The sequence below is a fragment of the Fibrella aestuarina BUZ 2 genome (assembly GCF_000331105.1).
Classification (GTDB): Bacteria; Bacteroidota; Bacteroidia; order Cytophagales; family Spirosomataceae; genus Fibrella; species Fibrella aestuarina.
In genome coordinates, this window is record NC_020054.1 from 3639163 (window position 1) to 3869848 (window position 230686).

Sequence of the window (230686 nt, forward strand, 5' to 3'; positions counted from 1 at the left end):
GGCCGGCAATCACACGGTCGTCGTCGAACGGATGAATCAGTGCCGCCCGGGTCCGCAGCATCACATCCCGAACGCCCTCTTCCCGCGCCTGCAAGGTGGGTTCGCACTCGATCACGGTGGCGCCGTAGCCACGCACAGCGTTTTTTTTCACCTGCGGGGCCGTGCGGGGCATCACAATGTAGGCGGGTATCTGCAACTGCCGGGCGGCATAAGCCAGCGCCTGCGCGTGGTTGCCCGATGAGTGGGTGGTGACGCCATAAGCGCGCTCGGCTTCGGTGAGTTGCAGGGCGGCATTCATCCCCCCGCGTGCCTTGAAGGCCCCGATCTTCTGGAAATTTTCGCACTTGAAAACCAGCCGTGCCCCAGCCATCTGGTCGATAGTCTGGCAGGTCAGAGCGGGGGTGCGGTGGATGTACGGGCGAATGCGATCGTGAGCGTCGCGCAGCGTTTGCAGGGTCAACATGGGGTCATTTGGTTGCGATTGCGCCCCAAATCTAACAAATTGCCACCCCGTGGGTAGTGTAGAATAAATAATGCACGAAGGGGAATGAACAATGAGTGATGTAAAATGTACAATGAGGCTACGCCATCGCAAACCATTGTACATCGTTCATTTTACATTATACATTAGTCACGCTCTCCCCCGGTAGAATTCTTTCTCGTACAACAGAATGACAACCTCTTCGACTACACAGCGTCCGCCTGCGACGATTGTCTTTATTTTCGGTGGTAGCGGCGATCTGAATTACCGCAAACTGACCCCGGCGCTCTATAACCTCTTTCTGGACAACTACTTACCGGAGCAGTTCGAGGTGGTCGGCATCGGACGTACCCAATACACCGATGACTCGTTCCGGGAGCGGCTGCTGGAAGGGATTCAGGAGTTTTCGCGCCGGAAAAATGGCCCGGAAGACAGTTGGAAAACCTTTTCGCCGCACATCCGCTACCTGAAGCTGGACGGCGGCGATGCCAGCGCATACCACCTCATCGGCGATCTGGTGAGCGAGCGCGAAGCCGAGTGGAACACCCACGCTAACATTATTTTCTACATGTCGGTCGCGCCGCAACTTGTGCCCGACATTGCCAATAACCTGAGCCAGCTGTCGTTCTGCGGGGATAAATCGCGGGTGCGCATTGTAGTTGAAAAGCCGTTTGGGCATGACCTGCAAAGCGCCCGTGAGCTGAACGCGCTGCTGCTGACTCACTTTGCCGAAGAGCAGATTTACCGCATCGACCACTACCTGGGCAAAGAAACGGTGCAGAACCTGCTGGCGCTGCGGTTTGCCAACACGCTGTTTGAGCCGATCTGGAACCACAATTACGTCGAATACGTGCAACTGACCGCCGCCGAAACGGTTGGCCTGGAAGGGCGCGGCGGCTACTACGAAGGTTCGGGGGCGCTGCGCGACATGATCCAGAATCACCTACTGCAACTGCTCTGCATGGTGGCGATGGAACCACCCACCTCGTTTGAGGCCGATGAAATCCGCAACAAGAAAGTCGACGTGCTCCGGGCTATGCGTCGCGTGGCCCCCGATCAGGTCGATCAGGTGGCGGTGCGGGCACAGTACGGAGCCGGTAAAAAAGGCGACAAAGAAAGCCCGGCCTACCGCGAGGAAGAAGGTGTGAACCCCGAATCGATGACCGAAACCTTTGCCGCCGTGACGTTCTTCTGCGACAACTGGCGGTGGGAGGGAACCCCCTTCTACGTCAGAACGGGTAAGCACCTGGCTGAAAAATCGTCGGTCATCACGGTACAGTTCCGGCCCGCGCCGCACTATGCGTTTCCCAACGAAGCTACCAAAACGTGGCAGCACAATTGCCTGATCATCAGCATTCAGCCCGACATGAACATCCGGCTGCGCTTCCAGGCCAAACGCCCCGGTCAGCAACTGGCCCTCGACCCGGTCGAGATGGAGTTCAACTACAACACGGCTTTTACCGAACAGCAGCCCGAAGCCTACGAAACGCTGCTGCTCGACGTGATGGCGGGCGATGCGACTCTGTTCATGCGGGCCGATCAGGTCGACGAGGCGTGGCAGATTGTGATGCCGATTCTCGACCATTGGGCGTCGCAAACCGACCCGGCGTCGATGCCGACCTACGCGCCGGGCTCGTGGGGGCCCGCCGAAGCCGACAAACTCATCGCCCAGCAGGGGTTTAGCTGGAATAATGAATAAATGAAGTCTGGACAGTCGGTTTAGAAGAGAAGTCCGTAGTCTGGAAAGTCAATTAGTTGGGGCAGTTTAATACAGCTACACACGTTCCAGACTTCTTTTCTAAACCGACTGTCCAGACGCTGAGCACCGTTTTATGACTATCAACCTCGTTAACGACCCGACCGAACTGGCGCAACGGGCGGCTGAATGGATAACCGAGCGCATCGAACAGACGCTGGCCACGCGCCCGCGTTTTACCATCGCGCTATCGGGTGGCAGCACGCCCAAGGCGTTGCACCTGCTGCTGGCACAACCACCCCTGCGCGACCGCATCGACTGGGCGCGGGTGCACGTCTTCTGGGGCGACGAACGCTACGTACCCCTGACCGACGAGCGCAATAATGCCCGCATGGCCTACGATACGCTGCTCGACAAGGTGCCCATCCCCGCCGACAACATCCACGTGATGCGGACCGATCTGCAACCCGACGCGTCGATGGAAGAATACGCCCAGATTCTGCATCGCTACTTCGATGGTCATGAGCAGACGTTCGATCTGGTGCTGTTGGGCATGGGCGACGACGGCCACACGCTGTCGCTGTTTCCGGGCACGGAGGTGGTGAGCGAAGACGTTGCCTGGACGAAAGCCTTTTTCCTGCAACAACAGGATATGTTCCGCCTCACGCTGACAGCCCCGGTGGTCAATCAGGCGGCGACGGTGGCGTTTCTGGTGGCGGGCGACAACAAAGCCGATGCCCTGCATGGCGTACTGAAGGGCGACTATCAGCCGTACAAATATCCATCGCAGCGTATCAAACCCATCACCGGTGAGCTGATCTGGTTTATCGACGAAGCGGCCGCCAAACGGCTGTAGAGCTGAAATGAGCGCCGGGCTAGCCCGGCGCCCGTTTTTGTAAGGGCAATTACTTAAAAAAGATTAAACCTAAACTACCCGGCGCACTCTAACGTTCTGGATGCACAATCAGCATTCGGTTCATCTTGAGAAAAACTATGCGCCTTTTTGGGGTATTGGGTATGGGGCTACTGCTGGCCTTTGGTGCCACAGCCCAAACGGTAGAGTACTCGACGCCGAAGCCCCGCGTCGATGACGTAAATGACCTCGACGTGGTCATCAGCCGGGTTGATTTGACGGCACAATACACCATCATTTACATGCGGTTCCGTGATGGTTCCGATGAGAAACCGTCACGCTCGCCCCTGAAGATTCCGGGCATTCCGTATCCCATTCCTGACCGTGTTGGTTCGGGTGATGGGGGGCACACCATTACGTTTGTGCCCACAGCGCGGCTGTATGCTAACGGTGGTGCCCGGACGTTTAAATTTATTCGCGCCGAAAATATCCCGACCGATAAGCGGCGCGACGTGCGCCCGGGTGAGACGGTTGACTTTGTGGCCTATTTCGAACGGCTCGATCCGGGCATTGAAACGTTTGACCTCTTTGAGTGCTCAGATCGAAACCGACCCGGTGAAATCTGCTTTAACTTCTGGGGGGTGCACATCACCAACCCGTCCAAACGTACCCAGCCGCCGCGACCACGTACCCAGCCCCCGGCACAAACACCCGCGCCAACAAGACCGCGCCCTGCACCCCCAGCTCCCGAACCGGCTCAGACCCCGCTGCCGCCCAACCCGACGCTGGCGGTTAAAGGCACGGTGCGCGACGCCAAGACGGGTAAACCCGTAGCGGCCATGCTGACGTACCGGATGCTGTCAGGTGCTGAATCGAACGGGGATGAACCCGCCGACTCGACGCGCGCCAAAGCCGCCGACGGTACGTATCGTTTTCCCGGCGATCCGCTGACGGTTTGGGAGGTAAGCGCCACCGCCAAAGGCTACTTCGGGAAGCGCGACACCGTCGCCATCGCCCGCACCGAGAAAACGGCCAACTTCGATCTGGTGCCCATCGCCGTTGGCACGAAGGTGACGCTGAAAAACATCTATTTCGCCCAGTCGAAATACGAGCTACAGGCCGAATCGTTTCCCGAACTCGACAAGCTGGTGGAGGTGATGAAACTGAACCCGGCCATGCAGATCAAGCTGGAAGGACATACCGATATCATCGGTGATTTCGATGCTAACCTCGAACTGTCGCGCAACCGGGTTTTTGCCGTGAAGCGCTACCTGATGAGCAAAGGCATTGCCGAAGCCCGCGTGGAAGCCGTCGGCTACGGCCACTCGCGCCCCATCAACAGCACCCGTGGCACCCCCCACCCGGAGAACCGGCGCGTGGAGATGGTGATAACAAAAGCGTAGGTTCAAGGTTCAATGTCCAACGTTCAATGTGTTAATGCGTAGCCTGCTTGGACGGCAAAGCGCCATTGGACGTTGGACATTGAACCTTGAACACACAAATGTTTCCCCTCGACACGGTACTGGATCTGATTGAACCGGCGATTGCGCCGTACCCCAAAGCGGCGATGTTCGAGCTGGCCGAACGGGGCTACAACAGCCTGTTTGAGCAACTGATTTCCTGCATTATCTCGATTCGGACGCTCGACGAGACGACCATTCCCGTGTCGCTGCGTTTATTTGAGATCGCCCGGACACCCGCCGACATCGCCGCCCTCTCGCCCGACGAACTGACGCCCCTGCTCTATGGCAGCAGCTACCCCGACCAGAAAGCCAACACCATGATCGGGATTGCCCAGCGGGTGATGACGGAGTTTTCAGGTACGTTGCCGCCCGACTTCGACGTGCTGACCTCGTTCAAAGGCGTGGGGCCGAAGTGCGCTAATCTGGCGTTGGGCGTGGCGGCGGGGCAGGCGGCCATCAGCGTGGATATTCACGTGCACCGGGTCACCAATCGGTGGGGGTTCGTTCAGACCAAAACACCCGAGCAAACACTGGCGGTGTTGGAAAAGCAGGTACCCGTAGCGCAATGGATCAACATCAACCGGCTGCTGATGCCCTTCGGTAAACACATTTGCACCGGTACGCTGCCGCACTGCTCCACCTGCCCCGTGCTGGCCCATTGCGCGCAGGTCGGCGTAACCAAACACCGGTAATTCGGGCAACACAAGACCCAAAACGCCAAACCTCAAACGACTTCATGAGCAAGCAGCCGCTGGTCTGGATTGAGTCAGCCAATAAAACGGTGCCGCTGTCGAAACAGCAAAAACGGCTCAACCAACTGACGAGCCGGATTACGGAGCAGGAGGAGCAACTGGCTGAACTGCGGGCGGCGACCGAGCAGGTGAGGCAACGGATTCAGGGCGAACTGGTGCCTTTGCAGCGAAAGCAGCAACAGGCGCGCGCCGATCTGGTGCGGCTGCTCGATCAACTACACGAACGATACGCGTGGAGCAACGCCGAAAGCCGCAAACTGCGCCACCTGATCACCAGCCTCGCCTACGACCTGATTCAGCAGGGCTATGGGGAGCTAAAGCCGATCTATGACCGCTACGACGAAGCCGGTTTCGAAGCGGTGTTGGCTGAAACCGACGCCGTCAGCATGGCGCAGATCCGTCACATTGCCGAAGCCCGATATGGGTTGCTGATCGACCCGGCGCAGTCGTTTGCGACGCCCGACGAGCTGCTGGCGCATGTGCAGGGCCTGCTTCGCGAACGGGCGCTGGCCGAACAGCAGCGGCAGCAGGAAGCCGCCGACCGCCGGGCGCAGGAGCCCAAAACGGAAAAGCAACAGGCTCGCGAGGCCCGGGCGATTAAGGTGACGAAAGCCGTACGGGCGCTTTACCTCGATCTGGTGAAGGCTTTCCACCCCGACCGGGAGTTGGAACCCGCCGAAAAAGAACGCAAAACGGCGATTATGCAACGCGTGACGGAGGCCTACGAGAAAAGCGACCTGATGGGCCTATTCCGGTTGCAACTGGAATTTGACCGCATTGACCAGAAACAACTCGCCGCGCTGGCCGATAGTCAGTTGCAGCATTACAACAAAATCCTGACGCAGCAGGTCGAGGAACTGGACGGACAACTGGCCACCCTGACCAACGAGCTCAAGGCGATGCTTGGTAGCTCGGCACCGGGGCCGATCGCGGTGCGCAGTCTGGACTATGTGATCAGCGGCGAAATCAAGGCGGCAAAGGCGGATACCAAGTCACTCAGAGCGCTTGTGAAGGCGCTGGCCGATCCCGCCCAACTGAAAGTCTGGCTGTCGGCCTACCCGAATCCGTAGGCCGGTCATTTTGAGTTGGCGGCAGGATTCCGTTAGTTCACGGTTCAATGCACAGGCCATTCTTCATGACCAAACTGTTTTCCAACCTTACGTTCTGGGTGCTGACGGCCATCACCCTCGGCATTTTACTGGGCCACTTCCGGCCCGATCTGGCCCTGCTACCCGTACTCGACAAACCGCTCAAAGCTCGCTTTCTCGGGCAGGAACTGAGTGTTGGCGTTACCATCAGCGAGTTTCTGAGCGGTATTTTCATCAGTACGGTCAAGCTGTTCATCAACCCCATCATCTTCCTGACCATCACGCTCGGCATCGTCAGCATGGGTGATCTGAAAAAAGTGGGCACGGTGGGGGCGAAGGCGTTGCTTTACTTTGAAGTCGTCACGACGATGGCACTGCTGATTGGCGTGCTGGTGGCCAATATTATCCGGCCGGGTGAGGGCGTTGTGACATCGGCCTTGAAAGGGGGCGATATTTCCAAATACACTAAAACCGCGACGGCGTTTAGCTGGTGGCAATTTTTTCTCGACAACGTGACGTTGCAGGTGCTGCTGGGGGCAATCCTGGCGGGTATTCTGCTGAGTCAGTATGCCGGGCGTGACCGGATCGTCGCGGGGCTGAATCAGGCGTCTAAAATTATCTTCAAGGGGCTGCACCTGGTGATGCGGCTGGCGCCCATCGGGGCGTTTGGCGGGATGGCCTACACCATCGGCAAATACGGGCTGGGTACGTTGCTGCCCTTGGCGAAACTCATGGCAACGGTATACACCACGATGGCGGTCTTCATCTTTGTGGTACTGGGTGGCATTCTGTACACGTGCCGGGTGCCGCTGCTGGGCTACCTGCGCTACATCCGCGAAGAGCTGCTGATCGTGCTGGGTACGTCGTCGTCGGAGGCGGGCTTGCCCTCGCTCATGGAAAAGCTCGAACGGATGGGCTGCGCCAAATCGGTGGTGGGGCTGGTGGTGCCCGCGGGCTACTCGTTCAACCTCGATGGCACCACAATCTACCTGTCGATGGCCACGATCTTTTTGGCGCAGGTCTTCAATGTCCACCTCGACTGGAGCCAGCTACTCACCATTGTGGGGATTCTGATGGTCACCTCCAAAGGCGCGGCGGGCGTAACGGGCAGCGGCTTCGTGGTGCTGGCGAGCACGCTCACGGCCATCAACGTGATTCCGGTGGAAGGGCTGGCCCTGCTGCTGGGCGTCGACCGGTTTATGTCGGAAGCGCGCAGTATCACCAACTTTATCGGCAACGGCGTCGCCACGATCTGGCTAGCCAACAACGAAAAAGCCTTTGACCGCACGGCCATGCAGCGGGCGTTCGGCGAAAAGGAAAATGCGCTAACCACCGGGACAGAGCCAACGTAGCGTTAACTTTGAGGCGCTACTATTTTTTAAACGCAAAGACGCAACGCAAATCGCGAAGAACGCAAAGCGTCTGATAGCCTGTTGAACGCTTCTCTAATCATGGTTAGCTAATCGTTGCTTTGCGCCCTTCGCGATTCGCGTTGCGTCTTTGCGTTTAATTTACGTATGAACACTCCATCTAATAAACTGCGCGAGGACGCGCTCAACTACCACGCTAAGGGGCGTCCTGGTAAAATAGAAGTAAACCCCACCAAAGAGACGGAGAATCAGCGGGATCTGTCGCTGGCTTATTCGCCGGGGGTGGCCGAGCCCTGCCTCGCCATCGCCGACGTACCCGAACGAGCCTACGACTACACGGCCAAAGGCAACCTGGTGGCCGTCATCTCCAACGGCACCGCCGTGCTGGGGTTGGGCAACATCGGGGCGGTGGCCTCGAAGCCCGTTATGGAGGGAAAAAGCCTGCTGTTCAAGATTTACGCCGACATTGATGCCTTTGATATTGAACTCGATACGACCGACGTCGAGGAGTTTATCCGGACGGTGAAGATCCTCGAACCGACGTTCGGCGGGGTCAATCTGGAAGACATCAAAGCGCCCGAATGCTTCGAGATTGAACGGCGGCTGCGGCAGGAGCTGAACATCCCCGTCATGCACGACGATCAGCACGGCACGGCCATTACGTCGGGAGCCGCGCTGCTCAACGCGCTCGAACTGGCGGGTAAAGAAATCGATCAGATCAAGCTGGTGGTGAACGGCGCCGGGGCGGCCGCCATTGCCTGCCTCGACCTGTACGTCGACCTGGGCGTGTCGCCCGACAACATTACGGTGTTCGACAAAGACGGCCTGCTCAGTAAAGACCGCACCAATCTGGTTGGTAATCAGTATAAATACACCACCGACCGCCACCCGGCCGGTTACGTCCTGGCCGACGCGATGGTAGGGGCCGACGTCTTCCTGGGCCTCAGCGTAGGGGGCGTGGTTACCCAAGATATGATTCGGAGCATGGCTCCTGATCCGGTGGTGTTTGCCATGGCTAACCCGAACCCCGAAATCACTTACGAAGACGCCACCGCCGCTCGCCCCGACATCATCATGGCGACGGGCCGGTCTGACTTCCCGAATCAGGTGAACAACGTGCTTGGTTTCCCCTACATCTTCCGGGGCGCGCTCGACGTGCGGGCCACCGAGATCAACGAGGCCATGAAACTGGCTGCCGTGCGGGCGCTGGCCGAACTGGCCAAAAAGCCCGTTACCGACGTGGTAAGCCGCAGCTACGGCACCGACGGGCTGGTGTTTGGACGTACCTACATTCTGCCCAAACCCACCGACCCGCGCCTGCTGATGACCGTAGCTCCGGCCGTAGCCAAAGCCGCCATGGACTCGGGCGTGGCCCGGCGCGCCATCACCGACTGGGCCGACTATGACCTGCAACTGTCGCGGCGGCAGGGTCAGGATAACACCTTCATCCGCCGACTGACCCGGCAGGCCCAACAGTCGCCTAAGCGGATCGTTTTCACCGACGGCGAAAACCTGACGGTGCTGCGGGCCGTGGCGCAGGTGATCGAGCAGCGCATGGCCGTGCCCATTCTGATTGGCAACGAGGCGGTGGTGCAACGGATGCTCGACGACCATAACATGGACCTCGGCGACGTGCAGATCATCGACCACCGCTCGCCCGAACAGGAGTCGTTGCGCGAAGCCTACGCGCAGGTGCTGTACGAAAAACGCAAACGAAAAGGCCTCACGCTCACCGAAGCCCGCAACCTGATGCGCGACCGTAACTATTTCGGGTCGGTATTGCTGGAGCAGGGTGTGGCCGACGTGCTGATTTCGGGCCTCACGCGCAACTACCCGGAAACCTTACGCCCAGCGCTGCAAGTGATTGGCCGACAGCCGGGCATCCAGAAAGTGTCGGGCATGTATGTGCTGCTGTCGCGGTTCGGGCCGCTGTTCCTGTCGGATACCACGGTGAACATGAACCCGACGACCGCCGAGATTGTCGAGATTGCCGAAACGACCGCCAACGCGGTACGTCGGCTGGGCATCGACCCCCGCATTGCGCTGCTGTCGTATTCGACCTTTGGCAGCGCCACCGGCGACGATGCCGTGAAGATGCAGGAAGCCACGGCGATTCTCCAAAAGAAGCACCCCGACTGGGTGGTCGACGGCGAAATGCAGGCTCACCTGCCCTTCAATCAGGAGCTCATGCAGGCGTCGTATGGTTTCTCGTCGTTGGCCGATCAACCCGCCAACGTGCTGATCTTCCCGAACCTGTCGGCGTCGAACATTGCGTATAACCTGCTGAAAGAGATTGGCCGGATCGAGAAAATCGGGCCGGTACTGATGGGGCTCCGCAAGCCTGTTCACGTGCTGCAACTCGGTAGCTCGGTGCGCGAGGTCGTGAATATGGTCGCCATCGCCGTAGCCGATTAAAGTGCTTTTTCCAGATCGATAAGGTTTTTGAAACCTTATCGATCTGGAAATCTTGCCGGGTTTACAGCGCGGTGACTTTGATGCGGCTGTAATACAGCGTCTGGTCGCCTTCGAAGCCCGAATCGGTGCCCACGAAAATCCACAGTTCGCCTTTGTCGTTGGTGCGGGCTTTCAGTGGCTGCCCTTCGTTTGATCGTTGGATGAGCGTGTATTCCTCCGTCTCCTTGCCGTTGGCCAGATTACCCAACAACACCGACTGCGTGCCGGCCTCCGACTGACTGCCTTTGTCGACGCTCAGCGTGTAAAAGTCGCCCTGGAGCTTCTTCTCGGGCTTAGTGGCCGAGGCGCCCGCTTTCAGGAACACACTGGTGGCCGGTGAGCCGCCGATGCCGATGCTGCCCGCCGGGTGCGGCGAGGCCAACTCCACGTCGAAATCAAGCGTGTACTCGGTGTTGGGTGCCAGGCCCGTAAGTTGCTTGCGGACGAACATAAAGAGGTCGTCGCTGCGGTTGCGGCCACTCACGCGCAGCGCTTTCTTCGTGGTGTCGAGCGGGGCGGGCAGGGGCGCATACGAAAACGAAAATTCGATCAGGTCCTGCTGGGCCGTGCCGTAATCGGTGGCTTCGCCTTCCCAGCCCGCATTGCTGCTGGCCAGATTGGCGTCGAGCAGTACGCCTTTGTTGATGATGGGGGTTGGTGTCGAGAGGAAATTCGAACTACAACTGGCAAGCGGCAGAGCCAGCACCAAAAGCGCCAGGCGTTTCACGGTACGTTTCATACGTTGATCAGATTTGGTAAAGCAGGGGATGTATTAACCCTCTTTTAACGACACATTTTGGCGTCGGAGGGTTGGAACGGCTGCCGAAATTGCGGCTGTCATGTACTTTTACAGGTCTACCAGAAAGCCCCCATGACACCCACAGACAAACTCATTTACAAATTTCACCGCATCTTCGGCCTCGTTGGCGGCCTCTTCATCCTGATGCTGAGCCTGACGGGTTGCATCCTCCTCTTCGATAACGCCATCGATGGCCTGCTGAACCCCGACACGGTGGCCGTGCAGCCGGGTCCGCAACGCCAGCCCTACGACAAGGCCATCGCCACCCTGAAACAACACTACCCCGACGCCCAACTGCGCAACCTGGTGCTGTACAGCAGCCAGCCGAACCGCGCCCTGCGGGCCGACGTGCAGAAAGGCAAGCAGCGCCTGTGGGCTTACGTCAACCCCTACACGGGTACGTTCTTGGGTGAGCGCGACGCCGAACGGGCGTTTGTGCGCCAGGTACGTCAGCTGCACGAACACCTGCTAATGCCGCCCGTTGGCGACTGGATTCTGTTTGTGGTGGGGCTGTGCCTCGTCGGGTCGGTGCTGACGGGTACGTGGTATTACCGGAAATCGCTGTTGAGCGTGTTCAAGATTGGGGTTCGCTGGAACAAGCCCAAACGGCTGGTCTACGGCGATTTGCACAAATACCTCGGCGTGGTAGCGCTGCTGTTTCTGCTGATTATTGGCGCTACCGGTACGTTCTTCCACTGGGAACACATCGAACGGTCGCTGGGCGGTGGCCCCCGGCGGCCCGGTCCGGGCGAGGCTCGGCCCCCCGTGGCGATGGTCGCAAGTGTCGATGCGCTGCTGGCGAAGAGTGCCAGCAACGTACCTGGCTTTGTGGCTGATGTAGTGAACTTCCCCGATGAACCCGGCAAGCCGCTTGTGGTGCGGGGCAACGGCGCCGACGCCAATCCGTTTCTGGGCAAGTTCACCTCGTCGGTTGAATTCGATGCGCAATCGGGCGACGTAACCAAGGTGTTTCGGGCGGGCGAGGCCGATGTCGAATACAAAGTCGAGCACGTTTTCGAGGAACTGCACTTCGGCCGATTCGGTGGCGTGGCGACCAAAGTCCTGTATTTCGTACTGGCCCTGTGCATGACTGTCGTGACGGCCACGGGCCTGCTGGTCTGGTGGGTGAAGCGCTGATAGAAAAAACGGCAAGTCTTTCGCTTTTTAAGCCTATTCTTAGTGAGAATAGGCTTATTTTATGCCTTTAAGTGCATAAGCTATTTTGTCCCTACTTTATGAATAAACATACTTTTTTGTGTGGTATGGCTCTGGCCGGTGGCCTGCTGACGACACTGGCCGATGGGTCGGTGCTGGCGCAGGTACGTGCTACCACCGCCGCGCCAGCCACCGCCGGAGCCGCCACGAAGCGGATTCTGGTTTTCTCGCGAACGAAGGGCTTCCGGCACACGTCGATTCCGGCCGGGCAGCGGGCGTTGATGGCGATGGGTCAGCAGAACGGGTTTGCCGTTGACACGACCGAAGACGCCGCCAAGTTTACCGAAGCCAACCTGAAACGCTACAATGCGGTGGTCTGGCTGTCGACGACGGGCGACGTGCTCGACGACGTGCAACAGGCCGCTTTTGAACGCTACATTCAGGCTGGTGGTGGGTACGTGGGTATCCACGCGGCCACCGACACCGAATACGGCTGGGCCTGGTACAACAAGCTGGCGGGCGCGCAGTTTGCGTCGCACCCTGGTAACCCCAACGTGCAGGAGGGCGAAGCCTACGCTGTGAATAAAAACCACGCGTCGATGTTTGGCTTCCCCGATCGCTGGAAGATCAAGGATGAGTTCTACGACTTCAAGAACTTTAACAAGGCGGTGAACGTGCTTGTCAAGATCGACGAGAAAACGTACAAAGATGGCAAAATGGGCGACGACCACCCGATGTCGTGGCAGCATGACTTCGACGGAGGGAAAGCCTTTTACACCAACTTCGGCCACCCCGACGAGACGTTTACCAACCCGGTGTTTATGAAGCACCTGCTGGGCGGTTTGCAATCGGTAATGGCCGAACGCCTCGACTACGCCAAAGCTAAAACGCAGCCGTTCCCTGAAGAGAACCGCTTCGAGCGTAAAGTGCTGGTCGACAAGCTCGATGAGCCCACGGAACTGGTGGTGCTGAAGAACGGGAAGGTGCTGTTTGGCGAGCGCAAAGGCCTGCTGAAAGTGTATAACCCCACCACCGGCAAAACCAAGATCGCGGCCCGCATGCCCGTGTATACCAAGCACGAATACGGCCTGATGGGTGTCAATGCCGACCCGAATTTTGCGGCCAACAAACGGTTGTACCTCTATTACTCGCCTGATGCGGCGGTGTTTGGTACCGATACCGCTCAGCACCTGTCGGAGTTTACCTACGACGATGCCCGCGATACGCTGCTGATGAATACCGAAAAAATCCTGCTGCGCGTGCCCGTGAAGCGGACCGACTGCTGCCATACGGGCGGGTCGATCGCCTGGGACCGGCAGGGTAACCTCTACCTCTCGACCGGCGATGATACCAACCCGTTTGCCTCGCAGGGCTTCGCGCCCATCGACGATCGGCCGGGGCGGGGTGGCTGGGATGCCCGCATGACCAGCAGCAACACCAACGACCTGCGCGGTAAGATTCTACGCATCAAACCCAACGGTGGCGGTGGCTATAGCATTCCGAGTGGTAACCTCTTTCCGGAAGGCACTGCCAAAACCCGTCCCGAGATTTATGTGATGGGCAACCGCAACCCGTACCGTATCTCAGTGGATCAGCGCACGGGTTTCTTATATTGGGGCGAAGTGGGCCCCGACGCGGGTGAGAACCGGGAGAACCGCGGGCCGCGCGGGCACGACGAAATGAACCAGGCCCGCAAAGCCGGTTATTATGGCTGGCCGCTGTTTGTGGCCGACAACCGGCCTTACCGCGCCTTTGCCTTTGCCGACAGCACCGTGGGCGCACCCTTCGACGCGATGAAGCCCATCAACAATTCGCCCCACAACACCGGGCTGACCGAGTTGCCACCGGCGCAGAAAGCCTACATCTACTACCCCTACGCCGACTCGCCTGAATTTGGTGCGATTGTGGGCAAAGGTGGCCGTAACGCCATGGGTGGCCCCGTTTATTACTACGACGACTATCCGGAAACAAAAGTGAAGTTCCCGCGCCATTACGACGGTAAGTTCTTCGCCTACGACTGGATGCGCGACTGGATTAACCCCGTGACGATGACGCCCGAGGGCGACTTCGTGCAGATGGAGCGCTTCCTGCCCAACACGAAGTTTTCGCACACCATCGACATGCAGTTTGCGGATGATGGCAGCCTTTACACCCTCGAGTATGGCCAGAACTGGTTTGCCCAGAACGATGATGCACGCCTGTCGCATATCACCTACAACGCCGGAAACCGTCGGCCCGTAGCCGTGGTCGCTGCCAGCAAACAGGTTGGTGCTGCACCGCTGAAAGTGACCTTCGATACCAAGGGTACGATGGATTACGATGGCGATGCGGTGAAATACGCCTGGAATTTTGGTCCGGGCATTCCGGCCAGTACGGCGGCTAACCCGAGTGTTACGTTCGCCAAGCCGGGCATTTACACCCCCACGCTGACCGTAACGGATGCCGCCGGTAACCGCACCACGCAGACCGTGACCATCAAAGTAGGGAACGAGATGCCAACGGTCAATGTGGCGGTGAAGGGCAACAAAACCTTCTATTTCCCGCAGAAACCCATTGCCTATCAGGCGAGCGTAATGGATAAGGAAGACGGTGCCCTCGACAAAGGCATCAGCGCTGAGGATGTCACGATGACCATCAACTACATCGAAGGCTTCGACAAGACGGTACTGGCACAGGGTCATCAGGCCAATCTGGGCTTTTCGACGGGTAAACGCCTGATCGAACTGAACGACTGCAAAGGCTGCCACGCTATCGACAAAAAGTCGATTGGGCCTGCCTATATCGACGTAGCTCGCAAGTACAAAGGCCGCACCACACGGTTCGGGGCGCTGGCGCAGAAGATCATCACCGGCGGCGGCGGCGTCTGGGGCGAGCAGGCCATGAGCGCCCACCCGCAGGTGAAACGCGAAGAAGCTGAGGACATGGTGAAATACATTATGTCGCTGGCCGACGAGAAGATGGCTAATAAACAGCCGCTGGCCGGTACGTATGCTCCTGAAGCACAGAAGAAAGAGGGATCGTACGTATTAACGGCGACCTATACCGACCGTGGCCACGGCCCGATTGGCCCGCTGACAAGCACGTCGACGCTGGCCCTGCGCAGCCCCAATGTGAAAGCGGTTAGCTTCGACGATAAGAAGGGCATCATGACGTTCAAGCTCCCGACGGGGTCAGAAGCGGCGGTTGGCCTGGCCAACGGCAGCTACCTCGCCTACAACGACATCGATCTGACTGGTATTTCGGGTATCAAAGCAACGGTGTTTGCCTCGGCAGCCCGGTCGGCTGGTGGTAAGTTGGAAGTACGGGTCGACTCGCCCACCGGCCCCTTGCTGGGTGATGCCGATGTGAAAGCAGGCGATACGGGTCCGGTGAACATCCCGTTCAGGAAGCCTGAAGCAGGCATGCACAAGCTGTATCTGGTCTTCGTCAACCCCAACGCTGGCTCAAAAGCGTTAATGGCCGTGGACGCCATGACGTTTGAGACATCGGGGATGTAGAAAAGTAGTTTAACGTTAAAGGTCCAAGGTCCAACGTGGCTGACGCTTGTATAAACTCGCGTCAGCCACGTTGGACCTTGGACCTTTAACGTTAAACTACTTTTCTCCCTAGCCACGCCATCAGGCCCATCGCCAGTGCGCAAATTGCCAGACCACCCGATTCGCGGGCCAATTCGATGTTCATTGTTTTCATGCCGACTTCGTTCAGCAGAAAGCCCTCGAAGGCCGGTGGCCATTGGCTGATGGCAGCACCCAAGTAAACGACGGTCATCAGCCAGTAAAACCACGACGGCACGGGCCGACCGCCAAAACCGACAACAGCAAGCAGACAGGCTAGGGCGGCGAACCCATAGATGGGCACCCATACCTGCGGGTCGGGGTCGTTGTATTGAACCGCCGCGAATACGACGAAGAGGAGCGCGAAACCAAGGGCGAGGTATTTCATGGCAGGAGCAAGGGGCAGGCAAGGAGGTCGATCGGCACGCGTGTCGATCGACCTCCTTGCCTGCCTTTTTAGTTGGCACAATACGACGCTACGGCGTTGGCGGCATCGGGATAGCCGAGTTTCTGCGCCTGTTTGAGGCTAAGGCAGGCGGCGTCGCGCTGTTCGGCCAGTAGCTGAGCCAGACCTAGTCCGTAGAAGGCTTTGCCGAAACTCGGATTGGCGGCCACACAAGCCTGAAAATCGGCGATGGCACCGGGCAGGTCCTTCTGGTTGAAACGCAGATTCCCCCGGTTATACAGCGCCAACGCGTTGCGCGGATTCAGCTTGATAGCCTGATCGAAATCGGTGAGGGCGGGCTGGGTCTGGCCTTGTAGCGCAAACAACTGTCCCCGGTTCAGGTACGTGTCGGACGTCGAGTTTTTGGCCGTGTCGGGTGCCAGCCGAATGGCCTCCGAATAATCCTTAAGAGCCCCCGGGATGTCGCCCTGACTCGTTTTCAGCAGCGCCCGGTTGTAATAGGGCCGGTAGAAGTCGGGCTTTAGTTTCAGTGCCTGCTCGTAGTCGAGTTGGGCATTGGCGTATTCTTTCAACTCGAAATAAGCCGCGCCACGGGTAACGAAGGCGTCGGCATTGTCGGGATCCGACTCAATGGCGGCATTTAGCGCCTGCACGGCCTCGCGCGATTTTCCTTCCCGCAGCAGCTGACGCCCCTGCTGAAGTTGCTCGTCGGAGGCGTTACAGGCAAAAAGAATCAATAGGGTACTTTGTATGAGAAGTGACGAAAAAAACGAGCGCATGGCGTACTGAGAGTAGAGTAAAAAGCTGAATGATAAGGTGTCACGGGGCAAGAGGTGGCCCATGACGGGCGCAAGACACATTGTGCCTGCTTTCCTAGGCCGTCGAAATCGCTCAAAATTACCGCTAAGGGCTTTACAAATCCGTAATGTTTCTTACTTTTGCAGCGGCAAATCGGTGCTACCAGCTCCTGCTGAATCCCCCAGGTCTTGACGGAAGCAAGGGTAGGTGGTCGTAGCGGTGAGACATTCGATTTGCCTTTTTTTTTGCCCAAAAGTCAACAGTCAAGGTCCAATGTTCACGATTGCTATGCCTGAGGTATACTATCCTGAGCCTTGGACTTTGGCCGTTAAACCCAGTACCCAATTCCTAGATGAACCTTCCCGAATCGCTCTCCGCCCAGTTTGTGCAACGTTTTGGAGAACAGCCCACGTTGCTCAAATCACCCGGTCGGGTAAACCTGATTGGCGAACATACCGACTATAATGGTGGCTTCGTGCTGCCCGCAGCCATCGACAAAGGCATCTATATGGCCGTTGGCCCGCGCTCTGACCGGCAACTCCATTTTACGGCGGCTGATCTGAATAGCACCTACACCGGCTCCCTCGATCAGGTGAAACCCGCCTCGAAAGGCTGGGCCAATTACCTCCTCGGGGTTATCGAGCAGGTGCAACGGGATCAACAACTGCCGGGCGGCCTGAACGTCGTTTTTGGTGGTACGATCCCCATTGGGTCGGGGCTGTCGTCGTCGGCGGCGCTGGAAAACGGCGTGATTTTCGCCTTAAACCACCTCTACAAGCTGGGTATGGAGCGCGTGCCGATGGCCCTGCTGTCGCAACGGGCCGAGAATCAGTTTGTGGGCGTGCAGTGTGGCATCATGGATCAGTTTGCGTCGATGATGGGCCGAGCCGGTAACGTGATCAAACTGGACTGCCGTTCGCTTGAGTACGCCTACGCGCCACTGAACATGACGGGCTTCCGCATCGTGCTGTGCGACTCACGGGTGAAACACTCGCTCGCCTCGTCGGAATACAACACGCGCCGGGAAGAATGCGAAGCTGGCGTCGCGATCATCCGGACCAACGAGGCCGACTCGGGTAGCAGCGACCACATTCGCAGCCTGCGCGACGTAACGATGCCCATGCTCGACACGTACCTGCGCGATCAGAACCCGCTGCTTTACCGCCGCTGCGCTTACGTGGTGCAGGAAAACCAACGTCTGCTCGATGGCGTGGCCGATCTGGAAGCGGGTGACATTGCCGCTTTTGGGCAGCGTATGTACGGATCGCACGAAGGACTAAGCCACTGGTACGAAGTAAGTTGTCCCGAGCTGGATGTGCTCGAAGACATTGCGCGCAATCACCCCGGCGTGCTGGGCGCACGTATGATGGGCGGCGGCTTTGGTGGCTGCACCATCAACCTGGTTCGCGAGGAGGCGCTGGCTGACTTTGAAGACACCATCCGGCAGCAATACCTGGCCCGCACCGGCAAAGAGACCCTGATCTACAGCACCGTCATCGAAGACGGCACGCATCTGATAGAGGTATAAGTTTCCTTCAGCGTTCAAGGTTTTCAGTTGGCTGACGCGCCAGCAATCACGCGTCAGCCAACTGAAAACTCAAAACTCTAAACGGAAAACTCTATTTTTACCCCCAACACAATTCCACTTTAGCACATGAAATTCTTCATTGATACGGCCAACCTCAACGACATTCGGGAGGCACAGGACATGGGTATCCTCGACGGCGTCACCACCAATCCGTCCCTGATGGCCAAAGAAGGCATCACGGGTAAAGACAACGTACTGCGCCACTACAAGCAGATTTGCGAAATCGTGGAAGGCGACGTAAGTGCGGAGGTGATCGGGACGACCTTCGACGAGATGATCCGCGAAGGTGAAGAACTGGCCGAACTCGATGATAACATCGTGGTGAAGATTCCGATGATCAAGGATGGCGTGAAAGCGCTGAAATACTTCTCGGAAAAGGGCATCCGTACCAACTGCACGCTGGTGTTCTCGGCGGGGCAGGCGCTGCTGGCCGCCAAAGCCGGGGCTTCGTATGTGTCGCCGTTCGTGGGTCGCCTCGACGACGTGTCGACCGACGGGATTGAGTTGATCGAGCAGATTGTGACCATCTACCGCAACTACGGGTTCACCACCGAAGTGCTGGCGGCGTCCATTCGCCACCCGATGCACGTAATTCAGTGTGCCGAAATCGGGGCCGACGTGATGACTGGTCCGCTGAGCGTGATGACGGCGTTGCTCAACCACCCCCTCACCGATATCGGCCTGGCCAAATTCCTCGCCGACCACAAGAAAGCAGGTACGTTGTAGCCTATCTAATGTATAATGAAGGATGTATAGTTTATAATGTATTTTGCTCAGATATATACGTTTGGCAAACACTCATTATACATCATGCATCCTTCGTTATACATTAGCTTACTCGTCGTTCATTATACATTAACCCTATGTTCACCACCGAACCCGTACTCGAACTGGAGCAGGCCGACATTTATCAAGGCACCAAGCTGGTACTCGGCGATGTGTCGTTTCAGATTCATAAAGGCGAATTTGTGTACCTGATCGGCCGGACGGGCAGTGGCAAATCGTCGCTGCTCAAGACGATGTATGCCGATCTGTGGCTACAGCACGGCCGGGGGCGCGTGGCTGGCTTCCCGCTCGACCAGCTGAAGCCGCGCGACGTGCCCTTTCTGCGCCGGAAAATCGGGATCGTTTTTCAGGATTTTCAACTCTTCTTCGACCGCAACGTCGAGGAAAACCTGAAGTTTGTGCTGAAGGCTACCGGTTGGACCGACAAGGCCAAAATGACGGCCCGTATCTCGGAAGTGCTGATGCAGGTGGGGCTGGGAACGGCGCACAAACGGCTGCCCCATCAGCTCTCGGGTGGGGAGCAGCAGCGGGTAGTCATTGCCCGCGCCATGCTCAACGAACCCATGATGCTGATTGCCGATGAACCGACGGGAAACCTCGATCCTGGCGTTTCTGACCAGATTATGGGCGTATTTAAGCAGATCAACAATGCCGGTACGGCCATCCTGATGGCCACCCACAACTACGACCTGCTGAACAAATTTCCGGGCCGTACCCTCCGTTGTCAGGACGGGCAGGTGATTGAACTGAAGGGCTGACCCACCTGCCTGCCCGGTGCAGGGTAAGTCTATTAAACAGAACCGGCGAATGGGAGTTGGTTGAGATTATGAACCCTCAACGCACCATTCAGTTTGTACTTATTTTACTTGTTGTCTCGCTGGCGGTTTCCTGCAAAAAAGTAAAGCCCAAACCGCCCGCAGCCGAGGGGTTCGACGACGAGATTCCGCCCGCCATTTCGTTTTTGGCTGGCCCGATTTCGTTTAACATCCGGGCGCTCGAAGACCAAATCAACAAGGCGCTAAAACCCGAACTGGTACGGCCCGAGATGATGAAGGACCAGAAAGGGGCGGCCATGTTTAACCTGCGGGTTTACCGAACGGGTCGGGTCAAAATTAAATACGCCAACAACAAGGTCTCGTTTTCGGCACCCCTTCAGGTCTGGATCGACAACCCCCTGCGGCTCAATAAGAGGAAGCACAGCAAAAATGCCCTGTGTGCCCTCGCTGTTGACTTTCAGAGCCCGTTGCAGGTATCGCCCAACTGGCGTCTGTCGACCAAAGCCAAGTTCACCAATTATACCTGGATCGAAAAGCCAAAGCTGCGGATTCTGGGGGTCAATATTTCGGTGACCCGGTTGGTGGAAAACCTGCTCGAAAAGCGTCGCCCTGAAATCGAAGAAGTAATCGACAAGGCCGTACACAATGAACTGCGACTCGATCGTCAGGTACGTCCTATCTGGAAGAGCCTGCAAAAGCCCCTGCTGCTGGTTAAAAGTCCCGATTCCATCTGGCTCGTGCCAACGCCGTTCAGCGTGGCTGTGGGCGAAGTGACGGGCAACGCTACCACGCTCACCGTACCGATCCGGGTGGCTTTTTCAACCAGAACGGAGATCGGCAAACGGCCCGACGTGGATACCAACGGCCAGTTGCCGCACCTGCGGAAAGCCCGGTCGATTCGCCAGACCTCCGACCTGCGCGTGATGAGCTTTATCACCTACGACGATATGAACCGGGTGTTGGCCAAAACGCTACAGGGGCACAACCTCGGGTTGGCGGGTGGCATGGTGAAGATCAAGCGGGCGCGGGTGTATGGCGGTCAAAAGGCCCTGATTATCCGAACCGACGTGGGCGGCGCCGTCAATGGCACGCTTTACTTTCGGGGACAACCGGCCTACGATACGCTGACGCACACACTTCGCATCAAGAACATTGATTTCGACGTGGAGACGGAAGAGCGCCTTCTCGCTACTGCCGACTGGCTCCTCCACGACCGCCTGAAAGATACCCTCAGTAAAGTGCTGCACATCCCCCTACGTGAGCAAATTCTTAAACTGCCCACGCTCATTGACCGGGCTTTTGAAAACAGCCGGACGGGCGTCAAAAACGACCTCGACATCCTGTCGTTCCGCTTTGTTCCGCAGCGCATTGCCATCCGGCCCACCGGCATTCAGTCGCTGCTGAAAGTAGAAACCAACGTGCGGCTGGAAGTGAAGAAACTGTAAACTGTATACTGTTCATTACATACTGTCAACGGGTTTCCATCGCCATAGGTAGCGGCAGGCGAGGGTCCGGTAGGGGCGCCAGGGTTCGGCGATGGCGTGCAGCTGTTTGTAGAGCGCGCGGCCCGTTTTGCCCGAATCGGCGGTTGGTTCGTAAGCGCGAATCATCTTCTGCCGGATCACCAGATCATCGATCGGAAACACGTCGGGCCGGTCAAGCACGAACATCAGCAGCATCTCCACCGTCCAGCGGCCAACGCCTTTGATGGGCGTGAGGTACTGCACGATGGCTTCATCGGTGAGCTGCTCCACGTAGCTAGTCGTCAGGTCATTGGCCAGCGCAAAACGACCAACACTTTGCAGATAATCGATTTTTTGAAACGACAGGCCGGCCGAGCGTAGTTCGTCAATGGATTTAGCCACGAGTTGGGCGGGCGTGGGATAGCCTTCGGCCTCGGCCGTTTCGGAAAATAATAGCCGGAACCGCCGGAAAATAGCCTCGGCGGCTTTGGTCGAAATCTGCTGCGACACGATGCTATTGAGGAGCGCCACGTAAAGCCGGTCCTGCTCGGGAATATCGAGGTGATTATGTGCCGGTTTGAGGGCGGGTGTTTCGGCAATGATACGGGCCAGAATGGGGTCCTGACTCAAGTGGGCAAGGGCGTCGGCGTGCATACGACAAACCTACAAAACGCCCGCCAGCCCTGATAACCGTCTGCTCGAATAGCGACCAGTTACTGCTTTTTGTACTGCTTTCGTAACGTACCCACCACCGAGCTACCAGCCTGATTCAACAGGCTATGAAGCAAATCACGGCTCGATGGAATGCTGCCGGTTTGGGTGATCAACGTGTAGCTGTCGAGCGCCCGGCTGTCGCCGATAAACGTTTCCCATTGCCCGACCCAATCGGTGCTGACGTAATCAGAGTCGGTCCAGAGGGGAGCGTCAGTGCGGGCGTCGAGCGCGCGTAGTTGCAGATCGAGCCGGGCTTCGATGCGGTGCGTGTGGAGAATAACCGTGCCTTTGATCTTCTCCAGAATGTCGACCACCGTTGAGTCGTTGATGCGCTTGGTACCCACTTTATACAGCTTACTGCTCTCGATGGTGCGGCTCGTTTTGGCGTAGGACTCATCATAAGGCCGGTAGTTCCGAACGGCAAACTGCACCACTTCATGAATGGGCTGGCCATCAAACAGGCGATAATCGCCGTTGTCGGCCACCTCGACCTGATCGGGTTGGTATAGGTGAACATACGGGCTAGGCGTGGTGTGGCGAACCAGGCTTTCATTCACCGACTGACCCAGCGCCCAGGTATCGTCGCGGTCGAGTTCGGGCGTTGGCACGGGCGGCTCAATTAGCACCCGCAGCACCGCGAACGAAAACGCCTCCAGCGACCGTTGGGCCGACTGCTGGTAGCCGGGCACCCATTTCTGGGCCGCCTGGTATTGCTCGTAGGCGGTGCGGGCGGCTAGGCGGTCGGTCTGGCGCTGGGCAAAAGCGGTTTCGGCTAGCTGGTAGCGGTCGGCGGCGGCCAGTTGGCGGGTTTCGGCGAGTGCGTTGGTATAATCGGTGGGGTAATTGGCCAGCCAGTCGGTGGCCACCTGCTGTTCGGCCAGGGGTTGCAGTGCCCGTTGCGCATCGGCGCTCATAGCCTGCAACGTTTCATACTCCGCAAAAACGGCTTCCCACCGAAAGGGGCGCTGTACATCGGCCGAGAGGGCGCGAATCGTGGCCTGATGCTGGTTGTAGCCATTGACAAACGCCCGTTTCACCACCTCGGCAGCCAGCTCGTGTCCCCGTCGACCCCAGCCCTTCGGTTGCCGGAGCCGTTCGCTTGCCTTCTTGACCGCCTCGGCATAATCACCCCGCCGATAGGCCGTCTTTCCGCTGCTACAGGCCATCAGGCCGCCGAGCAGTCCTAGCAGTCCATACGTAAGAAGTCTCATCGCTTTGCCTTTGCTGGTTAAGCGTTTGATCGGACGCATAAACTACGGTTTAACGCGATGTATAAATAAAGGAAAATATTGTGTAGCTAGACGGCTAACGGCTGCTCGTAACGCCCACATAGCTCCGCCACCAAGTACCCATTTCCTGCCTTAACCGACCTGAATCGCTCACAACGACCCATGAAACGTACCCGAATAACGTTATCCTGTTACCTGCTGTTAATCAGCTTAGTTACGCTGGGTCAGCCTACATCGAATACTGTTAAGCCGTGGACGTACTGGTGGTGGATGGGCAGCGCCGTAACCGAACTCGATATTACGCGGCAACTGGAACAGATGGCGAAGGCCGGGCTGGGTGGGGTACATGTTATTCCGATCTACGGCGTGAAAGGCGCCGAAAAACAGGCCATTCCGTTCTTGAGTGCGCGCTGGCTGGCGGTCTTCGCGCATACCATCCGAGAGGCCAACCGGCTGGGGATGGGTGTGGATCTTAGCACCGGCACGGGTTGGCCGTTTGGTGGACCCAACGTCACGCCCGAGATGGGGGCGCAACAGTGGAAGCAGGAAGGCAGTACGCTCGTTGGCGTGCCGACCCGGCAGCGGGTAAAACGCGCCGCACCGGGGGGCGAGGGGCTAGTCGTCGATCCGTTCGACCGGCAGCCTCTGTTGCGATACCTGGCCCGGTTCGACTCGGCGCTGGCTCGCCTGCCGCAACGGCCGCGTGCCCTTTACAACGACTCCTATGAAGTATACGGGGCCAACTGGACGGCCCGCTTTCCCGAGCAGTTTCGGCAGCGGCGCGGCTATGACCTGCTCACCCGACTGCGCGATTTTACCGACACCACCAACGTACCCGGCGCGACAGCCGTGCGCCGCGATTACCACGAAACGGTGGCCGATCTGCTGCGCGATGAGTTTACGGCCGTCTGGACAGACTGGGCGCGACAGCGGGGCTACCAAACACGCAACCAGGCGCACGGCTCGCCGGGTAATCTGCTCGACCTGTATGCGCTGGCCGATATTCCCGAAACCGAATCGTTCGGAAGCAGCCGCTTCCCGATCCCCGGCCTGCGTGTCGACGAAAATTACGAGGTCGACCGGTTTGGGACGCCCCATCCGTTGGCCATGAAATTTGCGTCGTCGGCGGCGCATCTGCTGGGCAAACCGCTGGTCAGCTCAGAAACCACGACCTGGCTGGCCGATCATTTCAAGGTGAGTCTGTCGCAGATCAAGCCCCAGATCGACGAACTGTTTACGGCGGGGATCAACCACATCTTCTACCACGGCACGACTTATTCGCCTCCGGGCCACGACTGGCCGGGCCAACTATTCTATGCGTCGACCAACTACGGGCCGTCGTCGCACAACTGGCCGTTTTTGCCGTTGCTGAACCAGTACGTCACGCGCTGCCAGACACGCCTGCAAGGTAGCCGCCCCGACAACGACCTGCTGGTGTATTTCCCGATTCACGAGTTATGGGCCCGGCGATCACCCTCGGCTGGGGGCGTGCATCTGCTCGAAGTGCACCACGTCGACCGCTGGCTGTTGCCCATGCCGTTCGGGAAATTCTGCGACTCGCTGCGTGTGGCCGGTTACTCGTTCGATTACGTATCCGACGCCCTGCTCGACAGCCTGACGGTTGGGCCGGGTGGTCTGCTTAAAATGCCCGGCGGTACCTACAAAGTCCTGACGGTACCGCCCGCCAATTTCCTGCCCGAACGTACCCGGCAGCGGCTGGCTCAACTGGCCGCGCAGGGGGCCCAGATCGTGTACAATGCCAACCTGACCACGCTGGGTACGTTGCCCATTCGGCGAGAGGGCTGGGCTGCGCAGGGGCTATCGTTTATTCGGAAAAGGGTGGGCGCTGCCACTACGCGGTATTTCGTTGCCAATCTGGGCAATCAGTTTCGGGAGGGCTGGGTCAGGCTATCGGCCAATGGGCAAGTGATGCGGTACGACCCGCTAACCGACCAGACAACGTACCCGGTCCGGCAATCGACTGCGTCGACGGCTGCCGTCTGGCTGCGATTGCCGCCTGGTCAGTCCTGTTTTCTGACCTTGACGGCCACGACCACCGTCGGAAACAAGGTCGTGGCCAACCCGCAGGCGGGCACGGCGGCGTTCACGCTAAGCCAGCCGTGGCGGGTGCAGTTTGGCCACGGTGTACCGGCACTGCGCTCGACGCATACCTTACCTAACCTGGTGTCGTGGACAAATCTGGCCGACTCGGCGGGGTATTTCTGGGGGCAGGTACGTTACAGCGCCACCTTCGATTTGCCCCAGGGCTGGCAGCCGGGGCAGGCGCAACGCCTGAATCTGGGCGACGTGCGCGAGGTGGCCGAAGTGCGTCTCAACGGTCGTCCCATCGGTACGGCCTGGTGCCTGCCCTACGAACTGACCCTGCCGGCCGAGTTGCTCAAGGCGAAGGGCAACCAACTGGAAATCGACGTAACAAACCTCTCGGCCAATTACATGCGGCTCCGCGACGGGCAGAAACCCGACTGGAAGATTTTCCAGGATATCAACATCGTCGATATCCGCTACCGGCCGTTCGACGCAACGCGCTGGCAACCCGTGCCGTCGGGCTTGTTGGGGCCGGTAACGGTCGGTACTCGTTGAGGTGTGGCGCGGCGGGCTAGTGGATGGGGTGATCGAGCCGTTCTTCCTCCAGATCGAGCAGGGCCTCTTCTTTCCGAATGACGTCGTCGTCGAACTCCTGCTTCCGGCGAAATAGCTGCAACGTGCGGCGTTGGGCGGCGATCAGGTCGGTCAGGACGTCGTTGTAGCGGTCGATTTTGCTGGTGTCGCAGTCGAGCGAGTGCAGGCGTTGGCTCGTCAGCTGTCGGTCGGTTTCGAGCCGATTTTTCAGGTTGTCGATCAGTTCGTTATTCGCAACGTCCTCGTCATATTCGGTCGACAGCCGTTTGAGGGCCACGTCGAGGAGTTTTATCCGAATAATCGACTCCTGTTCGTCTTCGGATAGGGGCGAATCAGTGTCTTCGTAACGTACCCAGCGAACCACCAGCGGTAGCGTAATGCCTTGAAAGACAAGCGTAATCAGGATGACGACGAAGGTAATGAACAGGATAAGGTTGCGGTGCGGAAAGGGGGCGCCGTTTGTGAGTGTGAGCGGTACCGACAGCGCCGATGCCAGTGATACTACGCCGCGCATACCGGCCCAGCCCACGATGGTAGGCGCACGCCAACCCGGATTCGTTTCGGCCACAGCGTTGGGCATAACGCGACCCACCAGCCAGGTGAACCCGGCCGATACGTACGCCCCGAAGATGCGGGTTAGGATCACGACCAGCGTAATGAGCAGGGCGTAGGCGGTGGCTTCGTAGGGCGAATAGTCCTCCAGCCCGGCGATGATCACGGGCAGTTCCAGCCCGATCAGGATAAAAACGGCACTGTTGAGCGCAAACACCACCGTGGCCCACATCGAGATACTTTGCAGGCGGGTGCTGTGGTTCAGAATCACGTCGCGCTGATTGGCCATAAACAAGCCGCCGCTCACCACCGCCATAACCCCGGATACGTGCAGGCGTTCGGCTGCCAGATAGAGCGTATAGGGCAGGATGAAGGTAAGCAAGATGCTGATGCGGATGGGCGAGGGAATCCAGCGGTGAATGGCGTAGAACACTCCCGCCACCGCCAGCCCGATGCCGATGCCGCCGAAGGTGACCCACAGAAAGCTGACCACGGCCGTCTGCATGACAAACGTACCGGAGAGCATGGCCGCAAGCGCAAACTGAAACACCGTCAGGCTGGAGGCGTCGTTGATCAGGCTTTCGCCTTCGAGAATGCTCAACAGCCGCCGGGGTACGTTCACGATCCGCAGCACCGAGGTGGCGGCTACGGCGTCGGGGGGCGACACGATGCCACCCAGCAAAAAGCCCAGTGCGAGTGTGAAACCGGGGATGAGCGCGCTCGACACGCTCGCCACGGCGAAAGCCGTAAAGATGACCAGCCCGAAGGCCAGCGTGATGATGATGCGGCGCCACCGCCAGAAGTCGTGCCACGAGGTAAACCAGGCGGCTTCGTAGAGAAGCGGGGGCAGGAAGATCAGAAAGATTAACTCCGATTCGATTTCGATACGCGGTACGCCCGGCACAAAACTGACCAGGAGACCGCTGATTACCAGGAAGATCGGGTTAGGGATGCGTAGGCGTTGCCCCACCGTTACCACCACCGAAATCAGGACCAAAAGCGATAAGCAAAGCAGCAGCGTTTGTTGCATAGGTGTGTGTTAACGACACAGTTCGTGACATGTTCGTTAACAAAGATGCAGCTTGTTACCGTTTTTTAAACCCTGATCCGGCCTGCGTATGCCTTCACGCTAGCGCATCATCAGCCGGTTCAGCTCGCTTTCCAGTTGGGGAATGGGCATTTTTTGCACGAAATAATAGTGCCCTCTACCGGCGGCGTTCCAGGTATTGCTACCGTCCTTGGCGCAGACCAGCCGACCCGGTACCAGATCGAAATAGGGTTCGTAGCCATTGATGGCGGCCAGCACCGCCGTTTCGTCCCAGCTCATGCGCCCGCCCGCATCCTGTTTCGACAGCGGAATGCTGATGGCAAACGCATCTTTGATCGGCGACTGCTGAAGCGCGGCGTTCTGCACCAGCGGCAGGCCGGTGTGGATGGCGTAGCCGATCTCGAAGCCGCTTAGGTAGATGTCGGTTGGCCAGTCGTTGAAGACCCGTTGCGACGATACCGGGTCGCGGTCGACGTTGAATTCTTTACCACTCGGAAACCAGCCGGCCATGCTCACCAGCCGCTTCACTTTCTTTCGCACCAGTTCTCGGCCACTCAGGGGCGAAAACTGGTCTGGTTTTGAGTCGAGCAGATTGGCCATGTTGGTCAGGAACCCCACGGTGCAGATCGTCACGCTGCCGTCGGGCTGCTTGGCCAGCAGGCGGCGGTAGAGCGTCAGGGCATCGTCGGCCTGTGCGTTGCTGACTAGGTCGTGCGGATATCGGGCTACCAGCACCGAATCCCACTTTTGCGAAGCGGTCAGGTTCACGGCCCGGCCCCGCACCACGCCGATAGGCAGGTTGGGGCGTTTGCAATACGTGTTGATCACGTCGAGCACGGCCGCAATGTAGGGCGACTGGTTGGAGGCTACCGTAGCCAGGATGTTCACCCGCCCCGAATCGGCCAGGGTATGCAGGATCGCCATTGCACCCACATCGTCGTAATCAGGGCCGATGTCGGTGTCGAAAATCAGGTTAACGGGGGCTTGGGTCGGTTGGCGTTGTGCTAGTAGCGGCAGGCTGAGCAGCAAGGCCACCAGACAGCTAATCAGGTAGTTCATAACTTTTGGAAAGGAACGAGTAGGTGGTGTATCGAAAAATCGATGGCTACAGGCAAAAGGGCCGATGACTCAGGCGGTTACTTACCGGGCGGCCGTCAGCTGGGTCATTTTGGGCTGATCTTTCCTCGACATCGCAGTGAAAAAGGCGACTAACGAGCCGGACAACAGGGTTTTTGGCTAAACGTTTAGTGCCACTGAGGCCCGTTTCTGCGTTTCATAGGCAGCCGTAGCCCGGAATGATCACCCTCGCTCAACCGGGTTCCTACCAAATTAGCGTTTACCTTTAATCGCAGACGGTGCATACCGTCGTGTTTCGCCTAGCAGTAATGGCTCGTCGTCGTTATAAAGTATCGAAAAAGCCGGTGGGCACGTCGCCGGGTACGTTGACCTACGTAGGTCAGGAAATCAAGCATGAAACAAAAGTTAAACGGATCGAGTATAACGAGGTCGACTACAACGTCGATGAGTCGAGTCGGCTGAGTGCCTGTCAATTACCCCATAACGAAGCGCCGCACGTGCTCTGGATCGACGTCGATGGCATTCACGAAGCGCCGGTGGTGGCTAAACTGGGGCAGCAGTTCCGGCTGCATCCGCTCCTGCTCGAAGACGTGATGAACACCGAGCAAAAGCCTAAAATCGATCTGTACGACGATCATCGGGTGAGCGCGCCGGTGGTGTACGTGACCATGAAAATGCTGCACCCCAACCCGCGGCGGCAGGAGATCGATCCTGAGCACGTCAGTTTCGTGTTGGGGGCCAATTACCTGATTTCGTTTCAGGAAGAGCGGACTAATGATATTTTTAAGCCCGTGCTGGACCGGATTCAGGCCTCGTCGGGCAAAACGCGCCGCAATGGGGCCGATTACCTGCTCTATGCCCTGATGGACCTGATTGTGGACTCGTACTTTGTGGTGGTGGAACGGCTGGGCGAAAAGCTCGACGACGTGGAAGACCGCATCATCCGCGACGTAGCCGGGCGCGATACGTTGGCTATTCTCTACGCGTTGAAACGGGAAATGACCTTCATGCGCCGCCACGTGCAGCCACTCCGCGACATTCTGGGTACGTTGCTACGCGAAGAAACGCCACTGGTGCACCCGCCGACGTTGCCGTTTCTGCGCGACCTGCTCGACCACGTCAACCAGATCATCGAGACCATCGATTCTTACCGTGAACTCATCCCCGGCCTGCTCGACGTGTACCTCTCCACGACCAGCAACCGCATGAATTCGGTGATGAAAACGCTCACGATCGTGTCGGCCATCTTTATTCCGCTCACCTTCATCGCGGGTATCTACGGCATGAATTTCGACAACATGCCCGAACTCCACACCCGGACCGGCTACTTCTGGGTCATGGGTATCATGGTCGCTATCGCGGCCGGCGAAATCATCTATTTCAAGCGCCGGGGCTGGATGTGAAGCGAAATGAACAATGTACAATGAAGCATGTATAATGAGCGATGAACGGTATGGTTAGAGTAGCTACTTGTCAGTGGCTTATGTTGTGTATCAACCCTATACGGTTTTGGAAACCGTATAGGGTTGAGGTGGGCTGTACGCATCACCCATTATACACGATCCATCGTTCATTATTCATTAACTTTCCCCCGTGTCTCATTCGTTAAATCCTTTCTGGCTAACCGACTCGCGGCAGGTGATGGTGCCGGAGCAGAGTGTTTTTTTCGCCATTCGCGGTGCGCACCACGACGGGCATCACTACATCGGCGATCTGTATGCGCAGGGTGTGCGGCAGTTTGTGGTGGAGCAGCGCCCCACCGACGCCGATACGCAATTTGTCGATGCTGAGTTCATCCAAGTGCCCAACACGCTGACGTACCTGCAAGAGGCCGCCGCCGCGCACCGCGCCCGTTTTTCGGTGCCGGTCATCGGGATAACGGGCAGCAATGGCAAAACCATCGTGAAAGAATGGCTGACTCAGTTGCTAACGCCCACGTATACCATCGTCCGCAGTCCCAAAAGCTACAATTCGCAGGTGGGGGTGCCGCTGTCGGTGCGGCAACTCAACGAGCAGCACACGCTGGCCATTTTTGAAGCGGGGATGTCGAAACCCCACGAGATGGCCGCGCTGGAACCGATCATTCGGCCCACGATTGGGCTGTTTACGAACATCGGCACAGCCCACGACGAAGGCTTCAAAACCCGTAAACAGAAGATCGCCGAGAAGCTGCGCCTATTCGTGCGGGCCGACACGCTGCTCTACTCGCTCGATTATACCGATGTGGCCGACGAAATCGATATTTTGATCCGGGCCGTTAACCCCCGTTGTCGGCTGATTGGCTGGTCGGCGCAGCATAACCCCGCGGCAACGTACCTGACTCATGTTCAGGGCGATGTGTTGCAACTGACTGATCGAGTTGATAACCGCTGGACCGTGCCGTTGCCCTTTACCGACGCCGCCTCAGTCGAGAACCTGACCCATTGCCTGGTTACGCTCCTGACCCTGGGTGTGACCGATAATGCCGAGATCAACCGCCGGGTGGCCCGCCTGCGCCCCGTGTCGATGCGCCTGGAATTGAAGGAGGGCATCAACAACAGTGTGCTGATCGACGATTCGTATAACAACGATGTGGCCGGGTTACGGCTGGCGCTCGATTTTCAGAAACAGCAAAGTAACCGCGACCACAAAACCGTCATTCTGTCCGACGTGCTCCAATCGGGGCAGGACGAAGCCGACCTGTACGCTTTCATTGCCCGGCTGCTAGCCGAACAGGGTGTGACGCAGTTGATCGGGATTGGGCCGGTCATTGGGCGCAACCGCGCGCTGTTTGCCCCGAATAGCCTGTTCTACCCAACCACCGACGCGTTCCTGGCCGATTTGCCCAACCGCCTGGCCCGCGAACTGCGCGAGAGCGTGGTTCTAGTGAAAGGGGCGCGGTCGTTTTCGTTTGAGCGTATCGTCGACCGGCTACAGCGGAAAGTACACGGTACGGTGCTGCGCATCGACCTCGACGCGCTGACCCACAACCTGAATTATTACCGCGAAAAAATTGGGCAGCAGACCAAAATTATGGTGATGGTAAAGGCCTTTGCCTACGGGAGTGGTAGCGCCGAAGTGGCGCGGCTGTTGCAGTTTCATCAGGTCGATTGGCTGGCCGTGGCTTATACGGATGAAGGCGTTTTTCTGCGCGAGCAAGGCATCACGTTGCCCATTATGGTGATGAACCCCACCGCCGAAACCTTCCAGACCCTCCTCGATTACGGGCTCGAACCCGAAATTTATTCCATGCGCCTGCTACAGGCCTGGGGGGATTTTGTAGCGCGCGTGGGGCAGGGGGATGAAACGACTCGCTCCCCGAGCCCCGAGCCCCCCGCCCCCTGCCCCCTGCATCTGAAAATCGACACGGGTATGCATCGGCTGGGCTTTCTGGCCGACCAAATGGCCGACGTGGTAACGTACCTGAAAGCGCAGCCCGCGCTTCGGGTGGCCACGGTGTTTAGTCATCTGGTGGGGGCCGATGAAGCCCAGTTCAATAGCTTCTCCCAGCAGCAGTTCGAGACCTTCGGGCGGGCCGTGGCGGTGCTCGAAGCCGGGTTGGGGTATCGGCCCGTGCGGCATTTGCTCAACTCGGCAGGCATTGTGCGGTTTCCTGACTATCGCCTTGACATGGTGCGGCTGGGCATTGGCCTGTATGGCGTCGAGAGTAGTCAGCTGGAGCGGGAACGTGTGCGACCGGTGGGTACGTTGACGACCACCATCAGCCAGATCAAAACGGTGCCGAAAGGCGAGAGCGTCGGCTACAGTCGCCGGGGTGTGCTTGACCACGAGGCCCGCATTGCGACGCTCGCTATCGGCTATGCCGATGGCTACGACCGGCGGCTGGGTAACGGGGTTGGTGAAGTCTGGGTCAACGGGCAGTTGTGCCCTACCGTCGGGAATGTCTGCATGGACATGACGATGATTGACGTAACAAACGCGACGGCCGACGAAGGCGACGAGGTTGAGGTATTTGGCCCCCACGTAACGGTATCAGAACTGGCCCGGCGCCTGAAGACCATTCCTTATGAAGTCATGACGAATGTGAGCGAACGGGTCAAGCGCGTTTTCTACGCGGGGTAGGGAAAGACCGTGGCTCAATGACCAAAAACCAAGCGGTCCGTCGCGGCGGGTCCAACGCTGATGGTGCACCAATACCTGTGCGCCAGCTACCATTGGACCCGCAGCGGCGGACCGCCTGGATTGCAGACCTTGAACAAGGCCTTTTACTCTATGCGATTTGTGCTTTCAGCTTCTGTTCGAGTACTGATTTGGGCACAGCGCCAATCACCTTATCGACCATCTGACCGTTTTTAAACACCATCAGCGTCGGGATGCTCCGGATACCGAACTGAGCCGGTACCTGTGAATGCTGGTCGACGTCCATCTTGGCGATAACCGCCTGACCGTCATATTCGTCGGCGAGTTGTTCAACAACGGGACCGATCATTTTACACGGTCCACACCATTCAGCCCAGAAATCGACCAGAACAGGTTTATCAGAATTAATCAGCTCATTGAAATTAGCGTCGGTGGCTTCAATAGCCCGTGATCCAAGTGCCATAATGGTAAGTGTTATGTCGTTGACATTGATTCATCGAAATAAACAGATGCATGGGGGTTTAGTTCCAGAAGGCCATGCGGGGAGTTGCCTGACAGCCTCGCCGTGCGTAAGTTGACCGCGGTTTAGTTCCAGAAGGCCATGCGGGGAGGGGGTAAACCGCAAACCTGTTTCCTACCAGTCGATCTCGCGCTTGTTCTGCCAGAACTTGCCGGTTTCTGAACGGGGGGCTTCCGTTGCCAGCCAGACAATGTCAGCGGCCCCGTCCTCGACCGACAGCGGGGCGTTGCGGCCACCCATATCGGTACGTACCCAGCCGGGCGAAACCGAGTTGACGGCGATACCCGGCAGGGCACCGGCAAATTGGCGGGTCACCGCGTTGAGCGCCGTTTTCGAGATGCTGTAGGCCGGGGAGTACGCCCGCATCGTTTTCAGCGAGCCCAGTTCACTCGACACGTTCAGAATGCGGGGGGCGTGGCTTTTTTGCAGGAAAGGCAAAAAGTCCTGAATCACCATGATCGGCCCCGTCACGTTGGTCGTGAGCGTTCGGTTGAGCAACTCCACATTCAGTTTCAGAATATCTTCGCCGTGATCGTCCAGCACGCCCGCATTGTTGATGAGCAGGTCAAGATGGTCCGCTTTTTGCGAGAACGTACCTGCCGCCTGTTTGATGCTTAGCGGATCGGTCACGTCGAGTTGAATGAAGGTAGCCTCAAAGCCCCGATCGCAGAGTTGCTGGGCGGCGTGCTTTCCTTTGTTTATATCGCGGGAGCCCACGAAAACGGCATAGCCGAGTTTAGCCAGCTGACGGGCGATTTCGAAGCCAATGCCTTTGTTTGCGCCGGTGATGAGGGCTGTTTTTGGGTGTTCGGTTGTCATAACGAGCGAGCAGTGTTAGTCGATAAAGTCAGATTAAGCTTGCTTTGTTTATGTAAGTGCGCGTTGGTATGCTCCCGTTTCCCGTAAATTTAGCCGTTACCTCAAATGAAGTAGTAAGTAAATAAACTGCCCAACAACTTTGCTCATTGACGTACACGTTCTTCCACAACTTCGATACATAAAACCACGTCGCCCTATGCGATCATTACTCACGCTACTTCTCTTGTGCTGCCTGTCGGTGTCTATTGGTGTCGCTCAGCAACGGTCAACGACTAAAAAGCCCGGTACCACCACCCGCAAGCCGACCACAACCACGCGCAAGCCCGTAACGACTCGCCCCGCCCCGGTGACGCAACCGGCGGCCGTAGAGGTTACGTCGTCGCAGCCGGCTTCGCTCACCTTCCCAAGCACCGAGCCCGACACCGAGCCGATGGACCCGGTTAAAAAGCAGCAGATGTACGATGAGTTGCATGGGGTGAAAGCCAAAACCACCGAGCCGCAGGGCAAAGAGGCAAAGGGCAAAACAGCCAAAGAAAGCCGCCGCGCCAAAGCCGAGGATACCGGCCGGATGCCGTCTTCATCAGCCAGCCGGTCGGCGGGCGAAGGCTCCGAAGCAGGGTCGTACATCGGCGTTCGTGTTGGTGGAAACTACACGACCTACTTAGAATCGCTCCCGATAACGGCTACGATATATGGTTTTCATGCCGGTATCGTTGGGCAATTTGGACGTGGTACGGTCGCTTTTCAGCCTGAGATAAATTTTGTGCAGGACTACGTAACATTGGAGAGCGCCGGACTAAAGCTTAAGAGTACTGAAAGCGCCATTGTTGTTCCATTACTAGCTAAGTTTCAATTCGGACAGCAGGGAAGTACACGGTTTTTTGTGAACGTTGGCCCCTACGGTGCGTATGCCATCAACGATAATTCTGAAGGGATTATCAACTATGGTGGTGCCTTGGGCCTGGGAGTTGGGATACCGACTGGGTCAGGAAAACTGACTATTGAAGCACGCGGTTACTATGGGTTGGGGAGCACTGCTCAGGGCAGTGAATTCGGAAATGTCCCAGGTAAGCCCGTTCAGGCACAGCTCTCGGTTGGGTACCTGTTTCCCCTGGGTGGTCGTTAAACGCCAACGTACCTGGTATCGATTAGACGGGCGACTGCGGTTGCCCGTTTTTCGTTTTCAGGTACGTTCCTGAGACAATGCTGCTCAACCGGGTAGCGTTCACCTTTTGAAATCTGTACTTTTGCGGCTCGATTTGCCCATACGAAATGCCAATTAACCAACGCAAGGTCCTGCGCTACACCGGCTGGACACTACTCGTTATCCTGCTGCTGGGAACCGTAGGCGCTGCCATTGCCTATACCAAGCGCGAACAGTTACTCAACGTAGCCCTCGACCGGGTTATCCGCAAAGCCAAACGCGACTACGACGTTACACTCAACATCGGTTCGGTTAAGTTTACGGGCATGTCGTCGCTGGCAATCACCAATATCGACGTGGTACCCGCCAACCGGGACAGCCTGGCCCACATCAGCCAGATGCAGGTAGGCGTGCGGCTGTGGCCGCTGCTGGTCGGCGACGTGGCGCTCTCTGACCTTGCCGTGCACGACGGATTTATTCAAGTGGTCAAACGCGATACGCTCACCAACCTCGACGCCTTTTTGAAGCGCCGTAAGGATTCGACGGCCGTCGTTACGGAGAAAAAGCGGAACCGCACCGATCTGTCCGACGTGGCCGAGCGGGTCATCAATAACCTGCTGACGAAAATTCCCGACGACCTTGACGTCAAGAACATCGACCTCCGGTTGATCGACGACAGCACCCGGCTGACGCTTATGGCTACCGAAGCCCGGATCGACGACGGCGACGTTACCTCGACGTTCCTGCTGAATAAGAACGAAGCCATCTGGCACATTACCGGCACGGCGTCCCCGTCTGACAAGGAATACAACATCGACCTGTATGCCGTCGGCAAACCACTGGAAGTAAAGTACTTGCAAAAGCGGTTTAAGCTGAAAGCGCAAGTCGATACGCTTCATGCCGAGCTTCGCGACGTCGACCGGTCGAGGGGGGAATTCCGGCTGGAAGGCGTGGGGTCAGTGCGGAATTTGCGGATCAACCACCCGGCTGTGTCACCCACCGACGTTGTGGTGCAGCGGGCCGCGCTGGATGCTAATCTGTTTGTCGGCGAAAACTACGTGGGCATCGATAGCTCATCAACGCTCTACCTGGGGGAGGTAAAAGCGCGTCCGTTCGTCAAATACACGCTCACGCCCACCGATAGCGTGCCCAGCAAGTTGTTCGACGTGCAGTTGCATACCGATCCGCTCGATGCGCAGGCGTTGTTTAATTCGTTTCCCAAAGGCCTCTTCAATACCCTCGACGGTATGCAGGTCACGGGTAAACTGCGGTACGATCTGTCGCTTCAGTTCGACACCGCCCTGCCCGATTCGGTCCGGTTCGACTCGGGTCTGACGCCCGACAATTTCCGGATCGTGCGGATGGGCCGCGTCGATTTTCGCCGGATTAACCAGCCGTTCATTTATACGCCCTACGAAAAAGAGAAGCCCGTTCGCGACATCATGATCGGGCCGACCAACCCCGACTTTACGCCGCTAACCTATATCGCCCCTGACCTGAGGAATGCGGTGCTTACCTCGGAAGATTACAATTTTTTCACGCATAAAGGCTTTAATGAAAAAGCCTTTCGGGTGTCGATCGCTACCAACTACAAGCAGAAAGCGTTTAAGCGCGGAGCCAGTACGATTTCAATGCAGTTGGTGAAAAACGTGTTCCTCAACCGTAACAAAACGCTGTCGCGAAAGGTCGAAGAAATCCTGATCGTGTGGTTGATGGAAAACGAGCGGCTGGTGTCGAAGGAGCGCATGTATGAGGTTTATCTGAACCTCATCGAATGGGGCAAAAACATCTACGGCATCGGCGAAGCAGCCCGGTATTATTTCGACAAGACACCGGCTGAGCTGAATCTGGGTGAGAGTATTTTCCTGGCTTTCGTGATTCCGAGCCCCAAACGGGCACTCAATTATTTCCAGCCCGATGGGTCGTTGCAGGTACGTAACGTGCGCGGTTACTTCCGCATTATTGGCCGCATCATGGCCAAGCGTGGCCTTACTCAACCCGATAGCGGGGCCTACGGATTTTATGATGTTCGGTTGCGGGAAGGGCTTCGGCAGCAGGTATTACCGTCTGATTATTACGGCCCTGATAGCCTGAATGTTGACCAAACCGACGAAGGCGGCGATATGGACGATCTGTTCAAGCGCCTCTTTAACGGTAACCGCGAAGAGCAGGAGCGCCCGGCCACCGAGTCGAATCAGGAAGAAGCGGCCACCGCCCGCCCGGCCCGGCCCGCCGATGTTCCCATAGCGGCTGGTACCAACGTCAGCGCCGATACCGTGAAAACGCGCAAGCAGCTTCGGCAGGAGCGCCGCGAACGCAAACGCCGCGAGAAAGAAGAGCGGCAGCGCGCCGAAGAAGAAGCCGAACAGAATCAGTAACGGGTAGCCTGACTGGGATGGTGTAGGGCATAACGGCTGGTGCGAGTAGAATCCACCGGCCGTTATGCTTTAAACTTTGCCCTAAATCGGCACTTCCCCCAACTTTAAATAATTATATTTGTTGTCTAATTGACAAGTCTCATTTTCAGCCATTATAATTTGACAGCAGCATGGCCATTATGATTACCGAGGAGTGCATCAACTGTGGTGCCTGCGAACCCGAATGCCCCAACACAGCGATCTACGAAGGTGGAGTCGAGTGGACGTGGGGTGGCGGTACTGCCCTCGACGTGGTTGACTTTGGCGACGGCACCGTTGTAAGCGGTAAAGCGCCACAGACCCCCGTTTCGAACGAGTTTTATTACATCGTTACCGATAAATGTACCGAGTGTAAAGGGTTTCACGAAGAGCCTCAGTGTGCAGCGGTATGCCCCGTCGATTGCTGCGTGCCCGATCCTGAGCACGAAGAAGACGAGGATACCCTGCTCGCCAAGAAAGCCTGGCTGCACGCGGAAGAGTAAGTCTGAATAGTCGGCACAAAAAGAGTCCGGTGTCTGGAATGTCTATTGTTTAAGTGCGTAAGCAACACTAAACAGACATTCCAGACACCGGACTCTTTTTGTGCCGACTATTCAGACTTGAGACTTACCGCACCACGTTGAACAACCGGTTCCAGCGGATTTTGCCGGTGGCGGTGGCTGGGTTCGGGTCGATCGACATCCAGATGAAAACGGCTTTACCAACGATATGGTCGGCCGGTACAAAACCCCAAAAACGCGAATCGAGCGAATTGTGGCGGTTGTCGCCCATCATGAAGTAATAGTCTTGCTTGAAGGTGTAGGAGGTGATGGGCTTGCCGCCAATGCTGATCGCCTTATCGGTGACCTCCACATTTTCGTTCCCCTCAAATTTCTTGATCACCGGCCCGTAGAGCGAGATTGTTTTCTCGTTGATCTGGATCGTTGCACCTTCTTTCGGTACGGTCAGCGGCCCGAAGTTATCGACGGTCCAGTTGTACTGAGCGGCTCCGTAGATGGGCGAGAAAGCCGAGGGCGTTGGGGCGGGTTCTTCGTCGTAGGGCGTAATTTTCTTCACCCAATCCATCGCCTTGAACTGATCGATCACCTCGGCCGTCGTGTTGATCTTGTAGCCAATGATCTTGTTGGTTTTTGAGACGCTGTCGGCCTGCTCGATGGGCTGCCAGTTGTACGTCTGATTGGGGTAGTCGTTGATGATCTCGTACTGCCGGAAGAAGGCGTCGTCGAGGTCGGTGCGGTTCGTTTCGATGAAGTAGGTCAACTGCGACTTGGGCGGTACCTCAAACGCTTTCCCGTTGACGAACGCCTGCCGGTGGCGCACTTCCACCACATCGCCGCCAATGCCGATGCACCGTTTGATGTAGTTGGTTTTCAGGTCGGTCGGGTACTGGTCTTCAGGCGGGTAGTTGAACACCACCACATCGCCGTTTTTCACGCTTGAAAAACCCGGTAACCGAAACTGCGGCAACTGAATCCAGTCGAGGTACGACGGGATTTCGGTACCCCAGATTTTCTGGTGGGTCAGCGGTACCTGCAAGGGTGTTTTGGGCGTGCGGGTACCGTAGTGAAACTTACTGACAAACAGGAAATCGCCGACCATCAGACTGCGCTCCATCGAGGGCGTGGGGATGGTGAAGGCTTCCATGAACAGCCACCGAATGAGGGTGGCGGCCACCACGGCAAAGAGGATCGAATCGAACCACTCGCGGATGGGCGATTTCGTTTTGACCGGCTTGCCGGTTTGGATAGGCGTTTTAACGTCAGGCACGATGTCTAGAGTGTTTCAAATTAGCTATACGAAGGTACGGGATTTAACGCGAAGCGATAAACGATAAGTGATGAATGGGGAAGAAGGGGAGCGTTATGGACTATGAATGATGAGCTATGAATAATGAAATGAGGGCATCCATTGAGTTCGCTGGGTACGTTCTGGCTCGTAATTCAGCATTCATCACTCATCAGTACGTTACTGTTAGCTGTCGCCCAGTAGGTCATCCATGCCAAAAACGCCCTGCCGCCCGGCGAGCCATTCGGCGGCCGTTACGGCACCCAGCGCAAAGCCCTGACGGCTGTGGGCCACGTGCGCAATTTCGATCCGATCAACCTCCGATTCGAAGCGCACGATGTGCGTGCCAGGTACGTTGCCTTCCCGGACTGAGTCGATCACGACGGCGTCGGCTGTATCCCCATCGGCGGGTTTGTCGGCTTCCGAAACGGCCCAACGCGTTTTCTGCGGCAGGTTCTCAAGCAACCCTTCGGCTAGGGTAATGGCGGTGCCTGAAGGCGCGTCTTTCTTTTCGGTATGGTGTACCTCGGTCATCGACACCTGGTAACCGGGGTAGTTGTGCATGAATTTGGCCAACACCTTATTCAACCGGAAAAACAGATTGACGCCGATGCTGTAGTTGGAGGCGTAGAAAAATGCGCTACCCTGCTCGCGAACGGCCTGCTCAATCTCGGTACGGTGGGCGAGCCAGCCCGTGGTGCCGCAAACGACGGCCCAACCCCGGCTGATGCAATAGCGCAGGTTGTCGACGGCCGACTCGGGTGAGCTAAACTCAATCACTACGTCGACGGCGTCGTCGGCGAGGGCGTCCATGTCGGCGCGGTTGCTGAGGTCGATCCGGCCAACAATCTGATGACCGCGTTCGAGCGCAATCTGTTCAATGGCCCGGCCCATTTTGCCGTAGCCTACTAAGAGAATCGTCATAAGTGGAAAGGAGCCGTTGCCTCCGGTGAGCCGCCACAGCGAACCACCCGCAACGGACTATTTAATCACCATCGTCAGTTTGATACCCGGTACAAAACTAACCGCTGAGGTGGGAATGAGCGTAGGGGCGTATTTGAGCGTCAGGCTATCCGACACGTCGAACGTTTTCAGGTGGGCCGATACGTTGGCATCGACGATGTTGAGACCGTAAAAAAGCGCCGTGAAAATGTAGTTGTAATCACGCCAGCGTCGCCAGAAATCGGTGCCTTGTTTGAGCTGATTCAGGTTAAGTTCACGACCTTTTACGATAGCCGTTTTGGTCCGGCCAGGGTCTTGCCCAGGGACAGTCTTCAGATTGTAAGCCTCCTGGTAGCCAGCCAGATACTCCTGATAGTTACCGGTATAGGTAATGATGAAGTAGGCAAAAGTGCCAAAGCCCGCGTAAATCACCGGGATCTTCCATTTCTGCCGATTGTAGAATTGGCCCCAGCCGGGCAGAATAACCGAGCGGATGGTCGCCTTCTTCGGAATGATCTTGTTGATTTCGGCTTGTGCAGCGGCTGACACCGTTAGCGTATCAACCGCTGGCGCCAGCGAATCGACCAGCTCTTCCATGTCATTGGCCGCTGAGTCAACGGGGGGCAGGGTGTCGGGAGGCGTGGGCCGGATCACAGGTCGTTGCCGGGTGGTGTCGGTCGTTTGGGCCATTGCCACCGACGTACCCAGCAGGAGGGTAAGGACAAAAAAGGAGAGAAGAGCTTTCACGCAATAAAATCCGGTAGTGACGCAACCGGCGCGAACATCATAACAGCTACGTAACGCCAACGCCGGTTTGTTTGGCCAACGAGTTGACTTAAAAAAGCTTAACTGACTAAGCAGTCGAGCTAAGCAACCGGTCCCAAACCGGGAACAAAGGTAGGCGATTGTAAGACAGGTTCGATGGCGTATGAACAGGTAAGCGCAGTATTGAGTGATCCAATGATCTGGCCTACGGCACTATACGTATCGACCAGTTTATGTTACTTATAAAGTAAAACAGAAAAATACTCGATTGCTTAGTGGAAAATTTAGCGACCGCTCAGTGTATTTTACTCGATTATTAATGTAACCAACTATGGGTAGCCCTACTTTTATACTTAGATAAATATATATTTTCATATATGTATTTATGGTGACGCCCTTGATCGCTCACGCCTTGCATTGGTCTACTTATCAGTTTTCACCTAATGGCTACTCTATCGATTACATCTACGCCTTGCTGTCCGGAGTGTAAAAGCGACGACTCGGTCAGCCGCATCAAGCGAACTTATTTAGTGAGGCATTTCCTGCCTTTTTTGCCGCTCAGGCGCTACTACTGCCACCAGTGCGTGCGCACGTTCTGGAAGCTGAAGCGTAATCGCTAAGCTGCGGTCACCCAAGGCTCGCCAGGCGTGCTCAGACTGCCAGCCGTTTCACTACAGAAAAGCCCCATCCAATAATTGGATGGGGCTTTTCTGTAGTGAAACGGCCTGATACTTGTTTAGGCCGAGTAGTTCAGGACGTTCAGGATGCGGTCGAGTTCCTCCTGCGAGGTAAACGGAATCTTGATCTCCCCCTGATGCTTTTCATCGGCTTTGATGATCACCTTCGAGCCAAACATCGACGAGAGTTTAAATTGCAGACTCCGCATTTCCTGTTTGGGCAGGGTCGTCTTCCGGGCGGGCAGGGATTCTTCCGTAACCGAGAGGTTGCGTACGGCTTCTTCCACTTTGCGCACCGACCAGTCTTCGTCAATAATCTTGTTGAAGAGTTTGATCTGCGTCTCGGGGTTGTCGATGTTGATGATCGCCCGGGCGTGGCCCATCGAAATCCGGGTATCGCGTAGCGCCGCCTGAATCACAGGCGGCAGTTTCAGCAATCGGATGTAGTTGTTGACCGTCGTGCGGTTTTTGCCCACGCGTTCGCCCAGTTCTTCCTGTTTCAGGCTGCATTCGGTGATGAGGCGCTGGTAGGAGAGGGCAATTTCGATCGAGTTCAGGTTTTCGCGCTGAATGTTCTCGATCAGGGCCATTTCCAGCATTTGCTGGTCGTTGGCCGTCCGCACGTAGGCGGGAATGTGCAACATCCCGATCAGCTTGGACGCCTGCAAACGCCGCTCGCCCGAGATGAGCTGATACCGGTCTTTGCCGAGTTGCCGCACCGTGATGGGCTGGATGATCCCTTGCACCCGAATGGAATCGGCCAGTTCGTTGAGGGCTTCTTCGTCGAAGCGGGTCCGCGGCTGGAAGGGGTTGGTCTCGATCTGTTCAATGCCGATTTCGGTCATCGTGCTGATCGACTCATACGGCGACGGCTTGGCCTGACGCCCGTCGCTGTCCTGTAACAACGCGCCCAGACCCCGGCCGAGGCCCGTCAGTTTGTTGCTCTTGATGTTACCAGCCTTGGCATTCGTTGTGTTCATCGAGGGAAGAGTTTTCTGTTTTCAGTTTCCTGTTCTCAGCTAAGCCCAACAGCCCAATTTGGGCGATGCGGGTACCTGAAAACGGGCAACTGAAAACTCTTTTTAAACCGTCTCTTGCGGCATTAGGCCGTTTTTAATTAAAATCTCGCGGGCCAGGTTCAGGTAACTGATAGCCCCCTTACTATCGGCATCCTGCGCCAGCACCGGTACGCCAAAACTGGGCGATTCGCTGAGGCGGATGTTCCGCGGAATGATGGTGTGAAAAACCATCTGCTGGAAGTGAGAGGTTACCTCACCCACCACCTGATTCGACAAACGTACCCGGAGGTCGTACATCGTCAGCAAAATGCCTTCGATGGCCAGGTCGGTGTTCAGGCGCGATTGAATGATCTTGATCGTGTTGAGCAGCTTGCCCAGCCCTTCGAGCGCAAAGTATTCACACTGTACGGGAATAATCACCGAGTCGGCAGCGGTAAGGCTGTTGATGGTGATCAAACCGAGCGAGGGCGAGCAGTCGATGATAATGAAGTCGTAATCGTCGCGGATGTGGTTCAGCGCGTCCTTCATCTTATCCTCCCGGCTTTGCAGGTTGATCATCTCGATCTCGGCCCCGACCAGATCGATGTGCGAAGGCAGCAGATCAAGGTTAGGGAAGTCGGTCTGAATGATGGCGTCGCGCGTTTGCACGTCTTCGATCATGCATTCGTAAATGCTGTATTCGATTTCCTTGGGGTTATAACCGAGGCCCGAGGTCGAGTTGGCCTGAGGGTCAGCATCGACGATCAGCGTTCGGAACTCAAGAGCCGCCAGACTGGCCGCTAGATTGATTGTTGTTGTGGTTTTACCGACGCCGCCCTTCTGGTTGGCAATGGCAATAACTTTACCCATGGGTTTGTTACGTTGCAGTCCCAAAGATGTTGGAACGTTCCATGCTTTCCAAGAATGTTTCACGAAAATGTTCCACAAATTACCCCACGTCCAGATCGGGCTGCGCAGGGATGCTCGCACAAAGGCCTGTGAGAGGCTGCATTGGGCCAAATGGGGCAAAATCGGGCGAAGTGGAAGTGATGACGGACGGCGGGCGGGGTGCGTGGTCTGATGAGTTGCTCAGGTGCCAACAGCTGATTGGGCCGCATCGGCGCAAAACCGAACGGTTTGCGAAACTTATCCGTCTGTAGGATACTTGCCCTCTTAAATCTGGTTTACGTGCTCACAGCTACCCACCTCTCTAAAGCATTCGACGCCCTGGTGGCGGTAAAAAACGTGTCGTTGTCGCTGGCACCGGGCCAACTGGTGGCGTTAGTTGGTGCCAGTGGATCGGGTAAGAGTACCCTGCTGAACCTGCTGGGTGGCCTGCTCGACCCCGACAAAGGCGAGGTAGCCCTCGATGGCGAAACTGTGGCCGGTCCGAAAGACGTGCTGGTGGCCGGGCATCCGCAGATCCGGGTGGTACACCAGGAATACAAGCTGATGCCCAACATCTCGATCCGCGAAAACATCGCCTACGCCCTGCGTTTCTACGAACGTGCCTACCGCGAACGCCGCGTCGATGAACTGCTGCGGTTGTGTCGGCTGGAGGCTGTGCAGCACCACAAACCCCGCGAGGCATCGGGGGGCGAGAAACAACGCACCGCCATTGCCCGCGCCCTGGCCGAACCTGCCCGCGTTTTGCTGCTCGACGAACCGTTCAGCCACCTCGACCTGCCCAACCGGCTGATCATCCGCGATCTGCTGTTTGACCTGGTTCGGGGCGTCGACCAGCCGGAGCCCCGCCCGGCCTGCCTGTTGGTGACACACGAGGCTACCGACGCGCTCTCCATTGCCGATCAGGTCGGGATTCTGCATCAGGGGCAGCTAAAGCAGTGGGGGACGCCCCGGCAGGTGTACTTTTCGCCCGCCAACACCTATGCCGCCCGTATGACGGGGCCGGTCAACATCATCCGGGGGAAACACCTGCCCCTACTGGGTTTGCCCGCCGCCGAGCCGGACGCTCCGTTTGGCCTGCGCCCCGAACACGCGCACCTCGACCCGGCCGGTCCGGCAGAAGGCACCGTTCGGGCCGTGTTTTTTCAGGGACGTACCTCCGAAGTCGACGTACGGATCAGCCGGTACGTTACCCTGCGCATGCTCACCCAACGCGAGGATGTACAGGCGGGCGATCAGGTACGTATCCGGGTCGATGCTGATCGGCTGATGCGACTGTAGTTATTGATGGTCATTGATAGTCATTGGTTGCGGAAAACAATGAATGACTACCAATAACTACCAATAACTACCAATAACTACCGCTGCCCACTGCCCCACATTATAAGCTCCTTAGAAAAGGAGGTTGTTAAACTAAGCGCATAGCCTATACGTTTTATAGTGTAGTAACGATCAACGTTGAATTAGCTATGTTCATGAGAAAAGGAAAGCGGCAGCCGTTGCAGTGGCTAGCGGCCGTTGCGGTGGCGCTGAGTCTGGGGGCGGGGTTATCGGCCTGCACCAACTCGGCGACCAATGACCTGGGTCCCGAGGACTCCAATGTGTTTATTACCAACTACGACCGGCAGGTCGACTTCAGCCAATATAAAACCTTCAGCCTGCCCGATTCGGTGCTGGTGGAGTCGAACGACAGCTACGGGCAGTCGGCGCAACCAACCGAGGTGCAGTTTGTGAACCGGGTAGCCACCGAACTGACTAACCGGGGTTTTACACGGACGGCGGCCGGGCAGGCGGCTGATCTGGGTGTGGTCGTCACGCGGGTAAACAACCGCTACACGGGGGTGGCTGCGAATCCCTACGCCGGCTACTATGGCAACTACTGGGGCGGCGGGTTTGGCTATTACGATCCGTTTTATTACCCCAGCTACTACCAGTATTATCAGGTATCCGAGCAACTCTGGCGGATCGATATGGTCGACCTGAAAAACCGGCCAATCATCACCCCCGGCACGAACCCCAACGATCCGAATAGCCAGCTGAAAGTGGTGTATTCAGCCGAGTTGCGGGGGAACGGAATCTTTGATTCCGCTTCCGTCGAGCGCATCATCGCCAACGTATTCAGTCAGTCGCCCTACCTGAGAGCGACCCGTTAATCACCTTAAATCAGTATGCGATCCCCGTTGCGGCACCTGCGTGCGCCGTTAGCAGGGAAGCAGCGATCAACAACCTATGAAAAGCAGAATCTGGCTTACGGCCGCGTTGCTGTCGGGTCTGTTGCTGCCAGCCATGGCACAACGTAACCCCGACACGCCGCAACGGACCGAATCGAATGCCTATAACCTCATGCGTGAGTCGACTTATAACCGGTACGTAACCTTCAACGCGTCGTTGCGGTATGGGGTAGGCGTGCCGCTGGGTACGCAGCGCACGTACATCAATCAGCTATCACCCGCCAACGCGCTGGTGACGATGGAGTGGCAGTTTCCGCAGAATTTTTCGCTGGGCCTTCAGTCGGGCTACCAGTATTCACAGCAGCGGTTGCCCCGGGCGGTGTATTCGTTTCCTGAGACAGGCGAGGATATCTCCGCCGTACAGACCCGCACGCTGACGGTGACGCCGGTGCTGGCCACGGCCGCTTATTACTTCAGCGACCCGGCGGCACCCATCCGGCCCTACGTGCAACTGGCGGGTGGTGGTGCGTTTATGAACTACACCAATTTCTACGGTACGCTGGCCGATCAGGACAAGCGATTTGCCGGTATGATTGCCCCCGCTATTGGCGTTAAAGTCTTTGGCAAGCGGGAAAAAGGCCTTGGTGGCGAAATTCAGGCGCAGTACCAGAACGCCTTTTACAAGTATAACGAGCTGAACAATCCCTCGAATCTGATGCTGTCGGCCGGCCTGACGTATCGATTCTATTAGGGTATTTTGGGTTTAACTGACAACAGGTGGCTGACGCGCTTTACTGCGGCGTCAGCCACCTGTTGTCAGTTAAACCTTAACCTATTTACTCCACCCGATAGGCGACGACTTTGTTGCCGAAGAAGGTAGGCACGAGCAGGAGTTTGGCCTTCCTGACGTAGTCGATATCGGCCGCATTGAGTTTCTCGGTGCGCGTATCCAGCAGGCTTTGCTTCTCGCCCATGGCATTCACGAAAAAGACCTGCCCGTTCCAATCCGAAACGAAATAATTGTCTTTGCCATCGCTGACGATCCCGTCGGTAGCTGCCATGCCATCGGCCAGCGTGGTCATGGTTTTGGTCTCGACGTTGACCGCCCGCACCGCGCCCAGCTTGGTCGCCCCAATCAGCAGTCGATTCTTGCCATCAGCCAAGATGCCGTTCGGCTTGTTGAGGTGCTCGCCCGACATCAGCACGTCCCACTTGTCGTTGGCCAGCCGGTAAATTTTATCGAACCGGCTATCGGTCACGTACACGTTGCCGTTGCGGTCGGCCGTCACGTCGTTGAGGAAAGCATTTTTCGGGTCGACGGCATCGTAGGTTTTTTCGGCCTGCCCCGTCGCCAGGTTAATCTGAACGAGCCGGTACACGTCGGTTACGTAGAGGAAATTACCATGAATGGCCATGCCCTTGGGGGCATTGAGGCCCGTAGCCCAGCGCAGGTTGGTGATTTTTCCGTCGAGGGTCATCTTGCTGATGAAGCCATTGCCATCGAGCGCATCGGCTTTGCCATCGATGTTCGCTACGTAGATGGCCTCCGTACCTGCGTCGTAGAGCACCGACTCCGGTACACGCAGTGTGGTGTCTGATTCCCACACTTTTACTAGTTTTTTGGGTTTTGGCTTAGCAGTTGCAGGTACGTGTAGGGCTACGCAGGCACAGGTGAGCAGCGCCATGGCTACCGGTAAAACGGTCAGTTTCATAAATGCAGTTGTCTTTGCCACAAAAGAACGGGTTCGGTCATGGATGACCAACCGCTCAGGGCTTTTTTTAAGCAAGGAAAGGCTGCGTATAATCGATTATTTTTCAGGGATGGCATACCGATTGTATTACCAATTCTTACATTTAGGTTCCCTCTTCGCTTATTCGGAAACTTTAATAAACCTTCTCGATATGAGGGCGTTAATGTCGTGCTCATACGCTAGTCAAAGATAATTATGCTCACGCAATCCCTATCCCCGTTGGCCGACTATCCGGTCAAAGAAAGTATTCGCGATCTGGCACGTCTGCAACGTACCTACGATCCTTCAGACGAGGTGTTCTGGACTTATTTCAACGCCAGGGTTCTACAGAACGAGCCCATTGGAGTAGAAGATTTTGTCAGCCAGACGTACACGACCCCCGAGCCATACGGGCAGTTATCGGGGGCCAGCATAGATTAAGTGGCGAACTGTGCGTAACATTGCGCCGGGGGCTTTCCCCGCTGGCGCTGATGCGCTTCGGCACGGCTGACCGCGTGGGTCAGGCCCGTCGGTTTTAGCTTTTTATTCGTCCTTACTCCGTCTGTACGTATGCAAATTGGATTTATCGGCCTCGGCAAAATGGGTTTCAACATGGTGCTCAACTTATTGCGCCATAAGCACGAGGTCATCGGGTATGATATCAACGAAGCGTTGGTCAACGAGATTAAGCAGGAGGGCGCACAAGGAACCAATACCTTGCCCGAACTATGTGGCGCCTTGCAGGGCCGCAAAGTACTGTGGCTGATGATTCCCGCCGGCCCGCTGATTGACCGGGTAATCAACGACCTGACCCCACTGCTGGCCGAAGGCGACGTCATCATCGACGGGGGAAACTCGCACTACCAAGATTCGGTACGTCGGCACGCCGCTTTGCTGGAAAAGAAACTGCATTTTGTCGACTGCGGTACCAGCGGCGGGATGGATGGTGCGCTCAACGGCGCCTGCACGATGGTCGGCGGTGATGCCGATGTCGTTCATTCCATTGAGCAGATCTTCCAGGACATTTCGGTGGAAAACGGCTACCTCTACACCGGCAAGGCGGGCAGCGGGCACTTCACCAAGATGGTCCATAACGGGATTGAATATGGCATGATGCAGTCCATTGCAGAAGGCTTTGAAGTTCTCGAAAAAAGCACGTTTGATTATGACTTTGAGGCCGTAGCCCGGCTCTGGAACAACGGCTCGGTGATCCGTAGCTGGCTGATGGAGCTGACCGAAAACGCCTTCTCGAAAGATGCCCGCCTCGATTCGATCAAGGGCCGGATGCACTCGTCGGGTGAAGGCAAATGGACGCTCGAAACGGCGCTCGACCTGAACGTACCCACGCCGGTTATTGCCCTGTCTTTATTGATGCGCTACCGGTCGTTGCAGGACGATACGTTCACGGGCAAAGTAGTGGCTGCCCTGCGCAACGAGTTTGGCGGCCACGCAGTCGATAAGAAATAAGGTCGAGAAACGTCAAGGTCCCGGACTTGCTGTCCACCGTGTGGAGCCGTTCAGGCTCGGCTGACGGTGGACAGCCAATCCGGGACCTTGGTCTATCTGGGGCCTTGAGCTTCCTTTCCTCAACATTCCGCCTGCTCCGGCGGTTGATAGCCTGATTCACCACTCTCCGATGAACACATGGCTCTCAACATACACGCCTATCTTTCTTCTCAGTTTACGCCGACGGTTGTCGATCAGTTGGGCGAACGGTTAGGTGAAAAACCGGCTAATGTCGGCGCCGCCATTGCCGCTGCCATTCCAACGCTGTTGGGCACCTTAGTCGCCCGTACCCAGTCGACCGGCGATGCCGATGCCCTTGTCGACGTGCTTCGCCAGACGAAATACAGCCAGGAAGCAACCCCCTTTGATATTGGTCAGGTAACCGATACGGCTGCCGAAACCCAGTCGGCTATTGCCGGAGGCAGCGACTTTGTCCAACGGCTGTTATCGACCCGCGTCGACGAGGTGGCCCGGCAGATTGCCGCCCATAGCCACGTCAACCGAGCGTCGGCCGTGTCGTTGCTGGATCTGGTCGGATCGGTGCTTGAAGGCATACTGGGTCGACAGGTGCTCGACAATGGCCTCACCGGTTTTAACCTGAGTACCCTGATGGCCGGGCAAATCGACGAAGTCCGCGCCAACATGCCCGCAGGTTTGGCCAGTCTGGCTACAACCCTAGGTTTTGCCAAGTTGCCGCACCCGTCGGGCGACGAGGCGCAGGGTATCACCACGTTTACCAGCACGCCCTCCAACCCGGATATTCCCAAAAGCCCGCTGGTCGAGCGGGAACGTGAAAACGTAAGCTGGCTGCGTTGGGCGATGATCGCCGTGGGGGCGCTGATCCTGTTCCTGATCGTGCAAAAGTGCCGCGAGCCACAAACGGCTACCGACGGCATTTACACCGACACCACCGCCCGCGCTGAGTCGGATCGGCAGGAAGACACCTCTGCCGCAACTCGGCAGAACATTGCCGAATCGAATGCCTCGACCCAGGATACGGCCCGTGGCCCCTTCGATAACAACGACTCGACCGCCAGCAGCACGGCGATGCCCGTACTGGTGCAGGTCGAACTCCCCGGCGGGCGGCGGCTAAAGGTAGCCGAGCGATCGTTCAACGCAAACCTGGCGCAGTTTTTGGCGGGCAAGACGCGCCCGGTACCGCGTACGTTTACGTTTGAAAACCTCACGTTCGATACCAACTCGGCCCGCATCACCACCGAGTCGCAGCCCAACGTAAACGACCTGATCGAGATCATGAAGGCCTATCCGGGCTTGCAGATCAACATTCAGGGCCATACCGACAACACGGGCAATGCCGACACGAACCGGAAGCTCTCTATCGACCGGGCCAATGCTGTTCGGTCGGCGCTGATTGCGGCCGATGTGGCCGCCGACCGGGTAACGGCGCAGGGGTTTGGGGCCGAAAAACCGACGGCCTCCAACGATACCGCCGAAGGCCGTCAGAAGAACCGCCGCATCGACGTCGTCGTGCTCAAGCTCTAACCAGGCCAACTTTCCACTAGCGGGCGCCCCCAGCGTCACGAAAGTCGATTTACTTTCGTGGCGCTGGGGGCGCCCGCTGTAGTTTCCAGGCGGCGCTGCCTTACTTTTGCCGCTATGTTTGCTGACGCTATCGACGAGGTCGATTTATTCACCCGCCCTATTCATTCTATTCTACGCCTCTACGGCCACAGTGAGATTGTTCCCGGCACGGCTACCTTGTTCTTTGTGAACGACGATGCCTGCGCCGTTACCTGCAAACACGTCGCCGAGATCATCGGGCAGTCGGATGCCATCTTTGGTCGCTACAACGCCTTTCGGGCCGCGATCCGGCAGTTCCAACGGGATAAAAACTACGCCCATCTGCTCCAGAAAACAGAGAAGGAGTTTGGCTTCCAACCCGAAACGATTATCCGGGTACGTAATCTGTTCATGAACTGCGTCGATCAGTTTACCGACCTGAAAATTGATTTGCATCCTACGCAGGATTTGGCGCTGCTGCGTTTTAAAGGCTACAAACGACGACTCTACAAAAGCCACGCGGTGTTCCTGCGCGACAGCTCGCGGGCGCGGCCGGGCCGTTCGCTGTGCCGGCTGGGCTATCCCTTTCCTGAGTTTACCAATTACCGCTACAACGAGCGGGACGACGATATTGAGTGGATCGCCGGCGGCCGTGAAACCACGCCTAAATTCCCGATCGACGGCATTATCACGCGGCTCCTGTCGGATGATGGGGCCAATGTAACGGGGATTGAACTGAGCACGCCGGGGTTGCGGGGCCAAAGCGGCGGCCCGCTGTTCGACGTTAACGGGCTGGTGTATGGCATGCAGGCCGAAACGCGCCACCTGCACCTGGGCTTCGACATCGAGAATCAGCACGTGCTGGTCAACGGCCGCAAAGCCCGTGTGTCGAACTACCCCTTCCTGAACGTGGGGGCCTGCGTCCACGCCGATGTGATCAAGCGGTTTCTGGCCGAAAACGACGTGCCGTACAGCGAAGCCTGATGCCGTCAGGTACGTATCGGCCCTGTGTCGATCGGTAGTGGAAACCGCTTTTACCAACGCCCGAATCTCGCCATGCTGTTGCAACTATACCGAAAGGCCTATACCGGACTGACGCGGCCTGTCTGGCTGCTGGCGGTGGTGATGCTCATCAACCGGTCGGGGACGATGGTGCTCCCTTACCTGTCGCTCTACATGACGCAGCAACTGCGGTTTACGGTGGAGCAAACGGGGGTTGTGCTGGCCATTTACGGATCGGGCGCGTTGCTGGGTACGTTCCTGGGCGGCAAACTCACCGACCGTATCGGGTTTTACTGGATTCAGGCCGGAAGTTTACTGTTTGGCGGGTGTATGCTGGTGGCGCTCCAATTCGTCACCCGCTTCGAGGGGCTGTGCGTCCTGGTGTTCGTGTTCACCACGCTCGGTGATTCGTTTCGGCCCGCCAACAACGCGGCGTTGGCCTACTACAGCACGCCCGACAGCCGCACTCGTGCCTATTCGCTCAACCGGCTGGCTATCAATCTGGGCTGGGCGGTTGGCGGTGGCCTTGGGGGTATCTTGGCGGGCATCAACTACCACCTGCTCTTCTGGGCCGATGGCCTGACCTGCATTGGCGCCGCCCTCTACCTGCTGTACGCCTTGCCGCGCCCCGCCCGGCCAACACCTGCTGCCGACCACCAGACCACTGAGGTCGCCTCGGTTCGTTCGCCCTGGCGCGATGGCACGTTTTTGCTCTTTATCGGCTGCGTCGTGGCGTACACAACGGCGTTTATGCAGTTTTTCAGCCTGATGCCGCTCTACCTGAAACAGCGCCTGGGCTTGCCGGAGGCCAAGATCGGCCTGCTCAACGCCTTCAACGGGCTCCTGATCGTAGCGGTCGAAATGGCGTTGGTCTACTGGCTCGAACAGCGGTTCCAGCGCCGGTTGGGCATTGCCGCCGCGGGGATTCTGCTGACGGGGCTGGCGCTGCTGACGCTCATCCAGACCCAGGTGCCCGGTGTTGAGTGGGTGTCGGTATTTCTGTTCACGGCGGGTGAAATTCTGGCGATGCCGTTTCTGCTCACCTTCGCGGCCAACCGGGCGTCGGATAGTAACCGGGGCCAATACATGGGTGTCTATTCGATGGCCTGGGCGCTGGCGCAGGTCGGCAGTCCGTTCCTGGGTTCACAACTCACCCAGCGGTTTGGCTTTACGGTACTCTGGCTGTTTATGGCCAACCTGTGCGTGCTGGCCGCTACGGGTATTGCGTTGATCCGCAACCGGCAGTGATTCGGCCCTATTGAGGCCGTTGATACACGTACCTAACGTACCTGAGAGGCGGCTCGCCGCAACACGAGGTACTCGATCAGCAGCACCCGGCAATGGTCGTCGCATTGCCAGCGGATGTGCCAGAACGGCTGGGGGGCAAGCCGCCGCAGCAGGGGCTGTTCATAGGCCGACAGCATGCCCGCAATAAAAAACGAAAACGACCCGAAGGCCGCCTCGATGTCCGCTAGCTCAATAGGCGGTGGCTGTTGCCCTAGCCGAAGTAATGACGTACCCAGCAGCACCTGCTCCATTGGGTTCAGCGGTTGGGCGGTCAGTGCCTGCATATCCCGGATCAGCTTGGCGCGAATGGGCTGCAGCAGGGGCGGGTCGTGCGCCGCCATCAGCCGGGCAATATGGTAGGCAATCAGGGGTGTGGTGGCGTAGTTGTGAGCGCAGTGAAACGGGGCCGTGCGGTAACGATCGCTGCTCACCATGTCGGCCAGCAGGGTCAGGCTGTCGGTAGCGTGTTCGTCAATCGGCAGGCCATGGTCATACACACAGTAAAGCATGTTGGCCAGGGCACAGGCATCGAACTCGATGGGCATGCGCTCACCAAACCAGGTCGAGTAGGCACGCAACGCCCGATATTCGGGAAATGTGTTCCGAATGGTCTGGTGGGTTTGATTGGCGTGCCGGGCCAGTTTGCGGTGCAGGTAGTCGAGGTCGGCAGCCGTGGGATTAGCGGTCAGGTATACCATGGCCGTATCGTCGATGTCGTCGGGGAGTTTGAAATGACGGTACCGGTGCATGAACCGGCCATTCGGAAAGTGCCGTGACGGATTCGTCGCGTAGAAATTATACGTACCCAGCGGAGTGTCGACCGGCGGAGTGCCGCTCGGCGTAATGTCGCCAAGCGGAGTTGGTTGCTGGCCAGCGACAGGTAGGTTCGGCGCATTCCGAAAGGCCGGATACGTACCTGTGGCCGCGCTAACGAAGGCGGCGGCCAGCGCCTGTTCGTCGGGTGCCAGCAGGGGGGCGAGCCGCTGTAGCGTGAAGACTGAGATGGCGGTAAAGAAAAGATTTACGTCGAGCCGGCGGTAGCCCCAGGCTGGATTATGGCGGTATGAAAGCACCAGACCACCAGGTAGGCCCGCTTGTCTAACTGACTGATTCGTGGTTAGTTGTCGGAGCAGCTGAGTAGTCGCGTCAGATTTCATAAGTAAAAAGACGGTGGGTTACGTGTAATGGCATTGCTTTTGTGGTACGGTGATTACCCAACTCATTATATGAACACGTCTTGCTATGAAATGGCGCTTTATCCTACTCCTGTCGGGCTTGCTGACTACCTCGGCCAGCTGGGCGCAGAAGGCTTTCATCTACAATAGCCTGCAAAAAAACGGTTTCTTTTCCATTTCCATTGGCACTAGCCTGCCCACAGGTAACTTCGGTAAGGTAGTGAACTGCACCGAAGGGTCTGGCAGCGGTATGGCCGTGGCGGGCCGGGCGTTGAGTATCTCGGGCGGCTACCGGTTAGGCGGGCCGTTGGGCATTATGGCTCGCTACGAGACCGTACAGCATACCATTCAACCCGCTGCGTTGGCGCAGCAGTACCCGCAACTGGCGGGCGAGCCGGTTAAAGTCACGGCGTCGGCCGGTCCTAGAGGGCAGTGGCAAAGCCGCAGCGTGATGCTGGGGCCCTACGTGACCGTGCCGCTCGGCCGCGTCGCCATCGACTTCCGGGCGTTGGCCGGGCAAGCCTGGGCAACCTGCCCCGAGACTTGCGTACAAGGCACCGTCAACATGATTGAAACGAGCTTTCGGTCGGGCAACCAGGAGTCTACCGCCATCGGGAGCAGCCTGGGTATGACGCTCCGGTATCGGATCACGCCCGTTGTGGGCCTGCACATGAGCACCGACTACAGTACCGCTACGTTCCGGTTTAACAACATTCCACTCGAAGAAAAATCGGGCGGCCTTACCAACGTAACTACCTATAGCACCAGCCGTACGCTGAGCATGGTCAATTTTTCGGCGGGCCTAACGATCCAGTTTCGGTCGAAAAATCGGGTATTTTAATCCAAATCAGGTACATAGGTTACCGTTCGCAAAGCCACTGACCGATCACGAAATCGGTAACAAATTCAGGGGGGATAGCGGCTACTTTTCGGATAGAAACGAATAGCCAACATCACTCATGAAATCCGTTTACGCTTTCCTGCTACTGCTTGCCGCCACGACCGCTTCGTTTGGTCAGATCGCCAACGATAATCGCTTCTCCGTTCAGATCGACGGGAAGCCCTACGAAACGCAACCCCGGCGTATTCAGCTGGGCCGCTACTGGTGGATTACCGCCAACAGCGTAAAACCCGACCGCTCGATCCGCGTGTGGCTCGGTAATGTCGACAAGACCGATGTGCTGGTACCGGGAACGTACCTGATCGTCGACGCCGATAAGCCCGATACCAAAAAGAATTGGGAAGAGGCGCTGGCCGCCGGTACGTATAAGGGCATCGCCGTGATCAAATACGTGGAGGAAACCCGCGAACCCCGTATGGAATATCACGTGGGTAAATCGCAGAATAACCACGAAACGATGACCGTGAAACAGGGCGCCGACGGCTTTCTGGAAGCCCAGTTTACGAGTGTGGCGCTGGCCGGTTCCTACTGGAAAGAGAAAGCCTCGGCGACGGTTTTCGGCGGCCTCGGCCGCTTAACCAGCAAACTGGAAGATAAAGCCATCACCAAAACAACGGGTTACGACTCCGACATCGACCCGGAAGGCAACGGCTATAAGCGGCAGGACAAAACCGACGCCGTCACGCTGACTAATGGCAAGTTCCGGCTCAAACTGTAGCCGTTTCGAGTTTAAAAAAGTTTTCCGTTTCGGGTTTAAACCCGAAACAGAAAACTACCTTCTCAACCCACCTGTTCCCACATGGCCGCAACGCTGGTGACGGGCAGTTGGCAGGCGCGGTTGTAGCAGACATAAATCGCCGTTTGGCCATCGATGGGGCCGCGCTGTGCCAGCAGCGGCAACGAACTGCGGGAGTCGGTGCCTGCCAGGACTTTGTTCGGAAAAAATTTGGCGTCAATGTCGCGGCGGAATTCCTGCGCATCCGGCCCAACGATCGCGATTTCGGCCGTGGGACGTACCCGCAACGTGTAGAGCGACGCCCAGTTGGTGAGGTAGTTCACTTCGTTGTCGAGCAGGGGTTGGATTAGGCCCAGCATCTGATCGACCCGCTCGGCGTACTCGGGGCGTTCCAACAGTAGGCTCAGCGTGTAGAGGTTCTGCGCCATGATTGAGTTGGAGGCCGGAATGACATTGTCGAACAACTCCTTTTTGCGCGCAATCAGTTCTTCGCCCGATTTGTCGGTAAAGAAAAGCAGTGGCTCATCCGGGTCGTTGAAATGCGCCAGCACGTACTGCGTCAGGCGATCGGCTTCGGTAAGCCACTCGTCGGCAAACGTCGCCTGATAGAGCGCCACGTACCCGTCGATCACGGCGGCGTAGTCTTCCAGAAAACCAAGTTGCCGCGCCCGACCCACGCCATCCGGGCCCGTTTTGTAGCTATGCCACAGCCGCCCCCCGTTGCGCCCGTCGGTTAGTTTCTGCTTGATGAAAAAGGCCAGCCGCAGCGCCATCGACAGAAACTCGGGCTCGTTGAAGACGCGGTAGGCCGATACCAGCCCTTTCAGCGCCAGCCCATTCCACGAGCACAGCAGCTTATCATCGAGGCCGGGCCGGACCCGCTGACTGCGCACCGCCAGCAGTTTTTCTTTGGCGGTAGTAAGCCGCTCATTCAGTTCGGCGGCCGTCCAGCCCAGCTGATCGGCAAAGGCCGGGTTGGTTTCCGTGCGGTGCAGGATGTTCGTCCGGCCGTGGCCATGACCGATGTCCCAGTTGCCTTCGGGGGTGATGGTATACAACTGGGCAAACCAGTCATAATCATCGCCCAGAATCGATTGTAGTTCGTCTGCCGACCAGGTATAAAATTTACCTTCGATCCCCTCGCTGTCGGCATCCAGCGCCGAATAAAAGCCGCCGTCGGGGCTAAGCAGTTCGCGTTCCAGAAACTCGATAGTATGGTACACCGTGAAGCGATACAGGGCGCTGCCCGTCATGGCAAACGCTTCGCTGTAGAGCGTCAGCAATTGCGCGTTGTCGTACAGCATCTTCTCGAAGTGGGGCGCAAACCAATGTTTATCCGTCGAGTAACGGGCAAACCCACCACCCAGTTGATCGTAAATACCACCGAGGGCCATGCGGTTGAGGGTAAGCGTCAGTTGCTGAAACGCCGAGGGGTCGCCCGTCAGATCGGCGTAGCGAAGCAGGAACGTGTAGATCGACGGCATCGGAAACTTGGGCGCGCGGCCGGTTCCGCCCAACTCCGTATCGAAACGCGTGGCCAGTTTGCGGTACATCGTTTCCACGGTTTCCTGGGCGTAGACCGGCTCGGCCGTTTGCAATTGGAAGCGGGTGCTTTCCGAAGTGTTGAGGTGTTCGGCAAAGCCCTCAGCCGACCGCAGCAATTCATCGCGATTTTCGTCAAACGCCTGCCGGACGCCCACCATCAGGTTAGCCCAGTTTTGCGGGGGCGCGTAGGTTAGCCCGTAGAACGGGCGGGCGTCGGGCATCAGAAACACGTTGAGCGGCCAGCCGCCCTGCACGCCCATCGCCTGCACGGCTTCCATGTAGACCGCATCCACGTCGGGCCGCTCTTCCCGGTCCACTTTGATGCACACGAACCGCTCGTTCATGATCTTGGCAATCTGCTCGTTCTCAAACGATTCGCGCTCCATCACGTGGCACCAGTGGCAGGCCGAGTAGCCAATGCTTACCAGAATGGGTTTGTCTTCGTCACGGGCTTTGGCAAGGGCTTCATCACCCCACGGAAACCAGTCGACGGGGTTGTGCGCGTGTTGGAGGAGATAAGGCGAGGTTTCGCTGGCAAGTCGGTTCATGAGTGGCAATGGCACGCGGATAACACGGATTTACTGAATGTACACGGCTCTGATGGGCGCTGGTGTGCCCTTTACCAGCTACGTGCGTCGGCTAAGTCGGTGCTGGCCGCGTGCTGCAATGTTGGTTGATACGATCGTTTTCAGAACACCGCTGCCGAGCCGTTGAGAAAGCTTGGCGGGTGTGTATCGGTATCAATTGTCTGAAGCGCCGAAATGTTCAGCCACCGCCACAAATCAGGTACGTCTTGTGGCCTACACATAGCTGGAGCCTTCACCAAAAACAGCGGGCTACCCAAAACCAGTGTTTCGGGTAGCCCGCTGCCTGTGTCGACGGACAGGGATAGCCGCTTAGTTGGCCTGCACACGCCAGATTCGGCCGCCAGCATCGTCAGCAACGAGCAGAGCGCCATCTGGCATCACCGTAACCCCCGCCGGACGGCCATACACTTGCCGCGTCGAGGCGTTGGCGATGAAGCCCGTCAGGAAATCTTCGGGTTGGCCGCAGGGTTTGCCATCCACGAAGGGAACATACAGCACCTTGTAACCAGCCAGCGTGGAGCGGTTCCACGAGCCATGTTGGCCAACAAACGCCCCGTTCAGGTATTTGGCCGGAAACCTCGTTTTATCGTAGAAAGCCAGACCGAGCGACGCCGTGTGCGACCCCAATGCAAAGTCGGGAACCAGTGCCGACGCCACCAGATCGGGGCGCTCCCCTTTCCGGCGGGGGTCTTCACGCTGCCCATAGTATGAATAGGGCCAGCCGTAGAAACCGCCGTCTTTCACGCTCGTGATGTAATCGGGCACGAGCTCGTCGCCCAGTCCGTCGCGCTCGTTAACGGCCGTCCACAACGTACCTGTGCCCGGTTGCCACGCCATTCCAACCGGGTTGCGCAGGCCGCTGGCATAAATACGTTCGCTGGTTCCGTTGGGGTTGATTTCCAGAATACCGGCCCGACGAACTTCGTACTGCATCCCGTACTCGCCCACGTTGCTGGCCGACCCAACTGATACGTACAGCTTGGTGCCGGCCGGGTTTGCAATCACGTTGCGGGTCCAGTGGTTGTTGTAACCACCCGCGGGCAGGGTAAGAATTTTGGTGCCGGTTGTCGTGATCTTGGTCTGTCCGCTCGTGTAGGGGTAGCGCATCAGGCCGTCGGTGTTGGCAATGAACAGGTAGCCGCCCAGATAGGCCATGCCCAGCGGCTTGTTCAGGCCACTCATGAAGGCATAAGAGGCATCAGGCTTACCATCTTTGTTGGTATCGCGAAAGAGCGTGATCCGGTTGGCACTATTCGACGTAGCAGCCTGAGCAACCAGCACATCGCCATTGGGTAAAACATACGTCCAGCGCGGATACGACAACCCGCGGGCGTATTCAGTAACGGTGAAGCCAGCCGGAGCCGTCGGGGTTTTACCCATAGGCCACGCCACGACAGAGCTGGGCCGAGAAACGGAAGGGGTGGCATAGGGGTCGGGCAGGGTGGCCATCGAGTCGCAGCCTACGGCTAGCAAACGCCCGTTGCGCATGACTGTTTGTGTCGATTCAGGCTGCGAGCAGTTGTACAGGCCGATGGCACTCAGCGCAGCCACTACTGGCAAGGTTTTTGGTGAAAGTAATTTCATATGAATATGCGTTTATCCATGCAATTACTATAACGCACCGTTTATAAAAAAATGATCTATGTAATTTTTGTAGTAAAAAATGCGTCAATAATACCATTAAAGTTCATAATTGGCTAAGCAAATACAGGAAAAAAGGGGGTTAAATACTGGTATATTAGTTAGGTATAATGACTGGCTACTACCGAATAACGACTTGTTTGGTAACACCATTGGCGCGAATCAGGTAAAGCCCGGCCGAGAGCCCGGCGGTGTCAATAACCAACGGGGTCGACGCCGCTAACACAAACTGCCGCAAAATGCGTCCCCGCACGTCGATCAGGGCTGCCTCGCCAGCGGCTGTGGACTCGATCGTTAGCTGTCGACTCGCCGGGTTAGGGTAAACGCGCAGGGTGGGTAGCGTTGGTTCGGTCGCCAGCAAACTAAGATCATATTGGCAAAGGGCTACCTCCCGGCCGGTGAGCGTCAGGCTACCCTGCCAGGTTTTGTACCGGATCGGCACGACCGTCTGCTGGTTGTCGGAGGCGTAGGGGTTGTGGGCAGCTACCAACAGCTTGTTATCGGCAAAAACACCCCGCCAGACGGGCTTGCGGTCGTTCATCAGATCGCGGGCGTTGGTTTCGGCGACTAGTTCATAATTACCCCGGAAGCTGTCGTTGAACTGCGACAGGCGATACAGACCGTAGATAAACCGGTCATAGGCCACGAGTGGGTCTTGCTGCCGTTCGGCCAGCCCCTGTTCATCCCACAGCCAAAGGCCTTTAGCACCCGCCAGAAACGGGAAAATCGCTGTGGCTTCGGCCATGTGAGCCGGAATCTGTTTGGGGTAATCGTTAAACCCATTGTGGAAACGCAGCCAGACAAACGGAATAACGGGCTTTGTGCTCCAGGCCCGGTTGGCCTCGATCTGAAACAGCATGTACGCCAGGTAATCGCCCGCCAGCGGATTGGGCCGGGCCGGGTCGCCATAATCGTAATAATAGTAGGCTGATGGCCCCAGGAACGACAATTGGTCATAAAAAGCCCCCCCCACGCGTTGCCCACCGCTCTCTTTGGTGAGGTAACTAACGCGGGCCGGGTTGGTGGTCCAGTCGGCCCAGGAGTTGGCTACCACGTTCAGGTACGTGTTGCGGATGGGCGTGTCGCTATACGTACCCAGCATGGTGCGCGAGAGGTCGGCCCGTTGCCGGATATAGCTCAGGCCCTCGGCATACAGCGCCAGCATATCCCGTTTATAGGCCTGCACGAATTCGGCATCCGACAGGGCGCGGTATTGGGCTGGAATTGCCGCATTGGTTTTCAAGGCTAAAATACCCACGTCGGTATCGATCTGCCGCTCGATGTCAACCATCAGCACGTCGGCAGGCAGAATAAACTGACCGGCTGCGTTGGTCTGGCCACCCGACTGTTCACGCAACCAGACTTCCCAGCGCGCCCGGTAGGCACCCAGGTCGTTGGCCCACGGGCTTTCGAGGGTTTCCCAGGGTTGGTTCAGCCCATAAGCGAACCCCGACCATTCGAGCACACGCTGCTGAGTACCTATCGACTCAACCGCTTTGCCGATCCGAACCCGGTTGAATCCGTGGGTGAGCGGCCCGTTTTCGTCGCCCGAAAAACGCGGGGCTCCGTAGATCACCGTGAAAGCGGTCGGCAGCGAGAACGCGGGGAATTTGCTCCATTCGACCCGGCTGGGTACGTTGACGGGCGCGAAAGTCAGCGGCTCTGCGCAACGTATTTGGCCAGCGGTGGTCAGGACGCTGAGCAGGCCTGAGGCGATCAACAGTAGACGATAGGAGGTAAGCCGTGTTGTCATGAATGGGAACGATTCAGACACTAAACGCCAATTTGGGGCTGCGGGTTGCCTCCTCAGCCTGAGCAGATTAGGCAAAGGCTCTGCTGCGCTCGGTCCAGTTAGTTTACAGGACGGCACTGCAGGCCGCTACCGACGACAACGTTCGGATTACGCTACAGCTAGTTCGTTTGGATAGCCATTGTTTCCAGAAAATACAAAATCTTGTCCACTTCGTAGGGTTGCCACGATTCGGGCGATTGGCTGCGTTGCTCCAGCTTTCGATTGGTAAGTAACGTATACCGACAAACTGATTTGCGGACCGGGTCGGGCAACTTACTGATCATATTGGCCAACTCAGCCAGTTTGAACGAGCTGCCATCGATGAGCCCTAACCCAACGCCCAGTTGATGCAGTTCGGCTGGTTTCCAGAGGGCTGGATTTAGCTGCCGACGGTATTTCGAATTGGCTTCCATGCCTGTGATACGGGCAAACTCAGCTTTAGACAGATTGGCTATATCCAGAGAGCGTAATACGGCGGCCCGAAACCGGGCGTAGGAGTGAAGGAGTTGGATAACGTCTTTCATGAAAATGATAAGCTACGGTGGGCAATGCCCCGGTAAGGAAAAAAGCCCTGAATGGGTAATGTCTTCGGGCGGCAGCCATCAGTCGGTTTTATCGGGGATGTGAGGCGGATGGCCGTTATTAGCCGAAATTGTTTCTAACTCATAGGTGAGCGCTATTGGATTTTAGCTGATTTTGTCTGGGCTGATCACACGTTTATTCGGGAAAAATAGAGCCATATGGATTCGATTAAGGTAAATACAATTTACGTTAGTCAGTGGCAAAGAATATACCAACGAACGCAAGAAAAGGCTGGGTTTTGTTGAGATATTTAATAAACTCACTATTAATGAAGGATACGCTATTTAAGTTTATTGTATAGTATATTAGTAAACAGAATTTGGGTGTTAACAAATGCTATACCAAAGCGCATTTACGTATATATTTATAGTCCGAATTGTAGTTTTTGTGAATGTCAAAACTTACTTATAAGTTATTGAAAAACAACTAGTTAAATTCAGCATACGTTTGTGAAGTCATGCATAGTGTTCTAGTAAGCAGATGGTTCTTGCCGTTGTCATAGTCGTATATTATTCATATAAGGTAAGTAGGTAGATAATCATTTGTTAAGAATCAGGTAATCTTAGCGTAGCTGGACGAAGTCATCACTAATTTTAGCGGTTTTGTGAGATTTTGCCTTCGGTTCTATCAAGAATTTTACAATCAAAACACCACTTCGCTTTTAGTAAATATATTCATTGGAAAAATAAATTTGCTGAAAATCGTTGACCCATTTGTTGATGAAGTAGGCCGATGGACAAAGTAAAAAACCTGGTTACCACAAACAAAAAATAAGGCCAGCAGAGATCAATCTGCTGGCCTTGTAGGGGAGAAAGGAACGCTGTCGGATGTGAGACTATAGCTCAAAGGTTATCCCCTGCGCCAATGGTAGCGTCGTGCCGTAATTGAGCGTGTTGGTCTGGCGGCGCATGTAGGCTTTCCAGGCATCGGAGCCCGACTCACGCCCACCGCCCGTTTCTTTTTCGCCACCAAACGCGCCGCCAATTTCGGCCCCCGAGGTACCAATGTTTACGTTGGCGATCCCGCAATCGGAGCCTGCCGCGCTCAGGAACTGCTCGGCTTCGCGCAGGTTCAACGTGAAAATGGCGGATGAGAGGCCCTGAGGGACGCCGTTTTGAAGGCTGATGGCCTCGTCCAGTGTTTTGTAGGGGATCAGGTAGAGGATGGGGGCAAACGTCTCGCGCTGCACCACGGGCCACTCGTTCTGGGCGTTGGCCACGCAGGGTTTTACGTAACAACCCGACTCATACCCCGGCCCGCTCAACGTACCTGGCTCGACCACAAACGTACCGCCCGATGCCCGAATCTCATCGACGGCTTTCTGGTAACCCGCTACGGCGTCTTTGTCGATCAGGGGGCCGACATGAATACCCGCTTCGAGCGGATCGCCGATGTGCAACTGAGCGTAGGCGCTGGCAAGGCGGCGGCGCACATCGGCCAGAATGCTTTCGTGAACGATCAGGCGGCGGGTGGTGGTGCAGCGTTGGCCGGCGGTACCGACGGCCCCGAACACAATCGCGGGAATGGCCAGGTCGAGATCGGCGTGGGGTGAGACGATAATGGCGTTGTTGCCCCCCAACTCAAGCAGGCTACGGCCCATGCGTTCGGCTACGGCCATGCCCACGGCCCGGCCCATCCGGGTGCTGCCCGTGGCGGATACCAGCGCTACACGCGGGTCGCGGGCGAGCCACTCACCCACCTCGCGGCCACCCGTCACCAGGCATGATACGCCTTCGGGCAAGTCGTTGTTGCGCAATACATCCTGAATGATCTGCTGGCAAGCCAGGGCCGTCAGCGGGGTTTTCTCGGAGGGTTTCCAGATGCACACGTCACCGCATACCCAGGCGAGCATGGCATTCCACGACCAGACGGCCACCGGGAAATTAAAGGCCGAAATGATACCGACCAGCCCCAGCGGGTGCCACTGCTCATACATCCGGTGGGCGGGCCGCTCGGAATGCATCGAAAGACCATACAACTGCCGCGACTGACCGACTGCAAAATCGCAGATGTCGATGATTTCCTGGACTTCGCCCAGTCCTTCGGGGAGTGATTTGCCCATCTCGAAGCTAACCAATCGACCTAAATCGTTTTTATAGGCCCGAAACTGCTCGCCCATTTGCCGGACGATCTCGCCCCGGCGGGGTGCCGGTACGTTGCGCCACTGCTGAAAGGCCGTTTGGGCCGTTTCGATCACGCGGTCGTAGTCGGCGCGGGTGGACGTGTAGACGCGGGCGATCAGGCTGCCGTCAACGGGCGAGTACGAGTCGATGGTTTTGTCGGTCGAATGCCAGAACTGCTGCCCGGTACTGGTGCCGGGCTTAGTGCTGTGTTGAGGAACGGGAAGGATGTTGTTCATGAAGCGAAACGTGAAACTGGATTGGGGCAAAAGTGGGGAATGGCGCGCAATGCTGCAACCGCCAGTGTGCTGAAGAGACCTAAGTCGACCGTAGGATAAGAGCGCTGTCGGGATGATAGTGCGTTTGTCGAAGCAGCGTAGCTTCGTCATTCAGGCGAGTTTAGTCTCACTTAACCCTCGTCGGTAGGTTGCATCAATGAGAAATAAATTCGTCCTGGCTCAGCGCGGTCTTTCGGTAGTGCTGCTAATGTGGCTGCTACTGAGCAGTTGTTCAAAGAAAAATGATGTGGTTGACCCGCGCGATGCCTATGTAGGTACATGGGTGCTAAGCAGTATTGTGATCAGCGGTGCTTCCTAAACAGTAACGCCCGATGAGATTATCATCGATAAGGCATCTGCTCAAACAGATATAACGATCAAGAACTTCTTTTCAGACGACCTGCCTGCTACGGCCAATGGATCGGGCTACATAGCCACAAATGCAAATATTAACACGGGGCAAATAACCACGTTTGCTGATAAATCAACGGCAACGGTTTATCTACAAAACCTGACAGCGACGACCACGTCCAACAGTCAGTTGTCTATAACGTATACGTTTGCCGCTCAATCATCGACCACGAAAGGCACAGCGCCGGTCGTTGAAACATACACCAAGAAGTAAATCCGGCTGCATCATGCTAGGTCGACTCCATATATTGCTGTTACTAGCGGCCTGTCTGACGCTGTTGCTTGCAGGTAGCTGCGCCAAAAAGAACAATGATCCTGACCCGCGCGATGGGTATATAGGTACGTGGGTTGAGAAAACAACAAACGGCGTACCCGCCCGAGCCGGTCTAGAGGATGTGCTGACGATTTCAAAAACGGGAACCACCACGATGAGCGTCGATGGCCTCATTCGGGCGGGGGCGTTTACCGTGTCGCCGGTTAGTGCGGGGTCAGGCTACAAGGCCGATAACACGCCTATTACGTCGGGCACCGAGTTTCTTTTCCTCGACGGCTCCAAGGGCAACGTCACGCTCGATAAGCTGACCATGGTGGTATCGGGTGATCAACTCACAATGACGTATTCGTTTTCGGCTAAATCGGCCACGCAGAATGCTGGCGAAGATTATGTCGAGATTTTGACGAAACGCTAGACGACGCCACTAAGAAAGGGCTGACCGCAAACAAGCCGTCAGCCCTTTCTTGTTTCTGCAAATGCTGCGTCCGACAGATAGGCTACTACATCGGTCTATGACAATCGGTCTTTGAAGCTATCGTAGCCGTATTGCCGCACGATCTGCAGCGAACCGTCTTCTTTGTGAATGACAATGGCAGGCAGGTTGACGCCGTTGAAGGTGGAGGTTTTCACCATTGTGTAGTGAATCATATCCTCGAAAACGAGCCGATCGCCCACCTGTAGCGGCGCGTCGAAGCTGTAGTCGCCCATGAAATCACCGGCGAGGCAGGTCATGCCCCCAAGGCGATACGTGGGCTTACCCGCTACCGGCTCCTGATACGCCCCCCGGATGCGGGGCTTGTAGGGCATTTCGAGCGTGTCGGGCATGTGAGCCGCAAACGATGTGTCCAGTACGGCCACCTCGATGCCCTGACTATCGAATACGTCGAGCACCGTACTGACCAGCACGCCCGTTTGCCAGGCAATGGCTGAACCGGGCTCCATCAGCACATCGACGTTGTATTTTTCGCGAAAGGCCTTCAGCAGCCCAATCAAGTGGTTTGTGTCGTAGCCTTCGCGGGTCATGAGGTGCCCGCCCCCCATGTTCACCCAGTTGGCCTGATATAGCAGGTCGCCGAAGCGCTCTTCCAGAGCCGCCAGGGTGCGTTCGAGCGTGTACGAGTCGTTTTCGCAGAGGGTATGAAAATGCAATCCTTCCAGGCCTTCAGGTAGCTGATCGGGCAGTTTGTCGCGCGTGACGCCAAGCCGTGACCCCGGCACGCAGGGGTTGTACATATCCGTCGCTACCTCGGAGTACTGCGGATTGACGCGGATACCGAAAGAGGGTTTGTGGGCCTGAGGTTGGGTGCCCACGGGTAAGGTGTACCCTATCGCCTTATCCTTGAATGTCTCCCACTGACTCCAGGAGTTGAAGGTGATGTGGCTGCTGCGGGCGAGAATCTCGTCGAACTCATCGTCGCGGTAGGCAGGTACGTAGGTGTGGGCCTGCACGCCCATATACTCGTTGACGAGCTTGATTTCGTTGAGGCTGCTGGCCGTGGCGCCGCTCAGGTATTCGCGCACCAACGGGAAAGCGCTGAACATCGAAAACCCTTTGAGGGCCAGAATAATCGTGACGCCGGCTTCCCGTTGCACCCGGTCGATCAGCTCTAGATTAGCCCGGAGTTTGGCTTCATCGAGAACAAAAGCGGGGGAGGGCACCGCTTCTGGCGAAAAGGGCCGTGTTTCCAGGGCTATTTGTGGCGAAGCTGCCGACGAAGTCTGAGGCTCAGCATGTGGTGTTGTCATGCCACAAAATTACCCCAAAACGATGTAAGTCCGGGCCGGAATTCTGTAAAAGCGAGGGGGTAGGGAAGGCGTACCTTTGTGCACAGATTCGTCAAGTCCGAGGTACAAAAGCCAATGTCTGCTGTTATGAAAGCAGGCCGCAAGGCCCGCCGTTGGCAACGTACCTGAAACACGCTGGAAATCATGATTCATACTTATAAACTTGATGGCATGCACTGCGGCTCCTGCGTACAGAGCGTGCAGGAAGCCTTACAGGCGGTCGACGGCGTCAAAAAAGTGGCCGTCTCGCTAAACCCGCAGGAGGCGGTCGTGAGCATGGCCCGCCACATCGACACCGCCACGCTGGACCGGGCCGTTAAAAAAGCCGGTGCCTACACCCTGACCGACGAGGTGCAGGTCATCGACACGATGGGCCAGCACGCGGGCAACGCCAAAGCCGACGTGCTGATGATGCCTGCCGAACTGAATGACCTGGCCGAACCGTCGTTGACGACCTACAAGCCACTGCTGATTATTCTGGCCTTTATTCTGGGCGTAACGGCGCTGGTTGAGGTCCGGTTGGGAGCCTTCACGCTGGGTACGTTCGACGCTATGCGGGCGATGGGTACGTTCATGGCCGGCTTCTTTCTGGTGTTTTCGTTTTTCAAACTGCTCGACATCGAAGGGTTTGCCCGCAGTTACCGCATGTACGACATCGTGGCGAAAGCCATTCCCGGCTACGGGTACGTGTATCCGTTTATCGAACTGGCCCTGGGTGCCGCTTACCTCACCAATGTTAACCCTGTGCTTACCAATTGGGTTACGTTGGTAGTGATGAGTATCAGCCTGGTTGGCGTGGTCAAAAGTGTACTCGACAAGAAGAAGATCCGTTGCGCCTGCCTGGGGTCGGTGTTTAACCTGCCTATGACGACGGTGACGATCGTCGAAGACAGCCTGATGATCGGGATGGCGGCCCTGATGCTGATCATGCAGTAGGCGGCTACCAGATGGCGCCCCTGCCAGCGATTGCGTATAGATTGACTCAACGACTTATGAAGAAAAAAAGCTTAACCGGCTTCTTGCTGATCGCGATGGCCCTGACGGCGTCGGCGCAACATCAGCACCACGACGGGCACACGATGCAGGCCAAACCGGCTCCGCCAGCCTCCTCGACGGTAGCCCCGGATACGACCAAAAAACGGGCTGCCACCAACCACGCGATGATGGATCACAGCCAGATGAACCACGGAGGCATGCACAGCCAACCGGGCAATGGGTCGAAGGGGGACATCAGCTTTGCGCCGATGGGCAGCATGTCGCACGCGCTGTCGCGGAATCTACCTATGAACCGCAACGGCTCAGGTACGTCGTGGATGCCCGATCGGACGCCGATGTATGCCTACATGAAGCATTCGATGAGCGACAACAAGTGGATGTACATGCTGCACTACAGCGTGTTTCTGCGGCATACCAACCAGAATTTTACCAACCCAACCGGGCGCGGTCGCGAAGCGCGGATTGATGCCCCCAACTGGGCAATGGGCATGGCACAACGCACCGTGGGCAAACGGGGCCTGTTTACGGCCAAACTCATGGTGTCGCTCGACCCGCTGACGGTGGGGAATGGCGGCTACCCGCTTCTGTTCCAGACGGGCGAATCATTCCGGGGGCAACCGCTCGTCGACCGTCAACACCCGCATGATCTGTTTTCGGAGCTGTCGGTATCCTATAGCCACGCCTTTAGCCGCGATGCTGATGCGTTTGTGTACGTGGGTTACCCGGGCGAGCCGGCACTGGGCGCTCCGGCCTTCATGCACCGGATTTCGTCGTTCAATAATCCCGATTCGCCCCTGAGTCACCACTGGATCGACGCCACGCACATTACGTTCGGGGTAGCCACGGCGGGTTTTCGGTATAAGATTGCCAAACTGGAAGTGTCGAGCTTCACGGGCCGCGAACCCGACGAGTTTCGGTACAACTTCGATCGGCCCCGCTTCGATAGCTATTCGTATCGCGTCTCGGTGAACCCCACGGCGGGGCTGGCGCTGCAATTTTCGCAGGGGATGATTAAAAGCCCCGAATTGCTTCATGCTGGCGAAGATGTAAGCCGGACAACAGCCTCTTTGTTGCACAGCGCGCAGTTCGGCGCAGGTGATCGCTACATTACGTCGTCGCTGATCTGGGGAATGAACAGTCACGATGGTGTAAATGAAAACGCGTATCTGGCCGAAACCAGCCTGCAACTGGGGCGTCTGGCGCTGTATGGCCGCTACGAAAACGTGACCAAATCGATTGACGAGCTTGGCCTGTCGGCTACGACTGCCGAAGCTGCCGACCACACGCTGGTCAACATCGATAACCTGACGCTGGGTACCAACTGGCGCCTGTTACGCATGGCCAACACCGATCTGGCCGTTGGGACGCAACTGACGGTTGGTTTGCCGAGTGCAACGCTGCGGCCTTTATATGGCAACGCACCCCTGTCGGGACAACTGTATCTGCGCCTGACACCCGCGCTGCTCGTTAATTAGGCACGGGGTACGTATTGGTTTGGGTCTAGGGTCAGTCGATTGGTTTTAAGTTCACAGAACAATTTTGAGTATGTCAGCCTGCATAGCCAATACAGACGTGGTCGCCAAAGTACAGCCTGTCGTTAAGTGGTTGTTACTGTTTATAGCTACTAGCTTACTAGCTATAATCGACAGTCACGCGCAAGAATGACTGGCTGTAAACCATGCCGCCCTGTCTGATTTGAGTCGGCAACTGGCCAACTTAAAGGTTGGTTATCGGTATCCCGAAAACACTTATGAGGTGGTGACCCTTTCCTTCAAATTAACAGAGCAGGGTACGTTGGATACGCTGGCCTTTTCAACGAATACACCTACTGAGTTTATCACAAGGGCGCGAACTGCGCTGAATGAGCAAAATGGCCGTTGGGGAAACCCTGAGGCCCTGAAAGGTTTGGTAAACGGTAAATGGCTGATCAGCCACTATTATTTGGAGGGATATACTGAAAACCCGACGGAATCGGACAAAGGACGGAGGGAGGCGTTTCTTGCGGCTTTCCAACGAGAAAACGAGTTGTTTCTGTGCTCGTCTGGTCTGGACCACCCATACCGCTGTCAAACCTACTACCTGATTGGCCGTGATTTTATCCTATTTCCACCCTTTCATTTTAGTGTAAAGCGGTAACAGACGTTTTGCAATGAGTAATCGGTGTACTAAGAATGTTGTTTCCTATTTCAATCATCACCCTTAAACAACCCCGGACATGACGAACATGACTCACGCCCACAGCCACCCCGACACCTGTTTCACCTGCGCTGAAGCCTGCGAACGCTGCGTTACGGCCTGCCTCGAAATGGGCGATCAGGACAGCAAGCACCACGACCTGACCTTGTGCATTCAATTGTGCCGCGACTGCGCCGATATCTGCACGCTCTGCGGTCGGCTCGACGCGCGTGGATCGCAGTTTTCGAAACAATTTATGCAGCTTTGCGCCGATGTGTGCGAGGCTTGCGCGACCGAATGCGAAAAACACGCTGACCACCACGCCCATTGCAAAGCTTGCGCTGAGGCCTGCCGTCGTTGCGCCGAGGAATGTCGGCAGATGGCGAACTAGCTATAACCGATTGACTGTTAATTGTCTATAGTAGGCCTTACCCCCTCAGATGTGGATACGACGAGGTGTTAAGGCCGCCAACCAGTACCTTACCAACATGAAACGAAACCTGTTTCTGAACAGCCTGCTCGCCCTGACCCTAAGCGGAACAGCCCTGCTGGCCAACGACGATAAAGACAAAGAGGTGAAGATTAAGACCTCGGCCGTCTGCGAAATGTGCAAAGCCCGGATTGAACGTAATCTGGCATTTGAGAAAGGCGTGAAAGAAGCCACGCTCGACGTTGACTCAAAGGTGGTCACGGTCAAATACAACCCGGCCAAAACCGACGTGTCGAAGCTGAAAGCGACGATCAACAAAACAGGCTACGACGCCGACGAGCTGCCTGCTGACCCGAAAGGCTACGAAAAGCTGCCGTCCTGCTGCAAGAAAGGGGGGCATCAATAAGCAAAGAGTGAACGATTAAAAGAGCGAAAGAGTGAATTGGCTGACGCATTTCATTATTGCATCTGCCAATTCACTCTTTCGCTCTTTTAATCGTTCACTCTTTACTCTAGTTCACTCGGAGCTTCTGGCCGGGGCGCAGGCGGCTGTGCGATGAAATGCGGTTCTTCTCAGCTAAGCGGCTGATCGATAGGCCGTAACGGCCGGCAATCGAGGAGAGGGTTTCGCCCGAGCGGACTTTGTGTAGTACCGTCCGTTTGAATTTTGGCTTAAACGACAGATCCGTCGAGCGGCTGCCACCCCGGAGGTGATCCCAAACGGCGGGCGTCAGGATGAAGTGGTCGGAATTGATGGTATTGGCAGGGAAGGAGTAGATGTTGAGTGGCCCGAAGGGGTTGCCTTCGTAGCGCGTCTCGAAGTGCAGGTGAGCGCCGTAGCTGCGGCCCGTGTTGCCACCCAGCCCCAGCTGATCCCCCGCTTTCACCAACTGCCCCGATTCAACGGTCTGTTTCGACATATGGCCGTAGAGGGTTTCGAGGCCGTTATAATGCCGAACCAGTACATAGCGGCCGTAGCCGTTACCGTCCCAGCCGACCACGCGCACAATGCCATCGAAGGCGGCATAGACCGGATCGCCGGTTTCCAGATCCAGATCGACGCCGGTATGCCAGCGGCCCCAGCGGTAGCCAAAGTTGGACGTCAGCTTGCCCTCATCGAGCGGGGCCGACCAATAGTGGTTGGCTTTGGGGTCGTACAGTTTCAGATCAACCACCTGATCAAATTCGCGGGGGTCGATGTTATACGGGTCAATGGTGCGCGAATCCCAAACGGCGTAATAATCGGCAATTTTGACCCACTCATCGCCTACCTGTACCGAGTCGATGACTTCCACCACATCGGTTTCGCCCTGATCGATACTGCTCGTGTCTTCGCTGACGACCGGGTTAAGTTCTTTTTTGGGTTCAAACTGAGAGTTGAACCGCAGCTGATTCGTTTCCTGCTCGAAAATGTCCTCGGCTTTTTGCTGGTAGGTAGAGGGAGCCTTACTGCCCTGCTTGGGAGTAAAGCGCGTGTCGTTCTTGAATTTGCCCCGTTCCTGCGCCTGTACCGATAAGCTCGACAGACAGAGGCAACTCGCGGCGATAAGCCATGTTCCTACAGTTTTATGCATTGAATGAAGTAGGCACACAAAAACCAACGCAGGCAGTAGAGCCGAAAGTCGTGACCGTACTGCCTGCGTTGGTTGGTTGTATACGCATGTTATGATTAGCTTACTACTGGTTCGCCAACCCCGACCTCTTCAATGGAGGGCGTCGTTGGGACGGATTGCATCTCCAGCGTGACAAGATACCGCTCGGCATCGAGGGCCGCCATACAACCCGTACCCGCCGCCGTGATCGCCTGCCGATAAACGTTGTCCTGCGCATCGCCGCAGGCAAACACGCCAGGTACGTTGGTCCGGGTGCTGCCTTTCTCGGTCAGGATGTAGCCGTGATCGTCGAGGTCGAGGTAATCGCGGAAAAGGTCGGTATTGGGTTTATGGCCGATTGCCACGAAGAAACCGGTTACGTCGAGAACGCGCTCTTCGCCGGTTTTCGTATTTTTAATCAGGGCACCCGTTACGGCTTCGTCACCAAGGATTTCGATCGTTTCACTGTGCCACAGAATTTCAATGTTTTCTTTCGCGATCACGCGCTGTTGCATGAAACGCGACGCCCGCATTTCGCCCCGGCGCACGATCATGTATACCTTGCGGCAGATGTTCGAGAGGTAGCTGGCTTCTTCGGCGGCAGTGTCCCCTGCGCCTACGATGGCCACGTCCTGTTTGCGGAAGAAGAAGCCGTCACAAACGGCACAGGCCGATACGCCGTGGCCATTGAGCCGCATTTCGGACGGTAAACCCAGCCATTTGGCCGACGCTCCCGTCGAGATGATAACGCTGTCAGCGGTAAGCTCGGTCTCCTCGTCGACCCAGACCCGGTGCGGCCGGTCGGGGCCGGGGTTTGGCTCAAATTGTACTTTGGTGACGAGGCCGTAGCGCACGTCGGTACCAAAGCGGCGTGCCTGTTGCTCCAAATCCTGCATCATTTGTGGTCCCTGTACGCCTTCCGGGTAGCCAGGGAAGTTCTCCACGTCGTTGGTGATGGTCAGCTGACCACCCGGCTGCCCGCCCTGATACAAAACAGGTTTCAGGTTAGCCCGCGACGCGTAGATGGCGGCGGTGTAACCCGCTGGGCCGGAACCAATAATGAGGCAATGGATATGTTCAGGTGTCATAATTGCGAAAAATTGTTGTTCTCGGATGGCGTTAAAGGCCAGCCGTTTGATAAACAACAAGCGCGAAGATCAAAAAATTTCGCCTCGAAATCAAGGTAACGGTTAAGTAATCGCCAGTTAGTTGTAGTTAACTTGTTGATAGTCAGCGGAAATTACAAAACGCGCCACTCAATCCGGCGATTTCGTTGCCGGGCTTCGTCCGATGTGCCAGCTACGGCGGGGCGCGTTTTACCATAGCCCACCGATTTCATGCGGGCGGGGTCGATTCCCATTTGCGCCAAGTAGCCCACAACGGCCGCCGCCCGCCGCCGCGACAGTTCGAGGTTGGCTGCCGCTTCGCCCCGGTCATCGGTATGGCCAGCGATTTCGATCTTGGTGGTGGGGTTCACTTTCAGAAACTCGGCCAGCCGCTCCAGTTCGGTGCGCGATTTGGTCGACAGCTCGTAGCGGCCCGATTCAAAAAAGAGGTTGTTGAGCGTTTCCTTGCTAGTGTTGCTGATGGGCTCGAGCGTGGCATCCAGCGCCATCCCTTTCCCCATGCCGGTCTCGGTGGTGAGTTTGTCGGTATAGTTAAACGCCAGGCTTTTGAACAGGTAACCCGGCGCACTCACGTACAGCGCGTATTCGCCACCGGCGGGCAGCACGGCCACGTACTGCCCCGTTTGCTCGTCGGTTTTAACCCGCGATACTACCTGATTGGTCCGCACGTCGATCAGGTCGATGCTGGCGTTGAGCGGCTTGCGGGAGCGGGCGTCGGTTACGAGCCCTTTGAGGTAATTGACGGGACGTACCTGTTCGCGCAGGGCGGTGGGCAGATCGAACGTATAAATGCGCGACCGCTGCGACACGCCATCTTTTTGCTCTTCGAAGGAGTAATACGCTTTGCTGCCGTTGGCTGATACAAACAGGGACGCCTGATCTTCGGATGAGTTGATCGGATAGCCGAGGTTCTGCGGTACACTCCAACCCGCGCGCAGGCTGTCGGGCCGAAAGCGGCTCAGGAACAGGTCGTAACCGCCCATACCGGGGTGCCCATCCGACGCAAAAAAGAGCGCCTGCCCGTTGGCATGCATGAACGGCGACGCTTCATCGAAAACGGTGTTAACGGGCTGCCCCAAGTTGACGGGTTCGCCCCAATTGCCCTGCGCGTCGCGGTCGCTACGCCAGATGTCGCGTTTGCCAATACCGCCGGGCCGATCCGAGATAAAATAGAGCTGCCGCCCGTCGGCCGACAGGCTCGGTTGCGATTCGTAATAACGGGTATTGATGACAGGCCCCAGGTTTTGGGGGACACTCCAGGCATCGCCGGTCTTCTGGCTGCTGAACAGGTCACAGCTGCCGAAGCCCTGCCGGGTGCCGCTGCTCTGGCAGGCCGTGAACACAAGGAGTCGGCCATCCGCCGACAGCGTGGCTGTACCTTCGTTGTCGGGCGTGGAGATGTTGGCCGATAGGGGCGTTGGGGCCTGCCAACCGCCCTCGCTTGCCTGATTGGCGGTCATCAGGTCTTCGTCACCTTCGGGTTTCAGCATCGTAAATACGATGGTCTGCTCGTCGGCCGTGAGTACCGGAAAATACTGCGACTGCCCCACGTTCAGCGATTCGGCCAGTGGTTTGGGCTGCACCGACACCGGATGGGCGAGGGCGTCCATCCCAAACCGGGCGGTGGCCAGCCCACGCTGAATTTGTTTGGCTTTTGAGGATTGGGGGGCAAAATTATGGCTGTAGGCTTCCAATACGGGGATGGCTTCGGCGTAGCGCCCCAGCCGCAGCAGGATAGACGCCGTCTGCTGGTAGGCCTGCCCGGCAACGGCCGGGTTGGGTTGCAGCGCGATGATCTGTTTGTAAGCACCCAGCGCCTGTTCGGGCTTGCGCGTGTATTCGTAGGCCATGCCCAACTGCATGTGGGCGTCCAGGTACGTGGGCGATTCTTTAACGGCCTGCTGAAAAAAGGGAATGGCCTCGTTGGGTTTCCGTTCCCGAAACAGCGTCACGCCCTGCTGGTACAGGTCCTGAGCGCGCTTGGATTGGGCCGGAGAGGAATGAACAATGTATAATGTACAATACACAATGAAGAGAATTGACAACCAGTTTACGTGCTTACTCATTGTACATCGTGCATTATGCATTGTCCATTCTGCTACGGTATCGCCATGAATTTGTGCGTTTGTAACGAAATCTGCCACTGTGGATTTGCTTTTACATAGTCAACGATACGCGGAAGCATTTCGTCTGACCGCCCCCACTCGGGTTGCAGCAATAACCGACAATTGGGCCGCAGGTTTGGGACAAACGACTCGGCAAAGGCAAAATCGGAGGCGTTGTAAATGATGACTTTCAGCTCATCGGCGCGCGTAAATATGGCCGGGTTGGGCTGCTTGAATTTTTTGGGCGAAAAGCAAATCCAGTCCCAGGACCCCGTTACGGCTTGGCACACCCCCGAAGTTTCGATGTTGGTCTGAAAACCGGCTGCTTGCAGGGCACCCGTCAGGGCAGTGAGGTCGTGCATGAGCGGTTCGCCGCCGGTGATCACGGCCAATCGACCCGGGAAAGCCAGTGCCCCGGCCACGATCTGATCGATGGTTTGATGCGGGTGCGCGTTGACATCCCACGACTCTTTTACGTCGCACCAATGGCAGCCTACATCGCAGCCGCCGAGGCGAATAAAATAGGCTGCCCGGCCGGCAAAGGTTCCCTCACCCTGAAGCGTGTAAAAGGCCTCCATGACGGGTAGGGTAGTGGTTGTTATCGTTTGTTGACTCTGTTCGGTAAGCATGTACAAAAATAGCGGTTGAAGGTTGATGTCTAACGGTTAAGGTTGGCTAACGCAAGCCTGCTCAACCGTTAGACATCAACCTTCACCCCTTTAACAAACCCTATTTCCCCATCGTGGCGCGGCCAAGGAAGATTTCGTCGGCTTTCAGGTTAACAGTTGTGTAAAACTGATAGCCGTTCTGAATGTAGCGCACCATCAGGCTGGTACGCTGATCGGGTTTGGCAAACGGCATGGTGGCCGCCACCAGAATCTGATCACCGTTGATGACCGCCCGGGCAAACGGCAGGCCGCGCGTTTTTAACTGGTTGGCGTTGTACTGATACCAGGTTTTTCCCCCGTCGAACGAGCACTCTGTCTGCTGGTTCAGGTACGTTTCGCGGCCATTGAACAGGTCGCCGTGGTGTTTGAAGAGCCGCCAGAGGCCGTGGATGTAGTGCTCGTAGCAGGCGTAGTTCCGGTCACTACCCAGCCCCTGCAGATTCGGGTCGGCGGGGGTGGGCTGGTCGGGTTTTAGCTCGTTGTAATCATCCCAGAGGATAGCCCCGTAGGCACCCGTGAACCAAAAGAATACGCCCATGCCCTCGGCCACGGCGGGCGGCGCCGGGTTTGAGGCGCGTTCGCTGCGGTTGAAGGGCCCCTGCGTGTTGAAGAGCCAATGCCAGGCGATGCGTTTCTTGTTGGACAACCGGATGTTGTACTCCTGCTCGGAGAGAAGCCCCGCCAGCCAATGCCGGTCGTAATCGCCCCGGTGTGAGGCCGTGTAATCATAGTCGGGGAAAACGTGGTACGTCCCCGGCATGTTGAAATCGATGTAATCGCTGTAGCTTTTGCCAACAATGGCGTCGGGCATGCCGCGTTGGCGCGAAGTAGCCGTGTGCTGGGCCGGCATGGAGAAAAGCCACTCGCCCCCCGATTCGTAATCGGCGGCGCGGGAGTAGCCAAAGCCATTGTGCGCCACGGGCGTCAGGCTACCAATCTCGGTGCGGGGGTCGGCCACGTCCTTGATGGCCTTCATCAGGTACGTGTACATATTGGCCTGTTCCTGTCGGTTGGGTACGTCGACGCCGTCGTTTTCAAAATCGAGAAACAGCTTGCTGACCCCAATCTTCGGTCCGCTCGCCGGGCAGTCGCCGTAGAGAATGCAGTTGTTGCCCAGCGCTTTGGCAAACGCGTAGATGTTTTGTTGCGAGTTGGGGTCGTTGGCGGGTGGCCGGAAATACGTCTGCCCGGCGAGGTTGCCGTTCAGCGCCCATTGAACGTTGTGGGGCGGGCCCTGCAACGCCGCCCGCGTCACGGTGAATGCCCGGCGATCAAACGACAGCCGACTTTTCCAGCCGGGGGGCGTTTTGCTGTCAGCAATTTCGGTTCCCCAGAACATCCGCGCCTGACTAACCGAAGAGAAGCCCCGCTTGAAGATCTTTTCCCAGTTTTCGTTGCCGTAAAGGTTACGCCCGGCGGCGTCGAAAGTGAGGGTTTTGGTTTTGGGCAGCACAAAATCACCGACCACGTCGGCATTCCAGTACCCTTTGCGCGTAGTGGGCGTAAACGAACTGCGTGGCGTGGGCGTCAGACTCGTTTGCGGCGGTAACGTACCTGTGACGTCGGCCCCTTTCGTATGGACTAGCTGATCAGACGTTTTAAGCAATACACCTCCTGATAGTGCCGCCAGGGCCAGCAAAACAATACGCATAGGTTTGGGCATAAATGGGTTTGAGGTTTAGCGGTTGTCGTTTAATGTCCTGACTGTGATAGTCACTGGCCGCGAACACCAAACGACAACCGTTAAACCTCAAACTAGAAATAGTTAGTCAATATACCGGCTCGTGATGGGCTGGTAGGAGTCGATGCGGCGGTCGCGGAAATAAGGCCAGGTGGTGCGGTAGCGATCGGTCTGGGCGAGGTCGATCTCCTCGACGTGCACTACTTCCTGATCGTGTGGCGCCAGATACAGCAACGACCCGAAGGGATTCGCTACAAACGAGCCCCCCCAGAACTGCTGATCGGCTTCGCGCCCAACTCGATTCACCGACACCACGTGTAAGCCGTTGGCAATGGCGTGGCTCCGCTGAATGGTCTGCCAGGCGTTGTATTGCTCTTCGTTCTGCCTTGGGTCCGGTTCATTGGTGTCCCAGCCGATGGCCGTAGGGTACACCAGCAGTTCGGCACCCATCAGGGCCGTGATGCGGGCAGCCTCAGGATACCACTGATCCCAACAGATGAGCACGCCGATTTTGGCAAATTTGGTCTCGAATACTTTGTAGCCGAGGTCGCCGGGTGTAAAGTAGAATTTCTCGTAGTAGCCGGGGTCGTCGGGGATATGCATCTTCCGGTACTTGCCCAGGTACGTGCCGTCAGCGTCGAGCACGGCGGTGGTGTTGTGGTAGAGACCCTGCGCCCGCTTCTCGAACAGGGAAGCCACGATGACCACGCCCAACTCCCCGGCGAGGCGGCCCATGCGGTCGGTGGTGGGGCCGGGGATGGCCTCGGCCAGACTAAAATTATGGTGGTCTTCTACGTCGCAGAAGTACAGCGACGTAAACAGTTCCTGCAAACAAACGATCTGGGCACCCTGCTGCGCGGCTTCCCGGATGCGGGTTTCGGCCTGCTGAATGTTGGTTTCGACATCGGCCACACAGGCCATTTGTACCAGACCGATCTTAACTTTTTTCGCCATATGCTATCAAAAATTAACCACAGCGACACCGTGATTACAGGGCGTTTGGTGGTGAAAAGAAGCACAGAAACGATCGTGAATCAACTCTGTGGCTCTAAGCGACGCAAACGCGCTGTCGTCTCCGTGTCTCTGTGGTTAAACTTCGTTTGAATCAATAACTCTTTTTCGGGGCAAATTATTCCTTCAACACTTTTTTGACGGTAACGCCCTCACTCGTTTGTACCGTGATCAGGAAGAGACCAGTGGGCTGGCTCCGCAGGCTGATGGTGTGCCGCAGGGTCTGGGCGGTTTTCTCGACGACGGCCGTCTGTACCACACGGCCAGCCAGGTTGCTAACCGACACCGTAATGGGCCCGCGGTAGGTGCTTTCCCAACTCAGGGTGGCGAGGTCGGCGGTTGGGTTAGGCGAGATCGTCAGCGCCGGTTGCGGTTCGGTCGCCAGAATGGGCGGGGCGGCGGGCGCCAGCGACCAGGGCACGAGGCCGGCCTCAGGCGTGGGGAGGCGGTTGGTGGTGAACACGTGCCACTGCCCCGGTTTCATCGAGATGGTGGTGTCAGACCGAACGGCCCGCCCCGTAAAGTAATCGTACCAGAGGCCCGCCTGCGGCAGGTTTAGCGCCACCACATTGTCCTGCAAATCGAAGTTACCCATCACTACGGCCTTCTGGTCGGTGCCGGTCAGCGTCAGGCTTTTGACAGGCGTGTTGGCGACGAAATTGTAGTTGGTCGTCTGGAACGCAGGTACGTTCATTTTCAGCCGGATCAGCTCCTGATACACGCGCAGCAGCTTGGCCCGGTTAGCGTCGCGGAGGTATTCCCAACGAATGGGTTTGGCACCCGTGCGGCCGTTTTCTTCGATGCTGACGTCATAACCCAGCTCGCCAAATTGCCAGATGAGTTTGGGGCCGGGCACGCTCAGGAACAGGGCGGCAGCAAGCTTGGCCCGCTCAAGGGCCGTGGCCGGGTCTTTGGTGTTGTAGCTGCCGTTGGCGGAGCCGTTGCGCTGTACGTCGAACAGCAGCCGCTCTTCGTCGTGGCTTTCCATGTAGCCCACAATGTTCGGGTTGTTCCAGCCGCGTAGCTTGTACGAAATCCAGTCGAAGTTATCGTCGCGGCCATTGACGACGCCCTTGGCGGCAAAGCGGTAATTGTAATTGTGGTTGCCCCAGAAGAGCATGCCGTAGTCGGCGAGTTCTTTCTCTTCGGTATTGTCGGCAAAGTGTTCGAGCAGCACGTAGGCGCTTTTATCATAGGCCCGAATTTCGTTGTAAATCCGTTTCCAGATGGCGACGCGGCTGGCGTCGTAGGCACTCCAGGCGTTGACGTCGCCGCCCGAATTTTTCTGCGTAAAGCCTTTCGACAAATCGAACCGGAAGCCGTCGAATTTGTATTCCTGGAGCCAGTACTGATTCACGCGCTGCACGAAAGCCTGGGTGGCGGGGCTCTCGTGGTTGAAGTCGAAAAAGACGCTGAACGGGTGCGTCGCCTGCTGATTGAAGAACGGACTATCGGCCGAGGGTTTGTCGCCGTTCCAATACATCTTCACATACGGGAATTCGTAGTCGGCCTGGTTCAGCACCATGTCGAGGATCACGGCGATCCCGTTTTCGTGGCATTTATCGACAAAGGCTTTCAGGTCGTTCTTAGTCCCGTAAGCCTTGTCGGGTGCGAAGTAATAAATAGGATTGTAGCCCCACGAATCGTTGCCTGAAAACTCCATGATCGGCATCAGTTCGATGGCATTGACGCCCAGCCGTTTCAGGTAAGGCAGTGAGTCGATGACCGTTTTATACTGGCGGGTGCTCACAAAATCGCGCACGAGCAGCTCATACACGACCATGTTTTTAGCGTCGGGCCGGGTAAACGACGCGACTTTCCAGGGATACGGTGTTTGGCCCGTTTGCAGCAACGATACGATCTGTCCGTTGGCTTTGGTCGGGAAGGGTTTCAGGCCTGAGTACGTGCTCGTCAGGAACGAATCGTTGTTGCGGTCGAGGATCTTGTCGCTGTAGGGATCGCCGGTAGCTACCTGCCCGTCGATCAGGTACTGAAACGCGAGTTCCTGACCGGCCGTCAGCCCTTTAAGTTCGAGCCAATAGCGGCTGCCGTCGGGCGTGCGGTTCATAAGCGACGACGGTACGGGCGTCCAGTCGTTTTGTTCGCTGATCACGTTGACGTACTGCTTCAGCGGGGCAAACAGCACGAGCGTCGCACTCGTCGGGTCAGTGGGGCTGTAGTTGATGCCGTCGCGCAGGCCCGTCGGTACGTTGGCAACCAGCGGCGTGGGTTTCACATAGAGCAGAAACGAATCGCTGGCCACCTCAGAGGCGGTCTGTGCGGTCACGACCACTTTACGCAGGGTGTTGGTGGCCGATCCCGTCGGTACGTTCGTGACCAGTGAGTCGGCGTTGGTCGCTGAGGCCGAGACGACTCCGTCGACGCGCAGGGTCAGGGTCGACTTGGCCGACACGTTGGCCCGTACCGGTACGTTGGTGTTGGTTTCGACGAACAGGAGTTTGGCCGTTGGTCGGGCCAGGCTGACCGTCAGTTTCGCGTCGTAAATCCGCACGAAAAAATCTTCGCTCTGCGCTTTGCCGTCGCCGCTTTTAACGACCAGCCCCAGCCGCCGGATGGGCGTGTTGGCCGGTACCCGGTAATAGGTACGCGGCACGAGTTTAATCTGCCAGCGATCGTTGCCCAGGGCGGTCATTTTGCCGGGCTCAAACGGCGCGTTAAAATTGGTCTGGTTGGCGGGCGTAAACTCAAAGGCATTGCCTGTTTCGGTCTGGCCGGCGCCCGACCATAAATATACGTCGTCTTTTTTGCCCAGGAGGCCCGCCGCGCGGCCGTCCTTTGCCTGTTTTAAATCGACAACAATGGTAACCTCAGTATCAGCGGTTGGAAAAGCGGGGTCAGTCGTAACGAGTTGAGCAAAGGTGGCCGCCGTTGGGCTACCAACGAATCCAAACAGGAGTAGCCCACAAAGAAATCGGTAAACGTGATGCGTCATGAAGTTGATTAGTTCAGCAACGTCAAAGATACATCTGAATTCGGGCAATAGAATAAGGCCCATAGTTTAACGGTACCGTATCGATGATGGTCAAATCAATAATACGGTACCGCTAAACTATGGGCCTTACAGACAGATAAAAAACGCTTAGGCTTCCTGGTTTTTGGGCTTGGGACCACGGCGTTTGCCCGTATAGGCAGGCTTGTCGGCGGGATCTTCAAACTTCAGTTCGTAACCGGTCACGTTTTCGTCAAACTCAAAGGGGGCAATCGTAAAGGTGTATTTTTTGTCGCTGAAGTCGATGCCATTTTTGGTCAGGATAATCGCCATCGCGATGGTATAGCTTTTCGCCGCTTTTGAGAAGGCAAATGTACCGGCCTCATCACCCGACACCGGAACCATGTATAATACTTTTACTTTCCGTTTACCTTGTTCGGCACCAATTTTAAAGCGGGTCGACTCGGGGTCGAAACCAAGTTGCGAAACCGACTTTTGGGGCAAAACAATTTTTCCGCCCGATGAAATATAACCCGTTACTTTAACGGGCTTGCGAACGGTACGTTTGGCTCTGGGCTTCGTATTTTCTTCGGGCGCAAAAAAACGCAGATCTACTGATGGCATATTCGTATAACGATTTGATTAGCGATTGCAAACATAAAACATAACCAAATCGCTACCCTATATTTCTTGAAAATACTCTATACTTTTTATGAAGAAAATGAAAAAATAAAGAACCACTATCGCTATTTGTAATAGGTATCGACAAAAACGTATGCACCAAAAAATGATAAATGATGCATTACTTACCAAAATGACTACTTCGTTTCTGTCGAACTGCGTCAACCTATTAAAATCCTGATTTCGAAAACGGGTATATTTTAAGTAGGTCAGCATCAGTTGATTTAGACTAGGGTTGGTTTACTTAAATACATTTTTTTCTGAAAATGCTAACATAACAGGGTTCGGTTTGGTTGTAGTTGATTGGTACTTGCCCGGCAAAATTTGTCTCTCAACCTTATTTTATGCAGACCAACTCAAGTGGCAGTTCGTCTGTGACGAACCTGCTCGATGTACTACCCGATGGAGCGATATGGTTATTGCCTGCTACTGCTGAGGCCGAACGCTTACCCGTTTTTGATGTCGCTTTTGCCAATAAACAGGTTCGCCACTTTATTGCTGAAACCGTATCCGTTGACGCTGCAACGGAACCAACTGCCGGAAAGACTGAGCTGGTAGCTGATTGGCTGACCAATCACACCAAGCAAATTCAGCAAACGTACCTGTCGGGCGAGCCAATGAGTTATGCGCTGTTTGACAGCACAAAACAACAGTGGTTATCGGTTCACTTGTCCCGCTATCAGGAAGGCCTATTAGTGCTCATCCGTAACGCAACAAACGTAAAAATAACCCCTGGCTCCCCCAACGTAACTGACGATTTAGCCGATATAACTGAGCGTAAATTACAGGAGGTTCTGGATTTTTCGCAAACGGGCTTTTTTGTCTTTACACCTGTATATAATGATGAAGGCGAACACGTCGATTTTCGGTTTGCTACCATCAACCGAATGGTGGCCAGCTTGATTGGTCAGACCCCGGATGTATTGACTGGGGCAATCGCCTCCGATTGGTTTATCAGTTATCACGAAACGGGGCTGTTTCATTACTACAAGCACACCTTTGATACTGGAAAAACTCAACGGTTTGATATTCACTATAATGTGGATGGGCTTGATCGTTGGTTCGATGTACAATGTTCAAAGTATAAAGAATCTGTTTTAGTAACGTTTACAGACTTTACGCTACTCAAGCAGGCGCAGCAAGCGCTTGAACAACAGGTTATTGAAAACCAACAGCAGGCCGCTTTGCTCAATAGTATACTTGATAGTTCGGACAGTGGGATAATTGCGTTTGCCTCCATTCGTGAGCCGTCGCGAAATAACGAGATCGTCGATTTTACGTTTGTCGTTGCCAATAAAGCCTGCGTGGGCCTGCTGCACAAAACGATGGACGAAATGATTGGCAAGACGTTGCTGACAATTTTTCCGGGGAATGTAGAAACGGGTTTGTTTGATCTGTATAAACACACCGCCGAAACCGGCGAACCGGGCCGGACGGAAGTCTATTATAATCATGATGGACTCGACTTCTGGCTGGCGATTTCGACGCACCAACTGGGCGATGGTTTTGTGGTTACATTTACCGATATATCGGCACATAAACAGGCGAATCAGGCCGCCGAAAAATATGCCGAAGAACTCGTTACAGCCTTCGATACCTCGCAGACCGGTATGTTTCTTTTTCTGCCCGTCTATAATGAGCAGGGTGAGTTAACGGATTTTCGATTCAAGGTGGCCAATCGCCAACTTGGTAGCTACGTGGGGCAGGAGCCAGCCCGATTAGCGGGCGAGCTGGGCAGCAAATGGTTTCCCGATTACCTCACAAACGGGCTTTTCGACAGTTATCGAAAAGCCTATATAACCGGACGTACCCAGCGGTTCAATTTCCACTACGACGGCTCGGGTATCGACGCCTGGCTCGACATCATGGCCAGCAAACTGGGTGATCAGGTGCTGGTGACGTTTACCGATTTTACGCACCTGAAACAGCTACAGGAACAATTGGAAAATTCGGTAGCCGACCTGCGCCGGACCAACGCCAATCTGGAGCAGTTTGCGTATGTAGCCAGCCACGATTTGCAGGAGCCTCTTCGGAAAATTCAGTCGTTCGGCAACGTGCTGAAAGAAACGTATAGCGAGTCGCTGGGACTACAGGGCGCCGATCTGATCGCCCGGATGCAGCAATCGTCCGAGCGGATGTCGACGCTGATTCATGATTTGCTAGCCTATTCACGGCTCACAACCAAGCGCGATGGTAAACAACCCGTTGACCTGCAAACGCTGCTGAATCAGGTGCTTGATGATCTGATTGTGCCGCTGACCGAGTCGGGCGCCGAGGTAGAGGTGGGGCCGCTGCCGATCGTCAGTGGACACCAGATGCAACTGCAGCAACTGTTGCAGAACCTGCTGACCAACGCCATTAAGTTTCGCCGCGACGGTGTGAAACCCGTTGTCCGGATCTCAGTAAAAAAAGTGCCTGCCACCGCCTTACCTGACTCGGCCCGCCCCGTCCGGCTCGCCAACATGTACGTCTGTCTGCGGGTGCAGGACAACGGAATCGGTTTCGAAGAGAAGTATGCTGAGCGTATTTTTCAGGTCTTTCAGCGCCTCCATGGCCGTAGCCAGTATGCTGGTACGGGCATTGGGCTGGCCATTGTGCAGAAAGTCGTTGAAAACCACGGGGGCACTGTAATTGCCAGTAGCCAGCCGGGTGAAGGGGCTACGTTTTCGGTCTACCTGCCCGCCTGACAACGGGTGGTAGTTGCCGGTGAACGGGCGGTTGGCCGGTACCGGCAACTGTCGACGACGGGTAGGTTTTCCGGGCCCGGTTGGCTACCTTTGACTATGGACAATTTTGTCGTCTCGGCCCGGAAATATCGTCCAGCTACCTTCGACACGGTAGTGGGGCAGGGCCATATTACCACTACGCTCAAGAACGCCATCAGGACCAATCAGTTAGCGTCGGCGTTCCTTTTTTGTGGCCCGCGTGGCGTTGGCAAAACGACCTGCGCCCGGATTCTGGCCAAAACCATCAACTGCCAAAACCTGACCCCCGAGGTAGAAGCCTGCGACCAGTGCGAGTCGTGCGTGAGCTTCAACCAAAGTGCGTCGTTCAATATTCACGAGCTGGATGCCGCGTCGAACAACTCGGTCGACGATATCCGTAACCTGATCGATCAGGTACGTTACCCGCCGCAATCGGGCAACTACAAGATTTACATTATCGATGAGGTGCACATGCTCTCGGCGGCGGCGTTCAATGCGTTTCTGAAAACGCTGGAAGAGCCGCCCAGTTACGCTATTTTCATTCTGGCGACGACCGAGAAACACAAGATTCTGCCCACGATTCTGTCGCGGTGCCAGATCTTCGACTTCAACCGGATTCAGCCCGCCGACATTGCGGGGCATCTGGCCAGTATTGCTCAGAAAGAGGGCGTAACGGCCGATGGCGATTCGCTGGAGTTGATTGCCCAGAAAGCCGATGGCGGCCTGCGCGATGCCCTGTCGATGTTCGACCTGAACGTGACGTTTTCGCCCGACCGGACGTTGCGTTACCGCGAGGTGCTCGATAACCTGCACATCCTCGATTACGATTATTACTTCCAGCTGACTGACCTGCTGCTGACGGCCAACCTGCCCCAGACCCTGCTGGTGCTCGATGAAATTTTGCGGAAAGGCTTCGATACGCATCAGTTTGTGGTGGGACTGAATCGCCATTTTCGCGATTTGCTGGTGTGCAAGGATGCCGCCACGGTGCAGTTGCTTCAGGTAACCGAACGCGTACAGCGGCAGTACCTCGATCAGGCGGCGCGGGCTCCGTTGTCGTTCCTGCTCTCGGGCCTGAGCATCGGCGGGCAGTGCGACATGAATTTCAAGCAGGCTAAAGACCAGCGGCTGCACGTCGAACTGGCCCTGATGAAGCTGGCCAGCCTTCGAGACCTGCTCAACTGGGAGGCGCTGCCCGAGCCAGCGCCGTCGCGGGCGGCGGGTTCAGGTACAATGCCAAATGGGGTAGCGCTGGAAACGAACGGCGCTGCCGAAAAAAAAAACGGTGGACTACCCCCTGACGACTCCCTGACGGCCACCGTCACCGACGTACCCAGCCCATCGCCCAGCGTACCGCCGCATACGAGCGAGCCGGAGGGAGGTTATCAGGCAACGCCGCCCGTGTTGCCCCCGCCAACTACCCCCTCGCTGACACCGCCCGGTGCCGCCCGCTCAAACGGGGTGGCCAAACCGGCCATTCCGCCGTTGCCGCCCCGTACCACCGCCCCGGCCGCCGGGGCACCGTTGCCCGTGAGCACCAAACTCCGCTCGACGGTCGGAATCGGCGCCAAGCCGCAGGCCGTAGAAACGGAATCGGTGGTTGTGACGGGCGAACGGCCCAGTCAGCCCTTTACCTTCGACGAGCTATTGGCGACCTGGCGCGCGTTCTCGGCCCTGCGTAAGCAGCAGACCGACATGGCGAGTGAGCAGGTTATCCTGAACCGGGACCTTACGCTGACGGGGACAACCGTTAGGATCAAACTGGACAATCACGTGCAGGCCGATCTGTTTACGAGTATGCTGCCCGATCTGCTGATTTATCTGCGGCAGAACCTGCAAAACTGGCAGTTGCAGGTCGAGCATGTGGTGGAGTTGGTCGAGACGAAAAAGATGATTTACACGCCGCAGGACAAATACAATTACCTGGCCGAGAAAAACCCCGCGCTGCATAAACTTCGGCAGGCACTGGGGCTGGAAGTAGATTATTAAGCCGTAGCTATGACTAACCAACCGGTGCTGTTGTTCGATGGGGTCTGCAACCTGTGCAATGGGGCGGTGCAGTTCGTGATTCGGCACGACCAGGCGGGCTATTTCCGCTTTGCCTCGCTTCAGTCAGAGGCCGGGCAGGCGCTGTTGCAGCAGTTTAACCTGCCCACCGACCAGTTCGACTCGTTTGTGTACGTGGCCGATGGTCGCTGCTACACCGAGTCGACGGCGGCGTTGCTGGTGGCGCGCCACCTGGGTGGGGCCTGGCCCTTGCTCTACGGATTACGGATCGTCCCGCGTGTTATCCGGGATGGGGTGTACCGGTGGGTAGCGCGGAACCGCTACCGGCTGTTTGGCAAACGGGAGGCCTGTATGCTCCCGTCGCCCGCTTTACAGCAACGATTTCTGGCTTAGAGTGCGGCGTCCACTTCCTTCGTTAGCATAGTGGTCAGGTACGTGGTCACCTGCTCAGTAAAGCCCGGCAGCGTGGTCAGGTCGGCCTGCCAAAGCGATTGGTCGGCCAATACGGTCTGCACGAACGTACTGATCGAGCCGGGTTGGTTTGAGTCGACAGCCTGCCATTTTTCGTAGAAATAGCCCGCTTTTTCGTCCCGGATTGGGTAAACGACGTCGCCATCCGGTACGGTCACTTCCCCCACAAACTCACCCGACTCCGTCTGGCGGGCGGCCCGCATGAAAAGCAGGTAAGCGGCAAAGCAAAGCGCCATCCGGTCGGGGACGGTACCCGACAGCGCCACCGCGCGCTGAAGCGTCGCCACGTTCCGCATCTGCATCTTGGCCGTTTGCTGCAGCGTGATATTCAGCAGGAAGTGCTCGTTGAACGGGTTACGAAACCGGTCAAGGACAGCATTGGCGAAGTCAGCGAGGGCCGTGGGACCTTCGTCGCCAAGGGCATCGGCCGGGATGGTCGGGATGATGTCGTCGTGCATCAACTGCTCCACCAGCGGCCCCACTTTCGGGTGCTTCATGGCCTCTTCCACGGTCACGTTGCCAAGCAGGTAGCTCAGGGGCGTCATGAACGTGTGGGTGCCGTTGAGCAGGCGCAGTTTACGCTCCCGGTAAAAATTGATGTCCTCGTCGATCAGAACAGCGTCGGGGCTGGCCTGCGCAAACGAAAGCATCGTCTTCACGCGGTCGTCGCCTTCGATGGCCCAAAGGTGGTAGGGCTCCGTCGCAATAAGCAGTTGGTCGTCGTAACCGGCCTTCTGGGCAAAAGCGGCGGCCGTTTCGCTATCAGGTCTGCCCGTTACGATCCGATCGACCAGCGAGTTACAGAACCGAACGTGGAATTTCAGCCATTTCATGAACAGCTTGCCTAGTTCATTGTGCTTCGCGGTGCGCTCAACGGCTTCGCGCAGGCGCAGGCCGTTGTCGGGAATCAGCTCCGTAGGTACCACAACCAGGCCCATCTTCCGTGAGCCACCCGCGTTTTTGAAGCGTTCGTACAGGAAGGCCGTCAGCTTGGCCGGAAACGACTGCGGTACGTTTTCAAACAGGCTTTCCTCGACGTATTGCAACCCCACTTCGGTGGTGTTCGACACAATCACCTGAAGCGACGGCTTGCGGGCTAGGGCCAGAATATCGTCCCACTGGGTTTGCGCCGCCAACACCCGGCTAACGGCCGTTACGACCGTCGACTGATCAATGGGCTGACCGTTCTCAATGCCCCGCGTCCAGACGGTGTACCGGTTGTCCTGCTCGGCGAACTCACTGACGTCGTTACCCGTCGATTTAACGATGACGATCGAGCCGTTGAATACACCTTGCTTATTGGCCCGGTCGATGAGGTAGTCGACGAGGCCGCGCAGCAAAACGCCGGTACCAAATTGGAGAACACGTTCGGGAAGAGTGGGGGCGGGAGCCAGCGGTGCAGACAGTCGATTCATTCAGCAAACTACGTACCTAGGGGCCGACGACACGCGACAGCCCAGTAAAAAAATGTCGTAAAGGCAAAAATAGCGGGGAAGCGGTGAATTCGTTACGACTGGCGCAGCGTCTTCGTAAAATCGACCGTTTGGCGTATCTGCTCCTCAAGCTGAGCAAACGCCCCCGCCTGGATCAGTTCTTTGGCAAACAGTTGAGAACCAATGCCTACGGCCGAAACACCCGCGCTGAACCATTTGGTCAGGCTCTCAGGGGTGGGTTCAACGCCGCCCGTGACCATCACCCGCGTTTGGGGCATAGGACCGTGCAGGGCTTTCACAAAACCCGGTCCGAGGCCATCGCCCGGGAATAGCTTTACGAATTCGACGCCCCATTCTTCGGCCCGGCTGATTTCGGTGAGTGTCGCGCAACCGGGCATGTAAGCTACCCGACGGCGATTGCAGAAGCGGGCTACCTCTTCGCTGAACGTCGGGGCAACGATGAAATTGGCGCCAAGCTGCACGTACAGCGCTGCCGTGGGTGCGTCGAGGATTGTGCCGGCACCCATCACCAGGCCGGGCATCTCGCGCCGGGCCAGTTTCACCAGTTCGCCAAACAGCTCGTGGGCAAAGTCGCCCCGGTTGGTGAATTCGAAAGCCCGGATGCCCGCCCGATACGCGGTTTGCAAAATAGACCGGCAGGTGTCGAGGTCGGCGTGGAAAAAGACCGGCACAACGGGTGTGTCGAGGATGGTCTGGTAAACTGTGAGGCGAGGCGTCATCGTTCGTAGGGCCAAAGCTCCAGCTTCGGTAAGGGCCGGTTGGCCCGTTCATGAGAAAAACCGACGCTGGAGCGTCGGGGCTACGTTAGCGTTTGATCTTACCCGAGAGGTTACCGGCGGCGATGTCGTCGATCTCCGACGGGGTGGCCAGCAACACGTCGCCGGGGATGGTATGTTTCAGCACCGATGCTGCCACACCAAAAGTAAGGGCTTCGGTCAGGGATTGTTCGCCGTGCAACAGCCCGTAGATGAGGCCCGCCATGAAGGCGTCGCCGGTGCCGATCCGGTCAATGATGGGCTGCACGTCGAAGAGGGGCGTCGATACCGTTTCAACACCATCATACAGCCAGGCCGACAGCCGGTTGTGCGAGGCACTCACCGACTCCCGAACGGTGTCGGTAACGTACCTGAGGCGCGGAAAACGGGTCATCATTTCCTGGGCAGCGGCTTCGTTGGTGGTGGCGTTGATGCCATACAGATATGAAAACAGACCGGCGTTCCCCAGCAGCAGCGTACAGCCGGCCGTCAGCTCGGGCAGTACGTCCTGCGGTGTCTGGCCATATTGCCAGAGATTGCTTCGGTATACCGGGTCGCCCGATACGGGCACACCCAGGCGGTTGGCGGTTTCGATGCCTTTCAGCAAACAGGCCGCCGTACCAGCCGAAATGGCGGGTGTGATGCCCGTCCAGTGAAACCAGTCGGCCACAACGCCGTCGGCATCGACAAAGACGGTTTCCCAATCGACACTGTCGGCGGTTAAGCGGGAAAACGCCGAATCTGCTCGGTCGTACACCACCTGACTTGCCCGGCTCGCGGCGCCGTGTTCCAGAAAATAAAGGCCCATCCGCCCGGCCCCCCGCTGTACATAGCGCGTGTCGACGCCCGCCTTACGCAGGTGAGCTACGGCGGCGTCGCCGAGGGCATTAGTTGGAAAACTGGTGATATGATGCACGTCGACGCCCCATTGGGCCAGCGCAACGGCTACGTTGGCTTCGGTACCTCCGAAGGCCATATCGAAGGTCGTGGCCTGACTAAAGCGATGCTGGCCCGGCGGACTGAGCCGCAACATGACCTCACCAAACGTAATTACTTTCATACAGTGAGCTGCAGGCGAAACGAATACGGAAATCCGCCGTCGACTACAGGTGTTTACCGGCCAGCGTCACCTGCGGGTCGAGTTCATCGGCCGTGACGGGTTCCAGTTTGGGTAGTACAAGGTGAATAAGCAAAAGAGCCAGCAGATAAGCACCGGCGGCGATAATGAAAAGCGGATAATAGCCGAGGTTGTTGATGATGTCGCCGGAGTACCGCGCCAGCAAAATACCGCCCAGCGCGCCAAACATACCACCAATACTGGTTACGGTAGCCGTCACGTTTTTCGGAAAGAGGTCGGAGGCAAACGTGTACATGTTGGCTGCCCAGCCCTGGTGCGCCGCCGCAGCCAGCGAAATCAGGGCGATGGCCACCATGAGGCTGTTTGTTTTGGCGGCATACATGATGGGCATCACGCAGAGGGCGCAGATCAGCATAGTGGTTTTGCGGGCACGATTGGCCGACCAGCCCCGGTTCATAAACTGCGTGCTGAGCCAGCCGAAGAAGATGCTGCCGGCATCCGACACGACGTAGATAATCAGGAACGGAATGCCGAAAGACTTCAGGTCGAGCTTCTGGTCGAGGGCTTCGTTGGTGTTGAAGAAATCGGGTAGCCAGGCCATGTAAAACCACCAGATGGGATCGGCCAGAAACTTGCCAATGGCGTAGGCCCAGGTTTGTTTGTACGACAGCAGCCGCAGCCACGAAACGCGCAGGGGTGGTTCGGTGACGGCGTCGCTTCGGATATAGGCCAGTTCGGCGGCCGATACGTGAGGGTTACGCTGGGGTTTTGAATACGAAAACCACCAGAAGGCCAGCAGGACAAACCCCAGTACGCCCGTTGCCAGAAAGGAACTGCGCCAGCCGTAGTTGAGGATCAGGTAGGGGACGATCAGGGCGGTGAGGATGATGCCCACGTTGGTGCCGGCGTTGAAGAGCCCGTTGGCATATGATCGCTCGCGGCGCGGAAACCACTCCGACACCGTCTTGACTGCCGCCGGAAAGTTGGCCGACTCGCCCAGCCCCAGGGCCACGCGGGCCAGTTTGAGCCCGCCCAGCGACTGCACAAACGACGTACCCACCGCGGCAATACTCCAGATGACGATCCCCAGCGAAAAGCCCCGTTTGGTGCCAATCCGGTCGATGAGCCAGCCCATGATCAGAAACCCGATAGCATAAGCAAACTTAAAAGCTGAATCCACCTTGCTGTATTCGACCCGAAACTGATCGATGCGCTCCTGCGTCAGTACGTCGTTGACCGACAGGCCGAGCATCTCTTTCCGAAACAACTCGTCGGTCATGGTAAACGACAACACCTGCCGGTCGATGTAGTTGATCGTGGTTGCCACAAACAGTAGGGCCACCATACGCCAGCGAAAACTGCCGGGAGAAGAGGGATTCATACCGTCAAAAGTAGCGTTTGCGTCGTTTTTACCGTCGGAAGAGCCAACAACTCGTCTGGTAAGTGGGAGAAAGCACGGCCGGGTAGAGCAACGTACCCACAGCGGCTAGGGCTCAGGTACGTACCAGAACGGAATGGCAGCAAGCTCATCGGGCCCCGACTGGCCGGGGCGCTGAATGCCCACCCGAAGCAGGTTTCGGCCCTTGACGAGGTTACCCGGCACCAGCACGGTTTGCCAGCCTCGCTGCTGCATCGGGCCGGCCTGCGCAAAGAGCAGGTCAGGCTGATGAATTGTCGAATCGTTGACCGTTAGCCGGACAAGCCGGTTGATCTGCTGGTTTATCCAGACGCCCTGCTGACGGCGGCGCTCCGTCCTCGACAGGGAGTCGGGCCAGCTGGGCTCCGGAGCGAGGCGCGTCAGCAACGTGTCGAGGGCTTTGGGGTAGGCAATAAACAGCCGTATATACGGTTCACGGATTACGTCGGCCTGGATAGACGCCACACCAACCAACTCACCCTCGGGTCGCTGGTTATCGTAAGCACCCGGATCTAAAAATAGGCTATCTACGCGGGCAGAGTAGAGATGGCGGCTACTGAAGGCGGAGCTGCGCGGGTTGTTACGTGCCTGATCGATGGTGTATTCAACCAAGAATACCACCATAAACACGGTCATGAAAATCGCCGCCGTGCGGGTGAACCGCTGCTTGGGAATGTGGCTGTAGAAGGTGTTGGTAATGTACGACGAGGGCCGGTACATACCCATAAGCATCAGTCGCGGCGCTTTCGTCAGCTGGTATTGCAACTTCATGCCCCTCGGGTGTTCCCGTACCTTCTTCAGACTCAGCACGATCAGAGCGATGTAAAAGCCCGCCACCAACAGGCCAATCCCAATCTTGACACCCAGCCAGACCGCTGGCGATACGTTGGGTTGCACAACCAGGTAGATCACCAGACCGAAGACGTAGAGCATCCCGACTACGATCAGAAAAAAGACAAACTGAAAGGCCAACGCAAAGACAATGTTGCAGCGCTTGTCGAGCCGGAGGATGTAACGGTCGAGGGGGCCGAGCTCGTCGGCCATCCGGCGCTGGGAATAAGGCGTCGAATAGGGAATGCGATCGTAATGAATACCCGACGGATACACGGCCAGTAATCCCACCAGCCCCACCCAGAAGGCCCGCATCACGAAGTTGGCCAGAAAGGCGGCAAACAGCACGTAAAAGATGGCCCGGATCATGCTGTACGACAGCGATATGAGCAGGCGGGGCATCCCCTCGTCGTTGAGCAGGAAATTGTGTTGCAGGTAACTGAACGCCGATTCGAGCAGGTCGGGCAGTTGCAGAATGGCAAACATGGCGACGCCCGAAATGGCCAGCTCGAGGTTCCAGCTTTGGGTGGTCAGTTCGCGTAGTTTGTCCTGCTCGTCGGGCGACAACGAGGACGTGGAAGAGTCAGACATGGGCTATTTATTTGTACTGCTTGCCGTCTTTCATCACGAACCGGACGCTTTGCAGGGTCCTGATGTTCTGGATGGGGTTTTCATCAACGGCAATGATATCGGCGAATTTGCCGGGTTCAATGGAGCCGATCTGCGTCTCCATACCCAGCAACCTGGCGTTGGTCATCAGCGCCGCCCGGATGGCCTCGACGGGCGGCATGCCTGCTTCCACCATGTACTCAAACTCCTTGGCGTTGTAGCCGTGCACATACACGCCCGCGTCGGTGCCGAAGGCAATCTTGACGCCCGCTTTGTAGGCTTTGGCAAAGGTCGCCTGGATTTTCGGGCCAATGGCCAGCGCTTTGGGCACCACCAGGGCGGGGTAATAGCCAAACATGCGGGCGGAGTCGGCGGCTGTTTTGCCCGCAATGATGGTGGGTACGTAGTAGGTGCCGTGTTTCTTGAACAGTTCGATGGCTTCGTCGTCCATCAGGGTGCCGTGCTCGATGGTTTGCACGCCCGCCCGGATGGCCCGTTTCATGCCCTCGGCGCCGTGGGCGTGGGCCGCAACGGGGAAGCCGTAGTCTTTGGCCGTTTCTACGATGGCTTTTAGCTCTTCCTCGTTGAACTGCGGCCCCTGCCCGTCTTTGGCGTTGCTCAATACGCCGCCCGTGGCTGTAATCTTGATCAGGTCGGCCCCTTCCTTGTAGCGCTGCCGCACGGCCTTGCGGGCTTCGTCGGGACCATTGATGACGCCTTCCATCGGGCCGGGGTCGCCCATCAGTTCGCGGCGGCTACCGTTGGTGGGGTCGGCGTGGCCGCCCGTGGTGGCAATGGATTTACCCACCGTGAGCACCCGTGGCCCGTCGGTCAGCCCGCGGTTGATGGCGTTACGCAGGGCGATATTGACGCCCGTGCCACCCAGATCGCGCACGGTGGTGAAGCCCGCCAGCAAGGTCGTTTTGGCGTATTTGGCGGCCTGGTAGGCCATGTCAGGTACGTTCTGCGTGTACTTGTCGATGGCGCCACCGCGCCGGGTTTCCATTTCCAGGTGCACGTGCATGTCGATCAGGCCCGGCAGCACGGTTTTGTTTTTAAGATCAATTACCCGATCCTGGGCCGTGGGGGCGGTGTAACCCCGTTGCACGGCGGCGATTTTGTTTCCCTCAACCACGATGGTCATGTCGCGTTGCAGGTCGTTGGTGGTGCCGACAAACAGATTGCCGCAGTGCAGGAGCGTGCGGGTGGTCTGCGCCAGCAGGGGTGATGCCAGCAGGCAAAGGCCCAGCAGGCAGGCCGTTGTTCTGATTCGTGCGGTGAGGTTGGGTACGTAGTGTTTTATCATAGCCGTTCGGACAACATGAAAAAGCCGCAACCCGAGCGGGCTGCGGCCATGAAGATAACAAAAAGCGGTTTGCTGCCTATCGGGCCGCTACTTCCACCAGCGCCTGCTTAGGCTCTGTAGACCCCGATCCGGGAAAGGGCGTCACGTCGCGCAGTACCACTTTGTAGGTGGTGCCCCCCAGCACAACGCCCGTCGAATCAGGGCGTTTGTTGGTGGGATTGGCCGGATCGGGACCGAGAGTCAGGCGCACCGATTTTGTGTCGGTATCTTTCGTAAGCACAGCGCGTAGGACAACATTACCACCCCAGATACAGATGGCATTGATTGGGCAGCGGCTGTCAGACAGGGAGTCGACCTTGACGGTCACGCCCGACGACAGGCGGCCCGATTGATTCTGCCCCAGTTTGATCTGGTTCGCCGGGGAAGGGGTTGAGGATGAGTGGGTACAGGCGAGGAAGAGGGTAGCCGAAGCAAACAGCGATGCCGCGGCTACGTTTACGAAACGGTTCATGTCGTATTTGTGAATTGATGCGATAAAAAAAACGAGGCGGCGCTGTGTGCCGACTCGTTTTCAAGACTCACCTCGTTGGGGCGGGGTTGTAATAAACCGTTGCTTTTTTTTAAGCGGCTAGTGGTAACATGGCGTGACCCGTGCGGTACCCGCCTGCTAGTTCTTCACAATCACGCCGTCGGCCACGAAGGTGATGGCTTTTTCGGGCTCGGTGATTTTGGCGATTTCTTCTTTGCTTTTGCCCGCATCTTCGGCGTAGTGGCGCAGTTCAGAAACGGGCGTAGTCGTCTGTTTGGCTACGCCTTCCACCACGACGGTTTTGCCCGAGATATCTTTCGGTACGAAAAAGCCGTAGTCTTTGAACGTTACGCGCATGGTTTGCCCGTCGGCGGTTTTAAGCTTCATCCAGCAGCCTTTCATCTGGCAAACCGACTCGACGGTACCTTCTACTTTGGTTTTGGCTTCGGCTTTATTGCCCAGGTTACTGGCGAGTTGCGCCGCCGGAATAGCGCCTTTCTCACTGATTTTCTTTCCGTGGTACGAATCCTGGGCAGTTGCTCCGTAGGTAAGGCCCAGCGATAGGGCGACAATAGCGATGAATTTCATAAAGTGGTTGTCAATGGATTAGCAAACGTCAGTTAGCAAACAGTAAACGCCAAATCTTCATTCCAGAACCTGTATCCAGCCTTTGCATTGGCTGCCACCAGGTGTGGTTAGCAGATAAAAATACGTGCCGTGCGGGGTTTTGTTGCCCCAGTTGTTCTGATAATTATCCGCCGCGAAGAGCAGGCGCCCCCAGCGGTTATAGATTTCCAGCTTGGCACCCGTCAGGCGCGTGTCGAAGACGTCGTTCTTGCCGTCGTCGTTAGCCGTGACCATATTCGGCAGCGGGCCGAAATTTTCGTAGGTGACCGGCACCCGTTGCGTGAGGGCGCAATCCTGCTTGTAGGCCGTGACCACCACCTCGTATTGCCCCGTTCTGGGGTATTGGTAATTGATGGGCAGCACCGTACGTAGCGTATCGCCGTTGCCCATCGACCACACAAAGCGATCGGCCCCGACGGTAGTGTTCTGAAAGGTCAAGACCGTTGGCGTTACGCAGTCCGACTTGGCTGAGAGCGCGATTCTGGGCGCAAAGGCATTGTCGGCCCGCACCGTGACGGTGCGGGTAGTCGAACAGCCCGCCTCGTTGGTGATCGACACGCTGTAGGTGGCTGAGGGCTGGGCCACGACCACGATACTGGCGGCGGTGGGAGTGGCGATGGCCGAGCCTGAGGCGCCGCTGCTTGTCCACAGGTACGTTATGCCGCCCTGCGCCGTGAGCGAAACGGGCTTACCCGCGCAGAGGACGGTGTCTTTACTGACCCGGAAATCGGCCGGCGACACCTTGATCAGCCGGGTGGTTGAATCAACGAGCTTGCAGTTGAGCGGGTTGTAGGCCCGAATGATGACCGGGTACGTGCCCGCTTTGTCGAAGGTGTAGGTAGCGCGGTTGGGGTCGGTCGAAACCACCTTGCCGTTGATCACCCATTCATAGCGTTTACCACCCACACTGGTGTTTTGCAGGCTGAGCGTCAGGGGTGTACAGCCCGCTACGATGTTTTTGCGCGTGCCTTCGTAGGTGTCGAATCCGGCCTGTAGTCGGTCGGTGTCGAATTTGAAGGCAATGTTGTTGCAGTTGGCATTGCCCCGCGTTTTGGACCAGGCCGTTGCCGAGGCCGGGAAGTGATTGGACCGGCAGCTACAGGCGGCGTGGTAGATGGTGCCATAGGGGTCGAAACGGCAGGTCCCCCCGTCGACATGGTCACCGTCGCGGACCGAGTCGGCCGGGGTGGTGTCGCCCATGAACGTACCATACAGAAACGACTTGGCTCCCTGCTCGAAGATCCCGAGCCAGAAATTGCTGCCATTGGTGGTGCGCTTGTAGGCATCGGCGGTAACGGGGAGGCCGTTGGTGCTGCTGCTTGGGTTAAAATTTCGGCTGGTATTGACCAGCCCGCCCCAGCCCGCCACGTAGATATTGCCGCAGGTGTTCACCAGAAAGGCCGTCGGTGAAATGTCGGGACCGGCGCGCCCTGAGCCAAACACAGTCGAGAAAACGGTTTTGGTAAGGTCGGCGTTGAGCGCGTGAATAAACTGACCGCTGCCGGCGTTACTGTAAACGCCGGCCGTAACGGGGTACCGGCCTTTGGAGAGCCCATACACGTGCGGCTGTTCGTTAGGTCCGATATCGATCAGGCTGGCGACATCTGAGCTACCCGTGCCCAGGTACGTGAATGCCGTAAGCTTGCCGTCGGTGCTACCGAGCCGGGCCACGTAGCCATCGTTCAGGCCCGCCAACTGGGGTTGCAGCGCCCCCAACGTACCCAGCCCGGTGCTGTAGGTGGTGCCGCAGACGTATAGCGCGCCCGACTTGGCCAGCCGCAGGCCAAACGCCATGTCGAGCTGCGAACCACCGATGCGGGTGGCCCAGTCAAGTTTAGAGAGATCGGCCGAGAGCCGGAACACGATGCCATCGGTGGGTCCTTTCTGGGCGGAGCCATCCGTAACCGGGAAGTCGGTCGATTGGGTGGTACTGGCTACGTACAGTTCGTCGGTGGGGCCTACGATGAGCTCGCCCCGAAACTCATCGGAATAGTTCTGTACCGCGCCCGTCAGCCCATACAGGTTCAGGCCATCGTGGTTGCTACCGCCCACAAAGGTGCTGCCGACCAGCGACGTACCCGCAGCGTTTAACCGGGTCAGAAACAGATCGCTACCGGCGCTGTAGCCAAGATAGCCGCTGTACACACTCGCCGTAACCCCAGCCTGCGTGATCAGTCGCGACCTGTAGGCGTTGGTGGTGACGGGGAAATCGCCCGAGGCCGTGCTACCCATCACGATCAGTTCGCCTTTGCTGTTGACCACGATGCTGTGCGGAAGGTCGGCTTCGGTGCCGCCCAACTGCGTGGCATAGAGCAATTGTGAGCCATCCGCCGAGAATTTCATGACGCCCACGTCGGTCATTCCGGCATAGCTGACCTGGAAGGCGCCCCGGGTGGTTGGGAAGCCCGTGCCCCAGACCGAGCCGGCTACGTAGGTGTTGCCTTCAGCGTCGTAGGTGGCGGCATGGCCGAAATTATCGGCGCGCGACCCTGAAAACGTGACGAACAGGAGCTCGGGATCGATGGTGAGCGGCTGGGTGTTGTCGTACCCGTTCGGGAACACGAACCGCGCTGTCTGGCCATCCAGCGCCCAGCGGGTGGGTACTTCGGTGGCCCGCTCGCCGCGTGTGACAAAGCTGTAGGGCGCGTTTTCCCGAAATGCAGTCACCGACGTCCGCACCGTCAGCCGATTGTTGGTCAGTTCGAGCCCATCGGCACCGTCGTAGGCGAGCCGAATTTGGTTGGGGTCGGTGCCCGGCTGCACAATGAATTCGTATTTGAGGGTTTCGTAGTAGGCGTAGACGCGCAGATCGATGCCGGGGTACAGGTTGTGGTAACGTACCTCGGCAAACCCCCGCGCCCTACCAGCCCACCGGCCCGGATCGGTACCCGAAAAATAGCTGAATACCGTTTCGACAGGTTTCGACCCCTCAATCTGGGCGGCACCGGTGCTGCCAACGGGCGTGACCAGTACGCCGTGCGCCCGGATGCTGGGCGATACGGGCTCGTTGGAAGGCGCGGTGGCGTGGCGGCGGGCGGTTTCGCGGGTATCGTAGAAAGCGTAGTGGAGGCCGTTGGTTTTCAGGTACAGGAACCCGCCGGGCAGGTCGGCCCGGAAACGCACGTCGGCAGGCCATTGGCCGTTGTTTTCGATGAAAACCAGCCCTCGGGGCGCGGCCTCAAGGGAAAGCCAGCTGAGTAGAAAAAAGAGGGTTAGTCGCGTTGCACGCATAAGGTCGGCACCTGTAAAAATCAACTGCCTAAGCTACAAAAAATGCGCCGGAACCGCGTTAAAAGTCAACAGCGCGTCTCCGACCGGTGGCGTAACGCGGCAGATATGGCCCTGTCGCTAGCTTTTCGGGGGTAGCGCATCGATTGTGGCCGTCGGGCAAGTATGTTTGAATCGGCCAACAAACCAATTGGTGAATGGCCGAGTTATTAATCTGTTTTTAACAAATAGCCCCTGCGGATGGAATTATATCAGCGCGTATTCGAGAACAACAAAAAGTACGTTGAACAACGCCTTCAGGAAGACCCGGAGTATTTCAAGGAAATGTCGTTGCAACAGTCGCCCGACTTTCTTTACATCGGCTGTTCAGACAGCCGGGTGCAGCCAGAAACATTTCTGGGTGTTCGGCCGGGTGAAGTCTTTGTTCACCGGAACATCGCCAATCTCATCCCCAACAACGACGTCAACTCGATGGCTGTCGTGCAATACGCGGTAGAAAACCTGAAGGTAAAGAACATCATTATTTGTGGTCACTACGGCTGCGGCGGCGTCGAGGCAGCCATGACCCGAAACAAATTCAATACGCTTGGGGTGTGGCTGCGGAACATCAAAGACGTACGGCGGATACATAGCGAAGAACTGACAGCCATTGAAGACGAAACCGAACGCTTCAAACGGTTGGTCGAGTTGAACGTGCGCGAGCAGTGCCTGAACGTGATGAAATTCTCGTTCGTGCAGCGGGCGCAGGCCGAAACGGGGTACCCGCGCGTTCACGGCTGGGTGTATGACCTGGAACGGGGCACCATCAAAGACATGGGCATTACCCCTGAGAGCCTTAAAGAAGACCTCGATCCGTACGTGTATAACCTGGACGGTGAACCCGAGCGAATCGTATAACACAAAAAAAGGCAGCGTCTGAAACGCTGCCTTTTTTGTGTGGGACCAATCTCGGTTAAACCATCTCCGTCTTAAACTCCGACGTTTGGTGGAACGTGATCTCGGGGTTGTTTTCCTGATTCATCCGCAGCATCCAGTCCGATTCGGCCAGGAAGACCGGGTTCTGATCTTTGTCGTAGCCGATCTGATTGCCTTTGAGGCGGATAAACTCATTCAACTTCACCTTGTCGTCCGACGTGATCCAACAGGCGCGGCTTGTGTTCATGGGCACCCAGCGGCACTTGGCGCCGTATTCGTGCTCAAGCCGGTACTGGATGACCTCAAATTGCAGTTCGCCGACTGTTCCCACGATTTTGCGGTTGCCGAGGGCCAGCGTAAATAACTGCGCCACGCCTTCGTCAGTCAGCTGCTGAATGCCCTTGTCCAGTTGCTTGGATTTCATCGGGTCGAGGTTGATCAACTCCTTGAACAACTCGGGCGAAAAGCTTGGAATACCCGCAAATTGCAGGTCTTCGCCTTCGGTCAGCGTATCACCGATTTTGAACGTACCTGTATCATACAAACCGATCACGTCGCCGGGGAACCCTTCTTCGACCACCGCTTTGGCATCGGCCATAAAGCTGAACGGCGAGGCAAACCGCACGTCCTTGTCAAGGCGGGTATGGTGGTAGAATTTTCCGCGTTCGAACAGGCCCGAGCAAACGCGCAGAAAGGCGATCCGGTCGCGGTGGCGCGGGTCAAGGTTGGCGTGGATCTTGAACACGAAGCCGCTGAACTTCTTCTCCTCGGGTTCCACAACGCGCTTGTCGGTGGGGCGGGCAATGGGTTCCGGCGAAATCTGGCAGAAACCGTCGAGCAATTCCTTTACCCCGAAATTGTTGACGGCCGAACCGAAGAAAACCGGTGCCAGCTTACCGGCCCGATAGGCTTCGATGTCGAACGTGTCATACACGCCCTCGATCAGTTCCACGTCTTCGCGCAGCTGAGCGGCGTCGCGGGTACCTACTTTTTCGTCGAGCAGGGGTGTGTCGATGTCGATCGGCAGCACGTCGTCTTCCACCTTCGTTTTGTTGACGCGGAAGAAATATAATTTTTTTTCGTTGAGGCTATACACCCCCTTAAAGTCGGACCCCATGTTGACGGGCCACGTGAGGGGACGTACCCGGATGTTCAGTTTCTCTTCCAGCTCATCGAGCAGGTCAAACGGATTGCGGCCTTCCCGGTCGAGTTTGTTCACGAAGATGATCACCGGCGTGTCGCGCATGCGGCACACCTCCATGAGCCGTTCGGTCTGCTCTTCGACGCCTTTCACGCAGTCGATAACCAGAATAACGGAGTCGACGGCGGTGAGGGTGCGGTACGTATCCTCGGCAAAATCTTTGTGGCCGGGCGTATCGAGAATGTTTATCTTCTTACCCTCGTAGTCAAAGGTCATCACCGAGGTCGCCACGGAGATACCCCGTTGCTTCTCGATCTCCATGAAATCGGACGTTGCCGACTTCTTGATTTTATTGGATTTTACGGCCCCGGCGGTCTGGATCGCTCCGCCAAAGAGCAGCAATTTTTCGGTCAGTGTGGTTTTGCCGGCGTCGGGGTGGCTAATGATGGCGAACGTGCGCCGACGGGCAATTTCCTGCTCGCGGTTCATTTAGTATTTTTCTAAGAATCAGGCCACAAAGATACGAAAAAAGAGCGGATGCCTTTCACCACAAAGCCCCGTACACCGAAGCGGCCGTGTGGCGCGTCTGGTGAGCGTGTGGCTCGGCGGCAACTGGGTTTCCCCAACTTTCTTGGGCCTGGCCGGTTTTAGTACCTAAACACAAAACGTTATGAAAACGAACATGTATGCGGCCACCGCGCTGGCCCTGATGCTGGGTACGTTCCAGCTGAGTTGCGAATCGAAGACCGAAAACAAAGCGGAAGACGTCGCCGAAGCCAAACAGGAGGTGATCAACACGCAGGAGGAGGGAGGTACCAAAGAAGAGGTCATGGACAAACAGGCTGACCTCGACTCGGCCCGTTCTGACTTCAAGAAAACCTGGGATGCCGACCGCGACGACATGCGCAAAGAGCTAAACGCTGAAGTGGAAGACATCGACGAAAAGACCGCCAAGTATGAGCGCGACATGAAAGATGGCAAAGGCGACCGCGCTAAACTCACGACGGGCCTAAGCACGTTGAAAAAAGAACGCGCAACCATGGTTGGCCTGCTGAAAGAACTGGATCAGGTAACGGCCGCAAGCTGGCCCAAAACCAAGAAAGCCATTGAAGAAGTGAAAGATGGTGTTGACGACCGGGTCGATGCCCTCGACGCCAACTAGCACAAAAAGTTTGGGCCATGCATGACTTTCCTATGGGCATCTCGTCTGATGCATAGCGAACGTCAGCGAAGCCGTTTTGCCACCAACTTATTAAGGCATATACATTCCCCGACCTTCCACAGTCGGGGAATTTTATGTTGGGTAATGTGTGAAGAAAATTCTACACTCTTGACGCCCCTCAACAGTTGCCTGGAATGAAAAATAGTTTGGATGGGAGAGTAAGTAGCTGACAGTGAGCAAACCAACCCCACCCTAACGCTAATTGGCCGCATCGGCTCTGTATTTGGCACAATATTTCTACGCCAGTATAGCAGACAAGACAACGATACGCCAATGAGACTCATGAACTGGACACCTACCCACTTCCCTGCTCCCATGCGCTCGCTGAGTCCGAGCACACGAGCTAAAGCCATCGAGATTGCCAACGCACTCATGGCCCGCGAGAATATGGACCGGCAGGAGGCTATCCAGCTTAGTATCATTGAAGCGCGGCGGCAGGCCAAAGCCCAGCTCGCTCCCGAGGTATCGATGTTGTCGTCTACTTTTTCACTCCAACAGGCGTAAACCCAAAACCTCAACATGATCTGGAATAAAGCCATCTACGATACGCTGACCGGCTGCGCAGCACTTTGCGACGAAACCGCTACGGAATCATCACGGTCGAATGATATTGAAAACTGGTACCGCTTCATTTTCCTAAATCTCGACTGTGCCGATTTGTGCCGTCAGGTGGCTATGCTCTATGTACGGGGCTCAGAAAACACCCGGTTGCTGGCGCAAGCCTGCATCGATGTGTGCGAAAAGTGCGCTGGTGAGGCGCAACAGTTCAGTTCGGAGCGGGCGCAGCAGGTATATGCCATGTGCCAGCAAACGATCCTGAGCTGCTCGAAAATCCTGTCGATGTCTACGGGCGACGAGCCATCAGCGCCTACTCAGGCAACCCCAGCGTCGCTGTTCTACGGCATTGACCTGCGCGACGCGCTGTATAACTAAGCAAATCATTTGTTTGACGTTTAGTGTTTACGATGTATCGGTTTGTCGACCTCGCTGAGAGGAGTCAAACAACGATGACTCGTAAACACCAAGCGTCAAACTTTTTTTATCCCAACGTTATGGAAACCCAAACACAACACAACCCCCAACTGGAGAAAGTAAAAGAGATGGTCGACGATATCCGCATCGCCATGATGACGACCGTCGATGAACAGGGTAATCTGGTAAGCCGCCCGATGGCCTGCATGCAGGTGGACGCCGACGGAACGCTCTGGTTTTTTACCCAGAAATCGTCACCCAAGGTCGACCAGATCCAGCATAATGAAAACAAGGTAAACCTGAGCTTTGCCAATGTTTCCGATGCGGACTACGTCTCGATCTCAGGTACGTCGCAGGAAGTCGATAACCGCGCCAAGATCGACGAACTCTGGTCCGACATGGCGAAACCCTGGTTCCCCAAAGGCAAGGATGATCCCGAACTGACGCTGCTGAAAGTGCAACCCGAACTGGCTGAGTATTGGGATTCGAACGACAGCCGCATCGTACGGCTGTTCGAGATGGCCCGCGCTGCCGTCACGGGCGACACCTACAAGGAAGGCGAAAACGTAAAAGTGAGCCTCTAATGTAAAGAAGAGCAAAGGAAAGGGAGTAGGGCGAAAAGGAGGGAGTGAACGGGTGTTTCCAGAACACGACCAGCCATATCCCTGCCTTTTCGCCCTACTCCCTTTCTGGCTTCTTCGCGTTCCCCATGATCACCCGACTGATTGATGCGGGCTGGGAGGTTATCCACCAGCCCGCTCATGCGTTATTGGCCTTCCAGCTAGCGCTCCACTGGCAGCCCGCCAAACGCCCCGAGCGTTGGGCCGAAACCCTCATCGCACTTACCGAACACGACGACGGGCAGGACCCCTATGAAGGCCGCAACCACCTGACCGAAGCCGGTGCGCCCCGGCACTTTCAGGTACTCGATTTCTCGGTTGGGCAGATGCAGAATATGATCAGCATCGCCCTTCAGAAAAGCCGGTGGAACGCCCTGATGGAGTCGATGCACATTACATTTCTGTACGAAGAAAAGCGCGGCCAAAGCGCTGACCTGGACAACTGCCTAGATCAGCAGCGGAAGAACCAGCAGTCATGGCGAAAACAGTACGGTGTCTCTGAAGCGACAGCCCGCTACGCCTATGATTTTGTGCAATGGTGCGATGCGTTTTCGCTCATTCTGTGCCAGAATCAGGTGCCCCCCGAAGGGCGTCGTCTGGAAATCAGCGTCGGGCCTGATGGCGAACACTACTACGTTTTTCAGCGGCCCAATGGTACCCTGGGTGTTGATCCGTGGCCCTATGAACCGGATACCTTCACGGTACATATCGAGTACGTTACGCTTGATCAGCTCACGTTCCGCGACGACAAAACACTCTACAACGCCCTTCAGAAAGCCCCCATTCAGGTACAGGAGTGGACGTTGGCGAAATAGTGAAAGGAGCGAACGTGTGCAAGCGATAAAGCGTGAATGGGCTGACGCTAAATAATGGATGCGTCAGCCCGTTCACGCTTCATCGCTTGCACACGTTCGCTCTTTGAACTACACCATTCGCAGGAGGATCGATGACCGCTCGGGTACCATGAAAGGCGTTTTTACATCCACACGCTCACCGCTTTCGACGGTGCCCTGGTAGGTGTCAACGATCACTTCGTAGTGGGTGCGCGCCTTGTGCGGAGCGGGCAGCGTAAACGGAATCGGCTCCCAGTAGCTGTTCAGAATCCAGAGCAGTTTGGAGCTACCCTCTTTGGTTTCGTTGATCAACGTACCTGATTCGTCCTGCTCGTCGACCCGGGCTCCGTCGATCCACAGGGCGAGGCAACGGGTATCGCCGTTGGCGTAGTCCTGCTCGGTGAATACTTCGCCGTCGGGTCGCAGCCAGTCAATCTGCTCCGTGTCGTAGAACTTGCGACGACTCAACAACGGGTATTTCAAACGTACCTGCGCCAGCTGACTCACGTAGTCGAACAGTTGCTGATTCTTTTCCTCCCAATTCCAGTTGAACCAGCTGATGTCGCTGTCCTGGTTGTAGCCGTTGTTGTTACCATGCTGGGTACGTCCGTATTCGTCGCCCATCATAAACATCGGAGCCCCTTGGCTCAGCAACAGCGTCGTCATGAAATTACGCTTCTGGCGTTCGCGGGCGGCGTTGATGTCGGCGTCATCGGTTGGGCCTTCCACGCCCATGTTCCAGCTTTCGTTGTTGCTCTCGCCGTCGTTGTTGTTTTCGCCGTTGGCCTCGTTGTGCTTTTCGTTGTAGCTAACCAGGTCATTCAGCGTAAAGCCGTCGTGCGCAATGATGAAGTTCACGCTGTTGCCGGGGCCACGTCCGTCGGCGTAGAGGTCGGGGCTACCCAGCAACCGTAACGTCATTTCGTGCGCCTGCCCTTCGTCGCCTTTCCAGAACTTCCGTACGCAATCGCGGTATTTGCCGTTCCACTCCGACCAACGTACCGGGAACTGCCCGACGTGGTATGACCCGATATCCCAGGGCTCGGCGATGAGCTTAACCTGGCTCAGCGTGGGGTCCTGATTGACCGTGTCGAGGAACGACGAAACGTTGTCGCCCAATTCGCGAATCAGCGCCGAAGCCAGATCGAACCGGAAGCCATCTACGTGCATTTCCTGCACCCAATAGCGCAGGCTGTCCATCACCACCCGCAGCGTTTGGGGATGCGTGAGGTTGAAGGTGTTGCCCGTACCGGTGTGGTTCATGTAAAACTGAGGCTGCTCGGGCACGGTATGGTAATATACCCGGTTGTCGATGCCTTTGAACGACAGGGTGGGGCCCATCTCATTGCCTTCGGCAGTGTGGTTGTAGACCACGTCGAGAATCACCTCGATGCCAGCCGCGTGCAGGTTTTTAACCATCTGCTTGAACTCATGCACCACGTTGTCGCTGGAGGCGTAGCCGTTGTGCGGCGCAAAAAAGCCAATGCTGTTGTAGCCCCAGTAACTTTCGTTGGTGAACTGGTGCACGGGTAGTAACTCGACCGCCGTAACACCCAGCTTTTGCAGATACTCGATCGCCTCCGGCGTGCCCAACGCGGCATACGAACCCCGGATGCCACCGTCGATGGTCGGGTGCTGGTAGGTGAAGCCTTTCACGTGCATCTCATACACCATCGACTTGTGCATGGGCGTACGGGGTGCCTGATCGTCGCCCCAGTCGAAGGCGGCCGAGTCGATCACTACACTTTTTGGCGCCACTTTACCGCTGTCAACCTCGCTCATTTCGCGATAACGGTCTTCAGCTTCGCTTTCGTGGTTGTAGCCGAGCGTATCGACTTCACCGCCTACGGTGCCGTGGATTTCGCGGGCGTAGGGGTCGAGCAGTAGTTTGTTGGCGTTGAAATAATGCCCCTCTTCGGGTGCATAGGGGCCATCGACCCGGTAGCCATACAACTGGCCGGGACGAACGCCTTCAAGGTAAATGTGCCAGACATTCTCGGTCTTTTCGGTTAGTTCGATGCGATGCGTTTCGTGTTCGCCCCGTTTTGAGCTGAACAGACAAAGGGATACGCTGGTCGCGTGTTCGCTGTAAATAGAGAAATTAACGCCCTGTTCGTCGACAGTGGCACCCAGCGGATAGGGCTGGCCGGGCCGCGACGGAATGGTAGGCGCCGAAGCCATTTTATGTGTAATCATAACGGTTGAAGACTTGGTAGAAATTACCAATAAATAAACCGCCCGGCCGGGCCCATTGTTTGGGAATTGACGCGCCTTTTCGGCTTTTTCAGGGAAACACAAACCGGCAATTGGACTAACCTCAACTAGAGGTCAGAAACCCCTAAAACAAAAAAGCCTGCACTCACAGAGTGCAGGCTTTCCGATCCCACCATTCACTACACTACCAAAGCCAAGCGTCCCATTGTTGCATGGGCCGACTCGACTTTACTCTTCTGGCGAAGCAGCAACTCACGGGTACTAGCCGCGATGTCGGTCTGCTCAAGCACATCTCTATATTCGTCGAGGGCTTCGGCATCGCCGCGCTGACATTCTTCAGCAACGGCTTTGTCGGTACTGCCCGATACGGCACTTTTGATATTGATCCAGGCGCGGTGCAGATCAGAAGCCAGGCTGGTGCCGCCTTCCGGATCGCCGCCCAGCGCGCGGATCTCCCGATCAAGTTCCTGACCGAATTCGGCGCGTTCCCGCGACTGAGCCAGAAACAGGCTCTTCAATTCGGCATCTTTAACGTTTTCTGCGGCCTCCTGATAGCCTTTCTCGGCATCATGGGCGCTTGTCAGCAACTTGTTCAGTTGGTCGAGGACTTCGCCCCGGGTTTCTTTAACATTCATAGCGTTGATTATTGATTGCACAATGTAGACTGAAAAATGGATACTCTATAGGAAAACTGCCAACGAAGCTATTAAAAGCTAAAAATCGAGCAACTGGCATTTCTTACTGTCCATTCTCTCGCTTACACCTTGCGGTTACTATCATTTCTGGGGATCGTGCCCCCAGTTTTTCAGGGAAAAAAGCCAGTTACTACCTGCTACCTCCTGCGGCTTTTGGGCCGAGTGGCGGCGCACGTAACTGATTACCTTGCGCATGTGGGCGTAGTCGTCGTTGGTCAGATCGGCCTTTTTCGTATTCAGAATCCGGATGATCTTTTTTCCTGACTGATGCCCAACCGATTCGGCGGCGTCATCGTCTTTCTGGCCAACCTTCTTCGAGTCATCGGTATCCAGCCACTTCTCCAGCGCAGCAGCTGTCATATTAACAACTTCGTTGAATTCGTCGTATACCTCTTTCTTTTCCTGATCGTCGAGTGTTGCCGTTGCCATGACTTAGCCTGTTCTAGTTAACGTTGCCTACTTACCGTTCATTGTTTCCTCTGTTCGATATTGTTTCGACTTAAACGAAACAATGAACGATAAGTAGTAAACTTCTTGGTTATTCGATTTTGCCGTCTTTGGCATCGCGCTTCATCTTGTCATTAGCAAATACGGCGATATCGACCCGGCGGTTTTTTGAGCGGCCTGCCTCCGTGCTGTTATCAGCAACCGGCTGCGATTCGCCATAACCTTTCTCGTCAAGCCGGGCTCCTTTTACACCCACGCTTTTCAGGTAACTGGCTACAGCGTCGGCCCGCTCTTTAGAGAGTTTCAGGTTGTAATCGTCTGGGCCGGAGGCGTCGGCGTGCCCCTCGATCAGCACGTCGGTGTCGGGGTATTTTTCCAGCGTCTGGGCAAACTCAGCCAACTGACGCTTAGTGGCCTCTTTCAGGTCTGATTTGTTTACATCAAACAGAATATCTGAGCCAAAGGTGATTTTGATACCTTCACCGACCCGCTCGACAGTCGCGCCGGGTAGATCGCGCTTGAGTTCCTCGGCTTGCTTATCCATGCGGCGACCAATCACGGCACCGGCGGCACCGCCAACCGTAGCTCCGATAATGGCCCCTAATACTGTGTTTCCTGATTTACGGCCAATAACACCACCAGCTACCGCGCCCGCACCGACCCCAATGGCCGCACCGCGCTGCGTTTTGTTGGTGTTCTGCTTAACCGACTTACAACTCATCATAACATCGCTGGTGGTCAGGCTGGAAGCGAGCAACAGCGCTACCATACCTTTGCGATTGACGTTCAACTTGTTCATAACGTGATAGTGAATTTGATTTAGCCATATATAGCCAAATCATGTACCACATCTGGTCGAAGACGAAAAAAAGCCGTAAGTAACTCGCTACCAATCTAACAATGAGTTGGTTAGAGTATCGCTGGAAGGCGGTCGCAACGGACTCGGGTAGCGACCTGACTATACCATAAGATCGCCAATTTGTGGAAAATATTCTACAAGAATTGTAGACTAGTACGCATCAACCGTGCAGGCGGCTCAGGAACTGTTCTTTGAAGTGACGCCCCAGCGGAATCGTCCGTTCACCAACGCGGATTTCGTTGTCATCGAACGTGTCAACCCGCTCTGTATTAACGGCATAGGAGCGGTGTACCCGAACCAGCGACGAATATTCGATCTTGTCCAGCACCGCCGAGAGGGACAGCCGCAGCGAGTATTTCTTGGTGTCGGTCAGGAAGGTCGTGTAGATATCGTCGGCTTCCAGGATCTGAATGTCCTTGAGGAAAATTTTGATGAACTGATAGCCCTGTTTGATGAAAATGTGCTGCCCCATTTTCAGGATCAATTCGCGGTTAGTCGATTCGCCGCTGCTGGCAGTCGTCGGGCTCGCGGCCGGCGTCTTGTCGGTTCGGCTTAGGTTATTGATCGCGATGTCGATCGCCAACCGGAGGTTCATGAGGTTGTAGGGTTTGGTCAGGTAGGCGACCGGGAAGGTTTGTTTGGCGCGCGCCACTGTTTCGGCATCGGAATAGGCCGTGAGGTAAATAACCGGTACCGGGCGGATGTCATTGATGCGGCGGGCGGTTTCGATGCCGTCAAATTCGCCTTTAATCGTAATGTCGCACAGAATGAGGTCGACATCGTTGTTCCGAAACAGGTCGATGGCTTTGAGGCCGTTGTTGGCAATGCCCACGACGGTATAGCCTTCTGATTCCAGGTGATCGCAGAGCGTCATGGCCAGAATGGCCTCATCTTCAACGATTAAGAGATTCATACAAAGAGGAAGTCGCTTTTCATTCATCGAAACTAACGCCATCTGCTTGCCTCAGGCGCGTTAGTCTCCATTCAATCCGGCGCCAAGTTACTGTTGGATATGTAAACGAAAATGGAGTCCCTGCCCGGGCAGCATAACGCAGTTGCCGCCAATCTGTTGCGACAGGCCCTCGATGAGCCGTTTCGGGAGTGGTACGCCCGCCCGTGACCATCGGGTAGGGTGGGTGTCGAGCCCGGGCCCCTGATCCAGCAACTCGAGGAGCCAGCCATTTTGCTGTTTCAGACTAATGGTGACAGCGGGGGGCTTGGGGGCGGCATGGTGCGTGGCGTCGGTGAGTAACTCGTGCAGAATTAGTCCCACCGGCAGGGCCAGGTCGGCGTTCAGTTCATCCGTATCGAGTTGTAGCGCCAACTGAGGGCATACCGGCTGTTGCGTCAGCGACTGATACAGGCTACAGACATATTGCCGAAGGTTAATGTCGGTGGGTTGCCCGCCCAAATAGAGTCGTTCCTGCAAGAGTGCTACCGACCGGGTTCGGCTGATACTCTGTTGCAGCGACCAACGAGCCGCCGGTTCGTGGGTTTGACCCAACTGCAGTTCGAGCAGCCCGATGGTGATGGCCAGGTTGGTGTTGACCCGGTGGCTAAGTTCGCGCTGCAGAATTGCCAGATGAGCCGATTGCTGCCCTAGCTGGTAACGTACCTGGCGGAGCTGATAACCAAGCGCCAGGCAGATCATCGCCAGCACCCCACCAGATAACAGCCAGTAATGCCAGTATGTGGGCGGAAGCAGCGTCATGGCAAAGAAGAGGTTGTGTTCGGCTACCAACCGTACAAAAACTAGGTAGCCGTGGACAATAAGCACAAAAGAAGCGACTCCTGCCGCCACAATGTGGGTGAACAGCAGCTTCGTGAGTGTCAGAGACCAACGTTTGTTGGTCAGGCCATTTGCAGGGTATGCGCGGGAATCGTCAGCCGGACTTGCGTACCCGCCGACGTATCGATGGACAGGCGGGCGCCCAGCTGATCGCTGAGGCTGTAGATAAGACGGCGACCAAATGACGTTTTGCCCGCGTTATTCCAGGTCGCCGTGTTGAAGCCCGGTCCGTTATCCGCCAGTAGCAGGCAGAGATGAACGTCGTCGCGCCAGAGTTGCAGCGTCAGGTTAGGGCGCGTGGCCTGTGGGAAACCATATTTAAACGCGTTGGTCAGTAACTCGTTCATAATGAGGCCTAACGGAATCGCCACGTCGACGTCGACTTCGTCGATGTCGAGCCGGAGTGAGCGGGTCAACTCGGCGTCGGAATAGCCATAGGCGTCGCTCAGGAATCCGATCAGGTCAAGCGAAAACTCCCGCAGATTGATGCGCGTGGTGGCGTCTGACTGATAGAGGCGCTGATGGATCAACGACATTGCCTGCACTCGCTGCTGACTTTCGACGAACGCCTGCCGAACCGGTATGTCGCTGATGCGATTGGCCTGTAACTCGAGCAGACCGGACACCACGGCGAGGTTGTTTTTGACCCGGTGGTGCAGCTCGCGCATCAGAAGTTTGAGCTGCTCTGACTGCCGCTGCACTTCCGCCCGGCTGTTTCTGACGCGCTGATACAGCAGTAGAAGCAGGCCCGACAGCAACAGAAATACCCCTGCACCCACGCTGAGCCACACTATCTGCTGGGCGCGGCGCTCGTTTTCGTCGTTCAGGGTTTTGATGATGTGGTGGTTTGTCTCGGTGTCGTAACGGGTTTGCAATTCGGCCCGGGCAAAATCGGCTTTGGCCCGGAGGCGGGACAGATCGCGGGCTTTGTCGGCTTCGATACGGGCCAGTTCGCCTTCGTGCTCGAGCTGAAGGCGCGTGCGGGTCTCGGCAAGTAAGCGATCCTTCTGCGCCGAAATTTCGGCCAGTTGGCGCGCCCGATCAGTGTCGAAACGGGCTTGCATGATCGTAATCTGGCGACTTTTGTCGGCCCGGAGGAGTGAGTCTTCAATTAGCTTCTGCTCTTCCAGCATCGCCAGCGCCTGTTGGTAGTTGCCCGCACCCCGATACGCTTTGTAGCTGATCATCAGTGTGTTAAACAGCCGGTGGGGGTCCTTAATGGCCCGGGAAAGCGTTATGGCCCGGTCGGCATAGTCAACGGCTTTGGGGTAGTCGCGCAGGCGCTGGTAGGCGTTGCTCAGGTTCCGGTTGTTGTGCTCGAGGGCTGTTTTTTCGCCCAGCTTCGTGTTCAGCGCCAGCGCTTTAGTCAGGTGCTCAAGCGCCAGCTCGGGTTTGCCAATGTCGCAGAAGTATTGCCCCAGGTTCCCGTAAAGTAAAGCCAGCGTCGACAGGTCGCGGGGTATTAGCGTAGCCTGAATGGGTTCGAGCAGGGCAATAGCCCGCTGATAGGCTTTGTAAGCCGCGGGCAGGTTTTTAAGATCACGCTCAATAATGGCGATGGTATTCAGTGCATTGGCAATCTGAGCCGGTCGGGCATTAGTCGCTACAAACGCCGCGTGAGCCTGGTTGGCATAGGCCAGTGCCCGGCGGGTCAGTTCGGCCACGTGCTGGGAGTCGCCCATGCGTTTGTAGGTAAGCGCCAGCGTCTGGTACACAGTAGCGACGCCCACTTGATCCCGGAGCTGCTCGCGATACGATAACGCCTGCTGAAAATGACTGAGCGCCTCGGCATAATTGCCGCGATCGCGCTCTTCGAGGCCCAGGGTCAGATAGCCCTGAGCCATATCGGTGGGCTTGCCGGTTTGCCGACTCAGCGAAAACAACTGTTTGGCGTACCAGTACGACGAGTCGGGCCGCACAAACCGATGCGCTTGCCAGCGGGCGTAAATACCTGCAACCTGTGCTGAATCGGGCGGTGGAACGGTGGGATTCACCAACGTACCCAGCCCAATCAACAAACTACCGTAAAGTTGACTCATCCAGAAAATGGTTAAGGTGTAGGTACGGTGAGGACTGCATGCGCGACTGGCCGCGAGTGTTCAATACACGAAGCTACGCAACTTCTAGTTAATAGCTTTGCCCGCTCTTACGAAGTAGTAAGGTACAATACAACAGGCTTTTATAACAATACCGTCAGGCCCGCTTGCTGATAAGCGGTCACTAACGCCGGATCGGCCCCGGCATCGGTGATGAGCACTTGCGCCAGCGTAAGCGGGGCAAACTGAAAATAGCTGGTTCGTTCGAGTTTAGAGGAATCGCAGAGCAGGTACGTATGCTCGGCCTGCGCCGCCATCTGCAGGGCTGTACTGGCTTCTTTCTCGCTGTTAGCACTGAGCCCGTGCTGACTCGATAGCCCGTCGACGCCGATGAAGGCCCGCTTGGCTCGATATTGCTGCATGTGTTGAGCGGCCATCAACCCATGAACCGCCTGCCGGTCGGCATCGACCTCGCCGCCGACCAGATTGATCGTGACGGAGGAGCCAAGCAACTCGCTCACAATGGGTAACGAATTGGTGATGATCTGGATGCGTTTGTGGCGGATGAACGGGCAGAGTTGAAAAACAGTACTGCCGCAGTCCAGAAAAACCGTGTCGCCTTCCTCGATCTGCTGGGCGGCCAACTGCGCGATGTGTACTTTCTGCTCGTATCGTTGGGCCGCCTTGTGTTCAAATCGGAAGGGCTGCGCCATATCCACCCGCATGGCCCCACCCCGCGTGCGGATGAGCAGACCCTGATCGGCCAATTGCACAAGGTCGCGCCGGATGGTCATCTCCGAGGCTTGTAACAGAGTAGCTAAGGTATGCACGTCGATCGAGCCGTGTTCCTCAAGGGCGGCCAGAATGCCTCGCGTCCGGTTTTGAAAATTCATGAATTAAGTCGTTGTTTGCACATAGTTGAACAAAATAAAACAAAAACGAACAATATGGCTGCTGATTACGTGCGAATAACCGACGAAAAATTGCTTTCCGACAACTGGTATGTTTTGAAACGCTACACGTTCGACTACCGCCAACGCAACGGTGAGTGGACCACGCAAACGCGCGAAGCCTACGACCGCGGCAATGGCGCGACGATTTTGCTGCATAACCCAACCACCGATACCGTGATTCTGACGCGTCAGTTTCGCCTCCCTACCTACGTGAATGGAAACCCCACGGGCATGCTAATCGAAACCTGCGCCGGCTTGCTCGATAACGATCAGCCCGACGATGCCATACGCCGCGAAACGGAAGAAGAGACGGGCTTTCGGCTGTCGAACGTGGAGAAGGTGATGGAGGCCTACATGAGTCCGGGGTCGGTGACCGAACGGCTCTTCTTTTACCTCGCCGACTACAATGCCGATACGGAGCGGCGCGCGGGTGGGGGCGTCGATGAGGAGGAGATCGACGTGCTCGAAGTGCCACTTTCCGACGCGCTTCGTATGATCGAAATCGGCGAGATTATGGACGGGAAGACAATCATGTTACTATATCACCTAAAACTAAGGCAATTCGCTGCTGCTACCTTATGATGATTCTTATCGCCGGCCCCTATCGGGGCGGCACCAACGACGACCCGGCCCTGATGGCCCGCAACTTAGCTACACTGGAATCGGTCGCTCTGCCGCTGTTTCGTGCCGGGCACCTGCCTATGATCGGTGAATGGGTAGCGTTGCCGCTCATCCGCCTAGCTGGCTCGAACCGCCCCGGCGACGAGGCCTGGAATGCCATTCAGTACCCGGTGGCCCATCAGCTCCTTGACCGGTGCGACGCCATACTGCGTCTTGAAGGTGCCTCAGCTGGTGCTGACAACGACGTTCGTATTGCCCGCGAACGAGGCCTGCCGGTATACAGTAGGGTAGAAGACGTGCCTGGGGTGAGTGCCGCCCAAACCAAACCATAAGGCTGTTGCTTGTAGACACGACGCCTACAAGCAACAGCCTTATGGTTTTCAAGCACTAAATGGTTGGCGAGCCGCCGGTAATCTGCACGGTGCTGCCGGTGGCGTAGCTTGAGTCTTCGGAAGCCAGGAAGACGTAGGCGGGCGCCAGTTCAGCCGGTTGACCTGCGCGTTTCAGGGGTACGTCCTGCCCGAAGGTGCTGGTTTTGTCGGGTGGCATCGTGGCGGGGATTAGCGGTGTCCAGACGGGGCCGGGCGCGACGCAGTTGACACGAATGCCTTTTTCGGCCCACACCTGCGCCAGATTGGCGGTAAAGTTCTGGATGGCCCCTTTGGTAGCAGCGTAGGCCAACAGTTGCGCATTGGGCTTGTAGGCGTTCACCGAGGTCGTGTTGATGACGGTGCTGCCCGGTTTGAGGTGTTCCTCCGCCGCTTTGCAGATGTGAAACATAGCGAAGATGTTCACCCGAAAGGTATGGTCAAGTTCCTCGGCGGTGATGTCCTGGAGCGACTCGTGCGCCATTTGGTAAGCCGCGTTATTGACTAGAATGTCCAGGCCCCCCAACTCGTCGACGGCCCGCTGAACGAGCTGTCGGCAATGGGCTTCTTCGCCAATATCGCCGGGTACCAACACGGCTTTGCGGCCCGCTTCCTCCACGTACCGGGCGGTCTCGCGGGCATCGTCGTCTTCATTCAGGTAGGCGATGAGCACGTCGGCTCCTTCGCGGGCAAAGGCAATCGCCACCGCCCGGCCGATGCCCGAGTCGCCGCCGGTAATCAGCGCTTTGCGGCCCACGAGTTTGCCCGATCCTTTATACGACGTTTCGCCGTGGTCGGCTTTGGGGGTCAGCTGCGCATCGGAGCCGGGTGTATCTTGTTCCTGCTCACCGTAGGGTGGCTGCGGGTATTTGGTCAGCGGATTCTGCAAAACAGCCGTAGTGGCCTGGGTTGTTGACGGGGTCATTGTGTCTGGGAGATTGGTTATCCTGTATAAACCATACCCGCGTCGGCCCGAATTGTTGGTAATAAGGTCTATCTGTGAGTTAATGGTCTGCAAAGATAATAGACTTTATATAGAATGAACCGGGGACCGTCCAGGGGTGTTTTTTAGATATACACTCCTTCATGCTATCAACTATTTTCATGCTGAAAACCGCGCTGTTGACCACCGCATTGCTGGGGCTGACAGCGCTGGCCCCGACTGCCTGTCGCCAGGCTGCCCCCGCCGACGTAACGGCCCCCAAGCCCCGCACCATCGTCGACGCCACCCTGCTGGGTACGTATACGCCTGATCAACTGCGGAGTCGCTATACGGGGGTGTCGTCGGCATTGCGGCTGCTCACGCGCTACGGCATTCAGGTGTATAAACTCACCTACCGGACCACCAATACTGACGGAACAGCCATCGTGGCGTCGGGGGCGGTGCTGGTACCCGATACCGATGGGCCGGTTTCCTTACTCAGTATGCAGCACGGCACGCTGGGGGGCGACGACCAGGCCCCGTCGTATTACCGGAGCAGCAGCGAAGTGTATTCGTTTGGGTCGGTATTTGCCTCGACGGGCTACATCGTAGCGGCTCCTGATTACATCGGCTACGGGGCGTCCAACAAGGTGCCGCATCCCTATCAGCATAACCAGTCACTGGCGTCGGCATCGCTCGATATGTTGCGGGCGACCAAGGAGTTTCTGGCCGATAAGCAGGTCAACTGGAATAAGCAGCTGTATATCGCGGGCTATTCGGAAGGTGGATACGCCACTATTGCCCTGCAAAAAAAGATCGAGGAAGCGGCTGCCGACGAGTTCACGCTTACGGCGTCGAGCGCGGGGGCCGGTGCCTACGATGAACCGGCTTTTATGCGGCATATCGTGAACACGAAAACGCATGGCAATACCGACTTCAACCGGCTGTATCTGTGGGTGTTGCTGACGTATGATCGGATCTACGGCCTGAATCGACCGGCGTCGTACTACTTCAAGGAGCCTTACGCCAGCCGGGTGAAAGCCGACGGTCGTTATGCGCAGTTAAACGCTAGCTTCAACGAAACGCTGACCGATACCTTCCGCAAGGCCGTAGCCGATGGCACCGATGCGGCGTTTGTGAAGGCCGTGCAGGACAACGCCATTTACGACTGGAAGCCCGTGACGCCCACGCGCCTGTATCACGGCGACGCCGACAACACGGTGTTCTACTTCAATACGCAAAATGCCTACGAGGCCATGCAACGGCGCGGGGCAACCAACGTAGCGCTCTATCGCCTGAAAGGTCGTAATCACTATACCGGCATCCTCGATTTCGTGCTGGGTACGTTCGAATTCTTCGGCGCGAAGCAGGTGTAGGGTATTTAAGGGTTGGCACATACCGTTTCCGGTTAACTCAGGCCAACCCTTACACTCAGTTCTCCGGATAACTCACAAAGGCAAACCGGCGGCTGTCGGGCGACCAACTGGGTACGTTGAGGGTACCCTGCCCGCCCCGAAACCGGGCGAGTTCGCGGAGCTTGCCCGTCTTCAGGTCCATGAGGCGTAGCATGACAGCTTTGTCGGCCGGGTGGTTGCTGCCCTGATCGACCAGGTAACTGATGAAGACGAGCCAGCGCCCATCGGGTGACGGGTGTGGAAACCAGTTTGAAAACGCGTCGTTGGTGAGTTGTCGGGCGTTCTGTCCGTTGGGATTCATCTGCCAGATGTCCATCTTTCCCGACCGCATTGAATTGAAGTAGATCGTTTGCCCATCGGGGGCATAGTCGGGTCCGTCATCGAGGCCTTTGGCGGTTGTCAGCCGCGTTTCGGGGCCGCCATTTACCGGAATCGTATAAATGTCGAAGTCGAAGCTGCCATCGCCCTGGGCACGTTGCGCCACGTAGGCGAGCGTGCGGCCATCCGGCGACCAACCATGCCAGTAGGAGGGGGCCTGCTCGGTGACAAGGCGCGGCGTGCCACCACCAATGGGAACTACGTACACCCGCGACGACCGGCTGTTACTGCCCGGCAGGAGGTCGTTGTTGCTGATGGCCAGCAGCTTGCCGTCGGGCGAGAGGCCGTGGTCATTGTTGCTGTTCGTAATGTTGCCGGTAGGAATGCGGGTTTTCTGCCCACCCCGAACGGCCACCCGATACAGGCCCCCTTGTTCGTTGATAATCAGCGAAGTGCCGTCTTTCGTCCAGTTGGGCGCTTCGAATCGGCCTGTGTCGCGCCGAATCACTGTCCGCTGGTTGGTGGCCAGATCAAATGTTTCTAACTGACTGATGACGGGTTGTGGCGCCGACGACGCCCAGGGCATGAGCGCAAACAGGCAGTACAGGTGTCGCATGTGAACAAAAAAGAGTCTGGTTTAGGAAGGGCAATACTAGCGAAAAGCCCCGGCTCAATTAAGAACCGGGGCTTCTCTATCATAGATCGTTGAGTAAATCAGGTACGCGTACTTGATTAGTCGATTTTGAACGACTCCTTAGCGGAGTTCACGCCCGACTTAACGTCGTCGGCGAGTTCATCAACTTTGTTATTGTAGTCAGACTTGGCCTGTTGCTTGTTGTATTCTGATTCAACCTGGTCTTTTGCCTGATTGAACTGTCCTTTGGCTTGATCTTTCACCTGGTTGAACTGGTCTTTCGCCTGATCAACGTATTGGTTGGCTTGTTGCTTCACCTTCTCGAACTGGTCCTTCGCCTGGTCTTTCACCTGATTGAACTGGTCTTTCAGGCCTTCTGAGCGTTTGTTTGCTTCATCAACCAGTTTCTCACGAGTTTCTTTGCCGCTGCGGGGGGCTGTGAGGATACCAATGGCTACGCCAGTTAAAAGGCCGGTCAAAAAATCACGTGTACTGCGCATGATAATGTTCGTTTTGGAAGTTTGAAAAATGGGTTATTCGGGCAATTGCGACTCGTTTCGGGTACTGGCCTGTGAATGGAAAGGCCAACGAAATGGAGTCGGTGAGCCTTTTACTAGAACCGTGCCCGGCGTTTTACATCGCCAGCAGCACCTTTGGCTGTTTCAGCCGCTTGATCAACGTAGTCGTTATACTGGTTGCGGATGGCATCGAGACCGTCCTGCAGTTGACCCTGAAGATCTTTAAAGAAGCTATCGGCGTCAGAAGAGAGTTTATTCCGGGTTTTGCGGCCGCTTTCGGGGGCCAGCAATACACCAGCTACTACGCCAACGGCAATGCCTATTAAGATACCTGGTAGTGACTTCATGTGTTGGTTGTGTTATGGTTTATTGGTCATAACGACACGCATCATAGGGAAAAAAGCGTACCAGTTTGTGCAAGGAAAGATAAGTATTATGTATAAGTTATTGTAGGTCAAGTGATTGGGTTTTAGGGAACGGCAAAGTGAACCGAATCGATTATTTTGCTGCCGGGGAAAAAGGTCTACAGTTTGGCGACCACAACCCCCAATACCCTCTACGTTCTACAACGATGCGATTCAACTATTTCCTGTCAGCAGGCCTTCTGTGCCTCCTGGCGAGCTGCGCTCCGCAGTCAACTATTTACATAGTGCGCCATGCCGAGCGCGCCAACGACTCCGATACGACCAGCCTATCGGCGGCGGGGCTGCAACGGGCCGAGCGCCTGAGTCAGCGACTGGCCGGTTTACCCCTCGACAGCATCTTTGTAACCCCCTATACCCGCACCCGGCAAACCGCTGCGCCCACCGCTCGTTCAAAGGGTTTGCCGTTGACTCAATATGCCGTGAAGCCCGTCACCGAAATCGCTGAGCGGGTGCGTAGATTTCGGGGTAAGTCGGCCCTGATCGTCGGTCATAGCAACACGGTGCTGGAGATTGCCCGTGCGCTGGGTACGTCGCCAAGCATCCGCGAAATCCGTCACACCGATTATCAGTACCTGCTTATTCTGCGTTTCCGGCAGCCGTCATCGGGTCAGCCACGGGTTACCCTTCGCGAAGACACCTACTGACCGGCGCATCTGGAGCCAATCGTTCATTCTTTCAGTGACCACCGTATGCCTACATTCACTCCTACACTTTTTCTGAGTCTGTTTTCGGCTACCCTGACCCTGGCTCAGGCTCCTCAGGCGGCGTCATCCACGTCGCTCGCGACCAAACAAACAAGAGCACAGGTCAACGCCAACGGCAAGCATGTCCGGGTTGTCCGCGAAATCCCCGATACCTACAAAGGCCGTGTCATTGTGGTAGGGTCGGGAGGCGGGGTTGTGGGCCAGGAAACGACCTACTCCCTGCTCGATGATGGCCGTCTGTTCAGCAAAAAGACGGGCGACAAGACCTACACGTATATCGGAAAGCAAACGGCCGCCAACACCAAAAAAGTATTCTGGTCGGTGGAAGACCGCTGCGCCATTAAAAAGACGACGTATCAGAAACCCGGCAACCTGTATCGGTTTGTGGGCTGGCGCAAGGGGCGTGAGGCATACAAAGTAACCTGGGCACCGGGCGACAAAGCGGTGCCGGCCAATTATGAGCAGGTGTATAAGGGCTTCACCGGCATGCTGCCCAAATCATAAGCCTGGCCCCGACAACGGACCCAGCAACTCATCCACCACCTAACGCGATGCCTCCTCTATGCCTACACGACTACGTTCTCTTCTCATTGTCGCCGCCTGCGTTCCCATAGCGGTACTGGCGCAACAGCCCGCCCTGCCACAACGGGGCTTTTCGGTTAAACAAAAAAGCGGACCGGCCGATGTGGAGTTGCCCCGGCGACTGAAGGCCGATGAGACGCCCCTGCCAACCAACCGGCGGCAGGCACCCACGCTGACCGCTACCGGCGCGCCCACGCTGACGATGCCACCCCTGCGGCTGCGGGTAGTGCGCGATGCGCAGTCGGGTGCCCCCATCTACATCGAAAATCAGTCACCCACGCCCAGCGCCGGCAATCGGCAGGGGCGGCAGTCGGCTGCGGCGGCTACGTTCTCGTTTTTGCGCCAGGTACGTAACCTGATGGCCATCAACGACCCGGATCAGTCGTTTACCATCCGCCAGACCCTAACCGACGAACTGGGGCAGACACACCACCGGCTCACCCAAACGCACCGGGGCCTGCCCGTCTACGGCGCCGAACTGACCGTGCACCTGACCAACGGCGAGGTGACGCACGTGATGGGCCGTTACCGCAACGTACCCAGCACGCTGGCCATTTTGCCGACGTTATCGCTGAGTGACGCCGGTAAGGTGGCCATGAACGACGTTGGCCGCAAAACCATCGTGCAGATGTTCGGGCAAAATCTCCTCAAGATGGAGCCCGTCAAAGGCGAGTTGTGTGTCTATACGGGGCTGGACGGTAGCAACGTACCCGCCCGGCTGGCCTACGACCTCACCATCCGCCCCAACCTGATGGAACGCTGGCAGTACCTTGTCGACGCCGAAACCGGGGCGGTGCTGCATAAATTTAATAACACCTGCGGGGTCGATGGGCCCGTCAACGCCACTGCCCGTGACCTTAACGGCGTGTCGCGCACGTTCAAAACGTACCTGAGCGGGACCAGCTATTACCTGCTCGACGCCTCGAGGGCCATGTTCAGCGCACCGAAGTCGAAAATGCCCGACTCGCCGGTTGGCGCGATCTGGACCATCGACGCCAAAAACACGTATGGCGACAACCTGAAGGTGAGCCAGGTTACGTCGGCCAACAACACCAACTGGACGCCCACGGCCGTATCGGCCCAGTACAATGGGGGCGTGGCTTACGACTACTTTCTGAAAACGTATGGGCGGAATGCGATCAACGGCAACGGGGGTACCATCGTCTCGATCATCAACGTCAACGACGAAGAAACTGGTAAAGGCATGGATAACGCCTATTGGAATGGCGAATACATGTTCTATGGCAACGGCGACGTGGGGTTCAAGCCGCTCGCGGGGGCGCTCGACGTGGCAGGCCACGAAATGAGCCACGGCGTGATTCAGAACACAGCCAATCTGAATTACCAGGGACAATCGGGCGCGATCAACGAATCCTATGCCGACGTTTTCGGGGTGTTGATCGACCGCGACGACTGGACGGTTGGCGAAGATGTGGTGCAAAGCCGGATCTTTCCGTCGGGGGCTTTGCGGAGCATGCAGAACCCAAACCAGGGCGGGGCCAAGGGAGATCCCAACGGGTATCAGCCCAAAACGATGGCGCAATATGTGAGTACGACCGAAGACAACGGCGGGGTGCATATCAACAGCGGCATCCCCAACTACGCCTTCTACCAGATCGCGACGGCCATTGGCAAAGACAAAGCCGAACAGATTTATTACCGGGCCCTGACTACGTACCTGACCCGCTCGTCGCAATTTATTGACCTGCGGCTCGCGCTGGTGAAAGCCGCCACCGACCGCCACGGCGCCAGCAGTGCCGAAGTAACGGCAATAAAAACGGCCTTCGATAACGTGGGCATCACCGAAACCAGCAGCACACCCAAACAGGATACCCCGACTATCCCGACAGCCAACGGGCAGGATCTGGTCGCCGTGATCAGCACCGGCGATGGCAAACTGTACAGCACGCCCTATCCCAATACGGCCTTCACGGTCCGTAGCACCTCGCAGCCACAACGCCGCCCCAGCCTCACCGACGATGGGAAGTACGCCGTTTTCGTAGGAGCCGATAAACGCATCCGGGCCGTAGACATGACGCGCCCCGCTTCGGAAACCGTGATTTCGACCGAGACGATCTGGGCCAACGCGGCCATTTCAAAAGACGGCACCAAACTGGCGGCGCTCACGACCAACGAGGACGGCAAGATGTATATCTACAGCTTCGATCTGGCCAAGTGGCAAACCTTCACGCTCTACAACCCCACGTCGGCCAGCGGCGTGAAAACGGGGGAAGTCGCCTATGCCGATTCGTTCGAGTGGGATTATTCGGGCGATTACGTGATTTACGACGCGTTCAACAAACTGAACAATGCCACAGGCAGCCCTGTCAACTTCTGGGATGTAGGCATGATCCACGTGTGGGACGGGGCGAAAAAGAATTTCGCCGATGGTCGAATTGATAAGCTGTTTACCGACCTCGACGAAGGCGTTAGCATCGGGAATCCGTCGTTTTCAAAGACCTCGCCTGACATTATCACGTTCGATTATTTCGACGAAACGAGCGATACCTATTATGTCATTTCGGCCAACGTTGAGAAAGGCGATGTCAAGCTGACCTACGAAAACAACACACTCGGCTTCCCCAGCTATTCGCGCACCGATAATGCCATGGTGTTTACGGCGGAGGTCAACAGTAAGGAAGTCGTGGGGATCATTTCGCTCGAAGCGGATAAGATCACGCCCAAGGCTGGTACGGAAAAAATACTCTACAACAGCGCCAAATGGCCAGTCTGGTACACAAACGCGGCGCGGGCCATCCCGACCAAAACCAACCAGACGATTACGTTCAATGCTATTGCCGACCGCTTGATCTCGGCGGGCAACCTGACGCTGTCGGCCACGTCATCGGCCAATTTGCCGGTTGGGTTTACCGTAAAATCGGGGCCAGCCGAACTGGTGGGTAGTAGTCAGCTGAAATTCACCGGCACGGGTACCGTTACGGTGCGGGCCTTCCAGGAAGGAAACAGCACCACCTACGCCGCCACGCCTGTCGACCGGACGTTTGAAGTGCAGGCCTTGCTCGCTACCGAACCCGATTGGAGCGGCCAGGTACGTGTGTTTCCGAATCCGACCCGCTCGCGCGTCGCGGTCGAACTCCCGGCGGGCATCGTCTGGACGGCAGCCAGTTTGGTCAGCAGCAACGGGGCCGCGGTGCAGCAGCACCAGACCGCGCTGCCCGCCCCCACGCTCCACCTCGATCTGGGTACGTTACCCACTGGCCTCTACCTGCTCAACATAGACACCAACGAAGGCCAGGTACGTCGGAAGATCGTGCGGGAGTAAGGAGTGAATAATGAATAATGGAGACTGAATAATGTATAATGGGCTGGCGCATTAACAACTCTGCGCCAGCCCATTATACATTATTCAGTCTCCATTATTCATTATTTCTCGGTGCTTTTCAGGGCCCAGTAGACCAGGACGGGCTGGAAGAAGAGGCGGGTCAGGCGCTTGCGGTCGGTGTCCAGACCGAAGGCACTGCGTTTGTTGACGTATTGGGAAATGTTGCCGGGGAAAACTGCCGTGAAAAAACCCGCCGCGATTTTCCCGACCGTTTCCTGCTGGTTAGGGCCGGCGAACACTAGGCTGCTGCCCAGCGCAATTTCGGCGATCCCCGAATAGACCACTGTATCATCGACGGGCAGGGGCACCCAATCGGGCACCTGGGCCCGGAAGGCCTTGCGGGCAAACGACAGGTGGCTTACGCCAGCCACAATCAGGTTGGCCCCCAACAGCAGGCGGGCCACTTTCTTAACCGTTTTCTCGTCCATCGTAGTGTATTGATTGGTGCGCGTTTGACCCTGTTCGTGGGAGACTGCGCGGCGTGATTTGCCCATTCTTAACCCCGCCTGGCCGGCAGTTGTTGGGCGAGAACTCACTTTTACGTAAACGAAAGCCCCAACGGCGCGGTTAGCTAAGCATGGCAAAGGTGTCGCTGGGAACGTTACTGGCCCGCGTTGGGCTCGACTGGTTTATTCTCGCCCTGTTGGGTATGATTGGGTTGGCCCGCCTCTGGCCGGAGCCTGGCCTCGGCGACGGGCCACTGTCGCTGTCGGCGCTGACCAACTACGGCGTTTCGCTCATTTTCTTTTTCTACGGCCTTCGGCTCAACGTCGAACAACTCAAGGCGGGGTTGCGCAATTATCGGCTACACCTGCTCATTCACCTCACCACGTTTGTGCTGTTTCCGGCGCTGGTACTCGGAGCGCGGGCCCTGTTGGTCTCGCCTGAAACGATGCTGCTCTGGACGGGTATTTTCTACGTAGCGGCCCTGCCGTCAACGGTTTCGTCGTCGGTGGTGATGGTCTCCATTGCCGAGGGCAACATACCGGCGGCTATTTTCAACGCCAGCATTTCCAGTCTCATTGGCGTTTTCATTACGCCCATCTGGATGAGTGCCCTGCTGAGCGCCAGCAACGGGCAGTTTGATTTGCAGGGCGTTATCCTGAAGCTGTCAGTGCAGGTAATCGTGCCGGTGGTGCTGGGCCTGCTACTCAACAAACGCTTAGGCTGGTTTTCTGAACGTTACAAAACGGCCCTGCGCTACTTCGATCAGCTGACGATTTTGCTCATTGTCTATACCGCGTTCTGCGAGTCGTTCACGCTGAATCTGTTTCGCGGCTACTCGGCACTTGATCTGCTGGCGCTGGCAGGCGGCATGTTGTTGCTCTTCTTTGTTGTCTTTTTCGTGGTGATGCTGGTGAGTCGACTACTACACTTCAGCCGCGAAGACCGAATTACGGCCCTGTTCTGCGGGTCCAAAAAATCGCTGGTGCAGGGGAGTGTCATGGCCAAAGTGCTGTTTCCGCCCACGGCAGCGGGCGTAGTGCTGCTGCCGATTATGATGTACCACGCCCTGCAACTCATCGTGGCCAGCATCCTCGCCAAAGCCATGATCAACTGGCATCCGAAGTCACCGCCGAACCGGGCAAACGCCCCTCAGGTAGTGACCGATTCAGAGATGTAATACCGGCTAGTCTATAACAAAAAAGCCCATTCCGCACGGAATGGGCTTTTTTTGTGCTCGAAACGAAGCGGTTATTTCAGCGTGACGAAAATCAGTCCGTTAGACGCATTGGGTCCGTAAAGCCGCGTAGCCTGTGCTCGTTCAGAAGCCGCTTTGGGTCGTTCGATCCGCAAGCTGGCTATTCTGTCGACGGGTAACTTACGCATCGCTGAGTCAGTAGTTACGGTTCCATCCACCACGTAAACAGGCTGCTGATGAGCCGGGATAGGGCGACTTGGCGTGCAGATACGAATCGCGGATGCTGAGATTTGTTTGCCCGCCTGAGGTGTCGAAGACAACACCGGAGCCGATAGAGGGAGCACCAATGAACGAACTTTCACCTCGGATGGCGCGAGAATACCCTTTGGCATCAACGCCGACTGCCCATAGCTTGCCGAGCCGAGCAGGCAGCTTATCCCCATGATACCAACCAGTTGCCCTATTCGGTGCTTTCGTTCCGTTTGCATACCCTTGCTTGTTTTCATCTGGCTAACGTACCCACAAAGAAACGAAATTGCAAAACTGATTTATTTAGCCTTCAGCGTGATCTCGACCAGTCCATACTGCGCTTTGCTGCCGTAAGCATCGAGTCTAGGGCCACTCTTCCAGACGCTGATCGACTCGATGGAGGCGGGGTCAATAGCGTCCATCTCGGCTTTGGTGATCTCTTCGCCATTGATCACATAGAGCGGTTCCTGACCCATAAGGGGGCGCAAAAGCGGTTTGACGGTCATTGTAGGCTTACCGGAAGTACTGGCGGTTGCTGTAGATTGGCTCTGGTCGTCGGGGTTTGCGGAGGTGCCTGTCTGATTAAACCCCGTCGCTTTTGCCGGCTTTTTGTCGAGTTGAAAATGGATAGGCAGGTTGTATTTCACCGCCACGACCCGTCCGTTTTGTTTGCCCGGAATCCAGTTGGGCATGAGCGACACCACCCGAACGGCTTCTTCATCGCAGCCTGCACCGATGCCCTTCAAGACGCGTATCTGATCGAGACGACCATCGGCATTCACTACAAACGAGATAAAGACTTTACCCGATACGTTCTTTTTTACAGCCTCGGCTGGGTAACGAAGGGTCTGGCCCAAAAAGCGATACAGCTTCGCCTGGCCACCCGGAAACGTGGGTACCTGCTGAACAACCGTGAAGACTTCGCTTTGCTGTGAGGGCGTAATGCGATACGGTTCAACAACGGGTTTGGGTACGTTGGTGGTTGCCGATGCCGGGTCGAGCACAACGTTGACGTTCAGTATACTGATATTCGTAGCAACGGGGATCGTTTGTGGCTTGAAGCCAACAAAGCGGGTAATCAGCGTACTGCCAGCGGGCGCGTCGAGTTGAAAATGACCTTGCACATCCGTGGTGGTGCCACGCTGGCCATTTTTGACTTCGATGGTGGCACCCGGCAACGGGCTGTTATCACTGGCCCGAACAACGCCGCTTACCCGCACCGAAGCGCTTGCGGCGCTAACTGTTTCCGGTGCATGAGCGGTTTTTGGGGTTAAACGCAGATCACCGAATACCACAAGATCACCATCTTCAGGGTTAATCGTCAACTCCATATCCTGGTAGCCCCTGGCGTTGACTGTCAGAACTGTACTGGTAGGAACCGTCAGCTGAAAATGGCCTTTTAAATCAGTTGTTGCTCCCGAACTGGCTCCTTTAACCGAGACAAAAGCGCCCGGCAGCGGGGTACTCCCCTTGCCAGAAATGACGCCTTCGACGTAAACCTGCGCCGTTGCTCCGGGCGTCGCTAGCGCACCAGTTGAAGTATCAGATGTAGGTTCGGGGGCAGTTGTCAGCGCGAGCAGAGCCGTGGTAACCGGCAAAATGAGCGCGTATTTCCAGAGGGCGCGCCGTTGGGTGTGCTGTTTATAGATCATTTGTATGCGTTGTTTAAGGGATGGAAAATTGGTCTGATTGGTACTGAAAGGGTGCGTAAGGGCATCGGTCGGTAAATCGAAGGCGTAACTCACCAGAAAACGGGCGTAGTCGTCTCGCTGCGTGGTGGCCTGCTCGGTGGCGAAGCGATCGGCCAGAAATTCGTGGGTCTCGCGGATGGCCCGGCCGTAGCCCCAAAGCGCGGGATTGGGCCAGCAGAGGGCCTGCGCCAGTTCGATCAGCAGCACGTCGACGCTATGCCACTGCCGGATGTGCCCCAACTCGTGCTGCCGAACCGTCTCCGACTGGGTATCGGCGGGGTTCAGCACCAGATAGCGGAAGAAGGAGAATGTGGGTGTCTGACTATCGGGTGGGTATACCAGCGTGTGGTCAGGTTGGGAAGCCGTCGGCCATTGGTGGATGCGCCACAACACCCGCCCAACGCGCCAGCCCGCCCGTACTGACAGGACGACAGCGCCAGCCAGAACTGCCCAGTACAGTAACTTGGGCCAGTCGGGGAGAATCGGTGCTGAATCGGTCAGCTCTGTCGCGGAGACTACGTACCCGGCCTCCGCCGTGACCGTAGCCGTGACCGGTGCTTCGTCGGCCCATAGCCAGCCCAGGCTCAGGCCGGGAACCTGCACCAGGGGAAGCAGAAAGGAAGCCAGCAACGTACCCAGCAGGTAAACCCGATTGAGGCGTAGAAACGTGTGGTTGCGCAAAAGCAGCCAGTAAGACCCATAGAACAGACACAAAAACAGATTGGCTTTGAGCCAATAGAGCAGGAGGGGCGTCATGGTTTCCGGCGGTTTAACAGGTCGATGATCTCATCGGCTTCGTTCAGGCTCAGGTTGCGATCTTTCACGAAAAAGGAGACCAGCTGCTTCAACGACCCGCCGAAGTAGTTGGTCATCAGTTGCTCAGTTTGAAAACGGCGGTACTCGTCTTCTTGAATCAGCGGGTAGTACTCGTGCGTTTTGCCGTAGGCGGTGTAGCCAACCACCCCCTTTTTCTCCAGAATTCGGATAATGGTCGATACTGTATTATAGGCCGGTTTCTGGCCTGTCGAGTCGAGAGCAGGTAGCTCTGTCAGAATGTCTTTGACAAACGCTTTTTTCAGCCGCCACAACACCCGCATGATGTCTTCTTCGGCATTGGTCAGTTCGCGCATAGAGGATCGTTGGATTAATAGTATAAGCCAAAACTAATGAATTAGTTTGAAAACTAAACAACTAGTTGGTGTTAAGATCAGATTAAATAAGCGATGACTGACATGAGGACCTAACCAACCCCATCGAGTGACGGATAATTATGAGATTTTATACTTACTAATATAAAATACAATTTTTTATAAATAAACCTACAAGTAGCTGTATACTTAACTTATTAATAGATATGGTATTTGGTGTGTATGGCCTAATTATATTCTGATTCAATAGAATTATTTAAAATAAAATAAGGCTTCAGATTCTATGGTGATTGGATTGTTTGCATCCGTTAAATAGATTTGCTAAGTAGATTGCGTAGTTACACTTAAACAAAAACACTTCAGATGAGAAGATTGCTACTGCTGAGCATCTTATTGGTGTGTGCAACTTGGTCTGCTGGCTGGGCTCAGGAGCGAAAAATTACGGGACGAGTTACCGCGGACGGCGATGGAGGTGCCATACCGGGCGCGTCTATTGTCTTAAAAGGAACCACACGGGGGGCCAACACCGATGCCGAAGGGAACTTCAGCATGATGGTTCCCGAAAAAGGAGGGAAGCTGATTGTCAGCTTTGTCGGCACCGTTACCCAGGAAATTGAAGTGGGCAACCAGTCGGTCGTCAACGTTCGTCTGGTTACGGATGCCCGTCAGTTGAGTGAAGTAGTGGTGACTGGTGTGGGTGTTGCTACCAGCAAGACCAAGCTGGGCATCGCGGTCGAGTCGGTGTCGGCTAAAGACCTGCCGCCTGCACCCACGGCTTCTATCGATCAGGCCTTGGTCGGTAAGATCGCCGGCGCCCAGATCGTATCAGCCAATGGGACGCCGGGAGCACGGGCCAACATTCTGCTGCGCGGCATTAATACCGTAAACCGGGGAACGGCCCCCATCGTCCTGCTCGACGGAATTCAGGTAGGTGCGACCGATCTGAATACGCTGGACCTAAGCAGCATCGACCGCGTGGAAGTGGTGCAGGGGGCAGCGGCATCAACGCTCTATGGGGCGCAGGGCGCCAACGGCGTTATTCAACTCTTCTCGAAGAAAGGGCAGGAAGGGCCGGTGCGAATCAGCTTCAACAACAGTTACGCGAGCAACGAGTACCTGAACATCGGTAACGTGCGCAAAGCCGATATGCACGCGTTTGTAACCGACGCCAGTAATAACGTCATCGGGTCGTCGGGCAAACCCATCACGCTGGATCCCGCCACAACGACCTGGACGGAAAACGTGCAGTACAATGCCCTCGACGTCAACAGTAACGCCAACAAGCCGTACAATCAGAACCTGAAGTACTATGACCACTATGCCATGTTCTTCCGGCCGTCGCAGACTGTCAACAACTCGGTCAACGTGTCGGGGGGCGGGGCTAATTCGGACTTTAGCGTCACGCTGTCCAACAACTACCAGACGAGCAACATCAAGAATAACGGGGACTTTAACCGGACCAACCTGGTGAGCAACGTCGGGGTAACGCTGGCAAAGAACCTGAAACTACGGGCGATTACGCAGCTGGCTTACACGCGCAACACGCTGAAAGTGAGTGACCGGACGCTCATCTATTCACTGAACAACACCCGGCCTTTCGCGGATTACGACTATGTAGACCCCGATGGAAACTACGCGCCCTATTTCGGCAGCGCGTCGGGCGTAAACGGCTACAATCCGAACTACTACCTGCAGACACGTACCCACGCCGACAACAAGATCGACCTGCTGCAAAGCATGAACCTGACCTATCAGCCGATCAAGTTTTTGGATCTGAACGCTCGCTACGGGATCAACTACCAAACAGAAGACGACCGCTACATCTTCCCCAACCAGACGCAGAACCGCAACATCGTTGTGAACCCGACGTACTACGACGGCCTCAACGCACCGGACGCCAAAGGGGAAATCAGCGATTATAATTACAAAACCATCTTCCAGAATGCCTTTGCCAGCGCAACATTCAAGACGGATTTTCAGGAAGATTTCAAGCTGAGCGTGCCCATTCGGACGTCGACTTTGGTGGGTGTTGATTATCGCAAGAACGTGTATAAAGAGTTTTTTACGTACGGGACCGGTTTGCCACTCTATTCGCCCTTCACTATGGCGCAGGCAGGTACGTTCCGGACGACTGCCGACCGCACTACGCCGTTCGTTACGTACGGTGTCTTGGCGAGTCAGCAAATCGAGTATGGTGAATACGGAGGAATCACCGGTACGATTCGTAGCGATTATTCGTCGGCATTCGGTCGGGGGTCAACGCCCTTCACCTTCCCGGCGGGGAGTGTATACATCCGGCCTTCGTCGTTTAATTTCTGGCAAAACAGCGGGCTGGGACAGGTGCTGCCGGAGTTCAAAATTCGGGCGGCCTACGGTGAGGCTGGTATCCAGCCCCGCCCCTTCGACCGCTACGTAACCTTGGCCACCCGTACGCTGGGTACCAATAACGTGTTTTACTACAGCCCGGCGCAAAATAACCCCGACCTGAGCGTGGAAGTATCGCGTGAAACCGAATTTGGTACTGACTTCGCGCTCAAAGGAGGCAATGGCGCTTGGTTGCGGAAACTGAACTTCTCGTTCAGCTACTGGAAACGAAACACGGATAATGCCATCTACAACGTAGATACGGCCCCTTCGTCGGGCATTGGCACGCTGAAAGACAACGCGTTCTCGCTTGCTTCGCACGGTCTGCAATTCTCACTAAACACGACGGTCTACAAGAGCCAGGATTTCAACTGGAACCTGCTGGTCAACTTCGGACGGCAGACGTCGGAAATCACGGCGGTGAAAGGCAACGGCGAAATTGTGGTGACATCGGCGGCCGGTAGCACCAACTACGTGTTGCGCGCTGGCGAAAAAATTGGTCAATTGTTCGGGTTCGTGGCCATCCGCGACTTGAATCAGATCCTGCCCGACGGAAGCCCCGCTATCTCGGAAGCTAACAAAGGGTTGTATGAAGTGGCTAGTAACGGCTTCGTCGTGAACAAGAATACGAAACAGCCGCTTTTCAGCTCAAAGCAGTACAGCCTCGGTGACCCCAACCCGACGTTCACCTCGTCGTTCATCAACGATTTCTCCTTCCGCGACATCGTGACCCTGAACGTGCAATTCGACTGGACGCACGGCAGCCATATCTACAACCAGACCAAGTCATGGATGTACCGCGATGGGATTCACTCGGATTATGCCAACCCGATCACCATCAATGGGCAAACAGGGGCCTGGACGGCCTTCTACCGCGGCGTGTATCAGGCGGGTGCTAACAACGGGACGAAAGATTACTTCTACGAAGATGCCTCCTTTGTGCGCTTGCGGAACGTAGCACTGAGCCTGAACGTGAGCAAACTGCTGCCCCGCATTCCGTTCCGCAACCTGCAACTGCAACTGAGCGGCCGCAACCTGCTGACCTGGACCAAGTACACTGGCATGGACCCCGAAGTAAGCTCAGGGCAGACGACGGGCAACGAGAACTCAGCCTGGGACCGCGGAACCGACCACAACACCATGCCTAACCTGCGTTCGTACCAGGTTGGCCTCAATTTCGGCTTTTAATCATCTACCGTACAGCATCGATGAAATCAACACTAAAAAAGACCGCCTTCGCGCTGGCCGTGATCGGTACGATGGGGGCCTGCAAAGAGCAGCTTGACGTCAAAAACCCTAACCAGCCAACGCCCGGCAGCGCCGCCAGCGAAATCGGGGTTATTTCGCTGGGCCAGGGAACGGTTTACGTAAACGGCATGGGTACCAGCGCTGGTATCAAATATTATGATGGCGTACCCGGCGGATTCTGGACAGGCGCCATGGGTTTCCACGAACTGATGGGCGATGTGGTTGGCGAAGAAGCCGCTAATCAGTACGGCAACCAGATCGGGATGCCGGACCTGGTGACACTCGATGATGGGACGAAAGTGGCTAACCCCAGCTCGATCCCAACGCAGATTGCGTTGATCCGCACCATCAATGTGAATGCCAACGCCGGGGCCAACCCGCTGTTCTACGAATGGGCCTACATGTACAACCTGAATAATGGTATGAACAGCGTACTCGACATTGCGTCGAAAACAACGTTCAGCGGTGATGCGGCCGCGCAGGCCACGAAGCTGAACACGCTGAAAGCCTGGGCGTATTGGTGGAAGGGCTATGCCTACTCGCGCATCGGGTCAATCTACTACGCGGGTATCATCAACGACAAAGTGGGTGTGACCAACGGCAACTACGTATCGAAAGAGAAAATCATCGAGGAGGCTACGAAAAACTTTGATCTGGCCGTGACGGCGCTAAACGTCCTGGGTAGCGGCGACACCAACTACCGGACCGTTCTGGAGGGACTGATTCCGGCATTTAACCGGGTTGGTAAAGGAGTGGTGCCTACACCGGCCATGTGGATTCGGAACATCAACACCATGAAAGCCCGCAATATCCTGGTCAATACACCGGCCAAGTCAATGACGGCTGCGCAGTGGGGACAGATTCTGACGCTGACGAACGCGGGAATGACCGCTTCGGACAATACGTTTACGGGGCGCTCTAATGATAATGCCGACTTCATCAATTCCCTGAACGGTACCATCGCGTTAAAATCGACGGGCGTACCGACCTCAACGACCTACAAGATCAGCGAGCGACTGATTCAGGACTTTCCGGCGGGCGACAAGCGGCTGAGCAACAACTTCACGCAACTGGCGGCACCGGCGCTGTTCAATACCGACCGGGGTAACTCGTTCAACACGCGCTGGCAACTGGTCAACAAAGGCAAAGGACAGGCGGGCGTTGTCGTGCTGAGCAACCAGGACGTGGGCGGTTACGAACTGTATCTGGCGGGTACGTACGAAGAAAACGAACTGATGAAGGCCGAGGCCAAACTGTACACCAACGACATCGCCGGTGGGCTTAGCTCGATCGACGCCGTTCGGACGTATCAGGGCGCGGGGCTGGCCACGCTGTCGGGCCTGACGCAGGCGCAGGCACTGGAAGAACTGCGGAAAGAACGCCGGGTGGCCCTTGCGTTCCGGTCGCTGTCGTTCTACGATGCCCGCCGCTGGGGCGTGATTACCGATGGCCGGAAGGGTGCGGTGGTGATCGACAAAGCGGGTAAGCTGAACACCAACGCGACGATCAACTACAACTTCCTTGACTACTGGGACGTACCTGACAACGAACTAGCTTACAACCCGGCCGCGGCCAATAGCGCCCCGACCAAAAATCCGAAGTAAACCCGCGTTTGCTGGTTGACACGTATCTGACGAAAGCCCGATCTCTGGATCGGGCTTTCGCCTTTTATAGGCTGGTCAACGTGCATCACGCCCTGCCTGAACTGAAAAAATGGGCCTTTGTACCGCAGAAACCCGGTTTTCAAGTCAAAAATGGCGTTGCGGCTGTATCTTGCCTAATCCGTTGCCAACCTCTCTACTATGCGTCGATTCGTTACTCTGCTTTTGCTGCTTCTTGTCGCGCAGCAGTCGCTTGCCCAGTCTGAGCTAACCCCCACCAGCATCCTGTCGGAGCGTGAACGCGCCAAGTTTGTCGATGAGGTGCTGGAAGATCGCTTCGCCAACCTGCTGCCCACGCTGATGCGCCGCGAAGGCATCGACATGTGGATCATCATTTCCCGCGAATACAACGAAGATCCGGTCCTGAAAACCATGCTGCCCAGCACCTGGCTATCGGCGCGGCGACGCACCATCATGGTGTTCTTCGACCGGGGAGCGAAAGAGGGGGTTGAGCGGCTGGCCATTGCCCGCTACGACGTGGGTAACCTGCTCAAAGGCGCCTGGGACATCGACGTACGGCCTAATCAGTGGGAAGCCCTAGCCGCCATTATTCAGGAGCGGAAGCCAAAGAAGATTGGCCTGAACCGCTCGGCCAATTATGCCCATGCCGACGGCCTGACGGCGACCGAGCAAACGGAATTTCTGGAAAAACTGCCCGCCGAGTACCAGAAACGCATTGTGTCGGCCGAAAAACTGGCCGTCGGCTGGCTCGAAACACGTACCCCGAAGGAGATGGCCGTGTACCCGCTCATCTGCCGGTTGTCGCACCAAATCATTCAGGAGGGCCTGTCGGAGCAGGTGATTCAGCCGGGCGTGACCACCACCGACGACGTGGTCTGGTGGTTCCGGCAGCGCATCACCAACCTCGGCCTCGACACCTGGTTTCACCCGACGGTCGACGTGCAGCGGGCCGACAATCAGGAGTTTGAGCACCTGCGCACATTCTCGAAACGCCCCGACAAGCAGGTGATTATGCCCGGCGATTTGCTCCACGTTGATTTCGGTATCACGTACCTGCGCCTCAACACCGACCAACAACAGCATGCCTACGTACTCCGCCCCGGCGAAACGGCCGTACCTGAGGCCATTCGGAAGGCGTTTCAGCAGGGTAATCGCTTGCAGGACATTCTGACTGAGCAGTTTGTGGCGGGAAAATCGGGTAACCAACTACTGCTGGGCGCGCTGGCGCAGGCGGAGAAAGAGGGCATCCGGGGCACGATCTATTCGCACCCGATCGGGGTGCATGGTCACGCGGCAGGCCCCACCATCGGGCTGTGGGATCAGCAGAAAGGCGTGGCCGGCTCGGGCGATTACCCGTTGCAGGCCAACACGGCCTATTCGATCGAGCTAAACGCAGCCGTGGAAATTCCCGAATGGAAAAAGATGGTCCGGATTATGCTCGAAGAAGACGGCTTCTTCGATGGGAAGTCGTTCCGTTACATCGACGGCCGCCAAACCGAGATCTACACCATCCCCCGCACACTCGGGTACGTTCGGTAAAAAAGCATGGGGCGTGGGGCCGGGGCATGAGGTTTATTGGCGCCTTACCCCACGCCCCCGGTCCCACGTCCTACGCTATGACAAACAAACGAACTGAGATACTCGCCGGGGTGTCGACTTTTTTGGCTACGATGTACATCATCGTGGTGAATCCGGCTATTCTGAGCCAGGCGGGGCTGCCGTTTTCGGGGGTGCTCACCGCCACGGTGCTGCTGTCGTTTCTGAGCAGCCTGATGATGGGTCTGTACGCCCGTAACCCACTCGTGGTGGCCCCTGGTATGGGCCTCAACGCCTTTTTTACGTTTACTGCTGTCAAGGGCATGGGCATTTCGCCTGAGGTGGCGTTGGGGGCGGTGTTCTGGGCGGGTGTGCTGTTTCTGGTGCTGTCGCTGCTGAACGTGCGGTCGGCGTTGGTACGGCTCATCCCCAAACCCCTGCGCTACGCCATCTCGGCGGGTATTGGCCTGTTTATCTCGCTGATCGGGTTTGAAAATGCCCATTTTATCGTGGCAAACCCGGTTACGCTCGTGAGTGCAGCCCACCTGACCGACCCCGCCGTACTAACGTTTGTGCTGGGGCTGCTGCTGACGGCGGTGCTGCTCATCAGGAACGTACCTGGCGCCATTGTCTTGGGCATTGTGGTGACCACGCTGGCTGCGCTGCCCATTGGCCGCTGGTGGGGTGGCGAGGTGCCGCTGGTGCAGTGGCAGGGCCTGATCGCCGCCCCCGATTTTTCGCTGCTGGGTCGGCTCGATCTGGTAGGGGCGCTGCGCTGGACGCTCTGGCCCGTCATTTTCGCCTTCGTTTTCACCGATCTGTTCGACAGCATCAGCACGTTTGTGGGCGTGGCCGAAGCCGCCAACCTCACCGACGAGCAGGGCGAGCCTCTCCGCCTGAACCGCTCGCTGCTCACCGACGCCGTGGCCACCACGCTGGCCGGTCTGCTGGGTACAAGCCCTGGCACGGCTTATATCGAATCGGCGGTGGGCATTGCACAGGGGGGGCGGACCGGCCTGACGGCCATTGTGGCGGGGTCGCTGTTTCTGCCCTTCCTGTTTCTGTCGCCGCTATTGTCGGTGATTCCGGGCATCGCGACCGCCCCGGCGCTGGTGCTGGTGGGGGCGTTTATGATGAAACCCATTCTCAAAATTGACTGGGACCGGCTCGACGAGGCGCTGCCTGCGTTTCTGGCGCTGGTCCTGATTCCATTCAGTTACAGCATCACCACCGGCATTGTGTGGGGCTTTTTGTCGTGGACCATCGTGCGGCTGTTTACGGGGCGGGTTCGTGAGATTCCCGCCGGGCTATGGCTGGTCGATGCGCTCTGCGTCTTGTCGCTGCTGAGTTAACACATACAACCTATATACCATGAATCGAGTACTCATTCGGGTGTTTGCCCTTTGGCTTTGTCTTGCCCTGACGCATTTGGTGCAGGCTCAACTGTATAAACCCCGGCCCGTCACGGCCTTGCTGGGGGCGTTCGAGCCGGAATTACGCCTCGTCAGGCAATCGCTCAGGCACCCGAAAACGCAGGTGATCAATGGCATTACGTTCACGACCGGGCGGTTGGGGCGGCAGCGCGTAGTGGTGGCCGAAACGGGCATCGGCAAAGTCAATGCCGCTGCCGCGACCGCCTTTGTGCTTGCCTATTTCCGGCCCAGCCGGGTCTTGTTCACGGGTATTGCGGGCGGCGTAAACCCCGACCTGCAACCGGGTGATATTGTCGTCGGTCGGCAGGTAGCTCACCACGATTATGGCTGGGTGACCATGAGCGTGCCCCCGCGCCCGGTCCGGCAAACGCGCAACGGTATCACCAAACAGGACAACCCGCTTTATTTCCGGGCCGACTCGATGTTGCTGCAACGTACCCAGGCCGCGGCCCGAACCATCACCTTTGAGCCCATTCCCGTCACCAACCGCCCGCCGACGCTCGTGGTCGGGACCATCGTGACGGGCGATGTATTCGTATCGTCGGAGGAAAAGGTAGCGGAGCTCCGGCGCGATTTTGGGGCCGACGCTACCGAGATGGAAGGGGCGGCGGTGGCGCAGATCTGCTTTCAGGAGCAGGTGCCCTGCCTGGTCATTCGCAGCCTAAGCGACAAAGCCAACAGCAACGCCCGCACCGATATGCAGCGGTTTCTCGACATTGCCGCCCGCAATTCGGCTAAGCTGGTCATGACCCTGGTCGAGGGCTTATAAAGACGGTTTGGGTGGCTGTTACACCACCTGTTCACTAGACAGAATAAAACAGATCGACTATTTTGTTAGATTAAAGGATGATCTTGCTTCTAGGTAGTAACGAGTAAGCAAGACGTTAATGAAAAGCAGGAGACGGGGTGTCGGGTTGGTAGGAGGTATGCTGTTGCTCCTGTTGAGGCAGCAGGCGACCGCACAGACGGACGTAAAGCATTTCAGCAACCTCAGCATCGAAGAAGGCCTGTCGCAAAGCAGCGTGTATACCATCACGCAGGACAACAAGGGGTTCATGTGGTTTGGTACCCGCAATGGCCTGAACCGCTACGACTCCCGGCACGTGGTGGTGTATCAGCCGCGCAATGGTGTGCCCAACAGCGTGCCTTCCAACATCATCAACAGCCTCTTGCTCGACAAACGGGGCCAACTCTGGGTGGGTAGCTCAAAAGGCGTTGCCCGCTACCGGCCACAGCAGGATGATTTCGAACGGGTGACGCCACGGATTGTCGCCACCGGCACGCTGGCCGATTCGACCGTCAATACTCTGTTTCAGGATCGTCAGCAGCGTATTTGGGTGGGCACCCCACGTGGCCTCTTTCGGCTACAGACCACCGACCCTACTCGCTGCGACCGCCTGGCCGACCTGACTCAGCGACACCGCGACCTGAATCACCAAAACATCCGCACGCTGTTTCAGGACCGGCAACAGACCATCTGGGTAGGTACGTCGGCGGGGCTGACCCGGCTTGTTCCCACGCCGTCGGGCCGGTTTGATTTGACCAATTTTTTTCTGAACCCCGCCGATTCCATCTACCACAACACCTCCAACGGCATCAACGCCATTGCTGAAGACCGGTTTGGACGGCTCTGGATTGGCACCGAGCGAAATGGCATTGCGCTGTTCGATAAAACGCGGGGTAAAGTGATCTCGTGGAACCCTGCGGCTGGGCTGGACCTGAGCACGCAGACTGTACGGACGATGTTGCCCGACGGCCAGGGGAATTTCTGGATAGGCACCATGACGGGCCTCCACATCATTGCGCAGGATGGCAGCCGGTTTTCGACGCACCAGAACCAGCCCATCGATCCCAGCTCGCTAAGCGACAATTCGGTGCGGTCGTTGTTTCGGGATCGCGACGGGTCGTTCTGGGTGGGTACGTACTACGGTGGCGTGGGCATGTATAGCCCGTTGGCCCGGCAGTTTGGTGCCTACCGGCCCGTCGATGGACAGGGACGAACGCCGTTTAAAATTTCGGGGCCGATGCTGGCCGCCAGCAAGCCGAATCAGCGTTGGCTTGGTACCGAAGACAAAGGCCTTTTTTTGCTGAACGCCGACAAAACCATCGCCCACCATTACCGGCACGATCCGAAGGTAAGCCAGTCGCTGACCAACGATAAAGTGAAATGCCTGCTCGCCGATGGCCCCAATGGCCTGTGGGTGGGTACGTTGAAAGGTCTGAACTACATTGACCTGCGCCGCCAGACCGTCACGCGTTACCTGCACGAACCGCACAACCCCCGCTCGCTGCCCGACGACCATATCTACGACCTGAAACGCGATGCCCAGGGGAACCTCTGGATCGCCACTTATTTTGCCGGGCTCTGCCAGTTTGACGAACGAACCAGAACCTTTATCTCGCTAAAAAATGAGCCCAACCGGCTTACTTCGCTCAGTTCTGACAATACCACCAACCTGTTGATCGACAGCCGTCAGCAGCTCTGGGTCTGCACCATTCACGGCCTGAACCGGAAGCTGACCGGCCAGAACGCTTTCGTCCGTTACAACCAGCGAAACGACGATAGCACGTCGCTGAGCAGCAACCACGTGATCTGCCTGCTGGAAGACCGGCAACACCGGATGTGGGTCGGCACGCGGGGTGGGGGATTGAACCTGCTGCTCCCCGATCAACGCTCGTTCCGGCGGTTTACCACGGCGCAGGGGCTACCCAGCAACACCGTCTTTGGTATCGAAGAAGACAACCGGGGTCGCCTCTGGATCAGCACCGACAAAGGGCTGGCCCAGTTTGACCCTCACAAAGGCCGGTTCATTGCCTATGACCGCCACGATGGTCTGATCTGCAAGGAGTTTACGCCCAACTCGACCTATCGGGACGAGCGCGGTAACCTGTATTTTGGCGGCTATAACGGCATCGTCACGTTTCACCCCGACAGCATCCGGCGTAACACAAAAGCTCCTAGACTGGCGTTTACGCAGTTGCGGTTGTTCAATCAGCCCGTCACGGGCCAGCCATCGGGCGTAACCGACGACCTGAATCTGGAGTCGGATAAGGGCTTGACGTTTACGTACCAGCAGAATGTGTTCTCGCTGGATTTTGCCGCGTTCAACTACATCAATTCACCCAAAAACCGGTACGCCTATCAACTGGTGGGTTTCGACAAAGGCTGGAACTACGTCAGCGAACCGCAGGCGATGTACATGAATCTACCGGCGGGCGACTACGTGCTGCGGGTGAAAGGCACCAACAACGACGACGTATGGACAGGCAAACCGCTGGAAATGGCCATCGCGGTGCTGCCACCGCCCTGGAAAACGGGTTGGGCGTACGCGTTTTACGTGTTGACGTTTCTGGGGCTGCTGAAACTCTGGTCGGGGTTTAACCGGAATCGCCTGCAACTGGCCCACGACCTGCAAGCCGAGCATGACGAGAAGACGCGGCAGCAGGAACTGCACCAGATCAAGCTGAATTTCTTTACCGAAATCGCCCACGAGATCCGGACGCCCCTTACGCTGGTGATGGCCCCAATCGAGGTGCTGGCCGCTCAATACGCCACGGATACCGTCGCTCAGAAGCAGTTGTCAATCATGCGAAACAGCACCGACCGGCTGCTGCGGCTGCTCAATCAACTGCTTGATTTTCGGAAGCACGAGACCGGCAACATCGCCCTGCGACCGCAACGCGTCGATCTGGTTCAGTTTCTGCGCACCATCACCGATTCGTTTGTCGAACATGCCCGCACGCACCGCATCACGCTACTGAACGAAGCCGAAGTGGCCGTTCTGCCCGCCTGGGTCGATGGAGGCGAATTGGAAAAGGTCGTCTATAACCTCTTGGTGAATGCCTTCAAATTTACCCCAACGGGCGGAACGGTGTCGGTGCGGTTACAGCAGGACTTTACGCTGCCCAACGGAGCGGAAAACGCGATTATCCTTATCGAAGACACCGGACAGGGTATTTCGGCGGGCGATATCGACCACGTATTCAACCAGTTCTACCAGGTCAACCAGCCCAAAACGCGCGATTCTGGCTTTGGGCTGGGGCTGGCGTTAAGCAAGCACATCGTGGAGCAGCACGGCGGAACGATCAACGTGGAGAGCCGCCAGGCAACGCCTCAACAGCCGGGCTTTACGCGCTTTACCATTGCCCTGCCGCTCCACGTACCCCGGCACGTACCCGAGTCGGTGCCGCCCGCGCCGGTTTTTGAGCCCGCCCCCGTGATGATCCCCGCGCCGATGCCGCAGCCGGTCGTCGTCAGCAGCGATCGACCCATGTTGTTGCTCGTGGAGGATCAGGACGATATTCGGGTGTACATGCGGCATTTGTTCAGTGAGCAGTATCAGGTGATCGAAGCCACCAATGGGGCCGAGGGTTTGGAAAAAGCGGCGCGGTTGCTGCCCGACCTCGTCATTGCCGACGTGGCCATGCCGATCATGGACGGCTTCGCCCTGACGCACCGCCTTAAATCGGATCCGCGCACGAGCCACATTCCGGTGATTATCCTGACCGCCAAAGACACCGTCGATAACCAGCTGACGGGCCTGGAAACCGGCGCCGACGACTACCTCACCAAGCCCTTTCACCCGCTGCTGCTACAGGCTCGGGTGAGCAACCTGCTGTCGCTTCGGGAGCAACTGAAAACAAAATACAACCGGCTGGTAACGCTGCAACCGCAGGCGCAGGAACTCGACCACCCCGACGCTAAATTCCTGAATCAGCTGATGCTGGTGCTGGACCGCCACCTCGCCGACCCCGATTTTAACGTAACGAGGCTGGTGAGCGAAATCGGGATGAGCCGCCCGGTGCTGTTCCGCAAGGTGAAAATGCTGACGGGCCTGTCGGTGATCGATCTGCTACGGACCACCCGCTTGAAAAAGGCCGAACTGCTGCTGAAACAGCGGAAAGCGTCGGTGTCGGAAGTGGCCTTTGCCGTGGGGTTCAGCGACCCCAAATACTTCAGCCGGGCCTTCCGGGCGCAGTTCGGGATGACGCCCACCGAGTACGGCACCCAACCCGCCGAGGCGCTAGTCGACACGTAATAAGAGAGGGTAGCGCTAAGACCGATTTAGAAAATGGTCACGTCGGGGTACTAAAGACCGGTCAAAATTCGCTTCGCGGCGTACCCCCCGCCCTAAAGGGGGGTGTACGCCGAGCGTCAGCAACGTACCTGGAACACCACTTAAAACAGCGCTTTCTTCTCGCCTAATTTTTTGGCCCGCAACAGGGCTTCGAGGTAATAATAATCCGCATAAATGAGGGGTACGTCACGCTCGAAGGTTTTGGCGCCTGTGCTGTGGAGCAGCAGAAAACCGTGGTTCTGACGAATAGGGGAGGCGTAGGTTTTCGCCAGATTCGTGATAACCTGATCGGCTTTGGTGCGGTAGGCTGAGCCAGGTACGTAGGTGCTCAGTTCGTAGAAGGCCGACGCCATAATAGCCGCCGCCGATACGTCCCGGGGTTCATTGGGGATACCCGGCGCGTCGAAATCATAATACGGAACCAGGTCGGCGGGCATCCGGGGGTGGTCGAGCATGTAGCGGGCGATGGCCTGGGCCTGTTTCAGAAAGGCTGGATCTTTGGTTTCGCGGTAACAGAGCGTAAAGCCGTACAGCCCCCAGGCCTGCCCGCGCGCCCAGGCCGACTCGTCGTTGAAACCCTGATGCGTGTTTTTCTTCAGCACCTGACCGGTCAGCGTGTCGTAGTCGACGACGTGGTACGAGCTGTTGTCGGGCCGGTAGTGGTTTTTCAGCGTCATCTGGGCGTGGCTGACGGCCATCTTGTAAAATGACGAATCGCCCGTGAGGCGGGTGGCGGCGAAAAGCAGTTCCAGGTTCATCATGTTGTCGATAATGACGGGGCACTGCCACTGTTCTTTATGGTGGTCCCACGACCGGATGATGCCCGCCGTCGGCTTGAACCGCTTCGCCAGCGTGCGGGCCGCCTCGACAAGAACCGTCTTGTAGGCCGGGTCGCGCGTGAGCCGGTATCCGTTGCCATAGCTGCAATACAGCTTGAAGCCCATGTCGTGCGTGCCGGCGTTGGTTTTTTCGCTTTCGAGCCGGGCCGTGAACTGCCGTGCCTGATCGGCCCACTCGGCTTTCCCCGTGTATTCATAGAGGTACCACAATTCGCCGGGGAAGAAGCCGCTTGTCCAGTCGCGGGCGGGTACGGCCTGTAGCGAACCGTCGGCGGTGAGGGTGCGGGGCGACACCAGCGCGGGCTTACCGGCTGGTTGGGTGACGGTTCCTACCTCGCGGAGCATGAGCCGGGTTTGCTGCTCGGCCTGCTCAAACAGGGATTTCAGAAGCCGGGTGGGCAGGAAGGCCGACGTCAGCAGGATCGTCAGCAGAAAAGCAGTGGTGCGCAGGAGGGTTGTCATGGGGCGGGAGGGGGATACACGTCAGAGCAGAATGGACAGCATATAGACCAGTAAACAGACGATTAATACCAGGGACCCGACTTCGGCCAGGGTCAGCGTGCTTCGATCTTTTCTCACGTTCGGAACGGCTACGAGTTGATGATGCAAGTTTAGCGCCCGCCAGATTGGGGCTGGGTACGTCGACAGTTCAGGCAGGTGGACAAACGGTTCAGCCGGTTGACAGACCGTTCAAAAGGGTGGATAGACCGTTCCAATTGATACTATTCCATTATTTTATTGTCACATAGCCATTACTATTGCCTTGCTGCCTCGCACAGGGCCGGTCGTTTTAGACCGCTGCTGCCGCCTCTGGCTACCGCACTCAACGCTATGTATAGGTTTCCCAACCCCGTTTTCCAGACCGCATCGACCCACGGATAGGCTGCCTGCTGGCAGGCCACCGCTTGCTGGTTTGGTGCCCTGAGCAGAGGCCACCCGGCAGCGACAACACCGCCCCCTACAGCCCGCCGATCCAAGCCCAACGAACACTCTTAACATGCCAACCTATCACCTCTGAACACATGCAAAAAACTGTATTCTCGATTCGCCTGCGACCCACAACCTGCTGCTGGCTGGTGCTGGCCCTGATGGGCGGCGTGGCGGTTGGGCAGACCGTACCGCCTGGTCGGGCGTCGGCCAACACCACGCAGCAAGTGGCTGCCTACCGATTCAGCGGCCGGGTACTGGATGAAAAAAACAGTGGCCTGCCCGGCGCCACGGTGGTATTGAAGAGCGATACCCGCACCGGAACCACCACCGACGTAGAGGGTAAATTCACCATCAACGTACCCACGGGCGGCGGAACCCTGGTGGTGTCGGCCATTGGGTACCTCACGAAGGAAATCGCCATCACCAGCGAAACGACGCTCGACGTAGCGATGGCCCCCGACACCAAGCAGTTGAACGAAGTGGTGGTGGTGGGCTACGGCACCCAGAAAAAAGAAAACCTGACGGGCGCGGTGGCGGCCATTACCATCGACGATAAGATCGCCAGCCGGTCGCTGGCCAACGTATCATCGGGGCTGTCGGGCCTGATTCCGGGGCTATCGGTGCAGCAATCGACGGGGCAGGCGGGCCGTAGCGGGGCCGCGCTGGTGATTCGGGGGCTGGGAACGGTCAACAACTCGGGGCCGCTCATCGTGGTGGATGGCCTGCCCGACGTCGACATCAACCGGATCGACATGAACGACGTGGCCAGCATTTCGGTGCTGAAAGATGCGGCGTCGGCTTCAGTCTATGGCTCGCGGGCGGCCAACGGGGTCGTGCTGATTACGACCAAAAACGGGTCGGGCAATAAGAAACCGCAAATCAGCTACTCAGGTACGTATGGGCTGTCGCAGCCAACCAACTTCTACAATTATTTCGATGACTATGCCCGCTCGCTGACTATGCACCTGCGGGCGTCGGGTGCGGGCGCTTCGTCGACGACCTTCCGCTACGGAACGGTCGACGACTGGCTGTCGAAAAGCCTGATCGACCCCATCAACTATCCCAGTACCAACTGGTGGGACGTGGTACTGCGCGATCATGGCCGCATTCAGACGCACAACCTGTCGGCGTCGGGCGGTAACGACCGGGCCAATTTCTACCTCTCGGCGGGCATATACGACGAACTGGGGCTGCTGATCAACCACGATTACAAACGCTACAACACCCGATTCAACCTCGACTACAAACTGAGCGACCAGATCAAAGTGGGCATTCGGATGGATGGACAATGGTCGAAACAGACGTTTGCCAACTCGGAAGGCCTGATCACCTACACCGGCACCGCCGGGTATGATATCCGGTATGCCGTGGCGGGGATTCTGCCGCAAAACCCCGTTACAGGCCAGTACGGTGGGGCAATGGCCTACGGCGAAGATGCGCTGGCCTACAATATGCTGGCGGCCATGAACATCAACCACAACAACCGCGACCGGCAGGAAGTGAACGCCAACCTCTATGGTGAATGGACGCCGATCGCCGGCCTGACCGTTCGGGGGGATTACGGGTTGCGCTATTACAACCAGTTCACTAAGAGCTACTCCGATCCGACGGACGTGTTCAACTTCCAGACCAACCAGCTGTCGCGCACCTTGATCTCGCCCAGCGCGGGTATCAGCAATGCAATCAACTCGGGCTACAAAACGCTGTTGCAGGGCCGGATCACGTATAACCGCACGCTGTTCGGCAATCATCAGCTGTCGCTACTGGGTGCGTACACCGAAGAATACTGGTTTAACCGCAACCTGTCGGCGAGTCGGCTGGAGCGCATCAACCCGCTGCTGAGCGAAATCGACGCGGCCCTCACCACCACCCAAACGGCGGGCGGTAACTCCGATGCCGAGGGGCTGCGGTCGGGCATTGGCCGGATCAACTACGTCATTAACGACAAGTACCTGTTTGAAGCCAACGCCCGCTACGACGGATCGAGCAAGTTTCTGCCAGGCTTCCAGTACGGCTTCTTCCCCTCGGCCTCGGTGGGCTGGCGTTTCTCGGAGGAACCGTTTTTCAAACCGCTGAGCGCGGTGGTATCGTCGGCCAAACTGCGGGCGTCGATCGGAAAACTGGGCAACAACTCGGGCGTGGGCCGCTACGAACAGCGCGACATCTTCAACCTGACCAACTACATCCTGAACGGCAAAATCGTGAAGGGGTTCAGCTCGGCGAAGATCATCAACGAAGATTTCTCGTGGGAAGAAACCAACGTGACCAACGTGGGCCTTGATCTGGTTTTCTTCGGCGGCCGCCTCACCACCGACATCGATTTCTATAATAAGCTGACTTCGGGCATGATCCGGCCGTCGTCGCTATCGACCCTGCTGTCGGGCTACAACGCTCCCCGCGTCAACATCGGCAAGCTGCGCAATACGGGGATGGAACTGAACATCACTTACCGGGCCAAAGTGCGCGACGCCAACGTGGGGGCTACGCTGAACATGGCGTTCAACAAGAATAAGCTATTGGAGTGGAATGAGTTCCTGAGCAAAGGCTTTACGTACCTGAACCTGCCCTACCACTTTGCCTACAGCCGCGTATCCACGGGTATTGCCCAGAGCTGGGAAGATATTGCCAATGCGCCGTATCAGGGCCAGTACTTCTCGCCCGGCGACGTGCTCTACAAAGACATCAACGGCGATGGGCAGGTGAACGACGAAGACCGCGTGGCACAGCCGCAGTTCAACCGCGATCAGCCCATTGGCACCTACGGCCTCAACCTCTTCGGCAACTGGCGCGGGTTCGATGTGAGTGTGCTATGGCAGGGCGCTACGGGCCGGAAAGACTACTGGCTCGAACCCTTCAACCAGGTCAACATCCCCTCGGCCCGGAACGCTTTCCAGGATTTCCTCTGGAATGACACCTGGAGCCTCGATAACCGGTCGGCTTCGCTACCCCGCCTGCTGACGGGCTCGGGCGGCAACAACCAGGCGGAATCGACGTTCTGGCTGGACGATTTCAGCTACGTCCGGCTCAAAAACGTTCAGTTTGGCTACAACATCCCGGCCAAGTACGTGGGTCGCCTCGGGGTGAGCAAACTACGGATTTACGGCACGGCCGAAAACCTGCTGACGTTCACGAAATACCGGGGCGTCGATCCGGAGAAAAGCACCAGCGTATCGGGTGCCGACAACAACGATGACCCCTTCCCGCTGCTGAAATCCTACTCGTTTGGTCTGAACCTCAGCTTCTAACCTCTTCTTTTTTCGTCATGAATCGACTTCATAAGTTATACATACTGGTCGGTCTGGTACTGATGTCAGCGGCCTGTACGCAGGACCTGCTCGATCAGGTACCGACCACACAGCTCTCGGCCGACCTCTTCTGGAAAACCACCGCCGATGCCGTTGCTGCCGTCAATGGCGTTTACGAAGCCAACCGCACCACCTTCGACCGCGATTACTACTTCGACGGAGCCGGTGAGTTTGTGCACACCCGCGGCACCAGCAACAACCAGGGGTCGTTCAGCCCCAGCGCTTTGGGCTCCAACGGCAACTTTGGCTTTTTGTGGGGCGATTGCTACCGCACCATCAACCGGGCCAACTACGTGCTGGGCAATATCGGCCAGTTGCGCGCCACCGTGACGGCCCCCACCGACATCGCCCTGCTGGACCGGCTCGTGGCCGAAACCCGGTTTCTGCGCGCCCTCAACTATTTTCGGCTCATCGACCTGTGGGGCGACGTGCCCTATTTCACCAATAAACTGAACGGGAATGCCGAGGCTTACACGCTGGCCCGTGCCCCCCGTGCGGCGGTCAAAGACTCGATCCTGGCCGACCTCAACTACGCTGCCTCGGTGCTGCCCGAAGTCTACACGGGGGATAACCTCGGGCGGGCGTCGAAACTGGCGGCCTGGGCATTTAGCGGTAAGGTGAACCTGTTCTGGGCGTCGTGGATGAAGAACGAGGGCAACGCCGCCGAGGCGCAGAAGCACTTCACGGCCGCCGCTGCCGATTTCAAGAAGATCGTCGACAAGAACATTCCCCTCTTCCGCAATGGGGACCCCGGCCCGGCCGACAACCCCAATTACTGGCACCTGTTCCAGTATTTCAACGAGTATGACCCCGAAATCATCTTCTCGGTGCAGTTTGGCGGGCCGCTGCTGAGCCAGGGCGAGGAACTGTCGCGCGATTTTGGCAACCGCAACACGGGTTTTGGTCAGGTGTGGCTGGCGCCTACGTTCCGGCTGGCCAACCGCTACCAACTCACCAGTACCGGCGATTTTGCGCCCCCGCTAGTGTTGAGCCGCACCACCACACTGACCAACAGCGCCACCAATCCTAAATCCTACGAAGGACGCGACTACCGGATGCGGGCCACGATGGTCTGGGATGGCCAGAAAATGGTGCAACTCTCGACCGATGGCCTGACCGTGTTGCCCGACAGTCTGCCGTTTAAGTTTGGCAACCGCGACGGGGTAACTGCCATCAACTACGACGGCGCACCGGCTGGGTACGTGTTCCGCAAATGGGTACGGCAAACGGGCGGTATCAACCGCAGCGATGGCCCGCAGGACATCTACCTGATGCGCCTGCCCGACGTGTGGCTCATGTATGCCGAAGCGGTCAACGAGATCAGCGGCCCCACGCCCGAGCTGTTTACGCTTCTCAACCGCATTCGCCGCCGGGGGAACCTGCCCGCCCTCAACGCGGCCAAGTTTGCCTCGCAAACCGAGTTCTTTAAGGCCATTGAGCAGGAACGCATCATCGAACTGGTGGGCGAAGGGCAGCGCTTCTTCGACATCCGGCGCTGGAAAAAAGCTGAGGAAATCTGGCCTGCCCCGAGTGGGCAGGTGCTGTACGACACCCAGGGTACGCGTGTCCGCGACGAGTTTGTCAACGCCGACCTACGTACCTACCAGCGCTATTACATCTTCCAGATTCCGCCCAGCGAGATCGAAGTCAATTCTAAAATCACCCAGAATGTTCCCTGGCTCTAACCTACTGGTGTTTACTTCCATGAACCGATCACTCGCCTCACTCTGCTTTAGCCTGCTCGTGCTGGTAGGCCTGATGGCCTGCGGAAACGATGACCCTATCGACGCCAATGGCCTGCTGGTCACCCAGCGCTCCCAATGCTACATGACCTCGTTTGACCTGCTGGGCTCCGACCACCGCACCGTGCTCGTCAGCGGGCAAACGAAAGTCGATACCACCGCCCTGACGGTGACGGCCGTGGCTCGCTTCGGCACGAACATGCAACGGCTGAAACCCTTTTGCAGCGTGGTCACCGACGCCATCGTCGAACCCAACATGGGTGTCTGGACCGACTTCACCCAGGCCCAGACCTACACCGTGGTGTCGGGCAACCGGCAAGTGCGCAAAACTTATACTGTCACGGTCACGCTTCAAAAATAACCACCATGCGCCAACCCCTTTCTCTCCTGATGCTGGCCGCCGTGGCCCTGCTGCCGTTTGGCTGCCAGAAAAGCGTGGAACCCGAACGGCCCCTGAAAAATGATTTGCTCAAAAAGACGACCGGGCCGGCCGTCGTGGGCGATCGCATCGAGTTTGCCTACGCCATCGGTACGCTGGAAGGCGACCTGAAAAACGTCCGTGCCGAGGCGACAATCGCTGGTGGTGCCGGTACCGGTTTCAGCCGCAATTCCTGGTATACCAACTACAGCACGGGGGTCGATCAGCCCCGGCAAACGGCCACCGACACCCTCACGTCGGGCGCGGTATCGACCGCCACGATCCTCGACGTGGCGACCAACAAGGCCGTGACGCTGCGGTATTATTACTACCCGACGGCGGAAGCGCAGGGCAAAGACGTGTCGTTCCGGTTTAGCGGCACCTCATCGACGGGGCAGGAGGTCAGCATTCAGTCGCCCACGTACCGCGTCAGCCGCATGGACATGAAACGCTCGATCGTGCTGGGCGACGGGGCGAAAGCCTACGTCTCGCTGGCCGACATGACCGCCTACACCAAGGCCGAAGTGGAGCAGAACAACCTGGCCAGTAAGATCGATTTCGTATATGTGTACCGTCCCACGATCAACACCTACACGTTCGGTCACGCGCTGATCGCCCCGTCGAACCCCGATTACCTCAAAGACGTGACGCTGCCCACCGGCCTGGCCAAACCCCGCACGGCGATCGATAAGCGGGTCGACGTGAAGGATGCCCAACTGCGGGGCACGGCTGGTTTCGACGTCTACATCGACGACATCGACCTGCAACAGACCACTTTCACCAACGCCGCTGATTACGCCTACGGCCTCGCCGCTGATCAGGGCGCTTTTGTCAAATCAGCCGATGGCACCTACGCGGCTTACGTCTATGTCAACGCGGTCAACAACACCGCCAAAACCATGACGGTCAGCATCAAGCGGCTGAAACTGAACTAGCATAACCTTTGCCGGGTAAACATTTTTTGTCATTCCGACGAAGGAGGAATCTTGACGTATTCTGTCTCAGATGTATGGCAAACGCAAGATTCCTCCTTCGTCGGAATGACAAAGATTTTACCAAGGCGATGACAGTCAATAGGATAGGGTTCTTGTGATCCAAGCCTATATCCACCTTTCCATACTCAACCGTATGACAAACTCCAGACACCGACTAGCCTGCTGGTGCTGCCTTTTTCTGATGCTCGCAGTCAGCCCAATGACGGCCCAATCGGTCGGTAAACCGGCAACGTTCCTGCTCGATGCGGGCTTGTTGCAAGCCAACAAACGGGCGATGCAGCAGGGCGATGCCGCCTTATTGGCCGCCCGGCAAACCCTGATTGCCACTGCCAACAAGGCCCTGACGAAGCCCATACATTCGGTTGTCGAGAAGACCAAACTGCCACCCAGCGGCAACAAGCACGATTACATGAGCGTTGGCCCCTATTGGTGGCCCGACTCGACCAAGGCCAACGGCCTGCCTTACATCCGAAAAGACGGGCAGGTCAACCCTGAACGCTATGCCGTGCAGGATGCTACGTACCTGAACGCCCTTTGCGACGACGTACAACTGCTGGCACTGGCGTATTATTTCTCCGACGACGAAACCTACGCGCGCCGGGCGGCGGACCTATTGCGGGTCTGGTTTCTCAACGAAGCAACCCGCATGAACCCGAACCTCAACTACGGGCAAGCCATTCCGGGTATTACCGACGGGCGCGGCATCGGGCTAATCGACACCCGCATGCTGGCCAAACTGGTCGATGCGGTGCAACTCATCAAGGGAACAAAGGCCTGGCCCGCCGCCGATCAGCGGGCGTTGCAGGAATGGTTCCGGGCGTTTCTGACCTGGATGCAAACCAGCCCGGTCGGGAAAGACGAAGAAGATGAACATAACAACCACGGTACGTATTATGATTTCCAGACCGTCGCGTTCGCACTCTTCTTGGACGATAAACCGCTGGCCCGTCAACTGCTTCAGCAGAAGACCATGAACCGGATTCAGAGCCAGTTGAAGCCAGACGGCAGCCAGCCGCACGAGTTGGCCCGTACGCTCTCGTGGGGCTATTCGATCATGAATCTGAAAGGCTTTTTCGGTCTCGCCCAACTGGCCGAAGCCGTGAATATCGACCTCTGGAACTACCAGACGCCCGACGGCAAAAGCCTTAAGAAGGCCTATCAATGGTTAATCCCGTATGCTAAAGGCGAAAAACAGTGGACGTTTCAGCAGATCAAACCGCTGCACCGCGAGGAGTTTCTGCCCATCAGCGCCGTCGCCGCCATGAAATATGGGTCAACGACTCCCGCCGCTACCAACAACGACAGTATGTTTCGCCTGACGCGTTCTCTGTTTTAGGAGTTGATTTCCCCCCGACCCATCGGACCGCCTTCAGGGCGGGGGGTAAATTCCATCGATAACTCACAATATCCAACGTACCCAGCATGAAAACCCGACTCTTATCCATTCTGTGCTGCTTGTTTTGTGCTGCGGCTTCGGCGCAGGACGCGAATTTGCTCAGCGGAAAATTCACGAAGGAAGCCCTGAAAACGGTGCTGATTCCGCAGGCGAAATGGACGCCTTTTCCGAGGCGCGACGACCGGGCGGGCTGGGCTAAAGCCGATCAGGCGATGATGCAGGGCTATCTCAAAAAAGCTGAAACGTACCTGACGTACCAGTGGCCCTACATCCCGGCCACCAAATCGCTGCTCATCGAACGGACCGGCGATCGGGATCAGTACCAGGATATTAGCTTCAAAAAGCGCGAGGTGCTGGGTACGTTGCTGCTGGCTGAACTATACGAGAACAAAGGCCGATTCATCGATCAGATCATCGACGGCGTGTGGTCGATCTGCGAAGAATCATTCTGGGGGGTACCGGCACATCTGCCCAAGTCCAAAGCCTATTCGGGGCTAATGGACGTACAGAAACCATTCGTGGATCTGTTTGCGGCCGAAACGGCAACGTACCTGGCCTGGGTCGATTACTACTTGGGCGATCAGCTCGACGCTGTATCACCGCAACTCCGCAAACGCATCTACACCGAAACCAACAATCGGATTTTTACGCCGCTGATGACGCAGCCCCACGGCTGGATGACCAAAACCGCCAACGGCCGCGCGCCCAACAACTGGAACCCCTGGATCTGCTCCAACTGGCTCAACGCGGTCTTGCTGCTCGAAAAAGACGACGACAAACGCACGGCGGCGGTGCACAAACTCCTCAATGTGCTCGATCAGTTCGTGAATCCGTATCCGCAGGACGGCGGCTGCGACGAAGGTCCCAGCTACTGGGGTGCGGCGGCGGCCTCGCTCTACGACAATCTGGCGATGCTCAATACGGCCAGCAACGATGCGTTTGCGTACGTGTATGCCGACGAAAAATTTAGGAATATGGGCCGCTTCATCTACCGTGCTCAGATCAGCCCGCGTTACTTCCTGAACTTCGCCGACGCCGACCCGCAGCCCGGTATGGCCGCCACCATGATCTACCGCTACGGCAAGGCCATCAACGACCCCGACATGATGCGCTTTGGCGCGTATTATTTTAAGCCCGACGATGCTTCTGTGGGCAAGTTTCATTACTTCCGCCACTTCTATTCCCTGTTCATGCAGGACGAATTCCGGCAGGCGGCGAAGGGGCTTCCGCTCCCGCAAAACGTCTGGTTGCCTGATCTTCAGATGTTTGCTGCCCGTGACCAGGCCGGCACGACCGATGGGTTCTACGTAGCGGCCAAAGGCGGTAACAACGACGAAAGCCACAACCACAACGACATCGGCAACTACGTGGTCTATTACGACGGTCAACCCGTGCTGATCGACGTGGGACGGGGCACGTATACCCGTAAGACCTTCAGCGACAAGCGGTACGACATCTGGTACAACTGCTCGGACTACCACAACCTGCCCACCGTCAATGGCCAGAATCAGCCGCCCGGCCCGCAGTTTAAAGCCCGTACCGTCGCCTACAAAACGGGCAACGGATTCACCCAGTTTGACGTCGACATTGCACCGGCTTATCCGAAGGCGGCGGGCGTATCAAGCTGGCAGCGGACAGTGCGCCTCAACCGGGGGAAGAACGTGCAGATCAAGGACCTTTTCCGTCTCGACAAAGCCAATGACCTGACCCAGCACCTGATGACCTGCTACCCGATCGAACTGGGAAAACCCGGCGAACTGCTGATTCATTACAAACCGGCAGGCGGCACGGCCAGCGATTTCGTGGTTACTTACGATCCCAAACGCATGCAGCCAACGATCGAGAAGGTCAAGCTGGATCAGCCCGAAGACCGGGGCATCATCAGCAAATGGGGCGATACTATTTACCGCATCAACCTAAACGTGCTGTCACCCAAACCTTCCGATCAATTAACACTGCTAATCAACAAGCGGTAAGGTGGTTGCCATTGTGATGCAATGCAAGCCTATTTCAGCCGTTCATCGAACGAGTATGGGTCAATACTGACGATACGAAGGGTACTATGCTCCTGGTGAAGGGGATTGAGGAGATAGTTGAATTCGGTAGGGCAAGGGGCCGAGGGTATTTTGAATAGCCAGGTTTTACCCTCAGCTATCCATTGTTCCGTCATGTCGGCTAGTTCGTCTATGTAAGGGAAAGAGCGCCAGTTTTTGGGTAATGCATCTGGATTTACGGTCAGCACAGAGGCACTGTCGGGTAGCTCAACGGTTACCAGTGAACGACCTTCCGGGCGTCTTGGCGTATGGACTAATACCTCCAGCATGGCTAAGGGTACACTAGAGGCCAGATACACGATACGGGTACCCTGACGGTGCCAGCGACCGGATACAAACAACCCTCCCGTACCAGACAGATCACCCGCAAAGCGATTGTCGGCGATTCGGTAAAGCAGCATATGACGTGGATGGTATGAACAGCGAACGGCTAAGTAAGAGCAGCGCTAGTCGGGAAAGGGACAGAGCGATCAGGAGAAAATACCGTACAGGATTCGGTTCAGTTCATCCAGTACATACCGTCGCCCAAGCATCGAATTAAGCAAATCCGCTGGGCGTTGATCGGCCAGGGCGGGAATCTTCATCTGCAACCATTCCTCAAAATCCGCTTCGTTTCTGAAGACGTCGACCCCTTTGGCATATACTTCTGATAGGGAAATCGCTTTTTCGGTTTCGTCGGGCGTGAGCGTGCCTTTGTCGCGCAGGCGCCGTTGGTACGTGCTTTCCGAAATAGCCAGTAAGGCGCTCATCTGCTTGTTGGTCAGGCCGAAGTTACGCTGCAAATGAGCGGCCGACTCAATAGGTAATCCCTCTTTAACGACCTCCATCAGGTCGAACTCATGCCGGATGGGGCGTTTGAAGTATTGACTTCCGCCCAACCCTTCCACAATACGTTTCACCGATACGTTCATTGTCGTTTGCCAGCTATGCTCTTGTCATTTGACAACGAAAAGCTAACTAAAAACAGTTCAACCGCAAAACGGGGAACGCACATAGCGCCAAGCTGGGTACGTTCCCCGTTTCAATGGAGCACTATAAGTTGTCTAAAACCCCTTGCTATCGACCACGATAGCGGGGAGTTTCTGCTCGCTGACCAACTGGTTGAAGGCAGGTACCTGCTTGCCGGTGATGTCTTTCAGCTTCGCCAGCGCCGCGTCGATCTGCCGGGCGAGGTCGGTGTAGACCACGTGGGCGGCTTTAGTGGGTTTGCCATCGGCACCGGCCATCATCGAGGCGAGGCCTGCCAGCTTGTCGTTGAGGCGGATAGGGTGGGCGAGCACATCCTGCGGCGCTTTGGCCTTAGGCTGCATCAGGGTCGCTTCCAGTGCATCGAGGTCGGCGAGCATCGGCTTCGTAAGGGCGGTGAATTTCTTGATCACGGTGCTGTCTTTCAACGTACCCATGTAGCTGTTGACCGACGCCCGAATGGCCCGCAACTGATTGATGCCCCGGTGCGCTTCCGAGAGCTTGTCGTTGCACTGCTTCACGAACGCAAACTGCTCGGCATAATCGGCCTCAGAAAAGGGCAGGCGCGGATCTTTGCGAATCTCGATGGGCTGCTCACCCACCAGCGAGTCGCCCAGCAACAGCCGCACCCGGTAGCGGCCCGGTGTCACTTTCACGCCCACCCCATCACCCGACCACATCACGTTGGTGCCCTCGACCGCCACGGCATCCGGGTAGCGCATATCCCACACAAACTGGTTCAGGCCAGGCAGGGCCGGAGCGGTGCCGGGCCGTTTCAGCTTTACGTCTTCGTAAAACTCCTTCGACAGCGTCAGCGGCTTGCCTTTCTTGTCTTTCCGGTCCGAGTAGCTGATGATCGTGTCGCCTTTGGCCGTCAGGAACTGGAGGCGCAGCTCGTTGGTCGGTTTGGTGGGCAGAAAATACCGCACTAATACGCCATTCTCGGCATTTTCACCTTCCGTAGCCTGGCTGCGGGCATTGCCGCCCAGCATGCGGTAAGCGTGGCGTGGTGCAAAAAGCATCGGTTTCGTAGTCGAGACGGGCGATTTGCTGCCCAGTCGGGCCAACTCGCGCAGGGGTGTGATGTCGTCCATAATCCAGAACGACCGGCCGTGGGTGGCTACCACTAGGTCTTTTTCACGCTTGTGAATCTGCAAATCGCGGATGGGCGAGATAGGCAGGTTCTGGTTGAGCCGCTGCCAGTTGGCGCCGTCGTTGAACGACACGTAGATACCCCGCTCGGTACCGGCAAACAGGAGCCCCGGCTGCTCTGGGTCATCGCGCACCACCCGGCAATACTCGTCGGCAAGAATACCGTTGGTGATGGGCGTCCAGGTTTTGCCGTAATCGGTCGTCTTGTACAGATACGGTTTGCGGTCGCCACTCATATACCGGTTGGCGGCCAGATAGGCCTTGCCGGGTGCATGTTCCGACGGGTGAACGAGGCTCATCAGCGCAAACTCCGGTAATTGGCCCACCGGTAGGCTGACGTTCTGCCAGGTTTTACCCCCATCGCGGCTCACGTGCAGCAGCCCGTCGTCGGAACCCGCCCAGAAAACACCCTTTTCGGTCGGGGCTTCGGCAAAGGTGAAGATGGTGGCATAAATCTCGGCACCAGTCATGTCTTTGGTGATCGGGCCGCCCGTTTCACCGATCGTTTTCGGCTCGTGGCGGGTCAGGTCGGGGCTAAGGTCTTCCCACGAATGCCCCGCATCGGTCGACCGATGCACGTGGTTCGAGGTGGCGTATAGCACGCTGGGGTCGTGCGGCGAAAAGAGGATGGGGTACGTCCACTGAAAGCGGTATTTCTTCACCGAAGCAGGTGCCCCGATCGCGCCTTCGGGATACACCGAAATGGCCGACGTCTGGTTGGTGCGTGCGTCGTGTTTCGACATAAACCCGTCGTATTCACCGCCGAACGTAATCTTTGGGTCTTTCGGGTCGGCGGCAATGTAGCCCGCTTCGCCACCCGCTACCGGATACCAGGCGCTCTGCCCGATGCTGTAGCCGTCGGTGCGGCTGGCGATTCGGATCGAGCTGTTATCCTGCTGGGCGCCGTAGACGTTGTAGGGGAAATCATTGTCGAGCGACACGTGGTAGAACTGCGCCGTCGGGATGGCGATGTCGGAGAAGGTGTTGCCCCCGTCGAACGTGATTTCGGCACCGCCATCGTCGGCGATGGCGAAGTTCATCGGGTTTTTGGGGTTGAACCAGACGTCGTGCGTATCGCCATGATGCACCGGTACCCGGCTAAACGTCTTTCCGCCATCGCGCGACCGCAACGCATTTACGTTCAGCACGATCAGGTCGTTTTCGTTCTGTGGCGACACGCCCAGCATCATGTAGTACCAGGGGCGCTGCCAGAGGTTTTTGTCGTCGTTTAATAGCGACCAGTGTTCGCCGCCGTCGTCGGAACGATAGAGGCCACCCTTCGCATTTTCGATCAGCGCATAGAGTCGGTTGCCGTTACTGGGCGCCACCGCCAGCCCGATTTTACCCAACAAACCGCGCGGCATACCCGGCTTTTCGTTGAGTGACTGCCAGGTGGTGCCGCCATCGGTGCTTTTGTAGAGCCCACAGCCGGGACCACCGCTGCTCATGGAGTGGCCGTTGCGGTAGGCCTGCCAGAGCGTGGCGTAAACGATGCTGGGGTTGCTGGGGTCGAGCCGCACGGTAGCCGCGCCCGTGCTGTCGTTTTTGAACAGCACCTTGCTCCAGGTTGCCCCGCCGTCGGTCGAGCGGAAAACGCCGCGTTCGGCATTGGGGGCAAACGGATTGCCGAGTGCCGCCGCGTAGATCAGGTTAGGATTCTGCGGATGCACCTCGATGTTGCCAATGGCGTCGGCCTGTTTCAGGCCCATGTGCCGCCACGATTTGCCGCCGTCGGTGCTTTTGTAAACGCCATCGCCGTAGCTGATGTTGCTGCGAATTTCGGCCTCGCCCATCCCCACGTAGATCACGTTTGGGTCGGAGGGCGCCACGGTAATTGCCCCGACTGACGACGACTGAAACACGCTGTCGGAGACGCAGGCCCAGGAAGCCCCGCCGTTGACGGTTTTCCAGACGCCGCCCCCTGTAGCGCCGAAATAGTACGTCTGCGGATGATCGGGATGACCGGCCACGGCCAACGAGCGCCCCGCCCGGAAGGGACCGATGTTGCGCCACCGTAGCCCGTTAATAAGGGTCGGGTCGACTGGCAACGTACCTGACTGAGCGGTGGCCGACGTACCTGAGCGCACGCGCCGGGATTGGGCCTGCACTGCCGGTGCCAGCAAGCCAACTAACAGACTCGCCAACACTAGTGATTTTATAGACGTAATGGGCATGAGGGGATGGAGTGAGTACGTGAAATGATCCCCTCAAAATACGGCTTAATCGCGTTTTAATACAGCGATTAGGTACTAATACGATGATTTTCGCCATCGTAATCGGCTGACTTGTTGTTTGGTACAAGTCGGCAGCCGAATCGTTAACTGTTGGCTTCGGTAATTTTACCGGGAACAGGGCTACACCTCATTAGATCGCCTGACCTGCCTCAGAAATCGGCTTCACTGTAGTCGGTCGAGACGACGCGGTTCCACTCGGGATGGCGCTTGAGGTAAACGGCTACAAAGGGGCAAAGCGGCACGATCTTCAGATTGTGTTGCTCGACATACTCGAGCGTTTGTTGCACAAGCCGGGAACCGATGCCTTTCCCTTCCAGATCGGGGTGGACTTCGGTGTGGGTGAGCGCCAGCGTGTGATCGTCGGGCTGAACGTAGGCAACCAACGAGCGTTTTCCGTCGATGATCAACTCAAAGCGTTGGCGGTCTTTATTCAGCGTGACCGTTGGTTCAGAAGTGGACATAGGAGCAGGTAGTTTATGCCTGGAATGACTATCTTGAGTAACGAAATGTTTTCAACCGAACCGTGTTAACCCGTTCGTTGCCGCCCCTATGCCTACCCCGATCGTGCGTAATTACCTGTTACTGCCCACTACCGGTCTCCACTTCACGGCTCCCGAAGCCGGCAGTGCACTGGAGACCGCTTTTGCCCGGCTCACTGAAACGGTCCGGCTCGACGACGTACTCGACGGTACAGAATCCGTTGGGGCGGTAGTGATGGACTCCAGCAGTGAGGGCGGGCCGAAACTCGTGCAGATTGCCGACGCCGATCTGGCGCAGGTACGGGCTCAACTGCCGGGCGTTCGCATTGTGCCGGAAGTGTTCTACTACCCGCAGGTGCAGCGCGAGAAAATCCTGCAGCCATTCCGGGTCATGCAGGGCCAACCCCGCGTGGGTGTGCGCATCAAACTGACCGATGCCAAAACGGGTAGCCCGCTAGCGGGTGTGGCGGTCATTGCCTTCACCAATTTTGCGCAGCGGCAAGGCGAGCAGGGGACGACCAACGCGCAGGGGGTGGTCTCGTTCAAAAATATAGGCGGCAAGAAAATCGAGCAGCTCTTTGGCTACCCCAAAGCCGGTTACTGGAGTCTGTGGCGGAAGAACCTGACGCTCACCAACGATCAGGTCTTTACGCTGCAACCGCTCAAACTCGACTACATCGACGCCAAGCAGTTTTTCTATCCGTCGGCGCAAACCGACCTGACCGTCGGAAAAGGCGTACGCGTCGGGATTATCGACACCGGATCGGGGCCGCATCCCGACCTGGTCCTGACGGGCGGGGCCTGTACTGTCACCGGCGAAAGCCCCACCGACTACGCCGACGTTGACGAACATGGCTCGCACGTAGCGGGTATCGTGGGCGCGCGGGGTACGTCGCCGACGGGGGTGCGCGGTGCCGCGCCGGGCGTGGAACTACGGGCGTACCGCGTATTTGGCAAGAACTCGGATGGCGCGTCGAACTTCGCGATCGTGAAGGCCATCGAACTGGCCGTGGCCGATGGCTGCGACCTCATTAACATGAGCCTCGGCGGTGGGCCAGCCGACGACGCGACCAAAGACGCCATCACGTTCGCCCGCAGCAAAGGCACACTCTGCTTCGTGGCGACGGGCAACGACGACCGGTCGCCGGTGAGCTTTCCGGCATCGTTTTCGTTGTCCTTGGCGGTAGGGGCGATGGGTCGAAAAGGCACCGTACCCGCCAACACCACCGACGTACCGTATGCCGTAGCGCCGTTTGGCACCGACAAGAAGAACTTTGTGGCGGGGTTCTCCAACATTGGCCCCGAAGTCGACTTCATTGCCCCCGGCGTTGGCATTATTTCGACCGTACCCGGTGGCTACGCGCCGCTAAGTGGCACGTCGATGGCCTGCCCGCTGGCTACGGGGATAGCGGCGCGCCTGTTGGCCACCCAACCCGACATTCTGGCGATTCCGCGCACCGATGCCCGCGCCAACGCCATGCTGACGTTCCTGCAAAGCAAGGTGCAATCGCTGGGTTTCGGACCGACGTTTGAAGGAACGGGCCAATTTGTCGGCTGAGCCTATGGCCCGCTACGTTCTGCACACAGCCAACCCCGACGGCCCCACGCCCGACGAACTAGCGCTTATTCGTGAGCGCGGGCCGATTCTTAACCAAAGCCGCCGGGCCTTGCTCGTTGAGTTGACCCGCGAGCAGGCGACCGAACTGGGTGCCAGCCTACAGGGCTGGACCGTGCAGCCCGAGATAAGGTATCCAATACCGACCACGCGCCGGAAGCTGAAGTAAGCCGTTTTAGTCCCGGACCTGCGTGTCGAAAGCGCCCGTCAGCACTTGTCCGTTTCGTTTGACCTGCACCCAGATGCGGTAATGCCCTGCCCTTGGAAAAGCGTAGGGAAAGGTGACCATGTTGTTGATACCATCCGGGTGGACCATACCCGTCATCCCGGCATTCTGAGCTAAAGCGGGCTGGCCCTTCAACTGGCTCAGGTACGTGTCGATGCTGTCGCGGAAACGGGCGCCGTTGAGTTGCGTTACGTGGCGGGTGGTGTCGGCAATGCGGTCGGCGAGCAACTGCTCTGAAGCCATCGAATACGTACCCACGGGGTGGAGGTGGATATAAACCGTGCCGTCGGAGCGCAGGATCGCCGCGTGGCCGGCCATGCCCAGATATGGCTCCAGCGTGGCTGCTTTTCCGGTCGCATCGGCCACGGCAAATTTCAGGGTGTAGAGCTGCCCCGCGTCGAGCACGGATGCGGGCTTATCCGTCCAGATCATCGTGGAGCCGTCGGCCAGTTTGGTGCTGGCACCGGGTTTACCACAGGCAACCATGTCGGCATCGAGGTGCAGTTTGCCCACCGCCTCCTGCTTCACGCCCATCGGCTCCGCCACGATAAAGCTGTCGTCGGCGTCGCTTGTGCGTTGCGCAGCCTGGGCGGCCATCACGTTGGGAGCGGGAATATCGACCGTATCGGTCATGGTTTCGGCGTAGCCCGAGCGGTAGACGATATCCGTGTAAAGCAGGTAGCGTCCGCCGGGCAGGTTGGGTAGCCGCGCCTCGAAATGCAGCGAATCGCGGCGGGTCGGGTGGAGGTGCGCAAAGGCATCGAGGCCCGGTACGCGCACCAGGAAGGTATGCAGCAGCTTGCCGTGGTCGGGCACTAGCAGGTTGAAATCGCGGCGGCGGTTCCAGTTGTTGTGAAAGCCCGTCGTGTCGGGTTGCATCGTTAGGAGCACCTGCCCAGCCCGGCCCGGACTATTGTCGGGCTTGACGGTGCTGATAAGCGGTACCGGTTTATAGAGCTGGTAGGTGCGGTATTCATCGGCCCAGCTTTGCCACCACATGCGCCCCCCGGTCAGTACCAATATGAGCAGGACGCCCCCCACGCCCATGCCTACCAGTCGCCGACGCCGGAATGATCTTGCCAACGTACCTGGCGCGGTAACGCCATCGGCATTACTGGCCCCCAGAATGGTTACCAGCATGACAAACAGCAACAACCCCATCACGGCCAGTCCGGCCCCGGTTCCGGCAGGCATCTCGCGCGTCGCGGTCGACGTGGCCAGCACGGGCACCACCACATCGGCTTTGCCGTCGGGCCCATCGATTTGCAACTGAATACTGGTCGAGCCTGATTCCATCAGCCAAACCGAACCCTGATACCGATTCCCCTCCACAGCCGTGAGCGGGTCAGCTTCGGGTGCCCCTTCGTCGCCTTCAAAGAAATACACGGGTCGGCCCTGAATGCTACTGAGGCGGCCTTTTTCGACGAATACCGTTACCTGAGCCGTGCCCGGCACCACGTCGGGCGGCTGTACGCTGATCAGCAACTGGTACTTACCAGCCTGTTTTTGCACAATGACGCCTGCGCTCCCCACATGCGCCTGAGTAGGCAGCGAAAGCACAACCAGGAAAAGGAGCGAAAGAACAAGACGGAAGGGGTTCATAAAGACGGAAGGGGAGTGAATAATGTACAATGAACAATGCACGATGAAGGGGAAGACACGACTAACGACAGGTGCCAGTTAGAGGCACCAACTCATTATGCATCATGCATTATTCATTAAAAATCAACGTACGACGCGGCGCATCCAGTTGCCCCACCACAGACCAACTCGCGCGGAGATCATGGCGATGAGCAGGGCCTTGGCGAACCCGACGGCAAACTGGGCGGCGGTTTGGTCGAACCACGGGCTAAACTTGTAGCGGTACTGCCAGTCGGGCGAGCTACCGTAGCTCCAAGAGTCGCTCATGAAAAACCAGTTGCGGGCGTAGGGTGATTCATGCAGAAAACCGCCAAAGGGCCACTGGACGGCCAGAAACACGAGGATAAACGCTGCCCCCGTCAAGGCCGCCAGCAGCCAGTCGTTCAGGGGTTTCTGGGTACGTTGCGGCGCGCTGAAGCGGTTCAGTAACCAGTCGAGCGCGAAGGCTGGCAGCACCAGCAGCATCGGAAACATAAACGCCTGATAGGTGGTGATAGGGTTGGCTACCGGCCCTAATTTGGGCGTGGCGGGCATCAGCGACAGGATCCAGCTCGGCACGGCAATCACCAGCATGTAAAGTGCCGCGACCAGCGTAATGGGAAACCGGAAAAACCCGCCCTGACCAAGACCACCCGTAGCCGCCCGACCAATCGCCAGCAGCATAAACGGAAAGATGATGGCGGCGTTGATATAGTACGACGAATTGTGCGACGCGTACCGTCCCAGATTCTCGGATACCAGCACGAACAAAACGCTGAGCATGAACGCGCTCGACAGCACGAACAAGAGCCGAATCCGTGCCTGCTGCCGGTCGTTGGGCTGGCTTTGGGTCAGGTTTGCGCCATTTTGCAGGGAGAGTACGGCCACAATGGCTCCCAATTGCACCATCATCATACCTACCAGCAGGATGGTGTGTGGCGGCGTCAGAATCTGCACGTCGAGGCCGTAGGTGTTGTGCCACCAGTCATCAAAAGGGGCGGAGGTGAGCATTGCCAACGCGCCCCAGACGCAGTACATCGCCCCCAGCGATCCGTAGAAGACGCCCCAGAAATTAACGGAACGCGCCCGGTCGGGGTGGTTTTTGCGGAACGTGATCGAGAGAATCTGGTAGGCCGAAAACAGCCCGGCCACCACGGCCCCCACGTACATGACGACGTGTGGTGCCGAAAACAAGCCGTCGCGCCCGATGCTCATATGCCACATGATGTCCCAGAGCAGGCCCATCACAATGCAGAACGAGGAGAAAACAACGGCGTAGGCGTAAGTCGGGATGCCCAACCGCCAATCGGTGGCGCGGGAGGGCGTTTCGGAAGAGAACGAGGTAGGAAAAGCCGCTTGCATCGCGTTTGGAGGAATAGTTACCGTCCAAAGATGCAAAAAAGACGCGCCTGGTTGCAGGATGTTGCGTAATCGGTCGGTCGGCTGCGGGACCGTCTATTTATTGATGCAGCCGCGGGCAATGAGGTAGGGGAGCAACACGTACAACGTCAGCCCTTTGATCAGAAAAAAGAAGAAGCCCGCCCAGCCGAGGCGCTTAAACCAGTTGATGAGTTTGTTATTGGTCTCGGTCATGCCCCAGCAACGGGATTTAGGGCCGCGTGGTTCGCTATGTACGTGGTTAAAGCCACGTGTTGCTGCGTCGCCAACAAGACCTTACCACCGGTCGTCTTCTCGATTTGCAACCCAAACTGACCATAAAAGGGAGCAAATGCAAAGCCATTTGGCCCCTGCCGAAGCCCTAGAACGCCTTTGGGGTATTCGCCGAAGAGAGCGTACTCACGCACATATAGCCGATTGACCTCGGTCCACGGTATCTGCTGCCAGCGCGCCCAGGCCAGTGGTGCCCGGTACTGAACACCCGTCTCGTCAATGCGTAGATCGAGCCGCCGGAAGAACGAAAAACCCCAAAAACCCCCAAAAACAAACTGACACACCAGCAAGACAATAAGCAAGATCGGGTCAGCCAGCAAAAAAGGAAACTGGTTCAATAGAAAAGCAAGTATGGCGCCCTGAGCGATGACATGGGCAATCAGGAAGTGCCAGCGATAAGGGTTCTGCTGGGTTTCGGTATAAACAGGCATAGCAGTTGTAGGAAAACGTTAGTTGCGGAAATATATATACCAACGCTCATGTACTACATACAACGACACCGGCGGCTAGGTTTTTTGTTTCTTTTTCTTCGCTGCCGGAAACAGAATATTGTTCAGAATAAGCCGGTAGCCAGCTGAGTTGGGGTGTAGGTTCAGGTCGGTGGGTTCCTCGCCGATTTCGTGGCGATAATCTTCGGGGTCATGGCCGCCGTAGAACGTGAAGAACCCTTTGCCGTAGGGCGCATGAATGTAGCGCGCCTCACCCACCGACCGATTTTCGGCCAGTATATCGACCTGCGGTTTGATGTAGGCCTTCTTGAACGCCGTGGTCTGCCCCATAAACCCTTTGATCGTGCTCTGGTGGTTTTGCGTGAGCATGGTCGGAATGGGATTCCACTTGGCCGAAAACTGGAACAGCGTGAAGTAATCGTTGTGCTCACTCAGGCCCCGCTCTTCGGGTTGATTGTCGATGTTCGAAAACTCGATCATGTACGGATTGGTATACACCTGAAAATCCTTGAAAGCCATCGTCTGGCTAAAATCCAGCTTGTTGTTGGCCTGCGGATCGAACGGGTCGCCGTCGTAGAAGGCATCGACGATGTCGGTGTTTTGCGCGGCCAATGCGATGTCATACGTGTCGGTAGCGTTGCACATGGCAAACATGTAGCCACCACCCAGCGCAAAATCACGGATTTTTTTCACCACGGCCAGCTTCATCTGAGGCACCTTGCTGTAGCCAAACTTGCGGGTGATGAGTTCGGCTTCGCGGCGTTGGGCGATGTACCACGGCTGATCTTTCATGTGGAAAAACTTACCAAACTGCCCCGTAAAATCTTCGTGGTGCAGGTGCAGCCAGTCGTATTCGGGCAGCTTGCCGTCGAGCACTTCTTCGTCGAAGACCACGTCGTAGGGGATTTCGGCGTAGGTCATCACCATCGTTACGGCGTCGTCCCAGGGCTGCTTGGTCTTGGGGGAATACACCGCCACTTTGGGGGCTTTCTGAAGCTTGACGGCGTCCATGTTGGCGTTGGGCGACGCAATTTCGGCCAGAATGTTGGCGGCGTCGGCATCGGAGATGACCTCATATGATACCCCACGAATAAGCATTTCGTTGGTGAACGTAGGCGATTGCGGCATCAGAAATGCCCCGCCCCGGTAGTTCAGCAGCCAGTCGATTTCGGTTTCATGCGTTTTCAATACCCAATAGGCGATTCCATAGGCCTTGAGGTGGTTCTTCTGCGTCTCGTCCATCGGCACCAGGATTTTGGCGGCGAATGAAGCCGTAGACAGCAGAAAAAGGATAAGCGGTAACAGCAGACGTTTCATTGGCAGATTGTGGATAACGCCGATTTGTAGCTTTGTAACGATCAAAACCAGGTTTTGAATGTACAATGTACGATGAACAATTCGGACCGCCACCGCAGATCGGGGCGGCGCTCTTTACCAGGATATTGTTCATTCGGCATTGTTCATTGCACATTAACTTATGGACCTACTCGAAAACATACGCGAAGGGTTACGGTCGGTGGCGGGAAATCGGCTCCGCACCATCCTAACGGCCCTCATCATTGCCCTGGGCATTACCTCGCTGGTGGGTACGTTGACGGCCATCGACGGCATACAGGCGTCGCTGAACAGCAACTTTGAAGGGTTAGGCGCCAACGTTTTCAACATTGTGGCCCGGCAGGAAGTGCGCCGGTTTGGCGGACGGATCATTCAGAAAGACGAACCCATCGACTACCACGAAGCCATTACCTTCCGTCGTCGCTACAAATACAAGGCCACTATTTCCATCTCGACGCTTGTTTCGGGGGCGGGGCAGGTAAAATACGGCTCGAAAAAAACGAACCCCAACGTGCAGGTGGTTGGCATCGACGACGCCTACCTAACCGTAAAAAATTACAAAGTCGGGCAGGGCCGCCCTATCAACTCGGGCGATATCGACAATGCACTGACGGTGGCCGTGATCGGTAATGAGTTGGCTAACACCTTGTTTCAGGGGAAAGTCAATCCCGTTGGGCAGCTAATCCGGGTACTGGGGAGCCAATTTCGGGTGGTGGGTGTACTGGAAAAAAAAGGCTCGCTGACCGGCGGTGGCGACGATCGTGTTGTACTGGTTCCCCTCGAAAATGCCCGCCAACTGGCCGGTGAACGGCAACTGACATTCGACATCACAGCATCGGTGACGGAGATCGGCGATCAGGAAATGGCTATTGGCGAAGCCACCGGCCTGATGCGACTCATCCGGCAGGACCGCCTTGGGCAGCCCGACTCGTTTGATATTGAACGGGCCGACGCGCTGGTCAAAGACATCGAAGAAACCACCGGGTATCTGCGTTGGGGCGGCTTTGGTATCGGTGCCATTACGCTGCTGGGCGCGGCCATTGCCCTCATGAACATCATGCTGGTGTCGGTTACGGAACGTACCCGCGAAATCGGGATTCGTAAATCGCTGGGAGCCACGCCCATGCGCATCCGGCAGCAGTTTCTGATCGAAGCCATTGTGATCTGCATCCTGGGCGGGCTGGTCGGTATCATGCTGAGCATCGCTATTGGCAACGCCGTGGCCTTCGGCATCAGCAGCGACGGTGAAGGCCGGTTTGTACTCCCCTGGCTCTGGATGATGCTCGGCCTGCTGGTCTGCGTGGCGGTGGGCCTGTTCTCGGGTATCTACCCCGCCATCCGCGCTTCCAAACTCGACCCCATCGACGCTCTGCGCTATGAGTAGCGTGCTGCGTTGTGCCTGAATGGCCTGTTCCTGAGGAAAGGGCAAAAGACTCACACAACGTACCCAGACGTACCTCAACGACTATTCAGGTACGTCACCCTCACTAGCTATGATTATCGGGCGAAAACAACGTACCTGAAAACTATGTACAAGCGCCTGACAGGCAATGAAATAGCGTTTTTCAGCTAAAATGACCCAAAAAAAAGACGATCGGCCTTGGGTGTCGTATCGGTAAAAGACTACTTTTGCACCACGTTTGACAAAACGCATCGTCGGCAACGACGAACGGTTCTCCTGCCGGGTTGGCGGAACCGGTAGACGCGATGGTCTCAAACACCATTGTTCGCAAGGACATGCCGGTTCGAGTCCGGCACCCGGTACGATAATAGCCCCTAATAATCTGTTCGCAGAGTGTTAGGGGTTTATTGTTTATTAGCCTGGCAAGTCGGCAACTTCGGCTTAGCTGATTGGGTAGTTACCTGACAGGACTGGTGGACTCGTTGATAATTGCTGAACCGCTAAGCGTCTATGACGTTGGCGAAAAGGTGGCACGAAACCAATTGATGAGGCTGAGATAAGGTTGATGCTGGCGTATAAAGGCACGTTATAAAGTTGGTTAGTCGGTATGGGGTTATCTCAATTAGAACAGCTTGTTCGGGCGATTCATCCATTGGCGGACGCTGACTGGGCGGCGTTTTCAGACGTGTGGCGGCCATTTTCCGCGAAGCGCAAAACACTACTTACCGTTGCCGGTGAACTGGAGGGCTATCTGTATTTTGTGGCAGAAGGAGTACAGCGGGTGTATTACCTCGATGAACAAGACCGGGAAGCCACGCTGATTTTCTCGTATGCGCCATCGTTCGGCGGGGTTATCGACTCGCTGCTGCTGCAACAGCCGTCGCGGTATTACTTCGAAACACTGACACCCTCCATTTTTCTGCGGGCCTCTTACGCCGACTTACAGACGGTGATGCTGCGCCACCCAGCGGTCGAGACTATGACGCGGAAGGCGCTCACGCAGGCGTTATCGGGCGTGTTGGAACGGCTCGTCGAGTTGCAATGCTATTCGGCCACCGACAAATTCCGGGGCCTGCTGCGCCGAAGTCCGCATATTCTTCAGGTTGTGCCGCACAAATACCTGGCCAATTACATCGGCGTCGATCCAACGAATTTCAGCAAGTTTATGAATAGCATTAAGGTCTGAAATCTTGGCGAATACCAACAACGGGCGCGCGCGTATCGCTCAATTTTGCATCGTACTAAACAGTAGTAACATGCAATTAAAATCAACGCTCAAACGGTCGGCGCAGGGGTTCATTCTGCTGTCGGCACTGGCCCTGCTGTCGGTCAGTCTCATGGCCTTTTTCAATCCCCAATCGGTTATGGATCTGGTCCAGGTCAAGCTGACTAACACGAGCGCAATCAGCTCAATACGGGGCGCGTATGGCGGCGTCGGACTCACCCTGTTTATCAGTCTGCTCTACCTGATGGTCCGCCATATTGCCAAAGGATTAGCCTTTCTGAGCCTATTGTGGGGCTGTTATGCCCTGTCGCGGACCATTACCATACTGGCCGATGGTGCATTGGGTGCTTTCGGTCAGCAGTGGCTTCTGATCGAATCGGCTTTTTGCCTGATTGCCTTGTCGCTGCTTTGGGCTAATCAGCGAGTGATGGCGTTCTCGTAACGTATCCAGCCCGCAGCAGAATCGCTCGGTGTTGAGCCGGGTACGTTCAGCCGGTTCACCGGCTGATGTCGTTTAACTGTAAATTGGTACCGTCGAACGCCTCTGTGGTGTTGACGATACCTACTTTCCAGAGGCGGGTGTTGACGAACCGAAAGGCCGGTTTGCCATCGCGATCAGCGATGCGCCCACCGCCCGAAAAATCATTATTGATGAACCGCACGCCCATCAGGCCGGGGCCATCCATCAGCAGGTATGTGGTGCCCGGCTTGTCGGCGCTGGTGGGGAGCCCGCTGTGCGAATAGAAAGGCTCCTTGGTGGCGTTGGTTTCGTAAGGGAACACATCCTGCACCGTCGTGAATACCCATTGATTGCCCGTCCAGGTAGCCAGCTTGCGCCCCTGCCCGCTCCACTCGCCGGTAGGGTTGTCGGTGAGCCAATACGTGTCGCCCTGCGCGGGTGATGTCGGGGGCTTCTGTTGCAGGCTTTTGGCCGTCAGCGGTTTGGTGACGAACTGACTGCCCGTCCAGACGTAGCTATACAGGCCATTAACGGGGTAATTCAGCACATTAAAGGCATTATCGCGCAGTCGAAGCCGGGTTGGGGCCACTACCCGGACGCCCTGTATGGTGCTGTTTCGAAGTTGGTAGATGCTAAAGAGGCTGGCTAGTGAATCGGGTGCGTAGCCGGTCAGGCTCAGGCGATCGTTCGTCCAGGTGAGTCCTGCATTCCGGCCAAAATTGTAAAAAGGTCCCTGAAATGGATAGGCCGCGGTCACTACGTTATTCCGCACCATGGCGTTTAGGGTGTTGCCAACTGAAATGGGTGCACGGAATCCGGTTGTACCCGCCTGCCGTTCTGTGCAGCGAATGGTATTATTTTCGATCAGCACATTTTCACAAAAGGTCGCTTCGATAACCGTTTTCTGAAACGACCGCTGCCGGAACGTATTCTGGCGAACGGTCAAGTCGTGCCGGTCCAGTGCCGACTGAGTACCGCGATCGTTGGAGGTAGTCGAAAAGCCAACTCCATCAAGAACGTTACGCTCCACCGTCGTGCCATTCCCTAGCATTTCGATATAGTCAGTATGCCAGTTCGTGAGCGTGTTACGGGCAATGTAATTGCTGTCGCCCTGCTGGGAGAGCGCAAAATAGCCGCAGTTGCTGATCCGGTTGCCCACGATCTGAAGCTTGCGGTTATGCCACCCGCGCAAAAAATGGTCGTGGGGAATGAATAACTCGATGCCCATTCGCCCGCACGAATCGACCGTGTTGTTGAGGAGCATTAACCGATCGAACCGGCCCCAAGTGGTCAGGCCATTGCCGCTGCCTTCAGTCTGCGAGTGCATGAGCCCCGGCCCCTTCGATGCCATGTTGCGGATGACATTGTTTCGGAACACGGCGCCAACAATGGGAGCCGGGCAGTCGAGGTTGTTCAGGTGCACCCCATGATAGCAGTCGCGGATGGTTGTGTTTTCGATAATAAGGCTGGTAAATCGATTCTGCCGACTATTCTGCTGCGACACCACAATGGCCTGATCGCCGCTCCGCCGGTATTGCCCCCCCGTAATGCGTACCCGGATCATACCCGTGTCGGGTGCGTCGACCCGAATCAGGTGCTGTCCTTTGATTTGACCGCTGTTTACGGTATTGGTTTGTTGACCATCCATGCGCCAACTGCCAGTCAGTAACCCTTTATTTGTCAGCGTCAGGCTCCACCGTGTGTATAGTAGACGCTTGCCAGGCGTCGTCGTATCCAGATATAATTCAGCTTCTGGTTCAATTACCATCGTGAGTGCTCCGGGAGCAGTCAACTGATCGGTGAGGCGGTAATGTTTTTGTCGGCTGATGAGCAATGGCTGCCCAGACGAACAGGCGGCGGCGAGGGCCGCTCGCAACGGCGCCGTGTCGTCAGCAATCCGGTCGCCAACGGCGCCAAAGGCTTCGGGTCGGACACCCGGACTAGTTGCTGCCACCAGACTACTATCGGCTCGTTTGGCGGGTGTAGTCCCGTGTGTATCGGGACGGGGATGGCGCACCAGCAGGTGCGCCACCAAAACGATTAGTGCGTGGGTCGTTAACAACATCGTACAGCGACGGGCGCTCGGTTACCAACGCCCCTATACTGTTCTATCGCTGTCGTTCGTGTATTTGTTGCCTGTTTTCCGTTAAAAACACCTATATAGTCCATTAAAATGGGCCAAAAGGAGTTGGAATGAGACGATGAGTTTTCTATAACCAGCCGTTAAACCGGAAGCCTGCCGACTGCCGTAGTCCGGTTGTAAAAAGGCATAAACCCCTAGCTGACACTTGCCTTGGCCGCGTTGGCGACCGTATCAGTGACCGCTTTTTCGGGTACATTAGAAAGACCGGTCTGGCTATGACGAGCTCGCCACAACCAGCCAAGCGACAGCAGCGTGACGAGGCCGACGCTGAGGGCCAGCCACATACCGGCGGGTAAAGGCAACAGCAGGTACGTAGCCACGCCCGCGCACACCAACAGCCGGCCCGCTTCAACCCGGTATGCCCACCTGCGGCCCTCGAAGAGCCAGCCAAAATTGACCACCGTGAGGCCTACAAGCAGGGCAATCACCGCTTTCTGCCCCCAGCCCAACTGCGCCTGAAACTGTAGAAAGGGGAAGGTAGCCAGTAAGAGCAATCCATATTGAAACAGCACGTAGTAGTTGACCGTAGGCGCCACCGCCGTGTCGAATTTCTGGTACTCATCGCGGCTAACGGCGGGGATGGGGTGATAAACGGCCATTTTGGCGTCCCAGCCGGGTTTGTAGAACAGCACCTTTAGCTTGTCGGTGAAATGCGGGGCCTGCCGGAGCTGCTGACTAATCTGCTCATAATGCGAGAAATTGGCCCAAACGGGATTCCAACTGTTGATGGGCGTGGTGATGCCGTACACGGGCCGCTCTTCTTCGGCCTGGAAGGTGCCAAAGAGCCGGTCCCAGATGATGAACGTACCAGCGTGGTTCTTGTCGATGTACTTAGGGTTGCGGCCGTGATGCACCCGGTGGTGGGAAGGCGTATTCATGAATGTTTCCAGAAAGCCCATGCGATCGATCAACTCGGTATGAATCCAGAATTGATAGATGAGGTTGATGCCCCCCACGATGAGCAACTGCGTGGTATCGAAGCCCAGCAGGGCCATCGGCAGGTAAACGGGGGCCGTCCAGACACCCTGAAACCAGCTTTGGCGCAGCGCCACCGAGAGGTTGTATTCTTCGCTCTGATGGTGCACTACGTGCCCGCTCCAGAATAGGTTGACCTCGTGGCTCAGCCGATGGGCGACATAATAACAAAGGTCGTAGAGCAGAAAAGCCAGCACCCAACTCCACCACACGTGCGGAATCGTGAAGAGCGCAGCATGGGCATATACGGCTTCGTAAATCCCCAGCGTAAAGACTTTCAGAAAGATGCCGACGACCTGCTGCGACGTGCCAGCGCCCAGGTTGGTGATGCTGTCGTTGAGCCGGTATAAATTGGTTTGTCGATGATGATCGAGCCAGATTTCGATGCCCATCGCCAGAAAGAAGAAGGGAATCGCCAGCATAATCGGGTTGACATTCATAGGTCGTAAGGCGCTGTCTGTTATGGATTTTAAGTATCGAAAATAAGACCAAATTAGGAAAAAGTTGTGCTGTTGGGTGGCTATGGTGAGGTTTCGCCCGGCTGTGGCTTTACTTGCCAGCCTACAACCGATTCATAACGCATGACAACCCAGTCTTTTTTTCCGGCTAGTTTGGCCGACGTACCTGCCGACGTTCAGATCGAGCCCATTCACCAACGCGAATACCTGCTCAACGGCGAGATGATTGCCTGGTCGGGGCGCGTAGCCGACGTATACTCGCCCGTGGGCACCCCTGATGAATCTGGAAACTGGCAACGGCACCTAGTGGGCAGCTACCCGGTTTGCGGCCCCACCGAAGCGATGGCTGCGCTTGATGCCGCCGTGGCTGCCTACGACAATGGCCGTGGCGAATGGCCGCAGATGCCCGTTGCCGGCCGCATTGCCTGCATGGAAACGTTCATCGGCAAAATGCTGGAGAAGCGAAGCCTAGTGATTAACCTGATCATGTGGGAGATTGGTAAAAACCGCCCCGACGCCACCAAGGAGTTCGACCGGACGGTGAAGTACATCTACGACACCATCAACGTGTTGAAAGACATGGACCGCAACTCGTCGCGGTTCCGGATCGAAGAGGGTATTATCGGGCAAATCCGGCGCTCGCCGCTCGGCGTGGTGCTGTCCATGGGGCCGTTCAATTACCCGCTCAACGAAACCTACACGACGCTGATTCCGGCCATTTTGATGGGTAACACGATCCTGTTCAAAACGCCCAAACACGGCTCGCTGCTACACTATCCCCTGCTCGAAGCCTTCCGCACGAGCTTTCCGAAGGGGGTCGTCAACTCGCTCTATGGGCGTGGTGCCGAGGTGATTCCGCCTGTGATGCAGTCGGGTAAGGTGAACGTGTTGACGCTCATTGGGTCGAGCCGCGTGGCCGACGAATTGCAGCGGTTTCACCCCAAACTGAACCGCCTGCGCTCGATCTTGAGCCTCGACGCCAAAAACGCCGCTATCATCCTGCCTGATGCCGATCTGGATGTGGCCGTTAGTGAGTGTATCCTGGGGTCCTTGTCGTTCAACGGGCAGCGGTGTACGGCCATCAAGATCATCTGGGCGCACCGCAGCATCGTCGATCAGTTTCTGGCCAAATTCGGGCCGGCCGTTAGCGCGCTCAAACTGGGTATGCCCTGGACCGACGGCGCCCAGATTACGCCCCTGCCCGAACCTACCAAAACCGATTACCTCACCGACATTATCCGCGACGCCGAAGCCGGCGGGGCCAGGATTATGAACGAAGGGGGTGGCGAAGTGGTGGAGTCGTTGTTCCGGCCGGCGGTGGTGTATCCGGTCAAAGAAGGGATGAAGTTGTACCGCGATGAGCAGTTTGGCCCCGTTGTGCCCGTGGTAGCTTACGATGATACGGAGGAGTTTATCGATTACCTGATCACCGACGACCACGGCATGCAGGCCAGCATTTTCGGCTCCGACCCCGAAGCGATCGCGGCCCTGATCGACCCGCTGGTAAACCTGGTTAGCCGGGTGAATATCAACGCGCAATGCCAGCGCGGCCCCGATACCTTCCCGTTCACCGGCCGGAAAGATTCGGCCGAGGGTACGTTGTCGGTGGAAGATGCCCTACGGTCGTTTTCGATCCGGTCGGCGGTGGCAACGAAAGACACCACCCCGAACAAAACGATTCTTAACAACATCGTCGGTAACCACGAGTCGGTGTTCCTGAGCACGAACTTCATTTTTTAAATGATAAATGATGAATTGGGCTGACGCGAGCGCTTCGTGCGTCAGCCCAATTCATCGTTTATCATTCATAGCTTATTACTGTTTTCCCCATTCCGCGGGGTTTTGGCGCCAGGCGGTGAGGGAGTCGGTGGTGTCGGCGGGGATGTAATCGAGGGTTTGGGCTTCTCCGATCAGGGTATCGTAGTTGCTGAGGCAGGCGAGCTTAACGTTTGCGTTGGCGAAGTTCTGGTCGGCGAGGGCAAACCCGTAGGTGAAGATGGCGATCATGCCAATTACCTCGGCCCCCGCCTGCCGCAAGGCCTCGACTACTTTCAGCGAACTGCCCCCCGTCGAAATCAGATCTTCCACTACCACCACCCGTTGCGGGTTGTCCGACGCCTCGATCCGCCCTTCGATCTGGTTGCCCATGCCGTGTTTTTTCGGCTCGGGGCGCACGTAGCAATAGGGGAGGTTCAGCGCGTCGGCAACGAGGGCTCCCTGCGGAATGCCCGCCGTAGCGACACCTGCGATGACTTGCGCCGTTGGAAACTCGCGGCGAACCAGGTCGGCCAGCGCCTCTTTAATGTAGGTACGTACCTCAGGGTACGCCAATGTGACGCGGTTATCGCAGTAAATCGGTGATTTCCAGCCCGAACTCCAGGTAAACGGGTCGGCGGGCCGTAGTCGAACGGCCTGTACGGTTAATAAATGACGGGCAACGGTTTGAGCGACAGTAGACAATTTGATACGGACGATTGATTTGATTGCAAACTTCGTTGTAAACTTTCGCATTTCCTGCCGACTTTCAAGGGCTCAAGTCGCTAGGCGTCGTTTGCCGCGTACTGCCCACTCCCAACCCCGCTACCTACAGGTTCGATGAAATCGCTTATAACCTCGCTGTTTGTTTGTGTTGCCGCATCTGGTATGGCTCAGCATTATCCGACGATCGGGCATGTCGTTCGTGACGATCCGCGCCTGAACGCGCTCCTGCCCGAAAACGCGCAGATCGAGGTACTGGCGTCGGGTTTCGACTGGACCGAAGGACCCGTATGGGTGAAAGGGACGGGTAACACGCCGGGGTATCTGCTCTTCTCCGACGTACCCAACAACGTTATTCACCGCTGGACCGAAAAGTCGGGCGTACAGGTATTTTTGAAGCCCTCGGGCTACACGGGCCTGGGTACGTACAGCAACGAACCCGGTAGCAACGGACTGACCATCGACCGGCAGGGGCGGCTCATCGCCTGCGAACATGGCGACCGGCGGATTTCGGCCATGCCGCTCAATAAGCCCGGGGGAAAAATCACGCTGGCCGACCGCTGTCAGGGCAAGCGGTTCAACAGCCCCAACGACGTGGTGGCGCACAGCAACGGCAGTTACTACTTCACCGACCCACCCTACGGGTTACCCAAGCACGATACCGACCCCAGCCGCGAAACCAAGCTCTTCGGCGTGTACCGCATTGACCCCGAGGGGGAGGTAACGGTCGCGATTGCCGATCTGGTCCGGCCCAATGGCGTCGCCCTGTCGCCCGATCAGAAAACGCTGTATGTGGCCCAGTCCGACGAAAAACAGCCGGTTATCCTGGCGTATCCGATTTTGCCCGACGGAACCGTGGGGAAAGGCCGCCTGGTCTATAATGCGCTCGACCTGATGAAACGGGGCCTGAAGGGCGCCCCGGACGGTCTGAAAGTCGACGAGCAGGGAAACCTGTGGGCAACCGGGCCCGGTGGGGTACTGGTGATCGCCCCCGACCCGAAAGGCGGTGCCGGTACGTTGCTGGGGCGCATCGATCCCGGCGAGGCTACGGCCAACTGCGCCTGGGGCGACGACGGCAAAACGCTTTACATCACCGCCGACATGTACCTCTGCCGCATTCGCACCAACGTGCGCGGCGCAAACTGGTGAAGAGCCAAAGAGCGAATGGAGCGGCTAAGCAACAGGGCCGAACGAATTGCTTTCACTCTTTCCGCATTCGCCCTTTCACTCTTTACCCGGATGCCCTAACTTTGTATAGAGGTCAACGAGACCCTTCGTAATTTGACAATAGGGCTTTATTCTCAGTGATGAGAATCAATGATTGAAAACCAGTGGTTGAAAATCGCAAATTCATTATTATCGGCGTCTTCTGTTTAGTGGGCCTGATTTACGCCGCTCGCCTGTTCTACCTGCAAATTTTAGACGATAGCTATTCCCTGGAATCGTCGAGTAACTCCATCAAACGCGTTATCGAAATTCCGTACCGGGGGCAGATCTACGACCGGAACGGCAAACTGCTGGTCTACAACACGCCGGTGTATGACCTTTACGTAACGCCCAAGCGGGTCAAAATTCCCGACACCACAGCTTTCTGCAAGATGATGGACATTACCCGTCCGGAATTCGACAGCATTATGGCGATTGCCAAAGCGTATTCGCCCCTGAAGCCCTCGGTATTTCTGCGTCAGCTCTCCAAGGAAGATTACGCCCGTATTCAGGACGCCCTGGTCGATTACCGGGGGTTTGAGCCCATGATGAGTTCGATGCGGACGTACCCAGCTCATACGTTGTCCAATGCGCTTGGGTACGTGTCGGAGATCAGTAAAAAGGCGCTCGACAATCAGGAAATACCCTACTACCGACAGGGCGACTACGTGGGCCACAACGGCCTGGAAGAACAGTACGAGAAAGAACTGCGCGGTCGCCGGGGCATCAAATACGTGATGCAAAACGTACGCGGTGTGGTGAAAGGCTCCTTCAAAGACGGGGAGTACGACACCGCCGCTGTGGCGGGCAAAAGCCTCTATACGAGTATCGACGTGGATGTGCAGCAATATGCCGACAGCCTCATGCAGAACCGCGTGGGAAGCGTTATTGCGCTTGACCCGAACACCGGCGAGATTCTGGCTTCCGTATCGGCTCCCACGTACGACCCTAATCTGCTGTCGTCGCGGTACTTCTCGAAGAATTACCGCAAACTGGTAAAAGACCCTTACAAACCCCTCATCAACCGCCCCATCATGGCGAGTTACCGGCCGGGGTCTACCTTCAAGCTGATCCAGGCGCTGATTGCCCAGCAGCAGGGATCGCTGTATCCCAATATGGTGTATGGGCACGCTGGTTCGCCGATGCGCTGCCACTGCCGGGGCGGTAACAACCTGCGTGGGGCGGTGCGGTTTTCCTGCAATCCCTACTTCTACAACGTTTTCCGCAAATACATCTACCACAACGGCAATCCCAACACGTTCAAGGCCTCGGCCATTGGCTTGAAGGAGTGGCACGACCAAGTTGTTAAGTTCGGTATCGGGCAGAAACTCGGCCTTGATCTGCCTTATGAAAAGGCGGGAAACTTACCGACGGTCTCCACCTACGACAAGTTGTATAAAGGAGAAAATCGGTGGAAATTCTCCAATATCTATTCGCTCAGTATTGGTGAGGGCGAATTGCTCATCAGCCCGCTTAAGCTGGCTAATCTGGCGGCCATTATGGCCAACCGGGGCTGGTACATCACCCCGCACTATGTGAAAGGCATCGGCCAGATCGGTGAAGGCGTGCCCGACACGTACAAAGAGAAGCACTATACCGACATTGACCGGCAGTATTACCTGCCCGTGATCGAGGGCATGCGCATGGCGGTGATGGCCGGTACGGTAAAGAAAGAAGCCGACATCGCCGGCATTGATCTCTGCGGGAAAACCGGGACCGCGCAGAACGCCAAATTCGGGCATAAGCACGACCACTCCATCTTTATTGGCTTCGCGCCGATGAACAACCCCAAAATTGCCATCGCCGTTTTCGTGGAAAATGCGGGCTGGGGAGGGACGGCGGCGGCGTCAACGGCCGCACTGGTGGTTGAGCGCTATCTGAAACGTAAAACGGAAGCGACGAAGCTGCAAAACTGGCTGATGCAACAGAACTACATGCCGCCGCTCTCGATGCTGCCCAAACCGCGCGAGGCGAAGAAACCCGCTGACACCTCGGGCCAGAAAGCCACCCCGAAGCTGCAAAAAGATAGTCTACGCCGCCCCCGCCCGATGATGACCCAGGTCAGCCCGGCCGAAAAGAGCATCGTGGGAGGAAATTAAAAAAATGCACAATGCACAATGAACGATGCGGTCCGCCGGGGGCGCCTAGCCGCTGCGGTACAGTGGTGCTGCAATTGCGTACCGGTGCATAGGGTATTGTACCGTAGCGGCTAGGCACCCGGCTGACCGCATCGTTTATTGTGCATTGTACATTGTTCATTTGTAAAATGGCCCGTAACGCTGAATTGACCCGAAATATTGATACCCTGACGCTGCTGCTCTACATTGGCTGCGTGCTGATGGGCTGGCTGAACGTCTACGCGGCGGTCTATAGCCCCGAAGAGCAAACGAGCATCTTCGACCTGTCGACCAATGCCGGTAAGCAACTGATGTGGATCGGTACGTCGGTCCTGCTGATCATCGCCGTGCTGGTGATCGACCATAAGTTCTACGACACCTTCGCCTTTGTGTTTTACCTGTTTATGATTGCGATGCTGCTGCTGGTGATGGTGGCGGGGGCAAATATCAAAGGCTCACGGTCCTGGTTCAAAATCGGTTCGTTCTTGTTGCAACCAGCCGAATTTACCAAGATGACCACCAGCCTGGCGCTGGCCAAGTACCTCGATCAGCCGGGGATCAACCTCACCAAGCGGAAGGATTTATTGTGGGTAGGGGGCATCATCGGCCTGCCCGCCCTCCTGATCATCCTTTCCAATGAAACGGGCTCGATGCTGGTGTTTTCGTCGTTTGTGATCATGCTGTATCGCGAAGGGCTCCCCGGCTGGATTCCGCTGACGGGGGTGGTATTGGCCGCGTTGCTCATTCTGGCGCTGATCGTGCCACCGCTGTACCTGTTTGCGGGCATCGCGGTGCTATGCGGCCTGGTGATTCTGCTCATGCCGCGCTACAACCGCACGGCCCGTAACATCATCGGCATTGCACTCGTAGGAGGCGCTATGATGCTGACCGCCACGGGCGTCGATTTCTTCGTCAACAAGGTGCTACAGCCCCACCAACGCAACCGGATCAAGGTGTTGATCGACCCGAACGTTGACCCGCTGGGCGTGGGCTGGAACGTAACACAGGCCAAAATCGCCATCGGCTCGGGGCGCCTGCAGGGCAAAGGGTTTCTGGAAGGCACCCAGACAAAGTTCGACTTCGTGCCCGAGCAAAGCACCGACTTTATTTTCTGCACCATCGGTGAAGAACACGGCTTTGTGGGCAGCCTGATCGTGATTGCGCTCTTCATGGGTTTACTGGCCCGACTGGTGATTCTGGCCGAAAAGCAGCGCAGCAAATTTGCCCGCGTTTACGGCTACTGCGTCGCGGGCATCATCTTCTTCCACGTGATGGTCAACATCGGCATGACCATTGGCCTGATGCCCGTGATCGGCATTCCGCTGCCCTTCTTCAGCTACGGTGGTTCGTCGCTCTGGTCGTTTACGCTGCTGCTGTTTATTTTCCTCAAACTCGACTCCCGCCGGACGAATTCGCTGTTTAGTTAAGTTGCGCTTACGACGTAAACCCAATTATACCTTTCGCTTGATCGTGCGGATAATGGCGAGCACTTCGGCTTGCAGGACGTTATCGAACTGCACGTTGACCGATTCGCGGTAGGTGCCGTTAGTAAGCAGGTAGAGCACACCCACGGCGTTAGTCTGTTCGGAATAAAAAAAGGTGCCAAAAGCCTGATCGCCCTCGGTCAGGGTGATGGATTGGGTGAGTGTTTGCCCGTTGAACGACCCGACGGATGGCGTTTTGCCTCCCAGCACCGTCTGTCCATATTCCGAACAACCCGTGGCCGTGCAGAAGCTATAGGCAAACTTGGCGCGTTTGTCGGCGCGGTCCTGCGCAAACAGCCAACCATCGATCTGAATCCGGCCACCTTCGCCGGTATAGTTCGCGGGAAACTTGATCGTATAACTGGCATTCAACGGACCCAGCGTCCAACTGGTCGGGTCGGTCTGAACGGTATTGTTCAGGTTCGTGGGCGGAGTTGGGTCAACCGTAGTGCGCTTCTTGCAGGCAACTAACACCACGAACAGCGCAATGAATAGAGAGATACGAAACGGCAGCATACGTCAGGAGTAGGAAAGGATGTACCCTAGAAACGAAATTCGGTCTAAATCCGTTGATGTCGGGTTCGGTTGCCACCTATTTGTTTTTAGACGGTAGGGGCTGGGCGGCCAATTCCGTCAGGCAGCGGTTACAGAGGCAAACGTACCCACCCAGTGTCTGCTCGGTATGCGCCCGAATGCGGTCCCGTTCTGCGGATGTCAGCGTCAGCTTGGCACAGTCACAATCGTGGATGGCTTCAGGCCGACACGCGAACGGCTGCTGGCATCGGGGGCAGGTCTTCGTCATACCCGTAGTGACCAGTCGTTGAGGCGCTGGCCCGCTTCCAGCAACATGGTGTCGTCTTTGGCGAAACAGAAACGCAGGATATGGTAGTCGGTGCGCTGCTGGTAAAAAACCGATACCGGAATGGACGCCACGCCAATGTCGCGCGTCAGGCGCACGGCCAGTTCGTGGTCGGGCTCGTCGGTCAGGCCGGCGTAGGACACGTTCTGGAAAAAGGTGCCTTCCGTGGGCAAAAACGTGAAGCGGGAGCCCGCCAGCGCCGACAAGAAGAGGTCGCGCTTCTGCTGGTAGAAATTGGGCAGCGTGGTGTAGCGGTCAGGCTGAGTCAGGTACGTTGCCAGCGCGTGCTGCATCGGCGTCGACACGCTGAACGTCAGAAACTGATGCACCTTCCGAAACTCGACGGTCAGGGCGGGCGGGGCCAGGCAGTACCCGATTTTCCAGCCCGTGATGTGAAACGTTTTGCCGAACGAGCCGATCACGAACGTTCGCTCGCGCAGCACCGGATAACTCGCCAGCGAGTGGTGGGTACGTCCGTCGAAGCGGATATGTTCGTACACCTCGTCGGCCACCACCAGCAGGTTATGCGCCTCGGCCAGTGCGGCCAGTTCGTGCATATCCTCGCCCGTCCAGACGCGGCCCGTGGGGTTATGCGGCGTATTGACAACGACCAGCCGGGTACGTGGCGTCACGAGCAAACGTACCTGATCCCAGTCGATGCCATAGTCGGGTGGGGCAAGCGACACGTAGATGGGGTGGCCCCCCGCCAGTTCGATCGCGGGTACGTAGCTATCGTAGGCCGGTTCAAACACCAGAACCTCATCGCCAGGCTGCACCACCGCCGTAATGGCCGCAAACAGCGCTTCCGTAGCGCCCGATGTAATGGTAACCTCGTGGTCGGGATGGTAATGGCTCCCGTATAGGGTATTGGTTTTCAGAGCGATGGCTTCGCGCAACGACGCTACGCCCGGCATGGGGGCATACTGGTTATGCCCGTCGCGCATGGCCTGAGCAACCAGTTCAATGAGGGCAGGGTCGGCTGCGAAACTGGGGAATCCCTGCGACAGATTTAATGCGCCCACTTCAGCCGCCAGTTTCGACATGACGGTAAAGATGGTGGTGCCTACGTTGGGTAATTTGGACTGCATAGGAAACGCAACGCTGAACGTTGACAGACAAAAATAAGGGAGCGCGCGTCAAGCGGCCGATGGGGATATTGTCAGGATTCGCCGGGTTTTCCGCCTTTCGGGTGGGCCTGATCGTAAGTTTTTTTTAGCTGTTCGAGGCTTGTGTGTGTGTACACCTGCGTGGCGGCCAGGCTGCTGTGGCCCAGCAGGTCTTTGATGGCGTTGAGGTCGGCCCCCCGGCTAAGCAGGTGGGTGGCAAAGCTATGGCGCAGCACGTGCGGGCTGCGTTTTTCGAGCGTCGTCACCAGCGACAGGTACTTGTTGACGATCCGCTGAATGAGCACCGGATAGGCGGGGATGCCCTTGTCGCTGACCAGTAACGCCGTCGGGTCGGCTTTGCCATCGAAAAACACCCGCTTTTGCTGCTCGTATTGATCGATCAGCGCCAGCAGGGGCGGCACCAGCGGGATGATCCGGTGCTTGTTGCGCTTGCCCAGCACGGTGATCGTGCGGTCGAAACGGTTGATATCGGTGGGTTTCAGGCCCAAGAGTTCACCCAGGCGGATGCCCGTGCCGTAGAGCAATTCCAGCACCAGCTTGTCGCGCAGCCCGATGAAGTCGTCGGCGAAATCGATGTCGTCGAGCAGCGTTTCCATCGGCTTCTCTTCCACGAACGTCGGGAGGCGACTGCTCTGTTTCAGCGCCACAATCTTCTGCATCGGATCGGCGCTAATGCGCTGATGGCGAAGTAAATAGCCGTAGTAGGCCCGCAAGGTGGCAATCTTCCGGTTGACGGTCGACTTGTTCAGCCCGCTTTCGACCAGGTGCACAATCCAGGCCCGGATCAACAGATGGTCGGCGGCCGGAGGCAACGTACCGGGGTGCTGTTCGGCCAGAAACTCGGTAAACTGAAGCAGGTCGTTTTTATACGCCAGCAGGGTGTGGTGACTAAGCCGTTTTTCGTAACGGATGTGTCGTAAAAAATCAGAGCCGGGATCGGTTGGAGTCAACGTCGCTGTCGGGTTAGTGCGTCGTACGAAGATAGGGGATACCGGTTCATCTGGTACAAAAACAAGGGACTTAACCCGGTTGGATTAAGTCCCTTTAGTCGCTTACAGCGACGTAACGTCGCTGGCACTCGTGTCGCTCGCCGTCCCGGCGAACCGACTACTGTTGCGTGTGGTTGCCGTACATTTTTTCTTTGTAGGCAGCGCGAATGACATCCTTGCGACGGCTAATAGAAGGCTTCTGGAAGGCCGTACGTGCGCGCAGCTGACGCAACACACCCGTCTTCTCGAATTTCTTCTTAAAGCGTTTCAAGGCTTTATCAATCGACTCGTTTTCTTTTACGTTAATGATAATCATGTAATACCGGTATTTTTGTGTTTTGCAAAACGGACTGCAAAGATAGTACAAACAGTACATGAAACAAGCGGTTATCGACCTCGGCACGAATACCTTCCACCTCCTTATCGTCCAAAAAAAGCCGAACGCGGCCCGGCCGGATTCCACTTACGAGACGTTGTTTCGGGAAAGTCGGCCGGCCAAAATCGGGCGGGCGGCGGGTGGCGGCGGCGGGATCAACCAGCGCCTTATCACCGACGACGCCATTGGCCGCGCCCTCGACGTGCTAACCTACTTCCGGCAGGTGCTCGATGAGCACCAGATCGACCCCGCCAGTGTGGCCGTGTTTGGCACCAGCGCCATCCGGGTGGCGCAGAACCAGCAGGCGTTTGTCGATCAGGTACGTACCCAGACCGGCCTGTTGGTCCGCGTGATCTCGGGCGACGAAGAGGCGGGCCTCATCTACCGCGGTGTGCGGGCGTCAGGCGCGCTTTCCGACGAAACGGCGCTCATCATGGACATTGGTGGGGGCAGTGTCGAGTTCATCATCGGCAGCGCGGACCGGCTCCTCTGGAAGCAGAGCTTCGAGATTGGCGGGCAGCGGCTGATGGAGCGATTCATGGGTGAGTCCGACAGGCTGAGCCCCGCTGCCGTTGGGCGCTTGCACAGTTACTTTCAGGAGCAATTACTGCCGCTGACCAACGCGATTCACCAGTATCACCCGTCGGTACTCGTCGGCTCGTCGGGTACGTTCGACACGCTGATCGATATGCAGTATCAGCACGAACAGGGCGTTTGGCCGCCCGCCGAGCAGGCTGCGTTTGAACTACCAATCGCCGAATTTTACCGGGCTTACGAACTACTGCTCACGCGCAACCATGACGAGCGCATGGCCATCCCCGGCATGATCGAACTGCGCGTGGATATGATCGTGGTGGCCGTCGTGCTCATCGCCTTCGTGCTCAAAACCTACGGCATCAACGCCATTCGGGTGTCGACCTACGCGCTGAAAGAGGGGGTGCTTAGTGGGGAGTGAAATTAGCTACTACATCTAGCGCTTATCGCTCATCATTCCCCTGCTTCCGCTTCAGGCTGGCTAGGTGGTGATAGGTGTGGTGGGTAGTGAAAAAGAGCATTTCCAGCCCCGTAACCGGCCCCAGAATGGGGTGCTTCCAGACGGTATTGCCGGTCAAGTCCATGTCGGAGAGGGTGGGTAACAGCGCCTCCACCGCCGCCAGGGTCTGGTGCCAGGCGGTGTTCTGCTCGACCAGCGATTTGGGTTGAGTTTCCCGGATGGCTGCGTTGGTGGTGGGAGGGAGTTGCTCCAGCCCGGCGTTGTACTGAGCCACGATCTCATCGTACGAGCGAGAAGGTCGGTCGGTGGGGCGCCAGTTGACCCGCGCCGGTTCGCCATAGAGTTGCACGAGGCCATACGTGCTTCGGAGCAGGTGCGCAACTTCCTGCTCGATGGTCCATTTTTCGCCCTGTGGGCGGGTCCAGGCATCGGCCAGGCCGGGGCTGTTGAACCAGTCGGTGATGTGTTGAATTGCTCCGAGAACATCGGGGCGTGCGGTGGCTAACGTCATGAGTCTGATGGAGTTGGTTTGGTTGAGCCAAACATATCGACAAAGAGTTGTATATGCAACTTTGGCTTGTATCTTTGTCCATATGACGGATGAAACGTATTGCATCGCCGGCCGGATGCGGATGCTGACGCGCCTGGTGACGAACCTCTACAACGAGGCATTCGCGCAGGAGGCCGTTACGTTTGCGCAGGCGAGTTTGCTGATGTACATCTTCCCGCAACCCGGCGTGCGGCAAACTACGCTGGCCAAGCAGCTTCAGATTGAAAAATCGGCGATGAACCGCGACGTGCAACTGCTGCAACGCAACGGCTGGCTGACCGACAACATCCGGCAGGGCCTGTTCCTGACCGACGAAGGGCGGCAGTTGGCCAAACGATGCCACAAAATCTGGAAAGTGCTGAATGAAGAGGTACGTACCCAGCTCGGTCCCGACGCCGTCTCCGGCCTCTCGACGCTATCCGACCAATTGACCCGGCTCACCAAAACAGACACCACTGACGTATGAAACCCGCTTTTTTGCAGACTACACGCACCGAATCGGCCAAAACCTGGCGCTTTCGGACACTCATGAACTGGTACCCGATGTTTTTCGGTACGGGAGGTAAAATCCTGTTCTGGTCGGGGGATTCGCGCGAGGTGCAGCTACGGTTGCGGCGCAACGTCTGGACCTACAACTACGTCGGGACCATCTTCGGCGGGAGCATGTTCGCCGCCTCCGACCCGTTTTACATGCTGATGCTTTACCGAATTCTGGGAAACGAGTATGTCGTTTGGGACAAAGCCGCCAGCATTCGGTTTCGCAAGCCGGGCCGCACCACGCTTTACGCCCAGTTTCTCCTGACCGACGAGCTAATCGACGCGATTCGGGCCGACGTGGCGCAGCACGGCCAAACGGAACGTGTGCTGCCACTAGCCTGGGTCGATGCCGACGGCACGGTGCATGCCCAGATCGAGCGAACCGTCTACGTGGCCGACAAAGCCCATTACGAACAGAAAAAACAGGACCGCCAGTCGTCGCGTTTTTCGCGCTGATCGGCCCAAACCCGCAAGAGCATGGCGCAGGAACACACCCTGACCGTAGCGCGTACAGCCCGGTATTATATATTGGGCGGCATGCCGTTGGACGGCAATTCGCCAGGTACGTTGCCAGCGACCACCAAGCACGTCTGGTTTGTGCTGCACGGCTACGGGCAACTGGCGCAGTATTTCATTCGCCGGTTCGATGTGGTGGCCAACGACGAAACGGTGGTGGTGGCCCCGGAAGGCCTGTCGCGGTTGTACCTCAACGGCGAATTCAGCAAGGTGGGGGCTTCGTGGATAACCCGCGAAGCACGCGATCACGAAATCACCGATTATGTCACGTACCTGGATCAGCTGTACGACCGGCTGCTGGGCGACCTGGAGCCAGGTACGTTCACCGTGACGCTGCTGGGCTTTTCGCAGGGGGCGGCCACGGCCTGCCGCTGGCTCAACGCCAGTGATCGGCTGCGCGTTGACCGGTTAATTCTTTGGGCCGGTTTCTTCCCGAATGGCCTGTCCGACGTGATTGACCTGGGCAAACTGGCCAACGTACCGGTTCAATATGTCTATGGCGAGCAGGATGAATACATCGAACAGATGCCCGATTCGGCGGCGTACCTGCGCCAGCTACAGACCGAGCTGCCCCGCCTCGAACTTATCCCGTTTGCGGGGAAACACACCGTCGAGCGGTCGGTGCTGACCACTTTACTAGGGTGAGGGATGGGGAGAAAATGACCGTTTTCGTGTTGACTATAGGGTAGACGTTCATTGTTCTACTACAGCGTTCAACCCGATTGGCCGTGCCGACGGTCAGGTGAGGCATGAGAAAAATTGTGATTATTGAAGACGACCGCCGGATTGCCCAGAACATCAGCCGGGGCCTGCAACAGGAAGGCTATGCCACCGAGGTTGTCTACGAAGGCGAAAACGGGCGGCAACTGGCCCTGCGCCCGGAGGTGGAACTGGTGATTCTGGATCTGACCCTGCCGGGGATCAGCGGTTTCGAGGTGTGTCGGTCGGTGCGGGCCGAGCGCCCCCATCTGCCGATCATTATGCTGACGGCGTTGAGCGAGGTCGAGGATAAAATCGAAGGGCTGTCGTTGGGGGCCGATGATTACATGGTGAAGCCCTTCGACCTGCGCGAGCTAATTGCCCGGGTAGCCACCTGTTTCCGGCGGGCCGATCTGCGGCAGGAACAGAAAACCGACGACGTCTGGCAGGTCGCGAACCTGACCGTCAACGTCGATAAAAAAGAAGTAAAACGGGGCGACGTGGTCATTGACCTGACCGCCCGCGAATTTGCCCTGCTCGAGTACCTGATCCGAAATCGGGGGCGGGTGCTGGCCAAAATCGACATTGCCGAGACGGTCTGGGGCCTCAATTTCGACCCCGGCACCAACGTCGTGGAGGTCTACATCAATTACCTGCGCAAGAAAATAGACCGCGATTTCGACCCCAAGCTCATTCATACCCGGCCCGGCATGGGCTATGTGCTGAAAGAGGAAGCATGACCATACGCAACCGCATTGCGCTTCAGTTTTCGCTGATTGTCGCCTCTATCCTGATCGTTTTTTCGATCGTTATCTACCTGGTATCGGCCACGTATCGCCGCGAGGAATTCTACGATCGGCTGAAAAACAAGGGCCGGACCACCGTGCGTTTTCTGGTAGAGGTTAAAGAGGTGGATCAGGACATGCTCAAGATCATCGACCGGAACACGCTGACGGCCCTGTTCGACGAAAAAGTGCTCGTTTTCGACGCCCAGAACAAGCTCATCTACGCCAGTGTTGATGATCAGGTCATCAACTATTCGCCGGCTTTACTGGCCGAGGTGCGGCAGAAAAAAGACGTTGAAACCTTCAGCGGCGAGAACGAACTGATCGGCCTGCTTTACCGGCAAAATGGCCGCGACCTGGTCATCCTGGCGTCGGCTAACGATCGATTTGGCAAGAGCAAGCTGGCCAACCTGCGCCTCACGCTGGGCTGGGGGCTGCTGGTGGGCCTGAGTGTGACCATCGGGCTGGGCGTTTTCTTCGCCGGGCAGTCGTTGCGGCCCATCAGTCAGATCAACTATCAGGTGTCGACCATCACGGCGGGGAACCTGCAACAGCGGCTGGCGGAAGGTAACCGGCGCGACGAGATCGCCCAACTGGCCATCAATTTCAACACGGTATTGCAGCGGCTGCAACAGGCGTTTGAGCAACAGCGGAGTTTTGTGTCGCAGACGTCGCATCAGCTCCGCACGCCGCTGGCCGCCCTGAAGTCGGAGATTCAACTCGGTCTGCAACGACCGCTTACGGTGCCCGAGCACGTCGAGATTCTGCACAACCTGCTCTCGGATACCGATCGGCTCATTGGCCTCACCAACAGCCTGTTGTACCTGGCCCGTACGCTCGAAACCATCCATCAGCTGCCGTTCCATCCGGTGCGGGTCGATGATGCCGCCTTTGCTGCCAAAGACGAACTGCTGAGCGCCAAACCAACGTACCGCATCGACATTGATTACGATGGCATCCCTCAGACGGAGAACGACACGCTCATCGACGGGCACGAAGAACTACTGAAGCAGGTGCTGCTGAACCTATTTGACAATGCCTGCAAATACTCGCCCGACCACCGGGCCGTGGTGCGCATTCATACCGACGAGCAGTACTGCCAGATTGACGTGCGCGATCAGGGCATTGGCCTGGCGGAAGCCGATCAGGCTCGGATTTTCGAGCCATTCTATCGGGCACCCAACGCGCAGGACTACCAGGGCTTCGGCATCGGGCTGTCGATCTGCGCGCGACTGGTGGCGTTGCATCGGGGGCGGCTTACCGTCAGCAGTCAGTTGGGGCAGGGAAGCGTCTTTTCGGTGATATTGCCTCATTTATAGCGCGTTAGTGCCTGTTCTAATGTTTTTCTAAGCTTTTTCTAAGCGAAACCTAAAGGGGCTGTAAGCCTGCTATAAGGGTAGCGCCGGAGCTTTGCTGCCAGATCATTCACTGGTATGCGGCGGCTATTCTTCTTTCTTCTTTCAGGGTTATTGGGCTTGACTTCAGGGGCAAACGCAGGCCCCTCGCAGTCTGCGCCCGGCGTGGATGCGCCCGGCGAGTCCACGCCGGGCTTAGATTCGCTGGTGGTGACGCTACGGCAGGCCGATAGTTTATTTCTTCGAAACAACCTGCTGCTGCTGGCCGAACGGTTCCGGATCGACGCGGCCCGGGCGCAGGTCTTGCAGGCTAGTCTCTACGACAACCCGGTGGTTGAGCTGGAACTGAGCGCCTACAATGCCCCCGCCCGGCGGGTACTTGATGTGGGCAGGGAGGGGCAGAAAATCTTGTCGGTCAATCAGTTACTCTACACGGCGGGCAAACGCAACAAGCGCATCGCGCTGGCCACCGAAGCGGCCCGGCTGAGCGAATACGAACTGCTGGATTTGCTCAGAAACCTGCGTTTTGAACTGCGCAGCCGGTTTTACTCGCTGTATTTCCGACAGCAGACGCTCCGCCACTTTGAGCAGCAGCTGGGTACGTTGCAAACGACCGTCACGGCCTACGAAACCCAGTATAACCGGAGTAACGTGTCGTTGCGGGAATTGCTGCGGTTAAAAGCGCTGCTGTTTCAACTGAGCAACGACCGTACGGACCTGATCTTCCAACTGGCCGACGATCAGCTGGCCCTACAAACGCTGGTGTCGACCACGCAACCGATTCGGCCGCGGGTAGTCGACGAGGCGCTGAGCCGCTACCGGATGCCCACCCAACCCGATGATTCGCTGCGGGTGCAGGCCACACGCAATCGCCCCGACCTGAAAGCCACCGAGTCGCTCACCCGGCAGGCCGAACTGAACCTGACGTTGCAGCGGGCACTGGCCAAACCCGACCTGCGTGTGGGGGGGACGTATGATCAGGCGGGCAGTTACGTGCAGCATTACGTAGGCCTGACAATCAGCACCGACCTGCCCCTGTTCAACCGCAATCAGGGCGCTATCGAGGTGGCCCGGAACCAGATCGGGTACCAGCGGCAACTCCAGCGCCAGAAAGAACAACAGATTGGTAATGAAGTGACCACCGCCCTGCTGAAAGTGCGCGAGGTGGAGCGCCGGGTGCAGAGCGTCGAGCGGCCGTTTGCCGAGCAGTTCGAGCAACTGAACCGGGGCGTGGTGACCAACTTCCAGAAAGGCAACCTGACCCTGCTCGAATTCGTCGATCTGATCGAGACCTACACGGCCAGCATTCAGCAGATCAACCGGCTCAAAGCCGAGCGCGTGAGTGCCTACGAAGAACTTAACTACCTCATTGGAAACGACTTAGCCAACTGATTATGAAGCGTAAACGTGTGAATTATGTACTGGCCGTGGGCGGGTTGTTATGGCTGGCGGGTTGCCAGACCAAGCCCGTGCAGGAGCCACAGGTGGCTTTTCGGCTGTCGGATGCGATGATGCAGCGGATTCAGGTAGCCGCCGCCGAAACCCAGCCGCTACGCAGCGAACTGACGCTAGTGGGCAAGATAACCGCCGACGAAAGCCGCTTTATTAAGGTCTTCCCGCTGGTGGGTGGCGACGTAGAGGGCGTCAACGTAGAGCTGGGTGATTACGTCCGCAAAGGCCAAACGCTGGCGTCGATCCGGTCGGGCGAGGTGGCCGATCTGGAACGGCAGCGCATTCAGGCGCAGTCGGAACTGCTGGTGGCCGAAAAGAACCTCCGCGTGGCGCAGGATCTGGTCGAGGCCAAACTGTCGTCGCAGCGCGAGGTGGTGGCGGCCCAGAAAGAAGTGGAAAAAGCCCAGGCCGAAGCCAACCGCATTCAGGAGGTATCGCGCATTTACGGTATCGGTAAATCGTCGATGTACACCGTCAAAGCGCCCATCGATGGGTATGTGATCGAGAAAAACGTGAACCGGGGCACCCAACTGCGCTCTGATAACGCCGACAACCTCTTTACGATCGGGCAGATCAGCGAGGTGTGGGTGCTGGCCAACGTCAACGAGAGCGATATCGGGCAGGTGCGTACCGGTATGGATGCGTCCATCCAGACGCTCAGCTACCCCAATGAGGCGTTCCGGGGCAAAGTGGATAAGCTATACACTGTGCTCGACCCCGGCACCCGGGCCATGACCGTGCGGGTACGTTTGCCCAACAAAGACCTCAAGCTGAAACCCGAAATGCACGCGACCGTCACGTTGCGCTACGAAGACGGGGGCAGCCTCACGACCGTGCCCGCCAGCGCCGTCATTTTCGAGCGGTCGAAGCACTACGTGATGGTGTTCCGCAGCCGTTCGGAGATCGAGACGCGGGAGGTGGAGGTGCTCAAATCGCTGGGCGACGTGGCCTACATCCGGCAGGGCATCAAACCGGGCGAGCAGGTGATTGCCAAAAACCAGCTGATGGTTTTTAACGCCCTCAACAACTAATCTAGCATGTCGAAATTCATTCAGCGTGTCGTCGGTTTTTCGCTGAAAAACCGATTCTTCGTCTTCTTTATGACGGCCCTGCTGGTGGTGGCGGGCGTGGTCAGTTACCTGAATACCCCGCTCGAAGCCTTCCCCGACGTCACCAACACGCAGATTATCGTGGTGACGGAGTGGCCGGGGCGGTCGGCCGAGGAGGTCGAGCGGTTTGTGACGGTACCCATCGAGGTGGCCATGAACTCGGTGCAGAAGAAGAGTAACGTGCGCTCGACCACCATGTTCGGGCTGTCGGTCATGAAGATCATTTTCGACGATGACGTCGAGGATTTTTTTGCCCGCCAACAGGTCAATAACCTGCTGCGCAACGTGTCGCTGCCCGATGGCGTTGAGCCCGATATTCAGCCGCCCTACGGCCCCACGGGTGAAATTTTTCGCTACACTCTTGAGAGCAAAGATCGGGATAGCCGCGAGCTGCTAACACTCCAGAACTGGGTCGTCGACCGGCAACTGCGGAGCGTGCCGGGGGTGGCCGACGTGGTGGCCTTTGGCGGGCGCGACAAGATTTTCGAGCTACGTGTTAACCCCACCCAACTGACCAAATACGACATTACGCCGCTGGAAGTGTATCAGGCCGTTACGCGCAGTAATATCAATGTGGGCGGCGACGTGATCGAGCGCAACGGGCAGGCCTACGTAGTGCGGGGCATCGGGCTGCTCACGTCGATACAGGACATCGGCAACATCATCATCGAAGAAGCGAACGGCAACCCGGTGCTCGTCCGGAACGTGGCTGAAGTGGCCGAATCGAACCTGCCCAGAGTCGGGCAGGTCGGGCTCGACGCCAACGACGACGTGGTGGAGGGTATCGTGGTGATGCGTAAAGGCGAAAACCCAAGCGAAATCCTGGGTCGGGTCAAGGCTAAGATCGAGGAGTTGAACACCCGCATCCTGCCGTCGGACGTGAACCTGGTTACCTTCTACGACCGGGACAACCTCATCGAATTCTGTACCCGAACGGTGCTGCACAACCTGACAGAAGGCATTGTGCTCGTGACGGTGATCGTCTTTCTGTTCATGGCTGACTGGCGTACCACGCTGATTGTGAGTCTGATTATTCCGCTGGCGCTGCTGTTTGCCTTCATCTGCCTGCGGTTGCGGGGGATGTCGGCCAACCTGCTGTCGATGGGGGCTGTCGACTTCGGTATTATCATAGACGGGGCCGTGGTAATGGTGGAGGGGATCTTCGTCACGCTCGACCATAAGGCGCACAAACTGGGCATGGAGCGCTTTAACCGGCTGGCCAAACTCGGGCTGATCCGGCAAACGGGCGGTGAGCTGGGCAAGGCCGTCTTTTTCTCCAAACTGATTATCATCACGGCCCTGCTGCCCATTTTTTCGTTCGAAAAAGTAGAAGGCAAAATGTTCTCGCCCCTGGCCTGGACACTCGGCTTTGCCCTGTTGGGCGCGCTGCTCTTTACGCTGACGCTGGTGCCGGTGCTCTGCTCGATTCTGCTGCGCAAAGACGTGCGGGAGAAAAAGAACCCCATCGTCAACTTCTTCGATCGGCTGGTGATGCGGGGGTTTGATCTCTGCTACCGCAATCGCCGCCTCAGCCTCATCGCGGGCATTGCCTTCATGGGCGCTACGTTTGGGTCGGCCTCCTTGCTGGGCACCGAGTTTCTGCCGCAACTGAACGAAGGCGCGCTCTGGGTCACCGCCGAGTTGCCCATGAGTATGTCGCTGCCCGAGAGCGTCGATATGGCCAAAACGATTCGGACCGAGCTGAAAACCTTCCCCGAGGTGCGGCAGGTGCTCTCGCAGGTGGGCCGCTCCAACGACGGCACCGACCCCAACGGCTTTTACTTCTGCCAGTTTCAGGTCGATCTGAAGCCGCAGAGTGAGTGGGACAAGCGACACAATGGCCACTACCTCACGACCGAGCAACTCACCGACGAGATGGATGCCAAGCTGAAAAATTACGCGGGCATTCTCTATAACTATTCGCAGCCGATCATCGACAACGTGGCCGAGGCGGTGGCGGGCTACAAGGCGAGTAACGGCATCAAGATTTTCGGGCCGGATGTGTACGAGCTCGAAAAGTACGCCGCGCAGGCGTTGGATGCCGTTAAGGATGTGGAGGGTATCAAAGATCTGGGTATCATCCGCAACGTGGGTCAGCCTGAAATCAGCGTGCAGTTTCACGACCACAAGATGGCGCTCTACGGCGTGTCGACCACCGACGCGCAGGCGGTCATCGAGATGGCGATTGGGGGTAAAACGGCCTCGGTGCTGTATGAAGGCGAGCGGAAATTCGACATCCGGGTTCGTTTCCAGCCCGAATACCGCCAAAGAAGCGACGACATTATGCGGCTGATGGTGCCCACCATGCGGGGCGGCAAAATTCCGCTGAAAGAGATTGCCACTATCAAGCAGGTGACCGGACCGGCGTTTATTTACCGGGATTTGAACAAGCGGTTCATCGGCGTGAAGTTTTCGGTGCGGGGTCGTGACCTGGGCAGCACCATCGCCGAAGCGCAGCGCCGCGTGAACGAGAAGCTGCAAACCGACAAAAACTATTCGGTGGAATGGGTGGGTGAATTTGAGAATCAGGTACGGGCCACCGATCGGCTGGGGCAGGTGGTGCCCATCAGTATCGCCGCCATTTTCATCATCCTGTTTGTGCTGTTTGGCAAGGCCAAAGACGCCGGGCTGGTACTGCTCAACGTGCCTTTCGCGCTCATCGGGGGTATTCTGGCCCTGCACATCACTGGCATGAACTTCGGTATTTCGGCGGGGGTGGGTTTCATCGCCCTGTTCGGGATCTGCGTGCAGAACGGCGTGATTCTGATCACGGTCTTCAACAATAACCGCAAAAACCGGATGCCGCTCGATCAGGCCATCCGGGAGGGCGTGCAGTCGCGCATCCGGCCCGTGATCATGACGGCGCTGATGGCGGCCATCGGGTTGCTGCCCGCCGCGGTGTCGACCGGCATTGGTTCCGAAACGCAAAAGCCCCTGGCCATTGTGGTCATTGGCGGGCTGGTGACGGCAACGGTGCTCACGCTGCTGCTGTTCCCGATCATCTACCGCCTCTTTTACCGGTCGACGAAAGCCAAGCCCACCCGGACGCTGGAACTGGCCTAACCAAGGCGGGCCGACTGTTAAGAAAGCTAAAGAAGAAGGGCTCCTGTGCAACCTGCGCGGGGGCCTTTCTTCTTTAGCCGGTAACTGGGTACGTCGTCGCCGAGCCGAGTTATGGCTATATTCGTAGGCCGCGACGTCCCTAAATTCCGTAACTACCTTGTAACCAACTGGCTATGTATACAACGGCTGCCTGCTTCTCACCCCACGGCCCAGCTGACTGGCGCGTCGGCCTGTTCCGGCACGTAATCCGGGTGTGCCGCACCGCCTGGCTGGCCAGGGCGATGAGTTGCCTGTGGCTGCTGGCTGGCCTCGCTACCGGGACTATACAGGCGCAGGGGGTAGGAGAGGCCTCGTCAGGTACGTCAGTGGCTGGGATGAGTGGCCTGAAAATGGCCTTGAGCCAGCCCGTTCGGACGGTTGAGCAGGCCGATTCGCTGCTGACGGTCAGCCGTCAACTGGCCTACGTACCCGGCGAAGTGGTAGCGCTGTGCCAGCTGGCGCTGCAACGGGCACCACAACAGCCAGAGGCCGCTCAGGAACTCCTGCAGCAGGCCGAACGGCTCGCCCCGCAAATCAGCAATTTCAGAGAGGCGAGTTGGGCAATGAGCCGGGTGGCACGCCTGCAGAGTCGGTATGGCCGAAACAACCCTGAGCTGGCCACGCGTTTTGGCGGAATCCTGAGTGCACTGGGCAAAGCGCTGAGCAACAGCAAGCCCCTTGAGCAGATGGCCGAGGTGGCCCGGCTGTCGGCCGAAGCAGCTCTGGCACCCTGGCAAAACGCCACCGCCCGCCGCGCGCCGCGCGCCAACGAACCCGATGTTCAGTTTATGCCACCACTGCCCCCGGCCAGCCTGATGCGGGGCCGCAACGGCCACTATCGCTCCGACTTTATGGAGCAGCTGATCGATAGCCTGATCCGGTCGCGCGTGACGAGCCCACAGGTGGCCCGGCAACTCAGCACCCGCAAGCAACTGCGCGATTCGAGCCGGAATTTGAGCAACGCCTATGCTCAGGAGGGTGACTACGCACGGGCGTACCAATATTACCTGCAATACACGGCCTACAAAGACAGCCTCGCGGCCGAAGCCACCAACCGGCGTATCGCCTCGCTACGCTATCAGCAGAATCTACAGAAAAAAGAAACCCAGATTCAGTTGCTGACCAAAGACCGGCAGTTGCGCGATCAGGAAGTCCAGCAGCAGCGGCTTTTTGTGCTGGCGCTGGTGGGCTGCGTGGCGCTGTTGCTGGGGTTTGGGGTGGTGATGATTCGTAACAACCGGGCCAAGCAACGGGCCAACCAGCAGTTGAACGAGCAGAAAGAGACACTCCAGGCAACGCTCACCGACCTGAAAACGGCGCAGGCGCAACTTATCCACGCCGAAAAGATGGCCTCGCTGGGCGAACTGACGGCGGGCATCGCTCACGAGATTCAGAATCCGCTCAACTTCGTCAATAACTTCTCGGAAGTGAGCAGCGAGTTGGTCAGTGAGTTGCTCGACAGCCGACAGCAACCCAACCGGGATGAGGAACTGGAAAGCGAACTCCTGGCCGACGTACAGCAGAACCTGCAAAAGATCAATCAGCACGGTGCCCGGGCGGCGACCATCATCCGGGGGATGCTTGAGCATGCGCGCCCCACCAGCGGCGAAAAACAACGGATCGACCTCAACGCGCTGGCCGACGAATACCTGAAACTGTCGTATCACGGATTCCGCACCAACGACGAAGCGCTGGCCGTGCAACTCACCACTGACCTTCAGCCGGGGCTGAGTCTGGTCAATGGGGTGCCGCAGGAACTGGGCCGGGTGTTGCTGAACCTGTTCAACAACGCGTTTTACGCAGTGCAGCAACGGCAGAAAAAAGACCCGACCGGTTACCAGCCCAACGTGACGGTGGTGACGAAACAGGCGGGCCAACAGGTGCAGGTCAGGGTTCGGGACAATGGCGCGGGTATTTCGGCCGCCAATCTGCCCAAAGTGTTCCAGCCCTTTTTTACAACCAAACCCACTGGCCAGGGCACGGGGCTGGGGTTATCGCTGAGCTACGATATTATCACCAAAGGGCATGGTGGCACGCTAACCGTAGCGAGCGAAGAAGGCGTTTATACCGAACTGACGATTACGTTGCCGATCTAGAAACCTGAACGTGTATACAGGTCCGTAAGTTAGAATTGTAGGCGTTGTTGTTCTTATTGGTAAATATTTGTTTCTAACTTTCAGTCAGCTTAACGTCTAAGTAAGTAATTGTGTCAGCGCTGGCTCAATCGCGTTGACCGATGAGCCGAAGTCAGGCGCCTGCCAGCCTTGCGGTTGTCGCAACGATTGGCCTAAACGGACTCGGTAGCGGGCCACCCCCGGCGCCTCGACGAACCCAGACAGGATGGTTGATCCTCCGGCTGGTATACTTTTTACGGATCACTTTTTGTTTCCATGACCGGCAATCAACCGCCTTCCGATTCCAGTAAGCACCTCACTGAGCGACTTGACATTGACTTTGCCCTCGAGGCCGCCGGCCTCGGTGTCTGGGAGATCGACCCGGCCACCAATCAGGTGATCTGGGATGCCCGCTGCCAGGCATTGGTCGGCCTGGAGCGCGACGACTACCTACCCTTCGAGGAGGCCATTCAGTATATCCATCCGGCCGATAGTGAACGGGTGCTGATGGCTATTCAATGGGCGATGATGGTTGAGTCGGGGGGGCGGTTCGATCAAACCTATCGGACAATAGGGGCCGATGGCGGCAGGGTGCGTTGGGTACGTTTCTGGGGGCAGGGGTATTTCAAGCCAACCGGCGAGGTATACCGCTTCGCGGGTGTTGCCCAGGATGTGACGGTGCAGGTACAGGCTAGCCAGCAGGTCGAAGAAAGCGAAGCCCGTTTCCGTGCGCTGGTGGAAGAAGCGCCGGTCGCCACCTGCCTGTTTGTGGGGCGGGAACTGCGCATCGACGTGGCCAACAGCCTGATGATCGGGTTCTGGGGGAAAGATCCGTCGGTGATTGGCCAACCCCTAGCGGTGGCGGTGCCCGAGTTGGTAGGGCAGCCCTTCTTGTCGGTTCTGGATGACGTATTCACCACGGGAGAACCCTACGAAGCCAGAGGGGCGCGGGCCGAACTGGTGGTCAATGGCGTGCTGGGTACGTACTACTTCGACTTTACGTACAAACCCCTGCGCAACGCACAGGGCGACGTGTTTGCCATCATGGATATGGCGGTCGACGTCACCGAGCAGGTACTGGCCCGGCAACAGCTGGAAGAAAGTGAGCTTTTTTCCCGGAGCCTGTTCGATAAGTCACCCGCCGCCAAATCGGTGCATGTTGGGCAGGAGATGCGAATTCGGGCGGCCAATGCCCAGATGCTTACCTTATGGGGTAAAGAGGCGTCGGTGGTTGGAAGGCCATTGCTGGAGGCCCTGCCCGAACTGCGCACAACCCCGCATTTGGAACGGCTCCGGCACGTGCTGAACACCGGCGACCGGTTTTATGAAGCCGAAGAAAAAATTGAGCTGATCCGCTTCGGTGAACCCTATACTGGTTATTATGAGTACACCTACGAGGCGCTGCACGACGCTGCGGGGGACATCTATGGCGTCATGTGCGTTTGTACCGAAGTAACCCATCAGGTGCAGGCCCGCCAGAAGGTGGAAGAAAGCGAGGCCGCGCTGCAATCGGCTATCGATCTGGCCGAACTGGGTACGTTCAGCGTTGAGATCGCCACCAATCGAACGACCCTCTCGCCCCGCATGGCCCACTGGTTTGGCTTACCGGCCGTTACGGAGGTGGCTGCCATGCTGGCGGTAATCGAAGAAAGCGATCAGGAGCCGTTTCAGATGGGTTTTACGAACGACTTGCGAACGGAGGCGGTCGGCGCCTATGAAGGTGATTATGCCATCATCAACCCGCTGAACGGGCGTAAGCGCATCCTGCACACCACCAGCCGGACGGTCTGGAATCCGGAAGGGCAACCGCTGCGCATCGACGGGACGGCCCAGGACGTGACGGCGCAACGCGAGCTGCAGCTGGCCCTCAAAGAGCAGGTAAAGCAACGTACCCAGCAACTGGCCGATGCCAATCTGGTGCTCGAAATCAGTCAGCAGCGATTGGTGAGCATCTTTGAACAGGCCCCCGTCGCGATCGCCCTGCTGGAAGGCCCCGATTACCGCATTAAGCTGGCCAATGCCTCGATGCAGGCGATCTGGCAACTGCCGGAGGGGCAGGAACTGGTGCTTAACCAGCCCGTATTCGAGGCGTTTCCCAACATTGCCGGGCTGGGGCTGGAAGCGTTGCTGGCTCAGGTACGTCAGACAGGCGTCGCCATCAGCGGCAACGAGTTGCCGGTGGTGTTCCTGCGAAATGGGACACCCGAAACGGTATATATCAATTTTGTTTACGCGCCCATTTCGCATGCCGACGGGAACGTTGATGTGGTTGTGGCCGCAACCGAGGTTACCGAGCAGGTCGTGGCGCGCCGGAAGGTTGAGGAAAGCGAAGAGCGCTACCGCCGACTATCCGAGCAACTGGCCGTCAGCAACAACGAGTATGCTGCCTTGAACGAAGAACTGGAAGAAGCCAACGAACTGCTGGTTCGCTCCAACGAGAACCTCCAGAAGTTTGCTTACATCGCCTCCCACGACCTACAGGAACCCCTGCGGAAGATTCAGCAATTTGGTAACCTGCTGAAAATGCGCTACGTAGGCACCGATAACGACGGGCTGGATTACCTAGAGCGAATGCAGGCCGCGGCCGGTCGCATGTCGCAACTGATCAAAGACCTGCTCGATTTCTCGCGTATCTCCACGCAGCGGGATACGAGTGCGGCGGTCTCGCTAGACGAGATCGTCAGTCGGGCCTTGTCGACCCTGGAGCTGACTATCCAGGAAACGGGTGCTCAGTTGCACATAGCGCCGCTACCGGTTATTTCGGGCGATGCGCTGCAACTGGGGCAGCTGTTTCAGAACCTGCTGAGTAATGCGCTGAAATTTCATCGGCCCAACGTGGTGCCCCTCGTTACGGTGCGGGCCAGCCTCGTTCCGGTGGCGGCCTTACCCGCGCCGGTCAAGCCCAATCGACTGACGGCCAATTACCACCGCATCGACGTGATCGACAATGGCATTGGTTTCGACGAAAAATACCTGGATCGTATTTTTCAGGTTTTTCAGCGGCTACACAGCAAGAGTGAATTTGCGGGTACGGGCATTGGCCTGGCCATTTGCGAGAAGGTAGTCGTCAACCATGGTGGTGGCATCACGGCGAGCAGTGAGCCGGGGCAGGGCGCCACGTTCAGCATTTACCTGCCTGTGCAGTAGGCGATGGGCCGGCTCGCTGCGGCTGGGACGGGTAAAACGAAACTATTTTACTAGTTCCGTACATAAAGTTTAATCCTTTTGCCCGTAGATGTGTTCAACCAGTACAGCTGTTAGACACGCTCGGCATAACTCGGTTGAGTGTTTGCTCGTTTGCAGGCCTGAATGAGGCCAATTCGTTCGGAAATAGGTCATTTTGCCACTAACCTCGGCGCTACGCTTGTCAGAACGGGGTTAAGCCCGAGCGACCCATGACGATCATTTTCAATTATTTATTTACGGCAACAGGCGAAGGCTTCAAAGCCAGGGTGCCATTGCGCCTACAGCAGGGGCCCGTTTTTGCGCCCGGAATGCCCTTATCGATGACCGATCTGAATGGCATCGACCTGCATCAGTGGGAAGGGAAAGCAATCGAGGTGTCGATTCAGGAAGCTATTTACACAATCGAAGGAGTGGCCAGGTGAGGCTGACGGCGATCGCGTTGTACACAGATCGATAGTGCCATAGTTCAAATCAACTACCAACATGAAAGCGCATAAAACACGTTTGTCAATCAGTTTCAAGTGGCTTATTCAAATTGTTCAGTGGATGAACATGCCGGAACGCATTTTTCAACCGGTCGTTACGCCCAATACGATTCGCGCCGGTTGGGAGCGGCACAACTGAACCGCCCCACATAAAACCATGAACGCCCCAACCCCTACACCTGATGAACGCCATCAGCTAACAACGTACCTGGCTCAGCTTCATACCCTGCTCGACGCGCCCGTGGGCCATCGCGATGCGGTTGATGATGGCCGCTGGCGTGCCGAGTTTGCGCAACTAATTACGCTATCCCATGCTGTGCTGACCAGGGCCGGGCAGATGGGCAAGCGGGTCGATTTCACAAAAGGTGTAGGGGTAAACGGGAAAGTGCTGGACGTGACGTCACTGATCGACTGGGTGTACCTGCGCCTGCCCGAACTGGCCAACGATCGGCCGGGCGACCTGCCTCAAAACCGCCTGAATCGGTACGTCGATGCTGGCGTTGGCTTTTTCGCCAACGGAGTACTCTTCAGTGCCGAATTCGATGATGAGCTGACCTATTATGTCGATGATCAGCGGATCTATCTAAAACACCATATCGGGCGCGCTATCGCCGAAGCCGAGCGTAACCTTGGTTGAACTGCCAAACCACTCAGTTAGGTCGACACGTGTTTGTGACAGGGCGTTTGTTGACACGATGGCTCGATAGGCTTTAACAAGTACCATCTGGTAAATAAAGGATACTTGATGTGTTCCAAGAGATCACATTCGGATAGTCATACTTATATAGGGGCCCAGCCAATGGCTGGTGTCCATGAAAAACTACATAATACTTCTGTGGCTGACTGTGTCTCTGCACACAGCTGTCGCCCAATCTGCCGCAATTCGCTCTCGGCAGCCAGCGAGACCTTCGGCACCTAAACCCAGAATCGCCTACGTATCGATCTGTGAGAGCCGCCGCGCCTATGCCTATCATAGCGGGCTGTGCCGTGGGTTGGCGCGCTGCACGCACGGCATCAGTCAGGTGTCGGTGAGTCAGGCGCGTAGTGCTGGGTACGTGCCCTGCAAGCTTTGTTATTGACGGATCGGGGTCATCAACGGCTACCCTGCGTGCTCTACGCGCCGGTGAAGAGAGGTTATGGTCGCGGTTCAGGGCAGCACGCTCCATGCTTTCGGCTGGCACGCTTCCCAAAATGATCCGGTTATCGACTGGTGTATGTCAGGATTCGCGGGTTTGTTTGGTGTGAGAAGCAACCTCATCCCAAAAACCACGCGTAAATTTGACTTGCTTTGGCTAGCCAAGGCGCTGCTCAACACCACCACTCGGGTCTGAAAACGGCCGAACTCCCTTCATGAAACCCATTGAGATCATAACCAGCCTATTGGCGCTGACCTCGCTGCTGGCTGTCGTCGCCCGCAAAATTAAGATTTCGTATCCTATACTATTGGTGCTGGTCGGGCTGGGTATCGGCTTTGTGCCGGGGCTGCCGGCGGTTGCCCTCGAGCCCGATGTCGTGTTTCTGGTTTTTCTACCCCCACTGCTTTACGGCGCCGCCTGGACCATCAATAACGCCAATCTGAAACGCTATTGGCGGGCGGTGGGCCTGTTGGCGATTGGTCTGGTGCTGTTTACGTCAACGTTGGTGGCCTTGTTTTTTGCGGCGCTCATTCCGGGCTTTTCCATCGCGCAGGGCTTTTTGCTGGGGGCAATAATCGCCCCGCCCGATGCCGTGGCTGCCGCCTCGGTAATGCGGGGGCTGGGTATTCCCAAACGCGTCAGCACCATTCTGGAAGGTGAAAGTCTGGTCAACGACGCCACAAGTTTGGTCTTGTACCGGTTTGCTCTGGGCGCCGTGCTGACGGGGCAGTTTTCGTTGGTGAATGCCAGCTGGCAATTTGTCTGGTCGGGCGCCAGTAGCGTGGCGCTGGGGTTTGCGGTGGGCTGGCTGATGCAGTATGTACACCGGTCACTGCGCCACGACGCAACTACCAATACGGCCGTTACCCTGCTGATTCCCTACGGCGTGTATCTGCTGGCCGAGCATCTGGCGCTGTCGGGGGTGCTGGCCGTGGTGACCACGGGGCTGTTCCTCTCCTGGCGCGACAACGTTATTTTTTCCGATCAGACCCGGGTGCAGGCCTATGTTGTCTGGGACGTGGTCGTTTTTTTGCTGAATGGGCTGGTGTTTATCCTGATCGGGCTGCAACTTCCCCATATTCTCAGCGGCCTGAACACCATCGGGCTGGGGCAGGCGCTGGTATACGCGGCCGTGTTGTCGCTCATCATTATCGTTGGCCGTATCCTGTGGGTATTTCCGGGAACGTACCTGCCGCGCATCCTGAACACCAAAATTCGGCGGAGCGAGCCCCGGCCACCCTGGCAGGAAGTCGCCATTATCGGCTGGGCGGGTATGCGGGGCGTGGTGTCGCTGGCGGCGGCGCTGGCCCTGCCCGAGACCGTACCGGGTCGCGACCTGATCCTGTTTCTGACGTTTGGTGGTATTCTGGTGACGCTGGTCGTGCAGGGTTTGTCGCTGCCCAAACTGATTAGTTGGCTGGGTGTACGCGATGGCGCCGATGAACACGAGCAGGAGCGGGACCTGCGGCGTAAACTGGCCTACAAGGCCATCGCGCATCTGGAAGAAAACCACGCAATCGGCTCACTGCCCGATGCCGCACTGGCTCAACTCAAAAATAGCTTTGAACTGAAAATTGACCACCTCAACGGCCGCGTTCGCGCCGACCTGCCGGGCGAAGCACCGACTGGCCTCTACGAGCAGGTGGTGCGGGTACAACTGGAACTGATCGAGGCCGAACGGATGGTCATCGACGAACACCGGCGCGAGGGCGAGCTGAGCGACGAGTTGTTGCGAAAGCTGGAAAACGAATTGGACTATGAGGCCGTGCGACTAACCTCGACGCTCCCAACGATCAGCGCCGCCCTGTTCCCCGAAGAACAACCAATGTCGTCCTGGCTGTCCAGGCTGAAGCGGTACACCGGCAGGCCCGTAACTCCGTAACCGGCGTCTGTTCATTCTAAGGTGCCCCGATGCGCGAAGCCCGCTACGATAAGAAATTTCTCCGGGGCTCGTTCATTACTTTTCAGCCTATTTATTTTATGGACGAAACGTGATTAGTCAACTGCCTGTTGATTTAATCATCCCTTCTATCGTCTCCTGGCCAATGGATTATTGCATTACTTACTTTAGCTCGGCTGCTGAATCGACGACCGAGCATGACATTGTCGACATTGTCGAATTCAGCCGTATCAAAAACGCCCGGTTAAACATCACCGGCGTGCTGCTTTATATCAACGGAAGCATTGTGCAGGTACTGGAAGGCCCTCAAGCGGCCCTTGAAGACTTGTATAAGAGCATTCAGGCCGATGTTCGGCACACGAACGTCAGGGCTGTAATCAGCCAGCCAATTAGTCAGCGACTGTTCAGTCACTGGTATATGGGCTACGAAACGCTGAGTGTTCAGCAGTACGAAGAAGTCCAGAACATCATCCCGGTGGAGCCTCAGGCGCAGCCATTTTCAGATGATGAACAGCCCGTCATTGTGCGGATGCTTAAGGATTTTTTTGATCTGAATAGTCGGAAAGCGACTCATTGACTCTAAACATTATTGGCGAACATTCATTAATAGTGGGGGCTGAGACACTATCTGCTCTGAAGATTATCTCTCATACCAAGCGTTTTATTCAGCCACTCACTAATCGAACTGTTAATGTCCTTTCCCTTTTGGTCAGGAAATCAAGCCGAGCAGGATCGCCTGCAGTATGCCCTGCAGGCCGCGCAAATTGGCACATGGAATCTCGACGTTAGTCGTCAGCAGGTCTGGTGGGATGAACGCTGCCAGGAACTGTACGGCCTGCGTGGTCAGGATGTGGTCAGCTACCAGCAACTACTCGCATCGATTTATGAAGATGACCGGCCCCGCATGGAGCAGGCCATTCAGGCGGCATTGGAGCCGTCGTCGACCGGCTATTATGATGTGCAGTTTCGGACGTCGACCACCCAGACTGTCGATGGCCAACCCCGTTGGTTGCATGCGCAGGGGCGGGCCTACGTCGATGTTCGGGGCGCTGCCTATCGGCTATCGGGTGTCGTGCGCGACATTACCGCGCAGGTGCAAACCCGGCAACAACTTGAGATCAGCAAGGCCCGCTTCCGGAGCCTGGTGGCCAACTCGCCTACCGCCACCGTGCTCTTCGTAGGGCCTCAGATCGTGATTGATTCCGTCAACAAGCCGATGCTTCGGATTTGGGGGAAAGATGAGTCGGTCATGGGGCAGCCGGTTCACGAGGTCATGCCAGAGCTAGCGGGCCAGCCTTTTCTGGACCTGCTCCGCCGGGTGTATGATACGGGCGAGTCGTACCATCAGGCGGAGACCAGAGCGCGCGTGGTAGTTGAAGGGCAATGGCAGGAATCCTGGTTCAATTTTGCCTACAACCCCGTTTATGCCCCGGATGGCAGCATTTATGGCGTGTTGAACACGGCTACCGACGTGACCGCGCAGGTGGTAGCGCTGCGGGCCAGCGAACAGCGCTATCGGCGTTTGTCTGAAGAGTTAGAGCAGCGGGTTAACCAACGTACCCAGGAATTGAATCTGGCGAACCAGGATCTGAAACGCTCCAACGAAAACTTACAGCAGTTTGCCTACATCGCCTCGCACGACCTACAGGAGCCCCTGCGAAAGATTCAGTCGTTCGGTGATCTGGTGCTCAGGCAAACAGCCGCCCCGCTAGACGACCAAAGCCGGTTTATGCTGCAACGGATGGTGGAGGCAGGCAACCGCATGTCGGCGCTGGTCAACGACCTGCTCACGTTCTCGCGGGTAAAAACCCGGCAGGAAGCCTTCAAACAGGTATCCCTGCAAAAGATTATGGCGCGGGTGCTCGACACGCTGGACCTGGCCATTGAACAAACCGGAGCCAGCATTCATTTGCAGGCCCTACCGCGCGTCAACGGCGACGAAATGCAGTTGGGCCAGCTGTTTCAGAACTTGTTGAGCAACTCGCTGAAATTTGCGGCGGGCGACCGTACGCCGGTCATCAGCATCACCGTTGGCGAGCAGGAGCGAGCGACGTTGCCCCCGGATGTGGTGCCAAGTGGCCACGCCGAACGGTTTCACCGAATCGGCGTGGTTGATAACGGCATTGGCTTCGACACCAAGTATCTGGATCGCATCTTCCAGGTCTTTCAGCGACTACACGGCAAGAATCAGTACACCGGTACGGGCATCGGGCTGGCTATCTGTCAGCGGGTCGTTGAGAATCACGGCGGGGCCATCACGGCCCAGAGCCAACCGGGGCAAGGGTCGACATTCATCGTGTATTTGCCAGTGCCGTGAGCCAATCACCCAGTTAAGGGTTGGGTTGGCCGTTGGTGTAGACTTAGCCTTCAAAAGCGTACGGCCACCTGTGTGTTGGCCCCGACTATCAACATCAGCAGGAACGTTGCTTGGCTGAGCTGGCCAACAAAAAAGCTCCGGCACACTGTGACCGAAGCTTTTCGCATTACGCTTTATCCAACTATAAGGGCTACGAGCCACTATGTCCATTAGTGGCTTTTTTTAATGGCTATTGTTTTGGTGCTGTGGAACGTGCCTATAACAAGGAGGCGGATGCATCTGCATCGTACGTTTGACGGGTCATGTGAACGTTGAGGCTTCTACTACCAATGAGCTTATATACTCAAAGCAATTACAATACCAATGAGTACGAACGAGCCAATTAGGTTTAAATTACAAGTAAAAACCTATTATCATTTAGTAAACGGTCAATTTGTCTGGATTAACGGTATTAGGCCGTGAAAAACTTACTACCTGGTGTATTGAGTATAATTATAGTAACGGAGTAGTTTATACGTTTGGATGAATATTTCAGCAAAACTGGTCGGATTGCGTATTTAGTCAAGGTGAAATATTTCCTTTACTTGAATAGAAAACAAAGTTGAAACTAAGGTAGTTACGGAGTAAATATTAACTTATATACGTACCTGCATATAGTATACTAGACTGCTAGGTAATCGACTTGATATCAGCTGCTTAGCTTATAGAAAACCCGGCGCTTGACTGTCTATACACTGCTTTCATCCAACGTTTCGCTATCCAGCAGGAGAGAAATGCCTCTCCTGCTGGTCCCGGTCGATAAGCTACGCTCGGTACTCAATGGGTTTGGCATACGTGTTTGATAACGCCCGACCTGGAAGCTTCCGCCCGAAACGCCAAGACGGTGCTGGCTGGAATATACGCCCTGATAGAAGGTGAAAGAGGCTGGCCGGTAACTTTCGTGAAAGTACCTTCTAGTAAATACCTGTTACCTAATTTGTTGCTATCATGCACGTAAAGCCGATACCTCGTATCTAGTAGCAGCTATCTCATCTACAGTAATTCATGCGGTGAGTTTAAGAAAACAGGCTGATTTCAGTGCTAAAGCTTAATGCGCCTGTAGGGGATAAGCAGTTGTTATGCGGGAATACGGGCCTTTGGTTGACATTGGGCGTTGCCTTCGCCTGGCCTAGATGCAACCTTAATTGTATGACTCAACGGTTACTCTGTCTTGTGTTCTGGTTGGTTAGCTCAGGTACGTATGCCCAGGTTATGCATACATTGTCGGGTACGGTGCGTGACTCCGCCACCCATCAACCGATTGCCCGAGCAGCTATTGTCTTAAACTATGAACGAGCGGTAACCGGCACCTATACGGATTCTAAGGGTAATTTCTCCATAACTATCCGCGCTGGGCAGCACGTAGTGGCGGTACGTCGACTGGGCTTTGTACCGTTTCGACAGGCCATTGACCTACGGGACAATACGGTACTGAACGTAGCCCTGGCCACCGTAGCCAGCCAGTTAGAAGAAGTCGTCGTAACGAGTAAAGGATACGACCCCAACGTACGTCAACCGTTGTTGGGCGTGAGTCAGATTAACCTGGCTGCACTCAAACGAATGCCCGCCGCGCTGGGCGAAGTCGATATCCTGCGTAGTCTGCAAATGCTACCGGGTGTGACAAGTGTAGGCGAAGCCGCTAATGGGGTGAATATTCGGGGTGGTACGACCGACCAGAACCTGATTCTGATGGACGAAACCCCTATTTTCAATCCAACTCACATGTTTGGCCTGTTCTCGGTATTCCCATCCGATGCCGCCAGCGGACTGGATCTATACAAAGGGAGCGTACCAGCCCGGTATGGCGGTCGGGCGGCTTCTGTACTGGATATCAGCCTGCGCAATCCTGATCTGAACCAGTTTAAACTAAGCGGGGGGATTAGCCTGGTCGCTAACCGGCTCACGGTTGAAACCCCGATTGTTGCCGGGAAAGTGGGTGTACTGGTTTCGGGGCGGGGGGCTTTCAACGATTTTCTGCTTCGGCTTGCCTCCAGTCAGCTAGAGGATATTCGTGCCAAATTCGGTGATGGGGTGGTTAAAGTTTTCTGGCGGATGAATAACAACAACACCCTGACCGCAATGGGCTACTTGAGCCAGGACTTATTTCAGACGAATCTGCTCGGTAGTTTAGCCAATATAAATGCCATCAAGACCCAGTTTGCGCAGAAAACCACCAATGGTATGGTACGTTGGTTCCATGCCTTTACGCCCAGACTCAACCTGCAGACTACGGCCCTCTTCGCGTATTACGAACCAACGATTCTGTCAACGGAAGATAGTACAAACAACGACGTAGCGCTGAAGCAATCCCTGTTGCAGCGGCAAATCAAGAGCAATCTGAACTACCAGTTACCCAATCAAAAAATAGAGGTCGGGATTAGCGGGACGCACTATAAGCTAAATCCGGGCGAGTTGATACCCAACAAAAGCCTGGCGGTAAACTACCAGAAAACGCCTCTTGAACAGGCCATTGAACTGGGTATCTACGCGGAGGATGAAATCAGCCTCTCGGATCGATTGGCCGTTTCGGTGGGACTGCGATACGCGTATTTTCTGAATATGGGTCCCTCGGTAGTCCGTCAATACGCGGCTGGCGAAGCGATCAAAACCTCGACCGTTGTCGATTCCATAAGGTACAGGGCCGGTCAGGTTAGCCAGCACTATGGGGGGCTGGAACCCCGGCTGGGTATTCGCTATTCGCTCAATGAGCGTACGTCTTTCAAAGTGGGCTATAACCTGATGCGGCAGTATCTGCAAGTCATCACAAACACCACGACGCCCCTGCCTACCGCCCGCTGGAAGACCGCCGACCCGCACATTCAGCCGCAGGTGAGTCAACTCGTCTCGGCGGGCTATTTCCATAATTTCCGGGCCAACATCGTCGAACTGTCTGCGGAAGTGTACTGGCGACGTACCCAGCACATACTGGACTACAAACCGGGCGCCGATTTCCTGTTGCAGGCCTATCCCGAAACGCAGTTGCTGACCGGGTATAACAAGGCATATGGGCTGGAGGTGATGCTGGCGAAAAAGAAAGGCGAACTGACGGGCTGGGTTAATTACACCTACGCCCGCACGCTCAATCAGGTGGATCAGGGCGCGGGCTTGCAGCAACAAATCAATGGCGGTGACTGGTATCCTGCCAATTATGACCGGCCACACAGCGTCAACATCAGTGTCGCCATCAACGCGTCGAAGCAGCACAGCTTCTCGTTTAATTTTGCCTACAGCACGGGTCGCCCCTACACAGCCCCGGAAGGGTTTATCCGATATCAGGGCCGAAACTACCCGTATTATGGCGACCGGAACCAGCGCCGGATTCCGGATTATCACCGGCTGGATTTTGCCTGGAACATTTACAATTTGAGTGCAAAAAATCGACGCTGGCAGGGTCACTGGACATTTACGATCTATAATTTATATGGTCATCGAAACGCGTATTCGATTTTCTACCGAACCGAGGGAGAGGTGACGAAGCCTTACCGACTGAGCATTTTCGCGGCCCCCATACCTAGCCTGACCTACAACGTTTCGTTTAACTGATGTTCTGTATGAAGCAGACCATGCACCCGGCAACCCGGCTGTTGATTTGGCTACTCTTGCTTGGCTTGCCCGTAGCGTGCATTGACCCGGAAGAGGTGAGCATACGGAGTACGTTGGATATCCTGATTGTCGACGGTGTCATTACCGACCTGCCCGAACAGATGCTCATTCAACTAAGCCAGGCCAAAGCCGATCAGACCCTGGGGCGAACCAGTACGTTTCCCGTTATGAAAGCAACCGTGTCGGTCGTGGTCGACTCGACCGAGGTCGTCGTCTGTTCAGAAATACGGGCTGGTGCCTATCAGTTGCCGACCGGCTTCAGGGGGCAGGTGGGCCACGCCTATCAGCTTCGGTTTACGCTTAGTGATGGTACTCAGTACGCATCGACGCAACAAGTTATGCCGCCCGTAGCTCCTGTCGGCAAGGTAACGTCCCGGTTTAATGCCAACAGCGTCTTTCCGATTATCGATGAAACCTACACCGGCGGCCACGATCTGTTTGTTGATTTTCAGGACCCTGCCAACGAGCGGAACTACTACCGGTGGGATTGGACCCTCTACGAACCGCAGGACTGGTGTCGGAGCTGCTACGAAGGGATTTACGCGGTCAATTCCGTGACGATTGTGTCCAACTCCATGTTCCAGTCGACCCAGCAGCCGTTTGAGAATTGCTTCTATCCACCCGTCGGCTCCTCGGCTTATTCGCAGGTCAGGTACAAATCCTACGACTACCCGTGCCGCACTCGCTGTTGGGAGATCATTCGGAATCGCGACGACATCAACATTTTCAGCGACCAGTATAGCAATGGTGGGTTGATTATTCGTCGACCCGTTGCCCATATTCCTTTTTACCAGAATCAGCCCTGTGTCGTTCATCTGCGTCAGCGATCGCTCACGAGTGATGCCTACGAGTATTTCAGTCTGTTTCAGCAGCAAACCCAGCACACGGGCGGGCTGGCCGATACGCCCCCGTCAGTGCCAGCCGGTAATGTACATACTGTAAAAAACGGTCAGGAAGCCGTGGTTGGCTATTTCACGGCCTCGTCGGTCTTTATTCAGCCCCATTACCTCGACCGCAACGATACCCGAGGCATGCCCCCCGGTCTCTTTTATGCCCTCAATGCCCGCTTGCCCTTTGCCGAGCCCTACCCGCCTTTTGACCTGAAGTTTATTCTTGATGGACCGCCTCGTCCGCCCACCGCAGTGTGCGCGCCAGTCGAGTTCAGAACCCCCGACCGTCCGGCTGGCTGGCCCAATTAACAGCGGATCGCTTCGGCAGCCTGCCGTTTGGGCATTGACAGGCAACGTTGAGGCGGCTGGGTGAACGCAAATAATGGTGCGCAGAAATTCATGATAAACACTTTATAGTCAACAAATTGCTGTCTAGAGGGCGACTGCTGTTGTGCTATCTGTGCCGGTAGGGGTCCAGCGTTTTACACCTGTCAGCTTGTTAGGATTTAGACCTCGTCAGAGACCAGCTGTATACCGGAACTGCCAGCAGCAGGAGCACGATCAGCAAACCGAATAGTGGCCCACTTATCAGGATGCCGACGGTGCGGGGTTTAGCATCGGCTGGGTAAGCCGGGTCGTAAAGTACATCGACCAAGTCGCCTGGCTGCACCTGGGGGCTGGTATCATAGGCGCCCACGCATTCGTAGGCTTGACCCGCTACCTGATAGCGAATCAGGGGGGCGGCTCCAGTCCCGTTTCCCGAGTGCACAAAGCTGATCACCTTGCCCTGCGTTCGCTGCCCACTGATCAATAAGTGGATGGACTGGCTTATCTGTCGGAGGGAAAAGAACAGCCCTGCCCCCACAACAAGGACAAACACAACCCACCAGCCGTATGAACGCCCACTACCCTGGCCGGGCTGCAACTGGTGTTGAGCAGCCTCGACGGTTAGCTGGCCAGTGGCCATTTGATTGAGCACCTGCTGCATCAGCTGCACCGGCACTCTGACAGGGCGTAGTCCCATTTTGGCGGTAGACCACACCACGAACAGGCCAATGATGGTCAGAAGGCAACCAACTCCACCGGCAAGTAATCCCAGCAGCCACTGTTCCACAAACGACGCAAGCTGCCCAACGGCTGGCCGGTCTGGATCGTACTGTACCGTCAGGATCTGACCAACGGTGTAGGCCGCCGGACTGGTGGCCAATCCTTCAAGCTGGTAGGTCTGTCCTGCCACCTGGTAGCTGACGATGGGGGCATAGGTCGGGCGTTTGTGGCGAATGGCGTGGCGGCTCAGTTTCACGACCTTACCAGTGGTATACCGGGCGTGACTGGCGAAGGCCTGTTTTTCCACGTAGGTAGTAACGGCCAGGCGTAGCAAAAACACGCCCACGCTTAGAAAGGCCAGCCCTACCACGGCCCCGATAAGGCCTCGAACCAGGCGCACCCCAACGTTGTCGGCCTCCCTTAGAAGCTGTTCGGCCTGCTGTGGACTGAGTGAATTAGCCGATACACGCCGGAACAATTTCCGTAGGTCTAAACCATCAATCGAGTACGTAGGTTGAGTGGTCATGGCTGTTTACTGAAAAGCTGGTGTTCGCGGCTTTTGCCAGCAAACAGGCCGCATAACCTTATTGGCAGCCCGCTGACGAGTACGTGTGCACCACGAGCAATGATGCAGTAAAGCAACTCGGGAAAGGCACAGCGTGCAATCGGATAAGTATATGATTGGTCATCGGACGTACCTGTTGAGGGGCCGCGCGTACCCGAAGCGGCTACACCACTGAAAATCGAAACACGTTCATGTCGTTTGGTAGCCCCGATGATGGATTAGGATAGCAGTGAGCTAACAACGCGCTTACAGTGAGGTGATAGTTGCAGGTACGTATCTGTAATTTCCTTCCTTGTCACCTTCGCACAATCGTCGTCGCCAGCGCCTTGTTGACCCCGTCCGATAACTCCAGTGGTTGTAGGGGCAGGGTAGGGGGCTTCAACGAGGCGCGAGCTAGCTAGCAGGAAAGGGAGACAGCTAGGAATAGCCAGACCAGTAATAGCTTGTGGGTAATCACTGGCCTGGCTGGATTGATGCGCTAGGTATCGACTGCCGCTATAAGGAGTCAGCTGCCCGGGAAATAACTGGTTTTCAGGTACTCCCGCAGCGACGTTGGCTTGCGGCCCAGCAGTCGCTCGACGGTGTCGTGTGTCCCAGCCAGCATGCCGTGTTTGGCGGCGTCACCCCATTGGGCAAAGAAGTTGGCGACGACTTCGGGGAAGCCTGCGGCTACTTTCTGCGCGATGTAAGGAGCTGGCTCGATGCTTTTGTAAACAATGGGCCGACCCGCCAACGCGGAGAGTTCCCTAGCGATGTCATGAAACGAATAGGCTTCGCTCCCCGTCAAGGTATACGACCGATTGTCGTGCCCGTCGGTAGTCAACAGGGTCGCTGTGGCGGCGGCCAGTTCGCTCCGCTTGATAAAAGCTATCTTGCCTTCGCCCGCCGGGAAACGGATCTCCGCGTCAGGCACCTCACTCCCAATCAAGTAGCCAAGGCCTTCAAAATAATAGCCGTTGTGGAGAATGGTATACACCAGTCCGGAATCTTTGAGGTAGGCTTCAGTAGCCAAATCACTTTCCGTGACCTCCTGCATCACAAATGGTTCGCTGCGCTGGATGCTGGTGTAAAAAAGGTGTTTGACCCCGGCTTCCTTAGCAGCGTCGATGACGTTCCGGTGTTGGCGAACCCGGTCGGTAAACGCTACGGCGGAAACCAGCAGCAATTTATCAACGCCCCGGAAGGCTTGCACCAACGCAGGGTAGTCAACGTAGTCGGCTTGGCGGACAGCTACGCCCCGCTCTGTGAGGTCTGTGGCTTTGTTGACGTCGCGCACCAGGGCTGCAATCTCTGCGGCCGGGGTGGTAGTGAGCAGAAAGTCGATGGTGTCGTGGCCTAACCCACCGGTGGCTCCAGTTACTAGAATCATGATAAAGAAGAATATGACCACCACGTCTAAACAGAACGGGCGCCCGGTGGCATTAAAGGCAAAACCCGCTTATATTTGCTTGCGATTTGCAAGTGTAAAGCTAGAGCAGAACGATTGCAAAATGCAAGTAAAAGGTAAATCTTTTTTATGAAAGAGCTAAAACAGCGCTCCACTTGCCCCATCAGTACATCGCTCGACGTGTTGGGAGACAAATGGACCCTGCTCATTCTCCGGGACATCGTGTTCGCGGGGAAGTCGTCTTACGGGCAATTCCTAGAGTCAGCGGAAAAAATGGCAACCAACATTTTGGCCGACCGCCTGGCAATCCTGGAGTCTCAGGGCATCGTAACCAAGACCGTGGCTACCGATAAGAAATCGAAGTTCACCTACCGCCTGACGGAAAAAGGCGTTGACATCGTCCCCATTCTTGTGGCGCTCGTTGTGTGGGGGGCCAAGCATGGCGAAACGGTTGTCGACCCTGGCTTGCTGGAGGAACTTCGGGCTGGGAAAGACGCGGCCGTTGAGAAGTACCAACGGCTTGCCCGCGATAAGGCTTTGGCGTAAACAAGGGGCATGCGCTCTTACGCCTAGAAAGAGTGGAAAAGAGCTATGGCGTGTTGCCTATTCTATCAGATTGCAGACATGGCTCTTTCAAGAGCTATATCGCCTTCTTAACGCATTTCTGTAATGGCTGATTAGCAGGTTGGGCTGTACCTATCTTGACTTGTCGTGCATACGATTGATTGTATAACCATACTTGGCAGGCTACGTTATAGAGGCGACTAACGGTTCAACTGTATGAAAACGATACTGTTTGCCTGCCTTTTGCTGGCACCCCTATCAGCACTTGCGCAAGAACAAGCATACGAAGTAGCGGTGAGCTACGGCGCCTTCACAAGCCCAAGTTTTAACCAGCAAAAAGCTAGAGATTACTTCTCCGCTGACTTTGACTATCATCTTTCCCGACGCTGGACCATAGCCTCCGGTTTTATGACTGGTCGCTTCAACTACTTCGATAACACCCGGTCAAACGATCCAACCGGTATCTTGTACGGTCCAGATGGTACCAATGCCAGAGGCTATGAGCTATATGGATACGGCATGGCCAAGTACGCACTCGTTAAAACAAGTGGGTTTACGCTCCAACTCGGCGCCGGGATTGGCTTTTTCAACCAGCGCTTAACATACCCTTACCGAGCGACGTATGCCACGGGTAGCTCACTTTATACTGAGGAATCCTCGTTTACCGATTTAGCTTTGCCCGTGACCCTGGAAGCTTATTATGTGTTCAATCAGCGAATTGGTCTAGGGCTAAAAGCCGGGGGGTACATTGAACCTGACTTTCCTGTAGTTGGCGCACACATTGGTCCTCAGCTACGCGTACGTTTGTAAGCCTACGGGTGGGGCGACAAGCTACCGATGCATAGCAAATCGGTACGGGTATGACCAGGATCAATACGTCTCGTGAGGCGCAGTCAATATCTGCTACTGAAAGGTATTGCTCACCAGTTCAGTATCCATATACTCATTTATCGCCCGTAGCTTACCGCCTTCGATATGGCATACCCAGCAGTACCGATTATCATAGATCTTGCCATCGGGCGTGCTGTTATTACCCGTTGCTTCGACCACCACATAATCCCCATCTGCCATAATACGAGTAGCGGTTGCCCTGTAGGGGGGAAGTAAGGTGGTTTTCACGGCCCCCCACAGATCGTTAACTACGGCCTGCTTACCCTGGAAGGTCTTTGCCCATTGACCACTGCCCATCCACCGCCACTGCATGTCGTCGGCCATTGCTGCCAAAAAGGGTTGATCATTACCGGCTGACAACTCAGCGAAGATCGTCTCCATTAACTGTTTATTCTCGATGGCGCTCATTCTATAGCAGATGAAAAATGGATACTCAATTATACAAGCGTTATGGTCTACTTGGCACTAGTTAACGACGTTAGTACGTGTTTTGGACGTGAAAAAGGCCGGGTGTCAGAGCGGCTTTTTTTCGATCAAGCAGTTGACGTAGGTTCGGGTTCACTTCACGTTCAAAATCTCCGTCCAGTTTGTCGTGTACCTAGGCGATATCCTCTGCCGCTTATGGTGCCAGGAGGGATCATGCCCGGCACCGGCCAGCCGTAACCGATCACGGCCGTGGCGGTGATTGATCTTATCAACTTACTGCCAAGGCTCAGATTACGGGTGTGGTGTTAAGAATGGTCAGATCAACAGGCACGGCTATGCAGACGGAACTATTTTTTCGCTTTAAAAAGAAGCCTGAACGTACCCAAAGTTAAAGTCTAACCTATGAACGAAAAAAGCTCCTATACAACTTGTACAGGAGCTTTTCAGTCATTACTTATCAGGGGATTACCCTTGGAAAAAGTCTTTCATCTTCTCGAAGAAGCCTTTCTCATTCTTATTGGGTTTCGGCTGGAAGTTGGGCGAATTCCGAAGCTTTTCCAGCAGCGCCCGCTCCTCAGACGATAGCGTTTTGGGCGTCCAGACGTTGACGTGAATCAATTGATCACCCCGTCCGTAGCCGTTCAGTTCTTTGATGCCTTTGCCTTTCAGGCGCAGGATTTTGCCACTTTGCGTACCGGCCTCCAGGGTGATGCGGGCGCGCCCATCGATGGTAGGCACTTCGACCGACGTACCCAACGCCGCATCGACGAAGGTGACATACAGGTCGAAGACGACGTTGGTTCCGTCGCGCTTGAGGTTTTCGTCTTCCTCTTCCTCCACCACAATCAGCAGATCGCCGGCTACACCACCGCGCGGGGGTACGTTGCCTTTGCCACCTACCGACAGTTGAATGCCTTCAGCTACACCGGCCGGAATCTTGATCGGGATGACGTCTTCCTGCAACACGCGCCCTTCACCGTGGCAAACGTCGCAACGGTCGGTTACGAGCTTGCCTTCGCCGTTACAGGTGGGGCAGGTGGCCGTCGATACCATCTGACCCAGCATGGTGTTGACCACCTTGCGGGTTTGACCCGATCCCTGACAGGTTTGGCAGGTCTGCACGGCGGTGCCGTTTTTCGAGCCGTTGCCGCCGCAGGTATTACAGGCCACATGCCGCTTTACCTTGATTTTTTTCTCAACGCCGTTGGCAATCTCCTGAAGGTCGAGCTTCAGTTTGATGCGCAGATCGGAACCCCGCCGAACGCGTTGACGCTGCTGACCGCCACCGCTACGTCCGCCGCCAAAAAACGACCCAAACGGCGAATCATCCCCGAAAATGTCGCCAAACTGGCTGAAGATGTCGTCCATGTTGGGACCGCCATAGCCGCCGCCCGCCGCACCGCCCAGCCCCGCGTGCCCAAACTGATCATACCGGGCGCGTTTCTGGTCGTCGCTCAGCACGTCGTAGGCCTCGGCCGCCTCCTTGAACTTCTCTTCGGCGGTGGGGTCGTCGGGGTTTTTATCGGGATGGTACTTTACAGCCATCTTGCGGTAGGCTTTTTTCACCTCGTCCGCCGTGGCCTTCTTGTCCACGCCCAATATCTCGTAGTAATCTCGTTTCGTTGACATTCCAGATGAATGAACAATGTATGCTGCACAATGTACAATGACTGACTATACCGTGTCATTGTACATTGTGCAGCATACATTGTTCATTGAGTTATGCTCCTACAATCACTTTTGCGTAGCGGATGACTTTGTCGTTGAGGAGGTATCCGCGCTCGACTTCGTCGATGACTTTACCCTTCAGATCGTCGCTCGGGGCCGGGAATTGCGTTACCGACTCGTGCAGATCGGCGTTGAACGGCTCGCCTTTGCTGGTCATGGGCTTGAGGCCTTTGCCTTCCAGGGTCTTGACAAACTTGTTGTGAATCAGTTTGATACCTTCCAGCGCCGCCGCCGGGTCGGCCGAGGTACCGATAGACTGCATGGCCCGCTCGAAATCATCGACGACAGGCAGCAATGAAACGAGCAGCCCTTCGTTGGCATTGGCGATTAGGTCCAGCTTCTCCTTGGCCGTGCGCCGACGGAAGTTTTCGAAATCGGCGTAGAGGCGCAGGTATTTATCTTTCAACTCGGCCAGTTCGGAGCCGACGGGCGCGGCTTCGGCCGCCGGCGCTGCCGCTGCCAGATCGATCAGGTCGTCGGGCGTCCCGCCATTGATCGTTTCTGCCTCTTCGGTCGTCAGGTTTTCGGTTGAGTTGTCAGGTGCGGTCGATGACTCGTCCACAATGTCTTTATTTTCCATACAAACAGGTCGTATTTATTGCTAAAACAGGCCGCAAACCTACGCGCAAAACCATTGCCAATCGCCATCAGGCTGACAAGATGACACGATGAGACAGAGAGTTAACGAGTGAACGAGCGAATGAGTGAATTGGCTGACGCGTTTAGTATGCCTGCGTCAGCCGATTCACTCATTTGCTCGTTCACTCGTTAACAAAAAAGCCGCTCTTCATGGCGAGAGCGGCTTTTCGGTTGACTTAACCTAAACAAAAGCGTTGTATGACGGCTGGCGATTGACCTTAGGTCGCTTACCCGCAACCCTCTGCTATCGGGCGGCAAACTCAATTGCCTCCTTTCATGCGTGATTTCAGATCATCGGCACCGGTGTTGCGCTGCCGGGCGGCTTTCACCTGCTGATTGCCAAACCGGTACGTGAACGTGGCCCGAACGACGCGGCTTTGCCAGAATGAACTGACCGCGAAGTCGATGTCCTGGAACTGGGCGATACCCCGGAAGCGGTTGGTCCAGAAGATATCGTTCATGTTGAGGCTCAGGCGGCCGCGTTTCTCCCAAAGTTGTTTTTGCAGACCAATCGATAGCGCCCCCTGCGGCCGGAAGCGGTAGAAGCCATACACCCCCGCTCCATTGTAGTAGCCACTCACTTCCAGGTTGAGGGTCTTGCTGAGCGTGAAATTCTGGCTGGTGTAGGCGTTCCACGATGTCTGTTGCAGCGTGAGCAACTGATCGTTGTAGACGGTCTTGTAGTTGTTGTAGAAGGCCGACACGTTGGTCTGCATCTGCCACCATTTGGTCACCGGCAGCGGGAAACTGAACGTCAGGCTGAGGTTGTCCTGGTGGTCGATGTTCTCACTGGTGACGAACGTTTTGTTCTCGGCGGCAATCTGGCGTGGCACTTCGTCGAGGATGGCGTCGCTGATGCGGCTGTAGGCCAGCGTGGTGATAAACGACTGCTTGAAGGTGTGCGTCAGTTGCAGCGCGTGCGTAAACTGCGGGCGCAGGTTCGGGTTACCCTGCTGATAGGTGTAGGGGTCGAGGAAGAACACGAACGGGTTCAGGTTCTGGTAGTTCGGGCGGTCGATGCGGCGGCTGTAGTTGAGCGACAGCGCGTTGTTGGTGTCGAGTTGCTGGGTCAGAAACACACTCGGAAACAGGTTGGTGTAGTCGCGCTCGCGGCGGTCGTTGAGCGTAACCGAGTTGCCCACCGAGTTGGTGTGTTCGAGGCGCAAGCCAGCCTGTAGCTGCGTTTTCTTGCTCAGTTGCGTGCTGTAGTTGACGTAGGCGGCCGAAATCTGCTCGGTATAGATGAAGCGGTTTGAGCGGGTGGGGTCGTTGGCCCATACGTCCGTTTTAGTTTCAAACGTCAGGTTGTTGTCCGATTCGACGCGGCTGGCTTTCAAGCCCATCTCCAGTTTGCCTTTCTTGAGCGGATGGGCGTAGTCGACTTTCCCGACCAGAATCTGGATGGCCGACGGCATTGTGTTCCGTACCGAATCGGGGCGGCCGCTGGGTACGTAGTCGGGCGTGAAAAACTGGGTGCCCAACTGGTTGCGCGAGCTGCCGTCGTAGGTCACGTAATCGACGTCGGCGCTGAGTTCGTGGCCTTTGTCGTCAAACTGATGCTTGGCATTCAGGTTGTAGTTGAGGTTGGTGAGGCGATTACCCACCGTGCTCACGGTCGTAAAGCGGCGCGTTACGGCCAACTGCTCATCCAGAATGTCGGTTTTGCTTTCGCCCGCCGGCTGATTCCAGTTTTCGGTGAAGCCGCTGAACAGCGCACCCAGGGTCGTTTTTTTGCTCAACGACCAGTCGGCACCTACTTTGAAATTGTGGTCATGACTGAAGCTGGCCCGGCTGGTGTGCTGATCGAAGTAGGTAACGTTATCGTTAAAAGGAATGCGGCGGTAGATGTTATTGGTGTTGAAATTCTCGTAATAACCGTAGCTGTAATTGCCAAACAGGTTGACTTTACCCGCGCGGTGGTTCAGGTTGAGCGAGGTCGTGGCCCGGCCGCGTCCATTGGGTTGTAGTGTCTGGCCAGTGCCGAGGGTGATGGTGCCGTTAGTGCCTAAATTCTTATTTTTCTTGAACCGGATGTTGATGATCCCGGAGTTGCCCGCCGCATCGTACTTGGCCGACGGGTTGGTAATCACCTCGATTTTCTCCACGTTGTCGCTGGGGGTATTGCGGAGCAGGTTCATCAGCTCCTGGGTCGAGAGGTACGAGCGTTTGCCGTCAATTTCGACGATTACGCCGCCTTTGCCCCGCACCTTGATGGCGTCGTTCTGCTGATCGACGGTGACACCGGGTGCTTTTTCCAGCACTTCGAGCAAGGTGTTCCCCGCCGATACTACGCTGTTTTCCACGTTGACAACCGTGCGGTCGACCTGTTGCTCGATGAAGGGCTTCTTGGCAACTACCGTTACTTCGGCCAGCTTTTTCTGCTCTTCGGCCAGTTTAAGCACCGGAAGGCTGACGGTGGCGTGATCGGCGTCAATCGTGAACGGTTCGCTATACGTTTTAACGTACCCAACCATCTGCGCCGACAGCCGGTACTGTCCGGCACTGATGTTCTCGAACGCGTAAGCACCCTCAACGTCGGCTACGGCTCCCTTTACGAGCGTTGAGTCGGCACTGCGCACGAGCAGGAGCGTGGCGAAGGGCATAGCCTTGTCGGCCTGATCGACGCAGCGGCCGTGAATGCTGCCTTTAACCGCCGCCTGTTGAGCCAACGCGGTCTGAAAAAAAAGTCCGGCTAAAACGAAGAGTAGAGAGAAGGTACGCATGGTGTAATGAGGCGAGTGCCGTAGATGATGTTGTAAAGCAAAGGTACTATGCACTACATAGTACCTGATCTTACACCAACGGTCTGAAAGCCTCGGTCAGTGGTTAAAAGGCGAACGTGGATTGGCTGGAAGCAAGATTACCCAACAGATGCGATCAGTACCTGGGTCCGTTGCATGAACCACCAAAAAAACGGGATGAACAGCCTAAAATCAGCCGTCAACGACATAGAGTCAATAACAAAAAAGCCCGATTCTGAGAGAGAATCGGGCTTTCATGCGAATGAATAGAACCGTAGCGCTGGCTAATCTTCGGGGTAAGGAATGTAAACAAAACCTGTAAACTCACCGATGACGACAAACAGGCAGCAGTACTCGTCGGGGTTTTTGTAATTCTCTTTCCAGAGATCATACGAATCTTCGCCGATGAGTTCGCGCTGTACAAACTCATCGAAAAACGAGGCGTTGTAGGTAAAGGTGTTGCCCAGATCGCCCTCACCGAATAGCAGCTGCCCGATTGGGATGCGTTTTTTCGACGCGACAAATACCGGGTAGTCCGAAAAGCCGCGCTTTCTGATCTGGTACGAGGCTTCTTTCAGCGCGTCGGCCACCTGCACAAAATCTTCCGACACCATGCCCATCAACTTCTTGTTAAGGTCGGGCGAGTTGGCGTCGTCCATCAGGACGTTTTCGTTACTGTTATTAATCACGGTTGGTTTGACGTTTGTCGTTTACCGTTTGACGTGGTGCTGCCGTATACCGCTTCGAACAAAACATCAACCGGTAAACGACAAACGTCAAACTACACCTAAAACCGGCTGGCCCCGAGCAACAGTTCCAGGTCTTTGAAGCGCATGCCGAATTTGCGGGCGATGTACAGGTTGGTGAGCGTGCCTTTGTGGCAATAGACGCCGCGCATAAACCAGCGGTTGGCGTAGATCATGGCTTCGATGCCACCGTTAGTGCCGGTTTGCAGCAGAAACGGCAGGAAGATGTTGCTCAGGGCCATGCTCGCCGTATGCGCCACGCGGGCGGCGATGTTGGGCACGCAGAAATGAATGACTTCGTGGGTGCGGAACGTCGGGTTTTTGTGCGACGTCATGCGTGAGGTCGCAAAATTGCCGCCCTGATCGATGGCCACGTCGATGATCACCGAATTGGGTTTCATGCGCGACACCATTTCGTCGGTCACCACCACCGGGCTCAGGCCGTCGTCGGCGCGGAGGGCACCAATCACCACGTCGGCCCGTTCGATGGCCTCGGTCAGCGTGTCAGAATCAAGGATCGACGTGTAGACCGACGTACCCACGGCGTATTTGAAGCGCTGAAGTTTGTAGAGGTCCTTGTCGAACACCTTCACGTCGGCCCCCATGCCCAGGGCCGTGCGGGTGGCGTATTCGGTGACGGTACCCGCGCCCAGGAAGACGACTTTGGTAGGCGGAACGCCCGTGATACCGCCCAGAATGATGCCCCGGCCGTTGGCGCTGCTGCTGAGGTATTCCCCGGCAATGAGCATGACGGTGCTGCCCGCAATCTCGCTCATCGACCGGATGACGGGCATACCACCCGCCTGATCCTCGATGTATTCGTAGCCAATGCCGGTGATGTGGCGCTCGTTAAGCTTTTCGAAGTAAGGGCGTTCGTGGGCGGGCAGGTTCAGGGCCGAAATAACCGTAGTTCCCTGTTTCAGGTGCTGAAATTCATCGTCGACCAGCGGCTCGATTTTCAGGATCAGGTTGGCTTCGTATACTTCTTTGGGCGATTTGGCAATCTGCGCACCCGCTTCGCTGTAGTCCGAATCGCTGAACTTGGCACCGATGCCGGCGCCCGTTTCGACGATCACTTCATGGCCGTTGCGCACCAGAATAGCCACGGCTTCGGGCGTCAGGGCGATGCGATTTTCCTGTAACGAAACTTCTCGGGGTAAGCCAATGAGCAAACTATGCTGCGAACTCTTGACGGGCGCGGGCGACTCTTTGGTATACAGGGCTGTTTGTTTCGCTAGTTCTTCGAAGCCAGTCATGAAAGGGGAGGTTAATGAACAATGCGCGGTGTGTACGAGCTGAGTGCCTGACTAAGGCAACCGAAGCTGGCGGTCATTGAACACGCTTGGTTTCTACGGTGCGGACGCCGTTCGGGTCGGCCGTCAGTTGGATGAGGTAATAGGTTGGTGGCCAGAGCGATTCGATGCGTTCGGGCCATTCGATAAAGCAATACGCCCCGGAATCGAGGTATTCGTCGAGGCCGATGTCGAGCGCTTCGGCCTCATTGCGGAGGCGGTAACAGTCAAAATGATAGACTGAATCGCCGGTTTGGGTGCTGTACTCGTTGACCAGCCCGAAGGTCGGGCTTTGGACTACGCTCACTACGCCAACCGCCCGGCAAAGGGCTTTTATCAGCGTGGTTTTGCCAACGCCCATCTCTCCCTCAAACAGCCACACGTGCAGGTTGTCGGCTTCGGCCACCAACTGCTGAGCCACCGTGTCCAGTTCGTCGAGTTGCGTAAAAGTTTGAGTCATGAGGCAAAACGTATAGACAAAGATACAAAAAACCCCGCCGTTGGGCGGGGTAGAAACGAAAGGCATCTGGATGAAGCGGATTTAGGGGATGATCGCGGGTTCATTTATCAATAGTAGCAGATGCCGATTGACCCGCTTGACATCCGTGATCATCCCTTAAAATCCGCTTCATCGGCGTCCCCACCTTTTTAGTGCGCGACGAGCCAGTTTTCGCCGAAGCCCACACCGGTTTCCATCTGAACGGCCATCGGAATGGCGGTTTTCATAATGCGATCGACGTTTTCCTTGAGGTAATCGAGCTCCGACTTGTGGGCGTCGAACACCAGTTCGTCATGCACGGTGAGGATCATCTTCGATTTGAGCTGCTCCTGCGACATGAATTCGTGGATGCGGATCATGGCAATCTTCAGCATGTCGGCGGCGCTGCCCTGAATGGGGGCGTTGATGGCGTTGCGCTCGGCAAACATGCGGTCGGTGATGTTGCGGGAGTTGATGTCGCGCAGGTACCGCCGACGGCCCAGAATCGTTTCGGCGTAGCCAAAGCCGCGCGCTTTCTCGATACTCTGATCCATATACGCCTTCACCGCCGGGAACTCCTGGAAGTATTCCTCGATGATCTGGCTCGCTTCTTTACGCGGAATCTTGAGCCGCTGCGCCAATCCAAACGACGAGATACCATAGATAATCCCGAAGTTGATGGTTTTGGCTTTACGGCGCATCTCGCCCGTTACCTCGCTGATGGGTACGTGAAACACCTTGCTCGCCGTCTGCGTGTGGATGTCGATGCCGTTGTTGAAGGCGTCGAGCATGGTCTGGTCGCCGCTAAAGGCCGCCATGATGCGCAACTCGATCTGCGAATAGTCGGCCGACATAATCAAGAATTCGTCTGAGCGGGGCACAAACGCTTTCCGGATCTCCTGACCGCGCGGGGTACGTATCGGAATGTTTTGCAGGTTCGGGTTCGTGCTCGACAGACGGCCCGTCGCCGCAACGGCCTGATTGAACGACGTATGCACGCGACCGGTACGTGACGAAATCAGCAGCGGCAGCGCATCAACGTAGGTATTCTTCAGTTTGATCAGCTCCCGGTAATCCAGGATTTTGCCGATAATCGGGTTTTCGGCTTCCAGCTTCGAGAGTACCTCTTCGCCGGTGGCGTACTGCCCGGTTTTGGTCTTCTTGGCGTTCTTGTCGAGTTTGAGTTTGTCGAACAGCACCTCGCCCAACTGCTTGGGTGAGCCGATGTTGAATTCGCCGCCCGCAATCTCGTAAATCTCGCTCTGCACCTGCCGCATGTCGGTGTCGAGCGTGGCCGACAGCTCTTTCAGCGCGCCGGTGTCGAGGGTGATGCCCTCCAGCTCCAGATCGGCCAGCACGCGCACGAGCGGCATCTCGACCTGATCGAACAGCTTGTGGAGGTTGTCTTTGTTGAGCATCGGCTCGAAGGTGTCGCGCAGTTGCAGGGTCACGTCGGCGTCTTCGCCCGCGTATTCCACCACCTGCTGCACGTCGACCTCGCGCATGGTGAGCTGCCCCTTGCCTTTTTTCCCGATCAGCGATTCGATGGCTACCGGCGCGTAGTTGAGGTACACCTCGGCCATCACGTCCATGTTGTGCCGCTGTTCAGGCTCAATCAGGTAGTGGGCGAGCATGGTATCGAAAAGCGGCCCGCGTACTACCACGCCGTACTTCTTGAGCATCAGCAGGTCATACTTCAGGTTTTGGCCGACTTTCTCGATGGCTTCATTTTCAAAAAACGGCTTGAACACGTCCACGACCGCCTGCGCCTCGGCCCGGTCGGGGGGGACCGGTACGTAGAACGCCTCGCCTTTGCGATACGAAAACGACATGCCCACCAGATCGGCCTCCACGGGGTCGAGGGCGGTGGTTTCGGAGTCGAAGCAGACGTTGGTTTGCTCGTTCAGGTACGTGACCAGCGCGGCGCGCAACTCGGGCGTGTCCACCAGCCGGTAATCGTGCAACACCGAGTGGATGGTCTTGCGGGGTTCGGCCGAGAAGTTGGGGTCGAGCTCAATTTCGTGCGCATCGTCGCCCCAACTAGCTACGCTCGTGGGCAGTTCGGCACCCGGTGCGTATTCGGAGCCCGCCGAGTCGGTAACGGCGTCGGGTGTGGCCGCTTCGCCGGATGCCACAGGTACGTTGACGGGCGTTTTTTTGCCGCGCGCTTTCTTCGGTTCCGGCGTGGCCAGAGCCTGGGCAAAGGTGTCGTCAAACTGAAAAGGCAGATCGTCGGCGCCGCTGGGCGAGGCAGCTGGCATGGGCATAAAGGCCGGGGCCGGGTCGAACAGGCCCATCTGCCCATTGGCCGGTTTGGCAGTGGCCGCTGGGAAGGCTTGCCCCGCCGGAGCGGGATCGTCGCCCAGCAGTCGGGTCTTCATCTGCCGGAACTCCAGTTCGTCAAGCAGGGCGGCGAGCCGGGGCCTATCGTAGTCGGTCAGGCGCAGGGCGGCTTCGTCGAACGGCACCGGCACCTCCAGATGAATCGTAGCCAGTTCTTTTGACAATAGCCCCTGTTGCCCGTACTGGACCACGTTTTCCTTGAGCTTGCCTTTCAGCTGATCGGCGTTGGCGATGAGGTTTTCAACGCTGCCAAATTCGGCAACCAGTTTCTGCGCCGTCTTCTCGCCAATGCCCGGAATGCCCGGAATGTTGTCGACCGAATCGCCCATGAGCCCGAGCATGTCGATCACCTGCCCCACGTGCTCGATGCCCCAGCGTTCGCAGATTTCTTTAACGCCCTGCTTTTCGGCCGGTTTGCCCATGAACGCGGGCTTGTAGATAAACACACAGTCATTGACCAACTGCCCGTAGTCTTTGTCGGGCGTCATCATGTACACCTCGAAATCGCCCGCCTGACAAGCTTTGAGCGACAGTGTGCCGATGATGTCGTCGGCTTCGTAGCCTTCCTTGATCAGCATCGGGATGTTCATGGCTTCCACGATCTGCTTGATATAAGGAATGGCTACCGAAATGTCTTCGGGCTGCGACTGCCGGGTGGCTTTGTACATCGGAAACTGCTCGTGCCGGAAGGTCTTTTTCGAGTGGTCGAAGGCGACACCGATGTGCGTAGGTTTCTCTTTCTGCAACACCTCCATGAGCGAGTTCATGAAGCCAAAAACGGCGCTGGTGTTCACGCCTTTCGACGAGATGCGCGGGCTTTTGTTAAAGGCGAAGTGGGCCCGGTAAATAAGCGCCAGGGCGTCGAGCAGAAAGAGTTTATGCTGTGGTTTTGCCATTATAAAAGTCAGTTGCAGTCATCGATTGTCATGGGCCGTGAATGCCGACGGATGACCGTCTATGACTACAAATGACTCTAAAAAAACAACAGGCTGTATGCCCTTTTGATTCCGGTTTCTGAGGAGACGGTCACCGAAAAAAGGCTCCGTCCGGCCCACACTGTGCGAAAGGCAACAGCATGAACCGGACGGAGCCGCTCATCGAAAGGATGAAAAAAGGAGTCATTCGTCAGGAGCCCGGCAGGAGCACCCGATCGATCCGGTGAATGACGGCGTTGGTCGTCAAGATGTTGGCGCTCGTTACGTTCGACGCACTGGTGCCATTCCCCGCGCCCGTCACGGTTACGCCGGTTCCCGTCACGCCAAAGCGGAGGGTAGGGGTGGCACCCAACAGCGTCGGGCTGGTCAGGCCGTCGGTAAGTTGCGTTGAAAAGACACGACCCGGAACCACGTGATACGATAATACCCGCTGAAGCGTAGCCGCGGGAGTAGCGGCAATGGCCGTTGCACTGAGCCCCGCGTCGATGAATGCCTGGTTGGTTGGCGCAAACAGCGTGGCGGCCGTGGTTGACTGAAGCGCCGTGATGACACCTGCACCGGCCCGTTGCACGGCCTGAGCCAGTAGGCTATAATTCTGGGGATCGGCAATCACAGCGGCAACAACGTCACCTGTCGGCGGCATCAGAACCCCGTCGATGACATGTACCACCCCGTTGTCAGCAGGTACGTCGGCGATGGTTACTCGCCGCCCGTTGACTGACACGTTGTTGCCCGTTTTCGTGATATAAACCGTGCCATTGGTGGTCAGCAACGTTTGCTGAGGCGTGTTGGCTGCCGTGGGAATGTTGGCTGCCGGCACCCGGCTATTGAGCACGTGGTACTGAAGAATTGGCGTGAGTTGCGCCGCCGTTGAGCTACTAATGGCGTCAGTAGTGATACCGGCTGCCCGGAAGGCATCGTCGGTTGGGGCAAAGACGGTGAGTGAACCGCTACGGAGCGCGTCGGCCAGACCCGCTTTGATAACCGCCGCCCGAAGAATAGTAAACCGGCTGTCGGACTGCACGATGTCAGTGATGGTATTGGTCTGCGTGGCCGGCGTATCGTCTTTTTTGCAGCTGCTGGCAAAAAGAGTGACGAAGAGGAGCAGACAGCCTGCCAGTGTCCGAAAGGGATGTTGACTGAAATGCATAGTGTTACAGTTGACGTTAGTGTTAATTTGAAAAAATAACAGATCGGTAACAGCTACTTTAACTGGCGTCGTTCAGTTTTGTTTAATGTTTTTCTGCAAAGGTTAAACAGAACCGGTTTATTCGCCACTAGTAGGCAAAAGCAGAATCCGTCCAGCGCTGAACAAGTGCCTGATAATCAAACGCTCATTGTAGGTAGCGGCTACTTATGGGTAAGCCGCATTCTAATGAAGGTCTAATCTGATCGTGTGGGGCTGACCCAGACGGCGCCGCGCCGGGTTACTCCATCGTGTCAACGGGGTAACCCGGTATGGTTAGCGTCGGAATAGAGTTCGAAAGGCCCGCACCATCTCGGGTACAGCCAGCGCGACCGAGGCGACCGACAGCAGCGATGCCGTCTGGCAGTAGGCACAGAAAGCCTTGTTATCCTGCCATTCTTCCCGGGCCAGTTGCAGGTTGGTGGCCGTGTCGGCGATGGTTTTCAGGCCCATGGCGATGGGTAGGGCGGGGGTGTTGCTGGCGCGGTCTTTTCCACCGGCTGCGGCGGCCCAGGCCGTCAGGCCATAGGTGAGGATCATCAGCACGGCGTCGGGCGTTTGAGCGCGCTTGTAGGCGTAGTTCGAGGCGTTGACCCGGTTGGAGTCGATGAAGGGGAGGGGCGGGTCGGGCAGGCGGTTGATGATGCCCGTCTGGTAAAGGGTGACGACCTGCCCGATGGCTGCGCCGGCCATGGATAGGCCGATGATCCAGCGGCGGCGGTTGAGATCGGGAGACTGTTCTTCCCGAAGCTCATGGGAGAGTTGTTGCGGTGTCATAACGTTGTGTTTTTGCACCTAACGCCGTGACAACCGAGAGGGTTAAAAAAATAGGTTTGAGGTCCAACCGACCGGGGCCGGATCGCCTCAAACCTAGTGTTGGGCGTTGTTACGCTTTCTGGTAAGATGCCTTCAGAACGACCAAGTCGCCGCCCCGGTAGCTGCCATCGTTGATTTTTTTGACCAGCACGTCCAACTGCTGCGTAGCCCAGTCGGGAATGAATTTATCGGGCGTGTCGATCATGACACGGGGGTAGTTATACAGGGAACGACCAAGACCAAACTGCACAGCGCAGCGTTTCATGGCATCCGAAATACCGCCTTTCACTGGCTCGATGTCGGTGCGACTGGCTCCGTCCATTTTGGCGAGCGACACGGCCGGCGCCGAATGCGTGGCGGGCACCGTAACGGTGATTTTGCAGAGAAAGCCCCCCTGAATCTCGGTGATCTCATTCTGCCAGTTCTGCCAGCCAAACTGCCGGTCGAACCGCTCCATCACGCAGCGGTTGGTGATGTAGGGCACCACGATTATTTTGCCGGTTTTGGTCTGCATCTGAACCCGCCATTCAATCTCTTCAGGCTGGATTGGCTGGGTCAATATCTCAAGTGAATTCGTTGTCTGTTCCATACCCTGAATATACGAAAAAAAGCGGGTTTATGTGCGTAAAAACGGGTTTTTGTCGGATAAATACTGTGACGCTGCGATTCGCAAACAGACACGGAGATTCGCAAAGCGTTTCCACAAAACAATAACCGCTGCGAATCGCTAATTGCCTCTGTGGACCGCTGTGTTATCGCGTAGTTTACTCGACGATTACCTCGTCAATAGCCAGGGAGGCGGGGCGGCCACTGCGTTCGTTGGTGGGGTCGTTGGGTACGTTGCCGTAGTTCTTGACCGTAACGCGGATGTAGCGGGCGCGGGCCGTTTTGAAGTCGGCCACGGCGGGTACGATACGCCACGGCCCTTCCAGCGGTTCGTTGATGGGCTGGGCGATGGCTTCTTTGAACGAATCGCCTTCCCGCGAGAGGGCCACCTCGACCGATTTAGGCGGCAACACGCCAAACATCACCTTTTTCAGAAAGGACAGCGACACCTTCGTAACGGGTTTCACCTCGCCCAGATCGATGGTAAGCTGAATGTCGGCGCCACCTACCTGCACCCACGGGCGATCGTCTTTGGGGCTGCTGGCTACCTGCCCGTCGGTGAGCTTCTTACGCCCGTCGTCGCCAGGTACGTTGCCAACGTAGGTATACGGTTTGCCTTTGGCCCGGTGGATGTAAAACGTCTCCGAAAACGGTTTATCGTTGGCTGGCACGGTAATGGCCCGGATCGTCGTGGTTTTCGTCAGGGTGATGGGGGCGATGTACTCCGTCGATGCATCCACGCGGGGCTCTTTGCCGTTCGTGGTGAAGTAAATCTTGCTGTCGGTGTCCAGTTTGCCAAGCCGCACCTGAAGCTGACCGGGTGTTGCCGCCCCTTCGCCCGTAAACTGCGTTTCGGCCCGCACGTCGAGCAACCGTTTGGCGTAGTTGACCTGCTTCCGGTCGAGGCGTTGCAGGTGGGTTTTCAGCCGGGTAGTAAAATCCTCGAAGTTGCGCGGCCCGGCGGGTGTCCAGCCGATTTCGGCCAGGGCTACGGCCCGCGGGAAGGCCATGTATTCGACGGCGTCGGGCGTTTTGATGTACTCCGTCCAGATGTTGCCCTGCACACCCTGAATGAACTTCTGCTCACTCGCCGCCAGTTCGGTCGGGACGGGTTCGTAGGTATAGACTTTTTCGAGTGGCAGGTAACCGCCAATGGTCAGCGGTTCGGTGGCGGGGTCGGCCTGGTACTTATCAAGGTAGCAAAACTGACCCGGCGTCATGACCACGTTATGCTTCTGTTTGGCCGCTTCGATGCCGCCCTGAATGCCCCGCCAGCTCATGACGGTGGCGTTGGGCGCCAGGCCGCCTTCCAGGATCTCATCCCAGCCGATGATGGCCCGGCCCTTGCTGTTCACGAACTTCTCGACCCGCTGGATGAAATAGCTTTGCAGTTCCTCTTCATTCTTGAGCTTCAGTTTCTTGATCAGCGCCTGGCAAAACGCACTGTTCTTCCAAGCGTCTTTGGGACATTCATCGCCCCCAATGTGGATGTATTTGCCGGGGAAAAGGGCCATCACCTCCGTGAGCACGTCCTGAATAAATGAGAACGTTTTGTCCGACGGGCAATACACATCCCGAATGACGCCCCAACGGGTGCCCACCGCGTAACCTTTGCTCGGTTCGCAACCCAGTTCGGGGTAAGCGGCCAGCGCCGCCAGCGCGTGGCCCGGCAGCTCAACTTCGGGTACGATGGTGACGTGGCGGGCGGCGGCGTAGCGCACCACGTCTTTAATCTGCTCCTGCGTGTAGAAACCACCATAGGGCTTGCCGTCATACTGCTGCGGGTAGTTTTCGGCGTAGTGGCCAATGAGCGTCTCGCTCCGCTGCGAACCCACCTGGGTGAGCTTCGGGTATTTCTTGATCTCAATGCGCCAGCCCTGGTCGTCGGTAAGGTGCCAGTGGAAGGTGTTCATCTTCTGCATGGCCATCACGTCGATAAACTTCTTGATGAACGAGGCGGGCATGAAGTGGCGGCTCACGTCGAGCATCAGCCCCCGGTAGGCAAAGCGCGGCCGGTCGAGCAGGTCGCAGGCGGGCATTGACCAGTTGGCCGACGGCGCAGGTACGTTGCCATACACGGCGGACGGCAGCAACTGCATGAGCGTCTGCACGGCGTAGAAATAGCCCTTGGGCGTTTCGGCCGTCACGCGTACGCCGTCGGGCGTTACCCGTAGTGTGTAGCCTTCGGGGCCGCAGCGCCCTTCGGTATGCTTCTCAAAGACAATGTTGCGGCCTTTTAACAGGGCGGGCGTTGGGGCTGCTACGGCGATAGGCAATCCGCTGGTCAGTTTCAATTGATTAGCCAGCAGTTGCGCGGCGGCTTGCTGGGCGGGGTCTTTGGCTGCGGCCAGAATGCGGGTAGAATTGCTAAGCGAAAAACGCCCGGCACCGCCGCTAAATCGGGCAGGGAAGGGGATTAGGTTGTATTCGTTGTCGGGCTGGGGCGGGGTCTGGGCCAGTGCCGACAGGGCTACAAAGAGGAAGACGAGCGTTTTGAGTGATTGGGTAAGCATCAGATGCGGTTTGGTCGTCGAACTATAGATTTTTGTCATCAATAAGCCATACCAGACGGTGATTACCAAATAAAGTCTCCCTCAGCCAACTGATAAATTTTCGCGAAAGCGACCAGAACGCTGCCTAACGTTGTAAATACTGCCTAATCGATCAGGCATATTTGCTTAACTGATTTTCTGTATCCTGCACGATGCGCTTTCTTGTTGGATTGTTGCTGGGTTGGGGGCTGTTGCTACCCGACGGGTGGGCGCAGGTAGATACGCTGCGGTCGCTCTCGCCCGACAGGCGGCTACTGGCTATTTGCCGGGAAACGCTGCGCTGGCATATCATGACTACCCATGCCCGTAACTCCTTCGCCGACTCGACAACCGCCATTCGCTGGCTCGACAGTGTGCGGACGCTGGCGTTGGAGCAACAGGACGAGCGGCTGTTTTGGTACGCCACGTTGCAGCAGTTTGT

Annotated in this window: 185 protein-coding genes and 1 tRNA gene (2 of these 186 running past the window's edge); 95 read left to right on the top strand and 91 right to left on the bottom strand. The window is 56.8% G+C overall.

The window, feature by feature from the left end:
• Nucleotides 1-463, bottom strand: partial view of a threonine ammonia-lyase gene (locus FAES_RS14750; RefSeq protein WP_041257906.1) — the beginning only. The gene continues 488 nt to the left of window position 1, outside the view; 463 of the gene's 951 nt are visible here — the first part of the coding sequence; it begins with the start codon at nt 461-463; its stop codon lies beyond the left edge, outside the window.
• A gap of 208 nt (nt 464-671) precedes the next feature.
• On the opposite strand from FAES_RS14750, the gene zwf reads away from it, so the two are divergent.
• The 7 genes from zwf to FAES_RS14785 all read left to right on the top strand — a co-directional run bounded on the left by zwf (nt 672) and on the right by FAES_RS14785 (nt 10118).
• Complete coding sequence (gene zwf / locus FAES_RS14755; RefSeq protein ID WP_015332033.1) at nt 672-2180, top strand: glucose-6-phosphate dehydrogenase; 1509 nt, start codon at nt 672-674, stop codon at nt 2178-2180.
• 133 nt (nt 2181-2313) lie between these two features.
• A complete protein-coding gene (gene pgl, locus FAES_RS14760; RefSeq protein WP_015332034.1) occupies nt 2314-3033 on the top strand; it encodes a 6-phosphogluconolactonase in 720 nt (239 codons plus the stop codon).
• Nucleotides 3034-3170: 137 nt separating this feature from the next.
• On the top strand, nt 3171-4433 hold the full coding sequence (locus tag FAES_RS14765; RefSeq protein WP_041257907.1) for an OmpA family protein: 1263 nt from the start codon (nt 3171-3173) through the stop codon (nt 4431-4433).
• Between the two features lie 98 nt (nt 4434-4531).
• Nucleotides 4532-5185: an endonuclease III domain-containing protein gene (locus FAES_RS14770; protein WP_015332036.1), complete on the top strand. Its 654-nt coding sequence runs from the start codon at nt 4532-4534 to the stop codon at nt 5183-5185.
• Between the two features lie 44 nt (nt 5186-5229).
• The gene (locus FAES_RS14775) at nt 5230-6315 is read left to right on the top strand and encodes a coiled-coil domain-containing protein (protein WP_015332037.1); all 1086 of its coding nucleotides are present in this window, start codon (nt 5230-5232) and stop codon (nt 6313-6315) included.
• Nucleotides 6316-6380: 65 nt separating this feature from the next.
• A complete protein-coding gene (locus FAES_RS14780) occupies nt 6381-7685 on the top strand; it encodes a cation:dicarboxylate symporter family transporter (protein ID WP_041257908.1) in 1305 nt (434 codons plus the stop codon).
• Between the two features lie 165 nt (nt 7686-7850).
• A complete protein-coding gene (locus tag FAES_RS14785; RefSeq protein WP_015332039.1) occupies nt 7851-10118 on the top strand; it encodes an NADP-dependent malic enzyme in 2268 nt (755 codons plus the stop codon).
• A gap of 61 nt (nt 10119-10179) precedes the next feature.
• Here FAES_RS14785 and FAES_RS14790 read toward each other — a convergent pair whose 3' ends face one another.
• The gene (locus tag FAES_RS14790; RefSeq protein ID WP_015332040.1) at nt 10180-10896 is read right to left on the bottom strand and encodes a hypothetical protein; all 717 of its coding nucleotides are present in this window, start codon (nt 10894-10896) and stop codon (nt 10180-10182) included.
• 132 nt (nt 10897-11028) lie between these two features.
• On the opposite strand from FAES_RS14790, the gene FAES_RS14795 reads away from it, so the two are divergent.
• Both FAES_RS14795 and FAES_RS14800 read left to right on the top strand, forming a co-directional pair.
• Nucleotides 11029-12093: a PepSY-associated TM helix domain-containing protein gene (locus FAES_RS14795; protein WP_148289372.1), complete on the top strand. Its 1065-nt coding sequence runs from the start codon at nt 11029-11031 to the stop codon at nt 12091-12093.
• Between the two features lie 98 nt (nt 12094-12191).
• Nucleotides 12192-15608 (top strand): ThuA domain-containing protein, encoded by a 3417-nt coding sequence (locus tag FAES_RS14800; RefSeq protein WP_015332042.1) that lies wholly within the window; start codon nt 12192-12194, stop codon nt 15606-15608.
• Between the two features lie 91 nt (nt 15609-15699).
• Here FAES_RS14800 and FAES_RS14805 read toward each other — a convergent pair whose 3' ends face one another.
• Both FAES_RS14805 and FAES_RS14810 read right to left on the bottom strand, forming a co-directional pair.
• A complete protein-coding gene (locus FAES_RS14805; protein WP_015332043.1) occupies nt 15700-16053 on the bottom strand; it encodes a transmembrane 220 family protein in 354 nt (117 codons plus the stop codon).
• A gap of 68 nt (nt 16054-16121) precedes the next feature.
• Nucleotides 16122-16850, bottom strand: a complete 729-nt coding sequence (locus FAES_RS14810) for a tetratricopeptide repeat protein (RefSeq protein ID WP_041257909.1) — start codon at nt 16848-16850, stop codon at nt 16122-16124.
• A gap of 371 nt (nt 16851-17221) precedes the next feature.
• Between FAES_RS14810 and galK the strand changes: the two genes are divergently transcribed.
• From galK to FAES_RS14830, 4 genes are all read left to right on the top strand, one after another.
• Nucleotides 17222-18397: a galactokinase gene (gene galK / locus FAES_RS14815; protein WP_015332045.1), complete on the top strand. Its 1176-nt coding sequence runs from the start codon at nt 17222-17224 to the stop codon at nt 18395-18397.
• Between the two features lie 126 nt (nt 18398-18523).
• Entirely contained in the window at nt 18524-19183 is a 660-nt protein-coding gene (fsa, locus tag FAES_RS14820; protein WP_015332046.1) for a fructose-6-phosphate aldolase, read from the top strand.
• A gap of 137 nt (nt 19184-19320) precedes the next feature.
• Nucleotides 19321-20001, top strand: a complete 681-nt coding sequence (locus FAES_RS14825; RefSeq protein WP_015332047.1) for a cell division ATP-binding protein FtsE — start codon at nt 19321-19323, stop codon at nt 19999-20001.
• 68 nt (nt 20002-20069) lie between these two features.
• The gene (locus tag FAES_RS14830) at nt 20070-21464 is read left to right on the top strand and encodes a DUF4403 family protein (protein WP_015332048.1); all 1395 of its coding nucleotides are present in this window, start codon (nt 20070-20072) and stop codon (nt 21462-21464) included.
• Between the two features lie 15 nt (nt 21465-21479).
• Here FAES_RS14830 and FAES_RS14835 read toward each other — a convergent pair whose 3' ends face one another.
• Together FAES_RS14835 and FAES_RS14840 are read right to left on the bottom strand one after the other, a co-directional pair.
• On the bottom strand, nt 21480-22136 hold the full coding sequence (locus FAES_RS14835; RefSeq protein WP_015332049.1) for a DNA-3-methyladenine glycosylase family protein: 657 nt from the start codon (nt 22134-22136) through the stop codon (nt 21480-21482).
• 59 nt (nt 22137-22195) lie between these two features.
• On the bottom strand, nt 22196-23407 hold the full coding sequence (locus FAES_RS14840) for a hypothetical protein (RefSeq protein WP_041258990.1): 1212 nt from the start codon (nt 23405-23407) through the stop codon (nt 22196-22198).
• Between the two features lie 180 nt (nt 23408-23587).
• Between FAES_RS14840 and FAES_RS14845 the strand changes: the two genes are divergently transcribed.
• A complete protein-coding gene (locus FAES_RS14845) occupies nt 23588-26026 on the top strand; it encodes a glycosyl hydrolase (RefSeq protein WP_083891490.1) in 2439 nt (812 codons plus the stop codon).
• Between the two features lie 16 nt (nt 26027-26042).
• On the opposite strand, the gene FAES_RS14850 is transcribed toward FAES_RS14845, so the two are convergent.
• Nucleotides 26043-27647 carry a Na+/H+ antiporter gene (locus FAES_RS14850; RefSeq protein WP_015332052.1) on the bottom strand — a complete coding sequence of 535 codons (1605 nt, stop codon included), beginning with the start codon at nt 27645-27647 and terminating at the stop codon, nt 26043-26045.
• A gap of 99 nt (nt 27648-27746) precedes the next feature.
• Nucleotides 27747-28724: a nucleoside hydrolase gene (locus FAES_RS14855; RefSeq protein WP_015332053.1), complete on the bottom strand. Its 978-nt coding sequence runs from the start codon at nt 28722-28724 to the stop codon at nt 27747-27749.
• Between the two features lie 326 nt (nt 28725-29050).
• Here FAES_RS14855 and corA point away from each other — a divergent pair, with 326 nt between their 5' ends.
• Nucleotides 29051-30145: a magnesium/cobalt transporter CorA gene (corA, locus tag FAES_RS14860; RefSeq protein WP_015332054.1), complete on the top strand. Its 1095-nt coding sequence runs from the start codon at nt 29051-29053 to the stop codon at nt 30143-30145.
• A 190-nt stretch (nt 30146-30335) separates the two neighbouring features.
• A complete protein-coding gene (locus FAES_RS14865) occupies nt 30336-32804 on the top strand; it encodes a bifunctional UDP-N-acetylmuramoyl-tripeptide:D-alanyl-D-alanine ligase/alanine racemase (protein ID WP_041257911.1) in 2469 nt (822 codons plus the stop codon).
• Nucleotides 32805-32952: 148 nt separating this feature from the next.
• Here the strand turns inward: FAES_RS14865 and trxA are convergent, their stop codons facing one another.
• Both trxA and FAES_RS14875 read right to left on the bottom strand, forming a co-directional pair.
• Complete coding sequence (gene trxA / locus FAES_RS14870) at nt 32953-33285, bottom strand: thioredoxin (protein ID WP_015332056.1); 333 nt, start codon at nt 33283-33285, stop codon at nt 32953-32955.
• Between the two features lie 171 nt (nt 33286-33456).
• Nucleotides 33457-34161 (bottom strand): SDR family oxidoreductase, encoded by a 705-nt coding sequence (locus tag FAES_RS14875; protein ID WP_015332057.1) that lies wholly within the window; start codon nt 34159-34161, stop codon nt 33457-33459.
• Nucleotides 34162-34357: 196 nt separating this feature from the next.
• Between FAES_RS14875 and FAES_RS29025 the strand changes: the two genes are divergently transcribed.
• The 3 genes from FAES_RS29025 (at nt 34358) to FAES_RS14890 (ending at nt 38204) form a co-directional block, all read left to right on the top strand.
• Nucleotides 34358-35287, top strand: coding sequence for a porin family protein (locus tag FAES_RS29025; RefSeq protein WP_015332058.1), 930 nt, complete (start codon nt 34358-34360; stop codon nt 35285-35287).
• Between the two features lie 146 nt (nt 35288-35433).
• Nucleotides 35434-37683, top strand: coding sequence for a biosynthetic peptidoglycan transglycosylase (locus tag FAES_RS14885; protein WP_015332060.1), 2250 nt, complete (start codon nt 35434-35436; stop codon nt 37681-37683).
• Nucleotides 37684-37853: 170 nt separating this feature from the next.
• Nucleotides 37854-38204 (top strand): 4Fe-4S binding protein, encoded by a 351-nt coding sequence (locus FAES_RS14890; protein WP_015332061.1) that lies wholly within the window; start codon nt 37854-37856, stop codon nt 38202-38204.
• 124 nt (nt 38205-38328) lie between these two features.
• On the opposite strand, the gene lepB is transcribed toward FAES_RS14890, so the two are convergent.
• The 5 genes from lepB to FAES_RS14915 all read right to left on the bottom strand — a co-directional run bounded on the left by lepB (nt 38329) and on the right by FAES_RS14915 (nt 43759).
• A complete protein-coding gene (lepB, locus tag FAES_RS14895; protein ID WP_015332062.1) occupies nt 38329-39489 on the bottom strand; it encodes a signal peptidase I in 1161 nt (386 codons plus the stop codon).
• A gap of 204 nt (nt 39490-39693) precedes the next feature.
• A complete protein-coding gene (gene dapB, locus FAES_RS14900; RefSeq protein WP_015332063.1) occupies nt 39694-40431 on the bottom strand; it encodes a 4-hydroxy-tetrahydrodipicolinate reductase in 738 nt (245 codons plus the stop codon).
• A gap of 57 nt (nt 40432-40488) precedes the next feature.
• Complete coding sequence (locus FAES_RS29030) at nt 40489-41196, bottom strand: DUF5683 domain-containing protein (RefSeq protein WP_051054159.1); 708 nt, start codon at nt 41194-41196, stop codon at nt 40489-40491.
• A 754-nt stretch (nt 41197-41950) separates the two neighbouring features.
• Nucleotides 41951-42871 carry a ParB/RepB/Spo0J family partition protein gene (locus tag FAES_RS14910; RefSeq protein WP_015332065.1) on the bottom strand — a complete coding sequence of 307 codons (921 nt, stop codon included), beginning with the start codon at nt 42869-42871 and terminating at the stop codon, nt 41951-41953.
• Nucleotides 42872-42973: 102 nt separating this feature from the next.
• Nucleotides 42974-43759: a ParA family protein gene (locus FAES_RS14915; RefSeq protein ID WP_041257914.1), complete on the bottom strand. Its 786-nt coding sequence runs from the start codon at nt 43757-43759 to the stop codon at nt 42974-42976.
• Nucleotides 43760-44077: 318 nt separating this feature from the next.
• Between FAES_RS14915 and FAES_RS14920 the strand changes: the two genes are divergently transcribed.
• The 3 genes from FAES_RS14920 (at nt 44078) to FAES_RS14930 (ending at nt 46717) form a co-directional block, all read left to right on the top strand.
• A complete protein-coding gene (locus FAES_RS14920; RefSeq protein WP_041257916.1) occupies nt 44078-45076 on the top strand; it encodes an ABC transporter ATP-binding protein in 999 nt (332 codons plus the stop codon).
• Between the two features lie 194 nt (nt 45077-45270).
• Nucleotides 45271-45948: a DUF4136 domain-containing protein gene (locus FAES_RS14925; RefSeq protein ID WP_148289373.1), complete on the top strand. Its 678-nt coding sequence runs from the start codon at nt 45271-45273 to the stop codon at nt 45946-45948.
• A gap of 76 nt (nt 45949-46024) precedes the next feature.
• A complete protein-coding gene (locus FAES_RS14930; protein ID WP_015332069.1) occupies nt 46025-46717 on the top strand; it encodes a porin family protein in 693 nt (230 codons plus the stop codon).
• Nucleotides 46718-46802: 85 nt separating this feature from the next.
• Here FAES_RS14930 and FAES_RS14935 read toward each other — a convergent pair whose 3' ends face one another.
• Nucleotides 46803-47678 carry an SMP-30/gluconolactonase/LRE family protein gene (locus FAES_RS14935; protein ID WP_015332070.1) on the bottom strand — a complete coding sequence of 292 codons (876 nt, stop codon included), beginning with the start codon at nt 47676-47678 and terminating at the stop codon, nt 46803-46805.
• Between the two features lie 234 nt (nt 47679-47912).
• On the opposite strand from FAES_RS14935, the gene FAES_RS14940 reads away from it, so the two are divergent.
• The 5 genes from FAES_RS14940 (at nt 47913) to FAES_RS14960 (ending at nt 52973) form a co-directional block, all read left to right on the top strand.
• Nucleotides 47913-48137, top strand: a complete 225-nt coding sequence (locus FAES_RS14940) for a hypothetical protein (RefSeq protein ID WP_015332071.1) — start codon at nt 47913-47915, stop codon at nt 48135-48137.
• Nucleotides 48138-48266: 129 nt separating this feature from the next.
• Nucleotides 48267-49163: a phosphogluconate dehydrogenase (NAD(+)-dependent, decarboxylating) gene (gene gnd / locus FAES_RS14945; RefSeq protein WP_015332072.1), complete on the top strand. Its 897-nt coding sequence runs from the start codon at nt 48267-48269 to the stop codon at nt 49161-49163.
• 177 nt (nt 49164-49340) lie between these two features.
• Complete coding sequence (locus FAES_RS14950; RefSeq protein WP_015332073.1) at nt 49341-50705, top strand: OmpA family protein; 1365 nt, start codon at nt 49341-49343, stop codon at nt 50703-50705.
• Between the two features lie 114 nt (nt 50706-50819).
• The gene (locus tag FAES_RS14955; RefSeq protein ID WP_015332074.1) at nt 50820-51707 is read left to right on the top strand and encodes a S1 family peptidase; all 888 of its coding nucleotides are present in this window, start codon (nt 50820-50822) and stop codon (nt 51705-51707) included.
• Nucleotides 51708-51779: 72 nt separating this feature from the next.
• Entirely contained in the window at nt 51780-52973 is a 1194-nt protein-coding gene (locus FAES_RS14960) for an MFS transporter (protein WP_015332075.1), read from the top strand.
• Nucleotides 52974-53005: 32 nt separating this feature from the next.
• On the opposite strand, the gene FAES_RS14965 is transcribed toward FAES_RS14960, so the two are convergent.
• Complete coding sequence (locus FAES_RS14965; RefSeq protein WP_015332076.1) at nt 53006-54169, bottom strand: hypothetical protein; 1164 nt, start codon at nt 54167-54169, stop codon at nt 53006-53008.
• Nucleotides 54170-54254: 85 nt separating this feature from the next.
• Between FAES_RS14965 and FAES_RS14970 the strand changes: the two genes are divergently transcribed.
• Both FAES_RS14970 and FAES_RS14975 read left to right on the top strand, forming a co-directional pair.
• On the top strand, nt 54255-55028 hold the full coding sequence (locus tag FAES_RS14970) for a hypothetical protein (protein WP_015332077.1): 774 nt from the start codon (nt 54255-54257) through the stop codon (nt 55026-55028).
• 118 nt (nt 55029-55146) lie between these two features.
• A complete protein-coding gene (locus tag FAES_RS14975; RefSeq protein ID WP_015332078.1) occupies nt 55147-55806 on the top strand; it encodes a hypothetical protein in 660 nt (219 codons plus the stop codon).
• Between the two features lie 62 nt (nt 55807-55868).
• Here the strand turns inward: FAES_RS14975 and FAES_RS14980 are convergent, their stop codons facing one another.
• The 5 genes from FAES_RS14980 to amaB all read right to left on the bottom strand — a co-directional run bounded on the left by FAES_RS14980 (nt 55869) and on the right by amaB (nt 64330).
• Nucleotides 55869-57917 carry a thioredoxin domain-containing protein gene (locus tag FAES_RS14980; RefSeq protein WP_015332079.1) on the bottom strand — a complete coding sequence of 683 codons (2049 nt, stop codon included), beginning with the start codon at nt 57915-57917 and terminating at the stop codon, nt 55869-55871.
• A gap of 348 nt (nt 57918-58265) precedes the next feature.
• A complete protein-coding gene (locus tag FAES_RS14985) occupies nt 58266-59540 on the bottom strand; it encodes a PQQ-dependent sugar dehydrogenase (RefSeq protein WP_015332080.1) in 1275 nt (424 codons plus the stop codon).
• Nucleotides 59541-59718: 178 nt separating this feature from the next.
• Complete coding sequence (locus FAES_RS14990; protein WP_015332081.1) at nt 59719-61350, bottom strand: T9SS type A sorting domain-containing protein; 1632 nt, start codon at nt 61348-61350, stop codon at nt 59719-59721.
• 158 nt (nt 61351-61508) lie between these two features.
• Entirely contained in the window at nt 61509-61913 is a 405-nt protein-coding gene (locus FAES_RS14995) for a hypothetical protein (RefSeq protein WP_015332082.1), read from the bottom strand.
• 893 nt (nt 61914-62806) lie between these two features.
• Nucleotides 62807-64330, bottom strand: a complete 1524-nt coding sequence (gene amaB / locus FAES_RS15000; RefSeq protein ID WP_041257919.1) for an L-piperidine-6-carboxylate dehydrogenase — start codon at nt 64328-64330, stop codon at nt 62807-62809.
• Between the two features lie 677 nt (nt 64331-65007).
• Here amaB and FAES_RS30070 point away from each other — a divergent pair.
• On the top strand, nt 65008-65469 hold the full coding sequence (locus FAES_RS30070; RefSeq protein WP_015332084.1) for a hypothetical protein: 462 nt from the start codon (nt 65008-65010) through the stop codon (nt 65467-65469).
• Nucleotides 65470-65564: 95 nt separating this feature from the next.
• Here FAES_RS30070 and nspC read toward each other — a convergent pair whose 3' ends face one another.
• A complete protein-coding gene (gene nspC / locus FAES_RS15010) occupies nt 65565-66800 on the bottom strand; it encodes a carboxynorspermidine decarboxylase (protein ID WP_015332085.1) in 1236 nt (411 codons plus the stop codon).
• A gap of 183 nt (nt 66801-66983) precedes the next feature.
• Between nspC and FAES_RS15015 the strand changes: the two genes are divergently transcribed.
• The 5 genes from FAES_RS15015 to FAES_RS15035 all read left to right on the top strand — a co-directional run bounded on the left by FAES_RS15015 (nt 66984) and on the right by FAES_RS15035 (nt 70846).
• Nucleotides 66984-67775, top strand: a complete 792-nt coding sequence (locus tag FAES_RS15015; protein ID WP_015332086.1) for a heavy metal translocating P-type ATPase — start codon at nt 66984-66986, stop codon at nt 67773-67775.
• 56 nt (nt 67776-67831) lie between these two features.
• Nucleotides 67832-69310 carry a hypothetical protein gene (locus tag FAES_RS15020; protein ID WP_041257921.1) on the top strand — a complete coding sequence of 493 codons (1479 nt, stop codon included), beginning with the start codon at nt 67832-67834 and terminating at the stop codon, nt 69308-69310.
• Nucleotides 69311-69530: 220 nt separating this feature from the next.
• On the top strand, nt 69531-69971 hold the full coding sequence (locus FAES_RS15025; protein ID WP_041257922.1) for a hypothetical protein: 441 nt from the start codon (nt 69531-69533) through the stop codon (nt 69969-69971).
• A gap of 79 nt (nt 69972-70050) precedes the next feature.
• Nucleotides 70051-70401, top strand: coding sequence for a four-helix bundle copper-binding protein (locus tag FAES_RS29605; protein ID WP_015332088.1), 351 nt, complete (start codon nt 70051-70053; stop codon nt 70399-70401).
• Between the two features lie 97 nt (nt 70402-70498).
• A complete protein-coding gene (locus tag FAES_RS15035) occupies nt 70499-70846 on the top strand; it encodes a heavy-metal-associated domain-containing protein (RefSeq protein WP_041257924.1) in 348 nt (115 codons plus the stop codon).
• Between the two features lie 106 nt (nt 70847-70952).
• On the opposite strand, the gene FAES_RS15040 is transcribed toward FAES_RS15035, so the two are convergent.
• The 8 genes from FAES_RS15040 to FAES_RS15075 all read right to left on the bottom strand — a co-directional run bounded on the left by FAES_RS15040 (nt 70953) and on the right by FAES_RS15075 (nt 82198).
• Nucleotides 70953-72014: a peptidoglycan DD-metalloendopeptidase family protein gene (locus FAES_RS15040; RefSeq protein WP_015332090.1), complete on the bottom strand. Its 1062-nt coding sequence runs from the start codon at nt 72012-72014 to the stop codon at nt 70953-70955.
• A gap of 95 nt (nt 72015-72109) precedes the next feature.
• A complete protein-coding gene (gene trxB / locus FAES_RS15045) occupies nt 72110-73120 on the bottom strand; it encodes a thioredoxin-disulfide reductase (protein WP_015332091.1) in 1011 nt (336 codons plus the stop codon).
• A gap of 152 nt (nt 73121-73272) precedes the next feature.
• On the bottom strand, nt 73273-75225 hold the full coding sequence (locus FAES_RS15050) for an OmpA family protein (protein ID WP_148289374.1): 1953 nt from the start codon (nt 75223-75225) through the stop codon (nt 73273-73275).
• A 32-nt stretch (nt 75226-75257) separates the two neighbouring features.
• Complete coding sequence (locus FAES_RS15055; protein WP_015332093.1) at nt 75258-75893, bottom strand: 7-carboxy-7-deazaguanine synthase QueE; 636 nt, start codon at nt 75891-75893, stop codon at nt 75258-75260.
• Nucleotides 75894-75993: 100 nt separating this feature from the next.
• Nucleotides 75994-77583, bottom strand: a complete 1590-nt coding sequence (locus FAES_RS15060) for a hypothetical protein (protein WP_229364486.1) — start codon at nt 77581-77583, stop codon at nt 75994-75996.
• Between the two features lie 114 nt (nt 77584-77697).
• A complete protein-coding gene (locus FAES_RS15065; protein ID WP_015332095.1) occupies nt 77698-78567 on the bottom strand; it encodes a carbon-nitrogen hydrolase in 870 nt (289 codons plus the stop codon).
• A 175-nt stretch (nt 78568-78742) separates the two neighbouring features.
• Entirely contained in the window at nt 78743-81577 is a 2835-nt protein-coding gene (locus FAES_RS15070; protein ID WP_148289375.1) for an alpha-amylase family glycosyl hydrolase, read from the bottom strand.
• 147 nt (nt 81578-81724) lie between these two features.
• The gene (locus tag FAES_RS15075; RefSeq protein WP_015332097.1) at nt 81725-82198 is read right to left on the bottom strand and encodes a hypothetical protein; all 474 of its coding nucleotides are present in this window, start codon (nt 82196-82198) and stop codon (nt 81725-81727) included.
• A 401-nt stretch (nt 82199-82599) separates the two neighbouring features.
• On the opposite strand from FAES_RS15075, the gene FAES_RS15085 reads away from it, so the two are divergent.
• The 3 genes from FAES_RS15085 (at nt 82600) to FAES_RS15095 (ending at nt 87360) form a co-directional block, all read left to right on the top strand.
• Nucleotides 82600-84942, top strand: coding sequence for an ATP-binding protein (locus FAES_RS15085; protein WP_015332098.1), 2343 nt, complete (start codon nt 82600-82602; stop codon nt 84940-84942).
• A 96-nt stretch (nt 84943-85038) separates the two neighbouring features.
• Complete coding sequence (locus FAES_RS15090) at nt 85039-86949, top strand: DNA polymerase III subunit gamma/tau (RefSeq protein ID WP_015332099.1); 1911 nt, start codon at nt 85039-85041, stop codon at nt 86947-86949.
• 9 nt (nt 86950-86958) lie between these two features.
• Nucleotides 86959-87360, top strand: coding sequence for a thiol-disulfide oxidoreductase DCC family protein (locus FAES_RS15095; protein ID WP_015332100.1), 402 nt, complete (start codon nt 86959-86961; stop codon nt 87358-87360).
• Here FAES_RS15095 and FAES_RS15100 read toward each other — a convergent pair.
• The 9 genes from FAES_RS15100 to FAES_RS15140 all read right to left on the bottom strand — a co-directional run bounded on the left by FAES_RS15100 (nt 87357) and on the right by FAES_RS15140 (nt 99275).
• Nucleotides 87357-88853 carry a tagaturonate reductase gene (locus tag FAES_RS15100; protein ID WP_015332101.1) on the bottom strand — a complete coding sequence of 499 codons (1497 nt, stop codon included), beginning with the start codon at nt 88851-88853 and terminating at the stop codon, nt 87357-87359. The two genes, FAES_RS15095 and FAES_RS15100, sit on opposite strands and share 4 nt — an antisense overlap.
• A 92-nt stretch (nt 88854-88945) precedes the next feature.
• Nucleotides 88946-89611, bottom strand: a complete 666-nt coding sequence (locus tag FAES_RS15105) for a bifunctional 4-hydroxy-2-oxoglutarate aldolase/2-dehydro-3-deoxy-phosphogluconate aldolase (RefSeq protein ID WP_015332102.1) — start codon at nt 89609-89611, stop codon at nt 88946-88948.
• Nucleotides 89612-89696: 85 nt separating this feature from the next.
• Nucleotides 89697-90707: a sugar kinase gene (locus FAES_RS15110; RefSeq protein ID WP_041257926.1), complete on the bottom strand. Its 1011-nt coding sequence runs from the start codon at nt 90705-90707 to the stop codon at nt 89697-89699.
• Between the two features lie 43 nt (nt 90708-90750).
• Nucleotides 90751-92106 carry an MFS transporter gene (locus FAES_RS15115; protein ID WP_015332104.1) on the bottom strand — a complete coding sequence of 452 codons (1356 nt, stop codon included), beginning with the start codon at nt 92104-92106 and terminating at the stop codon, nt 90751-90753.
• 105 nt (nt 92107-92211) lie between these two features.
• Nucleotides 92212-93564: a hypothetical protein gene (locus FAES_RS15120; protein ID WP_015332105.1), complete on the bottom strand. Its 1353-nt coding sequence runs from the start codon at nt 93562-93564 to the stop codon at nt 92212-92214.
• Between the two features lie 7 nt (nt 93565-93571).
• Nucleotides 93572-94888, bottom strand: coding sequence for a metal-dependent hydrolase family protein (locus FAES_RS15125; RefSeq protein ID WP_015332106.1), 1317 nt, complete (start codon nt 94886-94888; stop codon nt 93572-93574).
• Between the two features lie 76 nt (nt 94889-94964).
• On the bottom strand, nt 94965-95399 hold the full coding sequence (locus tag FAES_RS15130) for a hypothetical protein (protein WP_015332107.1): 435 nt from the start codon (nt 95397-95399) through the stop codon (nt 94965-94967).
• Between the two features lie 156 nt (nt 95400-95555).
• Entirely contained in the window at nt 95556-96005 is a 450-nt protein-coding gene (locus FAES_RS15135; RefSeq protein ID WP_015332108.1) for a DUF4920 domain-containing protein, read from the bottom strand.
• A 57-nt stretch (nt 96006-96062) separates the two neighbouring features.
• The gene (locus FAES_RS15140; RefSeq protein ID WP_015332109.1) at nt 96063-99275 is read right to left on the bottom strand and encodes a DUF7948 domain-containing protein; all 3213 of its coding nucleotides are present in this window, start codon (nt 99273-99275) and stop codon (nt 96063-96065) included.
• A 237-nt stretch (nt 99276-99512) separates the two neighbouring features.
• On the opposite strand from FAES_RS15140, the gene FAES_RS15145 reads away from it, so the two are divergent.
• Nucleotides 99513-100169, top strand: a complete 657-nt coding sequence (locus FAES_RS15145) for a carbonic anhydrase (protein ID WP_015332110.1) — start codon at nt 99513-99515, stop codon at nt 100167-100169.
• A gap of 55 nt (nt 100170-100224) precedes the next feature.
• Here the strand turns inward: FAES_RS15145 and FAES_RS15150 are convergent, their stop codons facing one another.
• Nucleotides 100225-101817 carry a peptide chain release factor 3 gene (locus tag FAES_RS15150; protein ID WP_015332111.1) on the bottom strand — a complete coding sequence of 531 codons (1593 nt, stop codon included), beginning with the start codon at nt 101815-101817 and terminating at the stop codon, nt 100225-100227.
• 181 nt (nt 101818-101998) lie between these two features.
• Between FAES_RS15150 and FAES_RS15155 the strand changes: the two genes are divergently transcribed.
• From FAES_RS15155 to FAES_RS15175, 5 genes are all read left to right on the top strand, one after another.
• Nucleotides 101999-102490 (top strand): hypothetical protein, encoded by a 492-nt coding sequence (locus FAES_RS15155; protein ID WP_015332112.1) that lies wholly within the window; start codon nt 101999-102001, stop codon nt 102488-102490.
• A gap of 333 nt (nt 102491-102823) precedes the next feature.
• Entirely contained in the window at nt 102824-103054 is a 231-nt protein-coding gene (locus FAES_RS15160) for a DUF2188 domain-containing protein (protein ID WP_015332113.1), read from the top strand.
• Between the two features lie 15 nt (nt 103055-103069).
• Nucleotides 103070-103483 carry a four-helix bundle copper-binding protein gene (locus FAES_RS15165; protein ID WP_015332114.1) on the top strand — a complete coding sequence of 138 codons (414 nt, stop codon included), beginning with the start codon at nt 103070-103072 and terminating at the stop codon, nt 103481-103483.
• 119 nt (nt 103484-103602) lie between these two features.
• Complete coding sequence (locus tag FAES_RS15170; protein ID WP_041257927.1) at nt 103603-104106, top strand: pyridoxamine 5'-phosphate oxidase family protein; 504 nt, start codon at nt 103603-103605, stop codon at nt 104104-104106.
• A 125-nt stretch (nt 104107-104231) separates the two neighbouring features.
• Nucleotides 104232-104957: a DUF3891 family protein gene (locus tag FAES_RS15175; RefSeq protein ID WP_015332116.1), complete on the top strand. Its 726-nt coding sequence runs from the start codon at nt 104232-104234 to the stop codon at nt 104955-104957.
• A gap of 108 nt (nt 104958-105065) precedes the next feature.
• On the opposite strand, the gene glgX is transcribed toward FAES_RS15175, so the two are convergent.
• The 8 genes from glgX to FAES_RS15215 all read right to left on the bottom strand — a co-directional run bounded on the left by glgX (nt 105066) and on the right by FAES_RS15215 (nt 113908).
• Complete coding sequence (glgX, locus tag FAES_RS15180) at nt 105066-107171, bottom strand: glycogen debranching protein GlgX (protein WP_015332117.1); 2106 nt, start codon at nt 107169-107171, stop codon at nt 105066-105068.
• A gap of 197 nt (nt 107172-107368) precedes the next feature.
• Nucleotides 107369-107824, bottom strand: coding sequence for a ferritin-like domain-containing protein (locus FAES_RS15185; RefSeq protein WP_015332118.1), 456 nt, complete (start codon nt 107822-107824; stop codon nt 107369-107371).
• A 141-nt stretch (nt 107825-107965) separates the two neighbouring features.
• Nucleotides 107966-108313: a DUF3140 domain-containing protein gene (locus tag FAES_RS15190; RefSeq protein WP_015332119.1), complete on the bottom strand. Its 348-nt coding sequence runs from the start codon at nt 108311-108313 to the stop codon at nt 107966-107968.
• Between the two features lie 109 nt (nt 108314-108422).
• Nucleotides 108423-109130 carry a YiaD family glycine zipper/OmpA-like lipoprotein gene (locus FAES_RS15195; RefSeq protein ID WP_015332120.1) on the bottom strand — a complete coding sequence of 236 codons (708 nt, stop codon included), beginning with the start codon at nt 109128-109130 and terminating at the stop codon, nt 108423-108425.
• Between the two features lie 220 nt (nt 109131-109350).
• Nucleotides 109351-110103, bottom strand: coding sequence for a response regulator (locus FAES_RS15200; protein WP_148289376.1), 753 nt, complete (start codon nt 110101-110103; stop codon nt 109351-109353).
• 87 nt (nt 110104-110190) lie between these two features.
• The gene (locus FAES_RS15205; protein WP_015332122.1) at nt 110191-110901 is read right to left on the bottom strand and encodes a sensor histidine kinase; all 711 of its coding nucleotides are present in this window, start codon (nt 110899-110901) and stop codon (nt 110191-110193) included.
• Between the two features lie 140 nt (nt 110902-111041).
• Complete coding sequence (locus FAES_RS15210) at nt 111042-113018, bottom strand: histidine kinase dimerization/phosphoacceptor domain -containing protein (RefSeq protein WP_015332123.1); 1977 nt, start codon at nt 113016-113018, stop codon at nt 111042-111044.
• A gap of 140 nt (nt 113019-113158) precedes the next feature.
• The gene (locus tag FAES_RS15215) at nt 113159-113908 is read right to left on the bottom strand and encodes a DeoR/GlpR family DNA-binding transcription regulator (protein ID WP_015332124.1); all 750 of its coding nucleotides are present in this window, start codon (nt 113906-113908) and stop codon (nt 113159-113161) included.
• A gap of 54 nt (nt 113909-113962) precedes the next feature.
• On the opposite strand from FAES_RS15215, the gene nudK reads away from it, so the two are divergent.
• Both nudK and FAES_RS15225 read left to right on the top strand, forming a co-directional pair.
• Entirely contained in the window at nt 113963-114550 is a 588-nt protein-coding gene (gene nudK / locus FAES_RS15220; protein WP_015332125.1) for a GDP-mannose pyrophosphatase NudK, read from the top strand.
• Entirely contained in the window at nt 114547-114921 is a 375-nt protein-coding gene (locus FAES_RS15225) for a hypothetical protein (protein WP_015332126.1), read from the top strand. The genes nudK and FAES_RS15225 overlap by 4 nt, the downstream gene beginning before the upstream one ends.
• A gap of 55 nt (nt 114922-114976) precedes the next feature.
• On the opposite strand, the gene FAES_RS15230 is transcribed toward FAES_RS15225, so the two are convergent.
• A complete protein-coding gene (locus FAES_RS15230; protein WP_015332127.1) occupies nt 114977-115882 on the bottom strand; it encodes an SDR family oxidoreductase in 906 nt (301 codons plus the stop codon).
• A 161-nt stretch (nt 115883-116043) separates the two neighbouring features.
• Between FAES_RS15230 and FAES_RS15235 the strand changes: the two genes are divergently transcribed.
• Nucleotides 116044-117255, top strand: a complete 1212-nt coding sequence (locus tag FAES_RS15235) for an alpha/beta hydrolase family protein (protein WP_015332128.1) — start codon at nt 116044-116046, stop codon at nt 117253-117255.
• 55 nt (nt 117256-117310) lie between these two features.
• Here the strand turns inward: FAES_RS15235 and FAES_RS15240 are convergent, their stop codons facing one another.
• From FAES_RS15240 to FAES_RS29610, 3 genes are all read right to left on the bottom strand, one after another.
• On the bottom strand, nt 117311-118228 hold the full coding sequence (locus tag FAES_RS15240) for a TolB family protein (RefSeq protein ID WP_015332129.1): 918 nt from the start codon (nt 118226-118228) through the stop codon (nt 117311-117313).
• Between the two features lie 116 nt (nt 118229-118344).
• On the bottom strand, nt 118345-118746 hold the full coding sequence (locus tag FAES_RS15245) for a YtxH domain-containing protein (protein WP_015332130.1): 402 nt from the start codon (nt 118744-118746) through the stop codon (nt 118345-118347).
• A gap of 113 nt (nt 118747-118859) precedes the next feature.
• On the bottom strand, nt 118860-119111 hold the full coding sequence (locus FAES_RS29610; RefSeq protein ID WP_015332132.1) for a YtxH domain-containing protein: 252 nt from the start codon (nt 119109-119111) through the stop codon (nt 118860-118862).
• Nucleotides 119112-119335: 224 nt separating this feature from the next.
• On the opposite strand from FAES_RS29610, the gene FAES_RS15255 reads away from it, so the two are divergent.
• Genes FAES_RS15255 through FAES_RS15265 form a run of 3 tightly spaced genes read left to right on the top strand, consistent with a single transcriptional unit; the run spans nt 119336 to nt 123758 of the window.
• Nucleotides 119336-119833, top strand: coding sequence for a SixA phosphatase family protein (locus FAES_RS15255; RefSeq protein ID WP_015332133.1), 498 nt, complete (start codon nt 119336-119338; stop codon nt 119831-119833).
• 45 nt (nt 119834-119878) lie between these two features.
• Nucleotides 119879-120397 carry a hypothetical protein gene (locus FAES_RS30625; protein ID WP_015332134.1) on the top strand — a complete coding sequence of 173 codons (519 nt, stop codon included), beginning with the start codon at nt 119879-119881 and terminating at the stop codon, nt 120395-120397.
• Nucleotides 120398-120455: 58 nt separating this feature from the next.
• Nucleotides 120456-123758, top strand: coding sequence for a M4 family metallopeptidase (locus FAES_RS15265; protein ID WP_015332135.1), 3303 nt, complete (start codon nt 120456-120458; stop codon nt 123756-123758).
• Between the two features lie 101 nt (nt 123759-123859).
• Here the strand turns inward: FAES_RS15265 and FAES_RS15270 are convergent, their stop codons facing one another.
• Nucleotides 123860-124246, bottom strand: a complete 387-nt coding sequence (locus tag FAES_RS15270) for a DoxX family protein (protein ID WP_041259011.1) — start codon at nt 124244-124246, stop codon at nt 123860-123862.
• Nucleotides 124247-124395: 149 nt separating this feature from the next.
• Between FAES_RS15270 and FAES_RS15275 the strand changes: the two genes are divergently transcribed.
• Entirely contained in the window at nt 124396-125442 is a 1047-nt protein-coding gene (locus FAES_RS15275; RefSeq protein ID WP_015332137.1) for a bile acid:sodium symporter family protein, read from the top strand.
• 71 nt (nt 125443-125513) lie between these two features.
• Here the strand turns inward: FAES_RS15275 and FAES_RS15280 are convergent, their stop codons facing one another.
• From FAES_RS15280 to FAES_RS15290, 3 genes are read right to left on the bottom strand one after another with little or no spacing between them, the layout of a single operon-like run.
• Nucleotides 125514-125948, bottom strand: a complete 435-nt coding sequence (locus tag FAES_RS15280) for a hypothetical protein (RefSeq protein WP_041257931.1) — start codon at nt 125946-125948, stop codon at nt 125514-125516.
• A gap of 60 nt (nt 125949-126008) precedes the next feature.
• Nucleotides 126009-128156, bottom strand: a complete 2148-nt coding sequence (locus FAES_RS29035; protein WP_015332138.1) for a M56 family metallopeptidase — start codon at nt 128154-128156, stop codon at nt 126009-126011.
• The gene (locus FAES_RS15290) at nt 128153-128530 is read right to left on the bottom strand and encodes a BlaI/MecI/CopY family transcriptional regulator (protein ID WP_015332139.1); all 378 of its coding nucleotides are present in this window, start codon (nt 128528-128530) and stop codon (nt 128153-128155) included. The genes FAES_RS29035 and FAES_RS15290 overlap by 4 nt, the downstream gene beginning before the upstream one ends.
• A 381-nt stretch (nt 128531-128911) precedes the next feature.
• On the opposite strand from FAES_RS15290, the gene FAES_RS15295 reads away from it, so the two are divergent.
• The 6 genes from FAES_RS15295 to FAES_RS15320 all read left to right on the top strand — a co-directional run bounded on the left by FAES_RS15295 (nt 128912) and on the right by FAES_RS15320 (nt 141790).
• Entirely contained in the window at nt 128912-132100 is a 3189-nt protein-coding gene (locus FAES_RS15295; protein WP_015332140.1) for a SusC/RagA family TonB-linked outer membrane protein, read from the top strand.
• Between the two features lie 20 nt (nt 132101-132120).
• Complete coding sequence (locus tag FAES_RS15300) at nt 132121-133764, top strand: RagB/SusD family nutrient uptake outer membrane protein (protein ID WP_015332141.1); 1644 nt, start codon at nt 132121-132123, stop codon at nt 133762-133764.
• A 198-nt stretch (nt 133765-133962) separates the two neighbouring features.
• Nucleotides 133963-135321 (top strand): M24 family metallopeptidase, encoded by a 1359-nt coding sequence (locus FAES_RS15305; RefSeq protein ID WP_015332142.1) that lies wholly within the window; start codon nt 133963-133965, stop codon nt 135319-135321.
• A gap of 77 nt (nt 135322-135398) precedes the next feature.
• Nucleotides 135399-136670, top strand: coding sequence for an NCS2 family permease (locus FAES_RS15310; RefSeq protein ID WP_041257932.1), 1272 nt, complete (start codon nt 135399-135401; stop codon nt 136668-136670).
• Nucleotides 136671-136689: 19 nt separating this feature from the next.
• Complete coding sequence (locus FAES_RS15315) at nt 136690-137520, top strand: 5'-methylthioadenosine/adenosylhomocysteine nucleosidase (protein WP_015332144.1); 831 nt, start codon at nt 136690-136692, stop codon at nt 137518-137520.
• Nucleotides 137521-137638: 118 nt separating this feature from the next.
• Nucleotides 137639-141790, top strand: a complete 4152-nt coding sequence (locus FAES_RS15320) for a hybrid sensor histidine kinase/response regulator transcription factor (RefSeq protein WP_148289377.1) — start codon at nt 137639-137641, stop codon at nt 141788-141790.
• Nucleotides 141791-141930: 140 nt separating this feature from the next.
• Here the strand turns inward: FAES_RS15320 and FAES_RS15325 are convergent, their stop codons facing one another.
• Nucleotides 141931-143130 carry a glycoside hydrolase family 88 protein gene (locus FAES_RS15325; RefSeq protein ID WP_015332146.1) on the bottom strand — a complete coding sequence of 400 codons (1200 nt, stop codon included), beginning with the start codon at nt 143128-143130 and terminating at the stop codon, nt 141931-141933.
• A gap of 560 nt (nt 143131-143690) precedes the next feature.
• Between FAES_RS15325 and FAES_RS15330 the strand changes: the two genes are divergently transcribed.
• The 6 genes from FAES_RS15330 to FAES_RS15355 all read left to right on the top strand — a co-directional run bounded on the left by FAES_RS15330 (nt 143691) and on the right by FAES_RS15355 (nt 153430).
• A complete protein-coding gene (locus tag FAES_RS15330; protein WP_015332147.1) occupies nt 143691-146843 on the top strand; it encodes a SusC/RagA family TonB-linked outer membrane protein in 3153 nt (1050 codons plus the stop codon).
• A 17-nt stretch (nt 146844-146860) separates the two neighbouring features.
• A complete protein-coding gene (locus FAES_RS15335; RefSeq protein ID WP_015332148.1) occupies nt 146861-148588 on the top strand; it encodes a RagB/SusD family nutrient uptake outer membrane protein in 1728 nt (575 codons plus the stop codon).
• Nucleotides 148589-148607: 19 nt separating this feature from the next.
• Nucleotides 148608-149006 (top strand): SGBP N-terminal domain-containing protein, encoded by a 399-nt coding sequence (locus FAES_RS15340; protein ID WP_015332149.1) that lies wholly within the window; start codon nt 148608-148610, stop codon nt 149004-149006.
• Between the two features lie 5 nt (nt 149007-149011).
• On the top strand, nt 149012-149998 hold the full coding sequence (locus FAES_RS15345) for a DUF4466 family protein (RefSeq protein WP_041257933.1): 987 nt from the start codon (nt 149012-149014) through the stop codon (nt 149996-149998).
• A 193-nt stretch (nt 149999-150191) separates the two neighbouring features.
• The gene (locus FAES_RS15350; RefSeq protein ID WP_015332151.1) at nt 150192-151394 is read left to right on the top strand and encodes an alginate lyase family protein; all 1203 of its coding nucleotides are present in this window, start codon (nt 150192-150194) and stop codon (nt 151392-151394) included.
• An 86-nt stretch (nt 151395-151480) separates the two neighbouring features.
• On the top strand, nt 151481-153430 hold the full coding sequence (locus FAES_RS15355; RefSeq protein ID WP_015332152.1) for a heparinase II/III domain-containing protein: 1950 nt from the start codon (nt 151481-151483) through the stop codon (nt 153428-153430).
• A 29-nt stretch (nt 153431-153459) separates the two neighbouring features.
• Here FAES_RS15355 and FAES_RS15360 read toward each other — a convergent pair whose 3' ends face one another.
• The 4 genes from FAES_RS15360 to FAES_RS15375 all read right to left on the bottom strand — a co-directional run bounded on the left by FAES_RS15360 (nt 153460) and on the right by FAES_RS15375 (nt 158321).
• Nucleotides 153460-153909, bottom strand: coding sequence for an RES family NAD+ phosphorylase (locus FAES_RS15360; RefSeq protein ID WP_041257934.1), 450 nt, complete (start codon nt 153907-153909; stop codon nt 153460-153462).
• A gap of 69 nt (nt 153910-153978) precedes the next feature.
• The gene (locus FAES_RS15365; RefSeq protein WP_015332153.1) at nt 153979-154419 is read right to left on the bottom strand and encodes an Xre family toxin-antitoxin system antitoxin; all 441 of its coding nucleotides are present in this window, start codon (nt 154417-154419) and stop codon (nt 153979-153981) included.
• A gap of 132 nt (nt 154420-154551) precedes the next feature.
• The gene (locus FAES_RS15370; protein WP_015332154.1) at nt 154552-157800 is read right to left on the bottom strand and encodes a WD40/YVTN/BNR-like repeat-containing protein; all 3249 of its coding nucleotides are present in this window, start codon (nt 157798-157800) and stop codon (nt 154552-154554) included.
• Nucleotides 157801-158009: 209 nt separating this feature from the next.
• A complete protein-coding gene (locus tag FAES_RS15375) occupies nt 158010-158321 on the bottom strand; it encodes a GNAT family N-acetyltransferase (protein WP_015332155.1) in 312 nt (103 codons plus the stop codon).
• An 88-nt stretch (nt 158322-158409) separates the two neighbouring features.
• On the opposite strand from FAES_RS15375, the gene FAES_RS15380 reads away from it, so the two are divergent.
• The gene (locus FAES_RS15380; RefSeq protein ID WP_015332156.1) at nt 158410-159897 is read left to right on the top strand and encodes a S8 family serine peptidase; all 1488 of its coding nucleotides are present in this window, start codon (nt 158410-158412) and stop codon (nt 159895-159897) included.
• A gap of 4 nt (nt 159898-159901) precedes the next feature.
• The gene (locus tag FAES_RS15385; RefSeq protein ID WP_015332157.1) at nt 159902-160123 is read left to right on the top strand and encodes a hypothetical protein; all 222 of its coding nucleotides are present in this window, start codon (nt 159902-159904) and stop codon (nt 160121-160123) included.
• Nucleotides 160124-160129: 6 nt separating this feature from the next.
• Here the strand turns inward: FAES_RS15385 and FAES_RS15390 are convergent, their stop codons facing one another.
• From FAES_RS15390 to FAES_RS15405, 5 genes are all read right to left on the bottom strand, one after another.
• Nucleotides 160130-161782 (bottom strand): DUF8832 domain-containing protein, encoded by a 1653-nt coding sequence (locus tag FAES_RS15390; protein WP_015332158.1) that lies wholly within the window; start codon nt 161780-161782, stop codon nt 160130-160132.
• Between the two features lie 123 nt (nt 161783-161905).
• A complete protein-coding gene (locus FAES_RS15395; RefSeq protein ID WP_015332159.1) occupies nt 161906-163162 on the bottom strand; it encodes a hypothetical protein in 1257 nt (418 codons plus the stop codon).
• A gap of 93 nt (nt 163163-163255) precedes the next feature.
• Complete coding sequence (locus tag FAES_RS30510) at nt 163256-163393, bottom strand: hypothetical protein (RefSeq protein WP_015332160.1); 138 nt, start codon at nt 163391-163393, stop codon at nt 163256-163258.
• Nucleotides 163390-163902: a hypothetical protein gene (locus FAES_RS29040; RefSeq protein WP_015332161.1), complete on the bottom strand. Its 513-nt coding sequence runs from the start codon at nt 163900-163902 to the stop codon at nt 163390-163392. Before FAES_RS29040 ends, FAES_RS30510 begins: the two co-directional genes overlap by 4 nt.
• Before the next feature lie 75 nt (nt 163903-163977).
• Entirely contained in the window at nt 163978-165237 is a 1260-nt protein-coding gene (locus FAES_RS15405) for a hypothetical protein (RefSeq protein WP_015332162.1), read from the bottom strand.
• Between the two features lie 160 nt (nt 165238-165397).
• On the opposite strand from FAES_RS15405, the gene FAES_RS15410 reads away from it, so the two are divergent.
• The 4 genes from FAES_RS15410 (at nt 165398) to FAES_RS15425 (ending at nt 168324) form a co-directional block, all read left to right on the top strand.
• A complete protein-coding gene (locus FAES_RS15410; RefSeq protein ID WP_015332163.1) occupies nt 165398-166639 on the top strand; it encodes an ABC transporter permease in 1242 nt (413 codons plus the stop codon).
• 296 nt (nt 166640-166935) lie between these two features.
• Nucleotides 166936-167019, top strand: a tRNA-Leu gene (locus FAES_RS15415).
• Between the two features lie 245 nt (nt 167020-167264).
• Nucleotides 167265-167843 (top strand): Crp/Fnr family transcriptional regulator, encoded by a 579-nt coding sequence (locus FAES_RS15420; protein ID WP_015332165.1) that lies wholly within the window; start codon nt 167265-167267, stop codon nt 167841-167843.
• A 70-nt stretch (nt 167844-167913) separates the two neighbouring features.
• Nucleotides 167914-168324: a DUF4345 domain-containing protein gene (locus tag FAES_RS15425; RefSeq protein ID WP_015332166.1), complete on the top strand. Its 411-nt coding sequence runs from the start codon at nt 167914-167916 to the stop codon at nt 168322-168324.
• Nucleotides 168325-168379: 55 nt separating this feature from the next.
• On the opposite strand, the gene FAES_RS15430 is transcribed toward FAES_RS15425, so the two are convergent.
• Nucleotides 168380-170407: a DUF2793 domain-containing protein gene (locus FAES_RS15430; protein WP_015332167.1), complete on the bottom strand. Its 2028-nt coding sequence runs from the start codon at nt 170405-170407 to the stop codon at nt 168380-168382.
• A 212-nt stretch (nt 170408-170619) separates the two neighbouring features.
• On the bottom strand, nt 170620-171900 hold the full coding sequence (locus FAES_RS15435) for a sterol desaturase family protein (protein WP_015332168.1): 1281 nt from the start codon (nt 171898-171900) through the stop codon (nt 170620-170622).
• Nucleotides 171901-172041: 141 nt separating this feature from the next.
• On the opposite strand from FAES_RS15435, the gene FAES_RS15440 reads away from it, so the two are divergent.
• Entirely contained in the window at nt 172042-173658 is a 1617-nt protein-coding gene (locus FAES_RS15440) for an NADP-dependent glyceraldehyde-3-phosphate dehydrogenase (protein WP_015332169.1), read from the top strand.
• 75 nt (nt 173659-173733) lie between these two features.
• Here the strand turns inward: FAES_RS15440 and pyrE are convergent, their stop codons facing one another.
• Nucleotides 173734-174429 (bottom strand): orotate phosphoribosyltransferase, encoded by a 696-nt coding sequence (pyrE, locus tag FAES_RS15445; RefSeq protein ID WP_015332170.1) that lies wholly within the window; start codon nt 174427-174429, stop codon nt 173734-173736.
• Between the two features lie 132 nt (nt 174430-174561).
• On the opposite strand from pyrE, the gene FAES_RS15450 reads away from it, so the two are divergent.
• The 3 genes from FAES_RS15450 (at nt 174562) to rodA (ending at nt 179146) form a co-directional block, all read left to right on the top strand.
• On the top strand, nt 174562-175545 hold the full coding sequence (locus FAES_RS15450) for an SMP-30/gluconolactonase/LRE family protein (RefSeq protein WP_148289378.1): 984 nt from the start codon (nt 174562-174564) through the stop codon (nt 175543-175545).
• A 182-nt stretch (nt 175546-175727) separates the two neighbouring features.
• Complete coding sequence (locus tag FAES_RS15455) at nt 175728-177701, top strand: peptidoglycan D,D-transpeptidase FtsI family protein (RefSeq protein WP_015332172.1); 1974 nt, start codon at nt 175728-175730, stop codon at nt 177699-177701.
• Nucleotides 177702-177868: 167 nt separating this feature from the next.
• Nucleotides 177869-179146 (top strand): rod shape-determining protein RodA, encoded by a 1278-nt coding sequence (rodA, locus tag FAES_RS15460; RefSeq protein ID WP_015332173.1) that lies wholly within the window; start codon nt 177869-177871, stop codon nt 179144-179146.
• 24 nt (nt 179147-179170) lie between these two features.
• Here the strand turns inward: rodA and FAES_RS15465 are convergent, their stop codons facing one another.
• From FAES_RS15465 to rpsU, 5 genes are all read right to left on the bottom strand, one after another.
• Nucleotides 179171-179719, bottom strand: coding sequence for a hypothetical protein (locus FAES_RS15465; RefSeq protein WP_015332174.1), 549 nt, complete (start codon nt 179717-179719; stop codon nt 179171-179173).
• Between the two features lie 76 nt (nt 179720-179795).
• Nucleotides 179796-180005 carry a cysteine-rich CWC family protein gene (locus tag FAES_RS29615; protein WP_083891491.1) on the bottom strand — a complete coding sequence of 70 codons (210 nt, stop codon included), beginning with the start codon at nt 180003-180005 and terminating at the stop codon, nt 179796-179798.
• The gene (locus FAES_RS15470) at nt 180002-181150 is read right to left on the bottom strand and encodes a methionine aminotransferase (protein WP_015332175.1); all 1149 of its coding nucleotides are present in this window, start codon (nt 181148-181150) and stop codon (nt 180002-180004) included. Before FAES_RS15470 ends, FAES_RS29615 begins: the two co-directional genes overlap by 4 nt.
• Nucleotides 181151-181221: 71 nt before the next feature.
• Nucleotides 181222-182139: a tyrosine-type recombinase/integrase gene (locus FAES_RS15475; protein WP_015332176.1), complete on the bottom strand. Its 918-nt coding sequence runs from the start codon at nt 182137-182139 to the stop codon at nt 181222-181224.
• 157 nt (nt 182140-182296) lie between these two features.
• A complete protein-coding gene (gene rpsU, locus FAES_RS15480; protein ID WP_015332177.1) occupies nt 182297-182494 on the bottom strand; it encodes a 30S ribosomal protein S21 in 198 nt (65 codons plus the stop codon).
• A gap of 58 nt (nt 182495-182552) precedes the next feature.
• On the opposite strand from rpsU, the gene FAES_RS15485 reads away from it, so the two are divergent.
• Nucleotides 182553-183509 (top strand): Ppx/GppA phosphatase family protein, encoded by a 957-nt coding sequence (locus FAES_RS15485; RefSeq protein ID WP_015332178.1) that lies wholly within the window; start codon nt 182553-182555, stop codon nt 183507-183509.
• Nucleotides 183510-183531: 22 nt separating this feature from the next.
• Here the strand turns inward: FAES_RS15485 and FAES_RS15490 are convergent, their stop codons facing one another.
• Nucleotides 183532-184059 (bottom strand): DinB family protein, encoded by a 528-nt coding sequence (locus tag FAES_RS15490; RefSeq protein WP_041257936.1) that lies wholly within the window; start codon nt 184057-184059, stop codon nt 183532-183534.
• Nucleotides 184060-184141: 82 nt separating this feature from the next.
• Here FAES_RS15490 and FAES_RS15495 point away from each other — a divergent pair, with 82 nt between their 5' ends.
• The 18 genes from FAES_RS15495 to FAES_RS15580 all read left to right on the top strand — a co-directional run bounded on the left by FAES_RS15495 (nt 184142) and on the right by FAES_RS15580 (nt 209632).
• Complete coding sequence (locus tag FAES_RS15495; RefSeq protein ID WP_041257937.1) at nt 184142-184564, top strand: MarR family winged helix-turn-helix transcriptional regulator; 423 nt, start codon at nt 184142-184144, stop codon at nt 184562-184564.
• A complete protein-coding gene (locus tag FAES_RS15500) occupies nt 184561-185091 on the top strand; it encodes a DUF4442 domain-containing protein (RefSeq protein ID WP_015332180.1) in 531 nt (176 codons plus the stop codon). The genes FAES_RS15495 and FAES_RS15500 overlap by 4 nt, the downstream gene beginning before the upstream one ends.
• Nucleotides 185092-185112: 21 nt before the next feature.
• Entirely contained in the window at nt 185113-185796 is a 684-nt protein-coding gene (locus FAES_RS15505) for an alpha/beta hydrolase (protein WP_015332181.1), read from the top strand.
• A 104-nt stretch (nt 185797-185900) separates the two neighbouring features.
• The gene (locus tag FAES_RS15510) at nt 185901-186590 is read left to right on the top strand and encodes a response regulator transcription factor (RefSeq protein ID WP_015332182.1); all 690 of its coding nucleotides are present in this window, start codon (nt 185901-185903) and stop codon (nt 186588-186590) included.
• Nucleotides 186587-187954, top strand: a complete 1368-nt coding sequence (locus FAES_RS15515) for a HAMP domain-containing sensor histidine kinase (RefSeq protein WP_015332183.1) — start codon at nt 186587-186589, stop codon at nt 187952-187954. Before FAES_RS15510 ends, FAES_RS15515 begins: the two co-directional genes overlap by 4 nt.
• 114 nt (nt 187955-188068) lie before the next feature.
• The gene (locus FAES_RS15520; RefSeq protein ID WP_015332184.1) at nt 188069-189382 is read left to right on the top strand and encodes a TolC family protein; all 1314 of its coding nucleotides are present in this window, start codon (nt 188069-188071) and stop codon (nt 189380-189382) included.
• Nucleotides 189383-189384: 2 nt separating this feature from the next.
• Nucleotides 189385-190473 (top strand): efflux RND transporter periplasmic adaptor subunit, encoded by a 1089-nt coding sequence (locus FAES_RS15525; protein ID WP_015332185.1) that lies wholly within the window; start codon nt 189385-189387, stop codon nt 190471-190473.
• 6 nt (nt 190474-190479) lie between these two features.
• Complete coding sequence (locus FAES_RS15530; protein WP_015332186.1) at nt 190480-193614, top strand: efflux RND transporter permease subunit; 3135 nt, start codon at nt 190480-190482, stop codon at nt 193612-193614.
• Between the two features lie 173 nt (nt 193615-193787).
• On the top strand, nt 193788-195749 hold the full coding sequence (locus tag FAES_RS15535; RefSeq protein ID WP_015332187.1) for a sensor histidine kinase: 1962 nt from the start codon (nt 193788-193790) through the stop codon (nt 195747-195749).
• A 294-nt stretch (nt 195750-196043) separates the two neighbouring features.
• Nucleotides 196044-198914 (top strand): PAS domain-containing sensor histidine kinase, encoded by a 2871-nt coding sequence (locus FAES_RS15540; protein ID WP_015332188.1) that lies wholly within the window; start codon nt 196044-196046, stop codon nt 198912-198914.
• 248 nt (nt 198915-199162) lie between these two features.
• Entirely contained in the window at nt 199163-199375 is a 213-nt protein-coding gene (locus FAES_RS15545; protein ID WP_015332189.1) for a hypothetical protein, read from the top strand.
• A 61-nt stretch (nt 199376-199436) separates the two neighbouring features.
• Entirely contained in the window at nt 199437-199577 is a 141-nt protein-coding gene (locus tag FAES_RS30395) for a hypothetical protein (protein ID WP_015332190.1), read from the top strand.
• Nucleotides 199578-199595: 18 nt separating this feature from the next.
• Nucleotides 199596-200075 (top strand): hypothetical protein, encoded by a 480-nt coding sequence (locus FAES_RS15550; RefSeq protein ID WP_015332191.1) that lies wholly within the window; start codon nt 199596-199598, stop codon nt 200073-200075.
• A 713-nt stretch (nt 200076-200788) separates the two neighbouring features.
• On the top strand, nt 200789-202456 hold the full coding sequence (locus FAES_RS15560) for a Na+/H+ antiporter (protein ID WP_015332192.1): 1668 nt from the start codon (nt 200789-200791) through the stop codon (nt 202454-202456).
• 163 nt (nt 202457-202619) lie between these two features.
• A complete protein-coding gene (locus FAES_RS15565) occupies nt 202620-203051 on the top strand; it encodes a BLUF domain-containing protein (protein WP_015332193.1) in 432 nt (143 codons plus the stop codon).
• A 114-nt stretch (nt 203052-203165) separates the two neighbouring features.
• Nucleotides 203166-204791, top strand: a complete 1626-nt coding sequence (locus FAES_RS15570) for a sensor histidine kinase (RefSeq protein WP_015332194.1) — start codon at nt 203166-203168, stop codon at nt 204789-204791.
• Nucleotides 204792-205979: 1188 nt separating this feature from the next.
• A complete protein-coding gene (locus FAES_RS15575; protein ID WP_015332195.1) occupies nt 205980-208373 on the top strand; it encodes a TonB-dependent receptor in 2394 nt (797 codons plus the stop codon).
• 8 nt (nt 208374-208381) lie between these two features.
• Nucleotides 208382-209632, top strand: coding sequence for a DUF4249 family protein (locus FAES_RS15580; protein ID WP_229364487.1), 1251 nt, complete (start codon nt 208382-208384; stop codon nt 209630-209632).
• Between the two features lie 190 nt (nt 209633-209822).
• Here FAES_RS15580 and FAES_RS15585 read toward each other — a convergent pair whose 3' ends face one another.
• Together FAES_RS15585 and FAES_RS15590 are read right to left on the bottom strand one after the other, a co-directional pair.
• On the bottom strand, nt 209823-210896 hold the full coding sequence (locus FAES_RS15585) for a DUF3592 domain-containing protein (RefSeq protein ID WP_015332197.1): 1074 nt from the start codon (nt 210894-210896) through the stop codon (nt 209823-209825).
• A gap of 544 nt (nt 210897-211440) precedes the next feature.
• On the bottom strand, nt 211441-212304 hold the full coding sequence (locus tag FAES_RS15590; protein ID WP_015332198.1) for an SDR family oxidoreductase: 864 nt from the start codon (nt 212302-212304) through the stop codon (nt 211441-211443).
• Between the two features lie 147 nt (nt 212305-212451).
• On the opposite strand from FAES_RS15590, the gene FAES_RS15595 reads away from it, so the two are divergent.
• Both FAES_RS15595 and FAES_RS15600 read left to right on the top strand, forming a co-directional pair.
• Nucleotides 212452-212868 carry a winged helix-turn-helix transcriptional regulator gene (locus FAES_RS15595; protein WP_015332199.1) on the top strand — a complete coding sequence of 139 codons (417 nt, stop codon included), beginning with the start codon at nt 212452-212454 and terminating at the stop codon, nt 212866-212868.
• A 234-nt stretch (nt 212869-213102) separates the two neighbouring features.
• Nucleotides 213103-213696, top strand: a complete 594-nt coding sequence (locus FAES_RS15600) for a hypothetical protein (RefSeq protein WP_015332200.1) — start codon at nt 213103-213105, stop codon at nt 213694-213696.
• Nucleotides 213697-213789: 93 nt separating this feature from the next.
• Here FAES_RS15600 and FAES_RS15605 read toward each other — a convergent pair whose 3' ends face one another.
• The 13 genes from FAES_RS15605 to FAES_RS15660 form a co-directional block, all read right to left on the bottom strand.
• Nucleotides 213790-214185, bottom strand: coding sequence for a nuclear transport factor 2 family protein (locus FAES_RS15605; protein WP_015332201.1), 396 nt, complete (start codon nt 214183-214185; stop codon nt 213790-213792).
• 150 nt (nt 214186-214335) lie between these two features.
• Nucleotides 214336-214467, bottom strand: coding sequence for a DUF4113 domain-containing protein (locus tag FAES_RS29620; protein ID WP_083891523.1), 132 nt, complete (start codon nt 214465-214467; stop codon nt 214336-214338).
• A gap of 201 nt (nt 214468-214668) precedes the next feature.
• Nucleotides 214669-215832, bottom strand: a complete 1164-nt coding sequence (dnaJ, locus tag FAES_RS15610) for a molecular chaperone DnaJ (RefSeq protein ID WP_015332202.1) — start codon at nt 215830-215832, stop codon at nt 214669-214671.
• A gap of 91 nt (nt 215833-215923) precedes the next feature.
• Nucleotides 215924-216511: a nucleotide exchange factor GrpE gene (locus tag FAES_RS15615; RefSeq protein ID WP_015332203.1), complete on the bottom strand. Its 588-nt coding sequence runs from the start codon at nt 216509-216511 to the stop codon at nt 215924-215926.
• 319 nt (nt 216512-216830) lie between these two features.
• Nucleotides 216831-219293, bottom strand: coding sequence for a TonB-dependent receptor domain-containing protein (locus FAES_RS15620; protein WP_015332204.1), 2463 nt, complete (start codon nt 219291-219293; stop codon nt 216831-216833).
• 302 nt (nt 219294-219595) lie between these two features.
• Nucleotides 219596-220000 (bottom strand): hypothetical protein, encoded by a 405-nt coding sequence (locus FAES_RS15625; RefSeq protein WP_041257941.1) that lies wholly within the window; start codon nt 219998-220000, stop codon nt 219596-219598.
• 98 nt (nt 220001-220098) lie between these two features.
• Nucleotides 220099-221313: an alanine dehydrogenase gene (locus tag FAES_RS15630; protein ID WP_015332206.1), complete on the bottom strand. Its 1215-nt coding sequence runs from the start codon at nt 221311-221313 to the stop codon at nt 220099-220101.
• A 73-nt stretch (nt 221314-221386) separates the two neighbouring features.
• Complete coding sequence (tsaE, locus tag FAES_RS15635) at nt 221387-221809, bottom strand: tRNA (adenosine(37)-N6)-threonylcarbamoyltransferase complex ATPase subunit type 1 TsaE (protein WP_041259027.1); 423 nt, start codon at nt 221807-221809, stop codon at nt 221387-221389.
• Nucleotides 221810-221997: 188 nt separating this feature from the next.
• Nucleotides 221998-225066: a DNA polymerase I gene (gene polA / locus FAES_RS15640; RefSeq protein ID WP_015332208.1), complete on the bottom strand. Its 3069-nt coding sequence runs from the start codon at nt 225064-225066 to the stop codon at nt 221998-222000.
• A gap of 229 nt (nt 225067-225295) precedes the next feature.
• On the bottom strand, nt 225296-226255 hold the full coding sequence (locus FAES_RS15645) for a fasciclin domain-containing protein (protein ID WP_015332210.1): 960 nt from the start codon (nt 226253-226255) through the stop codon (nt 225296-225298).
• Between the two features lie 312 nt (nt 226256-226567).
• Entirely contained in the window at nt 226568-227068 is a 501-nt protein-coding gene (locus FAES_RS15650; RefSeq protein ID WP_015332211.1) for a vitamin K epoxide reductase family protein, read from the bottom strand.
• A 109-nt stretch (nt 227069-227177) separates the two neighbouring features.
• Nucleotides 227178-227696, bottom strand: coding sequence for a Rad52/Rad22 family DNA repair protein (locus FAES_RS15655; protein WP_015332212.1), 519 nt, complete (start codon nt 227694-227696; stop codon nt 227178-227180).
• Between the two features lie 175 nt (nt 227697-227871).
• Nucleotides 227872-230226 carry a glycoside hydrolase family 20 protein gene (locus FAES_RS15660; RefSeq protein WP_041259028.1) on the bottom strand — a complete coding sequence of 785 codons (2355 nt, stop codon included), beginning with the start codon at nt 230224-230226 and terminating at the stop codon, nt 227872-227874.
• 191 nt (nt 230227-230417) lie between these two features.
• Between FAES_RS15660 and FAES_RS15665 the strand changes: the two genes are divergently transcribed.
• Nucleotides 230418-230686 carry the 5' end (the start) of a tetratricopeptide repeat protein gene (locus tag FAES_RS15665; protein WP_015332214.1) on the top strand. It continues 1471 nt past the right edge of the window, so the window shows 269 of its 1740 coding nt (coding positions 1-269); the start codon lies at nt 230418-230420; the stop codon falls past the right edge of the window.

Excerpts from the sequence above, each read along its gene's own strand:
- FAES_RS15175 (WP_015332116.1), top strand. The coding sequence starts at position 104,232 with ATGATCACCCGACTGATTGATGCGGGCTGGGAGGTTATCCACCAGCCC.
- FAES_RS15350 (WP_015332151.1), top strand. The coding sequence starts at position 150,192 with ATGACAAACTCCAGACACCGACTAGCCTGCTGGTGCTGCCTTTTTCTG.
- FAES_RS15195 (WP_015332120.1), bottom strand. The coding sequence starts at position 109,130 with ATGAACAAGTTGAACGTCAATCGCAAAGGTATGGTAGCGCTGTTGCTC.
- FAES_RS14975 (WP_015332078.1), top strand. The coding sequence starts at position 55,147 with ATGAAATCCGTTTACGCTTTCCTGCTACTGCTTGCCGCCACGACCGCT.
- FAES_RS15390 (WP_015332158.1), bottom strand. The coding sequence starts at position 161,782 with ATGAACCCCTTCCGTCTTGTTCTTTCGCTCCTTTTCCTGGTTGTGCTT.
- FAES_RS15405 (WP_015332162.1), bottom strand. The coding sequence starts at position 165,237 with ATGAAACGTCTGCTGTTACCGCTTATCCTTTTTCTGCTGTCTACGGCT.
- FAES_RS15215 (WP_015332124.1), bottom strand. The coding sequence starts at position 113,908 with ATGAATTTTCAAAACCGGACGCGAGGCATTCTGGCCGCCCTTGAGGAA.
- FAES_RS15545 (WP_015332189.1), top strand. The coding sequence starts at position 199,163 with ATGACGATCATTTTCAATTATTTATTTACGGCAACAGGCGAAGGCTTC.
- FAES_RS14965 (WP_015332076.1), bottom strand. The coding sequence starts at position 54,169 with ATGAAATCTGACGCGACTACTCAGCTGCTCCGACAACTAACCACGAAT.
- FAES_RS15575 (WP_015332195.1), top strand. The coding sequence starts at position 205,980 with ATGACTCAACGGTTACTCTGTCTTGTGTTCTGGTTGGTTAGCTCAGGT.
- dnaJ (WP_015332202.1), bottom strand. The coding sequence starts at position 215,832 with ATGTCAACGAAACGAGATTACTACGAGATATTGGGCGTGGACAAGAAG.
- FAES_RS15190 (WP_015332119.1), bottom strand. The coding sequence starts at position 108,313 with ATGGCAACGGCAACACTCGACGATCAGGAAAAGAAAGAGGTATACGAC.
- FAES_RS15580 (WP_229364487.1), top strand. The coding sequence starts at position 208,382 with ATGAAGCAGACCATGCACCCGGCAACCCGGCTGTTGATTTGGCTACTC.
- FAES_RS15105 (WP_015332102.1), bottom strand. The coding sequence starts at position 89,611 with ATGACGCCTCGCCTCACAGTTTACCAGACCATCCTCGACACACCCGTT.
- FAES_RS15245 (WP_015332130.1), bottom strand. The coding sequence starts at position 118,746 with ATGCGCAGTACACGTGATTTTTTGACCGGCCTTTTAACTGGCGTAGCC.
- FAES_RS15595 (WP_015332199.1), top strand. The coding sequence starts at position 212,452 with ATGAAAGAGCTAAAACAGCGCTCCACTTGCCCCATCAGTACATCGCTC.
- FAES_RS15565 (WP_015332193.1), top strand. The coding sequence starts at position 202,620 with ATGGATTATTGCATTACTTACTTTAGCTCGGCTGCTGAATCGACGACC.
- FAES_RS14940 (WP_015332071.1), top strand. The coding sequence starts at position 47,913 with ATGCTCACGCAATCCCTATCCCCGTTGGCCGACTATCCGGTCAAAGAA.
- FAES_RS29610 (WP_015332132.1), bottom strand. The coding sequence starts at position 119,111 with ATGAAGTCACTACCAGGTATCTTAATAGGCATTGCCGTTGGCGTAGTA.
- FAES_RS14800 (WP_015332042.1), top strand. The coding sequence starts at position 12,192 with ATGAATAAACATACTTTTTTGTGTGGTATGGCTCTGGCCGGTGGCCTG.
- FAES_RS15600 (WP_015332200.1), top strand. The coding sequence starts at position 213,103 with ATGAAAACGATACTGTTTGCCTGCCTTTTGCTGGCACCCCTATCAGCA.
- FAES_RS30070 (WP_015332084.1), top strand. The coding sequence starts at position 65,008 with ATGCTAGGTCGACTCCATATATTGCTGTTACTAGCGGCCTGTCTGACG.
- FAES_RS15620 (WP_015332204.1), bottom strand. The coding sequence starts at position 219,293 with ATGCGTACCTTCTCTCTACTCTTCGTTTTAGCCGGACTTTTTTTTCAG.
- FAES_RS15265 (WP_015332135.1), top strand. The coding sequence starts at position 120,456 with ATGCCTACACGACTACGTTCTCTTCTCATTGTCGCCGCCTGCGTTCCC.
- FAES_RS15550 (WP_015332191.1), top strand. The coding sequence starts at position 199,596 with ATGAACGCCCCAACCCCTACACCTGATGAACGCCATCAGCTAACAACG.
- FAES_RS15115 (WP_015332104.1), bottom strand. The coding sequence starts at position 92,106 with ATGAATCCCTCTTCTCCCGGCAGTTTTCGCTGGCGTATGGTGGCCCTA.
- FAES_RS15430 (WP_015332167.1), bottom strand. The coding sequence starts at position 170,407 with ATGTTGTTAACGACCCACGCACTAATCGTTTTGGTGGCGCACCTGCTG.
- FAES_RS15305 (WP_015332142.1), top strand. The coding sequence starts at position 133,963 with ATGCGTCGATTCGTTACTCTGCTTTTGCTGCTTCTTGTCGCGCAGCAG.
- FAES_RS14985 (WP_015332080.1), bottom strand. The coding sequence starts at position 59,540 with ATGAAATTACTTTCACCAAAAACCTTGCCAGTAGTGGCTGCGCTGAGT.
- FAES_RS15495 (WP_041257937.1), top strand. The coding sequence starts at position 184,142 with ATGACGGATGAAACGTATTGCATCGCCGGCCGGATGCGGATGCTGACG.
- FAES_RS15295 (WP_015332140.1), top strand. The coding sequence starts at position 128,912 with ATGAGAAGATTGCTACTGCTGAGCATCTTATTGGTGTGTGCAACTTGG.
- FAES_RS15225 (WP_015332126.1), top strand. The coding sequence starts at position 114,547 with ATGATGATTCTTATCGCCGGCCCCTATCGGGGCGGCACCAACGACGAC.
- rodA (WP_015332173.1), top strand. The coding sequence starts at position 177,869 with ATGGCCCGTAACGCTGAATTGACCCGAAATATTGATACCCTGACGCTG.
- FAES_RS15345 (WP_041257933.1), top strand. The coding sequence starts at position 149,012 with ATGCGCCAACCCCTTTCTCTCCTGATGCTGGCCGCCGTGGCCCTGCTG.
- FAES_RS15340 (WP_015332149.1), top strand. The coding sequence starts at position 148,608 with ATGAACCGATCACTCGCCTCACTCTGCTTTAGCCTGCTCGTGCTGGTA.
- FAES_RS15370 (WP_015332154.1), bottom strand. The coding sequence starts at position 157,800 with ATGCCCATTACGTCTATAAAATCACTAGTGTTGGCGAGTCTGTTAGTT.
- FAES_RS14885 (WP_015332060.1), top strand. The coding sequence starts at position 35,434 with ATGCCAATTAACCAACGCAAGGTCCTGCGCTACACCGGCTGGACACTA.
- FAES_RS14980 (WP_015332079.1), bottom strand. The coding sequence starts at position 57,917 with ATGAACCGACTTGCCAGCGAAACCTCGCCTTATCTCCTCCAACACGCG.
- FAES_RS14835 (WP_015332049.1), bottom strand. The coding sequence starts at position 22,136 with ATGCACGCCGACGCCCTTGCCCACTTGAGTCAGGACCCCATTCTGGCC.
- nudK (WP_015332125.1), top strand. The coding sequence starts at position 113,963 with ATGGCTGCTGATTACGTGCGAATAACCGACGAAAAATTGCTTTCCGAC.
- FAES_RS15655 (WP_015332212.1), bottom strand. The coding sequence starts at position 227,696 with ATGGAACAGACAACGAATTCACTTGAGATATTGACCCAGCCAATCCAG.
- FAES_RS15085 (WP_015332098.1), top strand. The coding sequence starts at position 82,600 with ATGCAGACCAACTCAAGTGGCAGTTCGTCTGTGACGAACCTGCTCGAT.
- FAES_RS15420 (WP_015332165.1), top strand. The coding sequence starts at position 167,265 with ATGGGGTTATCTCAATTAGAACAGCTTGTTCGGGCGATTCATCCATTG.
- FAES_RS14775 (WP_015332037.1), top strand. The coding sequence starts at position 5,230 with ATGAGCAAGCAGCCGCTGGTCTGGATTGAGTCAGCCAATAAAACGGTG.
- FAES_RS15470 (WP_015332175.1), bottom strand. The coding sequence starts at position 181,150 with ATGCAGTCCAAATTACCCAACGTAGGCACCACCATCTTTACCGTCATG.
- FAES_RS15535 (WP_015332187.1), top strand. The coding sequence starts at position 193,788 with ATGTATACAACGGCTGCCTGCTTCTCACCCCACGGCCCAGCTGACTGG.
- nspC (WP_015332085.1), bottom strand. The coding sequence starts at position 66,800 with ATGACAACACCACATGCTGAGCCTCAGACTTCGTCGGCAGCTTCGCCA.
- FAES_RS15360 (WP_041257934.1), bottom strand. The coding sequence starts at position 153,909 with ATGCTGCTTTACCGAATCGCCGACAATCGCTTTGCGGGTGATCTGTCT.
- FAES_RS14950 (WP_015332073.1), top strand. The coding sequence starts at position 49,341 with ATGGCTCTCAACATACACGCCTATCTTTCTTCTCAGTTTACGCCGACG.
- FAES_RS15530 (WP_015332186.1), top strand. The coding sequence starts at position 190,480 with ATGTCGAAATTCATTCAGCGTGTCGTCGGTTTTTCGCTGAAAAACCGA.
- FAES_RS14805 (WP_015332043.1), bottom strand. The coding sequence starts at position 16,053 with ATGAAATACCTCGCCCTTGGTTTCGCGCTCCTCTTCGTCGTATTCGCG.
- FAES_RS15165 (WP_015332114.1), top strand. The coding sequence starts at position 103,070 with ATGATCTGGAATAAAGCCATCTACGATACGCTGACCGGCTGCGCAGCA.
- FAES_RS14765 (WP_041257907.1), top strand. The coding sequence starts at position 3,171 with ATGCGCCTTTTTGGGGTATTGGGTATGGGGCTACTGCTGGCCTTTGGT.
- FAES_RS14845 (WP_083891490.1), top strand. The coding sequence starts at position 23,588 with ATGAAACGTACCCGAATAACGTTATCCTGTTACCTGCTGTTAATCAGC.
- FAES_RS15210 (WP_015332123.1), bottom strand. The coding sequence starts at position 113,018 with ATGAGTCAACTTTACGGTAGTTTGTTGATTGGGCTGGGTACGTTGGTG.
- FAES_RS15150 (WP_015332111.1), bottom strand. The coding sequence starts at position 101,817 with ATGAACCGCGAGCAGGAAATTGCCCGTCGGCGCACGTTCGCCATCATT.
- FAES_RS29615 (WP_083891491.1), bottom strand. The coding sequence starts at position 180,005 with ATGACGAAGACCTGCCCCCGATGCCAGCAGCCGTTCGCGTGTCGGCCT.
- FAES_RS15525 (WP_015332185.1), top strand. The coding sequence starts at position 189,385 with ATGAAGCGTAAACGTGTGAATTATGTACTGGCCGTGGGCGGGTTGTTA.
- FAES_RS15130 (WP_015332107.1), bottom strand. The coding sequence starts at position 95,399 with ATGAACCGTTTCGTAAACGTAGCCGCGGCATCGCTGTTTGCTTCGGCT.
- FAES_RS15590 (WP_015332198.1), bottom strand. The coding sequence starts at position 212,304 with ATGATTCTAGTAACTGGAGCCACCGGTGGGTTAGGCCACGACACCATC.
- pyrE (WP_015332170.1), bottom strand. The coding sequence starts at position 174,429 with ATGCGAAAGTTTACAACGAAGTTTGCAATCAAATCAATCGTCCGTATC.
- FAES_RS30510 (WP_015332160.1), bottom strand. The coding sequence starts at position 163,393 with ATGACCGAGACCAATAACAAACTCATCAACTGGTTTAAGCGCCTCGGC.
- FAES_RS29605 (WP_015332088.1), top strand. The coding sequence starts at position 70,051 with ATGACGAACATGACTCACGCCCACAGCCACCCCGACACCTGTTTCACC.
- FAES_RS15650 (WP_015332211.1), bottom strand. The coding sequence starts at position 227,068 with ATGACACCGCAACAACTCTCCCATGAGCTTCGGGAAGAACAGTCTCCC.
- zwf (WP_015332033.1), top strand. The coding sequence starts at position 672 with ATGACAACCTCTTCGACTACACAGCGTCCGCCTGCGACGATTGTCTTT.
- FAES_RS15645 (WP_015332210.1), bottom strand. The coding sequence starts at position 226,255 with ATGCATTTCAGTCAACATCCCTTTCGGACACTGGCAGGCTGTCTGCTC.
- FAES_RS15615 (WP_015332203.1), bottom strand. The coding sequence starts at position 216,511 with ATGGAAAATAAAGACATTGTGGACGAGTCATCGACCGCACCTGACAAC.
- FAES_RS15270 (WP_041259011.1), bottom strand. The coding sequence starts at position 124,246 with ATGGACGAGAAAACGGTTAAGAAAGTGGCCCGCCTGCTGTTGGGGGCC.
- FAES_RS29035 (WP_015332138.1), bottom strand. The coding sequence starts at position 128,156 with ATGACGCCCCTCCTGCTCTATTGGCTCAAAGCCAATCTGTTTTTGTGT.
- FAES_RS15585 (WP_015332197.1), bottom strand. The coding sequence starts at position 210,896 with ATGACCACTCAACCTACGTACTCGATTGATGGTTTAGACCTACGGAAA.
- corA (WP_015332054.1), top strand. The coding sequence starts at position 29,051 with ATGGCTCGTCGTCGTTATAAAGTATCGAAAAAGCCGGTGGGCACGTCG.
- pgl (WP_015332034.1), top strand. The coding sequence starts at position 2,314 with ATGACTATCAACCTCGTTAACGACCCGACCGAACTGGCGCAACGGGCG.
- rpsU (WP_015332177.1), bottom strand. The coding sequence starts at position 182,494 with ATGATTATCATTAACGTAAAAGAAAACGAGTCGATTGATAAAGCCTTG.
- FAES_RS15090 (WP_015332099.1), top strand. The coding sequence starts at position 85,039 with ATGGACAATTTTGTCGTCTCGGCCCGGAAATATCGTCCAGCTACCTTC.
- FAES_RS15300 (WP_015332141.1), top strand. The coding sequence starts at position 132,121 with ATGAAATCAACACTAAAAAAGACCGCCTTCGCGCTGGCCGTGATCGGT.
- FAES_RS15485 (WP_015332178.1), top strand. The coding sequence starts at position 182,553 with ATGAAACAAGCGGTTATCGACCTCGGCACGAATACCTTCCACCTCCTT.
- FAES_RS15540 (WP_015332188.1), top strand. The coding sequence starts at position 196,044 with ATGACCGGCAATCAACCGCCTTCCGATTCCAGTAAGCACCTCACTGAG.
- FAES_RS15015 (WP_015332086.1), top strand. The coding sequence starts at position 66,984 with ATGATTCATACTTATAAACTTGATGGCATGCACTGCGGCTCCTGCGTA.
- FAES_RS14840 (WP_041258990.1), bottom strand. The coding sequence starts at position 23,407 with ATGAGACTTCTTACGTATGGACTGCTAGGACTGCTCGGCGGCCTGATG.
- FAES_RS15630 (WP_015332206.1), bottom strand. The coding sequence starts at position 221,313 with ATGACTGGCTTCGAAGAACTAGCGAAACAAACAGCCCTGTATACCAAA.
- FAES_RS15440 (WP_015332169.1), top strand. The coding sequence starts at position 172,042 with ATGACAACCCAGTCTTTTTTTCCGGCTAGTTTGGCCGACGTACCTGCC.
- FAES_RS15040 (WP_015332090.1), bottom strand. The coding sequence starts at position 72,014 with ATGCATAAAACTGTAGGAACATGGCTTATCGCCGCGAGTTGCCTCTGT.
- FAES_RS15140 (WP_015332109.1), bottom strand. The coding sequence starts at position 99,275 with ATGCGTGCAACGCGACTAACCCTCTTTTTTCTACTCAGCTGGCTTTCC.
- FAES_RS15255 (WP_015332133.1), top strand. The coding sequence starts at position 119,336 with ATGCGATTCAACTATTTCCTGTCAGCAGGCCTTCTGTGCCTCCTGGCG.
- FAES_RS15065 (WP_015332095.1), bottom strand. The coding sequence starts at position 78,567 with ATGGCGAAAAAAGTTAAGATCGGTCTGGTACAAATGGCCTGTGTGGCC.
- FAES_RS15240 (WP_015332129.1), bottom strand. The coding sequence starts at position 118,228 with ATGCGACACCTGTACTGCCTGTTTGCGCTCATGCCCTGGGCGTCGTCG.
- FAES_RS15385 (WP_015332157.1), top strand. The coding sequence starts at position 159,902 with ATGGCCCGCTACGTTCTGCACACAGCCAACCCCGACGGCCCCACGCCC.
- FAES_RS15505 (WP_015332181.1), top strand. The coding sequence starts at position 185,113 with ATGGCGCAGGAACACACCCTGACCGTAGCGCGTACAGCCCGGTATTAT.
- FAES_RS14825 (WP_015332047.1), top strand. The coding sequence starts at position 19,321 with ATGTTCACCACCGAACCCGTACTCGAACTGGAGCAGGCCGACATTTAT.
- FAES_RS15205 (WP_015332122.1), bottom strand. The coding sequence starts at position 110,901 with ATGACGCTGCTTCCGCCCACATACTGGCATTACTGGCTGTTATCTGGT.
- FAES_RS15435 (WP_015332168.1), bottom strand. The coding sequence starts at position 171,900 with ATGAATGTCAACCCGATTATGCTGGCGATTCCCTTCTTCTTTCTGGCG.
- FAES_RS15365 (WP_015332153.1), bottom strand. The coding sequence starts at position 154,419 with ATGAACGTATCGGTGAAACGTATTGTGGAAGGGTTGGGCGGAAGTCAA.
- FAES_RS15055 (WP_015332093.1), bottom strand. The coding sequence starts at position 75,893 with ATGCTTACCGAACAGAGTCAACAAACGATAACAACCACTACCCTACCC.
- FAES_RS15605 (WP_015332201.1), bottom strand. The coding sequence starts at position 214,185 with ATGAGCGCCATCGAGAATAAACAGTTAATGGAGACGATCTTCGCTGAG.
- FAES_RS15020 (WP_041257921.1), top strand. The coding sequence starts at position 67,832 with ATGAAGAAAAAAAGCTTAACCGGCTTCTTGCTGATCGCGATGGCCCTG.
- FAES_RS15095 (WP_015332100.1), top strand. The coding sequence starts at position 86,959 with ATGACTAACCAACCGGTGCTGTTGTTCGATGGGGTCTGCAACCTGTGC.
- FAES_RS14990 (WP_015332081.1), bottom strand. The coding sequence starts at position 61,350 with ATGACAACACGGCTTACCTCCTATCGTCTACTGTTGATCGCCTCAGGC.
- FAES_RS15510 (WP_015332182.1), top strand. The coding sequence starts at position 185,901 with ATGAGAAAAATTGTGATTATTGAAGACGACCGCCGGATTGCCCAGAAC.
- FAES_RS15035 (WP_041257924.1), top strand. The coding sequence starts at position 70,499 with ATGAAACGAAACCTGTTTCTGAACAGCCTGCTCGCCCTGACCCTAAGC.
- FAES_RS14915 (WP_041257914.1), bottom strand. The coding sequence starts at position 43,759 with ATGGGTAAAGTTATTGCCATTGCCAACCAGAAGGGCGGCGTCGGTAAA.
- FAES_RS15070 (WP_148289375.1), bottom strand. The coding sequence starts at position 81,577 with ATGACGCATCACGTTTACCGATTTCTTTGTGGGCTACTCCTGTTTGGA.
- FAES_RS15290 (WP_015332139.1), bottom strand. The coding sequence starts at position 128,530 with ATGCGCGAACTGACCAATGCCGAAGAAGACATCATGCGGGTGTTGTGG.
- FAES_RS15050 (WP_148289374.1), bottom strand. The coding sequence starts at position 75,225 with ATGAGTAAGCACGTAAACTGGTTGTCAATTCTCTTCATTGTGTATTGT.
- FAES_RS15280 (WP_041257931.1), bottom strand. The coding sequence starts at position 125,948 with ATGCAAACGGAACGAAAGCACCGAATAGGGCAACTGGTTGGTATCATG.
- FAES_RS15490 (WP_041257936.1), bottom strand. The coding sequence starts at position 184,059 with ATGACGTTAGCCACCGCACGCCCCGATGTTCTCGGAGCAATTCAACAC.
- FAES_RS15395 (WP_015332159.1), bottom strand. The coding sequence starts at position 163,162 with ATGCAAGCGGCTTTTCCTACCTCGTTCTCTTCCGAAACGCCCTCCCGC.
- FAES_RS14970 (WP_015332077.1), top strand. The coding sequence starts at position 54,255 with ATGAAATGGCGCTTTATCCTACTCCTGTCGGGCTTGCTGACTACCTCG.
- FAES_RS30625 (WP_015332134.1), top strand. The coding sequence starts at position 119,879 with ATGCCTACATTCACTCCTACACTTTTTCTGAGTCTGTTTTCGGCTACC.
- trxA (WP_015332056.1), bottom strand. The coding sequence starts at position 33,285 with ATGGCACTTGGATCACGGGCTATTGAAGCCACCGACGCTAATTTCAAT.
- FAES_RS14935 (WP_015332070.1), bottom strand. The coding sequence starts at position 47,678 with ATGAAACTGACCGTTTTACCGGTAGCCATGGCGCTGCTCACCTGTGCC.
- FAES_RS14790 (WP_015332040.1), bottom strand. The coding sequence starts at position 10,896 with ATGAAACGTACCGTGAAACGCCTGGCGCTTTTGGTGCTGGCTCTGCCG.
- FAES_RS15275 (WP_015332137.1), top strand. The coding sequence starts at position 124,396 with ATGGCAAAGGTGTCGCTGGGAACGTTACTGGCCCGCGTTGGGCTCGAC.
- FAES_RS15060 (WP_229364486.1), bottom strand. The coding sequence starts at position 77,583 with ATGCGTATTGTTTTGCTGGCCCTGGCGGCACTATCAGGAGGTGTATTG.
- FAES_RS14910 (WP_015332065.1), bottom strand. The coding sequence starts at position 42,871 with ATGAACACAACGAATGCCAAGGCTGGTAACATCAAGAGCAACAAACTG.
- FAES_RS14925 (WP_148289373.1), top strand. The coding sequence starts at position 45,271 with ATGAGAAAAGGAAAGCGGCAGCCGTTGCAGTGGCTAGCGGCCGTTGCG.
- FAES_RS29040 (WP_015332161.1), bottom strand. The coding sequence starts at position 163,902 with ATGCCTGTTTATACCGAAACCCAGCAGAACCCTTATCGCTGGCACTTC.
- FAES_RS14930 (WP_015332069.1), top strand. The coding sequence starts at position 46,025 with ATGAAAAGCAGAATCTGGCTTACGGCCGCGTTGCTGTCGGGTCTGTTG.
- FAES_RS15325 (WP_015332146.1), bottom strand. The coding sequence starts at position 143,130 with ATGACAACCCTCCTGCGCACCACTGCTTTTCTGCTGACGATCCTGCTG.
- FAES_RS15465 (WP_015332174.1), bottom strand. The coding sequence starts at position 179,719 with ATGCTGCCGTTTCGTATCTCTCTATTCATTGCGCTGTTCGTGGTGTTA.
- FAES_RS15375 (WP_015332155.1), bottom strand. The coding sequence starts at position 158,321 with ATGTCCACTTCTGAACCAACGGTCACGCTGAATAAAGACCGCCAACGC.
- fsa (WP_015332046.1), top strand. The coding sequence starts at position 18,524 with ATGAAATTCTTCATTGATACGGCCAACCTCAACGACATTCGGGAGGCA.
- FAES_RS15560 (WP_015332192.1), top strand. The coding sequence starts at position 200,789 with ATGAAACCCATTGAGATCATAACCAGCCTATTGGCGCTGACCTCGCTG.
- FAES_RS15075 (WP_015332097.1), bottom strand. The coding sequence starts at position 82,198 with ATGCCATCAGTAGATCTGCGTTTTTTTGCGCCCGAAGAAAATACGAAG.
- FAES_RS15100 (WP_015332101.1), bottom strand. The coding sequence starts at position 88,853 with ATGAATCGACTGTCTGCACCGCTGGCTCCCGCCCCCACTCTTCCCGAA.
- FAES_RS15200 (WP_148289376.1), bottom strand. The coding sequence starts at position 110,103 with ATGAATCTCTTAATCGTTGAAGATGAGGCCATTCTGGCCATGACGCTC.
- FAES_RS15380 (WP_015332156.1), top strand. The coding sequence starts at position 158,410 with ATGCCTACCCCGATCGTGCGTAATTACCTGTTACTGCCCACTACCGGT.
- FAES_RS14810 (WP_041257909.1), bottom strand. The coding sequence starts at position 16,850 with ATGCGCTCGTTTTTTTCGTCACTTCTCATACAAAGTACCCTATTGATT.
- polA (WP_015332208.1), bottom strand. The coding sequence starts at position 225,066 with ATGGCAAAACCACAGCATAAACTCTTTCTGCTCGACGCCCTGGCGCTT.
- FAES_RS15120 (WP_015332105.1), bottom strand. The coding sequence starts at position 93,564 with ATGTCTGACTCTTCCACGTCCTCGTTGTCGCCCGACGAGCAGGACAAA.
- FAES_RS14780 (WP_041257908.1), top strand. The coding sequence starts at position 6,381 with ATGACCAAACTGTTTTCCAACCTTACGTTCTGGGTGCTGACGGCCATC.
- amaB (WP_041257919.1), bottom strand. The coding sequence starts at position 64,330 with ATGAACAACATCCTTCCCGTTCCTCAACACAGCACTAAGCCCGGCACC.
- FAES_RS15520 (WP_015332184.1), top strand. The coding sequence starts at position 188,069 with ATGCGGCGGCTATTCTTCTTTCTTCTTTCAGGGTTATTGGGCTTGACT.
- gnd (WP_015332072.1), top strand. The coding sequence starts at position 48,267 with ATGCAAATTGGATTTATCGGCCTCGGCAAAATGGGTTTCAACATGGTG.
- FAES_RS15145 (WP_015332110.1), top strand. The coding sequence starts at position 99,513 with ATGGAATTATATCAGCGCGTATTCGAGAACAACAAAAAGTACGTTGAA.
- FAES_RS15335 (WP_015332148.1), top strand. The coding sequence starts at position 146,861 with ATGAATCGACTTCATAAGTTATACATACTGGTCGGTCTGGTACTGATG.
- FAES_RS15330 (WP_015332147.1), top strand. The coding sequence starts at position 143,691 with ATGCAAAAAACTGTATTCTCGATTCGCCTGCGACCCACAACCTGCTGC.
- FAES_RS14830 (WP_015332048.1), top strand. The coding sequence starts at position 20,070 with ATGAACCCTCAACGCACCATTCAGTTTGTACTTATTTTACTTGTTGTC.
- FAES_RS15230 (WP_015332127.1), bottom strand. The coding sequence starts at position 115,882 with ATGACCCCGTCAACAACCCAGGCCACTACGGCTGTTTTGCAGAATCCG.
- FAES_RS14855 (WP_015332053.1), bottom strand. The coding sequence starts at position 28,724 with ATGAACTACCTGATTAGCTGTCTGGTGGCCTTGCTGCTCAGCCTGCCG.
- FAES_RS14795 (WP_148289372.1), top strand. The coding sequence starts at position 11,029 with ATGACACCCACAGACAAACTCATTTACAAATTTCACCGCATCTTCGGC.
- FAES_RS15310 (WP_041257932.1), top strand. The coding sequence starts at position 135,399 with ATGACAAACAAACGAACTGAGATACTCGCCGGGGTGTCGACTTTTTTG.
- glgX (WP_015332117.1), bottom strand. The coding sequence starts at position 107,171 with ATGATTACACATAAAATGGCTTCGGCGCCTACCATTCCGTCGCGGCCC.
- FAES_RS15185 (WP_015332118.1), bottom strand. The coding sequence starts at position 107,824 with ATGAATGTTAAAGAAACCCGGGGCGAAGTCCTCGACCAACTGAACAAG.
- FAES_RS15500 (WP_015332180.1), top strand. The coding sequence starts at position 184,561 with ATGAAACCCGCTTTTTTGCAGACTACACGCACCGAATCGGCCAAAACC.
- dapB (WP_015332063.1), bottom strand. The coding sequence starts at position 40,431 with ATGACGATTCTCTTAGTAGGCTACGGCAAAATGGGCCGGGCCATTGAA.
- FAES_RS15170 (WP_041257927.1), top strand. The coding sequence starts at position 103,603 with ATGGAAACCCAAACACAACACAACCCCCAACTGGAGAAAGTAAAAGAG.
- FAES_RS14955 (WP_015332074.1), top strand. The coding sequence starts at position 50,820 with ATGTTTGCTGACGCTATCGACGAGGTCGATTTATTCACCCGCCCTATT.
- FAES_RS14875 (WP_015332057.1), bottom strand. The coding sequence starts at position 34,161 with ATGACAACCGAACACCCAAAAACAGCCCTCATCACCGGCGCAAACAAA.
- FAES_RS29025 (WP_015332058.1), top strand. The coding sequence starts at position 34,358 with ATGCGATCATTACTCACGCTACTTCTCTTGTGCTGCCTGTCGGTGTCT.
- FAES_RS14890 (WP_015332061.1), top strand. The coding sequence starts at position 37,854 with ATGGCCATTATGATTACCGAGGAGTGCATCAACTGTGGTGCCTGCGAA.
- FAES_RS14770 (WP_015332036.1), top strand. The coding sequence starts at position 4,532 with ATGTTTCCCCTCGACACGGTACTGGATCTGATTGAACCGGCGATTGCG.
- FAES_RS15135 (WP_015332108.1), bottom strand. The coding sequence starts at position 96,005 with ATGAAATTCATCGCTATTGTCGCCCTATCGCTGGGCCTTACCTACGGA.
- FAES_RS15355 (WP_015332152.1), top strand. The coding sequence starts at position 151,481 with ATGAAAACCCGACTCTTATCCATTCTGTGCTGCTTGTTTTGTGCTGCG.
- FAES_RS15320 (WP_148289377.1), top strand. The coding sequence starts at position 137,639 with ATGAAAAGCAGGAGACGGGGTGTCGGGTTGGTAGGAGGTATGCTGTTG.
- FAES_RS14850 (WP_015332052.1), bottom strand. The coding sequence starts at position 27,647 with ATGCAACAAACGCTGCTGCTTTGCTTATCGCTTTTGGTCCTGATTTCG.
- trxB (WP_015332091.1), bottom strand. The coding sequence starts at position 73,120 with ATGACACCTGAACATATCCATTGCCTCATTATTGGTTCCGGCCCAGCG.
- FAES_RS14995 (WP_015332082.1), bottom strand. The coding sequence starts at position 61,913 with ATGAAAGACGTTATCCAACTCCTTCACTCCTACGCCCGGTTTCGGGCC.
- FAES_RS15515 (WP_015332183.1), top strand. The coding sequence starts at position 186,587 with ATGACCATACGCAACCGCATTGCGCTTCAGTTTTCGCTGATTGTCGCC.
- galK (WP_015332045.1), top strand. The coding sequence starts at position 17,222 with ATGAACCTTCCCGAATCGCTCTCCGCCCAGTTTGTGCAACGTTTTGGA.
- FAES_RS15110 (WP_041257926.1), bottom strand. The coding sequence starts at position 90,707 with ATGAAAGTAATTACGTTTGGTGAGGTCATGTTGCGGCTCAGTCCGCCG.
- FAES_RS14960 (WP_015332075.1), top strand. The coding sequence starts at position 51,780 with ATGCTGTTGCAACTATACCGAAAGGCCTATACCGGACTGACGCGGCCT.
- FAES_RS30395 (WP_015332190.1), top strand. The coding sequence starts at position 199,437 with ATGAAAGCGCATAAAACACGTTTGTCAATCAGTTTCAAGTGGCTTATT.
- FAES_RS15315 (WP_015332144.1), top strand. The coding sequence starts at position 136,690 with ATGAATCGAGTACTCATTCGGGTGTTTGCCCTTTGGCTTTGTCTTGCC.
- FAES_RS15425 (WP_015332166.1), top strand. The coding sequence starts at position 167,914 with ATGCAATTAAAATCAACGCTCAAACGGTCGGCGCAGGGGTTCATTCTG.
- FAES_RS15660 (WP_041259028.1), bottom strand. The coding sequence starts at position 230,226 with ATGCTTACCCAATCACTCAAAACGCTCGTCTTCCTCTTTGTAGCCCTG.
- FAES_RS15125 (WP_015332106.1), bottom strand. The coding sequence starts at position 94,888 with ATGATAAAACACTACGTACCCAACCTCACCGCACGAATCAGAACAACG.
- FAES_RS14785 (WP_015332039.1), top strand. The coding sequence starts at position 7,851 with ATGAACACTCCATCTAATAAACTGCGCGAGGACGCGCTCAACTACCAC.
- tsaE (WP_041259027.1), bottom strand. The coding sequence starts at position 221,809 with ATGACTCAAACTTTTACGCAACTCGACGAACTGGACACGGTGGCTCAG.
- FAES_RS15570 (WP_015332194.1), top strand. The coding sequence starts at position 203,166 with ATGTCCTTTCCCTTTTGGTCAGGAAATCAAGCCGAGCAGGATCGCCTG.
- FAES_RS15410 (WP_015332163.1), top strand. The coding sequence starts at position 165,398 with ATGGACCTACTCGAAAACATACGCGAAGGGTTACGGTCGGTGGCGGGA.
- FAES_RS15155 (WP_015332112.1), top strand. The coding sequence starts at position 101,999 with ATGAAAACGAACATGTATGCGGCCACCGCGCTGGCCCTGATGCTGGGT.
- FAES_RS15160 (WP_015332113.1), top strand. The coding sequence starts at position 102,824 with ATGAGACTCATGAACTGGACACCTACCCACTTCCCTGCTCCCATGCGC.
- FAES_RS15450 (WP_148289378.1), top strand. The coding sequence starts at position 174,562 with ATGGCTCAGCATTATCCGACGATCGGGCATGTCGTTCGTGACGATCCG.
- FAES_RS15235 (WP_015332128.1), top strand. The coding sequence starts at position 116,044 with ATGCTATCAACTATTTTCATGCTGAAAACCGCGCTGTTGACCACCGCA.